We start from the raw sequence: 177169 nt of genomic DNA, 5'->3' as shown, positions 1-177169 counted from the left end.
AAGTATCAATCTTAAAAATGAAGCTTTAAGGCTTCTAACCGTAGGAACTACGGGGATAGCCTAATGAATTAGAAGCCACTAGGCTTCTGTACTTAGGAATCTCCCACTTCAAACAGTCCGTAAGGACGTTAAGTGGTGAGTAGTTCAATCATTAATCTTTTCTTTTAATTCATTCATAATTTGCTTTACAGACTTATTCGTCGTATCGATATGAATATGAGCCTCTTCATAATAAGCTCGGCGCGATTCAAATTTCGTCACAAATGCCTCTATATCTTTCTTCTGAAATAGTGGACGTGTCGTATCTTCACGAAGCCTTTCTGCAATGACATGTGGATCACAATATAAATACACGACAGTTCCATTCTCCTTCATCCACTTTCGGTTTTCCTCTCGTTCAATGATTCCACCACCAGTTGTAATAATTACATTACAACTAGGTAGTGAACGTAACATTTCACTTTCATATTCCCGAAAAGCCATTTCGCCTTCTTCAGCAAAAATATTACGAATCGCCTTCTCCTGCTTCTCTTCAATTTTTTGGTCTGTATCGACAACATCCATATGAAGTTCTTTACTTAACGCTTTTCCAATTGTTGTTTTCCCAGCTCCCATATAACCGGTTATGTATATAGATTTCATGTTCGTTCCTCCCAATCATCCGTTATTATTTGTTATTATAACGAATGATTACATTATTTAATAAAAAAACGTTTTGTTCTTCTTATAAAATGAAGAACAAAACGTTTCATACACGCGTTTACTTATAAGCGCCTCTTCTTACCCACTGCGTTGCAATCCATTTCTCACCTTTCGTTACAGGTGCCCCTCCATGTAACGTAAGCTCATTTAATGATTCGTCTTGATAAAAGTACTCAAAGTATACTGCCATTCCCTTTCTAGGGTGCACAGAAAGATTTAATTTCGGAAAGAACGTTTCTCCGCCTTCTTCTACATCATTTAAGTACATGACAAGCGTACTAATACGATTATTAGCAGCTGATCTACTATGTTCCGCAAAATAATCATAATGCGCTTTATATTGTTGATCCACTTCATAATTTAAAATGTGTAATCCTTCACCATGCGATGCAGGAACATTCATGATAGATGAAATTCGTTTTTCAATCTTCGCAGTAAGTTCATTATCGTCTAAAAATGCACCCTTACTCGTTCGAATATCATTTACATCACGTGATGAACCAACTTTTGAACGCGCTAACTTACTTTTAGACAATTCAATCAATTCATCGCATTCTTCATCACTTAATACATTTCCTAACACGACAATAAGAGGTTCTTCGAATTTTGAAATAATTTGTATTTCTCTATCTTCTGTCATAATTGCATTTCCTTTATGATCAAAAATAGTTTGTTCCTTATTTTCACCTATTTGATTGTTATTTGTCATTTCCCTATTCTCCCTAAAAAAATATGTTTGGATAGCTTGAATATATCATATTCTTTCTACCTTTCTCTTTTTTGAGAAAATTTAAACTTTCAACTGTTTTAAAATGAGAAATTATGGTTTTTGTTCACACATTCAACATACTATCCTTCTATCCAATCGAATATTTTTTCATCCTTTTTTCTATACCGAAAGCTTACTTTATAGAAAATTTTCTGTTTAATTTTGCACTGCAACGAAACGAGAATATCGTCGTTTTCAAAGACGTAATTTCCACTTGCTTCGCCCTTTTCATATTGAAAGAAAAAAGTATCTTCCTTTTCTTTTTGCTGTAAGTCTTTTTTTATATTTGTAATTGATCGATTTAGTAGTTCTTCCAGTACAAACTTTTGCTCTATTTCAATATAAAATTTTTTATCTATAAGCAACATATTCGTTTCGTATACAAAGAACGAAGTTAATAATACAAGAAAAATGATTGTTCCTGGCATCGTAAATCCATCTTGTTTTCTCATATATTTATTTCCATTTCGCTATACCTGACAGCTACACCTTCATATATTTTCCCACTCATATCTTTCACATTTATAAAGAGCAAATGAGGTGTTACTTCGTACGAAACCATTTCAACGTTTTGTAATATAACTTCTCTTCCGCGCATATTCACTTTTCTTATAAGATGGTTATTCAATTTTTCATATGTCACTTCATCTCCAGTACGAAGACGGAAGCGCAAAAGATTATCTTTATTTTCAGGGACTATTTTTTCTACAAATGATACTTCACGAAATTCTAATTGTACTTGTCCTAAAAACACATCCCATTCCCAATTATTTAATCCTTTCGATTGTTTATTTTCTATTCCAATAAAGTTTAAACGTGGCAAGAGTAAAAAGAACAGTGATAACAGAAAAAGACATACAATCATTTCTATTAATGTAAACCCAACTTCTAATTTATTTTTTCTCCTGCATAAAAGCATTGTTCCATCATTTTTCCTTTCACATCTTTCCACATAGCACAAACTTCATTTCCTCCCCAATATGTGTAATATACATTTCCGTTTACGACTTTTTCTTGCGGTCGTTTCGCCCCATTCTCATACATATATAAAGCTGCTTCCCTTTTTAATAATACAAATGCTTTATAACGAATTTGTATGTTTTTTCGTTCTTGCATAAGCAATACTGTTTGCGGAAGTAGTAAAGATACTGCCATCATTACTATACTTAATGCTACAAGCATCTCAGCCATCACTGACCCTTTTTGACATTTCACGATACGTAAATCTCCCTCTCCCAAGCTGAAATACAATCTCATATTTATAACTTCGATACGAAAGTAAAATAGTGCCACCTCTATTAATATTTCCACTCGAATTATATGTCATCGGATTTGGAAAAGTATTCAAATCAATTTGTATATCACTATCATATTCTCTTTTAATGATAGTAAGATTCTCACTTAGCTCCCCTATATAATACGTATGTCTATCTTTATACCATCGTAATGTATAGTGTTTTTGACGGTTTATCGCTAATTGTTGCATATACAAAATATCGTTTGAAAACTGTCTTAAAAATTGTTCCAATTTTTGTTTTTCATGTAATGAATGTACGTTAAAATACGTGACCATGCTTAGTACAGAAATTGCAAATAGAACGAGTAGCATTTCTAAAAGCGTAAAACCTTTTTGTTTCACAGTTTCCCAGTTGTTACTGTGCCATCATTTGAAATATGAATGGATTCACCATTCGGACACTCATCAGCTGTAATATATTTTTCATCCCTTAGCTCTTTTAGCGAGGGAATTTTATTATGTTGTAAATGGTATGCTTGTATTTGCGCTTCTATAGATTTCACATAGGCTTTACATCCTTTTCCTTCGACAGATGAACGCTGTGTAACTACATTCGGAATAATTAATAGTAATAATACAGTTATGACGACCATCACTAATAACATTTCTAAAAGGGTAAACCCTTCTTCATTCTGCATGTAAATGCCTCCTAAATAGAATTCATCATTTGAAACATTGGCATAATCATTGCTAAATACATAAGAACGACTATTCCTCCAATACACGTAAATAAAATTGGTTGAATGATCACTAACATACGTTTAACTTTTTGCTCCATTTTTTCCATGATAAGATCGCTATAGTCACCTAATTCAATCGCCAAATTACCGTTTGCTTGTCCATGCGTAATAATATAAGAAAGTTCTTCCTCATAATATCCGCTTTTAGCAATAATAGCTTGCAACGGTTCTCCCGCAATTAATTGACGTTCAATTCGGCCCGCTTCATATTGAAAGAACGGATGATAATGTTGCTCCATCATTATTGTTAGGGCCTCAAGTACTGATAGTCCGCCGTGTAATAAACCGCTCAATTGAGTGGCGAAATAATGTGAATGCTTTAAAATAAGAAATGTTTTTACGAGAGGGATACGAAGCTTAATTTTTACCTGCTTCATATGCGGGAGTTTTTGAAAGTAAAATATATATACACTACAGCCAATCATAACGATAAAAATAATGCTAAAAATTAGATAGGGCAGTAGCTTAATTGCACTTAATATTTGTTCTGTAAATAACGGTGCTGTAGAACCAAACGAACTATATACCATGTCAACCTGTGGTAATAAAATGCGGTTAAAAATCAAAATCATGATTAGTAAAAAGAGCGCCAAAAACATAGGATACTGCATTATTTTCATCATATCTTTCCTATACTTATCCTTTTTATAAAGAAGTGCGCTCCCTTGTTGCAATGCAAAAGAAATATCACCATGTTTCTCGGCATAAAATAAATAACTTAACATCTCCTGATGAAACTTTAATTGATGAAAAGAATCGTGTAGACTTTTTCCATCTTTTAATCCATCAATCATACGCTGCAATTGTACTTTCTTTTCTAAAGGTAATTGAAACCGTAAAAATTCTAATGCCTGCAAAAGGGAGTATCCTTTTTCTAATAGTTCTCCTAATCGTTTCAGCAATACGACTTGATCACTTAAACTCCATATTTTCTTAAACATACACATCCTCTTCTAAAAATCCTAAAGCGTATCCTTTTCGTATCGAAGATTCTAATGTTTCATGCTTGTATGTGACACATTCCCCGTTTGCTTCTTTAATCGCTTGTTTTAACTCATATCCATATAACAACTCATAAATACTCGCTTGTCTTACCTGCCTCATTGATTTACATAAAGTTGAGCACTTTCTTTGGCAAAACGGACACTTCAATTCGACAAGTCGCTGTGCAGCTATAGCCAATAAAGATTGTTCAATCTCTTGCCTCGTTATGCCATAATCCATAAACCTGAGTATCGCTCCTTTCGCGTCACTAGTATGCAATGTCGTCATTACTAAATGTCCAGTCAAACTTGCTCTTATAGCGATTTTCGCTGTTTCTTCATCACGAATTTCACCGACTAAAATAATATCTGGATCATGACGTAAAATGGCCTTTAATCCCGCCTCATATGTGATACCTGCTTTTTCATTTATTTGAATTTGTAATACATCGTCATTTCTTTTTTCAACTGGATCTTCAAGTGTAACGATGCGACGTGTTTTCTTTTTTCTAATCACCTCTAATAATGCATACATTGTTGTTGTCTTGCCCGAACCAGTCGGTCCAGTAAATACGAGTAACCCATGTGAATAGTGTAAAAAAGAGAGTAGTTTTTTCGCTGTACTTGGAAATAACGAAAGATGAGATAACGGCTGAATAGATGCTTGTAAATGAAGACGAATAACGAGACTTTCTTGATATACGGTTGGAAGCGTGGAAAGGCGTAAATACACTTCTTGTCCATCCATTTGTAAATACAGTGAACCATTTTGTGGCTTCCGTCTCTCCCCTATATCCATGGATGCTAAAAATTTAAAGTGTGAAACAAGTTTTTCTCCAAATTCCTTTTCGATACAGTGTTTCGTCATTAAATCTTTTCCTATACGCAGTTGAACCGCTACATCCTTCTTCCGGGGCACAATATGTAAATCCGAAGCTTGTACCCTGCACGCCTCTTTCAAAATCATATTCGCAAAAATTTCAATTCCATTCATCATTTTTTCCCTCCCCACTATGTATATAGCATGAAAAAACAGATAAGAAAAATCGGCATTTTTGTATTTTCACTAGAGTAAAAAGGAAAAATATGTTTGTGAAATTATGAACAATTTCCGAATTATTGTCTGAAATTACCTATATGGAAGTTTATCTGTATTATAATGTTATTATCTTGGATAAAGTGATAAAGGTGGAGATCCTCATGGAACAAGCTTTAAAAATTACAGGCGTATTATCTGACCCAACTCGTTATTACATTTATAAATATATTTCTCAAAAACATAGTTACGTAACTGTACAAGAAATTGCAGATGAGTTTGACATTCATCCAAACGTAGCCCGTTTACATTTATCTAAATTAGAAGATGTTCATATGCTGAAATCGGAAACAAAGAAAACTGGAAAAGGCGGAAGACCAAGCAGATTATATGTATTATCTGAAGATGTGATTCAATTACAATTTCCATTCCGCGATTATCAATTGTTAGCAAGAATAGCATTTAATTCTTTACTTAGCCTTGGCGCCGCTGGTGAAAAAGCGCTATACGAAACAGGAAAACAATTCGGGGCCGAGTTAATGCAACAACATATGCAGCGTTTACATGTGAATGAAGATGCTTTAACAGTAGAGCAAAAAGTCCAAATTGCAAAAGAAGCTTTCTCAACAGCTGGTTTATCACCTGCATTTGAATTAAGTGCAGATGGAACGAAAATTTTCTACGATGTACACAATTGTCCATTTAAAGAAGTTGCTGTTCATCACCCAACTGAAATTTGTAATATGCACGGAGATATGATGAAAGGGATTTTTGAAATCCTATTCCCTAACACGGAATTAACTCGAAACGATAGTCTACTAGATGGATGTAAATCTTGTAATTATAAACTAACAATTTAATTTCTCATATAAAAAGAAGCCAATTATAATTGGCTTCTTTTTATATGAACGAATATTTACAATAGTAAGAAAAATAAACTATAATGAGGAGAGGTTTACTTTTTTAGAAAAGGAGGGAGATGGCATGGAGCGCATGTTTCGCGTTCTCGGCTTTTGGACTGGAATTTTCTCGGTTATGTTTTACGTAGGGGATATGCATTCGACCGCACTACTATTTTTAGGACAAACAGGTTTCTTCGTACTTTTAAGCTATTTAAACTTAACAGAGCGTATGTATATATACGTATTCGGGGCATATTTAACTGTTTTCTTCATAGGATTTACATACTACACGACGTTTTTACTTGTCCCTGGAGCTGGACATTAAAGATGGCATTTTGCCATCTTTTTTTTAATTCCTCAATTTCCTAGTTGACTTATAGGTTTTATTACCTTATATTCTATATAACAGATTGGAATTAGGGGGAATCAACATGAATACACTGCTTGTCGGAATTAACGTTGCAGTCATGATCATCTTAGTTGGGGTATTATATTATATGCAACGTAAGCATGTATCTTTTAATAAACGTGTATTTACTGCTTTAGGAGTCGGAATTATATTCGGTCTTATATTACAATTTATTTATGAGCCAACATCTAAAGTAATTATTGAATCAAATACTTGGTTTAGCTTAATCGGTAGCGGTTATGTGAAATTACTTCAAATGATCGTTATGCCACTTATTTTAGTATCTATTATTTCAGCCTTTACAAAATTACAGTTAACAAAAAATCTTGGTAAAATTAGTGGTCTTATTATCGGAATTTTAATTCTTACTACAGGAATCGCCGCAGCTGTCGGTATCGCTGCAAGTGCAGGATTTGATGTATCAGCAACAGGCTTACAACAAGGTGATGCAGAGTCTGCTCGTCTGAAGCTAGTTGAAGAAAGATTTACTTCTATTGAAAAAACAACAATTCCAGATAAATTATTAGAGCTGTTGCCTACAAATCCGTTTCTTGATTTAACAGGTGCTCGTCCAACATCAACAATTTCTGTTGTAATATTTGCAGCCTTTATCGGTATCGCCTTTATAGGGGTAAAACGAAAATATCCAGAACAAGCAGAACTATTTAAGAAAATGCTAGATGCTGTATATGCAATCGTAATGCGTATGGTTACATTAATTTTACGTCTTACTCCATATGGCGTATTAGCTCTTATGGCAAAAACAGTTGCTGGTAGCGACATAAATGCTATTTTAAAACTTGGTAACTTCGTGTTAGCGTCTTACGTGGCACTTATCGTAATGTTCGTTATCCACTTATTATTAATTGCTCTATCTGGTTTAAATCCAATTCAATATTTAAAAAAGGTGTTCCCTGTATTAACATTTGCATTCACATCTCGCTCTAGTGCTGGTGCAATGCCATTAAATATTGAAGCGCAAAAAGAAAAGCTTGGTATTTCCGAAGGGATTGCAAACTTTGCAGCATCATTCGGAGTATCCATCGGACAAAACGGTTGCGCAGGTATTTATCCAGCAATGCTTGCAATGATGGTCGCTCCAACTGTAGGAATCGATCCATTACAACCACAATTTATTTTAACTTTAATCGCTGTCGTTGCTATTAGCTCATTCGGTGTTGCCGGTGTTGGTGGCGGTGCAACATTCGCAGCGTTAATCGTACTATCTACAATGAACTTACCAATCGGTATTGTCGCTCTTGTTATCTCAGTTGAACCATTAATCGATATGGGTCGTACAGCTCTTAACGTAAGTGGTTCTATGACAGCAGGTCTTATTTCTAGTAAATGGCTTGGTGAATTAGATCAAGATACGTACAATCAAGATGATACAAAAACTGGTGAAATTGCTTCATAATGAAAAGGACGCTAACAAAAAATGTTAGCGTCCTTTTTTAGTTTTTTCATCTTCCTCTTTGTCTTTTATACATAAGGCATAACATATTGTTTCAAACACTATGTATAAAGCTCTACCAATTACTTCAGCCATAGTAAAACACCACTTATACATCACCATGTATAGATATAAAGAAATTATACTTTTTTTCATTTTTTAATAACTATTAATTATAAACTAAAGACTAACTATTATTCCTCATCTGCAAACTGTAAAAACTCTTCCAACCGCTCCTTTAACTCCTCCTCTATCTCACAATAAGTTTCATCAACAAGTTCACCACTTAACTTACTTCCCCAAAACCTTATTTGAAGCGGTACCCCTAAAAAATAATTACAACATTCCCAGATAGGAACTGTATAAAATTCAATCATCTCTCCTTCTTCATCTAATACAGCTATCGAAATGGATGAAGAATATCCTGTTTCAAAAGGATCTTCTTTATCTCTGATGAGTTCTATAAATAATTCCATGTTTTTTTCTATGTACAAATGTGAATAATCTTTAAAAAGTTTAAATGATATTCTCTCTGTTTCCTTCTCCATGCATTGAATCTTCTCTTTTAACTCCAATGTAAAATCTTGTTCTTTATACTGCATTTCCGTCTCCTTACACATAGAAAAAGAGAATACAATAACATATTCTCTTTTCTCAAATATATTTCATTATCTCACAGCCCGTCCTTCTTACAAATAACCATTTTGTTCGCACCATTTATGAAATTGTCCTACGTCTACTCCAACTAACACGATATCCTTTAGCTCTACATCAATGATTTGTTCTCCAATTACAATAGCAAACTGCGATTCTAATTTTGTCTCGCTGTTCTTTACAATTCCAATTCGGTTCCGATGCGGTCCATCTTTTATATATGCTTTTTGTCCTACAATATCAAAGTTCAAGTCTCTCACCTCTTTTATTGCGCTTAAATTTGAAATACGAACTCAAATTCGGAAAATTCCCTTTCCTTGCACTATTTCTCTATATATATGACGAAACAATAAAAGAGTCCTCCCTTCTTTACAATTATTTTTTCTTTGTTTCATTTTTGTGATTGAAACGTAAAGTTTATAATAAAATACACTTGGAAGCGCTTTCTATGTAATTTTTTATGTTATAATATATAAGTAGAACTTCGCAAAGAGGGTTAAAAAAATGAATACAAAAATGATTAAAAAAGTAATTGACGCATTAAAAGTATATGGCTTTCAGAATGTATCATTCTGTGACAAAACGAAACAATTTTTATTTCATAACGAAATGGATATTATGAGCGGCTATGCAGAAATAACATATAGTAGTCAATTTGAAAAATTCAACGTACAAATTCATCCGATTGAAACACATCACCAAGCAGAGTTACAAGAGGTTGAAAGACATATACAGGCTTGTATAAGAAAAGTGGAATATTTAAACGCACTTCTTAGCGGGCAAACAAAACTAGATGATAAAATTATTATAATGTAAAAAAAGAACGTGAGGATATCACGTTCTTTTTTTACATTATACGTTCATCTTTTCCTTCAGTTGTAATCCTGTAATGGATTCTAATACATCCATTGCTTCTCCAAATGTCATATCAAAAATCGTCTTATCCTCTATGTATGGAAATTGTCTAAAGCGCTTTTCTAACATTTTCACGGCGTCCGACGTAAAGTGTACACTATCAATGCCAAATTCTGTTTCAAGAAGAACGATCCAATCTAACACATGAAAACCTAATCCATTTACGAATGAAATAAGTTTTTCTTCTGGCTGTGAAGATAAGAATACGTGTCGTTCCATCTCATCGAAAAGTTCTTCCCCTAAAACTTCTGCTAATTCATCATCATGTTCGCGTTCAATGATTTCTTCATAACCATAATCATCAACAAGCTCTTCTACTTCTTCACTATCCTCACAAAGCAATTGACTAAGAACGGCCTCTTTCTTAAATTCACTATTTTGTACGACTTCTAAAAAGCTCGTTTCCCATCCATTTTCTAATTTCATATTAAGTACTCCTTTATATATGTTTCTTATCATCACTGTACCCAAAAGATCACTTTTATAACCTTTTAGGTCGTTACTATTATTTCACATGGTTCATAACATGAGATGCAAATCCAGTTACATCTCCTTCAAAAATATTTATTTCTGGCAAATGATAGAACGTTGTTTGAAGTGGGTTTCTTTCATGATATACATATATCTTTTTCTCTAGCGCAATCGCCATTCCAAACTCTGTATGGCTCCCGTTTCCGCCATCTAATATAAGTAAAAAGACATCCGCTTCTTTTATAGCATTCTTTTCTGCCTGACCAATTTCTCTTAATTGATTTTGATTCACTGCTCTTTCGTTTTTAGTCCAATCATATGTATGGTGCCATCCTGCATGTTTAAGTTCATTTGCTATAGAACGTACAAGATGTTTATTTTGGAATCCTGAGGCGACATAAAAATTCATTTATATACACTCCTTCATTATGTACGGGAAACTCCTTTTAGCGTTACTTGCTATAAACATAATAAAGAACGACTTCAAAAAAAAAATCCCCATCTTTAAAACTTATTTGCGTTTAAATGATGGGATTCTTCATGCTCTTCTTTTATTTTCTTCTTTTTATAACTTTCATCAGCTAACATTTCTAGTTCAGCTGTGATTTCTGATTTTTCAAGCTCTCTTTCTTGCGAAAATTTCCTTGAAATATAAACAATAACACTACCAACGTACAACACAAAGCATATAATAAGTGCAGTATTTTCATAGAGACTTAGCTCCAACACAGTCACTCCTAATCCATTCGTATTTTCACGCTTCATTAATTGGAATTTCCCTACTAATCCATTTGCTATTGTAACATAAAAATATCAATCCTTGGAATCTTTCATCCTATTAAAAAAGACATGATTGTTTCATCATGCCTCTGAAATATGTTGAATGATTGTTTGAATTGCTTCTTTTCCATTATATTTTTTTAGAGCTGTTTTATACATCTCATTATTTTGATTTAATTCTTCGACATGCTTTATAAGAGATTTCACAGTCACATCTTCTTCATACAATACAGAAGCATATCCTTGTCTTTCAAAAGACTCTGCATTTAGTATTTGATCTCCACGACTTGCAAATTTCGATAGCGGAATTAAAACCATCGGCTTTTGCAATGTTAAAAACTCAAAAATGGCATTAGAGCCCGCACGTGAAATAACAAAATCTGTTATCGCTAATATGTCTGGCAGTTCTCCATGTACATATTCAAATTGTCTATATCCTTCTTTATTTTGTAAGCTTTCATCAAGATTACCTTTTCCACAAAGATGAACAATTTGATATTTTTTCAGAAGTTCTGGTAACGCTTCTCGAACCGTTTCATTAATTTTCTTTGCGCCCAAACTTCCTCCCATAATTGTAATAGCTGGCTTTTTACGTGAAAAACCTAAAAACGCTAAACCTTTTTCACGATTTCCCTTTAACACTTCTTCACGTACAGGAGATCCTGTATAGATTACTTTTTGTTTCGGTAAATGTTTCGCAGCTTCTTCAAATGTAACAAATATTTTCGAAGCAAAACGGAGCGCAATTTTGTTTGCTAGTCCTGGCGTCATATCAGATTCATGTAATAAAACAGGGACTCTATTTAGCCAGCCTCCAATTACGACTGGTACAGATACGAAACCACCTTTTGAAAAAATCACATCCGGTTTTAGTTTTCGAATCCCTACATACGCATCCCTAACACCCTTCATTACAAGAAAAGGATCTTTTATATTTTTTAAATCAAAATAACGACGTAGCTTTCCACTTGCAATACTATAGTATGGAATGCCTTCCTGTTCTATAATCGTTTTCTCAATCCCTTGATGAGAACCAATATACGAGATATCCCAATTCTGTTCTTGTAAATGTGGAATGATGGCTAAATTAGGTGTTACATGCCCTGCCGAACCGCCACCTGTAAAGACTATTTTTTTCATACGTCTCCCCCTTCTACACTATAATACACTAAAGTATCTTGCTTCAGGGTGAGAAAATACCATAGCCGTCACAGATGCTTCTGGCTCCATCATAAATCCTTCTGTTAATGAAATACCTATTTCTTCTGGATGAATAAGGCTAAATAACTTTTCTTGATCTGCAAGTTCTGGACATGCCGGATAACCGAAGGACACACGTATCCCTCTATATTTCGTACGGAAACGTTCTTCCATCGTCAGTTCAGGTGAGTCCGGAATGCCCCAGCGATCACGAATGAGCATATGTGTTTTTTCAGCAAGACCTTCTGCTAGTTCAAGCGCTAACGATTGTATCGCATGGCTGCGTAAATAATCACCCTTTGCCTTCCACTCTTCAGCAATGTCCCGAACGCCTTCCCCAACCGTAACAGATAGGAAAGCAACATAGTCCATCTCATCTCCAACTGGTCGTAAATAATCACCTAAAGTACGATATGGTTCTTTTCCTTGTCTTGGGAATGTGAAACGCTCTATAACACGTGTATGATCTTCTGGATCATATATTAAAATGTTTTGTCCGTCACTTTGCGCTGGGAAAAATTGATACACCGCTTTCGGTTTTAACCAAGATTGTCCTTCCTGCAATAATTCGTCTATTAAATCATTTAATTCGTGCGCTTTCTTATCTCCCTCTCGCAAAAGCTTCTTCACATTTCCTTTTAATCCAAGGTGATGTCCAAGTAGCATTTGCCTATTTAAAAATGGAGCGAGATGTGCAACTGGAATATCACGTAATACAATTCGCTTTGTTGAATCAGGTATCATAACCTCAGCCTTCGGTAACGGTTCAATTACTGCTGGAATTTCTACTTTCTTCTCCTCTTTTTTTACGATATGAAGATGACGCTCTTTTTTATCTTGTTTCATCTTCTCGCGCTCTTCTTCTTTTTGAAGCTTATTAATAATATCAAGCCCGGTCATCGCATCACTCGCATAGCATACGAGCCCTGTATATGATGGGGAAATACGATTATCTGTAAACTTTCTCGTTAACGCTGCCCCGCCTACAACGATTGGAATATCAATATTTGCCGCTTTTAAATCTTCAGCAGTCGTTACCATTTGTTGCGCTGATTTTACTAATAAACCAGAAAGGCCAATAATGTCAGGCTTCTTTTCTTGTACTTCTTGCACAATTCGATCCGAGCGAACATTGATCCCCAAATTAATAATCTCATATCCGTTATTCGATAAAATAATTTCAACGAGGTTTTTCCCAATATCATGTACGTCACCTTTAACAGTTGCTAATAATACTTTCCCTTTTTTCGCACTCTCGCTAGATTCCATATAGGGCTCTAAATAGCTTACGGCAGCTTTCATACTTTCAGCACTTTGCAATACTTCGGCAACGATAAGCTCATTATTATTAAATAATCGTCCCACCTCATCCATTCCTGTCATAAGTGGGCCATTAATAATATCCAAAGGTTTTCTTCCTTCTGTAAGTGCGAGGCTTAAATCTTCTTGTAGCCCTTGTTTCGTACCTTCTACAATATAATTTGCCAGCCTTTCATCAAGAGTTAATGTTTGTTGGATAACGACATCTTTCTTTTTTGCCGCGCGATAGAAATTTGTAAATTCTTCTAACGTCTCTTGCGTCGTTTCAAAAAGTAATGCATCTGCAAGACGTTTTTCTTCCTCTGGAATTGACGCATACCGTTCTAATTTTTCCGTATTCACAATCGCGTAATCTAATCCTGCTTTCGTTGCATGATATAAAAAGACGGAATTTAATACTTCGCGGCCAGCTGGTGGTAAACCAAATGATATGTTACTTACACCTAAAATCGTTAAACACTCTGGTAATGCTTCTTTAATAAGGCGAATTCCTTCTATCGTCGCCGCCGCTGAACCAATATATTCTTCATCACCTGTCCCTACTGGAAATACAAGTGCATCAAAAATAATATCTGACGGGCGTATACCATATTTCTTCGTCAATAACTCATAACTTCTTTTCGCAATTTCGAGTTTTCGTTCTGCACTAACCGCCATACCATCTTCATCAATTGTTCCTACAACAATAGCAGCACCATATTTCCGCAGAAGCGGTGTCACTTTTTTAAATCGTTCTTCTCCATCTTCTAAATTAATTGAATTAATAACAGCTTTTCCTTGAATATAAGTAAGAGCTCGCTCCATCACATTTTCATCTGTTGAATCAATCATAATTGGTACTTTTAACACTTTCGTAACTTCTGCCAAGAAGTTTTCCATATCTTCTATTTCATCGCGATCAGGATCTGCCATACAAATATCTATAATATGAGCATTTTTCTTCACTTGCGCTCTTGCGACTTCAGCAGCCTCTTCAAATTTCCCTTCTGCTACTAATCGTTTAAATTTACGTGACCCAATAACGTTTGTTCTTTCACCAACAAATAATGGTCTCATAGAGTCATCATATTGCAGTGCCTCTAATCCACTAACCCCGTGTCCATCTCTTTCGTGGTGTTCACGCGGCTTAAGAGAAGCTAACGCGGATTTCATTGCTTTTATATGTTCTGGTGTTGTGCCACAACAACCACCGATAATATTAACCCATCCTTCTTCAGCAAATCGCTTCACTTTTTCAGCGAGAGAAGATGGAGATTCATGATAATGCCCATCTTCATCAGGAAGACCTGCATTTGGATAACAAGAAATGTAACACTCCGACAAATCAGATAGTGAACGAATATGGTCTCTCATAAACTCCGGACCAGTCGCACAGTTTAATCCAACAGATAATGGCCTCATATGTTCTATCGATAAGTAAAAAGCCTCAATTGTTTGCCCGGCCAGAGTCGTTCCCATCGGTTCAATCGTTCCTGAAATCATAATAGGTACAATTTTATTTAGCTCATCAAAAGCTGCTTGAATTCCAATATAAGCAGCCTTCACGTTACGCATATCTTGACTCGTCTCAACGAGTAATACATCTACGTCGCCATTTAATAAGCCTCTTGCCTGCCTTGTATAGGCTTCAATTAATTCTTCAAACGTTACACCACCAGTAACACTAATCGCTTTCGTTGTCGGCCCCATTGCTCCCGCAACATATACTTCCTTCCCGCTTTCGTTGACCGCTTGCTTCGCTAAACGTGCTGCCTTCCCATTTAATTCCTCGTCTAAATGAGACAACGCATAATCACTTAATACAATGTTTGTCGCCCCAAATGTATTTGTTTCAATAATATCCGCTCCAGCTTCAATATAAGCTTTATGAATTTTCAAAATGACATCAGGCCTTGTTTCTACTAAATATTCATTACAACCTTCGTACTCTTCTCCTCCGAAATCTTCCGCAGTTAAGTCCTCTTGCTGAATCATTGTTCCCATTGCACCATCTAATATTAAGATGTTATTTTGTAATTTTTCTTCTATACATTTCATCAATTAATACCTTCTTTCACTTCTTGCTTTTCTCTCACATATTTAACAAGATGTTCTGTAATTTCATATTTTAGAAATGGTGTAATAAGATAAATACCGTTAAAATATTTCATCGCCGCATCGATCAATTCTTGTGAAATGCGAATCCCTTCCTCAATTGCTGCGTCTTTCGTTTCATGTCCATCCATTCTCTCTCTTATTTCTTCAGGTAGAGTAATACCCGGCACCTCAAAATGAAGGAAATCTGCATTCCTTTTACTTATTAATGGCATAACTCCAATAAAAATAGGTTGTTCCAAATGCTTTGTCGCTTCATACACTTCTTCAATTAACGCGATATCATAAATCGGCTGAGTTAAGAAATATTCCGCTCCAGCATCTATTTTCCGTTCCATTCGCTTAACCGCTGCTTTTAAATGTCTTACATGCGGATTAAACGCACCTCCCACTGAAAATCTTGTTGCTGGACCTATTGATTTCCCTAAAATGGAGCGCCCATCGTTCATTTCTTTAATCATTTTAATGAGCTCAATAGAGGACAAATCATATACAGAAGTGGCACCTGGAAAATCACCAACGCGTGCTGGATCACCAGTTAAAGCTAACACTTCTTCCATACCTAACGCTGATAAGCCTAGTAAATGAGATTGTAGTCCGATAACGTTATGGTCTCTACACGTTAAGTGAGTCAATACCGGAATATCGTGCTTCGTTAATAATGCCCCCATTGCCATATTCGAGATGCGAGGCGATGCTAATGAATTATCTGCTAGAGTAATAGCATCTGCCCCAGCTCTTTTCAATGCTCTTGCGCCTTCAAAAAATCGCTGCGTATCTAATGTTTTCGGTGGATCTAATTCCACTACTACTGTCGTTTGTTTTTTTGCTTTCTCTGCTAAAGTGACATGAGCTTTCGAACGTTTCTCATGTGTATGAACTACTTTCGGTCTTTGAATCGTATCCTTTTCTATTACAGGTGTAACATTTGCAATTGCACGTTTCATACTTTCAATATGTTCTGGAGTAGTGCCACAACAACCACCCAATAACCGAATACCTTGCTCAATAAATTTCGGTGTCATCGCTTCGAAATAAGCCGGACTTCCCTCATATACGTAGCGTCCCTCCACATAATTCGGAAGACCTGCATTTGGATATGCTGACAAGTAGCCATTTTGAGGAATCGATATCATTTTAAAAGCTTCCGTCATGTGAAGTGGCCCTAGTTGACAGTTCAATCCAACGACATTTGCACCGTAATCTAAAAGCTGTTTTAATATTTCATTTACATCATTTCCATTTTGAGTCGTACCTGCCTCATGTAACGCTAATTGAGCTACAATTGGAATATTCGTTTGTTTTCGTAACACCTGAACAGCATGAAGTAATTCAAACTCATCATAGAAAGTCTCTAATAGCAGTCCATCAACCTGTTCTTCTAGTAATGCACTTGCCTGTTCCAGTAGCATAAATTCTCGCTCCATATCAGTTGTCGTAACAGCTCCGATATGTTTCATACCACCAATTGTCCCTAAAATTGCATTTCTATCTGTAACAGATGCTTTCGCAATCTTCACTGCCGCTTTATTAATTTGAACAACTTGATTCTCTAAGCCATACATACGTAATTTCGCTTCATTTGCTCCGTACGTATTTGTTTGAATCACATCTGCCCCAGCAGCTACATATTGCTTATGAATCGATATAATTAAATCTGGATCAGATATATTCAATTCTTCAAAACTACTTTGCAAACCATGTGAATGTAATAATGTCCCAACCGCACCATCGCCTATTACAATTCCTTTTGATAATAAATCTAGTAATTTCACAAATCTCCCTCATTTCTATCAATATAAAAAACCCCCTCTTCACTTTGAAGAGGGGGACATAATCGTTCCTCCTCTTATTATGCAAAACATTCGTTTTGCAGGTATTAGCACCGTTTCAAACATTTCGTTTGAAGGTTGCCGGGTTTCACAGGGCCTTTCCCTCCACCGCTCTCAATAAGAGTTTGTCTTTATTATTTTATTTATGTAGCTAAAAGGAAATGCGTTCCCCTTTTAACAATCTTTGTTAATTTTTTAATAAATTTAGCATGCACAAATACAAAAGTCAATGACACTTGCGGAAAAATAAAAATTATTTAAAATAAAGTTGCAATTCAATTATCTTTTGTTGTAAAGTTAAAAACATAATAAAATTTCATACGAACATTCTTATCTAGAGAGGTAGAGGGACTGGCCCTATGACGCCTCAGCAACCATTAACATTTGTTAATAAGGTGCTAATTCCAGCAAATTGTGAAAGATTTGACAGATGAGAAGAAGACTCTATTCAAACCGAAAGCCTTCTTCTTAGAAGGCTTTTTTTATTTTACCCCGCTATTTGAGGGCAGTAAGATTCCCAACTCAAAATTCAGCTAGAACAAAGAAGTTAGATGGGAATCGACTGCCCGTAAAAGCCCGATTGGTGAGGGCTGATAATCAGTGAGGGATGCCTCCTCACTGATTAAAGTTTCACTTTACATTCACTTAATTGTTAATTTAAAAAGGAGGAATTTTCACATGTCAACTATCGAAACAAAACTAGCACAAATCGGAAACCGGAGCGAAACTACAACAGGAACTGTTAATCCACCTGTTTATTTTTCAACTGCTTATCGTCACGAAGGAATTGGTAAATCTACTGGCTTTGACTACTCACGAACTGGCAATCCAACTCGCGGTCTTTTAGAACAGGCAATCGCAGATTTAGAATACGGTGAACAAGGTTATGCCTGTAGTTCAGGGATGGCAGCTGTTCTCCTCGTCCTTTCCCTATTCCGTTCCGGAGACGAACTTATTGTATCTGAAGATTTATACGGGGGCACTTATCGATTATTTGCTGAGCACGAAAAAAAGTGGAATGTTCGATGTAGATACGTAAATACACAATCTATTAAACAAATTGAGCGAGCTATCACAACTGAAACGAAAGCTATTTTCATAGAAACTCCGACTAATCCGTTAATGCAAGTTACTGATATTGCCGCTGTCGCAACTGTAGCGAAAAGACACGGACTACTTCTTATTGTAGACAACACATTCTATACGCCTTATATACAACAGCCATTAACAGAAGGTGCCGACATTGTACTTCATAGCGCAACGAAATATTTAGGGGGACATAACGATGTCCTAAGCGGTCTTGTTGTTGCAAAAGGAAAGGAACTTTGTGAGGAAATCGCTCATTATCATAATGCATCTGGTGCTGTCTTAAGCCCATTTGACTCATGGCTATTAATTCGTGGTATGAAAACGTTAGCGCTTCGCATGAGACAACATGAAGAAAATGCAAAAGCAGTTGTTGCTTATTTAAATGATGAAGACGGGGTGACAGATGTATTTTATCCTGGAAGAGGCGGCATGATCTCATTTCGTCTAAAAGATGAAACATGGATTAATCCATTCTTACAATCTTTATCCTTAATTACATTCGCTGAAAGTCTAGGTGGTGTTGAAAGTTTAATGACATATCCAGCAACGCAAACACACGCTGATATTCCTGAAGAAATCAGAACAGCAAACGGTGTATGTAATCGTCTTCTGCGATTTTCCGTTGGCATTGAAAATAGTAACGATTTAATTCAAGACTTAAAGCAAGCCATTAAACTTGTAAAAGAAGGTGTAAGAATATGAGTTATTCTATAGATACACTCTTATTGCACAACCAATATAAACATGACTCGCAAACAGGAGCTGTTAACGTTCCCATCTATAATACATCAACATTCCACCAGTTTGATGTAGATACGTTCGGGAAATATGACTATAGTCGCTCTGGTAATCCAACTCGTGAAGCTCTTGAAGATATCATTGCTTTATTAGAAGGAGGAACAAAAGGATTTGCCTTCGCATCAGGAATTGCAGCGATTTCTACTGCATTCCTCCTTCTTTCACAAGGCGATCACGTACTCATTTCAGAGGACGTATACGGAGGCACTTATCGAATTATAACTGAAGTGCTCTCCCGTTACGGTGTGTCACATACATTTGTTGATATGACCAATTTAGAAAAAATAAAGCAAAACATTAAGCCAAATACAAAACTCTTTTATGTGGAAACACCCTCTAATCCACTTTTAAAAGTGACAGATATTCGTGCTGTTTCTAAACTTGCAAAATCTATTGACGCCCTTACTTTTGTTGATAATACATTTTTGACACCACTATTCCAGAAACCACTTGATCTTGGCGCCGATGTCGTTCTTCATAGTGCCACAAAATTCATTGCCGGTCATAGTGATGTTACTGCCGGATTAGCCGTTGTAAAAGATGCCGAACTCGCTCAAAAACTTGGATTTTTACAAAATGCATTCGGCGCTATTTTAGGTCCTCAAGATTGTTCTCTCGTACTTCGCGGTCTAAAAACATTGCATGTACGTCTTGAGCATTCAGCTGCAAACGCCAATAAAATTGCACATTATTTGCAAGAGCACGCTAAAGTTAAAAATGTCTATTATCCTGGCTTACAAACACATCTTGGATTTGATATTCAACAATCTCAAGCTACATCAGCCGGAGCTGTCCTATCTTTCACTTTACAGTCAGAAGACGCACTCCGCCAATTTTTATCAAAAGTAAAATTACCTGTCTTTGCGGTTAGTTTAGGAGCTGTCGAATCGATTCTTTCCTACCCAGCTAAAATGTCACATGCAGCACTGTCACAAGAAGCTCGTGATGAAAGAGGGATTTCTAATTCATTACTTCGGTTATCCGTCGGCCTTGAAAATGTTGACGATTTAATATCCGATTTTGAAAATGCCCTTTCTTATGTAGAAGAACCTGTAAATGCATAGGACGAACAGAAGATATGAAATTAAGTTTTCATATCTTCTGTTTTATGCCGTTAAGTATATTTTTTACTTTTCGTATAGTTCATAAAAAGACGAAAGAGCACCATCTATTTCTAAATAATGAATTAATTGATAGATTAAGAAGTAAAAAAAGGGGCAAAAATAATGGATACTTGTGCAGATGTTTTAATCGTTATCGATTTACAAAATGGAGTATGTTATAGCGAAGAGCATTTATTCGATTTATAAAATTTACTTACAAAAGTAAATAAAAGAATTTCTTCATACAGAAAATCAAATACACCAATCATTTTTATTCAACATTGTGATGATGATTTAGTACCCGAAAAAGAACTTTGGGCTATTCATGCTGATCTAGATGTTCAGGAACAAGATTTTTTTGTAAGAAAAACACATACCAATTCATTTTATAAAACAAACTTGAAAGAGATTTTAGAACAATTATCTGTACACCGTATTGAATTTTGTGGTGCCCAAACAGAGTACTGTATGGATGCTACGATTAAATTTTCCCATGGACTAGAATACGAAAACTTCATGGTACAGAAAGCAACCTCTACGTTAAATAATCCGTTTATGTCCGCAAAAGAGACAATTGATTTTTATGAGAACATATGGAACCACAGATTTTTAAAGCTGATAAAAGATGAACTCTAGAATACATAACTACTTTCTTGGTAATTCTAAAATTTATCAGCTATACTCAAATATTTTGTTATCACCATAAAGAAGCTAACTACATTCAGCTTCTTTTCTTTTAACCTGTTTTATATTCTATATATAGCATTATAATCCCTTTTTCTTATTATTTTAAAAATTTTGTATATTCATTTGAAAGAATAAGAAAATCATGATAAAATTGTGTTACAAATATATCTATATCTTTCAATTTTTAAAACGCATCGAAATTTTCACCCAAAAGTGTCATTTTACAAAACCGTGCAAATTTATCTACTTTATTTACATCAGGGTCTCTTTTCTTACAATTTCTTTACTTTAGGAATTTTTTTCTGCAACAACTGTTTTCTTTTCTTTAATTTTTTGGTATGTATAGTATGGTATAACAGCTCACACGGAGGTGGAAAAGAACATGTTAGAAACCTTTCAAAAAGAAATAGAACTATATGAAAGCAATGCAGAATTATTGAAAGTACTTGCTCATCCTGTTCGCTTATGTATTGTAAAAGGATTAATTGAACGTGGTCCAAGCAACGTTTCTACAATGTACACTGGCTTAAACATGCCACAATCTACAATTTCACAGCATTTAGCAAAATTAAAAAGTGCTAAAATCGTTTCAAGTGAAAGAAAAGGGTTGGAAATTTATTACAAAGTAGAAAACGAGACAATTATTCAACTCGTTCGCGTATTATTAGGTTAAGAGCTCATAAACAGAGAAAAAGGGCGTATTTTATATTTTTTATCTCATATCTTTAATATAAATATATATCATGAGAGGAAATATATGATGCTACATAATTAAAAAGTCGTATTAAAAAACAAGACACAGAAATATGCTGTGTCTTGTTTTTTTATATTTTCAAATACTGATCCAAGTGTAACTGTTGCATATGTTTCGTATGTATCACAACATCAAATGCACTCCCTAATCCTCCGCTCAAAATCATAGAACGAACTGCACGATTTTGTTTTTGAATTTCAGAAAAAGGATTTCGATCTTGGTGACCCATAAGCTGATCTAATATTCCTGCTGCTAACAAAAACTCCGATTGCTTCTTATGCCATACTATATTCATGCCTTGCAGGCTAAACATCTCTTTCAGTTCGTCCCAATGAATATGAGTAGTAAGATCCATTTCACCTGGATGCGCTAAAGGATTACGGATTAACTTATGCTCGTAATATCCTCGTAAACTTCCTTCTTGATGTGCAGGATGCATCCATTCTTCTTTTGTGTATCCATAATCAACGGTAATACATACACCTCGTTGAAACCATTTCGCAATTTCTTCTATATATTCTTCCATCGCAAGTGGCACTTCAAAACGCTGTCCTTCAGCAAGATGAATATTGTATTTCAATAAGTATCGACCAATGCTTTTCTGTAGCGGTCTACATACTTCTGCGAGTTTCCCTTCCTCTGTGTACGTAACACGTACTTCATACAATATTCCATTTCTCTTCTCAATTACTTCAACAGGAAATGCATCAAATAACTCATTCGAAAAAAGAATCCCTTCGAACGATTCTCCCATTTCACTATGCGACGTATAATACGACACATTAGAAAACGAACAAAGATTTTTCTGCTGTAAGTTTCTATGAAAAGGGCTCATTTCAATCATTGAATAGTTTAAATCAATAAAGGTTTCTGGGGATACTTGCTTCCACTCTTGTAAAACATCATAGGCAAACCTTCCTGTTCCCCCACCAATCTCACAAATATTCGGAGCAACTTCACCATTTTCAACAAGACGAATAAAAAACTTAGCAAATGTTTTTGCAAAAACCGAGGATACGTTGCTACTTGTAAAAAAATCCCCCTGTCTTCCAATTTTTTCACGTTCCTTCATATAATAGCCATGCCCCTCTGTGTACAATACGAGGTTCATATACGTACTATATGAAATTGAATAATCCTTCTCTTTCCCCATCCATTCTTTTAAAATGAGCTCCATCTCCATACTAGCTCCTTACTGTAAAAATGGATTATTTTCTTTTTCAAAACCAATGCTTGTTTCTGGACCATGTCCACATAGCACCGCTGTTTCATCTGGTAATACAAATAATTTTTCTTCAATACTTCCAATCAATTCAGCAAAACTTCCACCGGGTAAATCTGTTCTTCCGATGCTCATTTGGAACAATACATCTCCAGAAAATACAGCATTCGCCTCTTTACAATAATAAGAAATACTGCCTGGAGAATGTCCTGGCGTCTCAAAAATCTCAAAATTAAATGAACCAATTGCTAATGTACCTTCTGTATCAATAATATGATCTGCTGGTTTTGCTGTAATACTGCGATTCATCATAAAAATTTGAGAGCCATTTACAGTTGCATCGCCTAACCAATCTGCTTCTTCTTTATGTACGTACACAGGAATATGAAAAGCGTCTCTTACCGCGTCAACAGCACCAATATGATCAAAGTGAGCATGTGTTAATAAAACAGCCAGTGGCTTTAATTGTTCTTCTTGTAAATATGTAACGAGCTTCTCTCCTTCGTGACCAGGATCAAAGATAATACACTCATTTTGATTATTCGTTAAAATATAAGCATTCGTTTGTAATGGGCCTAACGGCATTTGTATCCATTTCATATGAAAATCTCCTCCAATTATTAAACTTACTTTCAATGATACAACATTTTTTTCTCTTAGGAAAAGAAAGGATGCTATCTCGACAATCATTTTTAAAACATGTACAATATAAAAGAGTTAATATTCTAAAAACTCATATTGAGGAATGGGTAGACAGAGGAGGATATTGTATGGGCCTTGTTATTATTTTTGCGCTAGTCACTCTGTTAGCTGTATTCGCTACGCTTAGAACTCTTCGCGAAAAAAACTTATTCGCGGGCGGCTTTGCAATTGCAACTGTACTCGTTTTCGGATGGTTTACGATCATGACTGTTCTATATAACGGGTACCCACCGGCAGCTTAATTCATTTACATGTTATTCTTCATCAAGATTTCACACAAAAAGAGGAAGGGTTTCCCCCTTCCTCTTTTCATATTTCACAACTTATACCATCTTCGCTTCGTATTTGTGCTTTTTTACAAGCCAAGCTCCTCCGATAACACCTGCATCATTACCAAGTATTGCAATCGCTAACTTTGTGCTCTTTACAGCACGTGAGAAAGCATATTGCTCGAAATAACGTTGAATTGGCTCTAATAGTGCATCTCCAGCTTTAGACACGCCCCCGCCAATAACAATTTTCTCTGGGTTCAACGTACTAGCAAGGTTCGCTACAGCTAACCCTAAATAAGAAGCTACTTTTTCTACTACTTCGCCTGCTAGCTCGTCACCTTGTCCAAGTGCTTCAAATACATCTTTTGATGTAATACGTCCTTCTTCTGCTAACATAGAACGTAGAACACTCTCTTTATTAGTCTCTTGTATTTTTTGCATAGCAACACGCACAATACCCGTTGCAGATGCTACAGTTTCTAAGCAACCAGACTTCCCGCAATTACATGGGAAAGCATTCTCTGTAACTACTGTAATATGTCCAATCTCACCAGCAGCTCCGCTTACGCCGTGTACAATCTCACCATTGGCGATTACACCACCACCAACACCAGTGCCAAGTGTCATACAGATTAAATCTTTTGCTCCTTCACCAGCACCTTTCCACATTTCACCAAGCGCTGCTAAGTTTGCATCATTATCAATAACAACAGGTAATCCTGTTTCTACTTCTAATAAATCTTTTAACGGATAGTTTTTCCATCCTAAATTAACCGCTTCATAAATCATTCCAGACGCCACGTGTACAGGACCAGGAGCTCCCATACCAATACCGATTAACTTGCTTTTCAATTCACCTAACTCTTCTAACTTTTTATCAATAGCTTTCGCTACATCAAGCGTAATATGTTTTCCTTGCTCATTTGTATTCGTAGGGATTTCCCACTTATGTAAAATTTCACCGTACACATTAATAAATGCTAATTTAATCGTTGTACCACCAAGGTCAACCCCAACTAACCATTTCTCTTCCATGTTGCTTACCTACCTTTATCTAATTCTTATTTAGCTCTTTTTGAATTTCTTGCTTCAATAAAAATAAAGCTGTTTGATAGTCTTGTGGATCGATTAACTGTGATTGATTTAATTCACGCAATTCATCTTGCATTAATTGTAAATCTGCAATTCGATCACCCGTATAAATAATCGTACCAAATTTCTTTAGCAATTGCTGAATATCATAAATAGATACCATTTTATCACCCTCTATGCTCACTTACTATAAAAAATTATAATAAGAAAACGTTCACATATTTTATTATAATCAAGAAGAAAAAGTCTCGTCAATTTTTATTTGTCTATACAAGCCCATTTTTAACCATTGTTCCTTTTTCTGTAATAATTTTTTCTACGTTTTTATCAAACGGCTCTACTGGAATATGTTCGACTATTTGAAAACTATAAGCTAATGATAGCGTTTTCCCTTTATAATGCACGAGATAACGATCATAATACCCACCGCCATATCCAATCCGTTCTCCTCGCTCTGTATAAGCTACACCTGGCACGATTTGAAGATCAATGTCATCTGCATTCACTTCTTCCGTACACGCTGGAATTGGTTCACGTAAATTCATATACACTGTTTCTAATTGATCAAAATTACTAATTTGCCGGAAAGACATTGTTCGTGTTCCTTTATTACACTTTGGAACAACAACTTTCTTTCCTTCTTCCCAAGCTTTTTCGATAATAGAATATGTATTCACTTCATTTTCCATTGAGAGAGTGATTCCAATTGTTTTAGCTTCAGCCCACTCTTTTTGCACATACAACGAAAATGCAATTTGCTCTGATAAAGTTGTATACCGTTCTTCTGATAAAGAATTCATGTGCTCTATTATTTGTTTACGTAAACGTACTTTCTCTTCTCTCACACATTTTCCCCCTCACAGTGATACTTTGCTCTACGATGATAGTGTATCACTTTTAACAGAGGAATCGAATAAAAAAAGAAACAGTAGGAAAATATTCCTACTGCTTACTTTGTTTCACGGTGTAACGTAGACTTCTTGTCACGCTTGCAATACTTTTTAAGCTCGATACGCTCAGCGTTGTTACGTTTGTTTTTCTTTGAGATATAGTTACGATCTCCGCATTCTGTACATGCTAGAGTAATATTCACACGCATTCTTATTCCCTCCAGTACTAATAACTTAAATCAGACTATACTATAATACCACTTTTAAAATAAAAATTCTACACCTTTTGATATTGTCTAATTTTTTCTATAAGATTTTTCATGTTTTCCCTTGCTATTACTGGGTTTCTTGCATGCGAATACACTAAAAATTTCGGTTGTTTTGTGTCAGAAACGATATAAGACCACTCTTTTTCGGTATATTTGAACTGTATTCCTTCAAATATACCTTCTTCCTTTCTTTCCATATCAGCCAATAATTTCCTCATTACTTTCCCTTTTTCATTCCATGAACATACAACTTCATCACAAAGTAGATAGAGTGGAGGTGATTGCTCTACTATGCTGAGAAATGTTTTTCCCTGCAATGCTATTAGCTCGAATAATTTTCCAATTCGATATAAAATATCTCGTTTCCATCTCGCTTGAAACGACTTTTTTTCATCCTGCGTATAAAATAGAAGGTAACATTCTCCTAATTTCAAAGACATCGGGTAAATATTCCCTGCCGATTCAAGTAATAAATCTGGAATATCTACCTCTTCAAAATCTGTTCCTTGGTAAATATTACTATGATTATCATATAACTCAAAATAATTTCCTTGCTCCGAAAACATAAGTGCCATATTTGCTTTACTTGATTTCATCAAGGCTTTCACATGATCCTTTTGTTCGCCCGCATAAATCCATGTAACTGTGCATCCGAGCCTTTGTAAAAAGAGCATAAGTAAATGTTGTAACATATCATTGCTCTTATTAATAAGGAGATGAAACTTTTGTTTTTGTATTTTCTCAACATCAATGCGCTCTAATACAGCCTCTATATAATCATGTAAAGAAACGTGGACTAGCTTATTCCGCCCCATTTCTTTCTCACATACGTAATAAAACGACTCAGACATATATACTTGTTCTATCGCCTTTTGCTGCTTATACGTTAATTGTACCCCATCCTTACCATATAACTTTATCACAACTTCTTTTTCATTTTCCACTTGAATGAAAACCCCACCAGCACATTGTAAATCCTGAATACTATACTGAAAAAGCGATTCGTTCATTTCTTTGCATTCCATCGTATGAACCCCGATACCATGAATCGCATGAAGAAAGAGATTTTTATAAGAAGTCGTTTCTATATGTTCTTGACTCCCAATTAATATACTTTCCCCTTTCGCAAAAAGGGACCCGTACGCCATTGCAACCTTTACAATAAATTGAGGAGTGATCTCAACATTACCTCTTCCTACAATGCGGCTTTTTTGCAGCCATCCTGCACTCTTTTCACTTTCTTGAACACCAGCCGACCCTACTACCGAATAGCTGTCAATCGCCTTATATGGCCATAGTTTTCCCTTTTGCTTAATTACCGTACTTTTCCCTATATGACAATGATCCGCTACAATGCTTTTTTGAAACAGTGTAACGTCATCTTCTACCATTGTATGCTCTCCTATTGTCGTTTCTAATAGCTCGCAATACTGCCCAATGTGCGCATTTGCAAAAACAATACTTTTTTGAAGATGAGAATAACTTGAAACAATACTATTTTTTCCGATAATAGAGTAAGGTTCAATTACAGCTCCAGCACCAATCTTTACTCCTTCTCCAATAAAAGACGGACCGTGAATTTTCGTTCCTTTTCCTATCGTCACACCTTCTCCCATCCATACCATCGGCAATACTTCCGTATAAGGAATTGGTACTTGCAATTTTTTCGTTAACAAATCAAATTGCGCTCGTCGATATTGATCAAATGTACCGATATCTAACCAATAACCTTCTGACAAATATGCAAATAATGCGTTCTTATTTGCCAATAATGGAAACACATCTTGACTAAAATCAAAAAATTCTCGGGGCGGTATGTAAGAAAAAATTTCTGGATCCATAATATATATACCTGTATTCACAATATTAGAGACTACTTCATTCCAGCTCGGTTTTTCTATATATCGTGTAACCTCTTGTTCTTTGTTCATTACAACTAAACCGAATGAGAGTGGGTTTTCTACTTCCTTTACAAACATAGTTACCATTCTTTTCTTTTGTTCATGAAACATAATTCCTTCTGATAATTGAAAATCAGTTAACGCATCCCCGCTTATCACAACAAACGTTTCATCTAAAAATGTTTCCGCTTGTTTAATACTCCCTGCGGTTCCAAGCGGTGGAGAGTCTTCAAAGTAGTACAAGTTAACGCCCCATTTGCTACCGTCACCAAAATATTGCTTAATTGCTGTACTCATATACTGAACAGTAATTGCAATTTCACGAATACCATGCTGACGTAATAATTCAATATTGTATTCCAAAACTGGCTTTTCTAATAATGGTAACATCGGCTTTGGAGTATTACATGTTAATGGTCTAAGGCGTCGTCCTTTTCCTCCAGCTAAAATAACCCCCTTCATATACTTCAGCCTCCACTTATATAATGTTCAGTAACTTCATATACGATATGTATATTATCTACTCCGCATTAACTAGCAGTATAAAATGAAACTTTAATTAGTAGGGGTTTTTGCGCATCCCCCACTGATTATTAGCCTTGACCACTCGACTCGGGCTTTTACAGGCAGTAAAACTCCCTATATACATGTACATTTTAAACACCACGAAAGAAAGCGCTTACTATTGACTCGGTAAAGTATTACTTATTAAATGAACAACATATGTGTCCTATTTTTTCCATTACATTATGATACATCTTATCATCATAAACTAAAGGAAACAACGAGCTTTTTTTGTCATGTTTTGACTAAAAAAGGCAGGTGATGTTTCACCTGCCTTTTTTCTTTATTTATTCATTTAATAAGTAATGCTTTCCTTTTACTAAATAAAAAACATTTTCGGCAATATTTGTAATATGATCTGCTACACGCTCAATATATCTCGCCACAAAGGATAATTGTGTAATTTGTGTAATTGCTTCTGGTTGTGCTGGAACTGAAGATATAAATTCACGAATCGCTTTCCCATATATCTCATCAACTGAATCATCCATTTCGGCAATTTGTTTCGCAAAAGTTAAATTTTCTTGCTCATATGCTTCTAGCGCTAACTGTAGCATCTTATTTGCAATTGCAAACATTTCATCAAGATTGTGCAAACTAACAACCACCTCTTTTTCCCCAAGACGAATTGTTGATTTCGCAATATTAACAGCATGATCTGCAATACGCTCTAAATCTGTCGCTGTTTTAATTGAAATGAAAATCCTTCTTAAATCACTTGCTACAGGTTGCTGCTTCGTAATAAGCATAAGCGCAAGATCATTTATTTCCTCTTCTAAATTATCCATACGATAATCACCATCTATTACCTCTAACGCTTTCTCTACATCCCTTTTATGAAGACCTTCCATAGCAAGCAATAAAGCTTCCCTCGCTAGCTCTCCAAGCTCAATCACCTTTTGCTGTAACATTTTTAAATCACATTGAAACTGTTCTCTTACCATTGTTTCTTCCCCCTCAATATTATGTGCCATTATATAGATCTCCTACCTAGCCTACTTGTAATAAACCTTAAGATAGGAGAAGTATTACTTCTCTAATTAAATGAGGTAAAAATAAGAAATACCCTCTGTTAAGAGGGTATTTACTCTTATCCTTGCAACGATATCAACCGAATCGGCCTGTAATATAATCTTCTGTACGCTTATCTGAAGGTGTCGTAAATAATTTATTTGTATCTGTATATTCCACAACTTCTCCACTTAAGAAGAAAGCAGTTTTGTCTGAAATACGTGCTGCTTGTTGCATGTTATGCGTTACGATCACAATACTAAAGTCTTTCTTTAACTCTTGAATTAATTCTTCTACTTTTAATGTTGAAATTGGATCTAGTGCCGATGTTGGCTCATCCATTAAAATAACGTCTGGTTCAATTGCTAAACAACGTGCGATACATAGACGCTGTTGCTGTCCACCAGATAAACCGTATGCATTATCATGCAAACGATCTTTTAACTCATCCCAAATCGCTGCTCCACGTAAACTTTTTTCAACAATTTCATCCAATGTTTTCTTATCACGAATACCATGAATTTTCGGTCCATATGCTACATTTTCATAAATAGATTTCGGAAATGGATTTGGCTTTTGGAACACCATTCCCACGTGAGTTCTTAATTCTTCAACTGGGTATGATTTTTCAAATATATTGCGCTCTCTATATTCAATTACACCTGTAGTTCGCACGATTGGTACTAACTCTACCATACGATTTAATGTTTTTAAGTACGTGGATTTACCACAACCACTTGGCCCGATAATTGCTGTAACTTCATTCTCATGAATGCTTAAGTTAATATCTTTTAAAGCATGGTCTTCTCCGTACCATAAATTTAAGTTTTTCGTATCAAATACTACTTTCTTTGGTGCAGTCTCGATTTTCTCCTCGTTTTTCACCTGTACATTTACTACTGTTGCTACCATTTGAATTCCCCTTTCATCCATTTCCAACTTATTTTCGATTTCGTAACCATAAGACAAATATATTGATAAAGAGTAATAAACCTAACAAAACAATCATCCCAGCAGCTGCTACGTACTGAAATTCTTCTTGCGGTCTACTCATCCAATTAAAAATTTGAATTGGTAAAACTGTAAATCTATCAAACATACTAAATGGAACATAATTTGCAAATGCAAGTGCCCCGATAACTAATAGCGGTGCCGCTTCTCCAATCGCCCTTGATATCGCTAACGTACAACCCGTTATAATTCCTGGGAAAGCAGATGGCAATACAATTTGATACATCGTTTGCCACTTCGTAGCACCTAATCCGTAAGAGGCTTCTAATAATGAACTTGGTACAGATCGTATCGCTTCTTGACTCGCTACAACAACTGTCGGTAAAACGAGTAAACTCATCGTCAGTGCCGCCGCAATAATACTCTCACCTAAATGAAGAGCATATACAAAAATAGTTAAGCCGAGTAATCCAAATACAACGGAAGGTACTCCTGCTAACGTTTGATTATTAATTTCTATTACCTTTTTAAATATAGATTCCTTCGCATATTGCTCCAAATAAAGAGCAGTTCCAACTCCAAATATAAAGGAGACTGGTATAACAATACTCATAAATAATATTGTTCCTGACAAAGCTGCAGCAATTCCAGCTTCTTTCGGATTACGCGAAGCGAAGTTTGTAAAGAAATCTAACGAAAGGTAACTTATACCTTTTTCAAAAATTTGAAAAAGCAAAATAAGCAGTATTATGATTGAAAACAAAATTGCTATATAAAATAACAACTTGTAAACTCGGTCTTTTAAAAAACGTGATGCCATATTTTCTTGTATTTTTTTATGATTCAACATTCGCATATTATGTCACCCTCCTAAAGCGGCGCATAATAGAGTGTGACATGATGTTCATTATAAGAGTAAACAAGAATAACGTTGCGCCTACAGCGTACATGCTGTAATACGTAATTGTTCCATGCGGAGCATCACCTAAGCTCACTTGCACAATATAGGCTGTTAGCGTTTGAATAGAATGTGTCGGATCGAGCGATACATTCGGTGTAGATCCCGCTGCAATTACAACTATCATCGTTTCACCAATTGCCCTGGAAGCAGCTAATATGATCGCTGCCATAATCCCTGTAAAAGCCGAGGGAAACACGACTTGTTTTACCATCTCAAACCGAGTTGCTCCAAGTGCTAACGAAGCTTCTTTCGTCCCTTTCGCTACAGCTCTCATCGCGTCTTCAGATAGAGATGCAATTGTAGGTATCATCATAAAGCCAATAACAATACCTGGACTAACCGCATTAAAAAACTGTAAATCTGGTATAATCCGTTGTAAAAGTGGTGTGACAACTGTTAATGCAAAAAAACCATATACAATTGTCGGAATACCTGCTAATAGTTCTAACATCGGTTTTAATACTTTCCTTGCACCGTTTGAAGCATATTCGCTTAAAAATACGGCACACGCTAAACCGATAGGAATTGCTACGAACATGGCAATTGCTGTTACAAGGAACGTTCCACATATAAGTGGTAATATACCGAATTTAGGATCTTCAAAAAAAGGTAACCATTCTTTTCCCGTCAAAAAGGAGTGTAATGGTATTGTTTGAAAAAACATCAATGTTTCATTTGCCAATGTGAAAATAATTCCAAGTGTCGTTACAATAGACACGCTAGCAATTATTTTTAGTAATAACGGAACGATTCGATTGATTCGCTGCGTTTTTTTTCTTTGTTTTGTATTTCTTTCAATCAAATGTTGTACAGAAAATGTAATTTGACTTTTGTCATTATGAGCCAAAGATGAAAACCCCTCTCCACCCTGACATTATCTTTTTATTTCTGTTAACATCCGCAGCTGTTCATTGTATTTTTCTTTTGGTAATTTTACATACCCAACCTCTTCAGCGAGATCACCAACATGTTGAATCATAAACTCAATATAATTTGCTACATTCATTTTTTTTCGGATAGATGCATCATTCACATAAGCAAATAGCGGCCTAGATAATGGCTTATACTTACCTGATTGAATGGTATCTTTCGTCGGAAGTACACCATTCACTTTTATTGCCCTCACCTTATCTCGATTGGCCATATAATAAGCATATCCTACAAAAGCAATGGCATTTTTATCATTCATTACCCCTTGCATAATAACTTGATCATCTTCAGACAAAGAGACTTTTTTTACAATGCGACTATTTTGTAAGATGACATTTTGAAAATAATCATACGTACCAGAGTCTACACCTGGCGCATAAAACTTCACCTGTTCACGTGGCCATGATGAATGAATTTGTGACCATCGCTTTTCGCTTTCATCTTCACTCCATAATAGACGTAACTCGTCTACCGTCATATTGTCTATCCAAGTATTTTGGCGATTCACAACGATCGTAAGACCATCGTAAGCGACTTCAAACGGTGTAAACTGAATGGAGTTTTTCTTCATTTCATTTTCTTCTACTTGTTTCATTGCTCTCGAAGCATTATTTATATCTACTTCTCCTTTACTGAAACGATTAAATCCTCCTCCTGTTCCAGAAACACTGATAGAAATTTTCACGTTTGGATGCGCCCTTGTATATTCCTCCGCTACTGCTTCTATAATAGGGAAAACTGTTGAGGATCCATCAACTCTCACTTCTCCCATTTCATTCACAGCAAATGCAGTAGACGTGCCAACATAAAGAAAACATGTCGACAGTATGAAAACCTTAATCGATGCACTTATCCATTTCACGTGTTCTTCCTCCTAGAAGTAACCGGAAATAACAGGATTACAGATATAAGAATACTGCTAAACTATTAATTCGGTTTTAATTGTTTGTAAAAGTTTTGTAAAGTTCCACAAGAATCAACATTAGGTAAAACTTTAATCCGTAGCCATTGTTCATTTTCACTGATGATTGGTCCATAAAACCGCTATCCTTCAGAGGGATGCATGAGTATCATTTGTAAAGCCTCTTAATTTTCCGATATGATATGCTTGTCCACTTTATTAAAACGTATGCATAAACCATAAAAAAAAGCACACTATCTTTTCAGATAGTGTGCTTTTTTTACAACTTTTTTATTCATCATCTTGCTCTTTATTTTTCTTTTTATTATCTATTTCCTCTTTTGAAGCTTCGCCATTTTCTATTTTTTTCAAATCAAAGTACGCGTCCATAATGTCACGGCTAATATATCCGTTAATACCTGATTTATCATCTACCCAAGGTACAACAACAGAAAATGCTACTTCAGGGTCTTCAAGTGGCGCATAACCTACTAACGTTAAGTTATATGTTTCTTTACGCTCACCGTTTGCCTTTCTACCAATCTCTTTATCTCCGCCATACACAGTTTGAGCTGTACCTGTTTTACCAGCAGCTTTATATTGTGCACCTGCAAAGTATTTCGCAGCTGTACCACCAGAATCGTTAAATACTTGTCTAAATCCTTCCTGAACACGTTTAATTTGTGATTCAGGCATATCAATACGATTTAGCACTTTCGGTTCCATTGAATGAACCACTTTTCCAACCTCATCTTGTTTCACTGCCGGTTGACGAATTTCTTTCACAACTTGCGGTTGCATACGGTAACCACCATTTGCAATTGTTGAAACATATTGCGCTAATTGAAGTGGTGTATACGTATCATACTGTCCAATTGATAAATCTAATAAGAAACCTGGCTGAATTCCTTTACCTGTTTGGCCCGCTGATTCATTCGGTAAATCAATACCTGTTTTCACACCAAGTCCAAACTGTCCGAAATAATAACGCATCGTATCAAATGCTTTTTGTGGTATATCTAACGTACCACCTCTCACATATTGAACACCTGCGAGATTCATCGCCGTTTTAAACATATAAACGTTAGAAGACATTTTTAATGCTGTCAGATCATTAATATATCCCATCGTCTTCCAAGAAGATTTTTTCGGCGTTCCTTTCAATACGATTGGTTCATCAAGTTGAACTGAACCTGGTTGAATCGCACCTGTTTGATAGCCTGTAAGTACTGTCGCACCTTTTACAGTTGATCCCATCGGATAAGAACTTGTCATCGTTCCTAATGCGAAATCTTGTACTTTCGTTTCGCCATTTTCATTCACTAACTGTTTCCCAGCCATAGATAAAACTTCACCATTTTTTGGGTTCATCATTACAACGAATGCACGATCTAAAAGAGGTTGTCCCCCTTTATATCTCAATAAATTTTTAGTGATAATTTCTTCTACACGCTTTTGTAATTCCATATCAATTGTTAAATTCAGATTGTTACCACTCTGCCCTTTTGATACATTAATCGTTTCTAAAATATTACCGTTTTTATCTGTGATATTTCTCACTTCCGCTTTATTACCGTGCAAACTATCTTCATATTGCTGCTCAAGATAACTTTTCCCTACACGGTCATTTCGATTATAATCACGAACAAGATAGTAATCTAGTCTTTCTCTCGGTAAACCTTCATCAGACGTTGACACCCCGCCAAGTACACTTCGGAATAAATCATCATAAATATACTTTCGATCCCAATCAACATTCGTATCTACACCTGGTAATGCTGCTAGGCTTTCACTAATAATCGCATATTCTTCTTCTGTAGCATCTTTTTTAATAACTTGAGGTGTCATTGCATATCCGCCGTCCATTTTGCTTTTAATCGCTAGTATTTCTAAATCTTTTGCGGATAATTGATTCACTTCTTCTTCTGTCACGCGACTTCGTTGACGTTCATCTAATTCTTTATCGTCAATTTTTTTATCTTTTAACTCTTGACGATCTTTATTCGTAATCTTTTCTTTAGCTTCCTCTTTGTGCATAGCAAGCCAATAATCTTTTTTATCGCGATCTGTTAATTTATCAGTCGGTACTTCAATCAAATCTGCTAGCTTTTTCGCTGTTTCTAAGCGAGCCTCTGCAGTTGATCCTTTCATTTTTGTAAATGTAATCGTACGAACAGCTGCATTATCTACTACAGCTCGCCCATAACGGTCAAATATTTTCCCACGTGGTACAGGATTACTTATCGTCGAGTTCTCTTTCCTCTCCACTTCATTCTTATATTCCTCACCGCGAACAATTTGTACATATCCAAGCCTTACAATAACCGCGGAGAACAATAAAAACACGCAGAAAAACAGCACGTTTAACCGAAAAGGAACGTGAGTCTTTTTCTTTTGTTGTTTCTGCTTCTTGCTCATACAAACCCCCTCTACCAACAGCTATGTAATGTGAAAGGGACACCTTCATACAGGTGTCCTCACTGCTGTCTTACATCTTTTTCTATTCTAGCATAAAACAACCGAGAAGTTAACCTTCTGGTTCTGTTTGATTCTGCGCAGTCGCTTGCGTTACAACACTTGTTTTACTTGCATTTCCCTCATCATATTTGACATTTTTAACTGCAAAATAAATAAGAAAATGTCCTGCACCTAAAATACATAATAAGTAAGGCAAACTTTTTTCAGGTGGAAAGAATAATACAGCACATAAAAAACTTAAAATCGAACAAATTCTTCCTGCATTTAACCATAATTCCCGGACTACTACATACTCTACACGCCACTCTCTCGCGTTTTTCGCTCTGCCAATTACATCATATGTCATGGACCCGTACGGAACGAGCAAAATAGGGTATGCAACCGCAATACACGCTGCATAAATAAGTAATTTTGCATATGTAACATTGAATATAACTAAAAATACGACAGCATATAAAATAATGCCTCCAAGCAAAATTGCTTTTTTCCGCCACTCTTTCTTTAACATACGAGTGACTAAGTAGTAACATACAAATGATACAGCAGAATTTACTAAGCTATATTTTCCTAAGGCGAGTTCGCTATCCGTCGCTAAATACACGTATACGGAAATCACAAAAATAAACGTTCCCTCTCTCAACCCTTGGAAAAAATGAGCACGTGTAATTCTTCCCCAATTTTTATCAATCTGCCGCTCTTTCAATACTTGTACAATTTCATACCGTCCTTCACATTCTCTCTTAGATACAAAAAAGCTTAAAATGACAGCAATTGCAAATAACAGTAACGAAAGAAAGAATATGACCGTATAGCCACTCCATTTTTCCATACGTGAAATTGTGTATCCAGCTGCTATCGGTCCAATCATGCCAGAGAAGGATGTAAGAAGTCCAAGAAACCCATTAAAGAAATCTCTTGTTTCTGGTTCTGTAATCTCAAATGTTAATAAGTTAAACGCGAGCCAGTAAAAACCATATCCGACTCCTAAAAGAGCCCCCATTAATAAAATATAGTGAGAAGCGCTTTTTCCCGCTACTAAAACAACGATAAAAAAAATAGCTAACGTGCCTACGCCTATTCGTAACAAGATTGAGCGATCAATACGCTTCGCTAATTTCCCACCTATAAGAAATGTGAGAGGCTGTAATACAACGCTGGCCAAATTATACAAGCCAAGATTCACATAATTTTGTGTTTGTTTCCATAAATAAATGTTAACAAACGTATTCGATAAAGAAATTGCGAGCGTGTATAAACCTCCAATAAGGAGCAATAACACTAAATCCCGATTCACTTCAACGTCACCAATTATATGTTTCCACTTCATACACAACTCTCCTTTACTTCATGTTCTAGTCTTCCAAAGACAAGCCCAATTATGTAAAAGGAAAGCATAGAAAAAAACTAGGAGCATTCTCCTAGCTTTTTTCTATCGTTATTACAATTATTTTGCTTCTTGGTAACGTTTTTCAGCAGCGTTCCAATCTACAACGTTCCAGAATGCACCGATGTAGTCAGGACGACGGTTTTGGTAATTTAAGTAGTAAGCATGTTCCCAAACATCTAAACCTACAACTGGAGTTTTACCTTCAGTTAGAGGAGAATCTTGGTTTGGCGTGCTTGTTACTTCTAACTCACCATTGTTTACTACTAACCAAGCCCAACCAGAACCGAAACGAGTTGCGCCAGCTTTTGCGAATTCTTCTTTGAATGCATCGAAGCTACCGAATTTCGCTTCAATTGCAGTTGCAAGTTCGCCTACTGGTTGTCCGCCGCCGTTTGGAGATAAGATTGTCCAGAAGAATGTATGGTTAGCATGTCCGCCACCATTGTTACGTACTGCTGTACGGATTGCTTCTGGTACTTCGTTTAAGTTTGCAACTAATTCTTCTACGCTTTTGTCAGCTAATTCTGCATGACCTTCTAAAGCAGCGTTTAAGTTTGTAATGTACGTGTTATGATGTTTTGTATGATGGATGTTCATTGTTTCTTTGTCAAAGTGAGGCTCTAAAGCATCATACGCATAAGGTAAATTTGGTAATTCGTGTTTTGCCATTGTTATATTCCTCCCAGTTTATGTATTGCCACTTAAGTGACATACAACTTCATTCTACCCTAATTGCCATAGGGTGCAAACAAATAAATCACATTGTCTTGCTATCATTAACGTAGCAAAAATCCCACTTCTTTTCAATTAAAATGCTCATATATTCCGTAAAAAAAGCTCCCTTCTACAAGGAAGCTTCCCGCTGACATAATAAACATGTGAAATGGATATGGACCCTGTAGGACTCGAACCTACGACCGGACGGTTATGAGCCGTCTGCTCTAACCAGCTGAGCTAAGGGTCCACAATTATGTATGTAACATACATATCAAATAAAGGAATTCCTATCAGATATATCCTTTAAGAAATGTAAGATAAATTTACCATATGGCAAAGAAAAGTGTCAATTGTATTTTTCTCATATAAAAGAAGAAAATTAATAAAAGAAATTTAGTTATCTCCACTATATGTAAATATAATATATCTTGAGATTCTCTAGATTCCTACGTTACAATGATTTTATACATACATAAAGGAAGTGAATCTATGTCCATATTTACCCAATTAGCAAAAAGCGTATATTCGCCTAAAGATATGGCGCTATTCCGTTTTCAAAAAATCGGAAAAACCATTTTGTATATTATGCTACTTTGTCTAATCACTACTATTCCAAGAACATTCTTTTACGGTAGCTTTATTCAAGATAGTGTTACCATGGTAAATCAAGCAATTGAAAAAGATTTACCTGATTTTAAAATCGAAAACGGTGAACTAAAAGCAGATATTGAACAACCTATTCTAAAGGAAGAGGGAGATGCTCTTTTCGTATTTGATCCCAATACAACAGATATAGAAACATATCAAAACAAAACTGGTTTATTTATTTTAAAAGATAAAGTAGTTTCTATAGGAAATGGTCAAACACAAACATACTCCTATAATGATTTATTAGGGACATCTCTTGAGAAGAAAGATTTGCAAGATTTCATTTCTGTATTCGATAGTATTTATCCAATTTTACTAGCTGTTATCGGCGTGTTAGTATACCTATTCCAATTGTTTATTACTTTCTTAGGAATTACTTTACTTGCGTTTATTGGTTCTGCTATGAGCGGTCAACGTAAATTATCTTATAAGCAAGTATGGACGTTAACTGCATACAGCTACACAATTCCAACAATCTTCTTTATGATTATGGATCTATTCAAAATTGTTGTACCTGGTTCAACATTCATTTATATCGCAGTTGTTTTAATTGTTCTTTACTTAACGATTAAAGAAGTTCCAAAACCAAAAGAAAAATAAGAACGAAAAAAAATGCCTAAATAGGCATTTTTTTTTTGGACAAGCATATATTCCTAGCAAAGGAGTGAAGAATATGAAGAGATTAGGTATATTCTTATTCGTGCTTGTTCTTGGTTATATATTTTATTACGATATAAAAATCGGCACTTTACCGATGTTAAGTTCATATAAAAAAACAAATGCGGCCCAAACGATAAAACAAGAAAGTACAGATACAAAACAAAATAAAGAGAACAAAGCAGAAAAAGAAACAGATGTAACTTATAAAACAATTGAAGTCAAAACAGGTGAGACAGTTCTTTCTATTACCGAACAAATTAATAAGAAAAAAATCCCTTCCATTGAAAAGGTAATTGATGACTTTAAACAACTAAACAAAAGTACATCTGCTACAAAAATACAAATTGGAAAGTCTTATAAATTCCCGTTATATCAATAAGCAATCACTTAATCCTTGTCAATTACATAAAGGCGCTGATACAATAGTAAAAGTGAAACCGAGCACTTCGGTTTCTATAGCCCTGTATCACGTATACTTTCATTGATATGAGGGACTAAATAAGAAACTTCTTTTATAAGGAGAGCGATCTATTCGTGAATGAAATGACTCATCGTACAAAAACACGTCCAGTTAAAGTCGGTAATTTAACAATTGGCGGTAATAATGAATTAATTATACAAAGTATGACAACAACAAAAACACATGATGTTGAAGCAACAGTTGCTGAAATTAAACGTTTAGAAGAAGCTGGCTGTCAAGTCGTCCGTGTTGCTGTTCCAGACGAACGCGCAGCAAATGCTATTGCTGATATTAAAAAACAAATCAACATTCCACTTGTTGCTGATATTCATTTTGATTATCGCCTTGCTTTAAAAGCAATTGAAGGTGGCATTGATAAAGTACGTATCAATCCAGGTAACATTGGTCGTCGCCATAAAGTAGAAGCTGTTGTAAATGCAGCAAAAGAACGCGGTATTCCAATCCGTATCGGTGTAAACGCAGGTTCATTAGAACGTCACATTTTAGAAAAGTACGGATACCCAACTGCAGATGGTATGGTCGAGAGCGCCCTACATCACATTAAAATTTTAGAGGACTTAGATTTCCACGATATTATCGTATCTATGAAAGCCTCTGATGTTAACTTAGCAATTGAAGCATACGAAAAAGCTGCTCGTGCTTTTGATTACCCATTACATTTAGGTATTACAGAATCCGGAACATTATTTGCCGGAACTGTAAAAAGTGCCGCTGGTCTTGGCGCAATCTTAAATAAAGGCATCGGAAATACACTACGTATTTCATTAAGTGCTGACCCAGTTGAAGAAGTAAAAGTTGCGCGTGAACTATTAAAGTCATTCGGTCTTGCATCTAATGCAGCAACACTTATTTCTTGTCCAACTTGTGGTCGTATTGAAATTGATTTAATTAGCATCGCTAACGAGGTGGAAGAATACATCTCTACACTAAAAGTACCAATTAAAGTTGCAGTACTTGGTTGCGCTGTAAACGGTCCTGGTGAAGCTCGTGAAGCTGATATCGGTATTGCCGGTGCACGTGGAGAAGGATTATTATTCCGTAAAGGGCAAGTTGTTCGTAAAGTACCAGAAGAAATAATGGTAGAAGAACTAAAAAAAGAAATCGATGTAATTGCTGCTGAAATGGCTGCTGAACGAGAAAAAGAAAAAGAAACACAAGAACAATAAAAAGAAGGTTGCCACAATATTGTGGCAACCTTCTTTTTTACGTAAAAAAGCTCGTCAGTTATGTAACCGACGAGTTCTTATTTTGCACATTTTGGACAACGGCCGTATATTTCAAACTTATGCCCGGTTACTTCATAACCGTTAAAATCTTTATTCATAAAATCCATCGGGCAGGAAGTAATCTCTTTCGTCCCCCCGCAATCTAAACAAATAAAATGATGATGATGTTCCATAATAGAACATGTAAAACGAAAATGTTTTTCACCATTTAATTCCGTTTGTTCTAAAACACCGATTTCAGCAAACACCGTTAAGTTACGATAAATCGTATCAAAGCTAAGACCTGGATAATCATCCTTCATATGCTCTAAAACGTCTTTCGCCGTTAAATAACGATTGTGAGCTGCAAATAACCTGAGCATTTCTTCCCTTTTTCCAGTATGTTTGTATCCTTTATCTTTCATTAGGCGTAAAGCTTCCGTTAGATTCATATCTATCCCTACTTTATGCAGTTTTTTTCTTTTTCCATAAAATCGCACCAATTAAAATAAGAACTGCTATCATAACAATTGTACCACCTGGTGCTAGATCAAGTTGATATGAAGCAAACATTCCACCAATTACTGCAATTTCACCAAATAAAATGGAAAAGAAAATTGTTTGTTTAAATCCATTCGCAATACGAATACTTGCTGCAACTGGTAACGTCATTAATGATGATACGAGAAGAACCCCTACTACACGCATTGATACTGCAATGACAAGGGCAACCAATATAATGAAAATAAAGTGAATCCACTTTGCACTCAAACCGGTTGATACAGCATATTCCTCATCAAACGATAGTAAAAATAACTCTTTATATAATAAAGTGATCGTTACAATAACAACAATTGCTACAATGCCGATGATTATTAAATCCGTACTTGTTACAGCACTTACACTCCCAAATAAATAACTAAATAAATCAGTGTTAAATCCATTTGCAAGTGATATAAAAATAACCCCAATCCCCATTCCTGCTGAAAGAATAATCGGAATTGCTAATTCTTGATAATGTTTATATACAGTACGTAATTTTTCAATTAGTAACGCCCCACCAATAGAAAAAATCATTCCCATATATAACGGATTTAAAAATCCTCCTGTGAAAATTGTTTTTTCTAGTAGTAAACTTGCAGCAATACCCGATAATGTCACGTGACTTAATGCATCCGCAATAAGCGACATTCGGCGAATGACAACAAATACACCGATAAGCGGTGCAACAAGTCCGATTAAAATCCCTGCATATAAAGAGTTACGTAAAAAGTCATATTGTAAAAAATCTTGTATCATTATATCCTCCCGTGATGCTCATGCTCGTGTTCTAAACGATGAACATGATGTCCATATAAGACGGACATTTCTGCATCTTCTAACTCTCGGAACTTCTCTACATTTCCATGGAAATGTAGATGTTGGTTTAAGCATGCAACATGTGTTACCTTCTCAGTAACAGCTCCCATATCATGAGTAACGAGAATTAATGTGATTCCTAACCTTTTGTTTAAATCCTCTAATATCTCATAAAAACTTTCTACATTCTTCACATCTATTCCAACAGTGGGCTCGTCCAAAATAAGTAATTCAGGATCACTAACGAGCGCACGAGCAATAAATACACGCTGTTGTTGTCCACCAGAAAGTTCTCCGATATTGCGCCCTTGAAACTCACTCATTCCTACATCAGCAATCGCTTTTTCTACCTTTTCCTTATCGTTTTTCGTGAAAAAGCGAAACAGCCCTTTTTTAGAAACGAGTCCCATTGATACAACTTCAAAAACAGTTGCCGGAAAACCAGAATTAAAGCTATTTGCCTTTTGCGACACATAACCAACTTTGTTCCATTCTTTAAACTTCTTACTATCAACACCAAACAAACGAATACTTCCCTGTTTTGGCTTTAAAACGCCTAATAAACATTTTAGCAAAGTTGATTTCCCAGAACCATTCGGCCCAACTAAACCTAAAAAAGCTCCCTTCGGAACTTGCAAATTAATATCTTCTAACACATTTCGATCTTCATATCGAAATGACAATCCTTCTATTTCTAATATATTATTCATATCATCTCACCTATTTTAATTCAGAATGATTCCGATTTATATCTATTTGAATTATAGTACAGCTTATTATAGTTGTAAACCAATCTGCCTAAAATATATCAATTTTTTCAAGAAACCTTTCTATTATAACAAAAAGCAGAGAAAAATTCTCTGCTCCCGAAAAATATTCCTATAAAATGAAACCTTAATCAAATGAGGCCATCCCCTACCGATTATTTGCCCTCAAATAGCGGGATACATGTTTTTTAGTGGATAGCCGATTTAAACTTGCCACCATTTGTCTCTTGTGTATTCATAATCGTAACAAACGCATTCGCATCAATTTCATACACAATTGATTTTAACTTCGTCACTTCCAGACGCGTTACAACTGCATAAATAACTTCTTTTTCTTTATCCGTGTAACCGCCTTTCGCTACAAGCTTTGTAGTTCCACGACCAAGACGATGCAAAATCGCATTTGATACTTCCTCATATTGATCTGATACAATTAAAACCGCTTTTGTTTCATCTAAACCTTGAATGACTGTATCAATTGTTTTGAAGGCGATATAGTACGCCATAACAGAATACATAGCTTGTTCAACACCAAATACAAATGCTGCCCATGCAAAAATGAATAAGTTCACAAACATTACAAATTCGCCAACAGAGAAAGGCAATTTCTTCGTTAATAAAATACCCATGATTTCTGTTCCGTCCATTGATCCACCATGGCGAATAACGAGCCCTACACCAATACCTAAAATAAGACCCCCAAACACTGTTGCTAAAATCGGCTCTGTTGTAAATGGCGGAACAGCATGTAACGTTGATTCAATAAACGCTAAAGCTACAATACCGAACGCCGAAGATAGCATGAATGTTTTTCCGATTTGCTTATAACCTGAATACATAAATGGGATATTGAGAATAACGACTAAAGTAGAGAAACTTAACCACCAAATATTAGGAGTAAGATAATCTAATATAAGAGAAATACCAATAATTCCACCATCAATAATTTTATTTGGCATTAAAAATAGTTCAATCGCTACCGCTGCGCATGCTGCCCCAAAAATAATCATAACTAAACGATAAATAAGATGGATAACACTTTCTTTTCGATGTTGCTTTTGTTCCATAAGTCCTCCTTATACTCTTTTTCTATAGTTTTGTCCTTATATTATAACATACGCTTCTTTTTCTCATGAAAAAAGAAACTCTACGTGAATATGTACAAGCTACGTACTCATATATTTCGATAGAAGAACGTGTGAAGGAGGATAACTCGATGAACCTCATTAAACAACTTGTAAATAAAAAATTAAATCATATTTCTACAAAAGAGTTATTGAAATACAGTAAAGAGTATGAAGTTTCTATTACGACTGCACAAGCGGATCAAATTGTTTTACTTATGAAAGGTAAGAATATTAACATTTACGATAATGACGAACGGCTAGAGCTCTTAAAACAAATAGCAAAAGTAACCTCCCCTGCTACTGCCCAACAAGTAAACACTTTATTTCAGCAACTACTAAAATAAGGAGGGGAAAATCCCCTCCTTATTGCTTATTGCGCTTTAATTTTCTCAAGAATTCCTTCATCAAAATTACCATTTTTCAGCATTTCGATTTCTAATTTATATGGTGGCTTCTTATCTTTTTTATCTTCACCTACATATGGCGTTTCAAGAATTTTTGGTACGTGCATTAACTGCGGGTGATGCACAATATGATGTAACGCTTTATAACCGATATGACCGAAGCCGATATTTTCATGACGGTCCTTTCCTGCGCCGCATACATTTTTACTATCATTAATATGAAGTACTTGCAAACGATCAATACCAACAATCTTATCAAATTCGTTTAATACGCCGTCAAAATCATTTACAATATCATATCCTGCATCGTGCGTATGACACGTATCAAAGCATACTGATAATTTTTCATTATATTTGACACCATCAATAATCTTTGCAATTTCTTCAAAGCTACGACCGCATTCTGTTCCTTTTCCTGCCATCGTTTCTAACGCAATGTTAACCGTCTGCTCTGGCGTTAATACTTCATTAAGCCCTTTAATAATTTGTTGAATACCAGCATCCGCTCCTGCACCAACGTGCGCACCTGGGTGAAGAACGATTTGTTTCGCTACACCTAATGCCGATGTTCTTTCAATTTCCATGCGAAGGAAGTCTACACCTAATTGGAATGTTTCTGGCTTCGTCGTATTCCCAAGATTAATAATATATGGCGCATGTACGATAATTTCCTCAATACCGTTTAGTTCCATATGTCTTCTTCCTGCTTCTATGTTCAATTCTTCAATTGGTTTTCTTCGTGTATTTTGCGGTGCACCTGTATAAATCATAAACGTCGTTGCACCGTATGAAACAGCCTCTTCACTTGCTGCTAATAACATTTTCTTACCACTCATAGAAACATGAGATCCAATCTTTAACATACAATCACCTCTTCAATATACAATAGATATAATGATAGCATAATTTGTAGAAATATGTAGCGAATTGTTTGTTGCTAAAACACTACGCAAATTGTAACTAGCTACACCGAAACTTTAATCAGTGTTTTTCCATTCCCCACCGATTATTATCCCGCAAATAGCCGGATAAAAAAAGATAAGGGGGCTCCCCTTATCTTTTTTTATGGCTATATTTTTTCTTCACTTTGTCACGTTCTGTTGCAAGTTTACGTTTATAGTTTGGTTTTACTTTTTTCGGCTTTTTAATAACTTTCGTTGCCATAACGTCAAGTTCATCATTTGGTTTTTTACGGCTCTTACGACGACGACGTTCACCTAAATCCGCCCACTCATCTCCACGTAACTCTACATGCTTGAACTCAATATGACGTTGTTTTTCTAAACTATCTAACGCTTCTTCGTTTGCTGGATCATAAATCGTCACTGCAATACCTGAATGCCCCGCACGTGCTGTTCTTCCAACGCGGTGAACGAAGAAATCTAAATCTGATGGAAGTTCGTAGTTAATAACATGACTAATCCCTTCAATATCAATACCACGTGCTGCTAAATCAGTTGCAACAATATATTGGAATTCAAGATCACGAATTTGTTTCATCATTTTTTTACGATCACGCGGTGATAAATCTCCGTGAATTCGTCCAACTTTTAAGCCACGTTCCATTAATCCGTCAGCAACCTGATCCGCCATCTTCTTCGTATTCGTGAAAACAACTGCTAAATACGGTTTAAATTGTAGCAACATTTTGTTCACTAAATCGATTTTGTTACGATGTTTAGAAGGTACTAAATAATGCTCAATATTCCCAGCCGCAACTTGTTTTGGATTGATATGAATATGCTCTGGATTCTCCATATATTTCTTCAGAAACGGTTTTAGTTTTTGAGGAATTGTTGCAGAGAAAACTAGCATTTGCAAATTTCTAGGCATGCGTGATGCAATTTTGTCTACATCATGAATGAATCCCATATCTAGCATTAAGTCTGCTTCATCGACAATAATAGTATTTGCTTTATGAACAAATAATGCTTGCGCTTCTACTAAATCTTTAATACGTCCTGGTGTTCCAACTACAATATGAGGTTGTTTTTTCAACTTTTCAATTGATCGTTGTTTATCAGTTCCACCAATTAAACAACGTGCTGTAATCATTTGATCTTCCGCACAAAACTTTGTTAATTTCACGATTTCTTCGTAAATTTGTTGTGCTAACTCACGAGTAGGCGCTGTAATAACAAGTTGTACTTCTTCACGACTTGCATTAATTCTGTTCAATGTAGGAAGTAAGTATGCATGTGTTTTCCCAGAACCTGTTTGGGATTGTCCAATTACACTTACACCTTTTTTCACGACCGGGAAAATTTTCTTTTGAATTCCTGTCGGCTCTGTAAAGCGTAGTTCACGAACTGCATCTATTAAAAATGGTTTAAAATCATACTGTGTAAAAGTTTGTTGTGCCATAAGTTACACCTTCTTTCTAAATTTCTACTGCGCGCACAAATCAGTCAAGTCTACATTATATCGAAATCTACAAGTAAAATCCATCTTTAGTTTAGGTTTTTACTTCAAAAACTAACCTTCTTCCCTCTTATTGCATATTGTATGTGTATATACCTAACTGAAGAAAGGAGGATTTCTCACATGTTTCCAAAATCCCCCACAAGGCAAATGTATCCGAATCAAGGACAGCAACCTTATACACCATATCCAATTCCACAACTACCACCGATGGCACAAAAAAAGAAAGGGTTCCTTGCTAAACTCTTTAAAAAACACGATCCAACCGAGCCTTTCATGCAAATGGTTCCACCTTATCGACAAATGGATGGACCGCCGCCAATGATGCACCAACAACCGCCGCCCCAATATCAACAACAATACCAATACCAACAACAATACCCGCAGCAATACTCACAACAATATCAACCATACATGCAGCAACATCCAGAGCAAATGATCCCCCCTCAAATGTATGAATCAAATGAAACGCGCGGTGGTGCAGCAACTACAGCAGCATCAAGTAGCGGCATCGGCAGTTTTTTGGCGAATTTAATTTCGAATCCAACTAATATGATAAACAATATTGAAAAAGTATCCCAAGTCGTTCAATCTGTAAGCCCTGTCGTCGAACAGTACAGTCCTATTATGCGTAACCTACCAAGCATTGTTAAAATCCTCACCTCTGGAAAAAGTACGGAAGAAGATCCAACTGAAAATCCAACTGAAGACATAACAGAAAAGGTTGAGGTAGCAACTCCGCCGCCTCCACAAAAAAAAAGAAAAAGAAAAAAAATAGTGATTGAGCCTGTCATAGAAAAAGAATTACGAGAGGAGCCTGTTCAAAAAATAGCAACAAAACCAAAACTATATGTGTAACAATCCTTTGTTTTCTATCCATTCCTCCTTTATAATGTAAAAGACTATGCACAAAAGTATCCCTTGTTTAGAAGGAGAGGATTACTCATATGAAAATTGTTAAAATTTCCCCTCGTGGTTATTGCTACGGTGTTGTGGACGCGATGGTTATTGCACGTAACGCCGCATTAGATACATCATTACCAAGACCTATTTATATTTTAGGTATGATTGTTCACAACAAACATGTAACAGATGCATTCGAAGAAGATGGCATCATTACATTAGACGGTCCAAGTCGATTAGAAATTTTAGATAAAATTGAATCTGGTACTGTTATTTTCACTGCACACGGTGTTTCTCCAGAAGTTAAACAACGTGCAAAAGAAAAAGGTTTAACGACAATCGATGCCACTTGTCCAGATGTTACAAAAACACATGACCTTATTGAAGCAAAGAAAGCTGAAGGTTACCATGTCATTTATATCGGCAAAAAAAATCATCCAGAACCAGAAGGCGCAGTTGGTATTGCACCTGACATCGTTCACCTTATCGAAAGAGCTGATGATTTAAAAACATTAGAAATTCCAACAGATAAAATTTTAGTTACAAATCAAACAACGATGAGCCAATGGGATGTTCAACATTTAATGGAGGACATTCAGAAGAAATTCCCAACAGCAGAATTCCATAAGGAAATTTGTTTAGCAACTCAAGTTCGCCAAGAAGCTGTCGCTAAACAAGCTGATGTTGCAGACTTAACAATTGTTGTCGGTGATCCGAAAAGTAACAACTCAAACCGTTTAGCACAAGTATCACAAGAAATCGCTGGTACGAAAGCATACCGCGTTGCAGACGTAAGTGAGATTAAATTAGAGTGGCTACAAGGTGTAGAAAACGTAGCTGTTACAGCAGGTGCTTCTACTCCAACTCCAATTACAAAAGAAGTTATCGCTTTCTTAGATCAATATGATCCAATGAATCCCGCTACATGGGAGACAGTTAGAAAAGTACCATTACAAAAAATATTACCTCGTGTAAAAGTGAAAAAAGAACAATAATAAAAACCGTTGCCTATATGAGCAACGGTTTTTATTTTTCTTATACAAATGTAAATGGATCTGTATGTAATTGCGAAGCATGAATGTGTACATTGAGTTTCTTTTCATCCACTTTTTCTTGTAATTGCTTTTGTACCCCTTGCTTCATTACTTTTTCAACGTTATGTCCTGGGTCAACTATATTTAAACCGAGCATCATCGCATCATGAGCAACATGATAATACATGTCACCTGTTACATACACATCCGCTCCTTTAAATTTAGCCTGATTGATGTATTTGTTACCATCACCACCAAGTACAGCTACTTTGCGCACTTTATCATTTAAATCCCCAACAACTCGTGCACCCTTTACATCTAATGATTTCTTTACATGTTCCGCAAATTGTCCAAGTGTCATCTCTTCTTGTAAATATCCTATTTTTCCAAGCCCTAATGTTTCACCTTTGTTATCAAGTGGATACACATCATATGCTACTTCTTCATATGGATGTGCCGTTACCATTGCTTTAATCACTTTTCGCTGTAGTGAAGCTGGAATTATCGTTTCGATTCGCACTTCTTCTACGCGTTCTAACTGCCCAGTTTCCCCGATATAAGGATTTGTTCCCTCTTGAGGTACAAACGTACCTGTCCCCTCGCTATTAAACGTACAGTGGCTATAATTGCCGATATGACCAGCACCTGCGTCTCCTAATGCTTTTCGTACTTCTTCTGCATGAGTTACCGGCACAAACACAACAACTTTTTTCATTTCTTCTGCATATGTCGGTGCCAAAACTTCTGTATTTTGCAATCCTAACGCCTCAGCAAGTAAATCATTTACCCCGCCCTTAGCAACATCCACATTTGTATGTGCTGCATAAATGGCAATATCATTTTTAATACACGTTTCAATAATTCTTCCGTACGCTTTATCTGTATGAATCACTTTTAACGGATTAAAAATTAAAGGGTGATGTGCAATAATGACATTCGCCCCTAATTGAATTGCTTCATCCACAACTTCCTCCGTTACATCTAACGCAATCAATACGTGTTGTACGGGTTTATTAAGCGCTCCAATTTGCAGGCCAATCTTATCTCCTTCCATCGCCAAATGCTTCGGATACATACTTTCAAATAAAGAAATAATTTCATGGCCATTTGGAATTTTACTCATGATAAAACCTCCCGTATCATTTTCATTTTCGCTTCTACTTCCGCACGCTTCGCTTTTGTTTCTTCAGAATCAGCCGCACGTTCTAACTGCTTTAAAATATTTTGGAAGTTTTTCAATTCCCCTTCCCATTTTTCAACGAAAGCTTCACCTTTTTCTTTTATTAAAAATGGCCCCATAAATAATTCCGCTTGTTTATTTTCAGAATAAGGCACCGCGATGTTTCCTCGCTCGCCTACTAAAATCTCGTAAATTTTCCCATCTTCTTTTACGATTTTTTCATGGATAAGCTCCCATTCATTCTCAATAAACCATTCACGAATGTGATGCGCTGCAATATTCGGCTGTAAAATTAAACGAGTTACCCCTTCTAATTTTTCTTTACCACTTTCTAAAATGTCACGAATTAACGCTCCGCCCATTCCAGCAACCGTAATTACATCTACTTCTCCTGGCGCGATAACAGCTAATCCATTCCCTTTACGCACGTCTACTTTATCTTGTAAGCCACTTTCAGCTACAGTTGCTTGCGCAGAGCGAAATGGCCCATCTACAACCTCTCCAGCAACTGCTTTTGTAGCAATATTATTTATAATTGTATAACACGGTAAATACGCATGATCCGATCCAATATCAGCAACTGTAGATCCTGCCGGTATTTCACGCACAACTTCTTCTAATCGTTTTGAAAGCTTTACTTCATTCATGTATTTCCATTACTCCTTCTCTTGTCAGTCTGTCTCCATGATAATGAATTTATAGTAGTTGTTGCAAGCCTATAACAACAATTCCATTCTCTATCACTCATCGTATTTTAGAAAATATAGAAAAACAAGCCCTTTGCATAAGCAAAAGGCTTGTCATACGGAACTTTATTTTTTCTTCGATAACCAATCAGCTACTTTAGCGGCTTGATCAGCTGGAACTAAATTGGCAGGCATATTTCCTTTTCCTTTCGAAAGAATTTCTTTAATTTCATCTTTTGAAAGTTTTCCACCAATTTTTTGTAAATTAGGCCCTACTGCCCCTTGTAACTGATCACCGTGGCAGCTCGTACAGCTTTGCTTCACAATATCCTCTGGTTTTGATGCTGTTTGTGCTGGCTTTCCGCCATTTTTTGCATCAGCTAACTCTTTAGATTTATTTAGCCCCTGAAATGAAAATACAAACATAACGATAATACCTAATGCTGCAATAAGAGCGAACGGAATCAGCGGATTACGTTTCATATCTCTTCTCCCCCCTCTATACCCCTAAATAGTTAGATGATTCAGTCATTTCCATTGTACTTGAAAACGCTCTATCAGAAAAGAGTAAACTACTAATCGTTAAAAATATTACATAAATTCAGTTTATTGTTTTTTATTGTTATATCGCTTATTATTTCGATAATTATTAACGTTTCTCATCATATTTTTCACTTTTCTACATATATTTTTGTATAGAATACACAAAATTAATCGAAAAATCGAAAAATGAGCATTTGCAAATCAAAAGACAATTCTGTAAAATAAATTACAAGAAATTGTAATCGTTGCCGATAGCTAAAGTTTAACAAAAGTTAACAAAATAAAAAAGTTTACTTCACAAAGGTGAAGTAAACTTAAAGGTAGCCTATTCTAAGAAATCCTTAAGACGCTTACTACGGCTTGGATGTCTTAATTTACGAAGTGCTTTTGCTTCAATTTGACGGATACGTTCTCTCGTTACGCCGAATACTTTCCCAACTTCTTCAAGCGTACGAGTTCGTCCATCATCTAAACCAAAACGAAGACGTAGAACATTTTCTTCACGATCTGTTAGTGTATCTAACACATCTTCTAATTGTTCTTTTAGCAATTCATACGCTGCATGGTCCGCAGGCGATGTTGCTTCTTGGTCTTCAATAAAATCACCTAAATGGGAGTCATCTTCTTCACCGATCGGTGTTTCAAGAGAAACTGGCTCCTGTGCAATTTTTAAGATTTCGCGTACTTTTTCTGGAGCAAGATCCATTTCTTCACCAATCTCTTCAGGAGATGGTTCGCGTCCTAAATCTTGTAGTAATTGACGTTGTACACGAATTAACTTATTAATCGTTTCAACCATATGAACTGGGATACGAATTGTTCGTGCTTGGTCTGCAATCGCACGTGTAATCGCTTGGCGAATCCACCAAGTTGCATACGTACTAAATTTGAAACCTTTACGATAATCGAACTTTTCAACCGCTTTAATTAGACCCATATTCCCTTCTTGGATTAAGTCTAAGAAAAGCATACCACGGCCCACGTAGCGCTTTGCAATACTTACAACAAGACGTAAGTTTGCTTCTGCAAGACGACGTTTCGCTTCTTCATCGCCTTCTTCAATACGCGTTGCAAGTCTAATTTCTTCTTCTGCAGATAGTAAATCTACACGACCAATTTCTTTTAAATACATACGAACGGGATCATTGATTTTAACCCCAGGTGGTACACTTAAATCATTAAGGTCAAATTCTTCTTCCGCTTTTGTAATTTGGCGATTATTAGGACCTTCGTCGTTATCATTGTCACCAACTAAGTCAATCCCTTGTTCACCTAAATATTCATAGTATTCATCCATTTGATCGGATTCAATTTCAAATCCATTCATGCGTTCTGCAATCTCTTCATATGTAAGAACGCCACGTTTTTTTCCGAGCTCAGTGAGTTGTTCTTTCACTTGCTCAAGGGTCATTTCAGTTTCAATTTGTTTAGAACGAGCTGGTTTGTCAGCCATCTGTTCCCCTCCTTACGCGAGATACAAACATTCATTATACTAAAAATTTATCAAAAAAGCTATTTTCTCGCTTTTTGATTTTGTAAATATGCTACATAATATTTAGCAGCCTCTACAGGATCTGTTTTTTCCATTTGTTTTACCTTAAAGATGATTTCCATCTTTTCAAGTTTTTCTTGATGACGGCTGAGCGTCTCCAAATGGCCTTGTAACACTTCTTCTGTGTATTCTGGATTAATAAATTCATCCGTCGAAATATCAGTGATAATATTTTTCAACTTCTCATCAGAGAGCCAACTTAAAAATGTTCCGACTGAAGGTTCATTTCCCTTTTCATAATATGCGTATAGTTCATATAAAATCCCTTTATGTTCTTCTGTATGAAAATCTTCTATGTGGGATTCCATACGAACAGCCACTTCTGGACTTTGCAACATATGATAAATAATTTCTCTTTCTGCCCTTTCAAAACCTGTTAACTTCGGTTTTGTTTGAACAATTTGAGACGGCTTAGAAGCCTGCTTTACTTGTTTTTGCTGTACCTTTTGTTCTTTGCGATATTGGTGCAATTGATTCAAAAGAGTTTCCATTGAATACGAAAACTCTTGCGATAATGACTTCAAATATGATTCTGCCTGCATCGCATCCTGTAGCAACGATAACTCTTTTAAAACACTTTTCACATATTCTTCTTTGCCAGACTCATCTTGCAAATTTTTCCCTAAACGCAAATAATTTATTTTAAAACCAACAAAACTTATACTTGATTTCACAAGATTTTCAAAAGCAGTTGTCCCATATTGTTGCACATATTCATCAGGATCAAGCTTATCTGGCAAGGATGTAACTTTCACTTGGCAACCAACTTTTAGCAATAATTGCCCTGCTTTCATCGTTGCTTCTCGCCCTGCTTTATCACCATCATAGCAAAGAACAACAGTTTCAACGTTACGTCGCAGAAGTTTTGCTTGTTCTTCAGTTAAAGCTGTTCCCATTGTCGCAACAGCTTCTTCCACACCACTTTTTACCGCAGCCATTACGTCGGCATACCCTTCAAAAAGGACCACTTGCCCACGTTTTCTAATAAACGGCCTCGCTTGGTGGAAGTTATACAACAATTTACTTTTATGAAAAATCGGTGTTTCAGGGCTATTTAAATATTTCGGAGTGTCATCTCCTAACGCCCTTCCACTAAACGCTATCACTTTACCTTGTAACGTATAGATTGGAAACATAACTCTTCCACGGAAGCGATCATAATGACTACCATCCTTCTCGCTTCTTATGAGAAGACCAGCTTGTTCCATACTAGACAGCGATAAACCTCTTTTTTGTAAAATTTTCGTTGCTGCATCCCAAGCAGGTGACGCATAACCAATTTCAAACTTCTCAATCATCTCTTTCGTAATACCACGTTTTAACAAATACGAAAGTGCTTCATTTCCTTCTTCTGTATTTACTAATAAATGATGATAATACTTTTTCAAAAGTTCATGAGCCTGTTGCATGATGACAGTGTCATCAGATATGTCTTCTTGTTGTCCTTGCCCTGATGTATACTCTGCAACTGCAGTTCCATTTCTTTCACCTAGCTTTTGAACAGCCTCGGTAAAAGCCAATCCTTCCATTTTCATTAGAAAGGAAAATACATTTCCACCTTCTCCACATCCGAAGCAATGAAAAATTTGCTTATCAGATGAAACAGAGAATGAAGGAGAATTCTCACCATGAAATGGACAAAGGCCAAAATAGTTACGCCCCTGTTTTCTAAGTTGAACGTATTCACCAATCACTTCTACAATATCCGATGACGTCCGAATCTGTTCAACAACTTCTTCGGGAATTCTGTTCCCCATAAATCCATCTCCGTGTCGTATTTTGTATTCGATAAAAATTAAAAAATTCCTTTATAATTCGACAATATTTTTTCTAAACTTATTAGAAAGTGTTGTCGATCACGTTATCAAACGATTTTGTAGGCCCTTTTCTGCGTAATTTCGCACATACGTACCTACATATATAAAATTGTATCCATTTGCTCACCTGTTACAAATGTACCTCCTGGAGACAATACATATACACTTTTTTACAAGAAGACTAGCAAGCACCATATCCTATGTGATCACGAGATCTGTTTTTTGCATGTTGATACATATAAAAAATCAACTTTAGCTTATTCAGCATCTACATAGATCCAATTTTCCTTGCTACTTCCTTAAACGATGAGCATACGATGTGACAAACAAAATTTCGACATGAACTTTCGTTCCAGCTTGCACAATTTTCAGCATTCACAGGATATGCATCTGCATCAACTAATACGATATTGATGTTTTGCATATTTCTGTATTCTACATCCCTTCTGCGAATCCTTCCATAATGTGCGTTTTCTTGTATAGATTTTGTCGATTTAACGTAATTACATGTCTTTTCGTAAATCCTATCCCTAGTTTATTCTGAAAAATTAAAGTCTAAACGTAAAATATAGGTTTTTATCACAATTTTTTATTATAATATATTTTCTTCAACTACGCTACATATCCCTTTATTTTTTCATCTTCTATTTCAGGATAACGAAACCCTGCCCTTAGCATAATAAAAAGACAGAAGAATATAAGTATAACCACTCCGCTATAATCTATTACGAAATCAACAGGTATTGTGTTTCTCACGAGCGAAAAAAGCACATTCACCTTTGGTAAATGTGCTAAAACAATTTTTGGTTTTGCACTGCATTCACAATAATGTTGGCTGTTTCTTCAATCGCTTTATTCGATACATCAATTACTTGACAATTTATTTTACCAACTACATTCTCAAAGTGATCAATTTCTTCTTTAATACGATTAATATTGGCATATGTTGCACCATCACTTAGTCCAAGTGATTTCAATCGCTCTTTTCGAATATGATTCAACTTATCTGGCGTAATTTTCAAACCGAAGCATTTTTCTTTAGCCACTTGATATAATTCTTCAGGCGGATCTACTTCTGGTACGAGCGGTACATTGGCAACTTTCAAACGTTTGTTATGAGCTAAATATTGAGAAAGCGGTGTTTTTGATGTGCGCGAAATTCCAATCAACACGATATCTGCTTTTAAAATACCACGTGCGTCTCTACCATCATCATACTTTACAGCAAACTCAATCGCTTCAATCTTTTTAAAGTATTCTTCATCTAATCTACGAACAACACCCGGCTCATATCTTGGTACTTGCCCTGTAATTTCTTCAATTTGATCGATAAGAGGCCCGATAATATCATATGCCTCTACGCCTTCTTTCGCAGCCTCTGTCACTAAATACTGACGCATGTCAGGCTTTACTAACGTAAAACAAATAAGCGCTTGATTGTTCTTAGCAATCGAAATCACTTCTTTTAATGTCCCTGTATCTTCTACATACGGTACACGTCTAATATCAGGAGCAAATGGGAATTGCCCCATCGCTGCTCGAACAACCAAATCAGCCGTTTCTCCAACAGAGTCAGATACGACATATACGATTTTATTATCCATTACATTACCTCACTTTAAACAAATTACACTTATTCGTTATTTACTAAGTTTACAAACGCACGTGTAATATTTGTTTTTGTAATTCGTCCAATCACTTCTAAACCTTGTTTCGTATCTTTTACAACTGGCATCGCATCAATCTGTCTTTCTATTAATTCCATCGCAATATCATATAAAGAATCTTCTCTACGACACATCGCAATGTTCGGCATCCTTGTCATGATAATATTAACCGGAAGAGAGGTTAAATCCTGCTTTCCAAGGCTAGCTCGTAATAAATCTTTACGAGATACAACGCCAACTAATAGCGTCGATTGATCTACAACGAACAATGTACCTACGTCCTCTAAAAACATAGTACAAATCGCATCGTATACTGATACATTTTTATCAATTACAGCTGGTCTAGATTGATAATCTTGTACTTTAATTTTCTTAACAGCTTCAGATAATAGCTGCCCCCCGGTTTTACCCGTATAAAAATAACCTACGCGTGGACGCGCTTCTAAATAACCAGCCATCGTTAAAATTGCTAAGTCTGGTCTTAGCGTTGCACGTGTTAGTCCTAATTGCGCAGCAATTGACTCCCCTGTAATAGGACCGTGATCTTTTACAATCTGAATGATATGTTCTTGCCGTTTATTCAGCTCTATGATAATCACCACCTTTAATGCACAACGAAAAAAGTTATACTATCTCTTAAATATTATATACTAAATATGCTATTTGAAAAAGATAGGATGTAAAAAGGACCGTATACGGTCCCAAATTATATTTGAAACTTATCAAGTTGTTCTAAGAAACGTCTTGACTTCAAATAAATCCCGCAATATTCATCATAATATGTATTCAATACTAAACGCATTTGTTTTTTTGTGCTATCCTTCACTGATACATTGCCAAGTCTATGTAAATCGAAGTGGTAGAAAAGACGTAATAATTTATGAACAGCTTCCCCCACTGGTATACGATACTGATCTTGCTCAGCATGACGCGAGCACAGAAAACCGCCTTCCCGGACAGAGAAGGCGACAAAATCTGTTTCTTGATGACAAATCGCACATGTATCAAAGTACGGGCGCATCCCTAATACCGGAAGCATTTTCGTTTGATAAATTAATGATAATACTTCTGAATCAACACCCTCACACATATAATGCAACGTTTGATATAACATTTCAAATAAATATGGATTATGTTTTTTATCTTCTGTTGCTTTATCAGTTAACTCAACAATAAATGATGCATAAGCAGTTAAAAATATATCCTCGCGAATTTCTTTCATAGTTGAAATAATCTCGCCTTGTTGCAAAGTTCCAAGTCCAGATCCCATTTGAATAAGAAAATTACCATGGGTCATAAGTTGCGAAACAGATGCTAACCGGCTTTTCGGTTTTTTCGCTCCTCTTGCCATTGCACTTACCTTACCCAATTCTCTTGAGAATATTGTAACAATCTTGTTCGTTTCTCCGTAATCTGTCGTACGGATAACGATGCCCTCAACTTTTTGAAACATGTTCGTCACCATCCAAGGTTTGAACAAAACGGGTCAAGAAATTGGAGAGTCTAGATGCGCTAACTCCTCTTCATGTTGATCCATCTCATCGTTTACGTCTTTTTCCATTTCTTTCAAAAGCAAGTACGTTTCAATGCTTCCTGTTTTGGAGAAAAACTTCCAGGTAAAATCTAGCATAAGAATCCACCTTTCTCAATAAGCGTAGCCTATAAACCAATTTCCTTTGTTGTTATTAAATTGACCCATTTTGTCCATTTTCATGTGAGAAAAATTTTTCCTAATTTATCAAAACTCATAAAAACCAATAATCAGCGGATGAACAAAACATCCGCTGATTACAGCTTTACTCTATTTTAGTACTCGTCTTCGCGGAAACCAAGGTCACGAAGCTGAGACATTTTATTACGCCAATCTTTTTGCACTTTTACCCATACTTCTAAAAATACTTTAGAACCAAGTAATGCTTCAATGTCAAAACGAGCTCGCTTACCGACTTCTTTTAACATCTTTCCTTGCTTACCTATAATAATTCCTTTTTGTGATGCACGTTCAACAACAATCGTTGCGTTTATATAAACCGCTCCGCCCTCACGTTTTTGAATTGCATCAATAACAACAGCCACAGAATGCGGTACTTCTTCACGTGTTAAATGTAATACTTTTTCACGAATAAGCTCTGAAATAATAAATCGCTCTGGATGATCCGTTACTTGATTATCTGGGTAGTATTGCGGTCCTTCTGGTAAATACTTTTTAATTGTTCCAATTAAAGCATCCACATTATTGCCGTCTAATGCAGAAATTGGTACAATCTCTGCAAATTCATATAGTTTACGGTATTGATCAATTAACTCTAATAATTGCTCTGGATGAAGTTGGTCAATTTTATTAATTACTAAAAATACTGGTTGTTTCGTTTCTTTTAATTTCTCAATAATGAATTCCTCACCACGACCAAATCCTTCAACTGCATTGACCATAAACAGAACAATATCAACTTCTTTTAATGTCGTTTGAGCCATCTTCACCATGAAGTCACCTAATTTATGTTTAGGTTTATGTATTCCTGGTGTATCAATGAAAATTACTTGTGAATCATTTTCTGTATATACGCCTTGAATTTTATTACGAGTTGTTTGTGGCTTGTCACTCATAATGGCAATTTTCTGGCCGATAATACGATTTAAAAATGTAGATTTCCCAACATTCGGTCTGCCAATAATAGAGACAAAACCTGATTTATAACCTTTTCTATTCATGTAAATCCTCCGCTAAAAATGCTCCTGGTAACAATTCTCCGACTGTCGTCTCTTGAACGTCACCATGTAAATTTGATAGGTATACTTTCGTATCCTGTTTACATAATTCTACCATAACTTGTCGACATGCTCCACAAGGAGGTACTGGACGCTTTGTATCCGCCACAATCGCGATAGCTACAAACTCTTTATCTCCTTCAGAAACCGCCTTAAATAAAGCTGTTCTTTCTGCACAGTTACATAAGCCATATGATGCATTCTCAACATTACATCCACGATATACTTTTCCATCCTGTGTTAATAATGCTGCACCTACTTGAAATTTAGAATATGGTACGTACGCTTGTTCACGCGCTTCGATTGCTTCTTGAATTAATTGTTTACTATTCATATTCCCGCATCCTTCCTGTCCACAGCTGTGAATAGATACACTCTCTTATTAAAGGCCTTTACAGCACTTTCAAAGCTTCATAAAAGCTTTGGAATGCAACTATACCACATACGGTAAAAAGATAATAGCACCAATTATAACGGCTATTATCGCAAACAATAAAACCGATCCGGCTGCGACATCCTTTGCAATTTTCGCAAACGGATGTATATCGGTAGTCGCTAAATCTACTGTTTTTTCCACAGCCGTATTTACCATCTCTAAACTCATTACAATTCCTATTACAATAAGTAATACCGTCCACTCTACTTTCGTAATATGGAAATAAAAGCCGCAGCATATAACAATGACTGCGGCTAAATAATGAATTTTCATATTTCGTTCATGACGAAGACAAAAGAATATACCTGCTATAGCATACCCAAAACTATTTATAAGTTTTCCTTTTTTCATCGACCTAATCCAAATGCCTCTAAAATTTCTTTCTGTCTTCCAAACATTTCTTTTTCATCCTCTTCTGTCATGTGGTCATAACCAAGTAAATGTAAAAAGCCATGTAGCGCTAAAAAGCCAAGTTCACGATCAAAAGAATGTCCATACTCTTCAGCTTGTTCTTTCGCTCTCGGAATAGAAATAATAAGGTCACCTAACATACGAGGCATCTCTGCACCTACAATTTCCATTTCTCCTTCTCCCATTTCTTCCATAGCAAAGGAAATGACATCAGTAGGCTGATCCTTATCTCGGTAATCACGATTAATCTCGCGAATGCGTTCGTTATCTACAAATGTCACTGATAACTCCGCACCATCCTCTATTTTTTCCATTTGAGCTGCTTTTTCTAATATCTCACGAATTAAATTCACATATTCTTCTTTCACTTCTTCAGTTTCATCAATGAAATCAATTAATAAACTCATTCTTTCTCCTTCTCTTCCGGTGGTTCCGGATATGTAATACGCGAATGGAAAATACCATTTAACGTTTCACATAACGTTTTTCCAACGATTTGTAGTTCCTTAAACGTCAAATCACATTCACTAAATTGCCCATCTTGCAGGCGATCTTTAATAATACTTTGTACTAAATTATTAATTTGATCTGGCGTTGGGTGATTCATAGAACGTACCGCCGCCTCAACACTATCAGCAATACCAACAATTGCCGACTCTTTAGAAGTTGCTTTTGATCCCGGATAGCGAAACATCTCTTCTGTATATTTTTCTTTATCTTCTTTAATCGCCTTATAATAAAAATATTTAAGTAATGTTGTACCATGGTGTTGTCCAGCAATATCGATAATTTCTTGCGGAATATGGTATTCTTCGAGCATTCTGACTCCATCTGTTACATGAGCAATGATAATATCTTTACTCGTCACAGGATCTAATTTATCATGTGGATTTTCAATTCCCATCTGGTTTTCAATAAAGAATTGCGGTTGTACTGTTTTTCCTACATCATGATAATACGCCCCTACACGTGCTAATACACCATTTGCTCCAACCGCTTCACACGCTGCCTCAGAAAGATTCGCTACCATTACACTGTGGTGATACGTTCCTGGGGCTTCTAACAAAATTCTACGCAAAAGCGGATGATTCGGACTCGATAGTTCCATAAGCTTCATGCTTGATACAATTCCAAGTCCACTCTCTAAATATGGTAATATTCCCATCGCTAAAACGGATGAGATAATTCCTGAAACGGAAGCCATCAATAATTGCGTTCCAATTTCAAGAGGTGAAAAATTCCCATTACGTAATAATAGTAACGCCGCTAAGACGACTACATTTAAGATAGAAACGAGTATACCAGCTTGCAAAATCATCGTACGACGATTTTTTTCTCTTAAGAAAATGCTTACTGATAATGAACTTAATAACACATAAATACCTACACTATAATTCAGTGTACTTGTTACTCCTTCATTAAACATAATACTTCCGCACACAGAAAAAATCATACTTGTTAAAAATACAAATCGATCGCCAATCATTAGTTTTACAAGTATTGTTCCCATCGCAACTGGGACAACATACGCAATTCCTGCATATTCAAGCTTTTGAAACAAACTAATAGTTTTCATTAAAACAATCGTGATAGACAAAATTGTAATATACGCTAAAATATACGGTCTATCTTCTCTTTTACGCTGTAAAAATACTTCAAACTGCTTATGCATAAAGTACAGTAACACACCAATGAGCACTGCTAATCCAACATAAGGCTGAAAACTATTACCTTTCTCTAATAAACCGACTAATTTCAACTGATTATACATATCACTTGAAATTGTTTCACCTTCTCTAACAATAACTTGTCCTTGAAGAATATAAACAGGTGGAACTAAATCTTCTTCCGCTTTCTTCTTCTCTTTCGTTACAGCCGGATCATAAAAATAATTTGCTGTAATCGCATATGATCCTAGCGCGTTCACAGCTTCCTTCAATCCGCTATTCACATTGAGGCTTTTCATTTCATTAACAAATCGCTCTTTTGCTGCTATTTCTTCGGACATTTTAATATTTCCACCCATAATAACACTAACAGACGTTAGAGCCGCGTTCTTTGCTAATTCTAATTGATCCGGTTCTGCATTAATAAAATATAATAAATTCTCATCAGATAATTCCTTTGTTAAATTAGATGGCAACTTCTTCTTCAACTTTTCTAATTTATTTGCATCGGTCATCTTTTTTTGCTCTTCAGGTCCAGCAGCTTTCATCTCTTGAATTGCTTCATTTACCTTAGCAAAAACATCATTTACAATATCTACTCTATTTTGTTTATATTCACTTCTATATGTATATTGATCCCCAACTTTTTGAGCGGCCTCTTGTTTTTTTCTGTCCGTTATAACCTTATCTTCAATTTTAATAGGAGAATGAATTGTTTTTTTCGCAATAGAATACATATCAACATCTAATTGCTCTGGTTTTACATTATTCATAAGTGCAAAAAACAGCACTGCTCCTAATAAAACGTAAGAAATCCAACTTAGTTTTTTCGAATGTTGTAAATTACGAAACCACTTAGAAATTTCTTCAGATCTTAACATGATTTCAATACCTTCTCCTCTCCAGAAATAAAGTGAAACTATTTATAGCTTTCATTTCTTCTAGCCAACGATACTTTTAAGTAACATTTTGATACACCAGTACCTATAGTTTATTTCTCTTATCTTTTATGATAGTAAAAAATATGCCGGTCGCCAACCTTCATACAAAAAGAAATGATCCTGACAAATAGGATCATTCCATTTTATCATATGCCTCAATAATACGTTGCACCAGCGGATGCCTCACAACGTCCGTTTGTTCTAATGTAATGAATGAAAGACCTGATACACCAGATAAAATGTTAGAAGCTAGCGAAAGACCTGATTTTACCCCTTTTGGTAAGTCTACTTGTGAAGGGTCCCCCGTAATAACCATTTTAGAACTAAAACCTAATCTAGTTAAAAACATTTTTATTTGTGCACCCGTTGTATTTTGCGCTTCATCTAAAATAACAAATGAATCATCGAGCGTACGCCCTCTCATATAAGCAAGAGGTGCGATTTCAATTACCCCTCGCTCCATCATACGTTGCGTATATTCTTGTCCAAGAATATCGTGCAAAGCATCATACAATGGACGTAAATACGGATCTACCTTCTCTTTCAAATCTCCTGGTAAAAAACCTAAACTTTCTCCAGCTTCTACAGCCGGTCTCGTTAAAATAATTTTCTTTACATACCCTTGCTTTAAAGCTCTCACAGCCATTACTACAGCTAAGTATGTTTTCCCAGTCCCAGCAGGTCCTATTCCAAATACAATATCATTCTTCTTCATTGCATGAATATATCTTCTTTGTCCCATTGTTTTCACACGAATGGATTTACCTTTTGCCGTTTTAAAGATTTCTTCTTCATATAACTCTTCAAATTGAGCGATTTTCCCTTGTTGTGCGAGCTGAATTGCATACGCAACATCTCTTTCTGTAATTGATACACCTTTTCGAATAACAACAAGTAATTGCTGTAAGATTTTTTCCACGAGTGTCACAGTTTCAACTGCTCCAGATGCATGAACAGTTTCACCTCTAGTTACAATCGATACATTCAGTTCCCGTTCAATTACTTTCAAATGAGCATCATTGACTCCAAAAAGAGCGATTGCTTCGTTAGTATTTTCCAATTGTTGGTTCATTTCTACTAATTGTTCTGCCATTACTCAGTCTCCTTGAATATCGGATTCGGATATCGGTTGTGGCTCTGCAATATTTTCAATCACAGTATAATGCAATGTGACTTTTAGTTGATCCGCCTCAACCTCTTTACTCAAAATCTTATCACTTACAATCATAGCATGTTCATCCAATTTTTTCTTTAGTTCTTTTTCAGCCATCTCTTTCGCTACTTTCATTGCCTGTTTTTCTGTATATTCCCGATTCGCTTCTTCCTCTTCTCGCACGATATCTTTTTCGTACGCGATCGGCAGTGTAAAACCAAATAGTTTCACATCGTGTTTTACACTTTCAGTACGAGAGCGTTTATACTTATCATGTTGAAATCCCCATATTTTTATTTTCGCACTCCCAAATGTAAGGTAATGCTCATTATATGCATTGCCAGTATATACTTGAAATTGCGTCTTTAGTGGCACATTCACCTCAGATGTGTACCACGTTTCTCCATATACAATACCTTTCGCCGAAACAATTGTCGGACTCTCCTCATTACCGTATATCCCTGATACGAGAAGCTGTCCTTTTTCGACATGGTCATTTTTCAAGACAACTGGTTTTCCTACTTCAACAAATGTTTTTGTCACAATCGCTTCTTTTTTTGCTACTAAATTTTGTGGCCTTTGTTCCTTTTCTTTTTTCGGCTCGTTTTTTTCAACAATTTTAAAATGGTACGTCGTTCCTCTTATTTCTAATCCCGCCCAAGTAATCGCATTAATATTGTCTGTCAAATGACGTTGTACATCTTCTACATTAGGCATTTGGAATTGTAATTTTCCTTTTTTAATACCCATTTTGTCCAATTCTTTCATCAATATATATTCTGTTTCAGGTTTCGCTCCTGTAATTTCAATTTTCCAAACCATATTGGATAATGCAATCATGCCAAAAAAGAAAATTAAAAAACCAATTAAGAATCCACTATTTTTAATTAAACGCTTATTCAAAAAAGGAAAACCGTAACGCCCAATAAAATATAGTTTACATTCATTTTTTCTATAAATTGGTTTTATTTTCTTCACATCTCGTAATAACATACAAAAAACTAACGTTTCATCAGCAATCTTCTTAACATCCCAAACTAATAATTTTCTACGTACACATTCGTTAACGAACCTTTCCGCTCCTCTACCTTCAATTCGTACTTTTACATATCCAAGCCACTTTATAAACCATTTATTTTTCATCTACTATCTCCACTACCTTTCCAAAAGTATACACACTACTTTTCACTTTAATTAGCAAAATAGCTCGTACGAAAATAAAATATAGAGTTCTACCACCCATAAATAGCGAGATAAACTGAATAGTAAGGTCGAATCACGAAAATAACGAAGAAAAACTTCACATATGGAAGTTTCCCTCACTCCTCTTGTTTTTCGTTTTCTAAAAACGTCACTTGCTCAATTATGCCTTCAAGCAAAAGTTCTTCTGGAAGGATTGTTTTAATAATAAAGGATTGCCCTTTAATTAATAATTGACCGTGCTTTAATAACAATCTTACTTCTTTATCTGAAAACACTAATAAACCCCGATGATTTTCTATATAGATATGCACTTGCCCAACAAGCGTGATCCGAGGTAGATCCATTAGCACATCCACTGGCAGGTCTATTTGCTTTGTTAACCAATTCTTCATTTGTTCTAATTTTTTCATCTCAAAAGACCCCCTCTCATCCCATATGTATGAAAAAAGAGCTTGTAATATCACGTCCAAACTGAAAAAAAGCATAAAAAAACGTCTCATACGAAATGAGACGTTTTTTTATGCTAATAGCTGGATAACCAGCTTATTCACAAGTGATCCGTCTGTTTTACCTTTTACTTTCGGCATAACAGCAGTCATCACCTTACCCATATCTGCTTTAGAAGTCGCACCAACTTCAGAAATAACTTGCTTAATTACATTCGCTAGTTCTTCTTCTGTTAATTGCTCCGGCAAATATGCGCTTAAAATCTGAATTTCACTTTGCAGTTTATTAACAAGGTCTTCACGACCAGCTTTTTTAAATTCAAGGAGGGAGTCCTTATACTGTTTTACTTCACGAGCTAAAACTGTTAATTCCTCTTCTTCAGTAAGAGTATGTTGCAGTTTAATACCTTCATTTTGTAAAGCAGCCTTAACCATACGAATAACGGTTAATTTTTCTTTTTGTTTATTCTTCATCGCTTGTTTCATATCATCGTTTAAACGACCGAGAAGACTCATAACTTACACCCTCTCTTAGAATTTACGCTTTCTTGCCGCTTCAGATTTCTTCTTACGTTTTACACTTGGCTTTTCATAAAACTCGCGCTTTCTTGCTTCAGCAAGTGTACCAGTTTTAGAAACCGATCTTTTAAAACGGCGAAGTGCATCCTCCAAAGACTCGTTTTTACGAACGACTGTTTTTGACATTCTCTTTCCCTCCCTCCGAAACATCACACTTACATACTAATTTCAGCATGCAAAAAGAAACCCTTCTTCAGCATGTCTTTTACGATTATAATACATTTTATCACTTCAGGTCAACTATTTGGCAGAATAAAAGAAGAATAGATGCCCTTCCCTGTTCAAAAGCTATGTAGATAGCTTTTATCCTTTTCCCCTGAAGACAACTATATTTTTATCATTACATCTTTTTTAATACAAGAAAATATTAAATAACTACTCTTTCGACGTACCTGCCTTTTCAGTACTTAACTTCTCCACGAAAAAAAGAAAGCATGCAAATCGTTTCCGTTTGCATGCTTTTTTTACCCCACTATTTGTCGGGGAGGAACAAAAACCCCACTGATTAAAGTTTCATTTTATGCGCTTGCTGATTCTTTTTTTACATCGTCTTCAAGAACACGAACAAATTGCGCTTCGTTATATGGATAACCAGCTTTCGTAATTTTCACTTTCACTAGCTTACCAATTAATTCTTCTGATCCTTCAAATACAATTTTTAAGTAGTTATCCGTATAGCCTACATATAACCCTTTACGGTCACCCTCTTTAAATTGCTCTTCCGGAATGATTTCAAGCACTTCTCCTTCAAACTGTGACGCATACTCTTTCGCTAATTGGTTAGATAGTTCAATTAAACGATGAACACGATCATTCTTCACATCTTCAGGAACTTGATCTTCCATACGCGCTGCAGGTGTTCCTGTACGCTTTGAGTAAGGGAATACGTGTAACTCAGAGAAGCGATTCTCTTTAATGAAATTGTATGTTTCCATGAATTCTTCTTCTGTTTCACCTGGGAAACCAACAATTACATCCGATGTAATCGCAAGGCCTGGTAACGCTTCTTTCAATCGATCTAAACGCTCTTGGAAAAATTCCATCGTATACTTACGACGCATACGCTTTAATACAGTATTAGATCCAGATTGCAATGGAATGTGCAAGTGACGTACAACTACTTCAGACTTATCTAACACTTCAATTACTTCATCTGAAATCTGACTCGCTTCAATAGAAGAAATACGAAGACGTTTTAATCCGCCTACTTCCGCTTCCATATCACGAAGTAATCCAGCTAAGTTATAATCTTTAATATCTTCACCGTACCCACCTGTATGAATACCTGTTAATACAATTTCTTTATAACCTGCATCTACTAATTGCTGCGCTTGTTTAATAACTTCTTTTCCATCACGAGAACGCATTAAACCACGTGCCCAAGGAATAATACAGAATGTACAGAAATTATTACAACCTTCTTGTATTTTTAAAGATGCACGTGTACGATCCGTGAAATAAGGTACATCCAGTTCTTCGTATACACGTGTTTTCATAATGTTGCGGACAGCATTAATTGGTTGACGCTCTTTGCGGAATTCTTCAATGTATCCTAACATCTTTTCACGATCCTGTGTACCAACTACAATATCTACACCTGGAATCGCCATAATTTCCGCTGGAGATGTTTGTGCATAACATCCCGTTACACAAATAACCGCATCCGGATTTTGACGAACGGCACGTCTAATAACTTGACGGCTTTTCTTATCTCCCGTATTCGTTACTGTACACGTATTAATAACATATACATCAGCTTTCTTTTCATATTCAGTTCTTTCATATCCACCTTGTTTAAACAATTGCCAAATGGCTTCTGTTTCATAGTGGTTTACTTTACAACCTAACGTATGGAACGCAACAGTTGACATTGATCATCACCCCATCAATTCAAAATGATACGAAGCAGCACTTAACGCGTATAACGGCGCCGTTTCTGTTCTTAAAATTCTTGGTCCTAAACTACATGGTACAAATTTATGTTCACGAAGCGTAGTAATCTCTTCCTCCGCTAAACCACCTTCTGGTCCAAATACAATCAATAGTTTTTGGCCTGGTTTCATCGTCGTTAAAGCTTTAGCAAAATTGGACTTCTCACCTTGTTTTGCTTCCTCTTCATACGCAACAAGACATACATCATACTCATTACTCATTGAAAGCAATTGCTTAAATGATGCCGGAGCATGCACTTCTGGAATTTCGCTTCTATGCGATTGTTCCGCAGCTTCTTTCACAATTTTTCTTAAACGCTCAACTTTTTTATCAGCTTTTTTTGCATCCCATTTTACGATAGATCGAGATGCTTGAAATGATAAAAATGCGGCTGCCCCAAGCTCAGTTCCTTTTTGGAAAATTAACTCTAGCTTGTCTCCTTTCGGCAGTCCACTTGCAATCGTCACGAAAACAGGAAGTTCACTTGACGCCTCTACCCATTCTACAATAGCCGTATTAATAAATTCACTGGTAATTTCATCAATTGAACATACTGCTGTTTTTCCATTTACACAGCAATAAATGTGATCACCAGCTGACATACGCATCACTCTTGCGATATGATGTACGTCATCACCTACAATGCGAATACTTGTCTCATTTACATATTTCTCTTCTACAAAATAACGTTGCATATAATCACCTTAGTAGAGTTTCGTTCCTTTCGTAAGTCAACACTTACGAAAAGAACGAAACGTTATCATTTTTTCATATAACAAACGGCAAGTCCCTCACCTTATAGTGAGAGACTCCCCCTTTTCATTATAAACTAAAATCTATATTACGCATTTCGTGCAATAATTGCTACCCAATCTTCCATTCGTAATACTTCTTCAATTGTAAATCCAGCTTTTTCTAGCGCTTCAGAAATTATCTTTTCCTTCGCCGCAATAATGCCCGATGTAATAAATAATCCACCCGACTTCACAACTCTTGCTGCATCCTCAGGGAATAAAAGAATAATTTCTGCTAATAAGTTAGCTACGATTAAATCAACAGGACCTTCAATACCTTCTAAAAGACTATTTTGCCCAACAGACACGATATCATCTGTTTTATTTAAACGTACATTCATTTCTGCACTTTCCACTGCAACCGGATCTAAATCATACGCTTGAACAGAAGACGCACCTAATTTTGCCGCTGCAATACTAAGTACACCAGAACCTGTTCCTACATCAATGACAGTATCACCTGGCTGAACTGTTTTTTCTAAAGCACGAATACACATCGTTGTTGTCGGATGCGTTCCTGTCCCAAACGCCATACCTGGATCTAATTCAATAATTTTTTCTTCCGGAGAAGCTGGTGTATATTCTTCCCATGTCGGCACAATTGTGAATGTATCAGAAATTTGTACTGGATGGTAATATTTTTTCCAAGCAGTGGCCCAATCTTCTTCATTGACTTCGTTAACGGTAATATTTCCAGTACCAATTTCGATGTCGTAAGATGGAAGCATATCAATAGATGATTTTACACCCGCAATCGTTTCCTGTAAAGAATCCGTTTGTGGGAAATATGCTTTTATTAATACACCTTCCGCCGGATATTCATCTGGGTTCAATGCATAAATTTCACCATATTGTTGCTCGCGCTCTTTCGTCAACTCCGCTGGATCCTCAATCGCAACTCCACTAGCACCAGCTTCATGTAAAATATGAGAGACAGCTTCTACTGCTTCTTCTGTTGTATGAATACTAACTTCTGACCATTTCACAATTTACCAACTCCATTTTTTATTTCCATTATTCCCCTTTGAAAGCACGTTTAAGCTTTCCAAATAAACTATCATCCTGCTCTTCTTGTCCCGCAAATTCACGTAATAATTCTTTTTGATGTGAAGTTAATTTCGTCGGTACAACAACACGAACGACTACATATTGATCTCCTTGACCGTATCCACGTACGTTCGGAGCACCTTTTCCTTTTAAGCGGAATTCTGTTCCTGTTTGTGTTCCTGCTGGAATTTTCAGCTTCACTTTCCCATGAACAGTAGGAACTTCCACTTCAGCACCAAGTGCCATTTGCGCAAATGTTAATGGCATTTCGCAAATAATGTGATCTCCTTCACGCTCGAAGAATTCATGATTTCTCACATGAACAACAACATATAAATCTCCTGCCGGTCCGCCATTTACACCCGCTTCACCTTTTCCAGATACACGAATTTGTTGACCATTATCGATACCTGCCGGAATCTTAACGTTGATTTTTTTACGTTTACGTACTTTACCAGAACCGTGACATGTCGTACATTTTTCTTTAATCATTTGACCAGTTCCTGAACAATGACCACAAGCTTGACGGTTTACGATACGACCAAATGGTGTATTTTGTTCTACACTTACTTGCCCTGATCCTGAACAATGTTTACATGTTTCTTTTGAAGTTCCTGGTTTCGCTCCGCTACCTTTACAAGTATCACATGGATCTTCTACTGGAATCTCAACATTTAATTCTTTACCAAAAATAGCTTCCTCAAACTCTAAAGTAACTTGATATTGTAAGTCAGCACCTTGACGTGGAGCATTTGGATCACGACGTCTACCGCCACCGCCGCCAAAGAACGAACTAAAGATATCTTCGAAACCGAAGCCACCGCCGAAGTCTCCTCCGCCGCCAAAGCCACCGAAACCTTGATTTGCACCAGCATGACCAAATTGATCATATTGTGCGCGCTTTTGATCGTCGCTTAATACTTCGTATGCTTCTTGTACTTCTTTAAACTTTTCAATTGCATTTTCTTCTTTACTTACGTCTGGATGGTATTTTTTAGCCAAACGACGATACGCTTTTTTTATTTCATCTTTTGAAGCACCCTGGCTAAGTCCAAGGACCTCATAATAGTCTCGTTTACTCATAAATTTACAACCCCCGAATCTTTCACATAAACGTAATTTTAACACCGAAAGAAAGTGCTTTGCAACAAAGTTTCCTCACTTACAGTATGCAAAGTAAAAAACTTAAGAACCTCACACTTTTCTTTTCATTCGTGAAAAAAGTCAAAGTCAAGGCACGCTTGACTTTGACTTTTTGTCATCTTACTTATTTATATTACTTATCTTCTTTTACTTCTTCAAACTCAGCGTCTACTACATTGTCTTTCTTCGCGCCAGCATCTTGTGCTCCTTGTGCACCTTCTGCTTGCCCTGCGGCTGCTTGAGCTTGCTCGTATAATTTAACAGTTAATTGTTGTACGATTTCTTGTAAAGCGTCTTTTTTCGCACGGATTTCCTCAAGCTCGTTCTTCTCGATCGCAGCTTGTAATGCTTCTTTCGCTTCTGTTGCTTTTGCAACTTCAGCCGCATCCACTTTACCTTCTAAATCTTTTACAACTTTATCCGTTTGGAATACAAGTTGGTCAGCTTCGTTACGAAGTTCAACTTCTTCCTTACGTTTTTGGTCAGCGTCAGCATTTGCTTCTGCTTCTTGTACCATACGATCTACTTCTTCATCAGAAAGACCTGAAGAAGATTGGATTGTAATAGTTTGCTCTTTGCTTGTTCCTAAGTCTTTTGCACGCACGTTAACGATACCGTTCGCATCAATATCGAATGTTACTTCGATTTGTGGAATACCACGTGGTGCTGGTGGAAGGTCTGTTAATTGGAAACGGCCTAATGTTTTGTTGTCAGCTGACATTGGACGCTCACCTTGTAATACGTGAATGTCTACTGCCGGTTGGTTATCAGCAGCTGTTGAGAATACTTGTGACTTACTTGTTGGAATTGTAGTGTTACGCTCGATTAATTTCGTGAACACACCACCCATAGTTTCAATACCTAAAGAAAGTGGAGTTACGTCTAATAATAGTACGCCTTCTACATCACCAGTAAGTACGCCACCTTGAACTGCAGCACCTAATGCTACAACTTCATCAGGGTTTACACCTTTATATGGTTCTTTACCAGTTTCACGTTTAATAGCTTCTTGTACAGCTGGGATACGAGTAGATCCACCAACAAGGATAACTTTATCTAATTCGCTTGGAGCAAAACCAGCGTCTTTTAATGCACGACGAGTTGGCTCTAACGTTCTTTCAACAAGACCTGCTGAAATCTCTTCGAATTTCGCTCTTGTTAACGTTAATTCTAAGTGTAATGGACCAGCAGCTCCAGCACTAATGAATGGTAATGAAATTTGTGTTTGTGTTACGCCAGAAAGATCTTTTTTCGCTTTTTCAGCTGCATCTTTCAAACGTTGAAGTGCCATTTTATCTTGGCTTAAATCAATGTTATTTTCTTTTTTGAACTCAGCTACTAAGTGGTCAATAATAACTTGGTCAAAGTCATCTCCACCAAGACGGTTGTCACCAGCAGTTGAAATAACTTCGAATGTTCCATCTGCTAACTCAAGGATAGATACGTCAAATGTACCGCCACCTAAGTCATATACTAAGATTTTTTGCTCTTCATCTTGTTTTTCTAAACCGTAAGCAAGCGCTGCTGCTGTTGGTTCGTTAATGATACGCTCAACTTCTAAACCAGCGATACGACCAGCATCTTTTGTTGCTTGACGTTCTGCATCGTTGAAGTATGCAGGTACTGTAATAACAGCTTTCGTTACTGTTTCACCTAAGTATGCTTCAGCAGAAGCTTTTAAGTTTTGTAAAATGATTGCAGAAATTTCTTGAGGTGTATAATCTTTACCTTCAACTTCTACTTTGTAGTCTGTACCCATATGACGTTTAACAGACATGATTGTATTTGGGTTTGTAATTGCTTGACGCTTTGCAACTTCCCCAACTTGACGCTCTTCATTTTTGAAAGCTACAACAGAAGGTGTTGTACGGTTTCCTTCTGGGTTTGGGATAACCTTTGGTTCTCCACCTTCCATAACAGCTACACAAGAGTTTGTTGTACCTAAGTCAATACCGATAATTTTACTCATGGCGAATCCTCCTACTTTTATGTAAATTATTGATTTACTTTTACCATTGATGGGCGAATCACACGGTCTTTTAGTTTATAACCTTTTTGGAATTCTTCAACTACCGCGTTTGATTCAAATTCACTATCTTCCACTTGCATAATAGCTTGGTGTTCATTAGGATCAAACTGTTTACCAACAGATCCAATCACTTCAACACCTTCTTTAGTCAACGCTTCTAACAATTGACGATGCACCATTTCCATACCTTGTAACAAGGACTTCGTTTGCTCATCAGTTGCTTCCACTTGCATCGCTCTTTCAAAATTATCAAGAGCTGGCAAAATATCTGAAACTAGACTTTGTGCTCTATATTTTTCAGCAGCCTGTTTATCCATTTGGACACGACGCTTATAATTTTCAAAATCTGCTTGTAGACGTAATGTGCGACCTTCCGTTTCCGTTAGTTTCGCTTGTAACTCATCTACTTTTTCTTGTAAAAGAGCAGCCTCACTTTTTTCTTCTACAGTTTCTTCACTGTTTTCTGTCGTGACAGCTTCTTTTACTTCTTCTACCACTTGTTCGTTACGCTCTTCCACAATATTCACCTCCTTAAAAGGTATTAGGTATTATGCTGAGCACAATTACCTAAGCATTATATATTACACACAGCAATGAAAATTTCATTACTTAAGCGAATGTATTACTCTCATTTACTTTTTAAGTCCATCAGTAAATTGTCTCGTAAATAACTGTAACAAACTAATTACCCGCGAGTATTGCATTCTTGTCGGACCTAAAATAGCAATTGTTCCAAGCTGTTCTTCTCCAATCGAATATGTTGCAGAAATTAAACTACAATCTTCCATGGCCGTCGCAGAGTTTTCCCTACCAATTTTCACTTGAATACCTACTTGTTTATGACGCAAAATGTCATAAAACTCGGCTTCATTATCAATCATTGTCAGCAAGGATCTTACTTTGTGAATGTCATGGAACTCTGGTTGCGAAAGCATATTTGCTTTCCCTCCAAAGTATATCTTTTCCGATAAAGGAACTTGAAATGTACCATCTAACATTTTTATTGCACTATCGTAATTATGAACATACCCACGTAAAACTGTAACAATCTCTTTCAAGATTTTGTTATGCAGTTCTGCCATTGGTACGCCCGACAGCTTTTCATTTAAAATATTAACCATTTTTTCTAAATCTGATAAATCAACAGATTCCGGAACGGTAATCGTTTTGCTTTGTACATGCCCTGTATCCGTTACAATAATAGCGACTGCAGTTTGACGATCAAGCGGTACAATTTGTACGTTTTTAAGTTTATTTGTGCTTAACTTCGGTCCAAGAACAATGGCCGTATAATTCGTAAGCTCTGATAAAATTTGAGCCGATTGCTGTGCAATCTTTTCCGCTTCAAAAATTCTTTCAGCAAATAAATCTTTAATTTGTACAATTTCATCGTTCGGTAAGTTTTGCGGCGCTAAAAGATGATCTACATAAAAACGATATCCTTTTTCAGAAGGAACACGTCCTGAAGAACTATGCGTTTTCTCAATAAATCCTAGTTCCTCTAAATCAGCCATTTCATTTCGAATAGTAGCTGAACTAAACGTAATTTCATCTTTCTTAGCCAACGTCCTCGACCCAACAGGTTGCGCTGATCCAATAAAGTCATCAATAATTGTTTGTAAAATTAAGAGCTGACGTTCCGTAAGCATCTCATCATCACCTCTGTTAGCACTCTTTGTCTTCGAGTGCTAAATCTATTAATAACTTACCAAAATTGACATTCAATTGTCAACGGAAACGTCACGAAATAATGAAACTTTTTCACGTTTATGGAACATTTAATTAGTCAATCAAAAACGATTGGAATACTTCATTCCCTAATAATTTTCCTTTTCGCGTTAAACGAACATATCCATCTTTCTCTTCAAGCAATCCTTGTTCTTGATTTTTTTGCAACTGCTTCGCGAAAACTTGATCCATCTCCATATTAAATTTCTTTTGAAACGCTATTTTAGATACACCTTTTGTTTTTCGAAGTCCTAAGAACAACTCTTCTTCCATTCTTTCTTTCTCCGTCACCGCGTGAACATCTAAATATGGAAATCCAGTTTCATCGATTTTATTGAAATATTGCTTGAGCGGACCTACATTTTGGATACGTTCTCCATTTACATAACTATGCGCTCCAGCTCCAAATCCATAATACTCTTCATTATTCCAGTATGTGAGATTATGTCTACTTTCATTATCACCTTTTGAGAAATTGCTAATTTCATACTGGGTATAGCCGTGTTTCTCCATTTCATCCATTACCATTTCATACATTTTCGCTTCATGGTCTTCACCTGGAAGTCTTAATTTCCCTTTATTCATTAAGTTATAAAACACAGTTTTCGGTTCCACAATTAATGAATATGCCGAGAAATGTTGTACGCCAAGCGTAAAAGCAATGTCTAATGTTTCTTTAACATCTTCTATCGTCTGCCCTGGCAGAGCATAGATAATATCTACATTTATATTTTTAAAGCCCACTTCCTGCGCTTCTCTAATTGCTACAAATGCATCTTCCCTCGTGTGCTTACGCCCAATTTTCTCAAGCAACTCATCCCGAAATGTTTGCACGCCAAAACTAATTCGGTTCACTCCACCTTCTAGCAATACATTTAACTTCTCTTTCGGTAAATCACCCGGATTTGCTTCAAATGTTAATTCACAATTTGGCGCAAACGGACGTAAGCGACTGTTTATAATATCTAGTAACTTTTTTGTCTGCTCCATATTTAACGCTGTCGGAGTTCCTCCACCAACAAAAATTGTTTTCATACTATCAAACGGTACTTTTTGAACTGTATTTATTATTTCTTTCTCTAAATACTCTAAATATTGATCGACCGGCTGGCGTTCAATAAACACTTTATTAAAATCACAATAGTGACAAATATGCTGACAAAACGGAATGTGAATATATGCAGCTTGCACCAAATATAACTCCTACCTTTCTAAAAAGAAAACCTCCGCGCTCCGGAGGAATCTTTACTTCTCTAACGTATTACGAATTTGTTCCATTCGCATTTTTCCCCAATCATACATCATTTCAACGATTGGTAAAAGCGACATGCCTAATTCCGTCATATAATACTCTACTCGCGGAGGAATTTCTGGGTATACTGTTCGATCAACAACCCCATCTTCCATTAACTCTTTTAATTGGTTCGACAAAACTTTATGAGAAATACTTGGGAATAATCGTTGTAATTCACTAAAACGATGAGGCCCTTCCACACCAAGATGCCACAGTATCACAACTTTCCACTTCCCACTAATAATAGAAAGCGTCAATTCCTTTTCACAATTAAAATTGCCATTTTGTATTTTCTCGTGAATATCTTTTCGAATATTTTCGGACATTAATAGTCTCCTAACTCTATATCAATCATTCATAAATATAGCCACTTCACTATTGTAAATGAGAGAAGCTACGTTGTCTAAAAAGTAATTATACATAAAAAAGAAGCCGTATAAACGACTTCTTTTTTATCTCAATTCGTACGAAATAACAATCAATTATTAGTTGTCATCCATTTTCAGTACAGCCATGAATGCTTCTTGCGGTACTTCTACAGAACCAACAGACTTCATACGTTTTTTACCTTCTTTTTGCTTATCAAGAAGTTTACGTTTACGAGAAATGTCACCACCGTAACATTTCGCAAGTACGTTTTTACGCATCGCCTTAATTGTAGAACGTGCTACAACCTTGTTTCCGATAGTCGCCTGAATTGGTACTTCGAACTGTTGTCTTGGAATTAATTCTTTTAATTTCTCTACAATTACTTTACCACGGTCATACGCTGAATCACGATGCACGATAAATGATAAAGCATCGACTTGTTCATTATTTAAAAGAATATCCATTTTCACAAGTTTCGACGGTTTATAACCAATTAATTCGTAGTCAAACGATGCATATCCTTTTGTATTTGATTTCAACTGATCGAAGAAGTCATATACGATTTCTGATAACGGAATTTCGTATGTTAGTGTAACACGTGTTTCATCTAAATATTGCATATCAATAAACGTTCCACGTTTACCTTGGCAAATTTCCATTACAGCTCCAACATAGTCATTCGGAACCATAATCGACGCCTTCACAAACGGCTCTTCTACACGATCGATAGATTGTGGATCTGGCATATTAGATGGGTTATCAACAATAACATCTTCACCGCTTGTTAAATAAACTTTATAAATAACGCTTGGCGCTGTTGTAATTAAATCAATTTTAAATTCACGTTCAATACGTTCTTGAATGATTTCCATGTGAAGAAGTCCTAAGAAACCACAACGGAAACCAAATCCTAGTGCTTGAGATGTTTCTGGTTCAAACTCAAGAGCAGAATCGTTTAACTCTAATTTTTCTAACGCATCACGTAAGTCGTTGTAACGGGCAGAATCGATTGGATATAAACCACAGAATACCATTGGGTTTAATTTACGATAACCCGCTAACGCCTCTGCAGCCGGACGTTTTGCATGTGTGATTGTATCACCTACGCGTGTATCACCTACGTTTTTAATAGATGCCGCTAAGAACCCTACATCACCTACTGTTAACTCGTCACGTTGCGTTGTTTTCGGTGTAAACACACCTACTTCTGTTACTTCAAATTCTTTTCCAGTTGCCATCATACGTACTTTATCGCCAACTTTTACCGTTCCATTTACAACACGGATATATGCAATTACACCGCGGTACGGATCATATAAAGAATCGAAAATCATACATTGTAAAGGCTCTTCTGAATCCCCTGCTGGAGCCGGTACCTTTTCAACGATTTGTTCTAAAATATCTTCAATACCAATACCAGCTTTCGCTGAAGCAAGTACAGCTTCCGATGCATCTAAACCAATTACATCTTCTACCTCTTGACGTACACGTTCTGGGTCCGCACTTGGTAAGTCGATTTTATTAATAACTGGTAATATTTCTAAATTATTATCAAGCGCTAAATATACGTTTGCTAATGTTTGCGCCTCAATCCCTTGTGCTGCATCCACAACAAGAATCGCACCTTCACAAGCCGCTAAACTACGAGATACTTCGTACGTAAAGTCGACGTGTCCTGGAGTATCGATTAAGTGAAGAATATACTCTTCACCGTCTTTCGCTTTATACGTAAGTTGTACTGCATTTAATTTAATTGTAATACCGCGCTCACGCTCTAAATCCATAGAGTCAAGCAATTGAGCTTTCATTTCACGTTGTGTTAACGCGTTTGTTTTCTCTAAAATACGGTCTGCTAACGTTGATTTTCCGTGGTCAATATGAGCAATGATAGAGAAATTACGGATTTTGGACTGTCTTTTTGCTCTTTCTTCTTTGTTCATCTATGTTCTCAACTCCTAATAGTCTCGCCAATATACACTAGCACTGATTATATCAATAGAGCAGCAAAGATTCAATGAAAACTCGTGCTGCTTACAATACAAATCATTCTATCTATATCTTATGCGAACAAACCATAAGAGACAAACCTTTTTCAAATTTAAAAACGGCTGTCGTACAAAATGGTAAGACAACCGTTCTTCCTGCTACCCTTAACTAAAAATCTCCTTCACTTTCCCAACAACTATATCCGTTCCAAACTTTGTTACTTCATAAGTAGCACTTGCTATTGCCATACCAATTCCTTCTACAACATTAAAGCTTTTTAAGCTTTCTAATTGTTTTTGTTTTTCAGCAACGGAAAACGAACTTCCCAAAATTTCTGATTCAGCACCCGCACCCTCTGTTCCTGTCATATGAGCGATTTGTTCATACGACATTTGCTGATAACCTTTCATACTTTTCAAACCATGATTAGCAAGTACCACCCCTGCTATTATCATAAGTAAACATAAGGCCGCACTACATATACATAAAAGCGAAAAGCGGCTTAAACGATTATCATCTCCTCCCATCAATGTGTATATGCTCCTGTATTATCTTGGTCAATTTGATGATGCAAGGCTGCATTTAAACCACTCGCTATTACATTCGCCATATCCTCTATGAAAGCATCCACTTCTTTCGGAGTCACCATTAAATTATGACCAAGAGGAGATAACACTTCATAAATTAATTTTCTCTTCTCTTCATCTTCCAGCGTACCTACAGCACCTAAAAACATATTCCGACTCTTTTCATCCGGCATATCTTCTTCTGTTAATTTTTTCTTTTCTCCAAATGTAAAACCGGCTGGTAACAAAGAACGGGCAGGTTTGTTTCCTTCTTTCATCTCCCGTCCAAAATGTTTCAAAATAAAATCAATTGTATCGCTTGTAATTGAAACGGCATCAACCACAGTCGGAACACCAATCGCGATAACAGGAATACCCAATGTTTCTTTACTGAGTTCCTTACGCTTATTCCCAACACCCGATCCAGGATGAATTCCCGTATCAGAAATTTGTATCGTACTATTTACTCGTTCAATAGAACGGGCAGCTAATGCATCAATTGCAATGACAAAGTCTGGCTTCGTCTTCTCAATGATTCCATAAATGACATCGCTCGTTTCGATTCCTGTAATTCCCATTACCCCCGGCCGAATTGCACTAACAGGCCTAAACCCTTCTTCTACACTTTCAGGTTGCAATTGAAACAAATGTCTCGTTACCAATACATTTTCTACAACAATCGGTCCAAGCGCATCTGGCGTTACATTCCAATTCCCAAGACCAACAATTAAACAACTCGCTTCTTTCGTAACGCCAACCTCTTCTAAGAAATAAGAAAATTCTTTTGCAAAAATGCGCTCTACTTTTTGTTGCAGTTCCGTATCTTGTTGACGTATACCTTGTACTTCAAGCGTTAAATAACTCCCAGGTTTTTTACCCATCGATTCAGAGGCAACTTCATCAATCATTACTTTTGTAATGGTAATACCTTCTTCTTCCCTCTCTTTTACAATAACTCCTTGTATCCCTTTTTTCTCTTCTTGACTCTCTTGCAACATTTGATGTGCCTCTACAGCAAGGTCAGTTCTAACACTATATTTACTTAAATCTAATGGTTCTTTCATCGTATCTCCTCCGTAATTCATAGTAAATATCGTTAGATTTCCCAAAGTTATATAAGGCCATTCTTTCCTTTACGTGAAATTTCATTGATATACTATTGCAATTCTCTTCACCGTTTGATAGAATATCACTTGTTCTATGTTAAGAATCGAGTCATTCGATTGCACCAGGGAGGTGAAAAGTATGGCAAACATCAAATCTGCTATCAAACGCGCTAAACTTAGCGAAGAGCGTCGTTCACATAACGCTTCTATCAAGTCTGACATGCGTTCTGCTGTTAAAACTGTAGAAGCTTTAGTTACTAATAACGATCTTGAAAATGCTAAAGAAGCTTTCAAAACTGCTTCTAAAAAACTTGACAAAGCAGCTCGTAAAGGTCTTATCCACCAAAACGCTGCAGCTCGTCAAAAATCTCGCTTAGCGAAACAAGTAAACGCGTAAGGCGTTTAAAAAACGATCCATTTGGATCGTTTTTTTATATACAAAAAAGTTCACGTGCTTAGCACGTGAACTTTTTGTTTCATCACATATGATTTAACCGCATTAAGAAAAACTCAAGCACAAGTTTCTTATCCATTTTTCCAGTCTTCATACTATAATCAGCTTCCGCTAATTCTATAATCACTTTTTTTAATTCTTCAAAAGAGAAAAACTTCGTTTGATTCATCGCTAACTTTACACGATATGGATGCACACCAATATGAGACGCAATTTGATTTTGTCCATAACCACGCTGCTGTAACTCTTTCACTTGATAGAGCAAGCGGAATTGACTTACTAATAACGCAAGCAGTTTAATGGGTTCCTCTTGCTGCGTAAATAATCCATCCAAAATTTGCATCGCACCCGCGATATCTTTTTTCACCACTTTTTCTGTCAAAGCAAACACATTTTGTTCAACCGATTTTGGCACAAGCTCTGCAACAAGTTTCGGTGTAATCTCTCCGCCCATACCGACGTATAACGTTAACTTGTCCATTTCCTTCGCCAACATCGTTACATTACTTCCCACAAGCTCTAACAACAAACTAACAGCTGCATTATCAATATGCACATGCACTTCATCTACACGAGCAACAATCCACTTCTGAACATCCTGCACTTGCATCGCATTTGCTTCTACTACGTCCGCTGTTTTCTTTAATAGTTTTGTAATTTTTTTTCGTTCATCAAATTTTTCGTAAGGCGCAACAAAAACAAGAATAGAAAATGGAGAAGGCTCCCCAATATATTCTTCTAAAATTTTTATATTTTGCTCTAATTTTTCTTTTTGTGAAGTTAAAAATAGTGGTGATTTTATTAATAGCACTTTACGTTCTCCGAAAAAAGGAAGTGTACGTGCATCCTCAACCACATCTTCTAAATACGCCTCTTCTAAATCATATGTCACAACATTAAACTCGCGATCTTCCTCTTCAAGCGCTTCTGTTGTAATAAGCTTTATCGTTTCATTTATAAAAAACGCTTCCGTTCCATACAGTAAATACAACGGGGCAAACTGCTTCTTTTTAATCTTTTTATGTATATCACTCATACTTTTTCCTACTCCCTAACTTGGCAATATATATTTATACTAATGCCCTAGCTTTTGTTTTACAAGTACAAAGGAACAGGCTGTATAACCCGTTCCTTTATTTATATTAAACGCCACGCAATAAGCCCCGGGTTTCTTATCGGTGTGCGGTAATCACCTTCCCTTTATTATTCACAATAAAAATTCGAGTATAAGTGCCAACTGTTAACATGCTTGGAAACAAAAAACTCACGTTCCTTAATAATCTAAAAGTAGTAAAAACGCTCGATTTCTCTTCACATGGAAATTGTAGATTTTTTTCTGACAATATTTTATACTAAAGTGGAATGTTGGGGAGGGATTCTAAATGAATGATTTTGAACAAAACGTTCAAAGTAAACGCAATGACGCTATTGATTCAGGGGTAGGATTTATCGTCTCATTTGGTTTTTTCGCAACACTTTTCATCATTGCAACTGTTATTAAATTTATCGGTTCTTAAAGACTGCTGCTTACTGGCAGTCTTCTTTTTTATCTATTATGTGTTTCATCATATGTGATTTTGCTACGAAAGGTTCCGTGTTCCACTTTAAATACATAGGAAATAGCACCCTGCTTATCCGTACGCCATATTTCAATCCCCATCTTCTCTAAACGCTCTACAACTTCCTTATGAGGATGCCCATACCTATTACGCTCACCGACAGAAATAATCGCTACATCAGGCTGTACAGCGCTCAAAAAAGGCGCTATAGATGACGTATTACTCCCATGATGAGCAACCTTTAAAACATCCGCCCGTAAATCTGGATACGTAGCTATTAAAAACTTCTCTCCTTCTTCTTCTAAATCACCTGTAAACAGCCACGTTACCCCTCCTAATTTTGCCCACATAACAATTGAAGCGTTATTTTCACTTCTCGCTTTTCCTGTTGGAGCTAGTACAAAAAATTCCGCTTCATTTACGCTCCAACTCTCTCCTTCCCCCACTTCACTTATTTTCACTTCCTTTTCTAACGCCTGTTTCTTTAATACTTTTTCTAATACCGCATCTTGTTCCTTTCGGCCAAATACAACTTCTTTTACGGTCATATTCGATAATAAATCTTGCGCAGCACCTATATGATCCGCATCTCCATGCGTTACGATTAATTTATCGATTGTTTTAATCCCTTCCTTTTGTAAATACGGGATTAAAATATCATTCCCAACAGAAAATTCGTGCTTTTTCCGTTGCCATTCTTCCTTATTTGCACGCATTGTTCCACCAGTATCAATGAGGTAAATCTCTTTATCGTACGGGAGGCGAATTAAAATTGCGTCTCCCTGTCCAACATCAAGAAATGTAACACTCCCACTTTCTCGAAAATACGGATATACATAATGACATGTACAAACCAAAAGAAACATACCCGAAGCTACGAACATAATTTTCTTCGACACCCGCCTTTCCCAAACCATCAATATACTAACAATACTCGTGCAATATAGAGCTACAAGAAGTATAGGTGTTTGCCCGAAAATAAGGCGGATAAACGGTAAATTTTCACAATAACTTAGAAAATCATTAGAAATATTCAAACCTATTGATAGTACATTCGCAAGTCCTTTTGCAAGAAACGGGACGATCGGTATACATACCAAAATGATAATACTACACGGCAATACAATGAGAGATAAAAACGGAACGTATAGGATATTAAGAAAAATACTATATGGAGAAAAATAACCGAAGTGATATAACAAAATCGGAGTACTAACGAGTTGTGAAATAAGAGAAATATAAATGGAATTTCGGATTACTCCTTTACTACTATCTAGTAAAATCGGGGCTGACAAAATCAAGGCGAAACTACCAACGAACGAAAACTGAAAGCCAATATTAAAAACAAGATACGGATCAAATATAAGCATACATATAGCTGTAACACTTAAAGCATCTAAGCTAGATAAACGAATAGAACATATGAAAGTAATCAACATCAAAACTCCTGTTATAGAAGCTCTTATAACAGACGGTGATGCTCCTGCTAAAATCATATATAGAGGAATGCAAAAGATAAGACATACGGTCGCTATCTCCCTCGTCACACCACTTCTTAGCAAAATAAAATACACAATCACCATTAACAATACGATATGCGATCCTGAAATCGCCAACAAATGTACAAGACCAAATTGCTGATATTGCTCTTCAACTTCAAATGTCATTTGTTGTCTATCACCAAATACTAATGCATTCATAAAAGCACCTGATTGCGCTGGAAACATTTCTGTAACGCCCGAGATTGCTTGCTGTCTCAAAAGAAGAATCCATTGCACGAGTGACAACGATGTTTTATGACATTCAGAAATATATGTAGCCTCCAATATGAAATGAATATTTTGCTTATACAAATAATCACGATAATTAAAACCATGAAAATTCCGAGCTATTGGTGGTTCTTTCCTCTCACCTTCGAATACACAGGATACTCCTGCATATAATTGTCGCAGTTGTTTCTTTTCCGAGGCTGATTTAATTTTGTAACTTAACTGCACTATATTTTCATTCTGATCTTCAACTTGAAATGATAGGCGATCCCCGTTAATAAGAGGTGTATTTTGTATTACCCCCCTTGTAACTTCGTAAGGTTCTCCTAGAGGCTTGTTTTGCCCTTGAATATACGTAGTGTACATAGCGCCACTAAAACACGCTAACATACAAAAAAAGAAGGTTTTACGCGAAGTACGGTATAAACAAAAGAAAACACACAAAACGAGACAACAAGTCAGCAATAAAACTGAAGTGGAAAAGGCAATTGCAATCCCTACGATAAACGAGATTGCAACATAGCCCCATTGTCCATACAACTCATACTCACTCCTTATAGCATCATTTTTGCTTTCGTGAATACATGCTGTAATTCTTCCATTGATAAGTTTTCTTTTTCTAAAGATGCAAATAGTTCTTTTAACTCCATATGGCGCTTTTGATCCTCTAATGCCGCAATATTATATTCTAGCGGAACGTGTTTCACTGTTACATTCGCTTTTTCAAATAACTCTACGGCATATGGATGATTTTTATAATCCTGCGCATAATAAACTGCTGTAATACCACTTTGAATAATCGCCTTACAGCATTGTAAACAAGGGAAATGCGTAACATAAATTTCCGCTTCCTCCGTTTTCACACCGAACTTTGCACACTGTAATAAAGCATTCATTTCTGCGTGAATTGTACGAACACAATGATTATCAATAACGTAGCATCCATCATCTATGCAATGTACGCCACCTTTAATTGAACCATTATATCCACCAGCAATAATTCGTTTATCACGAACGATTGTCGCTCCTACTGCAAGCCTTGTACATGTACTACGTAAAGATAGCAGATGGCTTTGCGTCATAAAATATTGATCCCATGAAATTCGTTCCATATTTTTCACCTACTTTTTTGTCTACTTGTAGTGTAGCGAATGAAGAAAAACTTCGTCAATCTTTTACGGAATAATAATTTGATCTTTTATTTTTTCCAATGACTTCACACCGATCCCATCAATCTCTAACAAATCTTCTATTTTCTGAAAAGGACCATGTTCTTCTCGATATTTCAAAATACTTTCTGCTTTCCGAGAACCAATACCTGTAATTTTTTCAAGTTGTTCTTTAGAAGCTGCATTTATTTGAACTTTCCCCTCCCCCTTTGAAATAGCAGCTACTTCTTGCACTTGTTCATTTTCATTCGGTACATAAAGGATCATTTGGTCTTGTACTATTTGCGCTAAATTTACCTTCTTCCTATCTGCCTCGGGTAAAAAACCACCTGCCTTTTCAATGGCATCCTTGACCCGGTCCCCTTCTTTCATTTCATACACCCCCTCTTTAACAACAGCCCCTTTCATATCAATTACAATTATTTTTTTCTGCTGCTTTGTATCCGATATTTTCGGTTTACTTTTTTTCTCTAGCTCTTTCGCTTGAACATCCGTTGTAATGACCGTTCGCTCTGTATGCTGGTTCGTTTTCCAAAAAAGAAGAAAAAGTACAGTTCCAATAATAGCTACTAATCCTAACCATTTCTTTGGAAAATCCCACATCATTTTACACCTCTAATCATAAATTTATAACATCATTCATATTGTTTAGGAGAAAGCTGTTACGAAGGAGGTATGAAACATTGAACATAGGAATTATAGGGACAGGGAACATGGGGAATATACTAATCGACGCATTTTTAGAAACCCGTGCTGTCGAACCTTCGTGCCTTACAATCATTAATCGAACGCCCGCCAAAGCATATCATATAAAGGAAAAACACCCTTCTGTTCACATAGCCAAAACTATCGATGAGGTAATCGAACGATCACATCTTATTTTTATTTGCGTAAAGCCGATAGATATATACCCGATCCTACAAAAATACGCTGAACATTTTTCTGATGAAAAGTGCTTAGTTTCTATCACAAGTCCAATATCTCCGTCACAATTAGAGACACTTGTACCTTGCCACATTGCACGTATCATTCCGAGCATTACAAACCGCGCCCTGTCTGGCGCATCACTATTTACATTTGGAAGTAAATGCTCTGAAGAGTGGCAACAAAAGCTATTTCGCCTATTCAAAAACATTTCTACTCCCCTTATGATAGAAGAAGATATAACGCGCGTTTCATCTGATATAGCAAGCTGCGGCCCTGCATTCTTTAGTTATTTATTACAATGTTTCATTAACGCTGCTGTAGATAAAACAAATATTACACATGAAGAAGCCACTACTTTAGTAAGTGAAATGGTCGTTGGAATGGGGAAACTACTTGAAAAAGAGATTTTCACATTGCCTACTTTACAAGAAAAAGTATGTGTTAAAGGCGGCGTTACAGGAGAAGGCATTCGTGTTTTAGAAGAACATGTTGGGGATATGTTTCATAAATTAATCGAGCGGACACACGAGAAATTTGATGAAGATTTAAAATGCGTTGATCAGCAATTCAATAAACACACATAATAAATACGTCATCGTCATTCCAAATCCTTTTTATAAATACTTACTTTTTTACATTACATTTTCACTTAAACTAGCATTTTCACACTTCACGTATATCATCTTCCTATTATGCTAGAACTAAAATTACAACTTCTTTATAAAACAAAAGCAACCTTCTCGGTTGCTTTTGTTTTATGCGTTTTTCTTCGCCATGAAGAAAATACGCTCTGTTTGTTCTGTAACTTCAAGTCGCTCAAAGTCACCAGTCACACGAAGCACTGTAAACCCAGCTTCTTCAAGCCATTTTGTTAACTCTTCAACCTGATATGCACGTTGCACGTGACATTCGTCAAAACGATGGTACACATCTTCTTCTGGGTCTTGAACAAAGAATGTTAAATCATGTTCTACACTATTTGATTCTTCACCAGGGAAGCAATTCCAAATAAGAGATATTTCCTCTCCATTCACTGTGTATGTTTCATTTTGAAATACATGATGTATTTTATACAAAGAATGTACATCAAATAAAAACAAACCATCTTGACGTAAATGGTGAAACACTCTGCGAAACGTTTCTTGCACTCCATCTTCTTGCAATACATAATTTAATGAATCACAAAAGATAGTTACACAGTCAAACTCACCCGGAACATCAAGCTCCCGCATGTCTTGTTGGTAAAAAGGAATAAAGTATCCTTCTCCGCCTAGTTTTTGCTGAGCGACCGTTAACATCTCTTCTGAAAGATCGACACCGATTAAATCGTAACCCTTTTGTACAAGCGGAAGTGTTACATTACCAGTACCGCATGCTACATCAAGAATCTTCGCCTCTTTCATATCCGCTTGCTGTAAACTTTCTTCAGTGAATTCCACCCATTTATCATAAGGAACATCATTCATTAGTTCGTCGTACAACAATGCAAATTGTTCGTATTTCATTGGTCTAGCTCGTCTGTAATATCCTCACGCGGTACATCGCCCCAAAGACGCTCTAAATTATAGTGATTACGCTCATCTTTATGGAATACATGAGCAACTACATCTCCAAGGTCAACTAATACCCAACGTGCTTCGTCAAAACCTTCCATACGTTGTACGTCGATTTGGAACTCATGTGCTTTCGATTTAATTTCACGCGCAATTGCTTGCACTTGCTTATCTGAGTTACCGTGACAAATAATGAAATAATCTGCAATTGGTGAAACACCTTGCATATTTAGGACAACCATATCTTCTGCTCTCTTATCATCAGCCGCTTTTGCTGCTAATACTAATAAATCTTTATCTTTCATTTACTAATTTCCTCCTTGATAACTGCGTTGTATGTTTGGAATGTTAATGGATAAATCGTTTGATTTTTTTCCATTAAAAATTGAATTGTTCGCTTTAACGCAAATAATAAAGCTTGATTTATATCCGCATATGCGAGTTTACGAGCTTCCTCCACCCCTGGAAACTTTCGCCCAGGCTCAATGTAATCAGCTACATAAATTACTTTATCTAACATCGTCATTCTCTCATGACCACTTGTATGATATGTAATAGCTTGCAGGATTTCAGGATCTGTAATGCCTACTTCTTTTTCTACTAAGTATGCCCCAACAGGTGCATGCCATAACTCTTTGTTATAACAGAGTAAATCTTTCGGCAAATCTTCACTTTTAATAATCTCTTCCATCTCAGAAATCGCTCTACACTTCGCATAATCATGGAATATAGCTGCAACTTCAGCTTTTTTTTCATCCACACCGTATAACTTAGCAAGTTCAATTGCTGTCTCCATTACACCAATTGTGTGTATATAACGTTTTTCATGCATTTGTTGTTTGACAATATGAAGTGCTTTCTCACGATTCATACAACCCATTCCTCTCGATATACACCTGTACTTTTTCAGGAAGTAAATATTTACATGTTCTCTTCTCTTTATATCTCTCACGCAATAAAGATGAAGAAACTGCAAACTCCGGAATTTCCACAGTGGTGATAGGATAAGGTGTACGCAATGTATAACCAGGTCTTGCAACCCCAACAAACGTTACAAGATCAAGTAAAGCTTCAATATTATACCACTTTGGTAAATACTCAACCATATCTCCACCAATAATAAAGTGAAACTGCACATCCGGATACTTCTTCGTCAATTGTAACATAGTGTCATACGTATAAGATGGGCCCTTCCTGCTTAGCTCTTCTAAACAAATAGAAAAATGTTCCTCTGCCTCAGTCGCAAGCTCTAACATTTGTAAGCGATTTTCTACACTTGTAATATTCCGCCCTTGTTTATGCGGTGGAATTTGGTTCGGTAAGAACCATACTTCTTCTAAATTCAAAGCGTGATATACTTCATTTGCAATTAGCAAATGCCCATAATGTGGCGGATCAAATGTACCGCCAATGATGCCAATTTTTCTCAAAAGAAACGCCCCTTCCTTTTACCTACAGTAACTCTCTTCATTTCTATCCGAAGAGAGTTCACTGTTAATAAAAGTTCAATTGGTTTCGCTCTCTACATCATTACGCACTTAAGATAAAAAATAGCATATGCTATTCTTTTGATCGCGGAAGTTTAATTTGTTTATTTTCTCTAGATTCTTTGTATAAAACGATTGTACTTCCAATTACTTGAACGATTTCAGCACGTGCGCCTGTTGCAAGTTCTTCTGCAACTTCACGACGATCGAATTCACAGTTTTGTAGCACACTTACTTTAAATAATTCACGAACTTCTAAAGTATCTGCGATTTGTTTAATCATATTTTCATTTACTCCGCCTTTTCCTACTTGAAAAATTGGTGTTAAATGATGTGCTTGTGCACGTAAAAATCTTTTTTGTTTTCCTGTTAACATATATGTTAGCCTCCAAGCTTTCTTATAACTAATTGTTTCATTCTATCGATATTCGGTACACGCCCTGTCCACATTTCAAATGCAAGCGCCCCTTGATAAACAAACATATCAATACCATTTTGAATCATTGCACCTTGCGCTTTTGCCTCACATAAAATTTTCGTTTCAAATGGATTATAAATTATATCTGATACAATCGTCCCTTTTTTTAACGAAGAAATTTGTAATGGCGTATGTTCGACGCGTGGATGCATACCTATCGTTGTCGTCTGAATGATAATATCATAATTCCCTTGTTCTTCTGTTACTTTTTCTAACGATAAAGCAACAGAATTAACAGTAGCCGTACATGCAGCAATAAGTTCTTTCGCCTTATCTACTGTACGATTAGCTACATCAATCTCTTTCACACCTACATCAGCAAGAGAAAAATAAATAGCTCGACTAGCACCACCTGCGCCAAGCAATAAAATACGTTTCTCCTGAAGTGGTTCACTACTAATTGACTGCAGCGCTCGGACAAAACCAATTCCATCTGTATTGTAGCCAATCAATTTCCCATCCTTATGAACCACTGTATTTACTGCACCAATTTGTTTTGCTAGCGGGTCAATCTCATCCAAATAATCCATAATAGCAACTTTGTGCGGAGTTGTTACATTAAATCCTGAAATACCTAATGCTTTTAAACCTCTTACTGCTTCCCCTAGCACTTCCTCTTTAACAAGAAATGCATGATAATGGGCATCCATATTCAAGTGTTCAAATGCATCGTTATGCATAACGGGTGATAATGAATGTCCAATTGGATTTCCGATTACACCATATAATTGTTTCATAAATCCCTCTCCATATTAAATTAAAGATTTACGTAGCGAAACACTTACTCCTTTTGGTACGTGTGCAACAATTTTTGCTCCCGGTTCGTTTACCGTAACCCATCCTAATCCAGAGAATACAACATCCGTTTTTGGTTCACGAATATTAAATTCGTATTTCACTAACTCTGGCATATTTTCTAATTCTTCTGGTGTTGGCGGGCTTAGTAAATCCCCAGCATGATTTTTATACAATTCATCTGCTTTCTCAAGCTTTGTACGATGGATTGTTAAACGATTCGAGAAGTGACAAGTAAATGCACGACGACCACCACTTACATAATCAAAACGTGCTAATCCACTGAAGAATAATGTTTGTTCTTCATTTAATTGGAACACCATCGGCTTAATTTCTTTTGTTGGTGTAATAAGCTTTAAGCTTTCTTTTCCAACATAATGAGCCATTTGATGGTGGTTAATAATACCTGGCGTATCATATAAAGAAGATTCTTCGTCTAACGGAATATCAATTAAATCAAGTGTTGTTCCTGGGAAATGAGATGTTGTAATTACATTTTCAGTCTCATCACTAAACTCTTTAATCATACGATTAATAAATGTTGATTTTCCTACATTCGTACATCCAACAACGTAAACATCTTTTCCGCCGCGGTAATACTCAATAGCATCTGCCAGCTCAGCAATCCCTTGTCCCCTTGCTGCACTAATTAAAAAGACATCTTCTGGCTTTAATCCTAGCTGCTTTGCACTATAGCGCATCCAATGCTTTACTTTATCATGTTTTACTGACTTAGGAATTAAATCAGCTTTATTTCCAACAAGTAATACTTTATTATTTCCCACGAAACGATGTAAACCAGGTAACCAGCTACCATTAAAATCAAAAATATCTACAATCTTAACTACTAATGCATCTGATTTTCCAATTCCGTTTAGAATACGTAGGAAGTCATCATCTGTTAATGATACATCTTGAATTTCGTTGTAATGCTTCAAGCGAAAACAACGTTGACAAATTACTTGTTCTTTCTCTAAAGATGAGGCAGGAGCATATCCTACTTCATTTTTATCTTCTGTTTGAATTTCTACACCGCAACCAATACATTTAATTGTTTCAGTCAAACTTTATTCCTCCCAGTTAATTAAACCTTTTTTCTTCATATTTCTCATAATTCTTCGTTCAATTTTTCGATTAAAGCGCGTTACTAATCCGTCCGTTTGTGCTACCGGTACAACTAAAATCGTATGAAGTCCCACTCGGTTTCCACCTAACACATCCGTTAGTAACTGATCCCCAATTACTACAACTTCATCTGGCTGCAGGTCCATCTCTTGTATCGCACGCTTAAACGCGCGAACAAATGGCTTACGCGCACTATGAATAAATGGAATACCTAATGGATCAGCAAAGTCTTTCACACGTTGCTCATTATTATTTGAAACGACTGTTACTTGAATGCCTTGCTCTTTCATTTTCAAAAACCATTCTTCAAGTTGTGGCGTTGCATTTGGACGATCCCATTCAATTAACGTGTTATCTAAATCAGTAATGACACCTTTAATTCCACGTTTTTTCAAATCTTCTGGTTGAACATGATATACATTTTTCACATATTCATTTGGTAAAAATAGTTTCAATTTCTTTCACCTCTTTGAGGAGTTTTCATAAAAATTTTTCGACAGCATATTTCGATATATGACCTGTGGATAAAATTGTACACATTTTCCACATTAATTTTTCAGCTAATTTGGAATTTACTAACAATCTATACACATTTTATCCACCTAGGTATGTGGATAACCACTCGTTTGTGACTGTCATATTTTTTTGGTACATTAAATGCAACAACGAATCAATCCTTAAATTATTAGGAGGTGACTCACCTTGAAAACAAAATATATGGAACAGTTATCTACTGAGTTACTCACTGAGTCTTATTATAAAGCAAAAGAACTAAAATTAAATCCCGACTTCATTTTACTTATAAAACAAGAAATGATTAGACGCTCATTAGAGGACAAGCTTGTCAAATCGTCTTGATTACATATAAAGTGAAATTTTAATGAGCTAACTTGTAAAAAGAGCCATCCTGCGATGGCTCTCGAATAAACAAGTACTCCCATCTAGGGAATTTCATCATTAAGCATCTTTGTCCATAACTCTTGCTTACAGTTATAAAATGTTTTCTTTACTTATGAGCCGAACGAGTAGCAATTTTTTCACCAAGACGAAGCTCTTGTCCACTCTTCAAATTCTGCACTACTTCTATCATATCTTTTTCAAACAATAACACAACTGTTGAGCCAAATGTAAAGTATGCCATTTCTTCACCTTTTTGAACAGTACTTCTTTCATGCAGCAGCTCAATACTATTGACAAACATAGCTCCTACTTTTACAAGTGCCATATGTTCACCGTCACTATTTACTTCTGTAACAGAGCGATAATTTTTTGATAATGGCTCTTTCCCGTATTCCATACCAGCTGGATTTACCGGATATGATTTTCTACCAAGTACAAACCTTTCAGTCACAGAACCAGAAAGCGGACTATGAATACGATGATAATGACTTGGGCTTAAATAAATAACCATGTATGTACCACCTGCATATCGCTTTGCACGTTCTTCATTACCTAGCATATCCACGATTGAATAACGCTTACCTTTAATATCAAATGTTTTTGTTTCCTCAATAGGACCGTGATCAGCAAAAACACCATCAACAGGACTAACGATACTCGATGCATCTGTATCAACACTACGCTTTCCTTCTTTTAGCTTACGCGTAAATAATTCATGCAATGTTCTATATTCCTTCAAACCCTTTTCCATCTCATCTTGGTTAATTTGAAAAACTTTCGCATACGATGGAATAATGATAGAGCTCAAACGAGATTGTGCAAATTTACGTAATATATAAGAAGTAAAACGACCATTTGTAAGTTCGATCATAAGTCGATATAATGTACGTCGCAAATTGCGAAACCTCCTAATCAGTCTATAACTTTAGCTTCCCCTTCTTTTCCTTCTATATCATATGTAAAATTGGTTCTTATTCCCACATATCATATAGAACTGTTTCATTATACATGTGGAAAACTAAGTATGGTATTATTCTTAAATTGTTTAGCACCCTCTAATATTACAGATAGAATCCGTCATTTTCAACAGTGAACATAGATTTATTCTGAACACAACTCTTTTTCTTTCCTTATTTACAAAAAGAAAAGCAGCCCATTTTAAAATATGGCTGCTTGCAATGTACGTTATTCTTTCGCTTTTTTCTCTTTCTCAGCTCTTACAAATTCATGGAACATTTTCATTAAAGCGCGCTTTTCAATTCTTGATACATAGCTTCTGGAAATACCAAGTGCCTTCGCAATCTCGCGTTGCGTTTTCTCCTTATCAAGCCCCAGTCCAAAACGCTTCACGATTACTTCTTTCTCTCGTTCGTCTAAAATATCGATATACTCTTTAATCTTTTCTAACTCCATACTAAGCTGAATCATATCAATTACATCTTCAGACTCTGATTTTAATATATCGATAAGCGATATTTCATTCCCCTCTTTATCTTGCCCGATTGGATCATGAAGTGAAACGTCTTTTTTCGTTTTTTTCAGTACACGTAAATGCATCAAAATTTCATTTTCAATACAGCGTGCTGCATACGTCGCAAGTTTTGTTCCTTTTCCAGCCGAATAACTCTCGATGGCTTTGATGAGCCCAATTGTACCAATTGAAATTAAATCTTCTGCATCTTCCCCTGTGTTTTCAAATTTTTTAACGATATGAGCTACAAGCCGTAAATTATGTTCAATTAACAGATTTCTCGCTTGAGCATCACCTTGCTCCATTAACTCTAAGTACTTTCTCTCATCATCTGATGATAACGGCTGCGGAAACGCATTATTCTTCACATAAGAAACAAAGACAAACACTTCTCGAACCATATATCCAATTGCGGCGAATAGACTCAAACCTTTCACCTCCGCCAAAATAGTGGTCTTTATTATGTGTATGTGGGCGTGAGGTTGTTTGTGTCTGTACGATAGAAATATGGAATCCTTAGCTTTTTGTCGAACGAAATAAGTCTTTCATACCTTGAATGTTTTTTCCAATGTATTACAATGTGTAAGATTCCAAAATTTTGAAAGAGGTGCTTTCATGCGATACGCTACATCACAAATCAGAAACCTTGTAATACTCACATCATCATTTTTCTTACTTTCAGCTTGTGGACAACAAACGTCTCCTACAAAAACTGAGGCTACTAAACAAGATACTGCCGTATCAAAAGACAGTACAAAAACGGAAGATACCAAAAAAACTGAAGACAGTGTAAAAGCTGAGAACAACACAAAAACTGAAAACAACGCAAAAACTGAAAACAACGCAAAAACTGAAAACAACGCAAAAGCTGAGAACAACGCAAAAGCTGAGAACAACGCAAAAGCTGAGAACAACACAACAACTAAAAACAACGCAAAAGCTGAGAACAACACAACAACTAAAAACAACGCAAAAACTGAGAACAACGCAAAAGCTGAGAACAGCACAACAACTAAAAACAATGCAAAAACTGAGAACAACGCAAAAGCTGAGAACAGCACAACAACTAAAAACAATGCAAAAACTGAGAACAACACAAAAACTGAAAATAATACGAAACCTGAAGCAGAATCTAAAAACACACAAAAAGAGCAACAACCAGCTAAGCAACCAAATAAACAAACTGATACTATTACATTCACAAGTGAAGATGCTATAAAAGTTCTAGAAAAAAGAATGGGAGCCCGCTCAAATGAAATCCGTTACGGCTCCAGCGAAGACAAACTAATTGGCACAATAAATGGTATTAAGCTATACGACGTATTATACGGACGCGAATCTCCTGAAAACTCTCGTGCGCTAAATTTTGCAGTGGGATCTGATGGAAACCTATATGATTGGTCAAAAGCTCAAGATGGTATTCTTCAACCACTTAACGGCAATTAATAAATGATTCTAAGAACATAGTAAAAGCCAATCGATACGTATCGATTGGCTTTTACTAATACTCACTCCAAATTTTCTCCCCGGTATGCGCATCAATATAACGAATTTCTCGACTACACTCGAAAGGTTCTTTACAATTTTCATCTGTCGTTTGTTTATACAGTAGTTCGTAGTTCGTTTCCTCTACGTCATTTTCTAAAAACCATTCTAAATGAACTCGCATGGCCCCTCTGTATATCGCTAACGCTTTTTCCTTCTTTACTTTTGGTGTTGTTTCGTATGTAAGTAATTCTTTTATAAGGCTGCTTGACTCTCCGGAATAATGCACCACAGCACCATTCTCGGTATTAATGTTGATCATAATATATTTTCCCTCTACTTGAATGTCATTTACATATATTGAGAAGGAAAATCTCTCTATCCCCTCTTCCTCTTCATAATTATCCCAAAGCTGAACATATTTTGTTGCATTCGGGATAATATGCTCCAAAAATTGAAGTGCTTTGTCTAAACATTGGTCTCTTGATAAGAGTGTTTTCCTTTCTTGCTCATCCATCCACATTAAACAGGAAAGTAATTGATTTGTTTCTTTATCTAAAGTAATTACAACGAAGTTATCATGTTTCAATATCGGGGAATACTTTTTATAGAATTCCTCCATTGAATATGCATCTTTCTCTTTTCTTTCTTTTTGTAATTCTTCCTTCAGTACAAATTTCCTCTGAATTTCATACTGATCCTCTTTTTCATCTACTTTTATAAATTTTTCTTTATCCCAATCTAATAAATCGAGCACATCTTTTCTTTCAATGTTTTTTATCGCTTTAACAACTGGTGCTGTAGAAGCTATTCTATAATGATCGGGCCCAAATAAATCTTTACCTGTACTTGCTTTAATAAACGCATGGCTAGGTTCTGGCTCATATACAAGATGATACCCTTTTACTTCCTCTCCATTTTCATACTCACATGAAGAGTGTGTTAAATCCACAAATACAAGTCTCATATCTTGTCTAGCTTTCAAATTTTCTAAGACAACGTTCTCCTCAATAATTTCACTTGGCCATAACGTTTTTTCTCGATAGCTTTTTGTCCATTATAACGAAAATGCACAACATTACCTGAAGGACAAACTTGCACGACACACCCTGTATTCGGCAATGGATAACCATTCACTTCTTGCATAAAATTTACTTCTTTCCGACCACGCCTGTCGTCCTTAACCGTTACATATGTATAAAATTCATATCCTTCTTTTGTATATTTTTTTAAGAATGCATTTGCAATCTCTCTTGCTTTCTTCTCTCCTATCGCTTCCTTACCACTCGAAAAATATTTTTTATCATCTATACTAAATTCAATTAAATTATCAGTATGTCTATTCAGCGTAACTTGTATCGTTCTCTCCTCATCCTCTTTATGTTCCCACCATAATAGATGATATGGGTCATCCACACCTTCTTGATCATCTACGACAAGCCTATAATCATCTGGAATGTCAATCATATGAGCCACTTGCTTTTTTCTTTCTTTATCTTTTTGATCCATCATACCTCTCCCTCTATTACAATTTAAGGTAATTATAACAAACAAAACCAAATAACTCTAAACAAAAAAGACTAGAGATATCTCTAGTCTTCTACTTCGTCTCACGATGTAGCGTTACTCGCTTTAATCGTGGACAATATTTTTTTAGTTCGATGCGCTCTGGATTGTTTCGTTTATTTTTTTTAGAAATATAATTACGATCACCGCACTCCGTACAAGCTAATGTAATATTTACACGCATATGCAATTCTCCTTTCTTTCAAAGATCGCAAACTAAAACGTAATGATTACGATTTATATGTTATATAACTTTATTCTATTTGTCAATTACAAAACAAAAGGGATCTAAATAGAACCCTTTTGTTTAAGTAATCTATACCTTTTTTTAAAATGTTTCATATGTAACAAACTCACTAATCGGCTTTCGATATCCTCGTGGGCGAATTTTAGTAGTATCGCTTTTTCCTATCGTAATCATTAAAACAGGTACTACATGCTCCGGCATATTCAATTCACTTTGCACTGCTTTTTCATCGAAACCGATCATTGGGCACGTATCATAGCCGTAATATTTAGCTGCATACATAAAAGTCATCGCACTTAACGATGCATTTCTAATCGCTTCCTCTTCCATGAAGCGTTCTCCTTTTCCTTCATATAGCCCTTTCGTTTGCTTAATTGTATCTTTATATTCACATTCATCAATCATCTTTAAAACCTTCATACCAAAATAAATATTTTCGACATTTTGGTATGCTCTCTTATCACCACAAACAAGTATTACCGCAGATGCACTCGATACTTTATATTGCCTAAAAGCTAACTCCTTTAATCTTTCTTTTCGCTCTTTATCACGAATTACAACATAATGTGTATGCTGCAAATTGTAACAAGATGGCGAAAGCTTTGTTAGCTCAAATATTTTTTTAAAATCCTCATCAGGGATTTCTATTCCTTGTTCAAATTTCATTGCGGAACGTCTGGCAACTGCTAATTCTTCAAAGTTCACCGTATAGCCTCCTTAATAACCATAAATTCAAATATACATTAATTCATACAATTGAATAAATCAAATGAAAACACTTTAAATTATAGATAATACTGATGATTTACAAAAAAAAGACAAAAATCTGAAACAATTAGTTCATACGAAATTCACACGAATCTATTACTATAAGAATTGTACATAGTGAATTTATTAACAATCACGTTTATTCATATAGAATCTTACTCGAAAGGAGTTGAAAGTATGAAAACTAAATATCGTTTTATGATTTCATCATTTGCTGCTTGCGCTTATATGCTTTGGTATTTAGTATAATAACAACCTCACTTGTAAATAGGAAAAGGTGTGTATATAAATGGAATATAATCAATCAACAGTTAACTACTGGAAAGCTTTTGTACTACCGTATACATTTGCTTTAGAAGAGTTAAAAACTAAATTTGAAATTATGAACCGGGAAGCTCAATTTTTAGAGGATTACAACCCGTTTGAACATATAAAAACAAGATTAAAACAACCTGAAAGTATTATTAAAAAGCTTGAGCGTAAAAATTTATTACCGACAGTTGAACATGCGCAAACGCATTTACAAGATATCATCGGCATTCGTATTACATGTTGCTTCGTAGAAGATATTTATCATTTAAAAGAAGTCATTCAAAAGCGTGAAGATATGGAAGTCATAGAAGTAAAAGATTATATCGCTAATCCAAAGGGAAACGGATATAAAAGTTTACACATGATTATTAAATATCCTTTATCCCTAAATTCTGGTACAAAAGATGTATTTGCAGAAATCCAGTTACGTACACTTGCTATGGACTTTTGGGCAAGTTTAGAACATAAACTTTATTATAAATATGAGGGGAAAATACCTGAGTATTTAAAAGATGAACTACATGATGCAGCAATGAAAGCTGAAGATCTTGATAATAAAATGGCAACAATCCGCCAAGATATTGATGAAATCGAAGCATGCTCAAATCAAATTATGTTACCACTATAAAAAAAGGTTCTCGCCAATGAGAACCTTTTTTATTTCGCTATTTACAGGTAGGAAGACTCCCTGATTAAAGTTTCACTTTACTTCTTCCCTATCGTGCGAACTTCTTCAATTTTCCAGCCATCTTCTTCTTTTCCAAGCGCATACTGTACATTTTTCTGAAGAGTGACCTCCCCATCTATTTCCTTTTCCTTTGTTTCAACTACAACATACCCTACTTTACTAGCTTTCATTTCTATATGTTCCAATTCAATTTTCTTATTTCCCTTTTGAAAAACGGCTTCTTTTTGTGTTTTTAAATCTTCAGCACTAGGCATCTTCTTTGAGAATAACTCCATATGTTCAGCAAGATTTTTTTCATTTGTCGTCCGTACAAATTTCTCCATAACATCTTGAATCGATTTTTCTTCTTCTTTCGTTATTTGTACCTTTTCCTCAGTTTTTGTAGTAGTAGATTTTTGTTCTATATGATTCTCCTTGGATTGACATCCAACTAGCAATAATACACCTATTAGAAGGGATCCTATTCCCATGAAAAAAGCCTTCATCTTTCCCATCTCCTAAAAAGAAAAGTGAGGCATTTCGCCTCACTTTCATTTATAATTAGCGTCTTCCTTTATTCGGATCGCCACCGCCAACAATATCAAAGACACGTTTAGCGATATTTGTATTCTCTTGAACGCCAGAGAACAAGTATTTACCTGGGCCAAATGCATATACGTTTACATCTTCCCCTGTATGTCCACCTGTCGTCCATCCTGTAACCGAACGCTTATTGAAAATATCCTCAATCGCATTATCAATCTTTGTTACATCTTTTGAAGGAGCTATATCATTTACCGCTTTAATTTCTTCTGGTGTTAACTGTAAATCAATATATTTTTTCAATGTTTCTTCCACATTTGCACCTTTTGCAATCTCATTTGCCATGAAGTCTGGTGTGCGTTTTGCAGCTTTAATTGGATCTACTTTAAAGTTATACTCACCATTCGCACCTAAAGATAATCCGCCAGTAGCGTGGTCTGCCGTTGCAACGACTAACGTATTTTTATCTTTTTTCGCAAACTCAATCGCTGCTTTAAATGCTTTTTCAAAGTCTTCCATTTCACTCATTGCACCTACGATATCATTATCGTGTCCAGCCCAGTCGATTTGACTTCCTTCAACCATTAAGAAGAAACCATTTTTATTTTTATTCAAACGATCAATTGCTGCATTTGTCATCTCTTCTAATGAAGGTGTTTTATCAGTACGATCAATCATTTTATCTAATCCGCCTGGTGCAAATAAACCTAGAATTTGATCGTTTTTATCATTTAACAATTGATTTCGATCTGTTACGTAGCTATAACCAGATTTCTTGAATTCTTCTGTAAGATTGCGATCTTTTCTAACAAAGTTATTTACACCGCCGCCAAGCATAACGTCTACTTTATGCTTTCCTTTAATTTTCTCATCAAAATAATCATTTGCAATTGCGTCCATATTTTTACGACTAATGTCATGCGCACCGAAAGCCGCTGGTGTTGCATGTGTAATTTCAGAAGTAGCAACTAATCCTGTTGATTTCCCTTTTTCTTTCGCTTGTTCAAGAACAGTTTTCACTTCTGCTTTATCATTATCAACTGCAATTGCTGCATTATATGTTTTAATTCCTGCTGACATAGCTGTTGCTGCAGATGCAGAGTCTGTAATATTTTCATGTTCATCTTCCGGATATGTCTTTTGCGTTCCTACAAGATGCTTATCAAATTCTGTAGATTCCATCTCAAAAGTTTTTGGATTATCTTTCATATAACGGTGAGCCGTCATATATGAAGGTCCCATACCATCCCCAATTAATACGATGACATTTTTAATCTTTGCATTGCTTCCGCTCTCATCTGCATTAACCTCACTAGAACGAGTAAAATTCCATGTTGCTACCGAAGTAACAGCTAACGACGCCACAACTGCAAATGGCCATGCTTTTTTTACAAACTTTTTCACTATATTGTCCCCCTAATTAGGTTATTCATTTCCCACTATCAAATTTAATAGAAGACTATTAAGAGAAAATTAGTTATATGTAAATTTTTTGTTAACTTATGTAAATATCAGTTATAATTTGTATAACTTTGTCCTTTCATAGCAACCTCCTTCCCCTTTACAATCAAAATATAAATAAGTTGGATTTCATTTAAAGTAAATCTCTTATTTAACACTTTCAATCTACTTTTATAAAAATTAATAGAAATGTGGTGAGCATTTATGAAAACAATAAATCTAGATGAATCTTTTATTTTTGATTTACTCGACCTTTGCAAATCTATTGGATGGTTACAAGATACAGCATTTATGAAAAAACAATTCGAAATGTATCTTTCTCTCGGCACACTTATCGGTTATATGCATGAAAATAAATTGATTGCAGCTGGAGGAGTATTTCCTTTTAAAAATAGTTTTTCTACTATTGGCATGTTAATCGTCCATCCTAATTTTCAAGGCCGAGGCATCGGTCGGATGTTGCTAAGTCGTTGCTTAGAACACACTCAACTAAAAAAACCAATTGCACTTATTGCAACAAAAGCTGGTGAGCCTCTTTATACATCATTCGGATTTCAAACAGTAACGACGATTCATCGTTTTGAAAAACAAACTACTAAGACACATATCGCTCATACACAACAAGTGAAAAAACCAGACCTTATATCACTTATTTCTCTCGATCAAATTACAACTGGAGCTAATCGTTCCTTACTTTACTCATTACTATTACCAAGAGCCATACACTCTTTTAAAATTGAGAGAAATAACTGTATAGAAGCTTTTTCCTTATGTATACAAAAAGGTACTATATTATGCATCACTCCACTTATCGCAAAGCAAGAGAAGGATGCTATTCAATTATTAAAGAAGATCTGCGAGTGTTGGAATGGCACAGTAAGGATCGATGTCCCACATTCACAATTTTCATTTCGTAAATTTCTTCAAACAGAAAATTTCCAAGAAACGCTTCTTTCACCTCTTATGATGAAAAATGGTAGCCAACTTCCTGGAAATCGTAATATGCTATTTGCTATGATAGACACAGCGTTATGTTAGAAAGGGGACACCTCATTGAAGCGATTTAGCTATTTTATGGTAGGTTGTCTTACTCTTACACTTTTAGTAGGATGTAGTGCAGCAGAAAAGCCAGTAGAACAAGTAAAACAAGTTAAAAATACACTTACAGCGAAACTAGCTACCGAAGAAAAAATGGTAGAAATAGATGGTCAAACCATTTACTTTAAAAAGATTGGTAATGAAAAACCACCTTTACTTATGATCCATGGATTTGGAGGATCGTCAGATGGTTTTCAAAAGATTTACTCAGACTTAGCAAAAGATCGTACAATTATTTCTGTAGATGCTTTAGGATTCGGGCGCTCATCTAAGCCAATGGATTTTTACTATTCTTTCCCAACCCATGCAAATTTGTATTATAAATTAATGAAAAAACTAGGTTATGATTCGTTTGCGATACTAGGACACTCAATGGGTGGAGAAATTTCCCTTAATTTAACGTATTTATATCCTGAAGCCGTTACCCACCTTATTTTAACCGACGCTACAGGCGGCCCTCATACATTCGTTAATAAACAAGGTTCATCAAAACCACAGTTATCGACTGATTTAAATACCGTTTCTACTATTGCAGATTATGATGAGAGCAAAGTGAAATCCAAGCGTAATGATGAAGAGCATTACAATAAAATGAAATTATGGCCTAGACGTCTTCAAATCAATGCAAATGAAATTAAACAACCAACCTTAATTATATGGGGAAGAAATGATAGTAGCGTCTCTTGGAAAGAAGGAGAAACGTATCATCAATTCTTAAAAAATAGTACTTTCCATATTATCGAAAAAGGTTATCATGCACCATTTCGTCAAGAGCCACAAGAATTTGTAGGGTATGTAAAACACTTCTTTAAGAACAATACAGTTGAAAAATAAAATAAGCGGGTATCTCATTTTGAGATACCCGCTTTCATATATTAAGCAGCTTGCTTTTGGCGTTTTTGAGTTTTTGATCCTAATACTTTCGGAATAACGAAACCATCTATTCCAAATTTACCAGCGTTCATACCAGAGACTAGAACGAACATTGATAGGATAACCATTTCAGGGTTTACACCAATTGACCCACTAAACATATAGGAAAAGTTCATTACAAGACCGAAAAAGACCGCTGTTTTTGTTAAACAGCCTACAATTAAACCAATCCCGACTAAAATCTCTCCCCACATTACAAGTGTATTAAATAAATCAACGTTTGGAATTGCGAAGTCTTGTAAAAATGATGCCCACCAAGATTGAACGGCCGGTTGTGCTCCTTTAGATTTTTCAATTGCACCTTGTAAATAACCAGTTGCATCGAATCCTTTTCCTTGTAGTTTACCGATTCCAGCCATTAACCATGTGTAACCAAGATACACTCGAATTATTGCCAACACAAAAGAAACTGCTTTGTTTTCTCTTAAAAATTGAATAACCATATCTTCCTCCTAAAGTTGTAATTAAGTTAGTTACAGATAATATAATAACATTAGTTACTTATTTTTAAAACGTTAATTATGAATAATTCGTGAAATGTGTATGAAACATTCAAAACTAACGTTTATATAGTAACTTTTTTTACCTGTAAAAACTTGAACATATCATACCATAGGTGATAATCATTTTCATTGAAGAAAATGTAAAAAAAATGTGAGTTAAATGTGAAACGCCTTTATTCGAATATAGAATAAAGGCGTTTTTTACTATTTATAGAATTGAAATGTATGTGTCTCCTCATCGATTAATTTCGCCTCTTGAAAAGCATCTTCTAACGTTTTTCCATGGTTAATAAGCCCATAAAATAAGCGTATTGTAAGCATAAGTGCTGCATTCCCATCTACATAATCTATCGATCCAATATACGATTTGGCCCCACTACGTAAGAAAGATTCTGCTAGTTTTCGCTCCCCTAATGTACAACCACTATTTACAATATGTGTATTATGCAATTTTGCATATTTATAAATTTCTGCTGCACCAAAGTATCCCCTCGGTTCATCTTGTTCATATATATCTTCACCTAACTCTTCCATGACAAACTTTCCTTCCTCACCATGAAAGCAAAAAATAACATAATTGATATCGTTATATAAACCCTTTCCAGAAAGAATATTAATGAACTCTCTCGGTCTACCAATCCAGTATGTTATAACTTTTGCCCCAAAATATTCAAGCGATGCTCGGATTGATTGCGCCTCTAAATCAGAGTTAAAGCCAACTACTAGTGCAACATTCAAAATACACCCTCCATCCTATCATTAGATCTCATCAATCAGACTTTTAAGGGATACATCCATTTCATATATACCCGTTTCTTGCAAAAAATCAGATCTAGTTAAAACGACTTTCTGCACATATTGCCTATATGCTGTAATTGTCCCGTCGTGAGATACAATGCAAATTCTTTCAGCACCTAGCTCATAACACCAAAGAAGAAATTCATCTACTATTTGCTGAAACCTATTCTCTGAAATAGTATTTATACCTTCCATCCATAACTGCTTATTTTTACTTTTCTCTATCGAAAAATGTGGAAATAAATTTGTTATTATCCCCTGATCTACTATGTCGTCACATGGTAATGTTTTCGCTCCTTCTCGATAAGGAAAAATACGCGGGGATACATATGGATGGACGATTGTTTGACAATCTACTTTCGCACTCCATATTGCCGCTGTTTGTAAAGTTCTACATGTAGGGCTAACAATTAATATATCCGTTTCTTGTAATGGCACATTGAATTGAAGTAATTTAGCCTGATTCTTTCCCTCATCCGTTAATGGTGGATGCAACACTTGTAAACTTGACGGCAAATCTTTTGTATGTTCTCCTTCACCGTGCCGAACAAAGACGAGTTTCATATCCAGCCTCCTCTCACTATGAAATCCTCTTACATATTTCTTCCCTATCTCATTCTTTATTCCTGCTATATGAAAAACTGGTATGTAAAAAACATTTGACACAATTAATTGGAAAACATTACAATTATATATGTAAAATACTTTTTACAAGAGAGAGAGGAATCACAAATATGAAATGGATTATCGCCTTTATCGGAATGATCATATGGGGATACATAAATGGATTTTTTAATAGTGATAAAACTGCTAATCCTTGGATTACAGATGATGAACGTGAAACAAAGATTAAACAGAAAGCAATTATTGCAAGCTGGTCTGGTGTTTTCATGTTTTGTATCATTAACCTCTTAAACAAATGGTTAGGTTTAGGAACGAGTAATACATCACCTTACTTACCATCTTCTGTCGCAACTATTTTAAAAGAAAATGTAGAGTTACAAGTTTTACTTATGCTATTTATTACATATGGCATATTTTACGTATACTATCGAAGAAAATTAAGCGCTTAACTTTTATCTCATGATTATCCTCCTAAATGGTTATAGTAATTAGGACGAAATGAAAGGAGCGATATAAAAATGAGTAACTCGAATGACTTTTTAGATACACTACATGAAAAACAAGCAAAAGATGAACAAAACAGAAAGCGTCAGGGAAACGGAAACCCCGCGAAAAAAAAGCCAAATAAAACACATAAATAACAATAAAAAAACGTGCCTAAAATTATTTTTTAGGCATGTTTTTTATTCTTCTTTCACCGAGATGACATTTTCCCAGTTCCATTTCTCATAATACCATTCTGGTACATCTATATTTTCAATCCACTTCTTTTCCTGTGTCCCATCACTATTGGACAGCCATACATTGGCTTTCTTACGGTCTGAACGTATCCATATTAATTGATTGTTCTTCTCCATAAAGATGGGATGATAGTCACCTTGCTTATGAGGTGGCTTTGTGATTTGATGTTGTTCGTCGCTTGTACTATCAATCTCATATAAAGATGGTAGTGGCCTTTTTTCTGGCGGAGTTTCTATCCCTGCCTCTTTTGCTCGTGAAACGATTATTACTTTATCGTTCTTCCATGCAAAATCCCAATCGACATATCCTTTCGGCGTAAAGGTGTTCTGCTGAAGTGCCGGCAGTTCTTTTACTTTTAAATGTTTATTCTCTAACGCAACTCTCCCGCTCCCTTCAATATAAGCTAATATATTGTTGGATGGCGCCCATTTGAACCATTGTGGGTTTAATAACATTTGATCTACCTTTTCAAATCGACTTCCATCTGCTCGAACTAAGCAAAGCGTATTACTATCAGCTGACCATGAAGCTGTCGGTACCGCTAAAAATGAAATCCACCTTTGATCTGGTGACCACTCAAACCCACTTGCAACTAGCGCTAGAAAATCATCATGTTCATTTGGTAATGCATACAAATGCTTCATTTTGTGAGGATTCATATGTGCATCTTTTTGCAATTCATATAGCTGAGCTCCTGTCCAACCTGTTGGAAGTAAGTGTGCTTCAGAAGATACAAGAAACTTCTTTCCATCAGGGTACCATGCATAATCACCCACACCAGCCGATACATTTTCAAAATCTGTATTCTTATTTTTGACATCAAACGTATTTAATGTATTCATAAATACAAATGCAATTGTATTCTCTTTTGGTGACCATTGATAATTCGATACTTCAGATTGCAATGGCCTAACTTTCTTTCCATCTTCCAATCGGTACAATTCCAAAGTGTTTTGCTTCTTTCCTTTAGCATAGGCAAGCCATTCTCCATCATGGGACCATTTTGGCCCTGTTATGTACTCACCTTTTGTTATTTGTTTTTCTTTCCCATCAATTTTAATCCAAAGGTCATGATGACGAATAAAAGCAACTTTCACCTTTCCCCCATTATGTTCCGCGCTAATATTAATAATTGAACATAAAAATACGATTAACATTGTACCAACGCTTACTATGAACCGTTTCATAACACTCCTCCATTTCCCTCATAGCATTCCTCACACCCCACCTACAATATGTGAAAAATCCCCCATTCGACATAATCCCAAAAAATTTCCCAATAAATTTTCAATTCAAAGAGGATTGGTATGAATTATGTCGAAAATATAGTTTAGCTGACATCCGATTATGTAATTATAGATAAATTTGTAAGATTATTTTTTGGAATATTGGCACTTTTTATTAGGGGGAGTTTCAATGAAAAAAACTACATCTACACTATTAAGTATGGCGCTCGTCTTTTCAAGTTTTGGAGCTTTAAGCGCCCATGCTGAGTCACTGCAAAAGGAGAAGCAATTTAGTCCACAACTACAAACAACGATTGAACAGTGGGGAGAAAATAAAATTGCTCAACATGTTGAAACAAAAACAACAAAAGAAATATCTGTAATTGTAGAATTGCAACATGCGCCTCTTGCTGCGCAAAGTAACATTCAGCATGCTCCAGATTTACAAAATAGTAATGCACAGTCCTATCATGCCGAACTTAAAAAGGCACAAGAAGATACAACTAAGAAAATAAAAGAAAAAGCACCTGGTGCAAAAATTAAAGAAGTTTATAATACGTTATTTTCAGGTTTCTCTATTTCAGTTCCTGGAGATCAAATTACCGCTCTTGCTTCTTTACCTGAAGTAAAAGCAGTCTATCCGAACTTAACATATAAATTGCATGAAACAGCGAAAAGTGCTACTAGCGAAGAAGCGCCTAATATTGGTGGACCGACAATTGGCGCTCCTGAAGCATGGAAGTTAAAAGATCCATCTGGCAAACCGCTTGATGGAAAAGGTATGAAAGTAGCGATTATCGACTCTGGTGTAGACTATACACATCCTGACTTAAAGGCAAATTATATCGGTGGATATGACACAGTGGATGAAGATGACGATCCAATGGATGGTAACGTACACGGTACTCATGTAGCTGGAATTATTGCTGGTAACGGAAAAATTAAAGGCGTTGCCCCAAATGCTTCTATTCTAGCCTATCGTGTAATGAATGACGGTGGAACTGGTACAACGGACGATATTATTCAAGGTATTGAACGGGCGATTCAAGATGGTGCTGATGTGTTAAATCTATCCCTTGGACAAGATTTAAATGTACCTGATCAACCTGTAACATTAACGTTAGAACGTGCAGCAAAACTTGGGGTTACTGCAGTTGTTTCCAATGGAAATGATGGCCCAAAACCTTGGTCTGTTGATGCACCTGGTAATGCAAGCAGTGTTATATCAGTTGGCGCATCTACAGTTTCTATCCCGTTTCCAACATTCCAAGTAGCTGGTTCCAGTAAAACATATCAAGGATTACCGTTATCAAAATCTGATTTTCCAATAGGAAATGATTCTCCACTTGTATATGTTGGCTATGGTAATCCAAGCGATTATGCAAAACAAGATGTGAAAGGAAAATTTGCACTTGTTTTACAAGGTACTTCTAGTACGTTAGTAAAAGCTGAACAAGCGAAACAAGCTGGTGCACTTGGTGTACTATTAATTTCTACAGAAAAAGAAATCAATATTATGCCTGAATACTTTGCACGTGAAAACCTAGCCCTTCCAGTTATGCAATTATCAAATGTAAACGGTGAAGAGTTGAAAAACTTAATTACAAAGCGCAAGAAAAACATAAAAATTGGACAACCCGTTCCTACTGAATTAATTGGCAACTTTAGTTCCAGAGGTCCGTCACAAGGAAGTTGGCTTATAAAACCAGATATCGTAGCACCTGGAGTACAAATTACTAGTACAGTACCACGAGGCGGCTATGAATCTCATAACGGAACAAGTATGGCTGCGCCGCAAGTAACTGGAGCAGTTGCTCTATTACGTCAAATGCATCCTGATTGGACGACGGAACAAGTAAAAGCATCCCTTGCCAATACAGCAAAAACTTTAAAAGATGTTAATGAAAATACGTATCCTGTTATGACACAAGGATCTGGCTTAATTAACATTCCAAAAGCAGCTCAAACAGATGTATTAGTAAAGCCTAACAATGTCAGCTTTGGTCTGATTAAGCCAAATAGTGGCAAAGTAAAACTGACGCAAAATATTACGTTACAAAATCTTTCTAATAAAAAGAAAAGCTTTTCAACTCGTGTAGAATTACTAGATGCAAATACAAAAACAAAAGTAAAAACTTCTGTCCCTTCATCGATTAGCATACAACCGAATAGTAATACTGAAAAACCATTGACTATCACTGTCGATAGCTCATTACCACAAGGTGTATATACTGGGAATGTGTATGTAAAAGAACAAGGATCAAAAGAAGAAATTCGAATTCCATTTACATTTAGTATTGACCCTAAAGATTATAAACGGATCGATGGTCTCGAAATTATTAATTCTACGTTTAGTCCAAACGGCGATAACATATTAGATGATAATCTCATCAACTACTATTTAGTTGCTCCAGTCGAAGATATAACGTTACATGCTAACTTAGTTACAAAAGAACGTGTGACATACCAAGGTATGATTTATCAAGGTAAAAATGAAACAGCAGGTTATAAACCATTCAAATGGAATGGAACCAAAATAGATGGATCACCACTAGCGGACGGTTTATACCAAATCGAAGCCGTTGCTTCTAACTCAGGTGGAGAAACGAAACAAACAGCGGCTGTATTCATTGACCGAACTGCACCGAAATTAACATATGAAATTGATCAAGAAAATCTTGTGATTAGTGGAAAAGTTGACGATATTCTACTAGATTGGATGACAGAATCTGGTTGGGTCGCACCTGGAATTCCAGTGAGACTACAGTATGAAATCAACGGAAATGGTGTATGGGAACAGGCATTCCTGAACCCTTGGGAGAAAAGCTATGGCCTTTATTTAGATCGTGCTCAATTACAAGAAGGTAAAAATATAATTCACATTGTGGCAACTGATGCAGCTGGAAATACAACTAATTTAAATGTTGATTTAGAAGTGAAATAAAGTGAAACTTTAATCAGTCCTCACCAATCGGACGTTTACGGACAGTAAAGATTCCATCTAACATCTTTGCTCCGGCCGAATTTTGAGGTAGGAGTTTTACTGCCCACAAATAGCGGGATAAAATTTTTGTTGACAATCTTTTAAAAATAGTTTTATAATACGAAACATAGTTTAGTTGAACGAATTATATATCGGCTTTGAAGGAATACTAGTAGCGACTTATATCCCTGTCTCAGAGAACTGATGGTTGGTGCGAATCAGTACATATACAAGCGTGAATTACAATTCTGGAGCTTCTTTCCCGTAGTGCAGATAATGCATGAAGAGAAAGACGGATCTTTCCGTTATCTTAAAGTGAGTGGTAAACAATTTTTCTGTTTACAATTAGGGTGGTACCGCGATTTTTATCGTCCCTATCGGATTTTCCGATAGGGGCTTTTTTGCGTCCTTCCCTTTTGCACAATTTCATATATACGCGTTGAAAGAATCGCAGTAATATCTTATATCCCTGTTACAGAGAGCTAATGGTCGGTGGAAATTAGCACATATATAAGTATGAATTACAATTCTGGAGCTTCTTTTTCGTAGTGCTTGTACGCATGAAGGAAAAGACGGAGTTTTTCCGTTATCATTAATTGAGATGTAAGTATGTTTTCACTTACAAATAGGGTGGTACCGCGATTCTTTCGCCCCTATCGGATTTTCCGATAGGGGCTTTTTCTATTTCTCACAGAAACAAATGTTAAATAATTCCGAATCTTATGATAAAATTTTATAAGCGCTTACATTTTTGAAAGGTGGTGGTTCTAGCTATACCCAACCAATATTCAATTTTATAGAAAACAAGGAGGATGTCTAAATGACAAAGAAAACAGAAATTCCATCGCATTTAAAACCATTCGTATCCACACAGCATTATGATCAATATACACCGGTGAATCACGCTGTTTGGCGTTACATTATGAGACAAAATCATAGTTTCTTAAAAGACGTTGCTCATCCAGCCTATGTGAACGGACTACAATCATCTGGTATAAATATAGATGCAATTCCAAAGGTAGAAGAAATGAATGACTGTTTAGCACCAAGCGGATGGGGAGCTGTAACAATTGATGGGCTTATTCCCGGTGTAGCATTCTTTGATTTCCAAGGACACGGCTTACTACCAATCGCAACAGATATTCGCAAAGTAGAAAATATCGAGTACACACCAGCTCCAGATATCGTACACGAAGCAGCAGGACACGCACCTATTTTACTGGATCCTACATATGCGAAGTATGTGAAACGCTTTGGACAAATTGGTGCGAAAGCTTTCTCTACAAAGGAAGAACATGATGCTTTTGAAGCTGTTCGTACATTAACAATCGTAAAAGAAAGCCCTACTTCTACTCCTGACGAAGTTGCCGCTGCTGAAAATACTGTAATTGAAAAACAAAAGTTAGTTTCTGGTTTATCAGAAGCTGAACAAATTTCACGTCTTTTCTGGTGGACAGTAGAATATGGGTTAATCGGAAATATAGATGCTCCAAAAATATATGGTGCTGGTCTCCTTTCTTCTGTTGGCGAAAGCAAACATTGCTTAACAGACGCTGTAGAAAAGATTCCATTCTCTATCGAGGCATGTACAGGTACAACTTATGACGTAACAAAAATGCAACCACAACTATTTGTTTGTGAATCATTTGAAGAGCTGACCGAAGCACTTGAGACATTTGCTGAAACGATGGCCTTTAAAACAGGTGGAAAGGAAGGTTTAGAAAAAGCGATTCGCTCTGAAAACTATGCAACTGCTGAACTAACTAGTGGATTACAGATTACAGGTACATTCAGCGAGACAATTGAAAACGATGCAGGTAAAGTGATTTACATGCGAACAAATTCGCCAACTGCATTAGCAATTCATAATAAGGAGCTAGCGAATCATTCTACCGCTGTACACAGTGACGGCTTTGGAACACCAATTGGATTACTCACTGAAAATATTGCATTAGAAAATTGTACAGATGAACAACTACAATCATTAGGAATTACAATTGGAAATATTGCCGAGTTTACTTTTGCAAGTGGTATTCATATAAAAGGAAAAGTAACAGATATTATAAAAAATGATAAGAAAATTGCTCTTATTTCCTTTATCGATTGCACAGTTACTTATAACGCCCGCGTATTATTTGATGCTTCATGGGGTGCATTTGATATGGCTGTTGGCTCACAAATCATTTCAGTATTCCCAGGAGCAGCAGATGCAGCATCATTTTTCCCAATTGATGAAGAAACAGAAGAAACTCCAGCACCTCTTGCATTAACTGAGCTGGATCGTATGTATCAAACAGTTCGTGATATTCGAGGTGGAGGTATTTTACACGACGCACATGTCGATCAATTAGGAGCAATTCAAGAGGTATTAAATAAATTTTATCCGAAAGAATGGTTGCTTCGCCTTGAAATATTAGAATTACTTTTAGAGCATAACAAAGGGCACGAAACATCAGCAGCATTATTACAACAACTTTCTACTTTCACAACTGACGAAGCTGTAACACGCCTTATTAACAATGGTCTTGCACTACTACATGTAAAGGATGTGAAAAATGATGCTACGATTAACTGAAGAAGAAGTTCAAGGGGAATTATTAAAGGTGGATAAATGGATGATAAAAGATGAAAAATGGATTGAACGAAAATATATGTTTTCCGACTACTTAAAAGGAGTCGAATTTGTCTCTGAAGCCGCCAAACTATCAGAAGAACGTAATCACCATCCATTTATCCTTATCCAGTATAAAGCAGTCATTATTACTTTGTCATCTTGGAATGCAAAAGGTTTAACGAAACTAGATTTTGAGCTTGCAAAGCAGTTTGATGAACTATTTTTACAAAACGAAAAAGCAATTATAAGAAAGTAAAAAAAAGAGAAGCCTTTTTTAGGCTTCTCCTTTAACTTTGAAATGGATACAATGTCCAAATGGATCCTGTGCTTGTAATATTCCATCTTTGTACGTAGCAATCTTGCCAATATTTTTTAAGCTTTCACATACTTGCTCTTTTTGTTTTTCATCTGCTAGTACAATTGTGAAATATTTCAAGCCAACAGAATTTGGCATTTGCGGTGCTACTCCTTCACCTTGCCACGTATTTAAACCGATATGGTGATGATAGCCACCTGCCGATACGAACAACGCGCCATTACGAGCTGGGATTGTTACTTCAAAACCAAGACCATCCACATAGAAACGTTTCGCTTCTTCCAAATCAGCTACATGGAAATGAATATGCCCCATCACAGTACCAGCTGGAAAACCATTCCACGCAATTCCTTGCTGCAATAATTCTTCACCAGCTAACGGGTTACTAACAAATGGTAGTTCTCCATTCTCATCACGCCAAACTTCTTTTTGGCGATCATGATAAATTTCAATCCCGTTTCCATCTGGATCAGCTAAATAAAGGGCCTCACTAAAGTAATGGTCGGCTCCGCCGTGCAGTGGATATACCATTTCTACAAGATGACGAAGAATATTCGCTAAATCCTGTCTACTTGGTAGTAAAATTGCGTAATGATATAACCCCGTTCTCCCTCTTTGCTTTGGTAAAGCTTCTTTCTTTTCTTCAATGATAAGGAGTGGTTCGTTATTTTCATTCCCAAATGTAACGACCATTTCATCTTCTTTTAGTACTTTCATACTTAGTACTTCTGTATAAAACTCTAGTGATTTCTTTATATTTGATACATATAAATGAACAACATCAAGTGTTGTATCGGGATGAAGTTGAAAACTCATCTTGTTAGCCCCCCATTTAATTTAGTTCTTCTTTAACATTCTCTCTTTTAAGAAATTATCTACAAAACCGTCTACTTTCGCAACAAATAAGTACGCACCCATTGCTAACAATGCAAGTTCTAATTCGAAGCCAGGATTTTTTCCATCTCCTAATAAACCAGCTGACCATTTTACTTTTACAATTGCTCCAACCATTACAAGTGCAAATAATAATCCAATATATCTTACACCTAAACCTAGAATTAACAATATACCACCAACTACTTCCGCTGTTGCTACACCGTATGCAAGACCTCCTGGTAAACCAATGCTTGTAAACCACCCTGCAATATTGTCAATCCCCGATTGGAATTTTGTTAAACCGTGCATAAAGAATGTTACCCCTAACACGATACGAATAATTAAGTTACCAATATGTTGATTCATTTCATTCTCTCCTTTATAGTTTTCTTATACAAAACTTTTATTTACATTACAAAACATACACTAATTTTTTTTATTCGTCAATTCATTTTCAATGGGAAAAAATATATTTTTTTTGCTATGATACAAATAGTTGTTTACAAAAAGGAGCTTGATTTTATGAATATTGGTTCTGCAATACGTGAAATTCGTCAACGTAGAGGCATAACAATCGCACAAATTTGTGAGGGAACAGGTCTTTCTAAAGGATTTATGAGTCAGGTTGAAAATAATAAAACATCACCATCTATCTCAACTTTAGAAACAATCTCCAATTTTTTAAACGTTCCCCTTCCCTATTTATTATTAGAACAAAAAGATCGGTTGAAAGTTGTCAAAAAGGGAGAGCGTAAATACAGTGTATACGGAAAAGATGAACAAAGAATTGAACATGTTGCAGAGCAAGGTGGCCTTCGCCTAAATCTCGTGGAAATTCCTGCTGGGTTTCCGAAAGAAAATATACCAAATGCCCATGAAGGGGAAGAATGTCACCTTGTATTACGCGGAAAACTAGAAGTTCAACATGGAGAAGATATTGCAATTGTAGAAGAAGGTGATTCTTTCTCTTGGAATGCATGTGTTCCTCATATTGTTCGTAATATGGGAGAAGAAACTGCATTATTACTCATCTCTAGTCATGCAGAAAATCGAAAACGTGTTTATTAAATAAAAAAGAAGCCTGTAAATCAGGCTTCTTTTTATCCCCTTATAACTCCATAACTTGTCCCAACTAGTACAGTCTTTTCATGTTGATTGCGATAAACTGACTCTATTGAAACCTTTTTATATCCTTCCATCTGTTCAACATTTGTTAAAGTTAATTCACAAGTGATCGTATCTCCTGTAAAAACCGGTCTAATAAACTCACTTACTAATTCTCTTGCTATGTAATGTAATTCTTCTCCTACTTTCGTTCCAATACTAGCAGTTAATAAACCATGAACCATTAAACGTCCATTTTCATCATATTCCATATGATGCCTACCTTTATCTCCTGTAATATTTGCAAATTCAAAAACCTCTTCCTCAGTAAATCTTCTTTCGTATTTAAATACATCCCCAACTTTTACATTCATTTTTATCCCCCGTTTAATAAACAGAATTTTCTTTTATTTTATCATAAAATGAGTCTCAGTTCAGTTTATATTATTAAAATAGCGATCCTTTTTCTACACTATCTTACTTTTATCGGTGCCCATCTTTTTTTGCTACTTGATACCCGTAGTACGCACATGTTCCATTTTTCGATAACTCTCTCACCTCAAAACCACAACTTCTATAAAAATCAAAATTACTCGCAGATGTATGTGCAAACCAGTCTCCATGTGGCAACTTTTGCAAACAAAGAGCGACAAGTTTCTTACCTAATCCCTTCCCTCTATATTCACATTTCACAACTAAATTTACTATGTTCGCGATCATGATTCCATCAGAAATGACTCTAACCATCGCAATCATCTCTTCTTCATCCCAAATTGTGAATGCCCATGTTGAATTTTCAAATGCTATCGTGAATTTTTCAATTTGCCAAGAAGGGATATTATCATTACTCCAACCAGCATCTTCGAATAAAGTTTTAATTGCATATGCTGGCACACCATTCGTTCCCTCACGAATAATAAGACCATTATGATAAATATACATGTAATCCCCCCTTTATTTTTATATACCATTCTTCAAAAGATGCAATTTACCTTTTTTCATCCAACGCGTTTAATGGAATAAACAAGAACGTCCATCCCATGAAATGAAGTTGTTTTCTCATAACTAAGCCCTGTTTTTCTAGCAACAAAGATTGAGGCGGGGTGATCCGGATTAATAAGAGAAATTAATTTATTCATTCGTAACGATTGGAAGCCATAGTCTCGAAATGCTGCTGCTGCTTCTTTCGCATACCCTTTTCCCCAATACTGAGGTAATAACCAATAACCAATTTCAATTTCTTCTTTTCCATCTATCTGCTGCTTTACTAACCCTGCATGACCAATTCGTATTCCCGTTTCCTTTTCAATCAATACAAATAAACCAAGACCGTTTTTATAGCTAGGAATCACCCACTCCTCCAAACTTTTTTTACATTGCATATATGTTTTTAACGTCCCATTTCCAATATAGCGCATTACCTTCTCATTTCCCCATAGCGAAGCATAGAACTGCAAATCATCCATTGTATATTTGCGAATTTGTAAACGATCTGTATGAAACATCTCTGCACTCCTTCCCGCGAATTTGTACCTAACTACACGATCATGTTTTGTATGTATATGAATTGTTACTATCTATTATAAAGTGAAACTTTAATCAGTGTGGCGTTTTTGTTCATCCTCACTCATTATTAGCCTTCACCAATCAAATATTTACGGACAGTGGACCTCCCGCCTAACTTCTTTTCTCTAGCTGAATTTTGAGGCTGGAGTCTTACTGCCCACAAATAGTGGGCTAAATGAACTAACGAATAAATACAAAATATTCAATCTTTAAAGAATTAAAAAAGACAGTAGACAAATATTGTCTACTGTATCCATATCATAACTAGCATAACGAAAACTACAATTGAGGGGGTGTAGGATTTTCAAATATACTAGATACTTATCCCGTTCTAACGGGCGGTAAACTTTTCAATTATATGAAAGTGAAAAGTTTACCGCACATAAGAACCTTTGCGGTCATTAAGAGATCACTGTTAAGTACTCAAATACACGCTGTGCTTTTTCTCCACCCATTCGTGCATGTTGAAGAAGGGAAATACCATGTGGACCCGATGCACGCAATGCCTCTGATTGTGCTACTAAAATAGCTTGTACAACTTCTAATTCTCCGAGCATCGCGGCCGCGAAAATATCCATTCGAGCACCCTTTTCTAGTAAATAAAGAGCAATATCTTTACGACCTACATGTGCCGCTGCTCCTAACGCACTTTCCCAATCTGATCCGCCCCAATTGTACGAGGCATGAAGTAAGCTTGGCGATTCAGCCAACAGTTCTTGTACTTTTTCTAAATCTCCGTGAGCTGCCATAACAAATTCTCTTACTAACTCAGTGGTAATACATTCTTCTGTTCGCATCTTGCTCCTCCTTTTTTAGAAATTCGTTTTGGTGTGAAAAATGGCTTGTCACTTCCTTGAAAAATATCTACCTCTATGCCGAACACACGTTGAAACATTTCATGACATAACACTTCTTCTGGTATACCGTCATACTGAAGCTGTCCTCGCTTTAATACGAGTAAACGATCACTATATTGAGCCGCTTGGTTAATATCATGTAAAACCATTACAATCGTCATGCCAAACTCCTCGTTTAACCGTTTCACAAGTTCCATTACTTCCAACTGATGAACGATATCTAAAAAGGTTGTTGGCTCATCTAATAATAAGACATTTGTGCGTTGTGCTAGCGTCATTGCAATCCAGGCACGTTGTCTTTCTCCTCCTGATAAAGATTGCAAAAGACGATATTCATACCCTTCAAGATTTGTAACAGACAATGCCCAATCAACAATTTCTTCATCGTCTTTATTTAAACCACCTCTCCATGATTTATGAGGTCCCCTTCCAAATTCGATTAATTCTTTCACTGTTAAATCTAATTGATGATCATGCATTTGTGGTAACATCGCTAATTGCTTCGCTACATCGGCACTTTTCATCGTATGAATACTTTTTCCATCTAAAATGATATCCCCTTCGCTTTGTTTAAGTAGTCTTGCCATTAAACGAAGCAAAGTAGATTTCCCTGATCCATTCGGTCCAATTAAACTAACGACCTCTCCAGCTTTAATATGTACATTCATATTTTGCATTTGAAATCTTTCAGAATGTGCGTAAAACACTTTATTAACGGAAATCACGTTGTCTTCCTCCTCTATGAATTAAATATAAGAAGAACGGACCGCCTAAGAAGGATAATAAGATACCAACAGGCAATTCAATTGGATCGAACCAACTTCGAGCTATCGCATCCGCGAAAACAAGTAATATCCCTCCGCCAAGGCATGATAATGGCAGTAAATATTTATAGTCATTTCCAACTAATAAACGTAACATATGTGGTACAACAAGACCGACAAATCCAATAAGACCAGAAACACTAACTGCAATTCCAGCTAATAGTGTACTTACTACTATTAAATAAAACCGGCTTCTCTCCACGTTATGACCTAATAATTTCGCCATTTCATCTCCAAGCATTAATACTCGAATATGCTTTATACCAAAGAAGGCTAATATAATAGCCAATATTGCATAATAAATAATCATGTTTAAATGTGCCCAACTGACACCACCAATGCCACCTGCTAACCAAGGTAACACCGATTGTACTTTGTCACTATGTAATAACATTAACGCTGACGTCGCTGCACCAATTAATGCATTGATTGATACACCTACTAAGACAATCCTTGAAGGCGGTGCCCCTTTTTGCCATGATAAAGCATAAATGACCATCGCCGTTATGAAAGCTCCTACAAACGCCCCGAGCGGTAAAAATGCCATATGCTGAGGGAATAAAATCATAATTACAATTGCTACAAGGCCTGCTCCAGATGAAACCCCGATAATACCAGGGTCTGCAAGAGGATTTCTCATAACCCCTTGCAGCAGTGCACCAGATGCTGCTAAACATGTTCCTACTATAAATCCAACGAGCACTCTCGGTATACGAAGGTCCCATACAATTCGATGAACCGTCGAACCTTCATCTTGTATCCCTGTTAGAATTTCTCGTAAAGAAAAGGATAGGCTTCCTGCGAAAAGACCGTAAAAAAGACCTAGAATCGTTAATACAACTAAAGTAACTGCTATTATCCATCTTTTTTTCGCAAAAGGATGTTCCTTTTCTCTTACTACTTCACTACTTTCCATACGTATCATTTCCTTACATCTTGTATACTTTTATACATAAAGCCCATTGCTTCTGTAACTTTTGTTCCAGGATTTGATCCAAATAAGTCTGGTGGCAAAATAACTACACGATTTTGTTTTACTGCATCTAAATTTTTCCACGCTTCATTTTTCATCATTTCGCCTTCAAATGCTTTTTTAACGCTATTTGGATCTCCATGTGTAATTAAATAAATCACATCTGGATTTGCCTCAATAATACGTTCTACACTTAGCTGCGCATATTGCGGATATTCCTTCATTTCCGGAAAATCAGCTGCAATATTTTTCCCGCCTGTTTTTTCTAAAATATCACCTGATAAAGATGTTGGTAATGCTGCTAAATAAGTACCTGGTGCTCCATACACTAGCAATGCTTTCACATCGCTTTTTTTCTCATATGTCTTCATTTGATCATTGATTTTTTGATTAAGTTCTTTTGCTTTATCTTCTTTCTTCATAATCGTTCCATATAGTTCAATATTCTTTTGAATATCTTGTACAGAATTCGCAGAAGAAATCATTACTTTCGTTCCTTGTCCTTCAACCGTTGGAACATTCTTTTGAAACCCATTGTTAGCAATAAGTACATCCGGTTTTAAACTAGCGATTTGCTCAAAATTCGGTTGATGTGCATTCCCGATTACTTGTACTTTCTTTAAATCCTCTGGAAGAGTTATTTTTGCATCCGGACGACCTACTATTTTTCCGCCTAAAGCATGAATAATATTCATGTCCCCCATACTTAATGTTGCAAAACTCTCTGGCACTTTATCGAATGTTACCTTTCTTCCTGACAGGTCGGTAACTTCGATTTTCTCTTTTCCTTTTTCTGTTTTTGTTGTAGATGCTTTTTCGTCTCCTTTTGCACTGCAACCTATTAACAAGAAAAAAATAGATAAAATCGCTGTGAATAGCGTAATAGATTTTTTCATTCTTTCACCTCTAACTGATAATGATAATCATTAACTACTATTCTACTTTAATTGATAAGGATTATCATTGTCAACATAAACCGCATACATTTTTTACAAAAACAAAAAGCACTACAAAAAGATTCGTTCTTTTCATAGTGCTCTATTTCATAATATTACTCACATTCATTTCCCTCTAACTGATCTCGCATCACTTTCACACGCTGAAAGAAAAAGAATGATAAACTTAAAAATATAATGGTGCTCCCCATCATAACAAAAGATTGTATTGTTTCTTTTGCTCCATTCGGAATCAATAAGCCAACCATTAACAATGTACTTACAGCGAGAAGGATTTGTCCAAACCGAGTATAATCTTCTATTTTTCCTTGTAATTCTTTCATTATATTCTCACTCCTCTATTTCACTGTATCATATTCTATTAAACTTAAAGACCAGTAAATACAGCCATTCTGGGAGATGTTTTCCAAATGAAAAAGAGCCGCTTTATTGCGACTCTTTCATAACCATTACTCCCCTTTATATGCTTCCATATAAATTTCTTTCAACTCTGAAATGAGAGGTAATTTTGGATTAGCTGTTGTACATTGATCTTCAAAAGCTCTTTCTGCTAATAATCCAACAACCTCTTCAAATTGGTCTTTAGCAACTCCTTGTCCTGCAATACTCATATTTATATTTAAGCTTTTTCCAAGCTCAATAATTGCTTGGACGAGTGATTCCACACCTTCTGCTGTCGAGCCTGCTGGAAGCCCGAGCATTCTCGCAATATGTGCATAGCGTTCATCAGCTACAAAGTGCTCATATTTTGGGAACAATGCGTGTTTTCTTGGCTTAATAGCATTATAGCGAACTACGTGCGGCATAAGAATTGCATTTGCACGCCCATGTGGAATATGAAATTCCGGTCCAATTTTATGTGCTAAGCTGTGATTAATACCTAAGAAAGCATTTGCAAATGCCATCCCTGCGATTGCAGAAGCATTATGCATTTTTTCTCGTGCTTCTTCGTCATTTCCATCTTTAAATGCTCTTGGTAAATATTTAAATACGAGATCAATGGCCTTTAATGCTAATCCATCTGTATAGTCATTTGCTAGAACAGACACATACGCCTCGATTGCATGCGTTAATACGTCCATACCAGTGTCTGCTGTTACATGTGGTGGTACTGTCATTACAAACTGTGGATCAACAATTGCTACATCTGGTGTTAATTCATAATCCGCGAGCGGATACTTTATATTATTTTTCTTATCTGTAATAACCGCAAATGGTGTCACTTCTGATCCTGTTCCTGATGTTGTTGGAATAGCAACAAACTGCGCCTTACTTCCTAATTCCGGATATTTACATGTACGTTTTCTTATATCTAAAAACTTCTGTTTAATTCCATAGAATGTTGTTTCTGGGTGCTCATAGAAAAGCCACATCCCTTTCGCTGCATCCATAGCTGAACCACCACCAAGTGCGATAATTACATCTGGCTTAAAACTTCTCATCATTTCCGCACCTTTAAACACAGTTTCATCTGATGGATCTGGCTCGACCTCAAAGAAAACTTCGACTTTTACATCATTTGCATGTTTACGTAAATAATGCGTAACCGTATCTACATATCCGTGCTCAACCATTCCTGGATCCGTTACAATAAATGCACGTGAAATGTTAGGCATATTTGCTAAATATGCTGTCGCATGTTTTTCAAAATAAATTTTTGGTGGTAATTTGAACCACTGCATATTCTTTTTTCTATTTGCCAACCTTTTTATATTTAATAAATGCGTCGCTGTTACGTTTTGAGAAACTGAGTTTTTCCCATACGAGCCGCAACCGAGCGTAAGTGATGGAATAAATCCATTATATATGTCACCGATTCCACCTTGTGATGAAGGGGCGTTTACAATAAGACGGCAAGCTTTCATACGTAACCCAAACTGTTTTTGTACTTCTTTATTTGTAGAATGAATGACTGCTGAATGTCCTAAACCACCAAGATTTAACATGTTTTCGCAATATGTAAATCCTTCTTCTAATGAATTTGCTTTTACACAAGCTAATACTGGACTCAACTTCTCACGAGATAGTGGATATGCTGCTCCGATACCTTGTATTTCAGCTACAAGCATTTTTGTATTTTCAGGTACAGTAATTCCAACTAATTCGGCAATATACTGTGCGGACTTCCCTACAATATCACTATTTACTGCACATGTATTTTCATTAATAACAAGCTTTTCTAATTTTCTTCTCTCTTCCTCTGTTACAAAGTAACAATTATTTGCAATCATTTCTGTTTTCACATCATCATAAATTTCCTTATCTACAATGATTGCTTGTTCTGATGCACAAATCATACCGTTATCAAATGTTTTTGATAAAATTAAATCATTAACTGCTCGTTTTATATGCGCTGATTTCTCTATATAACATGGTACATTACCAGGACCTACACCTAGTGCTGGTTTTCCCGTAGAATAAGCTGATTTCACCATACCTGCTCCTCCAGTGGCCAAAACAAGCGCAACCCCTTCATGGTTCATTAATTGTTTCGTTGCTTCGACAGAAGGTCTTTCAATCCACTGAATACAATGTTTTGGTGCCCCGGCCTTCACCGCAGCGTCATATACTGTTTTCGCTGCTGCAATGGAACAGTTTTGTGCTGAAGGATGAAATGCGAAAATAATTGGATTTCTCGTTTTTATCGCGATCAATGCTTTAAACATTGTTGTCGATGTTGGATTCGTTACTGGCGTTACCCCAGCTACTACACCGACAGGTTCAGCAATTTCTATTATTTCTTCATGAGGATCTTCGTGGATAATCCCTACTGTTTTATCTTTCTTTATACTATGCCAAATATATTCAGTAGCAAAAATATTTTTAATGCATTTATCTTCATATACACCACGACCCGTTTCTTCAACAGCCAACTTCGCAAGCGGCATATGTTGATCCACACCCGCTAATGCCATTTCATGAACAATGTTGTCAATTTGCTCTTGTGTAAAACCTTCTAATGCTTGTAAAGCCTTTCGACCGTTATTCACTAACGTATCAATCATCTCTTTTACTTCCTGCATTTCATTTACAACTTTCTCTTTGACTACCATGTAAATTCCTCCTATTCTGCTATCTTGGACTAAATAAGACCCTATAGGTCATAATAAGTCCCGATTAGCGCAAAAAAAATAGAGTTGCTTTCCTACATGAACCTCATTGTTTGTGAAACATTTCACAAGTTTGTTCGTGATTAACATTTCATGAATTTAATATACATGAAATAATTTCATTTGTGTATGTCTATTTTGTGAAATTTTTCACAAAATGATGTAATAAAAATGCACTGCCTATATGAGCAGTGCATTTTTATTATGCTAGTGCTTGTGCTAGATCTTCAATTAAATCTTCACCGTCTTCAATACCGACAGAAATACGAATTAATGTATCTGTAATTCCTAATTCTTTGCGGCGATCTGCTGGGATTGATGCATGTGTCATTTGAGATGGGATAGAAATTAAACTTTCTACTGCTCCTAAACTTTCAGCAAGTGTAAAGTATTGTAATTTCTCAAGTACTTTATTTAATGTTTCTTCGCTATCTACATCAAATGAGATAATAGCACCAAATCCATTTGCTTGTTCTGTTGCAAGTTCATGGTTTTGATGTGACTCAAGACCTGGGTAATATACTTTATTTACTTTTGGATGGTTATTTAAAAACTCAGCAATTGCGCGTGAATTCGTTTCATGCTCTTCCATTCGAATTCCTAATGTTTTTAAACCACGAAGTAGTAAGAAGCTATCTTGTGGGCCAAGAATGCCTCCTGTTGAGTTTTGTACAAAATGAAGGTCTTCTGCTAATTGCGGGCTATTTACAACTACTAGGCCTGCAACTACGTCACTATGCCCTCCTAAATATTTCGTTGCACTATGAAGTACAATGTCTGCTCCTAAAGTAATCGGTGACTGCCAATATGGCGTCATGAATGTGTTATCGATAATTGTTAATAAATCTTTCTCTTTAGCAAGAGTAGACATTTTCTTAATATCAGTAATTTTCAGTAATGGGTTCGTTGGTGTTTCCACATAAATCGCTTTCGTGTTTGGACGAATTGCTTCTACAACTTCCTCTAAGTTGGTTGTATCTACAAATGTATGCTCAATACCGAAGCGATTTAATACTTTCGTGATAACGCGGTACGTTCCACCATACACATCATCTGTTAAAATAACGTGGTCACCTTTTGAGAACAACATAATTGTAGCTGTAATAGCAGCCATTCCTGAGCCAAATGCAAAACCAGCATGACCGTTTTCTAATACAGCAATCATTTCTTCTAAAGCTGCACGTGTTGGATTGCCTGTACGTGAATATTCATATCCTTGATGCTTACCAACTGCTTCTTGTTTGTACGTACTTGTTTGATAAATCGGTACGTTTACAGATCCAGTTGAAGGTTCTCCTATGCGAATACCATGAATTAACTTTGTCTTTGCTCTCATTTTTTATTCCCATCCTTTGTATATGTCTTTACTTAAATAGCGCTCACTACTATCAGGAAAAATCGTTACAATATTTGTACCTGGTTTTGCCTTCTCCGCCTCAAGTAAGCTTGCATGAAATGCTGCTCCTGAAGAACTTCCAACGAGAAGACCTTCTTTTTGCGCTAATTCTTTTACACGTAAAAATGCATTTCGATCAGAAATTGTATAAATTTCATCAAAATAAGATGTTTTTAAAAATGGCGGGATAAATTCAAGACCAATTCCTTCTGTTTCATGCGAACCTGCCTTACCACCATTTAAAATAGATCCTTCTGGTTCTACAATAACCGTTTTAATATCAATATTCTTCTCTTTTAAATAAGACGCAGTTCCCATAAACGTACCGCCAGTCCCTGCACCAGCAACAAATATGTTAATCTCTCCATTTAGTGCATCCCAAAGTTCAGGACCTAGTGTTTTGAAATACGCACGAGGGTTTGCTTCATTCGCAAACTGACTTGGAGAGTATGAATTCGGTATTTCATTTACTAATTCTTTTGCTTTTGCAATTGCGCCGGTCATTCCTTGCTCAGTCGGTGTATGCACGACCGTTGCGCCTAGTGCTTTCATTAATTCTTGTTTTTCAATACTAAATTTCTCTGGTACACAAACAATAACGCGTAAATCATGTTGTAACGCTGCAAGTGCCAGTCCAATACCAGTATTTCCAGCAGTCGGTTCAATAATTGTTCCACCCTGGGTAACAAGCCCTTTTTCTAGCGCATCTTCGATTAATTCTCTTCCTAAACGGTCCTTAACGCTTCCACCTGGGTTATAAAATTCAAGCTTTGCAAATAAACGGACCCCTTCTGGAAGTGAAAAACGAGTAATTTCTACAATTGGTGTATGACCAATCAACTCATGAACTCCACGATATACATTCATCGTGTTCTCCCCCTTATTTGCCAATAAAGAAAAGGCAACTGTATGTATTTTCTTTATATGAGACAGTTGCCTTTTTGTTACATTACTTTAACTCTTCTAGTACTTTTACGATAAAGTTTGTAGAATGAAGAGCCGCTTGATCTAAAAATTGATCAAATGAAACATTTGATTCTTTACCAGCAATATCAGAAAGTGCACGAATAATAACAAACGGAACTTCATATTGGTGGCATACTTGTGCAACAGCTGCTGCTTCCATTTCTACTGCATAAAGGTCTTCAAATTTATCACGAATTGCTGCAACGCGGTTCGGATCACTCATAAATGAATCACCTGTTGCAATCATACCTTTTACAACTTGAATATTTTCTTCTGCCTGCATACATTTCTCAGCTAATGCAACTAATGCTTCATCAGCCTTGAATCCAGGAGGCATTCCTGGTACTTGACCATACTCATAGTTAAATGCTGTTACATCTACGTCATGATGACGAACTTCTGTTGAAATAACTACATCTCCAACGTTTAGAGAATGATGGAAGCCACCAGCTGAACCAGTATTAATTATTTTTTCAGGCTTATATCTTTCTAATAAAATTGTCGTTGACATCGCTGCATTTACTTTACCAATACCAGACTTTAACAAGATTACTTCATGTCCTGCTAATTGTCCTTTCGTAAATTCACAACCCGCAACCGTTTCTGTTTCTGCTTGTTCTAATTTGTCACGTAAAATACGTACTTCTTCTTCCATTGCTCCAATTACAGCAATTCTCAATCTAATCCCTCTTTCTATTGCTTAGTTGCCTCCATTACCCAAACGAAATGATTTAATCTCGTAAACGTTACATGGAAGCCATTGTTTTCAAAAATAGACTGCATGACTGGAATACGTGTATAGTATTCCGTTTGCAAATCGTTTGCTAACTGATGGAAACCTCTTTGTTTTGCTGTTTCAACAGTTTTATCATATGCATCTTGATCTGCAAATATCGTATCAGCAAACACTATTTTACCACCTTTGTTTAGCAATTGACTATACTTCGCAATCGCTACATTTTTTTCATCATCTGTTAAATGATGAAATGCGTAGGTGCTTACTATGGTATCAATTGAATTTGGGACTTCAAACGAAAGAAAATCACCTTCTGTAATGGAAAATTCTTTTGGCAATTTCTCTTTTGCAATCATGCGCATTTCACGTGACGGTTCTATACCGTAAACTGTGCGTCCAGCAAACAATAATTTATTTGTTAAATTGCCAGTACCAACACCAAATTCTAATACATTACCAAATGACTTGTTAACTACATCCTCTAGAATGTCCTCATAATGGGCGAAAACTTCTTTATATTGTATATCTTCGCCTTGTACAAATGAGTCGTACGTATGAGCCCACTCATCAAATAAACCATTAAATTCTGTCCCCATAAAAATTCCCCTTTTTCTTATCGGTTTTATCAGTATGATATTCCCTCTTGCTAAAAATGTCAATTGAAATGTACATGGTATTTCCTTCTTTTCTTTGTTACACTATAGTTGATTACATAGGAGAGGGGTCGTCTTCGTGTCATTTACCTTTGAAATGTTAGAAGATAAAATAGAGTTTTTCGAAGCAGGAGACTTAGCTTCTTTGGAACGAAAAATTAGTGAACAAATCGATAATAATAAAGCACTTATGCTTGAAGTTCATCATATCTCGCATCAAATGGTTATGGATCCCGAAAGCAAAAGACCATATTATAGCGCGGTTGTTCATTTTAAATTAAAGAAATTACGCTAACTAAAAAAGAGAAGCTCCTAAGGAGCCTCTCTTTTTTAGTTTAGAGTTTGAACAAGTACTGGTTTCCAGCCCTCATTGTCTACCCAATCAATATTCACATAATATTTTTTACCTGATTGTTTATCTTGTACGTTACCGTAAGCTTTATTCTTACCGTTATTTCCAATTCTATGGATAACTAATTGATTTACTGGAACGTCAATTGCAGCTGAAATCGCTTGATTCATCTCATTCCAATCTGCTGTACCTTTTTTAAACGTCATCGCAGGTGTTGCACCTTGCTCTGTACCTACTGGCTTCCAAGAAGATTTCGTATAAGCATCTGTTGCCTGTGACTGTGTTTTTTCAGCTGGTGCTTTCTCGTTAGCTTTCGCTTCTTCTTCAGCTTTTTTCTTTTCTTCCTCAGCCTTTTGCTTCTCTTCTTCTTCCTTCTTCTTAGCCTCTGTCTTATCTTGCTCGTTCTTCTTCGTCTCTTCTTTGCCTTTAGCTTTCTCAGACTTATTCTCTTTCGTTGTTTGCTGAGCTGCTTTTTTATCACTAGAAGACGCTTGTTCTTTTCTTTCAGGAACAAACAATTGATATGATACAATAGCTACTAATATTAATACAATTGCAATTGCAATATTTAAAACACCGTTTTGACGACGTTTTTGTTGTTTCTGTTGGAATCTAGATCCTCCTGCCATTCTTCAAACCTCCATGCAGTTTTTCATACTTGCTATTGTAACATTAAATCTAGAAAGGTTGAACATTTACAATAATATTTTCACGAAATGAAAACATTTCACTATGAATTGCAAGATTACTTTTCAATCTCTAATCGATAGATTGATTCTACGATAGCTTTGAAAATAGGTATAACTTTATTTCCATTACTATTCGTCTCTATATCCACGACAACTAAAGCATATCTTGGATTTTCATATGGAAAATAACCTGCAAACCAACGATTCACTTTCGTCCCTTTTCCTGTTTGCGCTGTCCCAGATTTTCCAGCGACACTTAGTGGTAACGACCTGAATGCGGATCCCGTTCCTTTCTCCGTTGTTACAACGCCCCTTAATAACTCTTGTAATGTTTTCACCGCTTCATACGAAAGCTGTTTTCCACCTAATGTATGGTCTTCAAATGTATAGAAGTCCGTTCCATTTTTATACATTATTTTTTCCACAGCTTTCACTTCCATCTTTTCTCCATCTCTAGCAATTGTCGCCATCATATTTGCAATCGCTAGAGGTGACATACGTACATCTTTCTGTCCAATTGCTGTTTGCGCTACAGCCTTTTTACTATTCTTATTTCCTTCACTACCCCAAATCGTAACCCTCTTCTCCTCTGGCATTTGCTCAAAATGAGTTGTATGAAATACAGAACCTTTCCATCCAACCTTACCAGCGGCTCCTAACGCTGCTACGTAAGTTTCTAACACCATCTTATCCTTTTGTATTAGCTCATTACCTAACTCTGAAAATGTCCTGTTACAGCTTCTAGCAAAGCTCTCTTTAAAACTAAGTGTACCCATCATAACTTGTGGGTGGTCTTCACCATATAAATCTTGATTACAATTAAATGTACGATTAAACACATTTTCATTTTGATCAATCACTGCCGCTGCAACTATTGTTTTAAAAACAGAACCGGGAAAATGTGGTGTCAACATTTGATTTTCAAGTGTAGTTGTATATAAACGCTCATCCTTCACCTGCACAGATGGTTTACTGACCATCGCTAAAATTTCATTTGTCTTTACATCAAGTAATACTAATCCCCCCTTCTTTATTTCGCTTGCTTCAACCACTTCCTCTGCTTTTTGCTGTAACCTGTTATGTAAAGTTGTTTGAATCGTCACTGGATAAAACGGATTTCCAGGCGCAGTATATTTCGCTTGTTTTCCAAAAATCGGTTCTCCTTGTCGGTCCACTTGATACAATACTTTCGCCTCTCCATCGGTCAAAAGAAATTCATCAAATGATTGCTGCAATCCTGAAATGCCAATTGGCGTTTGCCTTGAAATTTTTCTTGCTTCTCCGTATCGTTTTTGAAATTCTCGTTCATTCTCCCCCACATCACCAATTAAATGATTCATCGTGCCAGTTTGCCGTAAACGAACTTCAGCTGCTACAATACCTAATACATTTAATTGATTTACCTTCTCCATCTGCTCTCGTGCCAATCGAAATGGACCATTTCCCCTTTGCAGTATAAATGCACTTTTCTTGTCTTTCATTTGACTTTCAATCTCTTGTCTCGACACACCAATGATATGCGCAATTTTCTCTAACATGTCATTTTTTATTTGTAGAAATGGAAAAACAATTAAAACAGGATACTTTTTCTCACCTATTTCCTTACCGTTCCGATCTATAAAATGGCCTCGTCCATCATCTACCGTAATGGACTGCGTCCGTTGTGTAACACTTTTTTCAATTAAATTTATCTTACGATCTGTAAATGATTCTGTAGCTATAATTTGTATTTGAATTAAACGACAAAGTAAAATAAACATGATACATATAAAACAAATTAAAACAATTGTAATTCTCCGTTTTATTTTCATAAAAAACACCTCGTCTATTATAGTTTGGACGGAGTGTTTCATCTTTTATACAAATAAAAAAATCACTCGCTTTTACACGAGTGATTTTTTATTATTTTACAGAGATAATCTCTACTTGCATTTCTCCACCTGGAGTTTGGATTGCTACCTTCTCACCAATTTGCTTACCTAATAAGCTTCTTGCAATTGGAGAATCGTTAGAAATTCTTCCTTCAAATGGATCTGCTTCTGCGCTACCTACGATTGTGTAAGATTCTTCATCTCCACCTGGTAACTCTTTAAATGTTACTGTTTTACCTAATGTAACAACTGTAGATTCTTCGCCGTTATCTGTGATGATAACTGCGTTACGAATCATGTTTTCTAATTGTGTAATACGTCCTTCTACGAACGCTTGCTCATCTTTTGCTGCATCGTACTCAGAGTTCTCAGAAAGATCTCCGAAGCTACGTGCAATCTTAATTCGCTCTACAACCTCTTTACGTTTTACCGTTTTTAAATCTTCAAGTTCGTTCTCTAGCTTTTGCTTACCCTCTTGCGTCATAGGGTATGTTTTTTCTGTTGCCATATTTTCCACTCCTTTTATATACCAATCCCCCGAAAAAAAAGAGGAGTTCCATATGAAAACTCCCCCACTTATATGTATAGCGGAGGTTTCTAGCACGCCTGTACTAGCGGAGTTGTCACATACAACCCCGTATTCCCAATTCTTCTTTATATAAAGAAGATATGTATGGAAAGTTGATATAAATATGCCCTCACCTATATATAGATGAGGTTGCATGTTTCATTGTATTCGATAGGAAGGGAAAAAATCCCTTCCTATCGTATATCTTTTACTATGCTATTACAAATTTACTTTTTGTTCAAGAATTGTTGCAATTTTTGTCACCATAATATCAATTGCAACATGGTTTTGTCCACCTTCAGGGATAATAATATCCGCAAATTTCTTAGAAGGCTCAATAAATTGATTGTGCATTGGACGTACAACACTTACGTATTGATCAACAACTGAATCCATCGTACGACCGCGCTCTTTAATATCACGCTGCATGCGGCGTAAAATACGAAGATCTGCATCTGTATCAACGAATAGCTTAATGTCCATTATCTCACAAAGACGTGGGTCTTCTAAAATAAGAATTCCTTCTAAAATGATTACATCTTTCGGCTCAACTGGAATAACTTCTTCTGAACGCGTATGCAATGTATAGTCATATACAGGCTTATCAATTTGCTCATATGCAAGCAACTGCTGCAAATGTTCAATTAACAGATCATTATCAAACGCAAGCGGATGATCATAATTTGTTTTTAAACGCTCTTCCATTGGTAAATGGCTTTGATCTTTGTAATAATAATCTTGCTCTAAGATTAAAATAGAATGACCTTTAAAATGGTCAAAAATCGCTTTCGTTACACTCGTTTTACCTGATCCCGAACCACCAGCAATTCCAATTACAACAGGCTTATTCGTCCCCATTCGACTATCACTCTTTCTTATTGAAGTATGCTTTTGCGCATCATATTATTCACATACACTGGTTGATCCACTTTGAATTTCACGATTTGCAACGGATGTCTCGCTGCATCTAATTCGTTTCCATCCTCATCCCAAATTTTCTCCACCGTCTGCGTAAAGTTTTCTATTTCTGGCCCAAAGAACTCCACTTCATGTCCTGGTTTGAAATGATTACGTTGCTCAATCGTTACAATGCCCGTTTCTTCATTATAATCTAACACTAAACCAGCGAAATCATACGTTGTTTTCTTACTATGATTTCCAAACATTTGCTCTTGATGTCCTGGAACCCCTTCAAAGAATGCGGGAGCTGTATCACGATTTGCACATTTATCAAGCTCATCTAACCATTCTTGTTTAAACTCAAAATTATCCGGATCCGCACAATACGCATCAATTACTTTACGGTATACCGTTGCTACAGTCGCTACGTAATGGATTGATTTCATACGTCCTTCAACTTTTAAGCTATCAATTCCAATTTCAATCATTTTCGGAATTGATAAAATTAAATTTAAGTCTTTTGGACTCATTGCAAAGTGAGCATCTTCTTCTTGGAATAGAGGCAGCTCTTTTGCATCTTTATGTTGTGATACTGTTTGAACTAAATCATAGTCCCAACGGCAAGATTGACAACAACCACCACGGTTAGAGTCACGTGCTGTCATATGGTTACTCAACGTACATCTGCCTGAATATGCGATACACATTGCACCATGGACGAATGCTTCAATTTCAATATCCACTTTTTCTTTAATTTCTTTCATTTCTTCATAGCTTGCTTCACGAGCTAATACGAGACGATGTAAACCTTCTTCTTTCCAATACTGTGCTGCTTTCCAGTTGGATAGTGATTGTTGTGTACTTAGATGCACTTCAACAGAAGGCGCTACACGTTTACAAGTCTCAATAATAAGCGGATCAGCAACGATAATTCCCGTTACGCCAGCTTTTTCAATCCCTTTTAAATATTCCTCTAGCCCGTCCATATTCTCATTATGTGCAAAGATATTTGTTGTTACATATATTTTTGCTCCATATTTCTTTGCAAATTCAACACCTTCTGCCATATCTTCCAGTGTAAAGTTACCTGCATTCGAACGAAGACCAAATTCTTGTCCACCTAAATATACAGCATCTGCCCCATAATGGATAGCTACTTTTAATTTTTCTAAGTTACCCGCAGGGATTAACAGTTCAGGTTTCTTCACAATAACGCGTTTGCCATCAACTACTCGTGAAATTTCTTGTACAGTCATTTCCTACACCCTCCTCGTTTAGTAAACCGTCTCTTTAAAGAAGAATCCTGTATCTAACGGACGATTTACTGGTTGCATTTCTTCTATCTCTTTATATAAATCGTCTTTCACGTCATAATACGCATCACGATCTTCTACACATAAATCAATTGCTTTACGATATTTCTTCGTTACCTCAATAATGTATGCAGAGCTTTTTAGTACACCATCAACTTTTAAGCTAGCGACTTCAGCGTCCATTAGTTCTTCTAACTCATCGATGAAACAAATATCGTTTGGACTCATAATGTGAGTACCATTTTCATCTTCATAAATTGGATATTTATTGTTACGCTCTGGGTCATATAAGAACATATTCTCTTCATATTTTTTCTTTTCAATGTCAAGATTACGTCCTTGATACTCAAAGTAGTTTCCTACTAAGGAACGCTTCGATTGGAACATACAAGTCATACCGTGAATTTGTACTTCAAGTTCCACTTCAGCATTTTCTTTTAATTCAACAATTTCATCTAAACTAAGCTCACGAGCTAATACAGCTCGTTTTGCTCCTCTTTGTCCCCAGTAGTTACAAGTAAACCAGTTTGTTGCTGTTGTTTCTGTATTCCAGTGCAATTGCATATTTGGCGCTACTTCTCGGACCGCCATTAATACTGCTGGGTCTCCGAAAACAATTGCATCTACACTTACTTCGTTTAAAAATGCAACATAATCTGTTAATTCGTCTACTTTATCATTGTGGAACATAGCGTTCATTGCTACGTATACTTTTACACCATTTTCATGCGCAATCTTCACAGCTTGTTTCACATCTTCACGTGAAAATTCCCCTGCTAAACGTAAACCAAACTTTTGCTCACCGATCATTACCGCATCTGCTCCTGCTTTCGCAAGAGGTTCGATATCCACTACTGCTTTTGGCGTTACTAACAATTCAGGTTTCTTCATACCTTGGTCACCCTCTCTTTTTACTAACAGCTACTCCATCACCAATTGGGAAAATCGTTGTATCATATCCTTCATGGTTCATAAGCCATTCATTGTACGTCTTAATACGACGAATTAAACCACGTGTACGTCTGTTTTCAATTTTCTCTTTTGTCGTTACAAGGCCATGGTACATAACATTATCTGAAATAATTACGCCACCAGGATTTAATAACGGTTCATATAAGTCAAAAAAGCGACGATATTGTCCTTTTGCTGCATCAATAAAAATAACGTCAAACGTTCCATGTTTTTCTACTTGCTCGCCTGTTTCTAACGCATCACCGTAAATAACGGAAATACGCTCTTTAACTGGTGAACATTCTATATATTCAAGTGCTTTTTCATATCGCTCGCGATTGCGTTCAACTGTCACAATGTGAGAATTTGGAATAGCTTGCATCATACGAATACTAGAATAACCAATTGCTGTACCGAGCTCTAAAATGCTTTTTGGTCCAATTAAACGTAAAAATTGCAACATAAATTCCATTCCAAGTCGATCCATAATCGGCACATGATTTTCTTTCGCATAGTCTTCCATTTCAAGAATTAATTTATCTTTTGGATCAATAAATGATAATAGGTACTCGTTAACTGCATCCTCCATAATGGTCCTCCTTATTTACATGGAGAAGTGCCTCTATGACGTCTTTTCACACATAGAATGCAATAAAAATACAAGCCAGTTTCACCCTTAGCTTGTACGTCCCGTTTTGATATTAAAAACGATTCTTCTGCCAGTTTTTAACCCGATATATTTTACCACAAAAAAGAGGGATGTGCGACCTTTTTCGCTATCCCTCCCCATTTCACTGTTTTTTCGTAATATATTTTTGCTTTAATGCATTATGCTCTTCCAATGTTTTCGCATAGTACACTTCACCAGTTGGTGCAGCTAAGAAATAATAATAATCTGTTTGCGCAGGTTCTAACGCCGCCTCAACTGAATGTTTACCAGAGTTTGCAATCGGACCAACTGGCAATCCTTTCACAACATACGTATTGTACGGTGAGTTTATCTTTAAATCTTCGTATAATACACGTTGTTTATGCTTTCCAAGTGCGTATAATACCGTTGGATCAGTTTGCAGTGGCATACCTTTTGCCAAACGATTATAAAAGACACTAGAGATTTTTTGACGATCTGTAAAGCCTGTTGCCTCTTCTTCAATAAGTGAAGACAATGTTAAAAGCTGATGAACATCCCAGTTTTTCGCTTTCATTTTTGCCTCGTTTTGAACTACGATTGCATTCGTTTTCTCAAGCATTGGAATTACAATTTCTTCTAACGTCGTATCTTTTTTATAGAAAGAGTACGTCGCAGGATATAAGTAACCTTCTAATGGGTATTTAATATTGCTATCAAAGATTTTATCCGTTAACAACTTCGGATACTTTTGCTGCATTTTTTGAATAAATGCTTTGTCATTTAATTGGCGTACGACATCATCTTTATTCCACTTTAATTCGTTTGCAACCGTTTCTGCAATTTCAGTTACTTGTGCACCTTCTTTTATCGTCACTTTATAAAGAGCTGGACGATGTACATTACCAGATGACATTTGTTCAATAACATCTGAGGCACTCATTGAAGGATTTAATAAATATGTACCCGCTTGTAAATTTTTCGATTTAGCCTTTGTATAAAAACTAAAAACTGTACCGTTTTTCACAGCACCTTTTTCTTCTAAAATCTCACCAATTTTACTAGTAGATGATCCTTTTGGAATTTCTACTTCAATCTCTTTTTTATTCCCGCTATCAACTGGTCCTAATGCGGATGAAATATACGCATAGACTGAACCACAAACTAAAAGCAGTGCAATAATCGAAAATAAAAAAAGACGTCTACGCTTTTTTTTCACTTGATTCTCTATCAACACTCTTCCTCCTTAATTAAATTGTAGACCGTATGTATATCTTCCTATACAACACGATATAAAAACACAATAAATTTATTTATCTTTTTTAGATAGACACTTTATTTTTCTACAATCCGTCTCATTATACTACAAAGGTTTACACAGTTTCGACAAAAAATCTTTCATTTTACATATAAAAAAAGATGGACTATATGTCGTCCATCTTTCAGTACTTATTATTCAGCTTCTTGCTCATCAGCTAGAGTGTTGAACATTTCTTGTACCATTTCCCACTCTTCTTCAGATTCGATTGGAAGTAAACTTCCGCCCTCTTCTTCATTTTGCTCATAAGCCATTGCATCATAAATTTGGTCTCCATCTTCGTCTACTTCACCGATTGGAGAGAAGACTACGTATGATTTTTTGCCAAATTTTTCAGCATCAAAAGTGAAAATAATTTCACATAAATGTTCGTTACCTTTTTCGTCTACAATTGTAATTTGATTTTCTTCCATTTTGGTCACCTCTTATTTACTATCTAAAAATCCTTGTAAGATTACGACTGCAGCCATCTTATCGATTACCTGTTTTCGCTTCTTACGACTCACATCAGCTGAAATGAGCAGACGTTCCGCTGCCATCGTTGACAAACGCTCGTCCCACATTACAACTTCTAATTGTAACAGATTTCGCAGGTTTTCTGCAAATTGCTGGCACGCTTCACCACGTGGGCCAATTGTACCATTCATATTTTTAGGTAAACCTACTACTATTTTGTCCACATTGTACTGGTTTACTAACTCAGAAATACGGTCAAAACCAAAGTGGCCTCGTTCTTCGTTAATCCTGATTGTTTCCAGCCCTTGCGCTGTCCAGCCCATTTCGTCGCTCATTGCAACTCCGACTGTTTTTGTACCTACATCTAAACCTAATATCCGCATAAACTACTCCTCACGATGATGTTTCAAGTACGACTTCACAAGCTCTTCAATTAACTCATCACGTTCAAGCTTGCGAATGATGCTTCGTGCATCTTTATGGCGAGGTATGTATGCTGGGTCTCCACTTAATAAATAACCGACGATTTGGTTAATCGGATTATAGCCTTTTTCTTGAAGTGCATCATACACAGTTAAAAGCACATCATTTACATGGACACTCTGTTTTTCATCTTGAATGCTAAACTTCATTGTTTTATCAAAACCGTCCATTTCAAGCACCTCACTTATATAGTAAGTATAGGGAGAAGAACTTCTCCTCTCCCTACCATTGTACACTACTATCTCTTTATTTTGAAACAGATTTAACGTACTCTTGTACAAATGCTAAAGCTTCCTCAACTTGCGCTGGGTTTTTACCGCCAGCTTGAGCCATGTCAGGACGGCCACCACCACCGCCGCCACAACGAGAAGCCACTTCTTTCACAAGTTTACCAGCATGGTAACCTTGGCTAATTAAATCTTTCGTTACGCCAGCTAAGATGTTCACTTTATCATCATTTACAGACGCTAATACGACAACTGCAGACTCTAATTTATTTTTCAGGTCATCCATCATCGTACGTAAGTTGTTCATATCTGCAACGTTTACTTTCGCTGCTAATACGTTTACGCCATCAACTGTCATTACTGAATCAGTTAAGTTTCCAGCTTCAATATTGCTTAATTTTGCAGCAAGAGATTCGTTTTCTTTTTGAAGTTGTTTTACTTCAGCAAATAAACCATCCACTCTTGTTAAAATATCTTTCGGATTTGTTTTCATTTTTCCTGCTGCTTCTTTTAATAAACCTACTTGATCGTTCATTAATTCGTATGCAGATTTACCAGTTACTGCTTCAATACGACGCGTTCCTGCACCGATACCAGACTCAGCAACGATTTTGAAAATACCGATTGAAGCTGTGTTATCAACGTGACAACCACCGCAAAGCTCTAAGCTGTAATCGCCTACTTGTACAACGCGTACAACATCACCGTATTTTTCACCGAATAATGCCATTGCGCCCATTTCTTTCGCTTCTTCAATTGCTTTTTGAGAAATCTCAACATCAATACTTTCCCAAATTTTCTCGTTTACCATACGCTCAATTTTTTCTAATTCGTCAGCTTGTACTTGACCGAAGTGAGAGAAATCAAAGCGTAAACGTTCAGAAGTTACAAGAGAACCTGCTTGGTTAACATGCGTTCCAAGTACGTCTTTTAATGCTTGGTGTAGTAAGTGAGTTGCTGTATGGTTTTTCACAACGCTACTGCGGTTTTTCGTGTCGATAATAGCTTTCACAGCCGCATCTTTCGTTAATGTACCTTCTTCAACAACAACTTTGTGTAAGTTTTGACCATTTGGTGCTTTTTGTACGTCTTTTACAAGTACTTTCACGCCGTCAGCAAGAAGGTAACCGCGGTCTGCAATTTGTCCACCGCTCTCAGCATAGAATGGTGTTACATCAAGCATTAATTGCCCATCTTCACCAGCTTGTAAGCTATCTGTGTATTCACCGTTTTTTACAAGTGCAACAACGTTACTTTCTGTTGCAACTGTACCGTAACCAACGAACTCGCTCGCTACTTTCACTTCTCCAAGGACACCGCCTTGAACTTGCATAGAATCAACGTCTTGACGAGCAGCACGTGCGCGCTCACGTTGTTTTTCCATTTCACTTTCAAAGCCTTCCTGATCAACTGTCATACCAGCTTCTTCTGCATATTCTTCTGTTAATTCAATCGGGAAACCGTATGTGTCATATAGACGGAACGCATCTACTCCAGAAATAACAGTTGTTTTTTCTTCTTTTGCTTTTGTGATAACTTCAGCTAAAATTGCTTCCCCATCATGAAGTGTTTCATGGAAACGCTCTTCTTCGTTTTTCACAACTTTTGCTATGAAATCTTTCTTTTCAAGTACTTCTGGGTAGAAGTCTTTCATTACTTCTCCAACAACCGGCACTAATTCAAACATGAATGGACGGTTGATGTTTAATTTCTTCGAATAACGAACCGCGCGGCGTAATAAACGACGTAATACATAACCACGGCCTTCGTTAGATGGAAGAGCCCCGTCACCTACAGCAAATGTTACTGTACGGATATGGTCAGCAATTACTTTAAACGCCATATCTTTTTCTAAGTCACCATCACGATACTTCTCACCAGAAATTGATTCTGTTGCGCCAATCATCGGCATGAATAAGTCTGTGTCAAAGTTTGTAGGTACATCTTGAACGATAGATGTCATACGCTCTAGACCCATCCCTGTATCTATGTTTTTCTTAGGAAGCGGTGTATATGAACCGTCTGGATTATGGTTAAATTGAGAGAATACAAGGTTCCATACTTCTAAGTAACGCTCGTTTTCTCCGCCTGGATATAATTCTGGGTCACTAAAGTCATTGCCATAAGCTTCTCCGCGGTCATAGAAAATCTCTGTATTCGGTCCGCTTGGTCCTTCACCGATATCCCAGAAGTTTTCTTCTAAACGGATGATGCGCTCTTTTGGAACACCCATTTTTTCATTCCAAATTGTGAATGCTTCTTCATCTTCTGGATGGATTGTAACTGATAGTAATTCTTTATCGAATCCGATCCATTTGTCGCTCGTTAAAAATTCCCAAGCCCAAGTAATTGCTTCTTCTTTAAAATAATCACCGATTGAGAAGTTTCCTAACATTTCAAAGAATGTATGGTGACGAGCTGTTTTCCCTACGTTTTCAATATCGTTTGTACGAATTGATTTTTGAGCATTTGTAATACGTGGATTTTGCGGGATTACACGTCCATCAAAATATTTTTTTAATGTCGCTACACCACTGTTAATCCATAACAGAGATGGATCTTCATGCGGAACTAGTGATGCACTAGGTTCTACTGCATGTCCTTTTTCTTGGAAAAAGTCTAAAAACATTTGACGAATTTGTGCGCCTGTTAGTTGTTTCATTGTATTTTCCTCCTTAAATATAAAAAACTCCCGCCCCTATAAAAGGGACGAGAGTTAACTCGCGATACCACCCTAATTATGAATTGATTATTATAACAATCAATTCATCACCTCATGGTGCCGTAACGTGGCAAGACGGCAGTGATTAGCTGCTCTCAGGATTAGCTTTCTGTTACCCTTCATTTAAAGCTTCTTTCAGCCATATGGAAGCTTCTCTCTATAAATGGGCTGTAACGTACTTTTTCCGTCATTGATTTAATGTATTATATGACTAAATATAATAGAATTCTCTTAAGTTTGTCAATGTAGATAATCATTTATATTGCATTAACCATAGTTATTCTACTATTCATTCTTAACAGCCTTTCAATATATTATGCATTTATTAATAAATTGTACTATCTCTATATTTTTTCGTAATATTATATTTTTGTTATAATTAAATTATTAATAATAAAGGAGCGATTACAATGACAACCTTATTAAGCAAAGCTAAAAACATATTAATGACTGACGAAACAATATTGTTTTATGTAGCATGTTCATTAAATATATTTATTTATCGTTCCGTTGCAAGACCAGGACTGTTAATTTTAACGAACAAACGGCTCTTCTTTTATGGACCAGATGTAAGTAAGAACCCAATATTTGAAGAGTACTCTTTTGCAAACATTTCTAATCTAAAAGAGCAAAAGCGTCTTTTCAGCAATCAAATTATATTTATGTACGATAATGAATGGAAAAAAATAAAACATATTCAAACAAATAATGTAAGCTCTCTCGTTCAACAAATACACGAGCAACTCTCTAAATAATGATAGCCCTCTACTTTTATAAGTAGAGGGCTATCATATTACACATCTTCTTTTTTCCAAAGAGGCCTTACATGAACGATCACCGTACGAATGACCGCTAAAACAGGAACTGATATTAATAATCCTACAATTCCTGCCACTTCTCCCCCAACTAGTAATGCGAGCATAATAATAACAGGATGCATACGAAGTGACTTACCAACGATGTAAGGTGATAAAATGTTACTTTCCAAAAATTGCAAAATAGCAATCGTAATTCCCGCCTTAATGAGTAAACTCGTTGATACCGTTGCCGCAATCATCAATGTCGGAATCGCCCCTAAAATAGGACCGAAGTACGGGATTATATCCGTTACCCCAATAATAATGCCGAGTAATAATGGATATTTCATACCGATAAACCAAAAAGAAAGAACAGATACTCCTCCTAATACTAAGCAAACAAATAACTGTCCTCGAATATAACTTCCGAGTGACTTATCAATTTCTTTCGCCAGCATTTGCCCTGTACTACGCCACTTACTCGGGACTAGTTTCCAAAAGATATGATAAAACTCACCGTAATCTTTTAATATGTAAAATACAATGAACGGTATTAAGAAAATAATAAGCAACGAGTCCAATACGCCACGGGCTGTGCTCATCACTTTATTTAAAAGTGATTGTATCTTCGTTTCTACTCCACCAAAAATTTGTTTCACCTTTTCATGAATAAAGGACGGGAAGTTCGCTGTTTGTTCCGTAACGCCATCCATCCAAGAATCATACATTTTTGTAAACTGCGGAAATTGCTCATTAATCTCTTGTAATTGCTTAATAACAATTGGCGTTCCTTTATAAATCCCATAACCAATTCCGCCAAAGAAAAGGATGTAAATGAGCAAAATAGCAAGTGTACGTGGCATCCCTTCTTTATGAATTTTTTCAATTAAAGGATGCAATAAATACGCAATAAAACACGCAATAAGAAACGGTGTAATTGCCACTTTAAATACAAAAATAATGGGTGCCCATAGCGGCTTAATTTTTAAAAAGACGAGCAAGCAAAGAAATACAAGTAACAATAACCCTAAACGATATATCCAAATGATTTTAAGATTCTTCACATGAAAAACCTCCTCCACCTTTATTTTGAAAATAAATAGGGTAGGTTATGTGCGAAAGTTTTAAAATCTTTTCGTCCAGACCATACTGTTTTGTAAAGACGTACATATACATAACATAATAAGGACAACCACCCCTGAGAATGCAGCATGAAACAATATAATCAGGAGGGCTCATAATGGTTTTATTTATGCTCGTATTATCAGCACTTTTTATGATTCTTGAATGGGTTTGTATCGGGTTTGGTATTTGGAAAGGTTTCTTTATTCGTTCCTCACGAAAAGAAAGAGCGAAGCAATTATTCCATTACGGAATGCTAGGCGTTGGATGTTACGGCCTATCGTATCTCTTCTCTGAAATTGGACTTTTATATTTACATACAAGTGCATAAAAAAACTCCCTTATGATGAAGGGAGTTTTTTGCGCTTATAAATAAGATTTAATCATCTTACGTGCTTTTTTCATATTGCGTTTTGAAAATACATCTTGCTTGCGAGCATATTGATATGCTGCCGCTCCAACACCTAATGCGATTAATGAATTGCGTAGATTCAAAGTAAATCCCCCTTTTCGTTATCCGATCGTTCTTTCGTTCTCATCAAATAAATCATCAAGAGAGCTTAATGAACCATCTTCCTCTACTTGATGCGTATGGATTTTCCCCTTTGAAACCGATAATTCGATATAACAATTCCAGCAATAAAATTGGTTGACACCTATTTTTCCAATGTCTTTCCCTTTGCAATTTGGACAAATGAACATATGGCTTTCATCTCCTTACAGTCTCCCAGATTCTATTCGCCATTATGTCCAAACCGCATTCATTTATACATTGCTGGAGCCTTTCAACGTTATACGTTTGAAAGTTTCACTATATAATTTCACCTTGTTACATGAAATCATACGGTGAAATGTTTTCCACGTCCATTTCTTCGCCATTAACTGTTACCATCTGTACTTCTCCTTGTGATTCTTGCAAGCGACTCGCTAAAGTCGTTTGACGCATTGCATCATCAAGGCGATTTACACCAGACCGGAAAGCTGCTTCCTCACCACAAATAATAAGGAATTTCTTACTCCTTGTAATGCCCGTGTAAATTAAATTACGACGTAACATACGGTAGTAGCTCTTTACAATTGGCATAATAACTATTGGGAATTCACTACCTTGTGATTTATGAATTGAGCAGCAATATGCATGGGTAATTTGGTTCAAATCAGGCTTTGTATACGTTACTTCAATCCCATCAAATGAAACGATAATCATATCTTGCTGCTCGACATTTTCTTTTGCATAAAAAATCGAAACAATTTCTCCAATATCACCATTAAATACTTGGCTTTCCGGCTGATTGACTAATTGAAGTACTTTATCACCTCTTCGATAAACAACGTCACCGTAGGCAATTTCTTTACTTTTTTCTTTTTTCGGATTAAACACTTCTTGAAGAGCTTCATTTAACACATTAATACCTGCTGGTCCGCGGTACATAGGTGCCAACACTTGTACATCTTTTGCGCTAAACCCTTTCGTCTTCGCGTTTTCACATACTTTTTTTACAACTTCAACAATTTGAGCCCCTGCACAGCTGATAAATGAACGATCTTTTTTATTTTGCGCTAAATCTGCTGGAAGTGTTCCGTCTTTTATCGCATGGGCAAGCTGAATAACAGACGAACCCTCTGCCTGACGATAAATTTCTGTAAGTTTTACCGTTGGGATGGCTCCTGCATTTAATAAATCTTTTAACACTTGTCCAGGTCCTACAGATGGCAACTGATCTTCATCACCTACAACGATAACTTGAATATTTGTCGGAAGTGACTTGAATAACTGATTTGCAAGCCAAATATCAACCATTGAAAACTCATCAATAATGAGTAACTTTCCTTGTACTGGATCGGTTTCATTGCGCTGGAAAGACCCTTCTGGCGTCCAACCAAGCAAACGATGAATCGTACAAGCTGGAAGCCCTGTCGATTCACTCATACGCTTCGCTGCTCTTCCTGTTGGGGCCGTTAATAATATTGGAAATGGATTATCATCACTGTATTCATTCGTATTTAATGATAATCCGTGCAGTGACGCATACATTTCAACAATCCCTTTAATAACTGTTGTTTTCCCCGTTCCTGGTCCACCTGTTAATAGCATCATCGGCTTATGAAGTGCAGTTTGAACTGCTTCTTGCTGAAGCGGTGCATACTGTACCTTTAGCTGTTCTTCAATTTCCCCTAACGTTTTTAACACTTCTGCTTCAGGGAATGCAGGGGTTTCTTCTTGGTTCATAAGACGACGAATTGACTTTACAACGCCTTTTTCAGAGTAGAATAACGAAGCTAAATACACTCGCTCTTCTTCTATAATGACTTTCCCTTCACTTTGCATCATTTCAACGCAGCCTACAATATCTTCCTCAGTCACTCTTCCTTCTTGATTGTTTAAAAGTGACATCGTCTCTCTTACAAGTTGATCTTTCCCCATATAAACGTGACCGAGTTGCAGTGAAACATTCTCTAACGTATAAAAACACCCCGCACGTACACGGTCATCATGATTACCCGATATACCTAACGCACGTCCTATATCATCCGCTCTTCCAAAGCCAATCCCATCCACTTCTTCAATAAGCTTATATGGATTATTACGAATCACTTCTAATGTCATTTCTTTATATTGCTGATAGATTTTAATAGAAAGCTTCGTTCCAAAACCATAACCATTTAAAAAGCTCATTACTTTCTCTAACCCTTGATGTTCAACAATTGTCTCATATATTTCCTGCGCTTTTTGTTTGTTAACAACACCATTTAACGCATCCGGATCATCCATAATTTTAGAAATAGCATGCTCCCCAAGATGATCTACAATTTTTTCGGCCGTACGCTTTCCAATCCCTTTAAATAAATCGCTCGCTAAATATTGCACCATACCTGCTTTTGTTTGCGGCAATTCTTTCTTAAACGTTTCAACTAAATATTGTTTCCCATACTTCGGATGGTCTTTAAAATGCCCTGTCAATGTAAACACTTCATCTTCATGCATGCGGGGAAAATGACCGTTTATCATCACTTTTTTTTCGTCGTACGTTTCATTCGTTTCAATGATTTTCATACTGACAACGGAATAGAGGTTTTCTTCGTTGTGGAAAATGGTATGAAGAACTTGCGCTTTTATAAATTTTTTCTCTTCCTCAAACAAATCCATGGCATGTTGATTTCCCATCTTTCCTCTCCTTCCCGAGTTCTTTTCACCTTAATGAGCAGTACATCCCCCACCTCTTTCACAACCTTTAGATGAGGGGTAACTGCGCATTAAACTATAATTTCACTTTATTCAGCTTCTTGCTCTAATAAACGAACACCATTACCAGCTAAAAAGTGATCTGGCTGAATTTCAGTTGCTTTCTTAAATAAAGTAAGAGCCTTCTCGTTATTTTCTTCAAATACGTACGCAACACCTAAATTATAATACGCATCTGCATGCTCTTCATCCATTTCTAATACCTTTTCAAAATAAGGTTTCGCCTCTTGAATATGTTCTAAACGTGCAAAGCAAAGTCCGCACTGGAACACAGCTTCTACATCGTTTTCATCTAATTCTGTTGCTCTTTGTAAAAACGGCAGTGCAAGACGATCATTTCCAAGTTGCACATGTGTAATACCTAACATAAATGTTACATCAGCTGATTGTAATCCCGCTTGCATCGCTTGTTCAAATACAGCCTTTGCCTCTGCAAATTGCTCTTGACTGTAATACACATTTCCTAATCCATAATAAGCAGCCGCAGATTTATCATCTAATTCTAATGCACGTTTATAAAATAAAATTGCTCTTTCACTATCACCTATTACATCTAATAAGTTCGCAAAATTAATGTATCCAAGCGCATCTTTCGGATTTTCTTCGATTGCTTCTGTGAAATTTTTAGCAGCTTCTTCCCAGTTTCCTTCTTGCATATATTGAATACCTGTTTCAAGTTTGTTTGACATGTCCTTCACCTCTACAACAAATTATAACAAAGAATGTATTTTCCAAGCGAACGAAAATTCGCTTTATGTAAAAGAAACCTCTAACCGCTAATCGGCAGAGGCTTCTCATTTTATCCTAAATAATCCAATTTCTTACCACTACGATATACTTCATCAATTGTAGCACCGCCTAAGCACTCATCTCCATCATAGAAAACAACTGCTTGTCCTGGTGTAATTGCACGAATTGGCTCGTCACAAAGAATACGAACTGTATTTTCATCAACGATTTGAACCGTTACTTTATTATCTTCTTGACGATAACGGAATTTCGCTGTGCACTTAAATTCTTTTTCTTTCGCTTCATTACTTACCCAGCCGATATTCGTAGCAATAACTTCATCACCATATAGAAGTTCGTTATGGAATCCTTGATCAACATATAAAATGTTTTCTTTCAAGTTTTTCCCAACAGCAAACCACGGATCACCGTTACCACCAATACCAAGGCCATGACGTTGTCCAATTGTATAGTACATTAAACCGTCATGTTTTCCTTTCACTTCACCAGATAATGTTTGCATCACACCTGGTTGCGCTGGTAAATAGTTGCTTAAGAAATCTTTAAAGTTACGCTCACCGATAAAGCAAATACCAGTACTATCTTTCTTCGCCGCTGTCGCTAAACCAGCTTCTGTCGCCATTTCACGAATTTGCGGTTTCTTTAATTCACCTAACGGGAACAATGTTTTTGATAATTGCTCTTGGCTTAATTGATTCAAGAAATACGTTTGGTCTTTATTATCATCAACGCCGCGAAGCATTTTATATTCGCCGTCCATATAAGCAACGCGTGCATAATGACCTGTCGCTACATAATCAGCACCAAGCGCAATCGCATGCTCTAAAAATGCTTTAAATTTAATTTCTTTATTACACATTACATCTGGGTTCGGTGTACGACCAGCTCGGTACTCATCTAGGAAGTACGTAAATACTTTATCCCAGTATTGTTTTTCAAAGTTTACTGCATAATATGGAATGCCAATTTGGTTACACACTTCAATTACATCATTGTAATCTTCTGTTGCTGTGCAGACACCATTCTCATCTGTATCATCCCAGTTTTTCATAAAAATTCCGATTACATCATAGCCTTGCTCTTTTAATAAAAGAGCTGCTACAGATGAATCGACGCCACCGGACATCCCGATGACAACGCGTGTTTCTTGAGGTAGTTTGTTCATCATGTCACCTCCCATGCTAATTTTGTGTTAATCGCTTCACGATTTTCACTGTTTCGTACGCCGCTTTCTCAATTTGCTCTTTCGTATTTCCAAGTCCAAAACTAAAGCGTACGGATGAACGTATTTGATCGGAGTCTTTTCCGAACATCGCTACTAATACATGTGATGGATCAATCGAACCAGCTGTACATGCCGAACCACTTGACACTGCAATGCCAGCTATATCTAAGTTCACAAGGAACGGTTCAATGTTCATTCCTGTAAAACTAATATTAAGCACATGTGGTAAGCGATATTCTAAGTTTCCGTTTACCTCGAAAGTAATGTCTTCATTTTTGAAGACAGATACCATTATATCTTTAAACTCTTCATATTGGGCATTTTTTTGCTCACGAGTTTTTTCAGCTAGTAAAATTGCATGTTGCAAACCAACGATACTCGGTACATTTTCAGTACCAGCACGGCGTTTTCTTTCTTGCTCCCCGCCTATTAATAACGGTTCAAATTTCACATTTGCACCAGCGTATAGGAACCCTACACCTTTTGGTCCATTAATTTTATGAGCTGAAATCGATAATAAATCAATGCCGAACTCTTTTACATCTATTTCTACTAATCCGTAAGCTTGTACCGCATCTGTATGAAAATAAGCTTGATGCTCTTTTAGCAACTTCCCTATTTCCGCGATTGGTTGCATTGTCCCAATTTCATTATTCCCAAACATAACGGATACGAGAATCGTCTCTTCTGTTAATGCATTTTGTATGTCAGAAACTTGAACGCGTCCTGTTTCATCAACAGGTAAATATGTCACTTCAAACCCTTCGCGCTCTAACAATTCACACGTATGCAAAATTGCATGATGTTCAATTCGCGTCGTTATAATATGGTTACCTTTATGACGGTTCGCACGTGCTACACCTATAAGTGCTAAATTATCAGCTTCTGTACCACCGCTCGTAAATATAATTTCATTCGGATTCGCATGAATGCTACGTGCACCCGCGCGTCTTGCCTCATCTACTGCATGACGCGTTTGACGTCCATAAAAGTGAATACTAGACGGGTTCCCGAATGTTTCTGTCATATATGGAATCATCTTTTCGACCACTTCTGGGTGAGTCGGAGATGTCGCAGCATGATCTAAGTAAATGCGTTCCATTAAATCTCCTTCTTTCCAAATCGTTTCACAAGGAATTAAATGTAAAACATATAGCCCCCGTGATTTTCTTCCTCATAACGTACCAAATCTTCTAACGTTGTACTATCTAACACTTCTTGCACCGCATCACGAACACGCATCCATAATTGGCGTTGTGCTGGTTCTTCTTCTTCTATCATTTCTACAACACTAATTGGACCCTCTAATACACGGATTACATCCCCAGCTGTAATGTTAGCTGGCTGATCTGACAATACATATCCGCCATATGCCCCGCGCGTACTCTTTACTAGGCGAGCGTTACGAAGTGGTGAAATTAATTGCTCTAAATAATGTTCCGATAAGTCATGTGCCTGCGCAATTGATTTTAAGGAAATCGGACCTTCACCAAACTTTTTTGCAAGATCGATCATAATTGTTAAGCCGTAGCGGCCTTTCGTTGAAATCTTCATCTATTTTGCACCTCTTTTCAAATTTTCACTTCTATTGGTTATATCTTATTTATAAAAGAACACAATTTAAAATCCTATGAAATTATAGCATAATATAGTATTATAAGAAATTTCAACTTGTGTATCAAAATGATAACATAAAATCACATTGAAAAACTCGGAAATTATTACAATTGAAAGAAAAATGAAAATATTTATATTCATTTTTCCCACAAAACAGCATCCTATTTCAAATTCCACTAAAAAAAATGATACGATAGAAAGAGATTATACTTTAAGGGAGACGGTAAAAATGAAACAGCCACTCGCACATCGAATGCGCCCTACAAATATTCAAGAAATTATCGGACAACAACATTTAGTTGGTGAAGGAAAAATTTTATGGCGAATGGTCCAAGCAAATCATTTTCAATCTATGATTTTATACGGCCCTCCAGGCACAGGAAAAACATCCATTGCGAGCGCAATTGCAGGAAGTACTGGAACCCCTTTTCGCCTATTAAACGCTGTTACTCATAATAAAAAAGATATGGAGGTTGTTGTACAAGAAGCAAAGATGCATCGACACCTCGTTTTAATTTTAGATGAAGTACACCGTCTAGATAAAGCAAAACAGGATTTTCTATTACCTCATTTAGAAAGCGGACTCCTTACCTTAATCGGTGCAACAACGAGTAATCCGTTCCATGCTATTAATTCTGCTATTCGAAGTCGTTGTCAAATCTTCGAATTACACGCATTAACAGAAGATGATCTTTTAATTGGCTTAAAACGAGCACTTGAAGATAAAGAAAAAGGTCTCGGGGAATATGATGTAACGGTTACGCCTGAAGCATTACATCACTTTGCAAATGCATCTGGTGGAGACATGCGTTCCGCTTATAATGCACTTGAACTAGCTGTTTTATCTAGCTTTACAACGGATGACAAGTCTGCAGAAATTACGCTAGAAATCGCAGAAGAATGCTTGCAAAAAAAGAGTTTCGTTCACGACAAAGGTGGAGATGCTCATTATGACGTATTATCGGCATTTCAAAAATCGGTACGCGGAAGTGATGTAAATGCAGCACTTCACTATTTAGCACGTCTTATTGAAGCTGGTGATTTACAAAGCATTGGTAGACGTCTTCTTATTATGGCATACGAAGATATCGGACTTGCTAGCCCACAAGCCGGACCGCGTACACTAGCAGCCATAGAATCAGCTGAACGAGTTGGCTTCCCAGAAGCACGCATACCACTTGCAAATGCTGTTATCGAGCTTTGCCTATCACCAAAATCAAACTCAGCTTATAAAGCTCTTGATGCTGCATTACACGATTTACGTAACGTTCAAACAGGCGACATTCCAAGTCATTTAAAAGATAGTCATTACAAAGGCGCAGAATCACTTGGAAGAGGCATTGGATACTTATATCCACACGACCATCCAAATGGCTGGGTACAACAACAATACTTACCTGATAAAATAAAAAACAAACAATATTATAAACCAAAAACGACAGGGAAATTTGAGCAAGCACTTTCTACTGTATATGAAAGATTACAAAGTTCGAATAAAACGAAAAATAAAGGGTAACATAAGCGAAAACGTCACCATTATGGAGGCTTCGCTTATGAAAACACGTCAAGATGCATGGACAAAAGAAGATGATCTCCTTTTAGCAGAAACTGTTTTACGACATATTCGCAGCGGTAGCACACAAATAAAAGCATTCGATGAAGTCGGCGATACATTGAACCGCACTTCCGCAGCTTGTGGATTTAGATGGAATGCTGAAGTACGACCGAATTACGAAGATGCTGTTCAATTTGCAAAAAAACAACGTAAAGAATTAAAACGCTCTGAAGCTAAAATAGAAAAAGAGCATTTCACGCAAACGAAACAACTCGTAATTGATGCCGAGTTTTCAGAAGATATTACGCCAAATAAACAAGAACTTACAATGCAAAGTGTCATTTCATTTTTGCAAAACTTAGAGCACAATAACCCTTCACTCGCAAAGTTACAGACTGAAAATGACGTATTACAAGCTCAGCTCACGTCCCTGCAAAAAACGAATCATGAACTCGAAGCAAAATTAGCGGTCCTCTCAAAAAAACAACAGGCAATCGAAGAAGATTATGCCATGCTTGTTAGAATTATGGACCGTGCTCGAAAACTCGTTTCAGTTGAAGAACAAGAAGAACAGATCGCTCCAATTTTCAAAACAGATCAAAATGGTAATTTAGATATTATTTATTCTGCAGAAAATTAAAAGGGATGTCACCTAGTCGGGGTTTCTGGCTGTGTGGCATCTTTTTTCTTCGGTAAAAAATACATTGTTAAATTAATTTACAACGATTTACAGGCAAAAATTGACAACAATAAACCTCAAGTTCACACAAAGAAACATCAGGTAATAATTGGATATTACTCACTTGAATGTTACTATAAAGACATATGTTTGAAAGGAGATGGTCGCTATTTCATTAATAGTCTTCAAAATAACACTCGGTATTCTCGTTCTAACATTAGGACTTTTTACCATTCAGAGTTTAAAAAAGACTTCCGCCTATAAGTCGGATAAATACGATTATTCTTTATTAGGATTACTTACATTCGAATTATTAGTATTGCAAATATCTGCAATTCTTTAAAACACAATAGAAAAAGCATATATCCTAGACGGATATATGCTTTCTTTTTATTCTTGCCCTACACGCTTCACTTCAACGTTTTTAATACGTTCACGTACAACGTGACTTGCCATAATTAGGCCTGCCACAGATGGTACGAATGCATTTGATGAAGGTGGTAATTTCGCTTTACGAATTTTTGCATTTTCGTCTGGTACGATTTCTTTACGTACTTCTTCACGAATTACGATTGGGTTTTCGTCAGAGAAGACAACTTTTACACCTTTTTTAATACCATCTTTACGAAGCTTCGTACGAATTACTTTCGCAATTGGATCTGTATGTGTTTTAGAGATGTCCGCAATACGGAAACGAGTTGGGTCCATTTTATTTGCTGCACCCATACATGAGATAATTTTAATTTTGCGACGTAAACATTGTTTAATTAAATGAATTTTGAACGTAATCGTATCAGATGCATCTACTACGAAATCCAATCCATGTTTGAAGAACTCTTCATATGTTTCATCAGTATAAAACATTTCTAGTCCAATTACTTCACACTCTGGATTAATGTCTGCAATACGTTCTTTCATTAATTCTACTTTTGAACGTCCTACAGTAGATACTAACGCGTGAATTTGACGGTTTACGTTTGTAATATCTACAACGTCTTTATCGACTAATACGAGACGTCCTACGCCAGAACGCGCTAACGCCTCTGCCGAAAATGATCCTACGCCGCCAATTCCTAAAATACCGACTGTACTATTTTTTAATATTTCAAGTCCTTCTTTACCGAAGGCTAATTCATTACGTGAAAATTGATGTAACATTCAGCTCTACACTCCTATTACAAAAATGGTCTATCATGTATTCTAGCGTTTTTCCGACTATTTGTATAGAAAAAGTTATAGAATTCCTAAAAATACATATTTCGAGAATAAAAACATAGTGTAAACGAGCTTTTATTTCCCCTTAAATATACGTATTTAGAGAACCTAGCATACGTAACGATGAGATGCGACAGTTATCTAAACCGGACTTTTTAAATTTCCTCTCAAAAAAAAGTCTAGACGGCTATAGTATAACCATCTAGACTTTATTCTTACTTCTCTTCTTTTAAGCTTAATTTTAAGTTTAACTCTTCAAGCTGTGCTTCTGCAACTGGGCTTGGAGCTTCTGTTAATAAGCAGCTTGCGCTTGCTGTTTTCGGGAATGCAATTGTGTCGCGAAGGTTCGTACGGCCTGCAAGTAACATAACAAGACGGTCTAAACCTAATGCGATACCGCCGTGTGGTGGCGTACCGTATTCGAATGCTTCTAATAAGAATCCGAATTGCTCTTGTGCTTCTTCTTGTGAGAATCCAAGTGCTTTGAACATTTTTTCTTGTACGTCACGCTCGTAAATACGAAGTGATCCACCACCAAGCTCATAACCGTTTAATACAAGGTCATATGCTTGTGCACGTGCTTTTTCTGGTGCTGTTTCTAATAGCTCAACGTCTTCACGGAATGGCATTGTGAATGGATGGTGAGCTGCGAAGTAACGATCTGCATCTTCATCGTACTCAAGAAGTGGCCAATCCGTTACCCATAGGAAGTTAAATTTACTTTCGTCAATTAACTCAAGCTCTTTACCTAGACGTAAACGAAGTGCGCCTAAGCTATCTGCAACAACGCTCTTCTTATCTGCTACGAATAGTAATAAGTCGCCAGCAGTAGCTTCTAATGTAGTCATTAACGCGTTTGCTTCTTCTTCACCGAAGAATTTCGCAATCGGTCCTTTTAAGCCGTCTTCTTCCACTTTAAGCCAAGCTAGACCTTTTGCACCGTATACTTTCACGAATTCAGTTAATGCATCGATATCTTTACGAGAGTATTTGCTCGCAGCACCTTTTGCATTAATTGCTTTTACTTGTCCGCCACTTTCTACAGCACTTGTAAATACTTTAAAGCCGCAACCTGCAGCAAACTCAGATAAGTCTGTTAGTTCCATTTCAAAGCGTGTATCTGGCTTATCAGAACCGTAGCGAGCCATTGCATCAGCATATTTCATACGAGGGAATGGTGCACTTACTTCTACACCTTTTGCATCCTTCATAACTTTCGTCATCATGCGCTCCATCATATCTAAAATTTCATCTTGTGTTAAGAATGAAGCTTCGATATCAATTTGCGTGAATTCTGGTTGACGGTCCGCACGTAAATCTTCGTCACGGAAACAACGTGCTACTTGATAGTAACGCTCAAATCCGCCGACCATAAGAAGCTGTTTAAATAATTGTGGAGACTGTGGTAATGCATAGAATTCACCATCATGTACACGACTTGGTACTAAATAGTCACGAGCTCCTTCTGGTGTACTCTTCGTTAAAATTGGTGTTTCCACTTCTAAGAACTCTTCTGTGTCTAAGAAGTTACGAATTGTTTTCGTTACGTCGTGACGCATTTTGAATGTGTTAAACATTGCAGGACGACGTAAGTCTAAATAACGATATTTTAAACGCACATCTTCTGATGCATCTGTATCATCAGCAATAATGATTGGCGTTGTTTTTGCTGCATTTAATACGTTTACTTTCGTTGCTTGTACTTCAATACGACCAGTTGCCATATTGTCATTAATTGCGCCTTCACCACGCTCAACAACTGTACCTTCTACGTGCAATACGTATTCACTACGAATAGTTTCTGCTATTTCTAACGCTTCTTTTGATGTTTCTGGGTTAAATACAACTTGCACGATACCTGTACGGTCACGTAAGTCGATAAAGATTAATCCACCTAAATCACGGCGTTTTTGTACCCAACCTTTTAATTGAACTGTTTGTCCAACTGCTTCTACTGTTACTTTTCCACATGCATGTGTTCTTTCAGCCACTGTAAGTTCCCCCTATATTAATTTCTCTGCTACGTATGAAGCAAATACATCTAATGCTACTTCTTCTTGTTCGCCTGTTGCCATATCTTTTAAGTTAATGATGCCTTTATCTAGCTCATCTTCCCCTAATACAGCTACAAATTTCGCCTTTAGACGATCTGCTGATTTAAATTGTGCTTTCATTTTGCGGTCTAAATAATCTTTTTCAACTGATAATCCAGCTTTACGAAGATCAAACGCAACTTTTGCAGCATGGTCTTTCGCTTTTTCACCAAGCGCTACAACATAACAATCAATACTATGTTCAATTGGTAATTCGATGTTTTCAGCTTTTAGCGCCATAATTAAACGTTCGATACTCATCGCAAAACCGATACCTGGCATTTCTGGCCCACCGATTTCTTGTACAAGCCCGTTATAACGGCCACCGCCGCTTAATGTAGTGATAGCACCGAAACCTTCTGCCTCACTCATAATTTCAAAAACAGTGTGTTGATAGTAGTCTAAACCACGTACTAAGTTCGGATCTTTTTCAAACGGAACATCCATCATCGTTAATAGTTCTTGAACTTTGTCGTAGTATACTGCTGAATCTTCGTTTAAGTATTCTGTAATAGATGGTGCTGTTCCCATTAATTCATGGTTACGGTCCTTCTTACAATCTAAAATACGAAGAGGGTTCTTTTCTAAACGAGATTGACAGTCAGAACAGAACTCGCCGATACGTGGCTCAAAGTGTGCGATTAACGCATCACGGTGCGCTTGACGGCTCGCTGCATCACCTAAGCTGTTTAATACAACTTTAATATTTTTTAAGCCCATGCCGCGGTAAAACTCTACAGCAAGTGCAATTACTTCTGCATCAATCGCAGGATCGTTACTACCGATTGCTTCAATACCGAATTGTACGAATTGACGATAGCGACCTGCTTGTGGTCTTTCGTAGCGGAACATTTGACCAATATAGTATAATTTCGTTGGTTGTGTTGCATCACCGAACATTTTGTTTTCAACGTAAGAACGTACAACAGGTGCAGTACCTTCTGGACGTAATGTTAAACTGCGCTCTCCACGATCTTGGAATGAGTACATTTCTTTTTGTACGATATCTGTCGTATCACCAACACCACGTAAAAATAGCTCAGTGTGTTCAAAAATTGGTGTACGAATTTCTTTATAGTTGTAACGACGGCAAATTTCGCGTGCTTGCCCTTCGATATACTGCCATAACTCAACGCTACCCGGAAGAATATCTTGCGTTCCGCGTGGGATTTGAATAGACATATTCAGTTCCTCCTCAAATTGTTTTAATCTTAATAAAAATAAAAAAACTCCCGCCTCTACTGTTTGAACAGTAGGGACGAGAGTATTATACCCGTGGTGCCACCCTAATTGAAGCACGTATGCTTCCACTTTTTTAATAACGCTTAAATGTGCGTTCATCCCTACTAAGCATATATGCCGTTCAAGTTGAAACCTCTAGAGTGTCATTCAATCAGTCATCATGTAGAAATGTTTTCAGCCTAAGACATTTCTTCTCTTTCCATGTGTGTCTCATTTACTCTTCTCTATCAACGGTTATATTCATATGTAAATATAAAATTACTATACGTTTGTTGAGTAGGATTGTCAAGTACTCTAAGAGCGCTCAATCTGCTTCTTTAGACGCTTTACATCTTGAAGAGAAATCCCAAACTCAGAAGCGAGCTCCATTGAAGTATTGTTTTGCTCTTTTGAAATAAAATCATGAAAATTTACGTTAAACAGTTGATTTGCACCATTTGTAACAGAATGCCCTTTTTCATTCATACGCATACGTATATCCCTCACATTCAATATAGATGTTTTACTTTTTATTGTTCCATATTGATGAAAGAGTTATACATAACTGAAACAGCTATTGATTCCAAATAAAGTGAAACTTTAATGAATAGGGGTTCTGTCCATCGCCACTCATTATTAGCCCTCACTAATCAGGCTTTTACGGGCAGTGGATCTTCCACAAATAGCGGGATAAATGAACAAAACATACAACAATATATAAAAAAGAGAGGATTATATAATCCCCTCTTCTTTAGCAACACTATTTACTATCCACAATTAAGGTCACCGGACCATCATTGATTAAAGAAACATCCATCATTGCTCCGAACTTCCCTGTTTCTACATGCAATCCTTGCTTACGAACTTCCTCATTAAAGAAATCATATAAACGCTCTGCATAATCAGGTTTGGCAGCATCCATAAAGTTGGGACGTCTTCCCTTGCGGCAATCTCCGTATAATGTGAATTGAGAAATTGATAGAACTTGTCCTTCTACATCAAGTACAGAATGGTTCATCTTTCCACTCTCATCTTCAAAAATACGTAAGTTCGCAATTTTTTCTGCAATGTAAGTTGCATCTTTTTCTGTATCTTCATGCGTAATGCCAACTAGTAATGTTAAACCGAACGGAATTTGTCCTACGATCTCACCGTCTACTGTGACAGACGCTTCTTTTGATCGTTGTAAAACAACTCTCATCTTTTCTACACTCCCTATTAATGCATCATGCGTCGTACTGCATAAATTTCTGGAACACGTTTAATGCGTTCTACCACTTTTTTCAAGTGCTGTAAGTTACGAATAGAGATTGACATATTAATTGTCGCCATCTTATTACGGTCACTTCTACCAGAAACTGCCGAAATGTACGTTTTCGTCTCTGTAACAGCTTGCAATACTTCATTTAATAAACCACGGCGATCGTAACCTGAAATTTCAATATCAACGTTATACTCAATTTCTTTTTCAGGACTACCTTCCCACTCTACTTCTAATAAACGTTCTACAGCTTCTTCTGTATGAACATTTACACAATCACGGCGGTGAATCGATACGCCTCGGCCTTTCGTAATATATCCAACGATATCATCACCCGGTACTGGGTTACAGCATTTTGATAAGCGAATTAATAAATTATCCGCACCGCTTACTTTAACGCCAGAATCCCATTTTCGAATTTTCATCGGTTTACGAACTTCTTTAACTTCAACGATTTCTTCTTCTTCACGTTGCTTACGGAATTTGTCCGTTAGTCGCGTAACAATTTGCGACGCTGTAATCCCGCTATATCCAACTGCTGCAAACATATCTTCTTCATTTGCAAAATTGAACTTCTCAGCAACACGTTTTAAATTGTCAGGAGCTAACACTTCTTTCATCTCATACTCTAGACCACGCACTTCTTTTTCAACAAGCTCACGGCCTTTTTCAATATTTTCATCTCTACGTTGCTTCTTAAAGAATTGACGTATTTTGTTTTTCGCATGAGATGTTTGAGCAAGTTTCACCCAGTCTTGACTTGGCCCATACGAATGTTTCGATGTTAAAATTTCAATGATGTCACCTGTTTTTAATTTATAATCAAGCGTCACCATTTTCCCGTTTACTTTTGCACCAATTGTTTTATTTCCAATCTCCGAATGCACGCGATACGAAAAGTCAATCGGAACAGATCCAAGTGGTAATTCCATTACATCGCCTTTCGGTGTAAAGACGAATACCATGTCAGAGAATAAATCAATTTTTAATGACTCCATAAACTCTTCTGCATTAGAAGCTTCATTTTGCCATTCTAATATTTGACGGAACCATGTAAGTTTCTTCTCTAATGTACCTGTTGTTTCTGCTGTTTTTCCTTCTTTATACGCCCAGTGTGCCGCAATCCCGAATTCTGCAATCTCATGCATTTCTTTCGTACGAATTTGCACTTCAAGCGGATCACCTTTCGGCCCAATTACAGTCGTATGAAGAGATTGATATAGATTTGCTTTCGGCATTGCAATATAATCTTTAAAACGACCTGGCATTGGCTTCCAGCACGTATGAATAATTCCAAGCACCGCATAACAATCTTTAATACTATTTACTACGACACGTACAGCTAGTAAATCGTAAATTTCATTGAACTGTTTATTTTGCAGTGCCATTTTACGATAAATACTGTAAATATGTTTTGGTCTTCCAGAAATCTCAGGTTGAATTGAAACCTCTTTTAATTTCTCACGAATACCAGTCATTACTTCATCTAAATACTCTTCACGCTCTGCACGTTTACGCTTCATTAAATTTACAATACGATAATATTGTTGCGGATTTAAATAGCGAAGTGACGTATCCTCTAACTCCCATTTAATAGTACTAATTCCGAGTCTATGTGCTAAAGGTGCAAAGATTTCTAACGTTTCATTCGCAATGCGACGCTGCTTCTCTTGAGGCAAATGTTTCAATGTACGCATGTTATGAAGACGATCAGCTAGTTTAATTAAAATAACTCGAATATCTTGAGCCATTGCGATAAACATTTTACGATGGTTTTCTGCTTGTTGTTGCTCATGAGATTTATATTTAATCTTTCCGAGCTTTGTTACACCATCGACAAGCATAGCAATTTCTTTATTAAATTCCCGTTCGATATCTTCTAATGTAATCTCTGTATCTTCCACTACATCATGTAAGAAACCTGCTGATACTGTAGCTGGATCCATGTGTAAATCAACTAAAATACCTGCAACTTGAATTGGATGAATAATGTACGGTTCACCCGATTTTCTGTATTGTTCGCTATGCGCATCACGTGCATATTCATAGGCACGTGCCACTAGCTCAATATCTTCATCTGCTAAATATTGACTTGCTTTCTCGAGTACCTGTTCAGCTGTTAGTACCTGCTCATTTGCCATCGAATCACCTTTTATTGAAAATTGACTTTATCTTAATTAAATAGAATAAATTATATTCTATCATTATAACCTAATGATTGTGAATTGTGAAAAGGAAAAGATTTTACTGACATTTCACCTTATTTTTTTGTGCAATTATACAAAAGTACCCGCTCCTCTCCAAGAGATTCACGGGTACTTTTTATCACCGTAGTTTTACCTATATAGTGATTAGTATTTTTCTAATACTAATACATCGTAACCATCTAACATTTTACGACCATCTAAGTAAGTAAGCTCTACTAAGAATGCAATTCCTGCTACAACTCCGCCAAGTTCTTCAACTAGCTTAATTGTCGCTTCAATTGTTCCACCTGTAGCTAATAGATCATCTGTAATTAATACGCGTTGACCTGGCTTAATTGCATCTTTATGGATTGTTAAAACATCTTTACCATATTCTTTACCGTAGTCAACTGTAATTACTTCACGTGGTAATTTCCCTAATTTACGAACTGGTGCAAAACCTACTTCTAACGCATAAGAAACTGGGCAACCGATAATAAAGCCACGTGCTTCTGGCCCTACTACAACGTCAATGTCTCTTTTCTTTGCATACTCAACGATTGCATCTGTTGCTGCTTTGTATGCTTTACCGTCGTTCATTAACGGTGTAATGTCTTTAAATACAATACCTTCTTTTGGATAATCCGGTACAATTGCGATATGTTGCTTGAAATCCATATTTCTGAATCCTCCTCAGATCTAAAAGGTTTGTAAATACAAATCCTTTACCCTAACTGTTCTACTTCTTTATGATTACGAATCGTTTCAAACCATGTATATAGTTGCTGATATGTGCTATAAACCAATTCTTTTTCTAATTGTAAGTGGTTCATTTTCTCACGATATGTGTTCGATTCAATTAAATCACGCTTTTGTTTTTTGTCTGCCATAAAAATGACGCCATCTTTTATTGTAACAAATTCTAACTCAAAAAACACCTGTGTCATGAAATTTACTGTATCTTTTGACCAACCTTTATGTCGACATAGTTGTTCTCCATATTGTCTTAAAGAAAATGGTGCTTTTTGGCTCAAGAACGAATAGTACCATTTAAAATGTTCCCTCGTTGGAACAGTACTAAATAAATGATTATTCTCTTGATAAAATAGCGTATAAATTCGCGACGGGAACCCGACTTTAAATAAATCTCTTAATTCATCTGTTCCTTTTGGCAAATCAAGTAACACGATGTATTGATCGTCTAAATGAGTTACTTCTGATGCATGCATCATATGCTCTTTATAGTCTTCTAAAGAAAATTTATTCAATACCTCTTCAGAAAAATACACCATCGTTATTTTTTCTTTCGGAAGTTCTGCTACATTTGCTTCTACGTTACGCATACTACGCCAATCAAATAATTGCCAAGCCTCTACAGCAATATCTTGTACCATTAATTGCGGCTTCTTAAAATTATTCCATTCATTGATAGATGCTTCCCCTATTACAGATACCTTTGCAACTGGAGAAATTTCTTTCGCATACGCACCAAAACCAAATCCGATTGTATCCAGTGTCGCTTGTCCATCGCGAAGAGCCATTTTCAAATGAGAGCTATCTGATCCGATTGCACGAATACTTTCTAACTCTGCATCCTTCACTGCAATACGCGGTTTTGGATTTCCAACACCAAATGGCGCTAACTTTTGCATGTCTTCAATTGCTGCCAGTGTTACATCCTCCACTTTACAAAAGACATCAACAGCTGTAATTGGAACAAAATCTTCTTCTGTTAAAATTACCTCTGCTTGTTCATTTAAGCGGCGGCGTAATTCATCTACATCATTCATATGTAGCGTCATTCCCGCTGCCATCGGATGCCCTCCGAAGTGTGGCAATAACTCTCTACAATCTGACAAATTTGCAAACAAATCAAATCCTGCAATACTACGTGCTGAACCTTTTGCTGTTTCTTTTACAGGATCAATGCATAGTACAATCGTTGGACGATAAAAACGTTCAACTAATTTAGATGCGACAATTCCAATTACACCTGGATTCCAGCCTTCTTTTGCCAGTACTAGTAATTTATTGTCTTCTGGCGGGAAATTATTTTCCACTTCAGCGATAGCTTCTTCTGTAATTTGCTTTACAATATCTTTTCGCAGTTTGTTCAGCTCATCAATTTCTTCAGCTAGCTCTTTCGCTTCTTCTGGATCATCTGATAATAAAAGATGTACAGCCGGCGTAGCATCTTCTAAACGTCCAACTGCATTAATACGCGGTGCGAGTGAGAAACCAATACTCTCTTCTGTAATTTCACTTTGCGAAACGTTAGCAACTTTAAATAGCGCCTTTAGTCCGATATTTTTCGTCATGCGCATATGCTTTAAACCGCGCTTCACTAGCAATCTATTCTCACCATGAAGTGACACTAAATCGGCTACTGTACCAATTACTGCAATTTCTAATAAATGTTCTGGTACACGGCCTAGTAGTGCATGTGCAACTTTAAACGCAACACCTACACCAGCTAAATAGTGAAACGGATATACACCACCATCTAATTTCGGATGAATAATCGCAAGTGCTTCTGGCAATTCTGGTGGTGGCTCATGGTGATCTGTAATAATAAGATCTATTCCAAGCTCCTTCGCTACCTTCGCTTCATGTACTGCTGCGATACCAGTATCGACAGTAATAATTAGTGAGAATCCTGCGCTATGTGCCCAACGAAATGCTTCTTCGTTTGGTCCATATCCTTCTGTAAAACGGTTTGGGATATAAAATTCTACATCTGCACCTAATTCTTGCAAGGCAAGATATAACACAGTCGTACTACTTACTCCGTCCGCATCGTAGTCACCAAATATTAATATTTGCTCTCCATTTTGAATCGCCTTATTTACACGTTCTACCGTTCTATCCATTCCTTCTAATAAAAATGGATCATGAAATTCTTGATTTTCTGTATTTAAAAAATCTAAAATCTTATCTTCTGTATCTAGTCCTCTACCGAGGAATAACGAAACGACAAGTGGTGATAATTGTAATTTACTTGCTAATTCACTCACTCGCTCATTATTATATTCTTTTTCTTTCCAACGCGTCTTCGGTTGTAACACGAAATCACCCCTTAACCTGTTCATTATACAAGACAGATTAAGGGGTGACAATATAATGCAAACTACGATGCAATATCTATATACTAAAATGTTAATGATATTTAATTTGGAGAATACGGATTTATATGTACAAACACATTTTGTACGTTATCTTGTTCCATAAGCGTTTCTTTCACATGCTTTCCAATGCGGTGCCCTTCTTCTACAGTAATGTATGGATCTACAGAAACTTTAATATCAACAATAACGTAATGACCATGCTCCCTTGCATATAAAGAGCCGATTTTTTTTACACCGTCTATTTGAAGCACAGCCTCTCTAAGCGGCACAACATCTTCCTCATGAAGAACATGATCAAGGGTTGCATGAATTGCTTCGGCCCCAATACTCCATGCCATTTTTGCAACAAGAAGTGAAACAAATAATCCTGCAATTGGATCGGCATATACAAGCCAATCTAACCCGAACTTACCACCCATAATTGCTGCACAAATACCGATTAAAGCTGCAATTGAAGAAAATACATCCGAACGATGTTCATATGCATTTGCAATAATTGCATCACTATTTACCCTCTTCCCTAATCGGAATTTATATTGAAACATTCCTTCTTTCACGATAATTGAAAGAACAACAGCAAAAATCGTAATTCCTTTCGGTGGTTCTAGTTCTTGCGAAAAAGCTTTTATAGACGAAATCGCTATCTCGATTCCCACAATAAATAATAATACTGCAACAATAATTGCTGAAATCGATTCCGCTTTACCATGACCATACGGATGATCTTCATCGGGCGGTTGCTTTGCTGCTCGCAATCCAAAAAGTACAGCGAGCGAACCAATTACATCTGATGCAGAATGCACGGCATCCGCTAATAGTGCTTTACTGTTCCCAATATAACCAATTACCGCCTTTACAATCGCTAATATAATATTACCAACGATCCCGACAATAGCACCAAACTCGGCCTGTTTAAAACGTTCATCTTTTTCCATAATTAAAATCCCTTCTTTTCTTAACCTATCTTTTTATTGTAGCAAAAACAGCGATAACATCACCACTTTCTTCCATCTTACTTCTGTTAAAAAGTTGCTATCTTATTGTATCCACAAACGAAAAAAGAGATGCCTCATAAAGAGACATCATCTTTTTTATACTTGTGGTTCAGATTCTACTTTCTCAACCTTTTTCTTGTTTTTGCCCTTTTTCAAACGACGGTTTTCAAGCATTAACCAAATTTGAGAAGCAACGAAAACAGAAGAGTACGTACCTACAACTAATCCAACAAGTAACGCAAACGAGAAGTTACGTAATGACTCACTACCGAAGATAAGTAATGTAATTACTGGGAATAACACTGTTAATACGGTGTTAATTGAACGACCAAGCGTTTGGCGAATACTTGCATTTACGATTTCTTCTAAGTCTTTTATATCGCGAACTCGTTTTTTCTGTTTGTATAATTCACGGTTTCTATCAAATGTAACAATTGAGTCATTAATAGAATAACCGATGATTGTTAACACTGCAGCGATAAACGTTAAGTCTACCTCTAATTGGAAAATACTAAATATAACAACCATAACGAATGCGTCATGTAATAATGCAAGTACTGCAGATAATGCGTACGTAAATCTGAATCGAATACTTACGTATAAAATGATAACCGCAGAAGCAATTAATACTGCGATAAATGCATTTCGTGCAATTTCTTTACCAATTGTCGGTGAAACTGTACTTACATTTGGATCTGTACCATATTTATCGTGGAAGAATGTTTTTGTTTTCGCAATTTCATCTTTTGATAGAACACCTAATGTACGAACTGCGAATCCTTTATTGTCATCTCCAGTCGGTACAATATTTTCTTCCTTCACGTCAATTTTCAATTCTTTAAAATCTTTATGAACATCAGACACAGTAAGTGCTTGTTTTGATTGCAAGTCGATACGTGTACCACTCGCAAAATCAATACCAAGATTCAATTTGAAAATCGGTAGTATAATTGCACCTGCAATTACAACTACAATCGAGAAAACAAGGAATTTATGACCGATATTTACGAAGTTAATACGATCAAATCTTGTCGGTGGATGTACTACACCTTTTGTTAATGGAATAATATCCTTTTGTTTCACACCAAAGTATCCTGGCTTTTTATCGAAGTAACGGCTCTTTACAAGTAAACCTAGTAAGAAACGAGTACCGAATACGTTCGTAACGAAACCAACTAAAATACTTACGATTAAACTTGTTGCGAATCCTTTTACAGAGCTATTACCATAAACGAATAATACACCAGCCGCTGCAAGAGTCGTAACGTTTGCATCTAAAATTGTTGCTAATGAACGATGATTACCAGCACGGAATGCTGACATCATTGACTTACCAATTTTCAACTCTTCTTTCAGTCTCTCGTACGTAATAATATTCGCATCAACTGCGATACCTACCCCGAGCACTAATGCCGCAATACCTGGTAATGTCAGAACCGCATGCATCCAGTTAAATACGAGTAGCGTAACAAAAATGTATAGACCTAACATAATAACCGCTACAATTCCTGGTAAACGGTAGTATACAAGCATAAATAAGAAAATAAGAGCGATACCAATCCCACTAGCGAAAATCGTTTGCTCTAACGCTTGTTGACCAAATTTCGCTCCAACTGATGTTGAATACATTTCTTTTAAATCAACAGGAAGTGCACCTGCATTTAATAAAGATGAAAGTTGTTTCGCACTTTCAACTGTGAAGTTTCCACCTACGATAGATACTTCAGCTTGATTAAACACTTGGCTTACTGTTGCTGCTGATAAGAACTTCGGATTCGGTTTTGCAGACTCTGCTTTATACGAATCTTTTCCTTCTTCAAAGTCAAGCCAAATTACCATTAAATTCGTTGGTGGTGGCATTTTTGAAATTTTTTCAGTTACTTCACGGAATCTATCAGCGCTTTTTAGTGTAAGACCTACGCTCGCACGGCCTTGCTCATCAAATGTTTGTTTCGCTCCGCCGCCTTTTAAATCCGTTCCATCCATAAGAAGGTTGTCATCTACATCACGGAATGTTAATTTCGCTTGTGTTGATAACATTTCACGTGCTTTTTGCTGATCTTGTACACCAGCAAGCTGTACGCGAATTCGATCTTGTCCTTCAATTTGAATATTCGGCTCACTTACACCGAGAACATTGACACGATTTTCAAGAGCACCTACTGTACTTACAAGTGCCTCTCGGTCGATTTTATCACCTTTTTTGGCTGGTTTTACTTCATACAGAATTTCAAAACCACCGCGAAGGTCTAGTCCTAGACTAATTCCTTTTGCTATGTCTTTTCCTGCCGCACCAATTACTCCACCGATTAATAAAACGATGAGGAAAAAGGCGGCAATTCTCGTACCACGCTTTGCCATATGTACCCTCTTTCTGCTACTAACACTTTAAATAAATCACTTACGATTCACTTTTACACGTATGCATACGCCTAGTTAGTAGACTTCCTTTCTATAATTTTGCTAGTTCATCACTAGCTGTGTCGGTACGTTTTTCACAATACCTACACTTTCATTATTTATTTTTTCTCTTCACTACCCCCTTTATATATAATCTTAGACATAATTATTTCCTCATTATCAATACCTATCATTATACTGCAAAAGGAAGAACAAACCAATTGCAGTCGGTTATTTATTTTCATATTCATCAAATGACCAAAGTGGCGCTTGATATGCTTCAACAGTTAAATAATTCATATATTCATTAGTACTTACTCTTAATACATCATTTACTAATTCATATAATCTAACATCACCGTTTATTTTTTTCCACTTCTTCACTTTGAGAAACTTCCAAATATCATTATCTGTCACTCGGTCGTAGCCGAACATTTGAAATTCTTCTACTTTACTTTCTAAAACGACTTGTAACTGTCCGCGGTATGATTCTACCAAAGCCTCTCTATCTAACATATATAACATCTCCTTCTTATTTCAGCACGAAAAGTCGCTTTTAATCCCGCTCTAATGGACAGCAATAACTACTTTCAAGAGCACTCTCATACTCCACTCTCTTAAATGCTTGTCATTCTTGTCTCATACGTGCATATAAATTATTGTAAATCATTCCACTGATTTTGAGAAGGTAGGAGAAGATCATGACGAGACAAAGCTTTTTAAAAGGCGCATTTATTTTAATGATAGCCGGCTTTATTACCAAAATCCTTGGATTTATTAACCGGATTGTAATGGCACGTATTTTAGGAGAAGAAGGCGTTGGCCTTTATATGATGGCCGTTCCTACATTCATTCTAGCAATTACATTAACACAAATCGGTCTTCCTGTCGCAATCGCAAAATTTGTAGCAGAAGCGGAAGCTGTGAACGATAAACAAAGGGTTAAAAAAATATTAACAGTATCATTAGCTGTTACATCCGTTATTAGTATCATTTTAACAATTGGAATTATGCTCCTCACGCCTATTTTAGCAAAAACATTATTAACTGATGAACGGACGTACTATCCATTAATGGCCATTTTGCCTGTCGTTCCTGTCATTGCTGTTTCTTCTGTTTTACGCGGCTATTTCCAAGGGAAACAAAATATGAAACCTAGCGCTTACGCCCAAGTTATAGAACAAGTTGTCCGCATTACAATTATCGCTATATGCATTCAGTTATTTTTACCTTACGGTGTAGAATATGCTGCAGCTGGCGCTATGTTATCAGCCGTTCTCGGTGAAGTTGCATCGTTATTATTTTTACTTACTTTATTCCAGCGCGAAAAACATTTATCTATACGCTCTGGATTTTTCACTACTGTAAAGGAGAGCAAGGGTACATTTTATTCTCTTATGGATATTGCCCTCCCAACTACAGGAAGTCGTTTAATCGGTTCCGTTTCATATTTTTTTGAACCTATCGTTGTTATGCAAAGCTTAGCGATTGCCGGAGTTGCTGCCTCTGTCGCAACCCAGCAATACGGTATATTAAACGGTTATGCATTCCCACTTCTATCACTGCCAGCCTTTATTACATACGCTCTTTCTACAGCACTTGTTCCATCTATTAGTGAAGCGATGGCTAAAAGACAGCATAAATTAGTGGAACACCGCCTACAACAAGCTCTTCGAATCTCATTAATTACTGGGGGTTGGTCAGTCGTTATATTATACGTTTTCGCTTCTCCTATTTTAACTCTTATGTATGGATCGGATAGTGCAACAGCATTTATCCAGCTTCTTGCACCTTGCTTTTTATTTCATTACTTTCAAAGTCCACTTACCTCTGTTTTACAAGCTTTAAACTTAGCAAGAGCTGCAATGATGAATACATTTATTGGCGCCATCGTGAAATTAATCCTTATTTTTGTACTAGCTTCAAGGCCAGATTTTCAAATGATGGGGGTTGCACTCGCTATCGCTGCAAATATAGTGACGGTAACATTCCTTCATTACGCTACTGTTTTAAAGAAAATTACATTTACCATTTACGCAAAAGACTACATTTTCGGCGGACTTGCTATCGGTATTGCAGGTGCTTTCGGTTTTTACCTTCATAAATATATGATTTTCTCTCATTCACTTGGCGTACAAACATTATGGGAAATCACTTTAACAACAATCATTTATATCGTCCTCCTCTTCACTTTCAAACTCATTCGAAAAGAAGAGTTAAGCCGACTCCCAATCATTCGAAAACTTTCATTTTTGAAGTAAACGGGCTTACTATTTCATATAGTAAGCCTCTAGTTTTCTTTCAAATCAACAAAAAATTGTCCATTTTGAAAGCTGCAGTATAAAATTTGTGTGATATCGTTATAACCTAATTTTTTTAATTTGCCAATGAGCCATTCGTCTGTATGTTCAATCATTTGTAAATGATTCAATTGAATTTCTCCATCAATAATAAGAGGAAGAGTAAACTGCAATGTATCCTGTTTACCTTTTTGTTTTTGAAAGACAGATAACTTCCCAGATGGTTCTAAAATAGCGTATTCTACATCTCGGATATCTCCAACTCCTTGCTCCCTTAATTGCATCAATAAATCATCTATATTATAACGCTGCTTCCTCATCTTCTTTTCATCAATTTTCCCCGCATTTACAAGAATAGCCGGCTCACCTTCTATTAAATGCCGAAATCGTTGAAACTTTAATGAAATGACTGACAAAATAATCTGTATACACATAAGAAAAGTCATCGGAACTAATTGGTGCCAAAGTGATTTATCGGTATTTTCAATTGCGACTACGGCCATTTCGCCAAGCATAATGAATACGACTAAATCTAATACGCTTAACTCTCCAATTTCACGTTTACCCATAAGACGAAAAATAATTAATATGATGATATACAAAAGCATCGTCCGGCCAATGATTGATACCCATTCCATTTCTACATCTCCTTTTTTACGTATAGACTCCCCTAGAAAAAATAAACTAGTCTAACTTGGGCAAAAAGAAAATATGCTTGTATTAAAAAGGGGGAATGTATAAATGGATGGAACGAAAAAATTATCAACCGCAATCGGCTTTGGTATCATTACCTTATTAATTCTTGCATCAATTATTAGCATGGTTATAGCTCTTTTATTAAAGTTTACAGATATGACTGAAGGGACATTAGCCGTTACTATTTTTATACTAGCTCTTTTATCTATGCTTATATCCGGATTTACTGCCGGCAAAAAAGCACAAGGGAAAGGTTGGCTAGTAGGTTTCACAACAGGTCTTACATTCGCTATACTTGTTTTTTTAGTTAACTATTTAGGCTTCTCTCAAACTTTATCGAACTCCCAGTTACTTTATCAATTAGCATTAATGGGCGCGAGTACACTCGGTGGTATTTTCGGGGTAAATATGTCAAAACAAAATAACTAAAAAAGGCCCTGCACATTTCATGCAGGGCCTTCCTCATTAGTTTTTCACAACTTCACGAATCGCATTACGATCGAAAGTTAAGTGTGAACCACCAGATTTAATAACGATTTTCGTCTCATCTACTGATTCGATTGTACCGTGTAAACCACCGATTGTTACGATAGCATCACCTTTTGCTAACTCATTTTGCATTTGAGCAACTGCTTTTTGACGCTTTTGTTGCGGGCGAATTAATAAGAAATAGAAAATCGCAAACATCGCAACGATCATAACGATATTCATCATACCTGGATTCATCTTTTGTTCCTCCTTTTAAATTATGTATTAGAAGTTTTTAGCATTCGGTTTATTAAAGCCATACTGTTCAAAGAATTCTTCGCGGAAATCGCCAAGACGGTCTTCACGAATAGCTTGTCTCACCTGCTCCATTAAGTTTAACAGAAAATGAAGGTTGTGATAAGACGTTAAACGAATTCCGAACGTTTCATCACATTTCATTAAGTGACGAATGTACGCACGAGAATAATTTTTACATGTATAACAATCACAATTTGGATCAAGCGGACCGAAGTCTCTTGCAAATTTCGCATTTTTTACAACTAGACGGCCTTCACTTGTCATACATGTACCATTCCGAGCGATACGAGTTGGAAGTACGCAGTCAAACATATCAATACCACGAATTGCACCATCGATTAACGAGTCAGGAGAACCTACTCCCATTAAGTAACGTGGCTTATTATCTGGAAGAAGTGGCGTTGTAAACTCAAGTACACGGTTCATAATATCTTTCGGCTCACCTACAGATAAACCACCTACAGCGTAACCAGGGAAGTCCATTGAAACAAGGTCTTTTGCACTTTGACGACGAAGCTCTTCGAACTCTCCGCCTTGTACAATACCGAATAACCCCTGATCTTGTGGACGTTCATGCGCTTTTAAACAACGTTCTGCCCAGCGACTTGTACGTTCTACAGATTTCTTCATATATTCAAAAGTAGCCGGGAAAGGTGGACACTCATCAAATGCCATCATAATATCTGATCCTAATGCATTTTGAATTTCCATCGCTTTTTCTGGTGATAAGAATAATTTATCTCCATTTAAGTGGTTACGGAAGTGAACGCCTTCCTCTTCAATACGACGGAAGTCACTTAAACTGAATACTTGGAAACCACCAGAGTCCGTTAAGATTGCACGATCCCAGTTCATAAATTTATGCAAACCGCCTGCTTCACGAATAATTTCGTGACCTGGGCGTAGCCATAAATGATACGTATTACTTAAAATAATGCCTGAATCCATTGCTTTTAACTCTTCTGGTGACATTGTCTTAACTGTTGCAAGTGTACCAACTGGCATAAATGTTGGTGTATCAAATGAACCGTGCGGCGTATGTACACGTCCTAAACGGGCACCTGTTTGTTTACAAGTTTTTATAAATTCATAACGAATTGCTGTCATAATTTACTCCTTTTATTTGTTTCTCATTTTAGCGTGAGATGCAACGAACATTGCATCACCGAAGCTAAAGAAACGATATTTTTCTTTTACTGCTTCATTATAAGCATGCAGTACATTATCTCTGTTTGCAAATGCACTTACAAGCATAATTAATGTTGATTTCGGTAAATGGAAGTTTGTAATTAAACCATCAATTGCTTTAAATTCATAACCTGGGTACATAAAAATGTCTGTCCAGCCAGAAGCAGCACAAAGCTTACCGTCATGATCTGTCGCAATTGTTTCTAACGTACGAGTTGAAGTCGTACCTACCGTAATAATACGTCCACCATTCTCTTTCACGCGATTTAATAACGCAGCTGTCTCTTCAGACATATGGTAATATTCTGCGTGCATATGGTGTTCTTCAATCGTATCAGCAGAAACTGGTCTAAATGTTCCAAGTCCTACGTGAAGTGTAATGAAAGCTAACCCAACGCCTTTTTGTTTTAACTTCTCCAGTAACTCTTCTGTAAAGTGAAGTCCTGCAGTCGGCGCTGCTGCTGAACCAATTTCTTTCGCATATACTGTTTGATAGCGATCGCGATCTTCTAGCGTCTCTTTAATATATGGAGGAAGTGGCATTTCCCCAAGTTCATCTAAAATTTCATAGAAGATGCCGTCATATGAAAATTCAAACTGACGTCCACCTTGATCTGCAGTTCCTATGCAAGTTGCTTTTAATTTCCCTTCGCCAAAAGAGATAACAGTTCCTTCTTTTACACGTTTCGCTGGCTTAACAAGCGTTTCCCACTTATCGCCTTCTTCTTGTTTTAAAAGAAGTACTTCAATATGCGCGCCTGTATCTTCTTTCACACCGTGCAAACGAGCAGGCATAACTTTCGTTTCATTTAAAACTAAGCAATCCCCCTCATGTAAGTAAGAAAGAATGTCTGTAAAATGTTTATGCTCAATATCGCCTGTTTCACGATCTAACACCATTAATCTTGATGTTTCACGATCTTCTAATGGGATTTGTGCAATAAGTTCTTCTGGTAAATGAAAATCAAACAGATTAATATCCATAACTATATCCACCTATTTCTTATTTAAATCGATTTATTATATACATAATAAAAGATAATACAATACTTAACACAATACATGTAATGATAGGAAAATAAAAGGTAACGTTTCCTTTTTTCACAAAAATATCGCCTGGAAGCCTTCCAACGAACTTCCAAGCTAATCCAACAACAATGAGTAAGATACCTGCTGTAATAAGCAATTTTGGCATCTCCGTCATACTTTTGGCATCTCCATTCCAAAATGCTCATATGCAAGCGGCGTTACGATTCGGCCTCTTGGTGTTCGTTGTAAAAAGCCAATTTGTAATAAATATGGCTCATATACATCTTCAATCGTATGAGATTCTTCTCCAATCGTTGCCGAAACCGTTTCTAACCCGACTGGGCCACCACGGAATTTCTCAATAATACCAAGTAATAATTTATGATCGATATGATCTAGACCTAATTTATCTACTTGCAGTAGTTCTAACGCCATTTGTGTAATTTCCATCGTAACCGTTCCGTTACCACGAACTTGTGCGAAATCTCGTACACGTCGTAATAAACGATTCGCAATACGAGGTGTACCACGAGCACGTCTTGCAATTTCTAGTGCGGCTAACGAATCAATTTCAACTTCGAATACTTCTGCTGTACGTTCAACAATCTCAGAAAGCTGATCTACTGTGTAATATTCTAGTCTTGAAAGTACACCGAAACGGTCACGAAGCGGCGCTGATAATGCTCCCGCACGTGTCGTTGCTCCAACTAGTGTAAACGGAGGCAAATCTAGACGTACAGACCGTGCTGACGGCCCTTTTCCAATTACGATATCAAGGCAAAAATCTTCCATCGCAGGATATAACACTTCTTCAATTGATCTATGCAAACGATGAATTTCATCAATAAATAATACATCCCCCGGCTGAAGCGCTGTTAATACAGCTGCTAAATCTCCCGGCCTTTCAATTGCTGGACCTGAAGTTGTTCTAACATTTACGCCCATTTCATTGGCAATAATATTGGCAAGCGTCGTTTTACCAAGTCCTGGTGGTCCATATAAAAGCACATGATCTAACGTTTCTTCACGCATTTTCGCTGCTTCAATAAACACCTCTAAATTATGTTTCGCTTTATCTTGGCCAATATACTGACGGAGCGTCTGTGGCCGTAATGAATATTCTAAATCCGAATCTTCATATGCAGATTCCCCTGAAAGGAGACGTTCGTCCATTATACTCACCTCTTACCATTTAGTAAAAGACTAAGTGCCTTTTTAATATACTGATCCGTCGTTAATGATTCTTTTAATAACTCTGGTACAACGCGGGAAACTTCTCGTTCTGCGTATCCAAGTGCGCGCAGAGCTTCCAGCGCCTCATCAAGCTCAGCTGATGAACCTTTCTTCTCATCAAAACGTTCTGTGTCTGAGAATAAATCAACAAATGCATCTGGCACGACATCAGCTAGTTTTCCTTTTAAATCTAAAATCATTTGGCGTGCTGTTTTCTTTCCGACGCCCGGGAACTTCACTAAAAACTTCTCGTCTTCGTGTTCAATCGCTTGAACGACCTGTCCTGTTTGACCAGACGCTAAAATTGCAAGAGCGCCTTTCGGTCCAATACCAGACACACCTAACAACTTTGTAAATAATAAACGCTCTTCACGTGTTTTAAACCCGTAAAGTGCCATAATATCTTCTCTCACATAATGATATGTATAGACACGGATTTCTTGCTTACTTCTTTGAAATACATACGGATTTGGTGTGAAAATTTGATAACCAATTCCATTATGGTCAATTACGACATATTCCGGTCCTACATACTCCACGTAACCTGTAACATATTCAAACAAAATACGATCTCTCCCTCTTAAATCATGTATTCCATTTTAACATATTTAATGATAGAAAAGCGAGACTACCCCAACAAATGTTCTCCATTTGAAACTTCTGTTATTTTCCATTGACAGAAAGTATGAAGCACCTTAATATACAGAAGTCGATAATGATTATCAATACTAATTAAAGGGGTTACATCAGGATGAAACAGAAGCTATTTATTTTATGTACTATTATGCTAGTTGTTCTTTCTATCGTTGGCTGTTCTTCTCAAAAAGAAGAATCGAAAGCGAAAGAACAACCGAAAACAAAAGTTGTAAAACACGCTAAAGGGGAAGCTACAATTCCAGTAAATCCAAAGAGAATTGTTGACCTATCTGGATCAACAGAAGAATTATTACTTCTTGGACACAAACCTATCGGTACAGCAAACACATATAAAGATAAAATCCAAAATCATTTAACAAAAAAATTAGACGGAGTAAAGGCAGTAGGTTGGTACTGGGCACCTAAAGTTGATTTAGAAGCTGTTACTGCATTAAAACCAGACTTAATTATTTTAAATAATCGTCAATTGAAGATCTATGATCAATTAGAAAAGGTTGCACCAACAGTTGTTTTAGAAACAAACTTAGAAGACTGGCGCGGTAAGTTTAAAGAAGTAGGTAAACTATTTGACGAAGAAAAGAAAGCAGACAAATGGATTGCAGACTACGATAAAAAAGCAGACTCTTTATCTAAAAAAATTAAAGAAAAAACAAAAGATGAGAACTTTATGTTCGTCGCAGTTACACCACAAAACTTCCGTGTATACGGTAACTTCGGATACGGTGACATCATCTTTAATGACTTAAAACTTCCAGCAACAAAAGGTACGGATTTAAAACAAACGATGGCACAAGTATCGCTAGAAGGTCTTGTTGCATTCCAACCTGATCAAATGTTTATTGTAAACTTTGGCGGCGAAGCTGATAAAGTTTACGAAGACTACAAAAACAGTGCCGTTTGGAAAGACAATAAAGCAGTTAAAAACAATCACGTATATGAAGTATCCAATGAAATCTTTAATACGAAAGCTTTCAATCCAATCGGAAAAGATATGCTAATTGATGAAATCGCAAAACAAATTCTAGATAAAAACAAGTAAAAAAAGCAGCTCACCATGAGCTGCTTTTTTTCTTACTTTGCACTGCGTATTGCTTCATTTTTTCAATCGTCTTCACAAAACCTTCTTTTGATTTAATACGAATACCACGCTTCAACTTCGCACGCTCATAGCTCTCAAGCTTTTTCATATCAATTTGAAAGAAAGAATGGATCGCATTATCACTTTTCGGCACCCCTTTGAAGATTTGTAATATCCCTTCCTCTGACACACCAAAATAACCACTCGTCTTTAATAACGGAGAAATATCATCAACTTTCTTCTGTAATACAATTTGTACATCATCACGATCAACGAGTTGCCATCCTTTATATTGCTGTAGAAACTTTTCTAAGTCCGCTACTTTTTCTGTAAATATTTCCTCGCTTACTTCTCCATCAACATACATTCGCTCTAATAAAATTGTAACTTCAGGCTCTTTTTCTGTTACTTCTGGTACTGGCCCTTCCGCCTTCACATTCGTTTCATAAACGAAACAAAACATCATAACGAAAGCTTGCATCGCAATCAGCATCCATTTCATTTCCGTTCACCTCTTTTAGGCAAGATCAAAATTTCATTAGTAGTTTTTCCGGAAATGGGGGTTTTATCCATATAAATGACCATATTACATTTCACTCGAAAATAAAAAAATGCAGATAAAGTTTTATCTTTATCTGCATTAGCATTTGTTTTTATATAAAATGAAAGACGCCTGCAAAGCAGGCGTCTTGATGCGTTTACGGCGAGAGACCAGGCGACCACATTCGCGTGTTTAGCACTTAAGCATATCTCTCGTCTTACGTAAATTAGCTCATCGCTTTGCTAATATAACATTAATAAAGTATAAGTGCAACATGTTTATAAAAATATTTTATTTCCTCTTTCAACCAAACGAACTTTATGTAAATTATAAATTGATAAATGCAATATATATGTTACAATTAATGTGACAGCGAAACCATAATAAACAGGAGATGGATATTGTGAAAAAAATAAAGGATGAACGTCTCATTCTGAAAACATTAAAAAACATACGTATTGCTTTTCTTTTTCAATCGCTTGGTATAATTGGCATTTTAGGCTATATCGGATTCACTGAAGGAATGGATCAAATTACGAAATCTCCATTATGGTTATTATTTATCCTTACAAGTATCGTACTTAGTTATTTACAGTTAAGCGTTTCTATTGATGTAGAAGAAGGCGAAAAGGATATAAAGTTAACTCCTTATTACAAAATTATTTTACGCTCTCTTATTGTAGGAACTATTATAGCCATTATTTATATCATTTTCAGTCCAGAAAGACCTCTCTTTGAGGCTATTCTAACAGGTAGTATTTTCTTTATATGTTTTTTAATTTCTTACTCCATTAGTTATTTTATTAAAAAACGTCGTTTACAAGATGAAGATGAATAAAGAGGAAGGGCTACCCCTTCCTCTTTTGTTTTGCTATCGCATAGTACCAGTTAAACCGTAACGAATGTCTCGGAACATATTCCCTATATCACGATTAAAATCGTTTGTAACTGTACCATTACGTAAGCGTGTACTCATTGCATCGACACGAGTAAACATGTCATTTCTTACAGAAACATATACATTTCTGTTTCCAACTTCATTTACAACGGCTTGACGAACTTCGTTTGCAAGTGCCGTTTCATTCGATACTGGATTACGCGGTTTTACCGCAATCGCCACATCGTTTCCATATACAACTGTAGACACGCGGTCTACGTTATTCATACGCTTTACACGATTTGTTATTTTTTCTGCTGTTTTACCATCATTGTTAATGTATGAATTGTTCATTGTAATATTACGTGTTGGATGCGGGTTAGCAATTTGACCGTTGTAATTTACATCGCGGTAATAATTGTTATATCCTGTATCGTTACGACCATTTCTATATGTTACATAATCTGTATAACGATCATTACGCGTTACATTATCACGATACTGGTGTGTATCATTATAAGATGTACGCTCGTAATTGTAGTTACGTCCATCCATTGCATTGTTATCTTTTGGTGTACCACATGCAGCTAATGCACTGGTAACTAACAAAGAAGCAGCAATCACTTTTACTTTCGTATTCAATACAAAAACCCCCTCTGTTAGAATGAGCTTCTCTTCTGAAAAGCTCCCTCTTATGATGAGTAACAGAGAAGGTTTTTACACTGTTAATATTTCACTGGGGATTTTCTAACATTTGATGTAAATCCTCCATTCTTAAAACGACTCTACATAAAAAAAAGGCGGGAATAATCCCACCTTTTTTAAACTTCCTCTTCGTCCTCTTCTTCTGAAACTGGATCTCCAAATACATTTGGTGGATCTGGTTGATAATACATCGTTCCTGGCTGTGGCGCATATGCCGATTGAGTTGGTTGATAATATAAAGGATTCGCGTATTGTGGTCCTCCCGGTTGAGGACTATATAACCTACTCTCTCCTCCGCATCCACAATCTTCCTCACCTTGTACGAGCGGCGGCATATTATTATCCATTGGCATCATATTTGGATTTGGCATAGACGTATATTGCGGTCCAAACGGCGCTCCTTGCTGATATGGCATTTGATATGGATTTGATGGTTGATAATATGGATTCGGCGGCATCATAGGCTGTTGATACGGCATTTGATATGGCATCATATTCGGCGGTTGGTTGTTATCCATGATCGGCATCATATTCGGCATTTGATTGTTATCCATGATCGGCATCATATTCGGCATTTGATTATTATTCATGATTGGCATTATATTTGGTGGTTGATTATTATCCATGATCGGCATCATATTTGGCATCTGATTATTATCCATGATCGGCATCATATTTGGCATTTGATTATTATCCATGATCGGCATCATATTCGGCATTTGGTTGTTATCCATGATCGGCATCATATTCGGCATTTGATTGTTATCCATAATCGGCATGATGTTTGGTATTGGGTTATTATCCATGATTGGCATTATATTTGGTGGTTGATTATTATCCATGATTGGCATTATATTTGGTGGTTGATTATTATCCATGATTGGCATTATATTTGGTGGTTGATTATGATCCATGATTGGCATTATATTTGGTGGTTGATTATTATCCAACATTGGCATGATGTTTGGTGGTTGATTATTATCCAACATTGGCATGATGTTTGGCATTTGAATATTTGGCGGTATTACTTGTGGAATAACTACATTTTCTTTCGATACATTTGGTGACACTATGTTTCCTACATTTTCTTTCTTCACTTGCGGTGACACGATATTCCCTACATTTTCTTTCTTTACTTGCGGTGACATGATATTTCCTATGTTTTCTTTCTTCACTTGCGGTGACACGATATTCCCTACATTTTCTTTCTTTACTTGCGGTGACATGATATTTCCTAT

At 36.4% G+C, this 177169-nt stretch carries 183 protein-coding genes, 1 tRNA gene, 3 pseudogenes, 2 riboswitches and 4 other annotated features; of the genes and pseudogenes, 38 read left to right on the top strand and 149 right to left on the bottom strand.

Features of this window, described 5'->3' with window-relative positions; all coding sequences use genetic code 11:
• Positions 1 to 144: 144 nt before the first annotated feature.
• The 9 genes from aroK to comGA form a co-directional block, all read right to left on the bottom strand.
• Positions 145 to 642 carry a shikimate kinase AroK gene (gene aroK / locus MKO96_RS20760; RefSeq protein WP_240588495.1) on the bottom strand — a complete coding sequence of 166 codons (498 nt, stop codon included), beginning with the start codon at positions 640 to 642 and terminating at the stop codon, positions 145 to 147.
• A gap of 118 nt (positions 643 to 760) precedes the next feature.
• Positions 761 to 1411, bottom strand: coding sequence for a 2OG-Fe(II) oxygenase (locus MKO96_RS20755; RefSeq protein WP_240588494.1), 651 nt, complete (start codon positions 1409 to 1411; stop codon positions 761 to 763).
• 140 nt (positions 1412 to 1551) lie between these two features.
• Entirely contained in the window at positions 1552 to 1923 is a 372-nt protein-coding gene (gene comGG, locus MKO96_RS20750) for a competence type IV pilus minor pilin ComGG (protein WP_240588493.1), read from the bottom strand.
• Positions 1920 to 2390 carry a competence type IV pilus minor pilin ComGF gene (gene comGF / locus MKO96_RS20745; protein ID WP_140386888.1) on the bottom strand — a complete coding sequence of 157 codons (471 nt, stop codon included), beginning with the start codon at positions 2388 to 2390 and terminating at the stop codon, positions 1920 to 1922. Before comGF ends, comGG begins: the two co-directional genes overlap by 4 nt.
• A complete protein-coding gene (locus MKO96_RS20740; RefSeq protein ID WP_240588492.1) occupies positions 2360 to 2662 on the bottom strand; it encodes a competence protein ComG in 303 nt (100 codons plus the stop codon). Before MKO96_RS20740 ends, comGF begins: the two co-directional genes overlap by 31 nt.
• Positions 2655 to 3110 (bottom strand): competence type IV pilus minor pilin ComGD, encoded by a 456-nt coding sequence (comGD, locus tag MKO96_RS20735; protein ID WP_240588491.1) that lies wholly within the window; start codon positions 3108 to 3110, stop codon positions 2655 to 2657. The genes MKO96_RS20740 and comGD overlap by 8 nt, the downstream gene beginning before the upstream one ends.
• Positions 3107 to 3406, bottom strand: a complete 300-nt coding sequence (gene comGC / locus MKO96_RS20730; RefSeq protein WP_001178693.1) for a competence type IV pilus major pilin ComGC — start codon at positions 3404 to 3406, stop codon at positions 3107 to 3109. The genes comGD and comGC overlap by 4 nt, the downstream gene beginning before the upstream one ends.
• An 11-nt stretch (positions 3407 to 3417) precedes the next feature.
• Complete coding sequence (comGB, locus tag MKO96_RS20725) at positions 3418 to 4449, bottom strand: competence type IV pilus assembly protein ComGB (protein WP_240588490.1); 1032 nt, start codon at positions 4447 to 4449, stop codon at positions 3418 to 3420.
• Complete coding sequence (gene comGA, locus MKO96_RS20720; RefSeq protein WP_087982732.1) at positions 4442 to 5485, bottom strand: competence protein ComGA; 1044 nt, start codon at positions 5483 to 5485, stop codon at positions 4442 to 4444. The genes comGB and comGA overlap by 8 nt, the downstream gene beginning before the upstream one ends.
• Positions 5486 to 5691: 206 nt before the next feature.
• Between comGA and MKO96_RS20715 the strand changes: the two genes are divergently transcribed.
• The 3 genes from MKO96_RS20715 to MKO96_RS20705 all read left to right on the top strand — a co-directional run bounded on the left by MKO96_RS20715 (position 5692) and on the right by MKO96_RS20705 (position 8255).
• Positions 5692 to 6387 (top strand): helix-turn-helix transcriptional regulator, encoded by a 696-nt coding sequence (locus MKO96_RS20715; protein WP_000434122.1) that lies wholly within the window; start codon positions 5692 to 5694, stop codon positions 6385 to 6387.
• Between the two features lie 124 nt (positions 6388 to 6511).
• Positions 6512 to 6754 carry a DUF2626 domain-containing protein gene (locus tag MKO96_RS20710; RefSeq protein WP_000440714.1) on the top strand — a complete coding sequence of 81 codons (243 nt, stop codon included), beginning with the start codon at positions 6512 to 6514 and terminating at the stop codon, positions 6752 to 6754.
• Positions 6755 to 6860: 106 nt separating this feature from the next.
• Positions 6861 to 8255: an L-cystine transporter gene (locus MKO96_RS20705; protein ID WP_240588489.1), complete on the top strand. Its 1395-nt coding sequence runs from the start codon at positions 6861 to 6863 to the stop codon at positions 8253 to 8255.
• A gap of 230 nt (positions 8256 to 8485) precedes the next feature.
• Here MKO96_RS20705 and MKO96_RS20700 read toward each other — a convergent pair whose 3' ends face one another.
• Together MKO96_RS20700 and MKO96_RS20695 are read right to left on the bottom strand one after the other, a co-directional pair.
• Positions 8486 to 8893, bottom strand: a complete 408-nt coding sequence (locus tag MKO96_RS20700) for a hypothetical protein (protein ID WP_240588488.1) — start codon at positions 8891 to 8893, stop codon at positions 8486 to 8488.
• An 87-nt stretch (positions 8894 to 8980) separates the two neighbouring features.
• On the bottom strand, positions 8981 to 9196 hold the full coding sequence (locus MKO96_RS20695) for a DUF3912 family protein (RefSeq protein ID WP_001008334.1): 216 nt from the start codon (positions 9194 to 9196) through the stop codon (positions 8981 to 8983).
• A 253-nt stretch (positions 9197 to 9449) separates the two neighbouring features.
• On the opposite strand from MKO96_RS20695, the gene MKO96_RS20690 reads away from it, so the two are divergent.
• Positions 9450 to 9761 (top strand): hypothetical protein, encoded by a 312-nt coding sequence (locus MKO96_RS20690; RefSeq protein WP_001093232.1) that lies wholly within the window; start codon positions 9450 to 9452, stop codon positions 9759 to 9761.
• Positions 9762 to 9797: 36 nt separating this feature from the next.
• Here the strand turns inward: MKO96_RS20690 and MKO96_RS20685 are convergent, their stop codons facing one another.
• From MKO96_RS20685 to MKO96_RS20660, 6 genes are all read right to left on the bottom strand, one after another.
• Positions 9798 to 10286 (bottom strand): hypothetical protein, encoded by a 489-nt coding sequence (locus tag MKO96_RS20685; RefSeq protein ID WP_000764275.1) that lies wholly within the window; start codon positions 10284 to 10286, stop codon positions 9798 to 9800.
• 79 nt (positions 10287 to 10365) lie between these two features.
• The gene (locus tag MKO96_RS20680) at positions 10366 to 10740 is read right to left on the bottom strand and encodes a nucleoside 2-deoxyribosyltransferase (protein ID WP_240588487.1); all 375 of its coding nucleotides are present in this window, start codon (positions 10738 to 10740) and stop codon (positions 10366 to 10368) included.
• A gap of 95 nt (positions 10741 to 10835) precedes the next feature.
• Positions 10836 to 11096: a DUF3966 domain-containing protein gene (locus MKO96_RS20675; RefSeq protein ID WP_000817963.1), complete on the bottom strand. Its 261-nt coding sequence runs from the start codon at positions 11094 to 11096 to the stop codon at positions 10836 to 10838.
• 96 nt (positions 11097 to 11192) lie between these two features.
• Complete coding sequence (gene murG, locus MKO96_RS20670) at positions 11193 to 12251, bottom strand: undecaprenyldiphospho-muramoylpentapeptide beta-N-acetylglucosaminyltransferase (protein WP_240588486.1); 1059 nt, start codon at positions 12249 to 12251, stop codon at positions 11193 to 11195.
• Positions 12252 to 12269: 18 nt separating this feature from the next.
• Positions 12270 to 15668: a methionine synthase gene (gene metH / locus MKO96_RS20665; RefSeq protein WP_240588485.1), complete on the bottom strand. Its 3399-nt coding sequence runs from the start codon at positions 15666 to 15668 to the stop codon at positions 12270 to 12272.
• Complete coding sequence (locus MKO96_RS20660; RefSeq protein ID WP_240588484.1) at positions 15668 to 17500, bottom strand: bifunctional homocysteine S-methyltransferase/methylenetetrahydrofolate reductase; 1833 nt, start codon at positions 17498 to 17500, stop codon at positions 15668 to 15670. The genes metH and MKO96_RS20660 overlap by 1 nt, the downstream gene beginning before the upstream one ends.
• Before the next feature lie 71 nt (positions 17501 to 17571).
• Positions 17572 to 17681, bottom strand: a riboswitch (SAM riboswitch).
• A gap of 203 nt (positions 17682 to 17884) precedes the next feature.
• A riboswitch (SAM riboswitch) is annotated at positions 17885 to 17994 on the top strand.
• A gap of 241 nt (positions 17995 to 18235) precedes the next feature.
• Between MKO96_RS20660 and metI the strand changes: the two genes are divergently transcribed.
• The 4 genes and pseudogenes from metI (at position 18236) to MKO96_RS20640 (ending at position 21907) form a co-directional block, all read left to right on the top strand.
• The gene (gene metI, locus MKO96_RS20655; RefSeq protein WP_240588483.1) at positions 18236 to 19348 is read left to right on the top strand and encodes a cystathionine gamma-synthase/O-acetylhomoserine thiolyase; all 1113 of its coding nucleotides are present in this window, start codon (positions 18236 to 18238) and stop codon (positions 19346 to 19348) included.
• Positions 19345 to 20508 carry a cystathionine beta-lyase gene (gene metC, locus MKO96_RS20650; protein ID WP_240588482.1) on the top strand — a complete coding sequence of 388 codons (1164 nt, stop codon included), beginning with the start codon at positions 19345 to 19347 and terminating at the stop codon, positions 20506 to 20508. Before metI ends, metC begins: the two co-directional genes overlap by 4 nt.
• Before the next feature lie 162 nt (positions 20509 to 20670).
• A pseudogene (locus MKO96_RS20645) lies at positions 20671 to 21183 on the top strand (cysteine hydrolase family protein).
• Between the two features lie 433 nt (positions 21184 to 21616).
• The gene (locus MKO96_RS20640) at positions 21617 to 21907 is read left to right on the top strand and encodes an ArsR/SmtB family transcription factor (RefSeq protein ID WP_000894375.1); all 291 of its coding nucleotides are present in this window, start codon (positions 21617 to 21619) and stop codon (positions 21905 to 21907) included.
• A 151-nt stretch (positions 21908 to 22058) separates the two neighbouring features.
• Here MKO96_RS20640 and MKO96_RS20635 read toward each other — a convergent pair whose 3' ends face one another.
• Together MKO96_RS20635 and MKO96_RS20630 are read right to left on the bottom strand one after the other, a co-directional pair.
• Entirely contained in the window at positions 22059 to 23171 is a 1113-nt protein-coding gene (locus tag MKO96_RS20635; RefSeq protein ID WP_240588481.1) for a class I SAM-dependent methyltransferase, read from the bottom strand.
• Positions 23172 to 23180: 9 nt separating this feature from the next.
• On the bottom strand, positions 23181 to 23810 hold the full coding sequence (locus tag MKO96_RS20630; RefSeq protein ID WP_240588480.1) for an MBL fold metallo-hydrolase: 630 nt from the start codon (positions 23808 to 23810) through the stop codon (positions 23181 to 23183).
• 170 nt (positions 23811 to 23980) lie between these two features.
• Here MKO96_RS20630 and MKO96_RS20625 point away from each other — a divergent pair, with 170 nt between their 5' ends.
• A complete protein-coding gene (locus tag MKO96_RS20625) occupies positions 23981 to 24154 on the top strand; it encodes a DUF2759 domain-containing protein (RefSeq protein ID WP_000524847.1) in 174 nt (57 codons plus the stop codon).
• Between the two features lie 81 nt (positions 24155 to 24235).
• On the opposite strand, the gene glcK is transcribed toward MKO96_RS20625, so the two are convergent.
• The 14 genes from glcK to MKO96_RS20555 all read right to left on the bottom strand — a co-directional run bounded on the left by glcK (position 24236) and on the right by MKO96_RS20555 (position 38483).
• Positions 24236 to 25219 (bottom strand): glucokinase, encoded by a 984-nt coding sequence (gene glcK, locus MKO96_RS20620; protein WP_000391711.1) that lies wholly within the window; start codon positions 25217 to 25219, stop codon positions 24236 to 24238.
• A 19-nt stretch (positions 25220 to 25238) separates the two neighbouring features.
• A complete protein-coding gene (locus tag MKO96_RS20615; RefSeq protein WP_000253699.1) occupies positions 25239 to 25439 on the bottom strand; it encodes a YqgQ family protein in 201 nt (66 codons plus the stop codon).
• Between the two features lie 103 nt (positions 25440 to 25542).
• Complete coding sequence (locus tag MKO96_RS20610; protein ID WP_240588479.1) at positions 25543 to 26121, bottom strand: 5-formyltetrahydrofolate cyclo-ligase; 579 nt, start codon at positions 26119 to 26121, stop codon at positions 25543 to 25545.
• Between the two features lie 104 nt (positions 26122 to 26225).
• The gene (gene rpmG, locus MKO96_RS20605) at positions 26226 to 26375 is read right to left on the bottom strand and encodes a 50S ribosomal protein L33 (protein ID WP_001265616.1); all 150 of its coding nucleotides are present in this window, start codon (positions 26373 to 26375) and stop codon (positions 26226 to 26228) included.
• Positions 26376 to 26443: 68 nt separating this feature from the next.
• Positions 26444 to 28798: a sugar phosphate nucleotidyltransferase gene (locus MKO96_RS20600; RefSeq protein ID WP_240588478.1), complete on the bottom strand. Its 2355-nt coding sequence runs from the start codon at positions 28796 to 28798 to the stop codon at positions 26444 to 26446.
• A 389-nt stretch (positions 28799 to 29187) separates the two neighbouring features.
• Positions 29188 to 29844 carry a phosphate signaling complex protein PhoU gene (gene phoU / locus MKO96_RS20595; RefSeq protein ID WP_240588498.1) on the bottom strand — a complete coding sequence of 219 codons (657 nt, stop codon included), beginning with the start codon at positions 29842 to 29844 and terminating at the stop codon, positions 29188 to 29190.
• Between the two features lie 163 nt (positions 29845 to 30007).
• Positions 30008 to 30823 carry a phosphate ABC transporter ATP-binding protein gene (pstB, locus tag MKO96_RS20590; protein WP_000226689.1) on the bottom strand — a complete coding sequence of 272 codons (816 nt, stop codon included), beginning with the start codon at positions 30821 to 30823 and terminating at the stop codon, positions 30008 to 30010.
• Between the two features lie 28 nt (positions 30824 to 30851).
• Positions 30852 to 31718 carry a phosphate ABC transporter permease PstA gene (pstA, locus tag MKO96_RS20585; protein WP_087981958.1) on the bottom strand — a complete coding sequence of 289 codons (867 nt, stop codon included), beginning with the start codon at positions 31716 to 31718 and terminating at the stop codon, positions 30852 to 30854.
• 1 nt (position 31719) lies between these two features.
• Positions 31720 to 32670 carry a phosphate ABC transporter permease subunit PstC gene (gene pstC / locus MKO96_RS20580; protein WP_240588477.1) on the bottom strand — a complete coding sequence of 317 codons (951 nt, stop codon included), beginning with the start codon at positions 32668 to 32670 and terminating at the stop codon, positions 31720 to 31722.
• A 27-nt stretch (positions 32671 to 32697) separates the two neighbouring features.
• Complete coding sequence (gene phoX, locus MKO96_RS20575; RefSeq protein WP_240588476.1) at positions 32698 to 33615, bottom strand: phosphate ABC transporter substrate-binding protein PhoX; 918 nt, start codon at positions 33613 to 33615, stop codon at positions 32698 to 32700.
• 330 nt (positions 33616 to 33945) lie between these two features.
• Positions 33946 to 36072 (bottom strand): peptidoglycan D,D-transpeptidase FtsI family protein, encoded by a 2127-nt coding sequence (locus tag MKO96_RS20570; RefSeq protein ID WP_087981963.1) that lies wholly within the window; start codon positions 36070 to 36072, stop codon positions 33946 to 33948.
• A gap of 109 nt (positions 36073 to 36181) precedes the next feature.
• Positions 36182 to 37459 carry an MFS transporter gene (locus MKO96_RS20565; RefSeq protein WP_088059687.1) on the bottom strand — a complete coding sequence of 426 codons (1278 nt, stop codon included), beginning with the start codon at positions 37457 to 37459 and terminating at the stop codon, positions 36182 to 36184.
• A 117-nt stretch (positions 37460 to 37576) separates the two neighbouring features.
• Entirely contained in the window at positions 37577 to 38188 is a 612-nt protein-coding gene (sodA, locus tag MKO96_RS20560; RefSeq protein WP_001052034.1) for a superoxide dismutase [Mn], read from the bottom strand.
• Positions 38189 to 38409: 221 nt separating this feature from the next.
• Positions 38410 to 38483: transfer RNA gene (locus MKO96_RS20555), tRNA-Ile, on the bottom strand.
• A gap of 242 nt (positions 38484 to 38725) precedes the next feature.
• Here MKO96_RS20555 and MKO96_RS20550 point away from each other — a divergent pair.
• From MKO96_RS20550 to ispG, 3 genes are all read left to right on the top strand, one after another.
• Positions 38726 to 39484: a DUF1189 domain-containing protein gene (locus tag MKO96_RS20550; protein WP_000021902.1), complete on the top strand. Its 759-nt coding sequence runs from the start codon at positions 38726 to 38728 to the stop codon at positions 39482 to 39484.
• 73 nt (positions 39485 to 39557) lie between these two features.
• Positions 39558 to 39923: a hypothetical protein gene (locus MKO96_RS20545; protein WP_064474783.1), complete on the top strand. Its 366-nt coding sequence runs from the start codon at positions 39558 to 39560 to the stop codon at positions 39921 to 39923.
• 164 nt (positions 39924 to 40087) lie between these two features.
• A complete protein-coding gene (ispG, locus tag MKO96_RS20540; RefSeq protein ID WP_075308387.1) occupies positions 40088 to 41191 on the top strand; it encodes a flavodoxin-dependent (E)-4-hydroxy-3-methylbut-2-enyl-diphosphate synthase in 1104 nt (367 codons plus the stop codon).
• A 77-nt stretch (positions 41192 to 41268) separates the two neighbouring features.
• Here ispG and MKO96_RS20535 read toward each other — a convergent pair whose 3' ends face one another.
• From MKO96_RS20535 to MKO96_RS20520, 4 genes are all read right to left on the bottom strand, one after another.
• Complete coding sequence (locus tag MKO96_RS20535) at positions 41269 to 41682, bottom strand: Fur family transcriptional regulator (protein ID WP_001054512.1); 414 nt, start codon at positions 41680 to 41682, stop codon at positions 41269 to 41271.
• A 13-nt stretch (positions 41683 to 41695) separates the two neighbouring features.
• Complete coding sequence (locus MKO96_RS20530; RefSeq protein WP_000613823.1) at positions 41696 to 42529, bottom strand: metal ABC transporter permease; 834 nt, start codon at positions 42527 to 42529, stop codon at positions 41696 to 41698.
• A complete protein-coding gene (locus MKO96_RS20525; RefSeq protein WP_001059649.1) occupies positions 42529 to 43299 on the bottom strand; it encodes a metal ABC transporter ATP-binding protein in 771 nt (256 codons plus the stop codon). The genes MKO96_RS20530 and MKO96_RS20525 overlap by 1 nt, the downstream gene beginning before the upstream one ends.
• Before the next feature lie 245 nt (positions 43300 to 43544).
• On the bottom strand, positions 43545 to 44423 hold the full coding sequence (locus MKO96_RS20520) for a YitT family protein (RefSeq protein WP_087981967.1): 879 nt from the start codon (positions 44421 to 44423) through the stop codon (positions 43545 to 43547).
• A gap of 149 nt (positions 44424 to 44572) precedes the next feature.
• On the opposite strand from MKO96_RS20520, the gene MKO96_RS20515 reads away from it, so the two are divergent.
• On the top strand, positions 44573 to 44827 hold the full coding sequence (locus MKO96_RS20515) for a DUF2624 domain-containing protein (RefSeq protein ID WP_001048965.1): 255 nt from the start codon (positions 44573 to 44575) through the stop codon (positions 44825 to 44827).
• Positions 44828 to 44853: 26 nt separating this feature from the next.
• Here the strand turns inward: MKO96_RS20515 and MKO96_RS20510 are convergent, their stop codons facing one another.
• Together MKO96_RS20510 and MKO96_RS20505 are read right to left on the bottom strand one after the other, a co-directional pair.
• Positions 44854 to 45750 carry a deoxyribonuclease IV gene (locus MKO96_RS20510; RefSeq protein ID WP_240588475.1) on the bottom strand — a complete coding sequence of 299 codons (897 nt, stop codon included), beginning with the start codon at positions 45748 to 45750 and terminating at the stop codon, positions 44854 to 44856.
• Between the two features lie 190 nt (positions 45751 to 45940).
• A complete protein-coding gene (locus tag MKO96_RS20505; RefSeq protein ID WP_240588474.1) occupies positions 45941 to 47251 on the bottom strand; it encodes a DEAD/DEAH box helicase in 1311 nt (436 codons plus the stop codon).
• Between the two features lie 180 nt (positions 47252 to 47431).
• Between MKO96_RS20505 and MKO96_RS20500 the strand changes: the two genes are divergently transcribed.
• Together MKO96_RS20500 and MKO96_RS20495 are read left to right on the top strand one after the other, a co-directional pair.
• Positions 47432 to 48166 (top strand): YqfQ family protein, encoded by a 735-nt coding sequence (locus MKO96_RS20500; RefSeq protein ID WP_240588473.1) that lies wholly within the window; start codon positions 47432 to 47434, stop codon positions 48164 to 48166.
• An 89-nt stretch (positions 48167 to 48255) separates the two neighbouring features.
• A complete protein-coding gene (locus MKO96_RS20495) occupies positions 48256 to 49206 on the top strand; it encodes a 4-hydroxy-3-methylbut-2-enyl diphosphate reductase (protein WP_087981976.1) in 951 nt (316 codons plus the stop codon).
• Between the two features lie 40 nt (positions 49207 to 49246).
• Here MKO96_RS20495 and MKO96_RS20490 read toward each other — a convergent pair whose 3' ends face one another.
• From MKO96_RS20490 to gpr, 31 genes are all read right to left on the bottom strand, one after another.
• Positions 49247 to 50368: a Nif3-like dinuclear metal center hexameric protein gene (locus tag MKO96_RS20490; protein WP_240588472.1), complete on the bottom strand. Its 1122-nt coding sequence runs from the start codon at positions 50366 to 50368 to the stop codon at positions 49247 to 49249.
• On the bottom strand, positions 50365 to 51072 hold the full coding sequence (locus tag MKO96_RS20485) for a tRNA (adenine(22)-N(1))-methyltransferase (RefSeq protein WP_240588471.1): 708 nt from the start codon (positions 51070 to 51072) through the stop codon (positions 50365 to 50367). The genes MKO96_RS20490 and MKO96_RS20485 overlap by 4 nt, the downstream gene beginning before the upstream one ends.
• A 165-nt stretch (positions 51073 to 51237) precedes the next feature.
• The gene (cccA, locus tag MKO96_RS20480) at positions 51238 to 51594 is read right to left on the bottom strand and encodes a cytochrome c550 (RefSeq protein ID WP_000828143.1); all 357 of its coding nucleotides are present in this window, start codon (positions 51592 to 51594) and stop codon (positions 51238 to 51240) included.
• Positions 51595 to 51979: 385 nt separating this feature from the next.
• The gene (gene rpoD, locus MKO96_RS20475; RefSeq protein WP_000764061.1) at positions 51980 to 53107 is read right to left on the bottom strand and encodes an RNA polymerase sigma factor RpoD; all 1128 of its coding nucleotides are present in this window, start codon (positions 53105 to 53107) and stop codon (positions 51980 to 51982) included.
• Positions 53108 to 53166: 59 nt separating this feature from the next.
• Positions 53167 to 54963 carry a DNA primase gene (dnaG, locus tag MKO96_RS20470; RefSeq protein WP_240588470.1) on the bottom strand — a complete coding sequence of 599 codons (1797 nt, stop codon included), beginning with the start codon at positions 54961 to 54963 and terminating at the stop codon, positions 53167 to 53169.
• An 851-nt stretch (positions 54964 to 55814) separates the two neighbouring features.
• A complete protein-coding gene (locus MKO96_RS20465; protein WP_087981980.1) occupies positions 55815 to 56627 on the bottom strand; it encodes a pyruvate, water dikinase regulatory protein in 813 nt (270 codons plus the stop codon).
• A 29-nt stretch (positions 56628 to 56656) separates the two neighbouring features.
• Positions 56657 to 57289 (bottom strand): transcriptional regulator CcpN, encoded by a 633-nt coding sequence (gene ccpN, locus MKO96_RS20460; RefSeq protein ID WP_000583755.1) that lies wholly within the window; start codon positions 57287 to 57289, stop codon positions 56657 to 56659.
• Positions 57290 to 57396: 107 nt separating this feature from the next.
• The gene (recO, locus tag MKO96_RS20455; protein ID WP_000487012.1) at positions 57397 to 58143 is read right to left on the bottom strand and encodes a DNA repair protein RecO; all 747 of its coding nucleotides are present in this window, start codon (positions 58141 to 58143) and stop codon (positions 57397 to 57399) included.
• Between the two features lie 33 nt (positions 58144 to 58176).
• Positions 58177 to 58320, bottom strand: coding sequence for a YqzL family protein (locus MKO96_RS20450; protein WP_000883924.1), 144 nt, complete (start codon positions 58318 to 58320; stop codon positions 58177 to 58179).
• A gap of 176 nt (positions 58321 to 58496) precedes the next feature.
• A complete protein-coding gene (gene era, locus MKO96_RS20445) occupies positions 58497 to 59402 on the bottom strand; it encodes a GTPase Era (protein ID WP_001080239.1) in 906 nt (301 codons plus the stop codon).
• Positions 59395 to 59793, bottom strand: a complete 399-nt coding sequence (locus tag MKO96_RS20440; RefSeq protein WP_240588469.1) for a cytidine deaminase — start codon at positions 59791 to 59793, stop codon at positions 59395 to 59397. Before MKO96_RS20440 ends, era begins: the two co-directional genes overlap by 8 nt.
• A 99-nt stretch (positions 59794 to 59892) precedes the next feature.
• Positions 59893 to 60246, bottom strand: a complete 354-nt coding sequence (locus tag MKO96_RS20435) for a diacylglycerol kinase family protein (protein WP_048562281.1) — start codon at positions 60244 to 60246, stop codon at positions 59893 to 59895.
• A complete protein-coding gene (gene ybeY, locus MKO96_RS20430) occupies positions 60243 to 60713 on the bottom strand; it encodes an rRNA maturation RNase YbeY (protein ID WP_000054689.1) in 471 nt (156 codons plus the stop codon). The genes MKO96_RS20435 and ybeY overlap by 4 nt, the downstream gene beginning before the upstream one ends.
• On the bottom strand, positions 60710 to 62854 hold the full coding sequence (locus tag MKO96_RS20425; protein WP_087981984.1) for an HD family phosphohydrolase: 2145 nt from the start codon (positions 62852 to 62854) through the stop codon (positions 60710 to 60712). The genes ybeY and MKO96_RS20425 overlap by 4 nt, the downstream gene beginning before the upstream one ends.
• Positions 62855 to 63047: 193 nt before the next feature.
• Positions 63048 to 64007 carry a PhoH family protein gene (locus MKO96_RS20420; RefSeq protein WP_016086243.1) on the bottom strand — a complete coding sequence of 320 codons (960 nt, stop codon included), beginning with the start codon at positions 64005 to 64007 and terminating at the stop codon, positions 63048 to 63050.
• A gap of 3 nt (positions 64008 to 64010) precedes the next feature.
• Positions 64011 to 65210 (bottom strand): sporulation protein YqfD, encoded by a 1200-nt coding sequence (yqfD, locus tag MKO96_RS20415; protein ID WP_088097785.1) that lies wholly within the window; start codon positions 65208 to 65210, stop codon positions 64011 to 64013.
• A gap of 176 nt (positions 65211 to 65386) precedes the next feature.
• Positions 65387 to 65680, bottom strand: coding sequence for a sporulation protein YqfC (gene yqfC, locus MKO96_RS20410; protein ID WP_098274479.1), 294 nt, complete (start codon positions 65678 to 65680; stop codon positions 65387 to 65389).
• Between the two features lie 108 nt (positions 65681 to 65788).
• Complete coding sequence (locus MKO96_RS20405) at positions 65789 to 66232, bottom strand: GatB/YqeY domain-containing protein (RefSeq protein WP_000054579.1); 444 nt, start codon at positions 66230 to 66232, stop codon at positions 65789 to 65791.
• A gap of 15 nt (positions 66233 to 66247) precedes the next feature.
• Positions 66248 to 66421 carry a 30S ribosomal protein S21 gene (gene rpsU / locus MKO96_RS20400; RefSeq protein ID WP_000048061.1) on the bottom strand — a complete coding sequence of 58 codons (174 nt, stop codon included), beginning with the start codon at positions 66419 to 66421 and terminating at the stop codon, positions 66248 to 66250.
• A gap of 392 nt (positions 66422 to 66813) precedes the next feature.
• Positions 66814 to 68166 carry a tRNA (N(6)-L-threonylcarbamoyladenosine(37)-C(2))-methylthiotransferase MtaB gene (mtaB, locus tag MKO96_RS20395; protein WP_000108688.1) on the bottom strand — a complete coding sequence of 451 codons (1353 nt, stop codon included), beginning with the start codon at positions 68164 to 68166 and terminating at the stop codon, positions 66814 to 66816.
• Positions 68167 to 68172: 6 nt separating this feature from the next.
• Complete coding sequence (locus MKO96_RS20390) at positions 68173 to 68922, bottom strand: 16S rRNA (uracil(1498)-N(3))-methyltransferase (RefSeq protein ID WP_240588468.1); 750 nt, start codon at positions 68920 to 68922, stop codon at positions 68173 to 68175.
• Between the two features lie 146 nt (positions 68923 to 69068).
• On the bottom strand, positions 69069 to 70007 hold the full coding sequence (gene prmA, locus MKO96_RS20385; RefSeq protein WP_000872122.1) for a 50S ribosomal protein L11 methyltransferase: 939 nt from the start codon (positions 70005 to 70007) through the stop codon (positions 69069 to 69071).
• 28 nt (positions 70008 to 70035) lie between these two features.
• Positions 70036 to 71151 carry a chaperone protein DnaJ gene (gene dnaJ, locus MKO96_RS20380; RefSeq protein WP_000043954.1) on the bottom strand — a complete coding sequence of 372 codons (1116 nt, stop codon included), beginning with the start codon at positions 71149 to 71151 and terminating at the stop codon, positions 70036 to 70038.
• A 193-nt stretch (positions 71152 to 71344) separates the two neighbouring features.
• On the bottom strand, positions 71345 to 73180 hold the full coding sequence (gene dnaK, locus MKO96_RS20375) for a chaperone protein DnaK (protein ID WP_000034697.1): 1836 nt from the start codon (positions 73178 to 73180) through the stop codon (positions 71345 to 71347).
• Positions 73181 to 73206: 26 nt separating this feature from the next.
• On the bottom strand, positions 73207 to 73758 hold the full coding sequence (grpE, locus tag MKO96_RS20370) for a nucleotide exchange factor GrpE (RefSeq protein ID WP_097819251.1): 552 nt from the start codon (positions 73756 to 73758) through the stop codon (positions 73207 to 73209).
• A gap of 114 nt (positions 73759 to 73872) precedes the next feature.
• Positions 73873 to 74889, bottom strand: coding sequence for a heat-inducible transcriptional repressor HrcA (gene hrcA, locus MKO96_RS20365; RefSeq protein ID WP_076540270.1), 1017 nt, complete (start codon positions 74887 to 74889; stop codon positions 73873 to 73875).
• 133 nt (positions 74890 to 75022) lie between these two features.
• On the bottom strand, positions 75023 to 76162 hold the full coding sequence (hemW, locus tag MKO96_RS20360) for a radical SAM family heme chaperone HemW (RefSeq protein WP_087981991.1): 1140 nt from the start codon (positions 76160 to 76162) through the stop codon (positions 75023 to 75025).
• Positions 76163 to 76213: 51 nt separating this feature from the next.
• The gene (locus tag MKO96_RS20355) at positions 76214 to 76588 is read right to left on the bottom strand and encodes a winged helix-turn-helix transcriptional regulator (protein ID WP_087981993.1); all 375 of its coding nucleotides are present in this window, start codon (positions 76586 to 76588) and stop codon (positions 76214 to 76216) included.
• 159 nt (positions 76589 to 76747) lie between these two features.
• A complete protein-coding gene (lepA, locus tag MKO96_RS20350) occupies positions 76748 to 78571 on the bottom strand; it encodes an elongation factor 4 (RefSeq protein ID WP_240588467.1) in 1824 nt (607 codons plus the stop codon).
• 210 nt (positions 78572 to 78781) lie between these two features.
• Complete coding sequence (locus MKO96_RS20345; protein ID WP_240588466.1) at positions 78782 to 79147, bottom strand: YqxA family protein; 366 nt, start codon at positions 79145 to 79147, stop codon at positions 78782 to 78784.
• Positions 79144 to 80247, bottom strand: a complete 1104-nt coding sequence (gene gpr, locus MKO96_RS20340) for a GPR endopeptidase (RefSeq protein WP_087981998.1) — start codon at positions 80245 to 80247, stop codon at positions 79144 to 79146. The genes MKO96_RS20345 and gpr overlap by 4 nt, the downstream gene beginning before the upstream one ends.
• Before the next feature lie 181 nt (positions 80248 to 80428).
• On the opposite strand from gpr, the gene rpsT reads away from it, so the two are divergent.
• Positions 80429 to 80686, top strand: coding sequence for a 30S ribosomal protein S20 (gene rpsT, locus MKO96_RS20335; protein WP_001274014.1), 258 nt, complete (start codon positions 80429 to 80431; stop codon positions 80684 to 80686).
• Positions 80687 to 80768: 82 nt separating this feature from the next.
• Here the strand turns inward: rpsT and holA are convergent, their stop codons facing one another.
• On the bottom strand, positions 80769 to 81779 hold the full coding sequence (gene holA, locus MKO96_RS20330) for a DNA polymerase III subunit delta (RefSeq protein ID WP_240588465.1): 1011 nt from the start codon (positions 81777 to 81779) through the stop codon (positions 80769 to 80771).
• 346 nt (positions 81780 to 82125) lie between these two features.
• Between holA and MKO96_RS20325 the strand changes: the two genes are divergently transcribed.
• On the top strand, positions 82126 to 82260 hold the full coding sequence (locus tag MKO96_RS20325) for a YqzM family protein (protein WP_000997609.1): 135 nt from the start codon (positions 82126 to 82128) through the stop codon (positions 82258 to 82260).
• A gap of 29 nt (positions 82261 to 82289) precedes the next feature.
• Here MKO96_RS20325 and MKO96_RS20320 read toward each other — a convergent pair whose 3' ends face one another.
• The 3 genes from MKO96_RS20320 to MKO96_RS20310 form a co-directional block, all read right to left on the bottom strand.
• Positions 82290 to 84611 (bottom strand): DNA internalization-related competence protein ComEC/Rec2, encoded by a 2322-nt coding sequence (locus MKO96_RS20320; RefSeq protein ID WP_240588464.1) that lies wholly within the window; start codon positions 84609 to 84611, stop codon positions 82290 to 82292.
• A gap of 14 nt (positions 84612 to 84625) precedes the next feature.
• A complete protein-coding gene (locus MKO96_RS20315; protein WP_000439786.1) occupies positions 84626 to 85183 on the bottom strand; it encodes a ComE operon protein 2 in 558 nt (185 codons plus the stop codon).
• A 63-nt stretch (positions 85184 to 85246) separates the two neighbouring features.
• Entirely contained in the window at positions 85247 to 85846 is a 600-nt protein-coding gene (locus MKO96_RS20310) for a helix-hairpin-helix domain-containing protein (protein WP_087982003.1), read from the bottom strand.
• 77 nt (positions 85847 to 85923) lie between these two features.
• Here MKO96_RS20310 and comER point away from each other — a divergent pair, with 77 nt between their 5' ends.
• Entirely contained in the window at positions 85924 to 86751 is an 828-nt protein-coding gene (comER, locus tag MKO96_RS20305; RefSeq protein WP_240588463.1) for a late competence protein ComER, read from the top strand.
• A 171-nt stretch (positions 86752 to 86922) separates the two neighbouring features.
• Here the strand turns inward: comER and MKO96_RS20300 are convergent, their stop codons facing one another.
• The 8 genes from MKO96_RS20300 to MKO96_RS20265 form a co-directional block, all read right to left on the bottom strand.
• Complete coding sequence (locus MKO96_RS20300; protein ID WP_000873068.1) at positions 86923 to 87672, bottom strand: class I SAM-dependent methyltransferase; 750 nt, start codon at positions 87670 to 87672, stop codon at positions 86923 to 86925.
• Positions 87669 to 88025 (bottom strand): ribosome silencing factor, encoded by a 357-nt coding sequence (gene rsfS, locus MKO96_RS20295; RefSeq protein ID WP_076540292.1) that lies wholly within the window; start codon positions 88023 to 88025, stop codon positions 87669 to 87671. Before rsfS ends, MKO96_RS20300 begins: the two co-directional genes overlap by 4 nt.
• Positions 88022 to 88591: a bis(5'-nucleosyl)-tetraphosphatase (symmetrical) YqeK gene (gene yqeK / locus MKO96_RS20290; protein ID WP_240588462.1), complete on the bottom strand. Its 570-nt coding sequence runs from the start codon at positions 88589 to 88591 to the stop codon at positions 88022 to 88024. Before yqeK ends, rsfS begins: the two co-directional genes overlap by 4 nt.
• Entirely contained in the window at positions 88581 to 89150 is a 570-nt protein-coding gene (nadD, locus tag MKO96_RS20285) for a nicotinate-nucleotide adenylyltransferase (protein WP_001226041.1), read from the bottom strand. Before nadD ends, yqeK begins: the two co-directional genes overlap by 11 nt.
• Positions 89151 to 89280: 130 nt before the next feature.
• On the bottom strand, positions 89281 to 89583 hold the full coding sequence (yhbY, locus tag MKO96_RS20280; protein WP_087982009.1) for a ribosome assembly RNA-binding protein YhbY: 303 nt from the start codon (positions 89581 to 89583) through the stop codon (positions 89281 to 89283).
• Positions 89584 to 89588: 5 nt separating this feature from the next.
• On the bottom strand, positions 89589 to 90422 hold the full coding sequence (gene aroE / locus MKO96_RS20275; protein ID WP_240588461.1) for a shikimate dehydrogenase: 834 nt from the start codon (positions 90420 to 90422) through the stop codon (positions 89589 to 89591).
• 15 nt (positions 90423 to 90437) lie between these two features.
• Positions 90438 to 91544, bottom strand: a complete 1107-nt coding sequence (gene yqeH / locus MKO96_RS20270; RefSeq protein WP_064474755.1) for a ribosome biogenesis GTPase YqeH — start codon at positions 91542 to 91544, stop codon at positions 90438 to 90440.
• Between the two features lie 3 nt (positions 91545 to 91547).
• Entirely contained in the window at positions 91548 to 92060 is a 513-nt protein-coding gene (locus MKO96_RS20265) for a YqeG family HAD IIIA-type phosphatase (protein ID WP_087982014.1), read from the bottom strand.
• A gap of 247 nt (positions 92061 to 92307) precedes the next feature.
• On the opposite strand from MKO96_RS20265, the gene sda reads away from it, so the two are divergent.
• The gene (gene sda, locus MKO96_RS20260; protein ID WP_000853283.1) at positions 92308 to 92463 is read left to right on the top strand and encodes a sporulation histidine kinase inhibitor Sda; all 156 of its coding nucleotides are present in this window, start codon (positions 92308 to 92310) and stop codon (positions 92461 to 92463) included.
• A 148-nt stretch (positions 92464 to 92611) separates the two neighbouring features.
• Here sda and MKO96_RS20255 read toward each other — a convergent pair whose 3' ends face one another.
• Complete coding sequence (locus MKO96_RS20255) at positions 92612 to 93400, bottom strand: phosphatidylserine decarboxylase (protein WP_240588460.1); 789 nt, start codon at positions 93398 to 93400, stop codon at positions 92612 to 92614.
• A 290-nt stretch (positions 93401 to 93690) separates the two neighbouring features.
• Positions 93691 to 94404, bottom strand: a complete 714-nt coding sequence (gene sigK / locus MKO96_RS20250) for an RNA polymerase sporulation sigma factor SigK (protein ID WP_000051382.1) — start codon at positions 94402 to 94404, stop codon at positions 93691 to 93693.
• A gap of 187 nt (positions 94405 to 94591) precedes the next feature.
• On the opposite strand from sigK, the gene MKO96_RS20245 reads away from it, so the two are divergent.
• Complete coding sequence (locus MKO96_RS20245) at positions 94592 to 95422, top strand: hypothetical protein (protein ID WP_240588459.1); 831 nt, start codon at positions 94592 to 94594, stop codon at positions 95420 to 95422.
• Between the two features lie 55 nt (positions 95423 to 95477).
• Here the strand turns inward: MKO96_RS20245 and MKO96_RS20240 are convergent.
• From MKO96_RS20240 to MKO96_RS20230, 3 genes and pseudogenes are all read right to left on the bottom strand, one after another.
• Positions 95478 to 96973, bottom strand: a pseudogene (locus MKO96_RS20240) (YcdB/YcdC domain-containing protein).
• 88 nt (positions 96974 to 97061) lie between these two features.
• Positions 97062 to 97211, bottom strand: a complete 150-nt coding sequence (gene rpmG, locus MKO96_RS20235) for a 50S ribosomal protein L33 (protein WP_001265617.1) — start codon at positions 97209 to 97211, stop codon at positions 97062 to 97064.
• Between the two features lie 144 nt (positions 97212 to 97355).
• Entirely contained in the window at positions 97356 to 97940 is a 585-nt protein-coding gene (locus MKO96_RS20230; protein WP_276314232.1) for a nitroreductase family protein, read from the bottom strand.
• A gap of 391 nt (positions 97941 to 98331) precedes the next feature.
• Between MKO96_RS20230 and MKO96_RS20225 the strand changes: the two genes are divergently transcribed.
• Entirely contained in the window at positions 98332 to 98982 is a 651-nt protein-coding gene (locus MKO96_RS20225; protein ID WP_087982022.1) for a GTP pyrophosphokinase, read from the top strand.
• A gap of 77 nt (positions 98983 to 99059) precedes the next feature.
• On the opposite strand, the gene MKO96_RS20220 is transcribed toward MKO96_RS20225, so the two are convergent.
• Positions 99060 to 99527, bottom strand: coding sequence for a hypothetical protein (locus MKO96_RS20220; RefSeq protein WP_240588457.1), 468 nt, complete (start codon positions 99525 to 99527; stop codon positions 99060 to 99062).
• A 55-nt stretch (positions 99528 to 99582) separates the two neighbouring features.
• Positions 99583 to 100968, bottom strand: a complete 1386-nt coding sequence (locus MKO96_RS20215) for an alkaline phosphatase (RefSeq protein ID WP_098341772.1) — start codon at positions 100966 to 100968, stop codon at positions 99583 to 99585.
• A gap of 261 nt (positions 100969 to 101229) precedes the next feature.
• Here MKO96_RS20215 and MKO96_RS20210 point away from each other — a divergent pair, with 261 nt between their 5' ends.
• Positions 101230 to 102063, top strand: a complete 834-nt coding sequence (locus MKO96_RS20210) for a GNAT family N-acetyltransferase (protein ID WP_240588456.1) — start codon at positions 101230 to 101232, stop codon at positions 102061 to 102063.
• A 15-nt stretch (positions 102064 to 102078) separates the two neighbouring features.
• Positions 102079 to 102957, top strand: a complete 879-nt coding sequence (locus MKO96_RS20205) for an alpha/beta fold hydrolase (protein WP_087982032.1) — start codon at positions 102079 to 102081, stop codon at positions 102955 to 102957.
• Between the two features lie 41 nt (positions 102958 to 102998).
• On the opposite strand, the gene MKO96_RS20200 is transcribed toward MKO96_RS20205, so the two are convergent.
• The 3 genes from MKO96_RS20200 to MKO96_RS20190 all read right to left on the bottom strand — a co-directional run bounded on the left by MKO96_RS20200 (position 102999) and on the right by MKO96_RS20190 (position 104921).
• Complete coding sequence (locus MKO96_RS20200; protein WP_087982033.1) at positions 102999 to 103499, bottom strand: DoxX family protein; 501 nt, start codon at positions 103497 to 103499, stop codon at positions 102999 to 103001.
• Positions 103500 to 103763: 264 nt separating this feature from the next.
• Positions 103764 to 104300 carry a CHAT domain-containing protein gene (locus MKO96_RS20195; protein WP_240588497.1) on the bottom strand — a complete coding sequence of 179 codons (537 nt, stop codon included), beginning with the start codon at positions 104298 to 104300 and terminating at the stop codon, positions 103764 to 103766.
• An 18-nt stretch (positions 104301 to 104318) separates the two neighbouring features.
• A complete protein-coding gene (locus MKO96_RS20190; protein ID WP_240588455.1) occupies positions 104319 to 104921 on the bottom strand; it encodes a histidine phosphatase family protein in 603 nt (200 codons plus the stop codon).
• Positions 104922 to 105091: 170 nt separating this feature from the next.
• Here MKO96_RS20190 and MKO96_RS20185 point away from each other — a divergent pair, with 170 nt between their 5' ends.
• The gene (locus MKO96_RS20185) at positions 105092 to 105430 is read left to right on the top strand and encodes a hypothetical protein (protein WP_000871130.1); all 339 of its coding nucleotides are present in this window, start codon (positions 105092 to 105094) and stop codon (positions 105428 to 105430) included.
• Between the two features lie 69 nt (positions 105431 to 105499).
• Entirely contained in the window at positions 105500 to 105622 is a 123-nt protein-coding gene (locus MKO96_RS20180; RefSeq protein ID WP_000071861.1) for a DUF4023 domain-containing protein, read from the top strand.
• A 42-nt stretch (positions 105623 to 105664) separates the two neighbouring features.
• Here the strand turns inward: MKO96_RS20180 and MKO96_RS20175 are convergent, their stop codons facing one another.
• Positions 105665 to 106909 carry an eIF2A-related protein gene (locus tag MKO96_RS20175; RefSeq protein WP_240588454.1) on the bottom strand — a complete coding sequence of 415 codons (1245 nt, stop codon included), beginning with the start codon at positions 106907 to 106909 and terminating at the stop codon, positions 105665 to 105667.
• Between the two features lie 229 nt (positions 106910 to 107138).
• On the opposite strand from MKO96_RS20175, the gene MKO96_RS20170 reads away from it, so the two are divergent.
• The 3 genes from MKO96_RS20170 (at position 107139) to MKO96_RS20160 (ending at position 112801) form a co-directional block, all read left to right on the top strand.
• Positions 107139 to 109892 carry a S8 family peptidase gene (locus MKO96_RS20170; protein ID WP_240588453.1) on the top strand — a complete coding sequence of 918 codons (2754 nt, stop codon included), beginning with the start codon at positions 107139 to 107141 and terminating at the stop codon, positions 109890 to 109892.
• A gap of 188 nt (positions 109893 to 110080) precedes the next feature.
• Positions 110081 to 110310: a binding site (T-box leader), on the top strand.
• A gap of 51 nt (positions 110311 to 110361) precedes the next feature.
• Positions 110362 to 110589: a binding site (T-box leader), on the top strand.
• Between the two features lie 162 nt (positions 110590 to 110751).
• Positions 110752 to 112506: an aromatic amino acid hydroxylase gene (locus tag MKO96_RS20165; RefSeq protein ID WP_240588452.1), complete on the top strand. Its 1755-nt coding sequence runs from the start codon at positions 110752 to 110754 to the stop codon at positions 112504 to 112506.
• Complete coding sequence (locus MKO96_RS20160; RefSeq protein ID WP_046957588.1) at positions 112487 to 112801, top strand: 4a-hydroxytetrahydrobiopterin dehydratase; 315 nt, start codon at positions 112487 to 112489, stop codon at positions 112799 to 112801. Before MKO96_RS20165 ends, MKO96_RS20160 begins: the two co-directional genes overlap by 20 nt.
• 18 nt (positions 112802 to 112819) lie before the next feature.
• On the opposite strand, the gene MKO96_RS20155 is transcribed toward MKO96_RS20160, so the two are convergent.
• A complete protein-coding gene (locus MKO96_RS20155) occupies positions 112820 to 113677 on the bottom strand; it encodes a VOC family protein (protein WP_240588451.1) in 858 nt (285 codons plus the stop codon).
• A 21-nt stretch (positions 113678 to 113698) separates the two neighbouring features.
• The gene (locus MKO96_RS20150; RefSeq protein WP_087982050.1) at positions 113699 to 114103 is read right to left on the bottom strand and encodes a DoxX family protein; all 405 of its coding nucleotides are present in this window, start codon (positions 114101 to 114103) and stop codon (positions 113699 to 113701) included.
• Positions 114104 to 114259: 156 nt separating this feature from the next.
• Here MKO96_RS20150 and MKO96_RS20145 point away from each other — a divergent pair, with 156 nt between their 5' ends.
• A complete protein-coding gene (locus MKO96_RS20145) occupies positions 114260 to 114805 on the top strand; it encodes a helix-turn-helix domain-containing protein (RefSeq protein WP_240588450.1) in 546 nt (181 codons plus the stop codon).
• Between the two features lie 32 nt (positions 114806 to 114837).
• On the opposite strand, the gene MKO96_RS20140 is transcribed toward MKO96_RS20145, so the two are convergent.
• From MKO96_RS20140 to MKO96_RS20080, 13 genes are all read right to left on the bottom strand, one after another.
• A complete protein-coding gene (locus MKO96_RS20140) occupies positions 114838 to 115215 on the bottom strand; it encodes a hotdog family protein (RefSeq protein ID WP_087982052.1) in 378 nt (125 codons plus the stop codon).
• 109 nt (positions 115216 to 115324) lie between these two features.
• Complete coding sequence (locus tag MKO96_RS20135) at positions 115325 to 115783, bottom strand: GNAT family N-acetyltransferase (RefSeq protein ID WP_087982054.1); 459 nt, start codon at positions 115781 to 115783, stop codon at positions 115325 to 115327.
• Between the two features lie 56 nt (positions 115784 to 115839).
• On the bottom strand, positions 115840 to 116418 hold the full coding sequence (locus tag MKO96_RS20130; RefSeq protein WP_240588496.1) for a GNAT family N-acetyltransferase: 579 nt from the start codon (positions 116416 to 116418) through the stop codon (positions 115840 to 115842).
• Between the two features lie 390 nt (positions 116419 to 116808).
• Positions 116809 to 117204, bottom strand: a complete 396-nt coding sequence (locus MKO96_RS20125) for an ankyrin repeat domain-containing protein (protein ID WP_240588449.1) — start codon at positions 117202 to 117204, stop codon at positions 116809 to 116811.
• Positions 117171 to 117989, bottom strand: coding sequence for an ABC transporter ATP-binding protein (locus tag MKO96_RS20120; RefSeq protein ID WP_048562253.1), 819 nt, complete (start codon positions 117987 to 117989; stop codon positions 117171 to 117173). Before MKO96_RS20120 ends, MKO96_RS20125 begins: the two co-directional genes overlap by 34 nt.
• Positions 117976 to 119004: a FecCD family ABC transporter permease gene (locus MKO96_RS20115; RefSeq protein WP_240588448.1), complete on the bottom strand. Its 1029-nt coding sequence runs from the start codon at positions 119002 to 119004 to the stop codon at positions 117976 to 117978. Before MKO96_RS20115 ends, MKO96_RS20120 begins: the two co-directional genes overlap by 14 nt.
• 5 nt (positions 119005 to 119009) lie before the next feature.
• Positions 119010 to 119957 (bottom strand): ABC transporter substrate-binding protein, encoded by a 948-nt coding sequence (locus tag MKO96_RS20110; RefSeq protein WP_240588447.1) that lies wholly within the window; start codon positions 119955 to 119957, stop codon positions 119010 to 119012.
• A 155-nt stretch (positions 119958 to 120112) separates the two neighbouring features.
• Positions 120113 to 120340 carry a YrhC family protein gene (locus MKO96_RS20105; protein WP_000661459.1) on the bottom strand — a complete coding sequence of 76 codons (228 nt, stop codon included), beginning with the start codon at positions 120338 to 120340 and terminating at the stop codon, positions 120113 to 120115.
• A gap of 126 nt (positions 120341 to 120466) precedes the next feature.
• Complete coding sequence (adhE, locus tag MKO96_RS20100; RefSeq protein WP_240588446.1) at positions 120467 to 123070, bottom strand: bifunctional acetaldehyde-CoA/alcohol dehydrogenase; 2604 nt, start codon at positions 123068 to 123070, stop codon at positions 120467 to 120469.
• Positions 123071 to 123329: 259 nt separating this feature from the next.
• Entirely contained in the window at positions 123330 to 124463 is a 1134-nt protein-coding gene (locus MKO96_RS20095; protein WP_240588445.1) for a bifunctional cystathionine gamma-lyase/homocysteine desulfhydrase, read from the bottom strand.
• A gap of 3 nt (positions 124464 to 124466) precedes the next feature.
• Positions 124467 to 125390, bottom strand: a complete 924-nt coding sequence (locus MKO96_RS20090; protein ID WP_240588444.1) for an O-acetylserine dependent cystathionine beta-synthase — start codon at positions 125388 to 125390, stop codon at positions 124467 to 124469.
• Positions 125391 to 125472: 82 nt separating this feature from the next.
• On the bottom strand, positions 125473 to 126168 hold the full coding sequence (gene mtnN / locus MKO96_RS20085) for a 5'-methylthioadenosine/S-adenosylhomocysteine nucleosidase (RefSeq protein ID WP_240588443.1): 696 nt from the start codon (positions 126166 to 126168) through the stop codon (positions 125473 to 125475).
• Between the two features lie 14 nt (positions 126169 to 126182).
• Positions 126183 to 126821, bottom strand: a complete 639-nt coding sequence (locus tag MKO96_RS20080; RefSeq protein WP_000536314.1) for a class I SAM-dependent DNA methyltransferase — start codon at positions 126819 to 126821, stop codon at positions 126183 to 126185.
• A 136-nt stretch (positions 126822 to 126957) separates the two neighbouring features.
• On the opposite strand from MKO96_RS20080, the gene MKO96_RS20075 reads away from it, so the two are divergent.
• On the top strand, positions 126958 to 127173 hold the full coding sequence (locus tag MKO96_RS20075; protein WP_000010979.1) for a YrzA family protein: 216 nt from the start codon (positions 126958 to 126960) through the stop codon (positions 127171 to 127173).
• A 35-nt stretch (positions 127174 to 127208) separates the two neighbouring features.
• Here MKO96_RS20075 and MKO96_RS20070 read toward each other — a convergent pair whose 3' ends face one another.
• The 12 genes from MKO96_RS20070 to alaS form a co-directional block, all read right to left on the bottom strand.
• Positions 127209 to 127859, bottom strand: a complete 651-nt coding sequence (locus tag MKO96_RS20070) for a YrrS family protein (protein ID WP_240588442.1) — start codon at positions 127857 to 127859, stop codon at positions 127209 to 127211.
• A gap of 116 nt (positions 127860 to 127975) precedes the next feature.
• A complete protein-coding gene (locus MKO96_RS20065) occupies positions 127976 to 129730 on the bottom strand; it encodes a peptidoglycan D,D-transpeptidase FtsI family protein (protein ID WP_240588441.1) in 1755 nt (584 codons plus the stop codon).
• Positions 129731 to 129821: 91 nt separating this feature from the next.
• On the bottom strand, positions 129822 to 130298 hold the full coding sequence (gene greA, locus MKO96_RS20060; protein ID WP_087982074.1) for a transcription elongation factor GreA: 477 nt from the start codon (positions 130296 to 130298) through the stop codon (positions 129822 to 129824).
• Positions 130299 to 130577: 279 nt separating this feature from the next.
• Entirely contained in the window at positions 130578 to 131216 is a 639-nt protein-coding gene (udk, locus tag MKO96_RS20055) for a uridine kinase (RefSeq protein WP_087982076.1), read from the bottom strand.
• A gap of 17 nt (positions 131217 to 131233) precedes the next feature.
• A complete protein-coding gene (locus MKO96_RS20050) occupies positions 131234 to 132514 on the bottom strand; it encodes a peptidase U32 family protein (RefSeq protein ID WP_087982078.1) in 1281 nt (426 codons plus the stop codon).
• Between the two features lie 18 nt (positions 132515 to 132532).
• Positions 132533 to 133462: a peptidase U32 family protein gene (locus MKO96_RS20045; RefSeq protein WP_087982080.1), complete on the bottom strand. Its 930-nt coding sequence runs from the start codon at positions 133460 to 133462 to the stop codon at positions 132533 to 132535.
• Positions 133463 to 133469: 7 nt separating this feature from the next.
• Positions 133470 to 134111: an O-methyltransferase gene (locus MKO96_RS20040; RefSeq protein ID WP_000389088.1), complete on the bottom strand. Its 642-nt coding sequence runs from the start codon at positions 134109 to 134111 to the stop codon at positions 133470 to 133472.
• 202 nt (positions 134112 to 134313) lie between these two features.
• The gene (mltG, locus tag MKO96_RS20035; protein ID WP_240588440.1) at positions 134314 to 135384 is read right to left on the bottom strand and encodes an endolytic transglycosylase MltG; all 1071 of its coding nucleotides are present in this window, start codon (positions 135382 to 135384) and stop codon (positions 134314 to 134316) included.
• 218 nt (positions 135385 to 135602) lie between these two features.
• On the bottom strand, positions 135603 to 135881 hold the full coding sequence (locus tag MKO96_RS20030; RefSeq protein ID WP_000392246.1) for a DUF1292 domain-containing protein: 279 nt from the start codon (positions 135879 to 135881) through the stop codon (positions 135603 to 135605).
• A gap of 12 nt (positions 135882 to 135893) precedes the next feature.
• Positions 135894 to 136307: a Holliday junction resolvase RuvX gene (gene ruvX / locus MKO96_RS20025; RefSeq protein WP_087982086.1), complete on the bottom strand. Its 414-nt coding sequence runs from the start codon at positions 136305 to 136307 to the stop codon at positions 135894 to 135896.
• A gap of 3 nt (positions 136308 to 136310) precedes the next feature.
• Positions 136311 to 136577 (bottom strand): IreB family regulatory phosphoprotein, encoded by a 267-nt coding sequence (locus MKO96_RS20020; RefSeq protein WP_000348590.1) that lies wholly within the window; start codon positions 136575 to 136577, stop codon positions 136311 to 136313.
• A gap of 76 nt (positions 136578 to 136653) precedes the next feature.
• The gene (gene alaS / locus MKO96_RS20015) at positions 136654 to 139296 is read right to left on the bottom strand and encodes an alanine--tRNA ligase (protein ID WP_098850397.1); all 2643 of its coding nucleotides are present in this window, start codon (positions 139294 to 139296) and stop codon (positions 136654 to 136656) included.
• Between the two features lie 40 nt (positions 139297 to 139336).
• Positions 139337 to 139556 (bottom strand) — a binding site (T-box leader).
• Positions 139557 to 139766: 210 nt separating this feature from the next.
• Between alaS and MKO96_RS20010 the strand changes: the two genes are divergently transcribed.
• Entirely contained in the window at positions 139767 to 140111 is a 345-nt protein-coding gene (locus tag MKO96_RS20010; RefSeq protein WP_240588439.1) for a PH domain-containing protein, read from the top strand.
• Between the two features lie 38 nt (positions 140112 to 140149).
• Here the strand turns inward: MKO96_RS20010 and MKO96_RS20005 are convergent, their stop codons facing one another.
• A complete protein-coding gene (locus tag MKO96_RS20005; RefSeq protein WP_048562241.1) occupies positions 140150 to 141217 on the bottom strand; it encodes an AI-2E family transporter in 1068 nt (355 codons plus the stop codon).
• A 176-nt stretch (positions 141218 to 141393) separates the two neighbouring features.
• Between MKO96_RS20005 and MKO96_RS20000 the strand changes: the two genes are divergently transcribed.
• Positions 141394 to 141606, top strand: coding sequence for a hypothetical protein (locus tag MKO96_RS20000; protein WP_000242555.1), 213 nt, complete (start codon positions 141394 to 141396; stop codon positions 141604 to 141606).
• A 35-nt stretch (positions 141607 to 141641) separates the two neighbouring features.
• Here MKO96_RS20000 and MKO96_RS19995 read toward each other — a convergent pair whose 3' ends face one another.
• The 7 genes from MKO96_RS19995 to cymR all read right to left on the bottom strand — a co-directional run bounded on the left by MKO96_RS19995 (position 141642) and on the right by cymR (position 148048).
• Positions 141642 to 141770, bottom strand: coding sequence for a YrzQ family protein (locus tag MKO96_RS19995; RefSeq protein ID WP_001053553.1), 129 nt, complete (start codon positions 141768 to 141770; stop codon positions 141642 to 141644).
• A gap of 18 nt (positions 141771 to 141788) precedes the next feature.
• Complete coding sequence (locus MKO96_RS19990) at positions 141789 to 141977, bottom strand: hypothetical protein (protein ID WP_000469281.1); 189 nt, start codon at positions 141975 to 141977, stop codon at positions 141789 to 141791.
• A 127-nt stretch (positions 141978 to 142104) separates the two neighbouring features.
• Positions 142105 to 144441 carry an SF1B family DNA helicase RecD2 gene (gene recD2 / locus MKO96_RS19985; protein WP_087982094.1) on the bottom strand — a complete coding sequence of 779 codons (2337 nt, stop codon included), beginning with the start codon at positions 144439 to 144441 and terminating at the stop codon, positions 142105 to 142107.
• A gap of 107 nt (positions 144442 to 144548) precedes the next feature.
• Entirely contained in the window at positions 144549 to 145208 is a 660-nt protein-coding gene (locus MKO96_RS19980; protein WP_098274438.1) for a tetratricopeptide repeat protein, read from the bottom strand.
• 110 nt (positions 145209 to 145318) lie between these two features.
• Positions 145319 to 146434, bottom strand: a complete 1116-nt coding sequence (mnmA, locus tag MKO96_RS19975; RefSeq protein ID WP_064474720.1) for a tRNA 2-thiouridine(34) synthase MnmA — start codon at positions 146432 to 146434, stop codon at positions 145319 to 145321.
• Between the two features lie 16 nt (positions 146435 to 146450).
• A complete protein-coding gene (locus MKO96_RS19970; protein ID WP_087982098.1) occupies positions 146451 to 147596 on the bottom strand; it encodes a cysteine desulfurase family protein in 1146 nt (381 codons plus the stop codon).
• A 35-nt stretch (positions 147597 to 147631) separates the two neighbouring features.
• Complete coding sequence (gene cymR, locus MKO96_RS19965) at positions 147632 to 148048, bottom strand: cysteine metabolism transcriptional regulator CymR (RefSeq protein WP_000704116.1); 417 nt, start codon at positions 148046 to 148048, stop codon at positions 147632 to 147634.
• Between the two features lie 292 nt (positions 148049 to 148340).
• Here cymR and MKO96_RS19960 point away from each other — a divergent pair, with 292 nt between their 5' ends.
• Together MKO96_RS19960 and MKO96_RS19955 are read left to right on the top strand one after the other, a co-directional pair.
• Positions 148341 to 149627, top strand: coding sequence for a replication-associated recombination protein A (locus MKO96_RS19960; protein WP_240588438.1), 1287 nt, complete (start codon positions 148341 to 148343; stop codon positions 149625 to 149627).
• Between the two features lie 37 nt (positions 149628 to 149664).
• Positions 149665 to 150306, top strand: coding sequence for an RsfA family transcriptional regulator (locus MKO96_RS19955; protein ID WP_240588437.1), 642 nt, complete (start codon positions 149665 to 149667; stop codon positions 150304 to 150306).
• 429 nt (positions 150307 to 150735) lie between these two features.
• Here the strand turns inward: MKO96_RS19955 and MKO96_RS19950 are convergent, their stop codons facing one another.
• The 11 genes from MKO96_RS19950 to MKO96_RS19900 form a co-directional block, all read right to left on the bottom strand.
• Positions 150736 to 151503 (bottom strand): tRNA threonylcarbamoyladenosine dehydratase, encoded by a 768-nt coding sequence (locus tag MKO96_RS19950; RefSeq protein ID WP_000903181.1) that lies wholly within the window; start codon positions 151501 to 151503, stop codon positions 150736 to 150738.
• Positions 151504 to 151775: 272 nt separating this feature from the next.
• Complete coding sequence (aspS, locus tag MKO96_RS19945; protein WP_240588436.1) at positions 151776 to 153551, bottom strand: aspartate--tRNA ligase; 1776 nt, start codon at positions 153549 to 153551, stop codon at positions 151776 to 151778.
• 12 nt (positions 153552 to 153563) lie between these two features.
• Positions 153564 to 154835 carry a histidine--tRNA ligase gene (gene hisS / locus MKO96_RS19940; RefSeq protein ID WP_000027073.1) on the bottom strand — a complete coding sequence of 424 codons (1272 nt, stop codon included), beginning with the start codon at positions 154833 to 154835 and terminating at the stop codon, positions 153564 to 153566.
• Positions 154836 to 154904: 69 nt separating this feature from the next.
• Positions 154905 to 155135: a binding site (T-box leader), on the bottom strand.
• 54 nt (positions 155136 to 155189) lie between these two features.
• On the bottom strand, positions 155190 to 155366 hold the full coding sequence (locus tag MKO96_RS19935; protein WP_001242605.1) for a hypothetical protein: 177 nt from the start codon (positions 155364 to 155366) through the stop codon (positions 155190 to 155192).
• 268 nt (positions 155367 to 155634) lie between these two features.
• Entirely contained in the window at positions 155635 to 156075 is a 441-nt protein-coding gene (locus MKO96_RS19930) for a D-tyrosyl-tRNA(Tyr) deacylase (RefSeq protein ID WP_001266955.1), read from the bottom strand.
• A gap of 17 nt (positions 156076 to 156092) precedes the next feature.
• Entirely contained in the window at positions 156093 to 158276 is a 2184-nt protein-coding gene (relA, locus tag MKO96_RS19925) for a GTP diphosphokinase (protein WP_002145623.1), read from the bottom strand.
• A 210-nt stretch (positions 158277 to 158486) separates the two neighbouring features.
• Positions 158487 to 158999: an adenine phosphoribosyltransferase gene (locus MKO96_RS19920; protein WP_000346221.1), complete on the bottom strand. Its 513-nt coding sequence runs from the start codon at positions 158997 to 158999 to the stop codon at positions 158487 to 158489.
• 47 nt (positions 159000 to 159046) lie between these two features.
• Positions 159047 to 161386, bottom strand: coding sequence for a single-stranded-DNA-specific exonuclease RecJ (gene recJ / locus MKO96_RS19915; RefSeq protein WP_240588435.1), 2340 nt, complete (start codon positions 161384 to 161386; stop codon positions 159047 to 159049).
• Positions 161387 to 161487: 101 nt separating this feature from the next.
• Entirely contained in the window at positions 161488 to 162381 is an 894-nt protein-coding gene (locus MKO96_RS19910) for a cation diffusion facilitator family transporter (RefSeq protein ID WP_000409734.1), read from the bottom strand.
• A 156-nt stretch (positions 162382 to 162537) separates the two neighbouring features.
• Positions 162538 to 164802: a protein translocase subunit SecDF gene (secDF, locus tag MKO96_RS19905; protein WP_240588434.1), complete on the bottom strand. Its 2265-nt coding sequence runs from the start codon at positions 164800 to 164802 to the stop codon at positions 162538 to 162540.
• A 270-nt stretch (positions 164803 to 165072) separates the two neighbouring features.
• Positions 165073 to 165357, bottom strand: coding sequence for a post-transcriptional regulator (locus MKO96_RS19900; protein ID WP_087982111.1), 285 nt, complete (start codon positions 165355 to 165357; stop codon positions 165073 to 165075).
• Positions 165358 to 165542: 185 nt separating this feature from the next.
• Between MKO96_RS19900 and spoVB the strand changes: the two genes are divergently transcribed.
• Positions 165543 to 167102 (top strand): stage V sporulation protein B, encoded by a 1560-nt coding sequence (spoVB, locus tag MKO96_RS19895; protein WP_098653231.1) that lies wholly within the window; start codon positions 165543 to 165545, stop codon positions 167100 to 167102.
• 29 nt (positions 167103 to 167131) lie between these two features.
• Here the strand turns inward: spoVB and MKO96_RS19890 are convergent, their stop codons facing one another.
• Complete coding sequence (locus MKO96_RS19890; RefSeq protein ID WP_240588433.1) at positions 167132 to 167779, bottom strand: DUF421 domain-containing protein; 648 nt, start codon at positions 167777 to 167779, stop codon at positions 167132 to 167134.
• Positions 167780 to 167882: 103 nt separating this feature from the next.
• Between MKO96_RS19890 and MKO96_RS19885 the strand changes: the two genes are divergently transcribed.
• Complete coding sequence (locus MKO96_RS19885; protein WP_048562228.1) at positions 167883 to 168266, top strand: TIGR04086 family membrane protein; 384 nt, start codon at positions 167883 to 167885, stop codon at positions 168264 to 168266.
• Positions 168267 to 168302: 36 nt separating this feature from the next.
• Here the strand turns inward: MKO96_RS19885 and yajC are convergent, their stop codons facing one another.
• From yajC to ruvA, 6 genes are read right to left on the bottom strand one after another with little or no spacing between them, the layout of a single operon-like run.
• Positions 168303 to 168563 carry a preprotein translocase subunit YajC gene (gene yajC, locus MKO96_RS19880; protein ID WP_001068064.1) on the bottom strand — a complete coding sequence of 87 codons (261 nt, stop codon included), beginning with the start codon at positions 168561 to 168563 and terminating at the stop codon, positions 168303 to 168305.
• A gap of 27 nt (positions 168564 to 168590) precedes the next feature.
• Positions 168591 to 169730 carry a tRNA guanosine(34) transglycosylase Tgt gene (gene tgt / locus MKO96_RS19875; RefSeq protein ID WP_000125362.1) on the bottom strand — a complete coding sequence of 380 codons (1140 nt, stop codon included), beginning with the start codon at positions 169728 to 169730 and terminating at the stop codon, positions 168591 to 168593.
• A gap of 12 nt (positions 169731 to 169742) precedes the next feature.
• The gene (gene queA, locus MKO96_RS19870; RefSeq protein ID WP_240588432.1) at positions 169743 to 170795 is read right to left on the bottom strand and encodes a tRNA preQ1(34) S-adenosylmethionine ribosyltransferase-isomerase QueA; all 1053 of its coding nucleotides are present in this window, start codon (positions 170793 to 170795) and stop codon (positions 169743 to 169745) included.
• A gap of 19 nt (positions 170796 to 170814) precedes the next feature.
• The gene (locus MKO96_RS19865) at positions 170815 to 171015 is read right to left on the bottom strand and encodes a DUF2905 domain-containing protein (RefSeq protein WP_087982121.1); all 201 of its coding nucleotides are present in this window, start codon (positions 171013 to 171015) and stop codon (positions 170815 to 170817) included.
• Complete coding sequence (ruvB, locus tag MKO96_RS19860; protein ID WP_000344467.1) at positions 171012 to 172013, bottom strand: Holliday junction branch migration DNA helicase RuvB; 1002 nt, start codon at positions 172011 to 172013, stop codon at positions 171012 to 171014. The genes MKO96_RS19865 and ruvB overlap by 4 nt, the downstream gene beginning before the upstream one ends.
• Positions 172014 to 172018: 5 nt before the next feature.
• On the bottom strand, positions 172019 to 172636 hold the full coding sequence (ruvA, locus tag MKO96_RS19855; RefSeq protein WP_000464511.1) for a Holliday junction DNA helicase RuvA: 618 nt from the start codon (positions 172634 to 172636) through the stop codon (positions 172019 to 172021).
• Between the two features lie 188 nt (positions 172637 to 172824).
• Between ruvA and MKO96_RS19850 the strand changes: the two genes are divergently transcribed.
• The gene (locus MKO96_RS19850) at positions 172825 to 173769 is read left to right on the top strand and encodes an iron-hydroxamate ABC transporter substrate-binding protein (RefSeq protein WP_240588431.1); all 945 of its coding nucleotides are present in this window, start codon (positions 172825 to 172827) and stop codon (positions 173767 to 173769) included.
• A gap of 10 nt (positions 173770 to 173779) precedes the next feature.
• Here the strand turns inward: MKO96_RS19850 and MKO96_RS19845 are convergent, their stop codons facing one another.
• On the bottom strand, positions 173780 to 174310 hold the full coding sequence (locus MKO96_RS19845; protein ID WP_087982125.1) for a BofC C-terminal domain-containing protein: 531 nt from the start codon (positions 174308 to 174310) through the stop codon (positions 173780 to 173782).
• Between the two features lie 433 nt (positions 174311 to 174743).
• On the opposite strand from MKO96_RS19845, the gene MKO96_RS19840 reads away from it, so the two are divergent.
• Positions 174744 to 175187, top strand: coding sequence for a branched-chain amino acid ABC transporter substrate-binding protein (locus MKO96_RS19840; protein WP_087982128.1), 444 nt, complete (start codon positions 174744 to 174746; stop codon positions 175185 to 175187).
• A gap of 33 nt (positions 175188 to 175220) precedes the next feature.
• Here MKO96_RS19840 and MKO96_RS19835 read toward each other — a convergent pair whose 3' ends face one another.
• Positions 175221 to 175868, bottom strand: coding sequence for a YhcN/YlaJ family sporulation lipoprotein (locus MKO96_RS19835; RefSeq protein WP_048562224.1), 648 nt, complete (start codon positions 175866 to 175868; stop codon positions 175221 to 175223).
• A gap of 179 nt (positions 175869 to 176047) precedes the next feature.
• Positions 176048 to 177169 (bottom strand): annotated as a pseudogene (gene exsA / locus MKO96_RS19830) (spore coat assembly protein ExsA); the annotation flags it as partial.

Source organism: Bacillus sp. ES1-5, from assembly GCF_022487605.1.
Taxonomy (GTDB): domain Bacteria; phylum Bacillota; class Bacilli; order Bacillales; family Bacillaceae_G; genus Bacillus_A; species Bacillus_A wiedmannii.
The sequence above is the reverse complement of the archived record's forward strand: the minus strand, read 5'-3'. Positions and strand labels throughout refer to the sequence as shown.

Excerpts from the sequence above, each read along its gene's own strand:
- MKO96_RS20180 (WP_000071861.1), top strand. The coding sequence starts at position 105,500 with ATGAGTAACTCGAATGACTTTTTAGATACACTACATGAAAAACAAGCA.
- MKO96_RS20200 (WP_087982033.1), bottom strand. The coding sequence starts at position 103,499 with ATGGTTATTCAATTTTTAAGAGAAAACAAAGCAGTTTCTTTTGTGTTG.
- MKO96_RS20220 (WP_240588457.1), bottom strand. The coding sequence starts at position 99,527 with ATGAAGGCTTTTTTCATGGGAATAGGATCCCTTCTAATAGGTGTATTA.
- MKO96_RS20525 (WP_001059649.1), bottom strand. The coding sequence starts at position 43,299 with ATGAATAATATATTAGAAATAGAAGGATTGTCATTTCGATATGAAGAT.
- MKO96_RS19890 (WP_240588433.1), bottom strand. The coding sequence starts at position 167,779 with ATGGAATGGGTATCAATCATTGGCCGGACGATGCTTTTGTATATCATC.
- rpoD (WP_000764061.1), bottom strand. The coding sequence starts at position 53,107 with ATGGCTGACAAACCAGCTCGTTCTAAACAAATTGAAACTGAAATGACC.
- MKO96_RS20230 (WP_276314232.1), bottom strand. The coding sequence starts at position 97,940 with ATGAAATTTGAACAAGGAATAGAAATCCCTGATGAGGATTTTAAAAAA.
- dnaK (WP_000034697.1), bottom strand. The coding sequence starts at position 73,180 with ATGAGTAAAATTATCGGTATTGACTTAGGTACAACAAACTCTTGTGTA.
- MKO96_RS20050 (WP_087982078.1), bottom strand. The coding sequence starts at position 132,514 with ATGACTGTACAAGAAATTTCACGAGTAGTTGATGGCAAACGCGTTATT.
- MKO96_RS20010 (WP_240588439.1), top strand. The coding sequence starts at position 139,767 with ATGACAACCTTATTAAGCAAAGCTAAAAACATATTAATGACTGACGAA.
- MKO96_RS20700 (WP_240588488.1), bottom strand. The coding sequence starts at position 8,893 with ATGCAGTATAAAGAACAAGATTTTACATTGGAGTTAAAAGAGAAGATT.
- MKO96_RS20520 (WP_087981967.1), bottom strand. The coding sequence starts at position 44,423 with ATGGAACAAAAGCAACATCGAAAAGAAAGTGTTATCCATCTTATTTAT.
- MKO96_RS20155 (WP_240588451.1), bottom strand. The coding sequence starts at position 113,677 with ATGAGTTTTCAACTTCATCCCGATACAACACTTGATGTTGTTCATTTA.
- tgt (WP_000125362.1), bottom strand. The coding sequence starts at position 169,730 with ATGACAGCAATTCGTTATGAATTTATAAAAACTTGTAAACAAACAGGT.
- yajC (WP_001068064.1), bottom strand. The coding sequence starts at position 168,563 with ATGAATCCAGGTATGATGAATATCGTTATGATCGTTGCGATGTTTGCG.
- MKO96_RS20420 (WP_016086243.1), bottom strand. The coding sequence starts at position 64,007 with ATGGCAGAACAATTAGTAGAAATGAACCAACAATTGGAAAATACTAAC.
- MKO96_RS20505 (WP_240588474.1), bottom strand. The coding sequence starts at position 47,251 with ATGGCACAACAAACTTTTACACAGTATGATTTTAAACCATTTTTAATA.
- yqeK (WP_240588462.1), bottom strand. The coding sequence starts at position 88,591 with ATGAATCGTGAGAAAGCACTTCATATTGTCAAACAACAAATGCATGAA.
- MKO96_RS20755 (WP_240588494.1), bottom strand. The coding sequence starts at position 1,411 with ATGACAAATAACAATCAAATAGGTGAAAATAAGGAACAAACTATTTTT.
- MKO96_RS20625 (WP_000524847.1), top strand. The coding sequence starts at position 23,981 with ATGGGCCTTGTTATTATTTTTGCGCTAGTCACTCTGTTAGCTGTATTC.
- rpsU (WP_000048061.1), bottom strand. The coding sequence starts at position 66,421 with ATGTCAAAAACAGTCGTTCGTAAAAACGAGTCTTTGGAGGATGCACTT.
- adhE (WP_240588446.1), bottom strand. The coding sequence starts at position 123,070 with ATGGTAGTCAAAGAGAAAGTTGTAAATGAAATGCAGGAAGTAAAAGAG.
- metH (WP_240588485.1), bottom strand. The coding sequence starts at position 15,668 with ATGAAATGTATAGAAGAAAAATTACAAAATAACATCTTAATATTAGAT.
- MKO96_RS19885 (WP_048562228.1), top strand. The coding sequence starts at position 167,883 with ATGGATGGAACGAAAAAATTATCAACCGCAATCGGCTTTGGTATCATT.
- MKO96_RS20300 (WP_000873068.1), bottom strand. The coding sequence starts at position 87,672 with ATGAAATACGAACAATTTGCATTGTTGTACGACGAACTAATGAATGAT.
- secDF (WP_240588434.1), bottom strand. The coding sequence starts at position 164,802 with ATGGCAAAGCGTGGTACGAGAATTGCCGCCTTTTTCCTCATCGTTTTA.
- phoU (WP_240588498.1), bottom strand. The coding sequence starts at position 29,844 with ATGGTAAGAGAACAGTTTCAATGTGATTTAAAAATGTTACAGCAAAAG.
- aroK (WP_240588495.1), bottom strand. The coding sequence starts at position 642 with ATGAAATCTATATACATAACCGGTTATATGGGAGCTGGGAAAACAACA.
- sodA (WP_001052034.1), bottom strand. The coding sequence starts at position 38,188 with ATGGCAAAACACGAATTACCAAATTTACCTTATGCGTATGATGCTTTA.
- comGG (WP_240588493.1), bottom strand. The coding sequence starts at position 1,923 with ATGAGAAAACAAGATGGATTTACGATGCCAGGAACAATCATTTTTCTT.
- MKO96_RS20145 (WP_240588450.1), top strand. The coding sequence starts at position 114,260 with ATGAATATTGGTTCTGCAATACGTGAAATTCGTCAACGTAGAGGCATA.
- relA (WP_002145623.1), bottom strand. The coding sequence starts at position 158,276 with ATGGCAAATGAGCAGGTACTAACAGCTGAACAGGTACTCGAGAAAGCA.
- yqfC (WP_098274479.1), bottom strand. The coding sequence starts at position 65,680 with ATGAAAAAATTAGAACAAATGAAGAATTGGTTAACAAAGCAAATAGAC.
- alaS (WP_098850397.1), bottom strand. The coding sequence starts at position 139,296 with ATGAAACAACTAACAGGCGCACAAATTCGTCAAATGTTTTTAGACTTT.
- MKO96_RS20680 (WP_240588487.1), bottom strand. The coding sequence starts at position 10,740 with ATGAATTTTTATGTCGCCTCAGGATTCCAAAATAAACATCTTGTACGT.
- pstA (WP_087981958.1), bottom strand. The coding sequence starts at position 31,718 with ATGCGAATGTTGAATCATAAAAAAATACAAGAAAATATGGCATCACGT.
- MKO96_RS20110 (WP_240588447.1), bottom strand. The coding sequence starts at position 119,957 with ATGAAAAAATCTATTACGCTATTCACAGCGATTTTATCTATTTTTTTC.
- MKO96_RS20675 (WP_000817963.1), bottom strand. The coding sequence starts at position 11,096 with ATGAAGCGTGAAAATACGAATGGATTAGGAGTGACTGTGTTGGAGCTA.
- cccA (WP_000828143.1), bottom strand. The coding sequence starts at position 51,594 with ATGAAACGTAATCCGCTGATTCCGTTCGCTCTTATTGCAGCATTAGGT.
- MKO96_RS20165 (WP_240588452.1), top strand. The coding sequence starts at position 110,752 with ATGACAAAGAAAACAGAAATTCCATCGCATTTAAAACCATTCGTATCC.
- MKO96_RS19845 (WP_087982125.1), bottom strand. The coding sequence starts at position 174,310 with ATGAAATGGATGCTGATTGCGATGCAAGCTTTCGTTATGATGTTTTGT.
- MKO96_RS20615 (WP_000253699.1), bottom strand. The coding sequence starts at position 25,439 with ATGGTATCTATTTATGATATTCAGCAATTGCTAAAGAAATTTGGTACG.
- MKO96_RS20715 (WP_000434122.1), top strand. The coding sequence starts at position 5,692 with ATGGAACAAGCTTTAAAAATTACAGGCGTATTATCTGACCCAACTCGT.
- MKO96_RS20495 (WP_087981976.1), top strand. The coding sequence starts at position 48,256 with ATGAAAATTGTTAAAATTTCCCCTCGTGGTTATTGCTACGGTGTTGTG.
- glcK (WP_000391711.1), bottom strand. The coding sequence starts at position 25,219 with ATGGAAGAGAAATGGTTAGTTGGGGTTGACCTTGGTGGTACAACGATT.
- MKO96_RS20465 (WP_087981980.1), bottom strand. The coding sequence starts at position 56,627 with ATGGATAATAAAATCGTATATGTCGTATCTGACTCTGTTGGAGAAACG.
- MKO96_RS19850 (WP_240588431.1), top strand. The coding sequence starts at position 172,825 with ATGAAACAGAAGCTATTTATTTTATGTACTATTATGCTAGTTGTTCTT.
- dnaG (WP_240588470.1), bottom strand. The coding sequence starts at position 54,963 with ATGGGGAACAGAATTCCCGAAGAAGTTGTTGAACAGATTCGGACGTCA.
- MKO96_RS20435 (WP_048562281.1), bottom strand. The coding sequence starts at position 60,246 with ATGAAAAAAGGAAAACTTATAAATAGTTTTGGGTATGCTATAGCAGGT.
- MKO96_RS20170 (WP_240588453.1), top strand. The coding sequence starts at position 107,139 with ATGAAAAAAACTACATCTACACTATTAAGTATGGCGCTCGTCTTTTCA.
- MKO96_RS20500 (WP_240588473.1), top strand. The coding sequence starts at position 47,432 with ATGTTTCCAAAATCCCCCACAAGGCAAATGTATCCGAATCAAGGACAG.
- MKO96_RS19955 (WP_240588437.1), top strand. The coding sequence starts at position 149,665 with ATGAAAACACGTCAAGATGCATGGACAAAAGAAGATGATCTCCTTTTA.
- MKO96_RS20485 (WP_240588471.1), bottom strand. The coding sequence starts at position 51,072 with ATGAATGAAGTAAAGCTTTCAAAACGATTAGAAGAAGTTGTGCGTGAA.
- MKO96_RS20310 (WP_087982003.1), bottom strand. The coding sequence starts at position 85,846 with ATGATGTGGGATTTTCCAAAGAAATGGTTAGGATTAGTAGCTATTATT.
- MKO96_RS20190 (WP_240588455.1), bottom strand. The coding sequence starts at position 104,921 with ATGAAACTCGTCTTTGTTCGGCACGGTGAAGGAGAACATACAAAAGAT.
- MKO96_RS20440 (WP_240588469.1), bottom strand. The coding sequence starts at position 59,793 with ATGAATAGTAAACAATTAATTCAAGAAGCAATCGAAGCGCGTGAACAA.
- ruvX (WP_087982086.1), bottom strand. The coding sequence starts at position 136,307 with ATGCGGATATTAGGTTTAGATGTAGGTACAAAAACAGTCGGAGTTGCA.
- recD2 (WP_087982094.1), bottom strand. The coding sequence starts at position 144,441 with ATGGGAAATCAACATGCCATGGATTTGTTTGAGGAAGAGAAAAAATTT.
- MKO96_RS20105 (WP_000661459.1), bottom strand. The coding sequence starts at position 120,340 with ATGAAAGAATTACAAGGAAAAATAGAAGATTATACTCGGTTTGGACAA.
- MKO96_RS20705 (WP_240588489.1), top strand. The coding sequence starts at position 6,861 with ATGAATACACTGCTTGTCGGAATTAACGTTGCAGTCATGATCATCTTA.
- MKO96_RS20140 (WP_087982052.1), bottom strand. The coding sequence starts at position 115,215 with ATGAATGTAAAAGTTGGGGATGTATTTAAATACGAAAGAAGATTTACT.
- MKO96_RS20135 (WP_087982054.1), bottom strand. The coding sequence starts at position 115,783 with ATGTATATTTATCATAATGGTCTTATTATTCGTGAGGGAACGAATGGT.
- MKO96_RS20315 (WP_000439786.1), bottom strand. The coding sequence starts at position 85,183 with ATGGAACGAATTTCATGGGATCAATATTTTATGACGCAAAGCCATCTG.
- lepA (WP_240588467.1), bottom strand. The coding sequence starts at position 78,571 with ATGAACAAAGAAGAAAGAGCAAAAAGACAGTCCAAAATCCGTAATTTC.
- MKO96_RS20030 (WP_000392246.1), bottom strand. The coding sequence starts at position 135,881 with ATGGAAGAAAATCAAATTACAATTGTAGACGAAAAAGGTAACGAACAT.
- MKO96_RS20115 (WP_240588448.1), bottom strand. The coding sequence starts at position 119,004 with ATGGAAAGTAGTGAAGTAGTAAGAGAAAAGGAACATCCTTTTGCGAAA.
- MKO96_RS19930 (WP_001266955.1), bottom strand. The coding sequence starts at position 156,075 with ATGAGAGTTGTTTTACAACGATCAAAAGAAGCGTCTGTCACAGTAGAC.
- holA (WP_240588465.1), bottom strand. The coding sequence starts at position 81,779 with ATGAGTGATATACATAAAAAGATTAAAAAGAAGCAGTTTGCCCCGTTG.
- MKO96_RS20450 (WP_000883924.1), bottom strand. The coding sequence starts at position 58,320 with ATGCTAGATTTTACCTGGAAGTTTTTCTCCAAAACAGGAAGCATTGAA.
- metI (WP_240588483.1), top strand. The coding sequence starts at position 18,236 with ATGTCAACTATCGAAACAAAACTAGCACAAATCGGAAACCGGAGCGAA.
- MKO96_RS20490 (WP_240588472.1), bottom strand. The coding sequence starts at position 50,368 with ATGAGTAAAATTCCAAATGGCCATGAAATTATTTCTTTATTTGAAAGT.
- rsfS (WP_076540292.1), bottom strand. The coding sequence starts at position 88,025 with ATGAAAGATAAAGATTTATTAGTATTAGCAGCAAAAGCGGCTGATGAT.
- MKO96_RS20685 (WP_000764275.1), bottom strand. The coding sequence starts at position 10,286 with ATGAAATTAGAAAATGGATGGGAAACGAGCTTTTTAGAAGTCGTACAA.
- hisS (WP_000027073.1), bottom strand. The coding sequence starts at position 154,835 with ATGTCTATTCAAATCCCACGCGGAACGCAAGATATTCTTCCGGGTAGC.
- MKO96_RS20550 (WP_000021902.1), top strand. The coding sequence starts at position 38,726 with ATGTCCATATTTACCCAATTAGCAAAAAGCGTATATTCGCCTAAAGAT.
- MKO96_RS20070 (WP_240588442.1), bottom strand. The coding sequence starts at position 127,859 with ATGGCAGGAGGATCTAGATTCCAACAGAAACAACAAAAACGTCGTCAA.
- MKO96_RS20530 (WP_000613823.1), bottom strand. The coding sequence starts at position 42,529 with ATGATACAAGATTTTTTACAATATGACTTTTTACGTAACTCTTTATAT.
- greA (WP_087982074.1), bottom strand. The coding sequence starts at position 130,298 with ATGGCAACAGAAAAAACATACCCTATGACGCAAGAGGGTAAGCAAAAG.
- MKO96_RS20125 (WP_240588449.1), bottom strand. The coding sequence starts at position 117,204 with ATGCGAACAGAAGAATGTATTACCACTGAGTTAGTAAGAGAATTTGTT.
- mtaB (WP_000108688.1), bottom strand. The coding sequence starts at position 68,166 with ATGTCAACTGTTGCGTTCCATACGTTAGGTTGTAAAGTAAACCACTAT.
- MKO96_RS20630 (WP_240588480.1), bottom strand. The coding sequence starts at position 23,810 with ATGAAATGGATACAAATGCCGTTAGGCCCATTACAAACGAATGCTTAT.
- MKO96_RS20600 (WP_240588478.1), bottom strand. The coding sequence starts at position 28,798 with ATGAAGGGGGTTATTTTAGCTGGAGGAAAAGGACGACGCCTTAGACCA.
- MKO96_RS20150 (WP_087982050.1), bottom strand. The coding sequence starts at position 114,103 with ATGAATCAACATATTGGTAACTTAATTATTCGTATCGTGTTAGGGGTA.
- udk (WP_087982076.1), bottom strand. The coding sequence starts at position 131,216 with ATGGGGACGAATAAGCCTGTTGTAATTGGAATTGCTGGTGGTTCGGGA.
- aroE (WP_240588461.1), bottom strand. The coding sequence starts at position 90,422 with ATGAAACAATTATATGGTGTAATCGGAAATCCAATTGGACATTCATTA.
- MKO96_RS20635 (WP_240588481.1), bottom strand. The coding sequence starts at position 23,171 with ATGGAGATGGAGCTCATTTTAAAAGAATGGATGGGGAAAGAGAAGGAT.
- MKO96_RS20640 (WP_000894375.1), top strand. The coding sequence starts at position 21,617 with ATGTTAGAAACCTTTCAAAAAGAAATAGAACTATATGAAAGCAATGCA.
- MKO96_RS19950 (WP_000903181.1), bottom strand. The coding sequence starts at position 151,503 with ATGTTACATCAATTTTCACGTAATGAATTAGCCTTCGGTAAAGAAGGA.
- yqfD (WP_088097785.1), bottom strand. The coding sequence starts at position 65,210 with ATGAAAAATAAATGGTTTATAAAGTGGCTTGGATATGTAAAAGTACGA.
- MKO96_RS20065 (WP_240588441.1), bottom strand. The coding sequence starts at position 129,730 with ATGAAAATAAAACGGAGAATTACAATTGTTTTAATTTGTTTTATATGT.
- MKO96_RS20535 (WP_001054512.1), bottom strand. The coding sequence starts at position 41,682 with ATGAATCTAACGGAAGCTTTACGCCTAATGAAAGATAAAGGATACAAA.
- MKO96_RS19900 (WP_087982111.1), bottom strand. The coding sequence starts at position 165,357 with ATGTTAGATAGAGAGGCTTTGGTAGAATCATACCGCGGACAGTTACAA.
- MKO96_RS19910 (WP_000409734.1), bottom strand. The coding sequence starts at position 162,381 with ATGGAAAAAGATGAACGTTTTAAACAGGCCGAGTTTGGTGCTATTGTC.
- murG (WP_240588486.1), bottom strand. The coding sequence starts at position 12,251 with ATGAAAAAAATAGTCTTTACAGGTGGCGGTTCGGCAGGGCATGTAACA.
- MKO96_RS20210 (WP_240588456.1), top strand. The coding sequence starts at position 101,230 with ATGAAAACAATAAATCTAGATGAATCTTTTATTTTTGATTTACTCGAC.
- ispG (WP_075308387.1), top strand. The coding sequence starts at position 40,088 with ATGACTCATCGTACAAAAACACGTCCAGTTAAAGTCGGTAATTTAACA.
- pstB (WP_000226689.1), bottom strand. The coding sequence starts at position 30,823 with ATGGTAGCAACAGTAGTAAATGTACAGGTGAAAAACGAGGAGAAAATC.
- MKO96_RS20355 (WP_087981993.1), bottom strand. The coding sequence starts at position 76,588 with ATGTCCGAAAATATTCGAAAAGATATTCACGAGAAAATACAAAATGGC.
- MKO96_RS20185 (WP_000871130.1), top strand. The coding sequence starts at position 105,092 with ATGAAATGGATTATCGCCTTTATCGGAATGATCATATGGGGATACATA.
- cymR (WP_000704116.1), bottom strand. The coding sequence starts at position 148,048 with ATGAAGATTTCAACGAAAGGCCGCTACGGCTTAACAATTATGATCGAT.
- MKO96_RS20565 (WP_088059687.1), bottom strand. The coding sequence starts at position 37,459 with ATGAAGTGGAAACATATAATTGGTGACGTTGAAGTGAATCGGGATTTA.
- recO (WP_000487012.1), bottom strand. The coding sequence starts at position 58,143 with ATGTTTCAAAAAGTTGAGGGCATCGTTATCCGTACGACAGATTACGGA.
- MKO96_RS20020 (WP_000348590.1), bottom strand. The coding sequence starts at position 136,577 with ATGGACGGTTTTGATAAAACAATGAAGTTTAGCATTCAAGATGAAAAA.
- MKO96_RS20740 (WP_240588492.1), bottom strand. The coding sequence starts at position 2,662 with ATGGCTGAGATGCTTGTAGCATTAAGTATAGTAATGATGGCAGTATCT.
- comGC (WP_001178693.1), bottom strand. The coding sequence starts at position 3,406 with ATGCAGAATGAAGAAGGGTTTACCCTTTTAGAAATGTTATTAGTGATG.
- MKO96_RS20245 (WP_240588459.1), top strand. The coding sequence starts at position 94,592 with ATGCGATACGCTACATCACAAATCAGAAACCTTGTAATACTCACATCA.
- MKO96_RS19920 (WP_000346221.1), bottom strand. The coding sequence starts at position 158,999 with ATGGATTTCAAGCAACATATCGCAATTGTACCGGATTATCCAAAAGAA.
- ruvB (WP_000344467.1), bottom strand. The coding sequence starts at position 172,013 with ATGGACGAACGTCTCCTTTCAGGGGAATCTGCATATGAAGATTCGGAT.
- MKO96_RS19980 (WP_098274438.1), bottom strand. The coding sequence starts at position 145,208 with ATGTCAAACAAACTTGAAACAGGTATTCAATATATGCAAGAAGGAAAC.
- MKO96_RS20390 (WP_240588468.1), bottom strand. The coding sequence starts at position 68,922 with ATGCAACGTTATTTTGTAGAAGAGAAATATGTAAATGAGACAAGTATT.
- MKO96_RS20425 (WP_087981984.1), bottom strand. The coding sequence starts at position 62,854 with ATGTTAAGATCTGAAGAAATTTCTAAGTGGTTTCGTAATTTACAACAT.
- gpr (WP_087981998.1), bottom strand. The coding sequence starts at position 80,247 with ATGAAAGAACCATTAGATTTAAGTAAATATAGTGTTAGAACTGACCTT.
- MKO96_RS20000 (WP_000242555.1), top strand. The coding sequence starts at position 141,394 with ATGGTTTTATTTATGCTCGTATTATCAGCACTTTTTATGATTCTTGAA.
- mnmA (WP_064474720.1), bottom strand. The coding sequence starts at position 146,434 with ATGAACAAACTACCTCAAGAAACACGCGTTGTCATCGGGATGTCCGGT.
- rpmG (WP_001265616.1), bottom strand. The coding sequence starts at position 26,375 with ATGCGTGTGAATATTACTCTAGCATGTACAGAATGCGGAGATCGTAAC.
- hrcA (WP_076540270.1), bottom strand. The coding sequence starts at position 74,889 with ATGCTTACGGAACGTCAGCTCTTAATTTTACAAACAATTATTGATGAC.
- MKO96_RS20405 (WP_000054579.1), bottom strand. The coding sequence starts at position 66,232 with ATGAGTCTTCTCGGTCGTTTAAACGATGATATGAAACAAGCGATGAAG.
- MKO96_RS20545 (WP_064474783.1), top strand. The coding sequence starts at position 39,558 with ATGAAGAGATTAGGTATATTCTTATTCGTGCTTGTTCTTGGTTATATA.
- MKO96_RS19970 (WP_087982098.1), bottom strand. The coding sequence starts at position 147,596 with ATGGAACGCATTTACTTAGATCATGCTGCGACATCTCCGACTCACCCA.
- rpmG (WP_001265617.1), bottom strand. The coding sequence starts at position 97,211 with ATGCGTGTAAATATTACATTAGCTTGTACGGAGTGCGGTGATCGTAAT.
- yhbY (WP_087982009.1), bottom strand. The coding sequence starts at position 89,583 with ATGTTAACAGGAAAACAAAAAAGATTTTTACGTGCACAAGCACATCAT.
- dnaJ (WP_000043954.1), bottom strand. The coding sequence starts at position 71,151 with ATGAGTAAACGAGACTATTATGAGGTCCTTGGACTTAGCCAGGGTGCT.
- MKO96_RS20225 (WP_087982022.1), top strand. The coding sequence starts at position 98,332 with ATGGAATATAATCAATCAACAGTTAACTACTGGAAAGCTTTTGTACTA.
- MKO96_RS19990 (WP_000469281.1), bottom strand. The coding sequence starts at position 141,977 with ATGTTCATTTGTCCAAATTGCAAAGGGAAAGACATTGGAAAAATAGGT.
- MKO96_RS20090 (WP_240588444.1), bottom strand. The coding sequence starts at position 125,390 with ATGAATGTATATCGTGGAGTTCATGAGTTGATTGGTCATACACCAATT.
- queA (WP_240588432.1), bottom strand. The coding sequence starts at position 170,795 with ATGGATATTAATCTGTTTGATTTTCATTTACCAGAAGAACTTATTGCA.
- comGF (WP_140386888.1), bottom strand. The coding sequence starts at position 2,390 with ATGCTTTTATGCAGGAGAAAAAATAAATTAGAAGTTGGGTTTACATTA.
- MKO96_RS19865 (WP_087982121.1), bottom strand. The coding sequence starts at position 171,015 with ATGACGGAGATGCCAAAATTGCTTATTACAGCAGGTATCTTACTCATT.
- MKO96_RS20690 (WP_001093232.1), top strand. The coding sequence starts at position 9,450 with ATGAATACAAAAATGATTAAAAAAGTAATTGACGCATTAAAAGTATAT.
- MKO96_RS20095 (WP_240588445.1), bottom strand. The coding sequence starts at position 124,463 with ATGAGAGCAAAGACAAAGTTAATTCATGGTATTCGCATAGGAGAACCT.
- MKO96_RS20510 (WP_240588475.1), bottom strand. The coding sequence starts at position 45,750 with ATGTTAAAGATTGGATCTCATGTTTCTATGAGTGGTAAGAAAATGTTA.
- MKO96_RS20175 (WP_240588454.1), bottom strand. The coding sequence starts at position 106,909 with ATGAAACGGTTCATAGTAAGCGTTGGTACAATGTTAATCGTATTTTTA.
- comGA (WP_087982732.1), bottom strand. The coding sequence starts at position 5,485 with ATGAATGGAATTGAAATTTTTGCGAATATGATTTTGAAAGAGGCGTGC.
- MKO96_RS20080 (WP_000536314.1), bottom strand. The coding sequence starts at position 126,821 with ATGGGGACAGAATTTAATGGTTTATTTGATGAGTGGGCTCATACGTAC.
- metC (WP_240588482.1), top strand. The coding sequence starts at position 19,345 with ATGAGTTATTCTATAGATACACTCTTATTGCACAACCAATATAAACAT.
- MKO96_RS19840 (WP_087982128.1), top strand. The coding sequence starts at position 174,744 with ATGGATATTGTGAAAAAAATAAAGGATGAACGTCTCATTCTGAAAACA.
- era (WP_001080239.1), bottom strand. The coding sequence starts at position 59,402 with ATGAATAGAAAAGGTTATAAATCAGGTTTTGTCTCTATTATTGGCAGA.
- spoVB (WP_098653231.1), top strand. The coding sequence starts at position 165,543 with ATGACGAGACAAAGCTTTTTAAAAGGCGCATTTATTTTAATGATAGCC.
- MKO96_RS20160 (WP_046957588.1), top strand. The coding sequence starts at position 112,487 with ATGATGCTACGATTAACTGAAGAAGAAGTTCAAGGGGAATTATTAAAG.
- MKO96_RS20710 (WP_000440714.1), top strand. The coding sequence starts at position 6,512 with ATGGAGCGCATGTTTCGCGTTCTCGGCTTTTGGACTGGAATTTTCTCG.
- MKO96_RS20325 (WP_000997609.1), top strand. The coding sequence starts at position 82,126 with ATGAATGATTTTGAACAAAACGTTCAAAGTAAACGCAATGACGCTATT.
- ybeY (WP_000054689.1), bottom strand. The coding sequence starts at position 60,713 with ATGAGTTTATTAATTGATTTCATTGATGAAACTGAAGAAGTGAAAGAA.
- MKO96_RS20570 (WP_087981963.1), bottom strand. The coding sequence starts at position 36,072 with ATGAGCAAGAAGCAGAAACAACAAAAGAAAAAGACTCACGTTCCTTTT.
- MKO96_RS20515 (WP_001048965.1), top strand. The coding sequence starts at position 44,573 with ATGAACCTCATTAAACAACTTGTAAATAAAAAATTAAATCATATTTCT.
- MKO96_RS20045 (WP_087982080.1), bottom strand. The coding sequence starts at position 133,462 with ATGAAGAAACCTGAATTGTTAGTAACGCCAAAAGCAGTAGTGGATATC.
- MKO96_RS20040 (WP_000389088.1), bottom strand. The coding sequence starts at position 134,111 with ATGGAGGATGCAGTTAACGAGTACCTATTATCATTTATTGATCCAAAA.
- MKO96_RS19960 (WP_240588438.1), top strand. The coding sequence starts at position 148,341 with ATGAAACAGCCACTCGCACATCGAATGCGCCCTACAAATATTCAAGAA.
- comGB (WP_240588490.1), bottom strand. The coding sequence starts at position 4,449 with ATGTTTAAGAAAATATGGAGTTTAAGTGATCAAGTCGTATTGCTGAAA.
- rpsT (WP_001274014.1), top strand. The coding sequence starts at position 80,429 with ATGGCAAACATCAAATCTGCTATCAAACGCGCTAAACTTAGCGAAGAG.
- MKO96_RS19935 (WP_001242605.1), bottom strand. The coding sequence starts at position 155,366 with ATGCGTATGAATGAAAAAGGGCATTCTGTTACAAATGGTGCAAATCAA.